We start from the raw sequence: 230,686 nt of genomic DNA, 5'->3' as shown, positions 1-230,686 counted from the left end.
TATTTGCGTGATTCGACGCAGGCTGCGCATATTGCGGCAGCTCGATCAACGCGCTGACCTGCCGCACAATTTGCCAGAAAGTCTTGTCGAAAAGACGGGCCTGCTCGTCAGCGGATCCGTGGCCGCCCGCGAGCGGATCGGCAATGGCCCAATAGACGAACGCCGGCCCGCCCGGAAATACCGGCGCATGCAGTCCGCCGACGAATTCGTCGAGCGCGATCACGGTATCCATGCGCGGCGCCCATTCGCCGGTGAATTCCAGCCAGCTTTTAGGGCTCAGCACCGCGCGCCCGGAAATGCCGGGCCGCAATTGCGCGACCGCGAGTGGATGAAGGCGCGCGGCCGGTTCAGGGCCCGCGCTGAACGCGTCGAACCGGTGCCCCGCCAGTTCGCGCAGTAAAGCTTCGGCAATGATGCTGCGGATCGAATTATCGCGGCAGAGAAACAACACCTTATATTTTCTGGACACGCTTACCCCGTACCGATGTTTTTATTGGCCTCTGGGCGGAATTGTGCCGCTCCAGTCTTGCGCCCCCGTGACACTACGGCGTCTTTATTATTTGCGCCACGGGATTCGCACCAGAGACCTCGATCCACGGGCACAGCTTTGCGAACGATGGGCAGTGTACCAGCGTCCGACCCGCTGTTTCAGCGAGCTGTCAATAATTGTCGGATCAAACGACGCTCGTGCGCGCCCGCCGGTCCGGCACGATGCGGTTCGCATCCGCCGGCCACGGGACGTTTGATCGCACGGGTCGCTGCGACACGTCAGAACTTCAGGCTATTGAGGAACTGGAACCACAGGTTGCCGAGCGCGCCTGCCGGATGCATGTCACTGCCGGATTCGTCGCGCTTCCCGTGGCCCATGCGTTTCGCGTGCGGCGTGTCGTGACCGGCGGTTTGACCGGCCGCGCTGGCTTCTTGCGCGGTTTTCGCCCGTTCGGCTTCGCCCGCCCCCCCTTGCGCCGTTTGCGCGGTGTTCGCGCTCTGACTCGCGCTCTGACTCGCGCGCTGATCGTTTTGCGCGGCGTTCGCCTCGTCGCGGCGCGCCGCCTGCAACGCCGCGACGCTGTCGGCGATCTGCGCGGCGCGCCGTGGCTCGCATTGCCGCCCGAGCAGCACGCCGAACAGCACGTCACGATTGTGGCCCTCGTCGGCGAAGCGGATCGCGATCGATACCATCTCCGCATACGCGGCTTCGTCGGCCGCGCGCGCCGCCGCCTCGCGCTTCGCCTGCGCGCGTTGCCGGCGCGTGTGCTGCGCCTCCCACTCGCGCATCTGTTCAGCGTAGACCGTGTCGTAGACCTTGCGCTGCTCGGCGTCGGACAGGATCGCATACGCATCCCTGATTTCCTGGAACGCCGCGCGCGCCACATCCTCGGCACCGTGGTTGCGGTCCGGATGCCACTTCATCGCGGCTTTCCGGTAGGCCCGCTTGATTTCGTCGTCGGTGGCATGCGCGGGCACGCCGAGCGTGTCATACAGGGTTGCCATGCTGGGCTCGATCTCGCGGAAAAACGATGCGGGCATCGTAGCACGCTGAAAGCGGCGTCATCGCGAAGCGGCCTGGCCGCCGCACGCGCATTCCGGCACTGCCGCGATCGCACTGCGGCACATCGCCCGTTCGAGCCACGAAAAAAGGCCCCGCCACTTGTTGGGTAGCGAGGCCGAGTCCCATGTCAAAGGAGATGTCATGGAGGAGACGAGCCCATCCTATCGTCAGACCCGCACGCACCCAACCAACGGTTCGCCATATGCTTATCGGTCGAGCGCTCACGTCCATTGCACAGCGTTCGGCGGCCTGCGCCCGCATGGTTATATCGTTAGAACAAAAAGTCGCTTAGCCGCGCGGCGGCCGCTGATTAAGATGACGCTTCAAAGTCCGGGTCGCTCGGACGGGTCCATTGATGGCCGTGCACGTGCGTGGCTAGCGCTGCATGCGTTCCGCTTGAACCGCGCCGTCCACCGCGCCGTGAACCGCAATCGCAGGAGCATTTCGTTGAGCAGATCCGATCATCGCCCCCCGCCGCTCGTCGTCGGTATCGGCGGCACGACGCGCGCGATTTCGTCGACCGAGTGCGCGCTCGCCTTGGCGCTGCGCGGCGCCGAAGCCGCGGGCGCGCATACCCGCCTGTTCGGCGGCACTTTTCTGCATAGCCTGCCGCATTACGCGCCGGAACAGCCGGCGCGCACCGACGAACAACTGCAGCTGATCGAGGCCGTGCGGCGCGCGGACGCGGTGATCATCGCGACACCCGGTTATCACGGCGGCGTGTCCGGGCTCGTGAAAAACGCGCTCGACACGCTCGAGGAACTGCGCGCCGACGAGCGCCCGTATCTGGATGGCCGCGCGGTGGGCTGCATCGTCACCGCCTACGGCTGGCAGGCAACGGGCTCCGTGCTGACATCGCTGCGCTCGATCGTGCACGCGCTGCGTGGCTGGCCGACGCCGTTCGGTGCCGGCATCAATACGCTGGAGACGCGCTTCGACAGCGCGGACAGTTGCTCCGATCCGAAGGTGGTCGAGCAACTCGCGACCGTCGGCCAGCAGACCGCGACGTTCGCGCTCGCGTTCGACGCGCAGCGTGCGCATGGCGCGCCCGCCGCGGCGAGCCGTTCAGCGGCGAGCCTGGCCTCCGCACGCAGCACCACCACCCCCGTCGCCGCCGACACCCGTCCCACCCGCGTTCTGCACGCGGTCTGAAGCGCTCCCGCAACCGTGACGCCGCGGCCATCGCGCGCGGCGGCACGCTTCGCGCCGCGCGACCGTGCGCCACATAACAGACACCGCGACCCCGCGCGGATAGAGTCATCGCACTCAGCGACTTCGATCCAATCCGGGCTTTTGACCATCACTCCCGCGCTGATTTGCTTTCGACGAAAGATTGGTTCGCCCGCTGCGCAGCGCGCCCTACGCTTGACCCTGCCCGCCGCTTCATTCATCTTCGGCAACGACAGGGCCGCGCCGCACGCATTGGGTTTCGCACGACACTCGCAGACACACTGACAAGTCAACATCATGAACTCGCACATCCGCTACAAGGGCTACGAGGTCGAAGCGGCAACGCAACCGCTCCCGAATGGATTATTCGCCGCCAATCTGACGATCGAGCAGCGCGACGAGAATAGGCGCAAGGCCTATTCGTTCGACGCGCTCGACTACTTCTTCGATGAAGAGCATGCGCTCGCCTATGCATCCGACTGGGGGCGTATGTGGATCGATAATCACCAGTAAGCGGATCGTAGTGCGCACCGGCATCGGCTTTCAGGCGGATGTGCCAGAATAGGTGAACCCTTGCGTTCGCTGCCTGCGCGCGTAATCTGTCCGCTGCTTCGACGGATGCCGCCGAAACTCGCGCCGCCCGCGACGCATCCATCGAGACGGAGGCGCCGGTCATGACATGGACCGTCGACGCACAACTCGCGCTCAGCGCGACACAGGCGGTCGAGGCGCTACGATCCGGCCGCCTCAAAGCCGCCGACTACGTGGCCACCTTGCTCGCGCGCGCCGCCGCGCTCACGCATTTGAACGCGCTCACCACGCTCGACTTCGACGGCGCGCTCGCCGCCGCGCAGCGCATCGACGCATTGACGGCGGCCGACCGCGCGCGCCTGCCGCTCGCCGGCTTGCCGATCGTCGTCAAGGACAACATCAATACCGCGGGCCTGCCGACCTCGGCCGGCACGCCGGCGCTCGCGGGCTTCGTGCCGAAGACCCATGCGCGATCGGTGCAATGCCTCGTCGATGCGGGCGCGATCGTGCTCGGCAAGGCCAACATGCATGAACTCGCATTCGGTATCACGAGCACGAACCTCGCCGCGCACGCGGGGCCGGTGCGCAACCCGTACGATCCGTCGCTGATGCCGGGCGGCTCGTCGGGCGGCACCGCGGTGGCGATCGCCGCGCGCATTGCGCCAGCGGGACTCGGCACCGACACCGGCGGCTCGACCCGCATCCCCGCCGCGCTGACCGGCACCGCGGGCTTGCGTCCGTCGGTCGGCAACGGCGGCGCCGAGCGGCGCTATCACGACCCGCACGCGGTCGTGCCGATCAGCCATACCCGCGACACCGTTGGGCCGATGGCGCGCAGCGTCGCCGATCTGGCGCTGCTCGACGGCGTGATCACCGGCGATCGCGCATTGCCCGCGATCGCGCTCGATGGCTTGCGCATCGGCTTGCCCGCGCCACTGTGGGACGCTCTCGAGCGACAGGTCGAGGACGTCGCGCGCGCTGCGTTGCAGAAGCTCGAAGCGGCGGGCGTCACGTTCGTACCGGTCGCGATGAATGAGTTGGAGCATCTGAACGGGATGGTCGGTGGCCCGCTCGCCATTCACGAAGCGCGCGACGACGTGCTCGCGTGGCTGGTCGCGAATCAGGCGCCGGTGCAAACCGTCGCCGAACTGGCCGCGCGCATCGCGAGCCCGGACGTGCGCGCGATCTACGCCGACGTGCTCGCCGACGTGCTCGGCTCGCACTACCCGGCGGCGCTCAATTACTGGCGGCCGCGGCTGCAAAGCTACTTCGCCGCGACGTTCGCGGATGCCGGTCTCGACGCGTTGCTGTTTCCGACTACGCGGCTCGTCGCGGTACCGATCGACGATCTGAACGGTTCGTCGACGGTCACGATCGACGGCGGTCCACCGATCGATACGATGGAAGCGTTCCTGCGTAATACCGACCCGGCCAGCACGGCCGGCATACCGGGGCTGTCGCTGCCGGCGGGTATCAGCGCGAGCGGCCTGCCCGTCGGCCTCGAACTGGACGGATCGCTCGGCTCGGACAGACGGCTGCTGGCCATCGGTGTCGCATTCGAACAGGTGCTCGGGCCGTTGCCGGCGCCGGTGCTTTGAAGCCCGTGTTTCACGTCCACGTCATCAGGTTGGTGCTTTAATGCGTGCGCGTTGCCGCCCGCATTCCGACGCTTCGCATGCCCGAATCTCACCTTAAGCGCCGATGACGAAACCCGCCACCGCCCTCTCGACTCGCGGCCTCGCGCGCCGCGTCGTTCACCTGGCCACCGTTGTCGCGGTCGCTTTTGCCTCAAGCGCCTGCGCACGTCTTGCGACGGTCGATTCCAACGCGCTGTGGAAGATCGTCGACGTCCGCTGCGTGCCATCGCAGCAGGCCACCGGCACGCCGGGTCAATGCACGGTCGTCGATCTCGACAAACGCTACGTCGTCCTGAAGGACATTCTTGGCCGCTCGCAGTTTTTGTTGATGCCGACCGATCGCATCACAGGCATCGAAAGTCCGTTGGTTGTCGCGCCCGATGCCAGGGACTATTGGAGCGACGCGTGGGATTCGCGCCATTACGTACAGCAAGCGGTCAAACGCGCGTTGCCGGACGATCAGCTCGGCCTCGAAATCAACTCCGAATATCGTCGCTCGCAAAACCAGTTGCATATCCACATCGACTGCATGCAACGTGAAGTCAGCGCCACGCTCGCGAATCATGCCAACGACACGCCCGGACGATGGCGCTGGGACACCCTCGATGGCGAGCGCTACAGGATCATGCGCGTGAGCTCGCTGAGCGGCGCCGACGACCCGTTCAAAATCGTCGCGCGCGACCATCCCGACCCGGCGACGATGGCCACGCAAACGATCCTCGTCACCGGTGCGGGACCGTCCGCGGCTCGGGATGGCTGGCTGATCATCAACAGCGGCATCGACGTCGAGGGTGGCAGCGGCACGGCCGAAGGGCTGCTCGATCACGCGTGCCGCGTGGCGGACGATCATTGAGCGGTTCCCGGATACGCGCTTGCCGAGCCCGCTTTGCACGATTGCACCGATGCATTGCTCAACAAAATGGTTCGGGCGCACCGCATTGCCTCGTACGATCGGTCTCGACCTGCGCATCGATAGCGCGGGTTCGAACCTGGATTCGGACCGATTCAACGATGGCGATCTATCTCGACGACACCCAGCGCTACCGCATCGACCGTCTGGCCGCGAGCCGGACCTGGCGCACGCAATGGCCGACATGGGTGCTGATCGTCGCAATCTACGGTGGCTGGTTCGGCGTGGCCACGCACGCGCGTCTGCTGGGTCTGCCGCTGACGGTCGCGCTGCTGGCCGGATTCGGCGCATGGTACACGTCATTGCAGCACGAGCTGCTGCACGGTCGTCCGACGCGCTCGCGATTGGTCAACGCGCTGCTCGGTTTCGCGCCGCTCGCGGTGTGGTTTCCTTATCACGTGTATCGCGAGTCGCATCTGCGTCATCACGACGATGCGCACCTGACCGAGCCTGGCAGCGACCCTGAAAGTTATTTCGTCAGCGCATCGGAATGGCAACGCGCGGGCACCGCTATGCGTGCATTGCTGGTTTTCCGCAATAGCTTGATCGGTAGATTGCTGGTCGGGCCAGCGTTTTCGATCGCCGCGACCGGTGCGCAAGCGCTCGGCAAGATTCGCGACGGCGATTGGGGCGACGTGCCCGCATGGCTCGCGCATCTGGCCGCGCTGGTTGCGCTCACTGCGTGGTTGCGGCAGGTATGCGCAATACCGGCGTGGATGTTTATCGTCGGTGCCGGGTATGGCTCGCTCGCGCTTGCATCGGTGCGTTCCTTTCATGAGCATCGGCTCGCGCAGGAAACCGCGCACCGCACGGTCATCAATGAAGCGGGATGGTTGTGGCGATTGCTGTTTCTGAACAACAACTATCATCTGGTTCATCATGACTTGCCGCAGGTGCCGTGGTTTGCACTCCGGGCGGTTTATGAAACGTCCCGCCAGCAATACGTGGGACGCTCCGGAGGCTTTCTGGTACGGGGTTACAGCGAATGGCTGAAACTTTATGCGTTCGCTTCGGTTGCGCCTCCGGTTTATGGGGATCCGTCCGGTTTGATCCAGAGTAATCCGTGTGCTTCCGACAGTTTTGCGGGTAAATTGCGGGTAAAAACCATGGTAGTTGTCCGTCGAGGAGAGCCCCGTGAAGCTAACCTACCCGCTACTGCTGAACGCCAAACCGCACGACAAGCCCTATAAGATCCGTGATCGTGACTCCATGTATCTGCGGGTGTCGGTCTCGGGTTCGAAGGTATGGAAATTTGACTACCGACTGGATGGCAAGGACTGCAGCTATACCCTTGGGCGATTCCCTGACCTGTCGATAAGCGACGCCCGCCAACGTCGCAACGATGCGGCCAAGCTGGTGGCGTCCCGCATCCACGCCAAGGCCTATGAGCAGCAATTGCAACTGCAGACGATCACACACCACAAAAATACCTTTTGGGCCGTCTGCGAGGACTGGATTGAAGACAACCGCGACAGGTGGAGCGAGTACTACTGCGGGCAGGCCATACGCTTTCTCTCGCGCTACGTGAAAGATTCGCCACTCGGGAAGATGCCAGTACGAGATATCAAGGTGGCTCACGTCTACGATCTGCTGCAATCGATTGCAAAGCGCAAAACCCTTTTAGGTGATGAACGCAAGACCGGGGTGCTCCTCATATTGCAGTTCGTCTGCGTCAGCACCTTGACGCGATATTCAGGCGGGCGATTATCAGGGGGCGGGCCGACGCAAATCCTGTTGCGGCGCTCAAAGTGTCGGACGTGGTGACGCTCCCTCCTACGCGCCACAATCGAGCGCTGGAGGCCGATGAACTCAAACGCTTGCCGGATTCATTGTCGATCGTGGGAACGGCGCTCACACGTTTGGCAATGCGTCTGCTGTTGCTTACCTCCGTGCGAACTATCGAATTGCGGGGCGCGACGTGGAAGGAGATAGATCTGAAATCTGCGATGTGGGCCATTCCTGGCGAGCGCATGAAAATGGGGCATCCACACATCGTCCCACTGAGTACTCAGGCAATTGAAATTTTGAAAGAAATTCAGGGAATCACTAGAACGACAGCCGCTGACGACTACCTATTCCCAAATGTCAAAGACAAATCGTGCCCCATGGCGCCTACCACAATCAATGCAGCGCTTGTCCGCGCTGGGCTCAATGACGAACGGCTATTCAGGGCGCACGGCGCACGCGGTACGTTTAGCACATGGGCGCACGAACAGGGATTTGCTCCACTGGCGGTTGAACGTCAGTTGGCCCACGTCGAGAAGAACCGGGTGAGCAGAGAACAGAAAATGATGCGGGATTGGGGCGACTATCTCGAGAGCATGAGCGGTTGATTGTTTGCAGCAAGTTGTTTGTGTCTCTGCGCCTCGCTTTTTAGACTTATAGAGGCAGCAGACTCCAACACTTGCTTGCGAGGCGCTGGCGGGTTTGAACTTCCCTGCCCTGCCATGCTCTAGCCACCGTCCTGTCCATACAACGAAAACTAGGTTTCGACGGCGGCACCACCACCGCGGCAATGGCACGTTTGCTCGCCGGCCGTCGCGAGGTTCGCGTTGTGACCAACAATCTGTTGGCCGTCAACACGCTCGCTGCGAGCGAAGTGCCCGTCACGCTGATCGGCGGCGACCTGCGTCCCACCAGCATGAGCACGCTCGGCCCGCTTGCGCAGCTTGCCTTGAGCCGCCTGTCGGTCGACAAGGCATTTCTCGGCGCGGACGGCGTGGTGGCTGACCGAGGCCTCTGCGAGGCGTCAGCGGAGCAGGCCTACCTGAAGGAATGCGTGATCAGGCAGGCTGCCCAGCTCTTCGTACTGGTCACCTCGCACAAGCTGGACCGCGCAAGCCAGCAACACTGGACACCGCTCGAACGCGAGTGGACGCTCGTGACCGATGCCCGTCGCGACGCACCTGAGATGACCTCATTCCTGTTGCACGGCGAGGTGACCGTCGAGACGGCGCGGTAGCATGGGCACATTGACTGCCTGGTGTAACGGCTGCATCGAGCCGCTGTTCAACTCGGCCTGCGAGCAATGAAGTCAATTTCGACGAGCGCGTCACGCGCCAATCCGGTTACGCCGATGCAGGTCCGCGCCGGCAATCTCCCAGTCGGAAAATAAGCTGCATAGACGGCGTTCATCGTCGCGTAATCCCGTTTGAATTCGGTCAGGAAAATCCGCGCCGAAAGGACATGTTCGAGGCCCAGACCCATCCCTTTCATCACCAGTATCAGATTGTCCATCACTCGTGTCGTCTGGGCGGCGACGCCTTCGGGAAGCGGTGCGTTGTCGTCCTCCGGCGACGTCGGCATCTGGCCGGTGAGAAACACCCAGCCGTCGTGCTCGGTTGCATGAGAGAAAGGGCCTACCGGTGTCGGGCCGCCCTCGACCATCCAGAATTTTGTAGATAAATCCATTTGAGGTAACTCCGGAAAAAGGAAAGCACCGTGCGCACCGCTTCGGCAGACCGATCGCGCACGCACGACAAGATAATTTATTCCGCGAACAAGGCCTTGCGGATGATCGCGTGCACACCCCAGTTGCCGTCGACGACCTGTGTCACACCAAAGTCGACTGCGACCGACATCAACGAGATTGCTTCGTCTTCGGTAAGGCCCTTGGTCGTCATCAGAAAGCGGCGCGTCTTGATGAACGCGTCACGCATCGCGAGATCCAGCGTCGACTTCTCGTAGACCTTGCTCTGCGCGTGCGTGCCGAATTCAGCCAGATAGTTGGCATGACTGAATCCATGCAGCACCCACTCGTCGGCGGTTTCGACGAGCGGATACGTGAGATCCGCGTACGGTTGGCCGGCCAAAGTCGCTCTCTTGTGCAATATCAGTTGGAACTCGCCGGTCAGCGAGCATTCGATCGCCGTCCCACATAGCTCGGAATCGCCCTGCGATGCGTGCGGATCCCCGACCGACAGCAATGCGCCGGGAACACCCACCGGCAGATAGACGCTCGCACCCTGCGCGACGCGCCAGTTGTCCAGGTTGCCGCCGAACGCGGACGGCGGAATCGAGTCGATGAGACCGTCCTGTTGCGGCGCGACCGCGATCAGACCGAAATGCGGGCGCACCGGAATCTTGACACCCTTGAGAATTCCATAATTCTCCTCGACGGTGGAATGATCGACCGGAACGCCCGGATAGTCGATGGTCGGATGCACGACACCGAACGGATCGCATTGCGGCGTCCAGCGGTAGTTGTAGACCGCGCGCGCAAAGGGCGTGCCCTGGTCCGGCCGGGGCTCTGCGTCGAGTTCATAAATCGTGACGACTTCGCGCGGTTTAGGCTCGGTCAACAATTCACGGTAATGGAAACCCCACCACGCGGCCGCATTGCTGCCGAACGCCCGCCCGCTGAATTGCGGATTCGCGCAGCGCCGCGGATGCACCTCGAGGATCCTGACTTCCAGTATGTCGCCCGGCTCGGCGCCACGTACCGCAATCGGGCCGGTGCAGATATGCACCCCAAACCCTTCGCCTGCGCCTCGACCGTAGATCGATGCGTCGATCGGTCCGGCGCCGCGCCGGTTCACGTTTTTGCGCTCGGCGGTCCAGTGGAACACGCTTTCAGCGCCTGGATCGCCGGCCACCATACGCGCCCAGTCGTCCGACGCATGCTGCGTCAGTGTCTCGATCGTCACGCGATCGCCGCTGTCGACTTCGAGCACCGGCTTCAGGTCGTGTGAGAAATAGCCCCAATGTACCGTGTTGGCCGTTGCACGCAACAGATGGTGGCGCGGCTTGCCGGACCGGCTGCTGATTGCCTGCCTCGAGCCGGTTCGCGTGTCGACGGGGCGACTGGCTACGATCGCACCGGCAGCGTCGAGCGTGGCTTCCCGCGCCGCGGTTTGCGCGGGAACCAGCAGCGCATCCGTGTTGAGCGGCAATCCGCGCGACATGCGCTGCACCACATGTCGCGCCAAATCGAGGCTCGCTTCATGACGGAAGGCGCGCGGCGACGTCTTGTACTGCTCGCGAAACGCACGGCTGAAATGCGCGGGATCGTTGAAGCCCCAACGAAAACAGATATCCGAAATCGACGTCTTCTCGTGGAGCGGATCGACGAGTTCAGCCCTGCAGCGTTCAAGGCGGCTGAGCCGCAAATACGTGGAAAAGCTCTGGCCGGCAGTTTCGAACAGCTTTTGCAGGTAGCGCTGCGAGACGCGCTCCTCTGCGGCGAAACGCGTGAGACTGATGTTGGGGTCGCCCAGTTGCGCATCGATACTGCGGCACACGCGCGAGAAGATGGCCGCCTGTGATGATGTCAGTCCGCTAATCGGCGTTTCGCGCTGTTGCACGGACAGAATCGCCACCAGAAACTCGACCAGTGCGAGCTCAAGCGGACGCAGGTCGTTGGCGGACAACGTCTCCACGCCTTCCGCAAGCGACGCAAGAAAACCGGAAAACACATGCCCGACACCGACGTCTCCGGCGATCCGGCCGGCGTTCATCGACGATGCAAACAACCGCCCCCTGATCGCCGAGCGCGGTACACGCGCGACAAAAGCGCGGAAATCGGTCGCGAACAGCAGCGAGGCGCCTTCGCCCGACGGCAGAAACACGAGGTCGTTCACTGCCAGAGGCTGACGTCCGCTGTTGGCCTGCAGCGTCGCCACACCGTCAAGATGCAGCACGATCAGCGCGCCGTCGCCACCGGCAGCGTTCGGTTCGAGCGTCTGCGCCACCGACGCCAGCAGGCCCAGATCGAAACCGCCGGGCGAGCGCTGCGCGACGATCGTGCCACGCAATGCCCGCACAGAAGCAATCGCACCGCTACGCCACCCCATCGTGTCAAGCGCTTTAACCCACGCGCGAAGCCGTTCGGCCTCCGAATAGGACTCGGTAGTAAAGCGCAGCAAATCCAACGTTGACTCCGGAACGGACGCCCGTCGCACGAGCGCAACGCCCGCTACCCGAGGACAGATTCGACGAGCGGTACGGGTCGCCCAAAAAAGCAATAACCGCACCAACTCGGGTCGGGGGCATCGCGAGGGCGCGGCGTCCCGAGCGCCGGTGGCCGCCCGACCGCGATGATTGCGCGCGCAGGCACCAGCAACGCCCCTATGCACCGACCTGACGCATACGGGACGCACGCGCACGCGCGCGGCGAATCGCCTGCGGCCCGAGCGGGACGTCTCAGCGGCCGGCGCCGCCGATAAAGACGTTCTTGCGAATCGATCCATGCACACCCCAATTGCCGTCCACCACTTGTGTGACGCCGAAATCCGCGGCGACCGACATCAGCGCAATGGCCTCATCCTCGCTTAGCCTGTGCACGGTCATCAGGAAACGGCGCAGCTTGCGGAACGCGTCGCGCATTGCCTTGTCGAGGCTCGCGTGCTGTGCCACCTCGGTCTGTCCGGCCGGGCCGAGTTCCGCCAGGTAGTTGGCGAAAGTGAATCCGTACACGGACCATTGGTCGTCGGTTTCCAGCATCGGGTGCGTGAGGCCTTCGAGAATCGTGCCGCCGAGGTCATTCTTCTTGTGCAGCACGAACTCGAAGTCGCCGGTGAGCGAAGTTTCGATCGCGGTACCGCCAAGTTCACTGTCACCCTGCGCCGCATGAGGATCGCCGACAGAAAAGAATGCGCCTTCGACCGCGACCGGGTAATACATCCGCGCACCTTTTCCGACGCGCCAATCGTCGATATTGCCGCCGGTGTAGCTGGGCGGGATCGAGCTGACATAGTCGAGCTCCGCCGGCGCGAGCCCCATCGTGCCGAAATGCAGTCTGGCCGGCACCTTCACGTTCGGCAGGATGTTCTCGCGTTTGTTCACCAGCGTAGGGTCGACCTTGACGCCCGGGTAATCGATCATCGCGTGGACCACGCCGTCCGGGTCGGTTTGCGGCGTCCACACGTAGTTGTAGACCGCACGCGCAAATGGCTCGCCCGAGGTATCGAGCTCGAAGATCGTCACGACTTCACGGGGCTTCGGCTCCTCGATGAGATCGTGGTAATGAAAGCCCCACGATGCGGCGACATTCGAACCGAAACAACGGCCGCGATAACACGCATTGCAGCTCGGCCGCGGGCGCACGTCGAGGATTCGCACTTCGAGCACGTCGCCCGGCTCGGCCCCTTCAATCGCGACCGGCCCGGTCAGCAGATGCACGCCGACACCTTCGCCCGACCCAAGCGTAAACGGTCCATCGGTTGGGCCCGCGCCCCGGCGCGGCATGGCCTTGTGCTCGCGAGTCCACTGAAAGATGCTTTCGGCGCCGGGGTCGCCCGCGACCATCCGTTCGTGGTCGTCGTTCGCATGGTGGGTCAGCGTCTCGATGGTGATCCGGTCGCCGGAACGCACCGTCAACGCGGGCGCGACCTGCTTGCTGAAGTAGCCCCAATGAACCGTTTCAGGCGAAACCGGGAGGGTATGGTGCTTCATGTCTGTTCGAACCTCGTAAGACGCCCGGCACGAACGGCCGGGCGATGCTGAATGGCGCGCGCCGTCAAGACGCGACTTCGAGCCGGTCGTCCGCGCCCATCACGCTCAGGAATCGAGCTGTCAACGGATGGCGCGGCTGGGTGAGCACGTCATGCGTGGGTCCCTGCTCGACCACCGCGCCGCCGCTCATGAACACGACGCGATCGGCGACCTGATCGGCAAAGCGCAACTGGTGCGTGGAGATGATCATGGTCAGGCCGCCTTCGTCCACGAGCCGCTGAATCACGTCGAGCACCTCGCCGACGAGTTCGGGGTCGAGCGCGGAGGTCGGTTCGTCGAGCAGCAGCACGCGAGGATTCGGCGCCAGCGCGCGGGCAATCGCGACGCGCTGCTGCTGGCCGCCCGACAGATGTCGCGGCAACGCATCCGCGCGATGACTGAGGCCGACGCGTTCGAGCAGTTCGCGCGCGCGGCGCTCGGCGTCGGCCGGTGGTACCCCGTGCACCCAGCGCAGCGGCCCGGCGATGTTCTCGCACGCCGTCAGATGACTGAATAGATTGAAATGCTGGAACACCATGCCGACGCCGGCACTCGCTCGCTCGTTGGCGAGGTCGCCCTGTGTCATTGGTTGACCGTCGACCCGAAAACCGATGCGCTTGCCGCCGATACGGATTTCGCCGGCATCCCACTGCTCCAGGTGATTGATACAGCGCAGCAGCGTGCTTTTGCCCGATCCGCTCGGCCCGAGCAGCGCAATGACCTCGCCGAAGCGGACCGTGAGGTCGAAGCCGTCGAGCACCGTCTGCTTGCCGTAACGCTTGCTCAGCCCTTTCACCTGCACCGCCGCTTTCTGCGTCTGCAATAGCTCGTAGCGGCTTGCGCGCTCCGCATGGGCTTTGCGCGCAACCGGCACGGGCGCGGCGTCGAGCGGCGCACCGACGGATAGCGTCGCGCTTGCGGCAGAGGGCTCCACGGCGAGCGCGGCCCGGCGCCACGGCAGCAGTCGCGCAAAGCGTCCGGACGGACTGCGATCGAGATCGAGCGCCGTTTCGGCGAATAGCTGGATCGCGGCAATCAAGCCGGTCAGCACGAGATACATCAGCCCGGACGCAAAGAAGATCGAGAAGAAATCGAACGTCGACGACGCGAGTTGCGTGCTGCGCAAGGTCAGTTCGTCGACCGCGATCACGGAGGCCAGCGACGAGTTCTTCAACGCGCTGACCGATTCGTTGCCGAGCGCCGGCACCATGGTGCGGATCGCCTGCGGCGCGATCACACGGCGCAGCAACACGGTCGGCGTCATGCCGAGCGCCTGCGCCGCAAGAACTTGCCCACGATCGACGCCGAGCACGCCGGAGCGCAGGATTTCCGCGATGAACGGCCCCTCGTTCGCCGCAAGCGCGAGACCCGCGGCGCCCATCGCGCTCAACTTCAAACCGATGTGCGGCAGCGCGTCGTAGGCGAACACGAGTTGCAGGATCAGCGGCGTTCCGCGAAAAATCACCGTGTAGCCGCGTGCGATGACGGCAAGCGGCCCCACCTTGCTCAGTTGCATGCTCGCGAGCACCAGTCCCACGATCAGACCGCCAGCCAGCCCGAGGAGCGTGACTGCGATGGTGAAGCCGATGCCGCTTAACAGATACGGCAGGCCGACATAGTGCAGGAACAAATTCATCAGTTCGAGGCAATCAGCTTGGGAGTTTCGAGATTTTCAGCACCAAGCGACCACTTCTTCAGCAGTTCGGTCTGGATGCCGGACTTCTGGATCGCGACGAGCGCCGCCATGACCGCCGCGCGCATTGCCGGATTCGTTTTAGGTACGCCGATACCGATCGAATACGGCAGTGTCACCGCATTGGCCTTTTCGAGCTGGCCCGGATACGCCTTGACCGCCTGGTCCACCGTATTGACGTCGTTGATGTACGTATCGGCGCGGCCTGAGAGAATCGCCTGGATTGCGTTCGCGTTGTTGTCGTACAGCTGCACGGCAGCTTCCGGCTTGTTCGCCGCCTTGCAAGCCGGTGCGAGCTTCTGGATCAGCGGCACTTCGACGTAGCCGGTGTTCTCCGCAGCGGTCGTGCCGCACATCGTCTGGTTGATGCCGCTGATTTTCTTCGGATTGCCCTTCGCAACCAGCACGCCGTCGAACACTTTCGAATAGGTGATGAAGTCCGCCGCCTTCGCGCGCTCCTCGGTCGCATAGATGTCGGAGATCACGATGTCGGCTTGACCGCTTTGCAGCGTCGCCAGCAGCGCCGAGAACGCGACAGGCTTGTACGCCATCTTGAAGCCGAGGCAATTGCCGATCGCCTCGCCGAGATCGATGTCGAAGCCGATGTATTTCGTCGGATCGTTCGGGTCCAGCGCTTCGTAACCCGGCGTGTGCGGGTTGATCGCGTTGATCAGCGTCTTGCCCTTGAATTGCGGGTATTTCGCCTGCAACGCGGCGCACTCGGCGGGCACCGGCGCGGCGGCTTGAGCGTGACCCGACATCAGCAGCGCCAGCAGACTCGCCGCGCCGAGAAGCAGCTCGCGCCAGCGGCGGCCAAAACCGCCTGCGCACGGCATGCCACGTCCATGACCGACAATAGTTGTGTTCATCCCCATACTCCTGAACGGCAGATGTCAAAGGCCCACCCTATGTACGCCTCGTTGCATCGCACGAGGCCAAGGGTAGGTGAACGAAATTGGGTGGACTTGTTCCAGCGCGCCCAAATGCTTGCACGGGCGCGAAGCAGGACATCAGCGCCGCGAGCGGGTCGAGGCTGTCGCACGGCCAGTCGAGTCGGCAGCGCGTCCGGCAAGCTGGACGCTTCGACCGCCGGGCGCAATGCATCGTACTCAATGCGATGACGCCGTCCCCGCCTGCAGCGTGGCGACAGGTATTTGCGCTTCGCGCGGGAAGTAGCACGGCGGCGCTTTGACGTACATGTATTGATTGCCGCAGGGCAGGCCCGCATAGTCGACGGTCCGGGTTGTCACAGTCTGCGCAAGCGGCGCACGGTAAGCCTGTGCCGACGGATAGGCGCAGCCGTTCAGCAGAGCGACGAAGATCAGGCCAATGAGAGTTCGTATCATGAGGAATGTGTCACGTGGTCCGACTCAATGAACTTCTTTCAGCGCCGCGCTCGAGACCAGCGCGTCCGACCTGTTCCACCAACCGCCGCCGACGGCCTGAAAGAGCGTCGCCGTGTCCGCGAGCCTCGCGGCTCTCGCCTGGATCGCGGCGACGTGCGCCGTTTCATAGCTTTGCTGTGCCGTCAGCACGGACAGGTAAGCGATCTCCCCCGTCTGCAGCTTCCGGCGAGCGATATCGAGGCTGCGCCATGCGGCCTGTTCGGCGGCCACGGACGCTTCCAGCGTCTTCGCATCGGCTTGCACACTCTGCAAGACATCGGCAACGTTCTGGAACGCGTTGATGACCGTCAGGCGGTACTGCGCCCCGGCCTGCTCGTAGACCGCCTGTGCGGCACGCTGGCGGTGCAGCAGCGCCCCGCCCTGAAAGATCGGCTGCGCGACCTTGCCGACCACGTTGAAGAACTGGTTGTAGGGCGTGAACGCGTTGGCGAGAGCATTCGGTGAGGTGCCCAGTGCGGCGCTCAGTGAGATCTGCGGCAGCCGATTGGCGATGGCGACGCCGACCTGTGCGGAGGCCGTGTGCAGCGTGGCGGCAGCGGCGCGAATATCCGGGCGTTGCTCGACCAGCCTGGACGGCAGACTCACCGGAAGATTGTCAGGCAGGTGCAGGTCCGCCAGATCGAAGTGCACCGCCAGGTCTTCGTTCGGAAAGCCTCCCACCAGAGCAGTCAGCGCATCGCGCTGCAGCGCCCGTTGCTTTTCGAGCGGTGGCAACGCCGCTTGCGCCTGGGCGAGCACGGCCTGCTGTTGCAATAGATCGGCCTGTGCGGCCTCGCCGAGCGTGTATTCGCGCCGGACGATGTCCGCGAGTTCGGTATCGGCCTTGATCATCTCTTCTTGCGCGGCAAGCTGACCGCGCAAGGCCGCTTCGTCGATCGCCGCGAGCACCACGTTGCTGCTCAACGTCAGATAAGCCGCTTCGAGTTCGAAGCGCTGATTCTCGGCTTGCGCGGCCGCCGATTCGACGGTCCGGCGATTCAGGCCAAAAGCGTCGAGCGAATATGAAACGGTCAGCTCGCCCGTGTAGAGCGAATAGATGCGCTGGTTGTTCGCCGCGACCGGTGCGAGGCTCGCAGTCGGCGTCCCGTTCCTGCTGCCCGACGCATCGAGACCGATGCTGGGGAAAAACGCCCCCTCCTGCGCCAGCATGTCTTCGCGCGCGCTAGTGAGCGCAGCGTGTGCGGCGTCGATCGTCGGGCTGCGCCTGAACGCGCGATCGATCAACTGGTTCAACTGCGGGGACTGGAACAGCGTCCACCATTGCCCGGGTATATCGCCGCCGGCGACGAAGTCCTGCGCCGGCCCATCCGCGCCGGCCGCCGCGGTCCTCGAAGGCAACGGCGCTTGCGTGTAACCAGCCCCAGCCGGTGCGGCGGGCTGCGTGAAGTTGGGACCGACCGCGCAACTCGCGAGCAACAACGGTATCAACAGGCTGGACGAACGTTGGAAGGTGATCATGTGAGTAGCACCCTGTGTCATTCTGCGTATTCCGGTACGGTCTGCTCTTGCGGCACCGTGCGCTTGCCGCGGTCGAACCACGGGTACAGGGTCGGCAGCACCAGCAAAGTCAGCAGCGTGGCCGATACCAGTCCACCGATCACCACCGTGGCGAGCGGCCGTTGCACTTCCGCGCCGGAACTCGTGGAAAAAGCCATAGGCAGGAAGCCCAGACTCGCGACAGTCGCCGTCATCAGCACGGGACGCAGCCGTGTCAAGGCAGCCTGCCGCGCAGCCTCGAGCGCGCCAAGGCCGCTCGCCCGCTTCTCGACGATGTAGCTGACCAGCACGACCCCGTTCAATACCGCAATGCCGAACAGCGCGATGAAGCCGACGGCGGCCGAAATGCTGAACGGCAGGCCGCGAATCCAGAGCGCCAGGATCCCGCCGATTGCCGCAAACGGCACGTTGAAGAAGATGAGTGCCGCCAGGCTCACGCTGTCGAACATCAGATAAAGCAGGACGAAGATCACCGCCAGGGCGACGGGCACGACCACGTAGAGCCGCGACATCGCCTCCTGCAGATTCTTGAAGCTGCCGTTCCAGGACAGGCTGTACCCGGGCGGAAGCTTGACCTGCGTGGCCACGGCATGTTGCGCAGCGAGCACGAACCCGGCGAGATCGCGGCCGCGCACGTTGGCCTGCACCATGATCACGCGCTGCCCCTGTTCGCGCTCGATCGTCGAAGGACCGGGCTCCATCCGGATGTCGGCAACTTCGGCGAGCGGCACGGCCTTGCCCGCGCCGTTGCTCACGCGTAGCGCGCCGATTCGCGCCACATCCGTGCGGTCTTGCGGCGTCAGACGAACGCGTATGTCGAAGCGGCCATCGTTATTCGACATCGAGCCAACGGTGCGGCCTCCAAGCGCCTGCACCACGTCGAGCACCTGGCTCGCATTGAGGCCATAGCGCGCCACCGCATCCCGGTTCACGATGATGCGCAAGTACGGCTGGCCGACCGTCTGTTGCGCCTGCACGTCGGCGGCTCCCGGCACGCGAGCGATCACGCTCGCGATACGCTGCGCGGTATCGTGCAACGCGTCGAGGTCGTTGCCGTGAATCATCACGGCGACATCCGCCTGCACGCCCGCGAGCATGTCGTCCATGCGCATCTGGATCGGCTGGGCCCAATCGAGCGTGAGGCCGGGAACCGCGCGATTGAGCGCATCCGAATACGCTTCGACCAGTCCCTCCTGGGTCTGCGCGGTCTTCCACTCCGATTTCGGCTTGAGCATGATGAAGGTGTCGCTTTGCTCGACACCCATCGGATCGGTGGGAATCTCGGAGCTGCCCCCGAGCGTGACTGCCGACTGAACTTCGGGAAAGCGCATCAGCGTTCGCTCGACCATCGTCTGTGACTCGACCGCCGACGGCACGGAAATGCCGGGCAGCTTCGTGGTCGTGACCGTGAGCGCCCCTTCTTCCAGCCGCGGCAGGAATTCCGCACCGAGGCGCGAGCCGAGAACGCCCGCGAGCGCGAGCAGCAGCACGGCAAGCCCGATAGTCAGCGCGGGACGATGCGCCGCGCGCGTGAGCACCGGCTCGTAGCGCCGCCGCATCCAGTGGATGATGCGGCTCTCGTGTTCGGCCACCTTGCCGCGCAGCAGAAAGCTCGCGAGAACGGGCATCACGGTCAACGTGATCACGAGCGACGCGAGGAGCGCGAACACGACCGTCAACGCCATCGGGCGGAACATCTTTCCCTCGACGCCCTGGAGGCTGAGAATCGGCAGATAGACGGCGGTAATGATCAGGACCGCGAACGTGACGGGCCGCGCCACTTCCCGGGATGCCTCGAGCACGACCGCCTGCATGGGCCGCGCCGGTGCTTCCGCGCGCCGCCGTACGATGTTCTCGATCATGACCACCGCGCCGTCGACGAGCAGGCCGAAATCGATGGCGCCCAGGCTCATGAGATTGCCGGACATGCCCGCGCCGTACATGGCGATCGCCGCGGCCAGCATCGACAAAGGAATCGCGAGCGCGACGATCAGGCCGGCGCGCACATTGCCGAGCAACAGCAGCAGCACGGCAATCACGAGCACGGCGCCTTCGACCATGTTGTGAGCAACCGTGTGCAGCACGCGGTTCATCAGGTCGGCGCGGTTGTAGTACGGTGCGATTTCGACGCCGGGCGGCAGCGTCGTGTTGATTTCCTTGACGGCGTCCTGAACCCGCTGCGCGACGATACGCGTGTTCTGCCCGAGTCCCATCAGAACGACGCCGACAACGGCTTCGCCGTTGCCGTCGCGCGTGACTGCGCCAAGCCGGGGCATCGGCGCCTCGACGACGCGCGCAACGTTGCGAACATAAAGCGGCGTGCCATCCGGCTCGGTGCGCAACACGATGTTGCCGATGTCCGTCGCGTTGCGAAGCAGCCCTTCGCCGCGAATGATGGCCTCCCCGCCGTTGTGCTCGATGGTCGCGCCGCCGGTTGCGCCGTTGTTCATCTGCACGGCATTGAAGATGTCGGCGGTCGAAAGGCCGTAGCGCGTGAGTGCGTCGTCCGCCACCTGCACTTCATAAGTCTTCAGTTCGCCGCCGTTGACGTTGACGTCGACCACGCCCGGCACTTCGCGGAATTTCGGCGCGATCTGCCAGTCGAGCAGCGTTCGCAGCGTCATCAGCGATTGCCCGTGGCCACGCACCTGAAATTGATAGATCTCGCTCAGGCCATCCGACAGCGGTCCCATCTGAGGCGGATTTGTTCCGGGCGGAAGCTGCACCGTCTGCAGGCGCTCGCCAATCAGATTGCGATCCTGATAGATGTTCGAGCCGTCGGCAAAGCGCACGTAGATGACCGACAGGCCATAACGGGAAATGGAGCGCAGCGCCTGCATGCCGGGCAGCCCTTGCAGGGCGAGTTCGACGGGCGCGGTAATCGAGCGTTCGATATCGACCGGAGCGAGCCCCGGCGCTTGCGTCGTCACCAGCACCTGGACCGGCGAGATATCGGGCTGCGCATCGAATGGCAGTCGCTGCATGCTGACGAGCCCAAAGGCGATCAGTACGGCGACCAGGATCAGTACCATGGCGCGATTCTTCAGCGCCGCATCGACAATCTTCGTAATCATGACCTGCGCTCGCGGTTCAGCCTTCGTCGGGAATGGTGGTTTGCATCAGCGCGGCCTTCAGCCAGTAGCTGCCGTCGGCGACCACCGGCGTTCCGGCCGTGACCCCGCTCACGATCTCGGTCATGCCGCTCTCGGCCACGCCGGTATGGACCGTGCGCGGCAGGAAGTGACCCTCACCCGCAGGCACGAATACGACCGTCTTACCGTTCACGTCCTGTAACGCGGAATCGGGCACCAGCACGGAATCGTGGCCGAGCGGCGCCGCGATGTTTGCCGTGGCGAACAGGTTGGCGCGCAGCAGCCCGCCGGGGTTCGGCACTTCGCAACGCACCGTGACCGTGCCCGTATTCGGATCGGCCTGATCCGCGACGTCGATGACGCGTCCGTTGAACGGCTGGTTCGGATAGGCATCGACGTTCACCGCGACCGTCTGACCCGCGTGCACGGCAGCGGCGTCGCGTTCCGGCACGCTGACTTGCAGCCACACGGTCGACAGATCCGTCACCGTGACGAGCGACTGCGACGTATCGACGATGTTGCCGGCGGCCGTACTCACTGCCGTGACGACACCGTCGAACGGCGCGACCACGGCGCCGAGCGAGTCGCGCGGACTCAATGCGACAAGGGTGCGCATGTCGCCCTCTGCCTTCGCGGCGGCATCGATCGGCATCAATCGTTGCGTCATGCCGCGCCATTTCTGCAGATCTGCTTGCCGGGAGCGCAGCGTGGCATCGGCATTGGCCGCCATCGCGCGACGGCGCTCGAGTTCGCTTTGCGCAATGCCGCCGGCGTCGACCAACTCAGTGCCGCGCGCGAGCGCGGCGTGTGCCGCGTCGGCTGCGGCCGTCGCATCGGCGAGCGCGGCTTGCGCGCTGGCGAGCTGGCTGCGCACATCGGAGAGGTCGAACTCGTCGAGCACGGCAAGTCGCTGCCCCGCACGCACGTGGTCGCCAACTGCGACGTCGACGGCCTCGATCCGGCCTCTGGAGGGGGAACTCAGTTGTGCGAGCTGTTTGCCGTTGAAGGCGATCACGCCCGGCGCGGTGATGGTCCGCACGCCTGGGCGAAGGGCTGCGTCGGCGATCTGCAGATGCAGATTCGAGAGCGCCTCGGGCGCCAGGTCGACGGCGCTGGAAACGGTAGGTGTACTACTCGCCGCCGCTGACGTGGCAGATTCGGCCGCTACGGATCCGGCCGCTGCATGCGTGCTGCGCGAATGAATCGCGAAGGCGCCGCACAGAACGACCAAGCCGGCCCCGGCGACGGACGCATACAGGCGTCTCTGGTAGTTGGTTTTCAATGAGTCCCTCGCAGAATCGAATCGACCTGACACACTCGAAGAGCGAGGACTTCATGTCCTCGATCGCATGGTGTCGATTATCGAAATCTGCGGCTGATACACACATGGCGGCCAAATGTCATTTTTGACATTGAGGCTGGCGACGTGCGCGAGGTCGAGGAGGAGAACAGGCTGCGGCGCGGCGCGCCGCGCTTTAGACGCGAGCCGGAAAATACAGCGTAAACACCGTGCGGCCTGCGCGGCTCAGCACTTCGACCTTGCCTCGGTGCGATTCCATGATCGCTTTGACGATCGCAAGACCGAGGCCGGTATTCTTCGCCGATCCCTCGCGGGCAGCATTGACGCGATAAAAGCGTTCGAAGATTTTATCGATATGTTCGGGCGGAATGCTCTCGCCGTGATTCATGACCTGCACGGCCACATACTCTCCCGAGCGGAACGCTCGTAGCACGACTTCGGACGCGGTCCCGGCATGCTCCAGCGCATTGGATAGCAGATTGCTGACAGCACGCCTGAACAGCGTCGGATCGGCTCGCACTTGCACGGGCCCATCGATGCAGAACCGAACGCTCTTATTCTCCGCAACGGCATCGAAAAATGCGGTGAGTTTGGCGAATTCGCTTTGACAGTCGAGCGACCCTAGCTTGAGTTGCTGTCTGGCATGATCCGCCCTCGCGAGAAACAGCATGGTCTCGATCATGCGCTGCAGTCGCTCGCACTCCTCGATATTCGAATCGATGAGCATCTCGTACTCATCAATCGTGCGCGGCCTGGACAGCGTGATTTGCGAGGAACTGATGATATTCGCGAGCGGCGTGCGCATGTCGTGCGCCAAATCCGACGAGAACTGCGACAGGCGCGTAAAGGCCCGCTCGAGCCGGTCGAGCATGCGATTGACCGGGACAGCTATGTCGTGAAGCTCGACGGGGCCGCCGCCGATCTGCAGACGATTGTCCAGATTGTGTGCCTCGATGCTGGAAATGCGAGCACCGATCGTTTTCACAGGCGCGAGACCCCGTTTCGCGATCGCATAACCGAGTAAGCCCATCAGCAGCGAACCGCCGACGAGCACGAGCAATAGGTCCTCCTGAAAAGCGCGCAGCACCGAGCGCCGTACATGAGCCGCGTGCGCGAGAACGATCTGGATCGTCTCCCCGGACGACAGCTTTTCGCGCCCCACAACGCAGCGGGCGGGCCCGACGACCGGCGGATTGCACGTGAACGGACCAGACCCGGCGTCTTTGCCCAGCCCGGATGCCAGACGCTGCCCGCGTCCCCCGGTGTACACCAACAGTTCACCACCCCCGCCGGATATCGCGAAAGACACCGCCGGATGTGAAAGCAGCGCCTCCTGAAATACCGCACCGTTTTGCGCGACCGATACCGCGCTGCCCAATGTGCGAGCCTGCTCCATGAACTCCTGAAGCTTCACGACAATTTCGCTGTCGTCGCGGCGTCGCAGTTCCAGCGAGAGCGTACGGTAGAGAAGGCCGCCGGCGAGCGAAAGGACCAGGATGGCAAGAATCGAAAACGCGAGCACGAGCCGCTTCAGCAGTGAATACGGCGCGCAGGCCCCAATCATGCCCTGTCCTCCAGCACGTAGCCCATGCCGCGAACCGTGTGCAGCAGCTTGTTTTCGAACGGGCTGTCGATTTTCGAGCGCAGGCGCTTGACCGCGACGTCCACAATATTCGTGTCGCTGTCGAAGTTGATATCCCACACGTGGGAAGTCACGAAAGCACGGGTCAGCACTTCGCCCTGGCGCTCGGTGAGCAATTTCAACAGTGCAAACTCCTGAGCCGTCAAATCGATGCGCACATTGCCGCGCCGCACGCGCCGCCTGACCAGATCGAGCTCCATGTCGGAGACACACAAAACTGTGACCGACGACTGCGCCGGCCTTCGCAGCAGCGCACGGACCCGCGCCAGCAACTCGGCGTAGGCGAACGGTTTGGACAGGTAGTCGTCCGCACCGGACTCGAGCCCGACGACTTTGTCCTGGACCGTGTCGCGAGCCGTCAACAGCAGTACCGGCGTATGTTTTTTCTCCCGTATGCGCTTGAGGACTTCGAGCCCGTCGAGTTCGGGCAGCATCACGTCAAGCAGAATCAGATCGTAGTCTTCATTAAGGGCAAGGAAGAGGCCCTCCTTGCCATCAAGGGCTGTATCCGCCTGGAAGCTCGCTTCCATGAGCCCCTTGCGGAGATAGGAAGCCATTTTCGGCTCGTCCTCGATAATCAGTATTCGCATGGTGCTGCAACCTGTCGTTCAATTAGCGCGATTCGAAAAAGACCCGGCGGCATCGTGCGTCCAACTCACGCGGTCCGCTCGGACTGCAGATGAAAGCGAATCTGCGTGAGCGATTCGCATACCTGCCACAAGCGCTGGGCAGTCAATTCATCCATGGCCAGCGTCGCGATACTCGCTTCGCCGATTCTGCGCCCGCGTGCCTCGAGGAAACCTTGCGGCCCGTAATAGCCGCCGTCATCGACGTCGGGCGACGTCGCCGCGTAGAGCGTCGGCAGCGCGCCGGCGGATTCGCTGTTCAGCGCGACGCCGATAACCCGGCCAGCGAGGCTGCGAGCAGCCCGTGAGAGCGCGGAACGATCGCCGGAACGAAACAGATTGGTGTTCGCGACCCCGGGGTGGGCGGCTACAGACATGACTCGGGAATTCGCCGCGCGCAGTCGACGGTCGAGCTCAAAGGCGAACATCAAATTCGCCAGCTTCGACTGGCGATATGACTGCATCGGCGAATAACGCTTCTCCGACTGCAGATCGTCGAAATCAATTCTCCCCCGCTTGTGCGCGATGGAAGCAATCGTCACGATGCGTGGTCGGTCAGGCGATTCAGCCGCGGCAAGTTCAAGAGCGGGCATGAGCAGCGCCGTGAGTGCGTAATGGCCAAGCATATTGGTGCCGAACTGCAGCTCGAAGCCGTCGGCGGTCTCAAGACGTTTCGGCGGCGCCATGACGCCGGCATTGTTCACCAGAATATCAAGGCGGCATTGCTCCGCAAGTTCTTTCCGGGCGAACGACCGGACGGACGCGAAGGAAGCGAGGTCAAGAATCGCCAGTTCCGCGTTTGCTCCGGGAACTTCGGCCTTCAGGCGGGCGAGAGCTTTTTCTGCGCGTCGTTTATCGCGGCATGCCAGGATGACCCGTGCCCCTTTGCGCGCCAGCGTCAATGCGGCGTGATAGCCGATGCCGCTATTCGCTCCCGTGATGAGCACTCGCTTGCCGGTCTGCGGCGCAATGTCGTCGGTGGTCCACCGTGTGTGCATGTTGGTCCGGGGCGGCGTGAAGATCGAATGCGTGAGGTCGAGACTATCACGGCGGCGATCCGAAAACATATCCGGCGGCAATCATGCCGCGAGCCGCCCAGCAGGGAGACTCGAGCCAACACCAATTGCTCTTCGCGTACTGCATCGATTGCTGTTTGCTCGCCCAGGCAGTCTCGAGTGGACTGGAATGATCCCGGTTGTCATTATCGGAATGCGGTCGTTAACACGACATGGCTGCTGGATGACGTTTCAGTCATTTCGAAGCGTCACTGGAAGTCCGACGAGTGACCGCGGCGCGCCCGTGAAAGAGGCGCGCCACCTGGCAATTCGCCGTACAACGAACGAGCGGCCAGTTGCCGTCAAACGCCGCGTGGTGCGGCAAGAAAACGGCGGCGCATCGGCTTGAGCACTGCAATCGCGAGCAATGCGGTAACGATGTCAAGCGTGATCGCCGCGCCGAACACCGGCAGCCAGCTACCCGCGTGCTGGTGCAGCAACGCAGCCAGCGGGCCGCCCAGGATCGAGCCGATGCCTTGCGAAATGTAGAGCCAGCCATAGTTTTCCGTGGCATGCCGCGTGCCGAACGTGTCCGTCAGCGTCGCCGGGAACAGCGAGAAGATTTCGCCCCAGCCGAAGAACACCACGCCCGAGAGCAACACGAACAGCACCGCGTTATCGCGCGTGAACAGCCACAGCGCCATCGCGACGCCTTCCAGGGCGAACGCGAAGAACATCGTGTTTTCACGGCCGACTTTGTCGGACACCCAGCCGAACAGCGGCCGGGTGAGCCCGTTCGTGAAGCGGTCGATCGTCAACGCAAGTGGAAGCGCCGCCATGCCGAACACGAGCACTTTGGTCACGCCGAAATCGGCGGCGAAGGTGGCCATTTGCGACGTGACCATCAGACCGGAGGTCGACATCATCGTCATCATGGCGAACATCAGCCAGAAGATCGGCGTCCTGAGCGTCTGTGACGGGCGCAGATTCGCCACCGGCGAACCGGCCTCATTCACGTTCGCGCCGGCGGCATCATGCGCGGGCGGCACACGCAAGCCCTGCGATGCGAGCAGCCCTACCACCGCGAACGCGATGCCGAACATCCACAGCGTCGCGTCGACGCCGCGCGCCTGCAACGACGCCGCGATCGGAAACGTCGTGACGATCGCGCCCATGCCATAGCCGGCGGCGACGGCGCCCGCCGCGAAGCCGCGCTTTGCGGGGAACCAGCGCACCATCAGCCCGACGACGCCGACATACACGATGCCCGTGCCCAGGCCGCCGATCACGCCATAGGTCAGATAGAGCATCGGCGCACTCTGGACCTGCGAGGCGAACACCCAGCTCAGGCCGGACATCGCCGTGCCGACCGAAATCAGCGCGCGCGGACCGAAGCGGTCGATCAGCTTGCCTTGAAACGGCGAAAAGAACGTCTGCAAAATGATCAGCAGCGAGAACGTCACCTGCAGTTCAGGCAATGCGATGCCCAGTTTCGCGGCGAGCGGTTTGGTCATCAACGTCCAGACGTATTGCGGACTCGAGATCGCCATCATGCAGACGAGACCCAGCCCAAGTTGAATCCAGCGGGTATGCGTGGAGAGCGTCGAGACATTCTCGATAGGCGGCGACATCGGTTGCAAGCGTGTACTCATGGTGTTCTCCGATTCCTGAGCGCATGCCAGCCGGCATGCGCGAGACGTGCGCAGTCCTCCAGGCCTGAACGGCCGGAACTGCAAGTCGATTGGGTAAAAGCGCGCGATGTCTACCAGCCCGCAGCGACCCCGTCACTGCGCGGATCGTAGCCCGCTTCGATTAATCCATCAGGATGCCGGACGATTGCGCCGGCATGCCCCATCGCTTCGTCGTAAGGCGCCATCATCTCGACCTCGTGCCCGAACGCGCTGAGTGCGGCCGCCGTGTGCGCGGCGAAGCGTGGTTCGAGCTTGAGCGTGTCGGTCGATTGGCCCCATGTACGGCCGAGCAGCCAGCGAGGCGCGTCGATCGCCGCCTGCGGATTCCAGCCGAAGTTCGCGATGCGTGAAAACACGGCGCTTTGCGATTGGGGTTGTCCGTCTCCGCCCATGTTGCCGTACACCATCGTGCGGCCGTCGGCAAAGCGCGCCAGCGCCGGATTGAGTGTATGAAATGGTCGGCGCCGCGGCATCAGCGGGTTGAGCGCGTGCTCGTCGAGCGAAAAACTGCAGCCGCGGTTCTGCCAGTTGATGCCGGAGCCCGGCAGGACGATGCCGCTGCCGAACTCGTGATAAATGCTCTGGATGAAGCTGACCGCCACCCCCTCGCTATCCGTCACGCCGAGCCATACGGTGTCGCCCGGTCCGCGACCGGCCGGCCAGGGCGCGGCTCTTGTCGGCGAGACGCGCGCGGCCATCGCGTCGAGCGCGGCCGGTTCGAGCAGCGTGGCGGGATCGACCGTCATGTGATCGGGATCGGTGACGTGCGCATCGCGAATCGCGAAAGCCAGCTTGGTTGCCTCGACGCACGCGTGGACGAACTCGGGCCCGAGCGGATCCATGTCTTTCGTCAGCACGCGGTCGAGAATACCGAGAATCAGCAGCGACACGAGACCCTGTGTCGGCGGCGGCATGTTGTAGATCGTGCCGAGCGAGTGCTGCAGTGCGAGCGGTTTGCGCCAGCGCGCCTCATGCCGTTCGAGATCGGCAAGCGCAAGCGGCGAGCCGGCGGACTGAAGATCGCTCGCGATGCTGCGCGCGAGATCGCCGCGATAGAAGTCGTCGAGACCTGCTTCGGCAAGGCGCTCCAAGGTTGCGGCGAGACGCGGCGCGACAAAGCGCTCGCCCGCTGCCGGCGCGCGGCCGTCAAGCAGAAAGGTGTCCGCGAAACCGGCGATCGGGCTCAGTTCCGCGCGCCGGCTGTCGACACATTGAGCCTGGCTGCGCGTGACGGGTACGCCGGACTTCGCATAGTGAATGGCGTCTTCGAGAAGACGCTTGACGGGCAGCTTGCCGCCGAGCGCGTCCCTCGACCAGCGGTGTGCGAGCTGCCACCCGGACACGGTGCCCGCGACGGTATTCGCGGCCAGCGGGCCGCGCGTCGGAATCGTCGTATGTCCGCGGGAGCGGTACGCGTCGATCGTCGCAGCGAGCGCGGCCGCGCCGCAGGCCTCGATGCCCACCGGCTCCGCGCCGGGGCGCGAGATGAGCCAGAAGCCGTCGCCGCCAATGCTGTTCATATGCGGATAGACGACTGCGATAGTCGCGGCAGCGGCAATCATGGCTTCGACGGCGTTGCCGCCGTCCCGCAGGATGGCCAACGCGCTCTGCGCCGCGAGCGCGTTCGGCGCGACCGCCATGCCGCGCACGCCGCGCGTGGGATTCAGAAAACTAGATGACATATTTGACGGGGCTTTTGCTTGTATACATATCCGTCACTTATGCGAAAAGCATGCCAGCACGCGGGTCGACGGCTCATGCGCGCCAGTGCATGGTTTCGCGCGACTCGGTGCTCACGGCGATGTCGCTACCTGGTGCCGCGCAACCTGGGTGGTGCATAAGGGACCGCATTCGGCCCCATTGCAGTGCGTGCGCGTTGCAGCCGCTCTTCGGTCAAGGTGCGCACTTCAGCGCGGCTACCCTCGATATGGCGTGCGATCAACGCAACGCTACGATCCGTTTCGCGACCACGGATCGCATCGAGGATCGCCCCATGTTCGTCGTAGGTTTCGTCGATGCAGTCGCCATACACGAGATCGAGCCGCCGCACGACCCGGATGCGATCGGTGACGCGCTGCATTGCATTGGTCAGCTCCGCGTTATCGGCGGCCTGCACGAGGGCGTGATGAAATGCTTCGTCGAGCGCGACCATCTCGCGGCCGTCACGCCGACGATGAGCAGGTGGAATCTTCCAGATTTGTTCGAGCCGACCGAGCATCCGTGCGACGCCTTCGCCGAGCTCGCCTTCGGCACCCGCAAGCTTCGCGACCGCAAAGGTTTCGATCAGCTTGCGCATCTCGTAGAGGTCTTCGAAGCGCTTGAAATCGACCGGCACGACTTCCCAGCCGCCGCGCACATAACCGCGCATCAGGCCATCGCTTTGCAGGCGCTGCAAGGCCTCGCGCGCGGGCGTGCGCGACACGCCGAAGCGCTCGGCGATGCTGCCTTCCGTCACGCGGTCGCCGGGCAGCAGGCGCATATCGAAGATATCCTCGCGTACGCTGACATAGACATGATCAGCCCGCGAGGGGGAAATGCCGGCTATGTCGTTCACGCTTGGAACCTAAATTGGCTACTGTCGGGGCTGAGATTATTGTCCGACCCCAACGCGCCATGTCAACACGCAGTGAAAAAACCGGCATCGCGCGGACATCAGCCGCGAGCGAAATACGCTTTGCGCCAGCGATGCGCGGCGCCGATCAGCGCCCGGCTGCCGAGCAGCACCGAGCCGACCGGCGCGCCCAGTCCTTTGGAGAAGCATCGCGCCTGCAGCGCGGACGACCTGGATTGAATTGAAAATCGTGCTATGCCGCACTGCGCTCACGAGTAGCTGCTGGTGAGCGACAGCGCCGGGTTGCGCGCCGTTGCATCGCGCTGTTGTGGGCCCGCCGATTTCAGCTGCGAATCGCGTTCGACGTCGACGGAAAAGAGATTGACCGCGCTAAGCAGAGTCTGCGCTTGCCTGTTCAGAGCGTCCGCGGCAGCACCCGATTGCTGGACCAGCGCAACATTCTGTTGCGTGCCATGCTCCAGACTCGCGATCATCTCCCGGACTTCGCCGATATGAAGCGTCTGTTGCTGACACGCGTCGTGGATTTCGCTCATGATGCCCGTGACGCGCGCCGACGAATCAACGACCGCGGAGATGGTCGAGCCCGCGGCATCGACCTGGGTAGCGCCGTCTTTCACGCGAGCGTCGCTCGCCACGATCAGTTGCCGGACCTCCTTCGCCGCTTCTGCGCTACGTTGCGCGAGCAGCCTGACCTCGCCGGCCACCACGGCAAAACCGCGCCCCTGGCTGCCGGCACGTGCGGCCTCGACCGCCGCATTCAGCGCGAGGATGTTGGTCTGGAACGCGATCCCGTCGATGACTGAGATGATCTCCGAGATGCGCGCCGACGACGCGCTTATCCCATGCATCGTCTCCACCACCCGGCCGACCGCGATGCCGCCTTGCCCAGCCGTTTCCGAGGCGTGCCTGGCAAGCTCGTCCGCGTGTCCCGCGTTCGCAGTGTTGGTGGCCACGCTAGCATCGAACTCCTTGAGCGCGCCGGTGGCCTGCTCCAGCGCGCTGGCCTGGAGCTCGGTGCGCGCGCCAAGATCGGCATTGCCGGCGGCAATCGCGCGACTCATGCCGGCGACTGCATCGGCGCCATCGCGCACCTGTCCCACGATGTCCGCGAGCGCTTCTCTCATCCGCACGACAGTCGCCATCACGCTAGCCGTATCGCCGGTGCGCAACCCGGCGCGCTGGGAAAGATCGCCGCGCCGGATCGCATCGGCGAACGCGATCAGCTCACGCGGCTCCGCGCCGAGCGAGCGGCCGATGTTGCGCACGACAAGCACCGCAACGCCAACACCGATCACGCACGCAAGTCCGGTTAGCGCAAGCATCATCCAGCGGAAATCGACGCTTATCTGGCGTGCCTCGGCACCGCCCTGCCGGTTCAGCGCTTCCTGAAAGTCGATCAACTGGTTGATTGCCGCGAGCCACTCGACCAGCGCGGGGCGCGCTTGCTGGAGCAGCACGGTGCGCGCCCCTTCGGTGTCGCCGGAGGTTTGCCGTGCAACTACCTCGTCGATAAACGGCGTGGCCTTGTTGCCCGCATCGATCACGCGCGAAAGATAACGCGCTCGGCTGGGCTGATGTCGGTGCGCTGCGCGTAGACGGCGGCAAGCGGCTCTGCCGCCTCGTCATAATCCGCCGCGAGTTGCCGGATATGCGCGACGACGGCCGGCAGCTCATCATTCGATACGAGAGTGACATCGCGCACGGCGATTGACCGGTCATGGACGCTACCGCGAAAGTTGATGGCGTACCGTTCCTTGACGCCGTTCACGTCGATGATCTGATCGAGTCGTTGCCGCACGGACTCGACGCGCGTGATGGCGATGACCGTCAGCGCAACCAGAGCGACGAGGACAATGCCGAAGCCGGCAACCAACTGGGTGCGGACGCGCAAACCCGCCGTAGTCCTCATGGATTCACCTATTTCGTGAGAGATGCATTATTTGTTGCGCGCGTCTCGTCAGTTTCAAAGACGGCGGCCGCGGACAGCGTGCAATGACTCGCGGCCTGACATAGCGGCCGAAACGCCTCCAGGATGCGCGATGGCATTGTGCCGAGGCGCACGCCGTTCGGGAAATTGGTTTGCCTCATGGCGACGATTGCGAACAGTTATGACGCAGCTGCCATGCGCAAAGCAAACACAGCTCGAACGGGAGACGGCGCAGACACAATGAACAGCGCACTAGGGCCCCTGCGCGGCAATGCAGCCCAATTTCGCAGGATTGTATCGTCGCTTGACGATTTGCGCTGGAGACGACACAGACGGTCGCAGCGATAACACCCGCGAACCGCCCTACGGCGACTCGCAATGCGTTATAGCGCAGGCAGCAGGCTCGGCAGGCTCGTCAGGAAGGCGCGCACGTGCATGGCAATCACCGCTTCGGCGGGCGTGCTGTTTTCGTTCGAATAGATGCGGCGGCGAATCGCCAGATGAGACACGGCGCCATGTAACAGCCACCCCACTTCGCCCAGTTGAGCCGGGTCGGCTGGCATGCGTAGACCCAGTTCATGCGCGGTCTCAGTGACGATGATTTCGAGCGCATGGCTGACGATCGCGTTCGTATAGGCCGGCGCCGTGTGCAGGCCCTCGAGCGACGAGTAAAGGAAGAGCCTCAGCCAGCGGCGCGTCAGGAGCGTGTCATAGTATTCGCGATAAAAGCCGTTGAGCCGGGTTTCAATCGGCACACTTCGGTCTTGCAACTGAACAAACCAAATTGCGTCGAAGATTCCGACGACTTCCCGCTTATAGACTTCGTCAATCAAAGCGGCCTTGCTCGGGAACAGGCTATATAACAAGCGTTGCGATACGCCGCAGGCTTCCGCGATGGCGCGGGTCTGCGCGCCCAGACCATGCTCCGCGAAATACTCCGCGGCCTTCTCCAGCACGCGCGCCTGACGCTCCGCGCGCGGCAAACGCTGCGGCGCTTTTTTCATCGTCCGCTTGAGCGCGACGCGCTCGGCGCCGGTTCCACGGTTCGGCTTCTCGATAGTCCCTTTGTTCTTCATAACTTCCTGCGTTGTCGGATTATCGCTGATGTCATCAGATGACGATTTACGTTTTGATAAAAGTATACACCCCGGGCGTGGGCGGCAGTCCCGCTGCCAATGGCGGACCGCCAGGAACGCTCTCTTTAGCAAGCTAGCAAGCCCGAAGCACGTTGATGACGCGGCTCACGAGCAACGGGCGCGTATTGCGTCCATATTCGGCCATATGCGTTGAGGCCCCATGCGCCCTCAACGCTTCAGCGCTCTCCCAGCGCTCGATGACAGCGAACGTATCTTTGCCTAGCGGTGTCTGAAGCGTCCCGAACTCCGGTACGTCGATGACGGCCTCGTAGCTGATGCACCCCTCTTCGGCCAACACCGCTGGACGGTTCTGGTTGAAAAGTGCCAACACGGCCTCGCGTTGACCGGGCTGGGCGGTGATTGTGGCAATGACATGGATCATCTGGGTATTTCTCCTTTCCTGTTTTGGCGCCGATCGCCGCATGCGCTCCTACGTATCTGAACATGACGGCGGCGTAATGAAGAGGTCAGCCTCGCGTCACCCCAACTGCGGACAATACAGGTTACTCACCGCTGCCCGCGGTGGCGCGGCGACGCCCGAGGCTCCATTCATCGCGTGTGAAGCTGACTATATTTAACCTGACAGGTAATTCACCATGAAGACTCTGATCTATGCAGCGTTGGTTGCCAACGCACTCGCCGTCCCCGCGGTCTCTTTTGCACAGGACTCCACTGCCCCGCTGACGCGTGCCGAAGTGCGCGCCGACCTGGTGCAAATGGAACAGGCCGGGTATCGCCCGAGCCTCAAGGATCCGCACTATCCCACCGATGTTCAGGCTGCGGAGGCACGTATTCATGCGCAGGATGCCACGACGTCGAGCAGCATGGCGGTCGGCGGAGTGTCGATGAACGGTTCGTCGCAGTCGGGTGCGCCGTCGGCGAGCGCAGGGACTCACTCGATTTACTTTGGTCACTGATGGTGTCGATGGGCACTGAATCCGGCCCCGGGTCCGGGGCCGCATCGCGTGGCTTGCGCAACGGCTGCCAGTGCTCGTGGGACGCACCGCGCTCGTCTGTTTTACGCTGAGCTTGCAGGGTGGCGTGCAAAGCGCCGCCTATGCTGGACTGGTTAGCGCGCCCAATCTGTTCTGGGCGATTGGCCCGCAGCTGGTGCAATACGTCTTCGACGGCGGTTACCGTCGTGCGCAGCTCGACGCCGCGAAGGCGGCAACCGAGGAAGCCCGAGACCGCTATCGCAGCGTGGTTCTGTCGGCATTCCAGCAGGTCGAGGACAACCTTTCGCTGCTGTCGTATCTCGGCACCGCGCTTGGCGAGCAAAAGGATGCCGCGAATGCCGCGCAATACTCGGTCGATCTGGCGTTGCGCCAATATCGCCAGGGCACTGTAGGTTACCTCGATGTCGTGCAGGCGCAGACCGTCGCACTCGAAGCACGACGCAGCGTGCTCGATATTCAGACACGCCAGCTAAGTGCCAACGTGCAACTGCTGCATGCACTGGGCGGCGGATGGTCGAGCGATGAACTCGCCCAAGTGGCTGCAAACGCCGCGTCGATATTCCACCTCACGCCCGGCCGCGGCGCCAGATGGTTCTCCACATTGACGAGGTGTTGACGGGTATCGCAAGCGGACGCCATTCGTCGTCGATGCGCATCGAGGGTGATCGCCATGCTGAAGCTGGCGGTGGCGAGAAACAAAGGCCGTTCGGATTGCCGATGTCGCCAGCGACGATCTCTGCTTCGCCGGGGCGGCCGTCAGTCGTTCTTCCGGACATACGCTGCGAACGCCTGCGCGTAATCCGGATGCCAGCGCGACAGCGCCGGGCGATTCTCCACAATGTCTCCCGCAGCCCAAAGGATGCGTCGCTCGTCGAGGGAGCGAGGCACATCGTTGTCGGGGCACAGAATGTAGAAATCGCCCGCATCGAGTCGCTCAAGCATGAAATCGACAGTCTGCTCGGGCGTCCAGGCGGCGGCCGGCTTCTCGGTGCGACCTCGAGCGGCAAGCTCCGTGAACACGAAGCCTGGGATCAGCAAATGCGCGCTGATCCGGCAGCCTGGCGTATTGCGCAACTCGTGCTGCAGCGCTTCCGTAAACGCCTTCAGGCCGGCCTTGGAGACGTTATAAGCCGGGTCGCCGGGCGGTGTCGTGATGCCCTGCTTCGAACCGGTGTTAATGACGAGGCCCGGGCGTCCGCGCGCGATCATCGTGGGCACGAAGGTCTGAGTGCCACGGATGACACCCCACAGGTTGACGTCGAGCACCTGCTCCCAGTTAGCGGCCGCCCCGAACATGACGCTACCGGGTTGAATCCCCGCATTGTTCATGAGGATATCCGTGCCGCCGAAGCGATCCCGAACCGCTGCTTCGAGGCGGATCAAATCTTCAAGGCGGCTGACGTCCGTCTCGACGGCCAGTACGTCCTTCGCGCCTTCAGCAGCCACGCTGGCAATCGCCTGCTTCGCGTGCGCAAGGCGGTCCTCACCCAGATCCGCAATGCACACGCGAAGCCCAAGCTGCGCGAACCGCTTCGCAGCAGCGAGTCCAATGCCGGCAGCGCCGCCTGTCACGACGGCGACGGCTCCGGGAGTGAAAGTAAAGTGTGTCATCGATAGTCCTTTCTGATTCGTCATAAAAAGTCGGCCCGCCACCAGACCGCCAAACGGCAGGTACGTCGATAGGTCGCGCGGCGGGGAAATTCGTCACTCGTCTCAGTCCATTGGGCAAAACGGCACTGGCGACAGAAACACCGACTCCTGATGGACGAGATACGGCAGGATGCGCGGCGTGAAAGCTTGCCAGCGTGGATCGGCTGCGAGTTTCGCGCGCTGCGCGGCCCGATGCGCGTAGTCCTCGTAGCCCCAGCAGAACACGATCGAGTTCAACGTGCCTGAGTCCTTCGTCCAGCAACCCTTGAGGCGGGCGTACTGACTGATGATGCCGAGCCCTTCGCGCTCGTAGATGTCCAGGAACTCGCCTGCCTTTCCTGCCGTTATCTGATACGTACGCATTTCTACCAGCATGATTCCCTCTGTTTCGATCGGTGCTCTCTCACAGCACGGCGCCGTCAGACCGCGTGGCTTTCGACATGCGCCTTCAGCGCGCTGAAGAACTCGTCGAGATTCTTGCTCGCGGCGGACTGGATCAGGCGCGACCCCACGCTCATCAGCTTCCCGCCAATTTCGACGTCAGCGTCGTATGCCAGAACGGTCGTATCGCCCTGCGCTTCAAGTTGCAGGCGCGCCGTGACTTTGGCGAAACCCAGCGCACCCGCACTGCCCATACCGGCAATCGTATAGGCCCGGGGCGGATCGAGATCCGACAATTCGACGTTGCTTTTGAAGGTCGCCGACATCGGGCCGACGCGAATCTGCACGGTCGATTCGAAATGCAGGTCGTCGAGCCTCTTCAGCGCTTTGCAGCCGGGCAGACATGCTTCGAGTACCACAGGGTCGTTCAATGCACGCCATGCGGCTTCAGGGGGCACGGGCAGGATGGTTCGATCTGTCAGTTTCATCGCCGCTCAGCGCTCGTAGAGTTTGAACAGCGCCTGCGTGCCGTTGCGCGCGTAGCCCCGCTCGGCCATCTCGTGATACATCACGCGCACCAGTTCCAGACCCGGCAATTTACGTCCCATGCTTCCTGCTTCCTCGTGCGCAATCCGCATGTCCTTGATGAAATGCTCGATGAAGAAACCCGGTGCAAAATCGCCCTTGGCAATGCGCGGCCCCAGGTTGTTCAGCTGGAATCCACCCGCCGCGCCCCCGCCGATCGCGCTCAGTACGGTGTCGGCATCCAGGCCGGCGCTGTGCGCATAGGCGAGCCCTTCGCACACGCCCATCATCGTCGACGCAATGACGATCTGATTGGACAGCTTCGTGTGCTGACCCGCACCCGGGCCGCCTTGCAGGACGATGTTGGTGCCAAGGCAGCGCAACATCGGTTCCACGCGTGCGAGCACAGCGCTTGCGCCGCCAACCATGATCGACAGGCGCCCTTCGCGCGCACCGATGTCGCCGCCCGATACCGGCGCATCCAGCATGTGCACCCCGCGCCGAGCGGCGTGCGCGGCCAACTCTTCGGCCAGTTTTGGACTCGACGTCGTCATGTCGACCAGCACCGCATCGCGCCGCGCATTCGCGATCAGACCGTCGTCGCCGAGATAGAGCGCTCGGACGTCGTCGGGTGTGCCGACAATCGTAAACACGACGTCCGATACTTCGGCGAGCGCCCGCGGGGTCGCTTGCCAGCTCGCGCCGGCTTCGATGAGCGGCTCAGCCTTCGCACGCGTACGGTTATAGACGTGCAGAGGATAGCCGGCGGCGACGAGCCGCGAGGCCATCGAGCAACCCATGATGCCAAGGCCGATAAAGCCAATCGCGGGTTTTCCTGTAGATTGATTCATGATGATTGGTCCGTTCAGAGTTTGTCGCGCAGCAAGTCGCGCAATAGCATGGGAGTCAGTGGATGACGGTCGGCAACGACGCCAAATGGCGCCAGCGCGTCGTTGACCGCGTTGGTCAATGCGCCGATCGCTCCCATCACCCCGCCTTCGGCCATCCCCTTGATGCCGGCCGCCGTCGACTTGCCAGGCGTATGCAGCGGGATGATCTCGAGGTTGGGCAGTTCAGTCGAAGTGGCGATCAGGTAGTCGGCGAGAGAGCCGGTCACGTTCTGTCCTGAGTCGTCGTATCGCATATGCTCGAACAGCGCGCCCGACAGTCCCATCGCCACGGCGCCGTGCTGCTGCCCTTCCACCACGGTGGGATTGAGCAGCGTGCCGCAGTCTTCCGCGATGACGTAACGCGCGATGCGGATTGCGCCGGTCAAGACGTCCACCTCGATCTCGCATCCATGAGCCGCATTCGAATAGGTCATGGCCGGAGGGTCGTAAGTCAGGTGAAATTCGAGGCCCGGCGTCAAACCTTGCGGCAACGCGGTGGGATCCAGGTACGCACGGCGGGCCACGTCGGCGAGCGTCAAACCTGTGTCGATCCACTCATCCGCGCGACGACGCTCGATTCTCGCGTCGATCAGGCGCAGCGACTGCCCGTCAGGCAAATCAAGGCAACCGGCGGCGATCGCGAGCACCTTGCGGCGTGCGTCGAGTGCGCACAGGTAAAGCGCGCCGCCGCCTGCCGTGCCGCTGCGGGCGCCGCGACTGCCCATACCGTATGGTGCGATATCGGTGTGGCCCATATGAATGCGCACGCTCGACGGCGGCACGCCCAAGCCCTCCGCCACCGCATTGGCCATCGCGCTTTCGTAGCCCTGGCCGCTGGGCCCGAGACCGACCGACGCGTTCACGACACCGCCTGGTTCGATACGGATCCAGCTTGCCTCGTGCCCCGAACCGGGAATGCCCGCGGCCTTATAAAAGCGCGAACCATACGTGGTCGGTTCCACCACGTTGCACAGGCCAAGCCCCAGGTAATGGCCAGCTGCGCGCGCCGCCTGCTGGCGCTCGCGAAAGCCCGCGTAGTCGAGCGCCGACAGCAAGGCCTCGAACGTCTGGGTCGGCGTGATGTCGTCCAGACATTCTCCCGTAGCAGTGCGGTACGGCAGTTCCGCCGGACTCAGCAGGTTGCGACGGCGTACCTCGACCGGGTCGAGCGCCAGTTCCCGCGCGATTGCATCCAGCGTGCCGTCCATCACCCAGCTGGTGATGGACATCGGCGCGCGCATCGGTGCATTGCCACATTTATGGCTGAGCACGACCTTCACATCGAACGCATAGTCCTGCAGCCGGTACGGTCCGCTCAGGATCATCGCAACGACGCGCGCCAGATAGTTGGCAGGAAAGAAGCAATAGGCGCCAAAGTCTTCGCGCAGTTCGAGTTGGAGAGCGAGCAGCGTGCCGCGCTCATCGACCGCCGCGCGGGTGCGGCAGAAGTCCTCACGCGAATTGGCGGCGGCCGTCAGGTTCTCGAGGCGATCCTCACGCCAGCGCACGGGCCGCTTCAAATGGCGAGCCAGCGCAGCAACGGTCAACTCTTCGCGGTACAAGGCGATTTTCTGTCCGAACGCTCCGCCCACATCGGGCGAAATCACGGTCACCTGGGACTCGTCGAGCTTGAGGCGCTGCGCCAGTTGAGTGCGCAAAGGATGGGGCACCTGCGTTCCGATATGGAACGTCAAGTGGTCCCGTCCGGCGTCCCAGACCGCTGCGCAGCCGCGGGTTTCGATCGGCACATGGGTCTGGCGCTGCTGCTGGAAGGTCGCTTCGACTATCCGGAAGGCCCGGCTGTTGGCGCGCTCAGGATCGCCATGCACGTAGGTCTGGTGCGAGACCAGGTTGCCTGGCACGGCCGGGTCGACTTGCGCGGCGTTGGGGTCCAGCGCCTGCCACATGTCTGTCACCACGGGCAGCGGTTCGAACTCGACGAGCACCTGCTCGGCGGCGTCTTCAGCGAGGTATCGATCCGTCGCGACGACGCAAGCCACCAGATCGCCCTGAAAACGCACTGTGTCCACTGGCATCGTCGCAAATTCGACGGGCTTCAGTCCTTCGACGGGTGGTGCGACACGGAACGGCGTCGTCCACTGCGCGAGCTCCACGCCCGTGATGACGGACACGACGCCGGGCATCGCGGCGGCGCCGTGAATATCGATGGAGACGATCCGCGCATGCGCGTGCGGCGAGCGAACAAAGCACACGTGAAGGGCACCGGGTATCTCGATGTCGTCGAGATACCGTCCATAGCCTGTCAGCAGCCGATAGTCTTCAGTGCGAGGCGTCGCTTTGTTGAGGTAACGAAACGTCTGCTCAGACATCGACCGTCTCCACGCGCATCCGCTCGGCCGCGAGCAGGATCGCCCGCACGATGTTCTGATATCCGGTACAGCGGCACAGATTGCCCGACAGCACCTCGCGCACCTGGGCCTCGGATGGCCACGGGTTCTCGCGCAGGTACGCTTCAAATGTCATGACGATGCCGGGCGTGCAGAAGCCGCACTGCAGACCGTGGCACTCATGCAGCGCCTGCTGGAGCGGCGACAGACGACCGTCTTGCGCGACCGACTCGATGGTCGTGATCTGCGCTTCATCCATTTGCACGGCGTAAGCCAGACATGAGCGTGCCGGGCGGCCATCGATCAACACGGTGCATGCGCCGCACACACCGTGCTCGCATCCGACATGCGTGCCCGTCAGCCGGCAATCTTCGCGCAGCACATCGGACAATAGCTTGCGAGGCTCGCAATGCACTTCATGGCGCGCGCCGTTCACACTCAGATAAATTGCTGTCTTTTCCATGAACGGCCTAATCGGGTTGCGTAACGCCAGCGGTTATCCGCTGCAATGCTCGCGCGATGAGCGCCTTGACGAGATCGCGCCGATACGCGGCGCTGATGCCTGGCTGATCGTGCACCTCGACGGCGTCTGCGACTGCTTGGGCAATCCTGCCGACGCTCGGCGTATCGGCCGTTTCGCCGACGAAACCCGCAGCGAGGCCGTCAAGCACCAGCGGCACGTCTGCCACACCGCCTACGCCGATCCGCAACGACGCGAACCTGTCGCCCGCGAGCACCGCGGTGACAGCGCAAGCCGCGATCGCGAAATCGCCGTGCCGTCGGCTAAATGCTTCGAAGGCATACCGCTCACCGGGCAACGCCGTCGGAAAGCGCACCGTGCGAATGATTTCGTCGACCGCCAGATCGGTGGTCATCACCGCGATCAAAAACTGTGCCGCCGACACCTGCCGGCTGCCGGCCGGCCCGACAATCTCGATGCGTGCGCCTAGCGCGCTCGCGATGAGCGGCAATTGCGCCGCGGGGTCCGCCTGCGCGAGACTGCCGCCGAGCGTCCCGCGCTGTCGGATCGCGTAATGTCCAATCGTCGCCGCCGCTTCAGCCAGTAGCGGGCAAGCAGCGCGCACTGTGCTGCTGGTGGCGAGCTCGTGATGGCGCGTCATTGCACCGATCGCTAGCGTATCGGGTTCGAGCGTGATGCCCTTGAGTTGAGGCAGCGCATTCAGATCGACCAGATGCGCCGGTTGCGCGAAGCGCATATTCATCATCGGCGCGAGGCTTTGTCCTCCGGCGATCAGCTTGGCGTCAAAACCGTGAAGAGCAAGAAGCGACAGCGCGTCGTCGAGCGTGCTCGGCCGGTGATACGAAAATGCGGTGGGTTTCATGCGCGTTGCACCTGCGCACTCAGGCTGCGACCCAGGGCGAAGACAAGCAAGCCGCGACAGCCGCCGCCCGCCGATAACCGAGGCAATCGACGACGGCCATTCCCGATTCGCTTGACGCTGCTCATGAGTCGCTCCAGCCGCGTGCGCGGCGCTGTTCACTCCGTGGGATAGCTACCGCTTCAGCCATCGCTTCGGAAACGAGGATATCGCCGATAAACTAAATCGTCAATTGACGACTACATTTCGAATCGAGATGATCGTTCGTCGGTTCGTGGTGCAGTCCGTGCGTCATTGGTGCCACTATGATGTTTGTTGGTTTTAAAAATATGTCTTCACATGACGAGTTATGATTTGATAGAGTACATCGTCCGCCGGCATGAACCGGTGTCGCCATGCTCCCGGTTTTAGCCATGCACTATCTCAGTGCCATCGCGAAGCGAGTGCCTCATCCATGACTGTCGGCATTGGCACTCCCCGCACCAGGGCGTTTGCGGGTCTTTCACTCAACCCGTTTCGGTTCTCCGCTCATGTCTTTGTCAAGCCGTCAATCGGTCATCATCGCGTTGATCGTCGCCAGTGCGTATTTCATGGAGAACCTCGACGCTACGGTGATTGCGACAGCGCTGCCCCACATGGCCGCCACGTTCGGCGTCACGCCCGTGAGGCTGAGCATCGGCATGACCGCCTATCTGCTCGCGCTCGCGGTTTTCATCCCCATCAGCGGCTGGGTGGCGGATCGCTTTGGGCAACGCTCCGTGTTCGGTAGCGCCATCGTCGTGTTCACCGGCGCGTCGATACTTTGCGGGCTCAGCAACGGTCTCGTCGAATTCACGGCCGCGCGGATCCTGCAGGGACTCGGCGGTGCAATGATGGTGCCGGTCGGCCGGCTGGCAGTGCTTCGCAGCACGGAGAAGCGTTACCTGATGCGCTCGATCGCCTACATTACCTGGCCGGGATTGGCGGCACCGGTGTTGGGTCCAGCGTTGGGCGGCTTTATCTCGACCTATTTCAGCTGGCGCTGGATCTTTCTGCTGAACGTACCGATCGGCCTGCTGGGCCTGGCGCTGACCGCCACGTTCATTCCGAACCACCGCGAATCCAGCCGTCGTCCGTTCGATGTGCCCGGATTCGTGCTTAGCGGAGTCGCGCTCACCTGCCTCATGTACGGCATGGAACTCGTCGGGCAACTGCATGGCGACTGGCACATCGCGGCCGCGGCGCTGACCGCTGGCGTGCTCGCCGCTGCCTTCGCGATACGGCATTTCCGGCGTGCCGAACACCCGCTGATCGACCTTGCGCCGTGGCGAATCCCGACCTTTCGCGCAACCCTCGATGGCGGTTCGTTGTATGTGGTCTCGGTCAGCGTTTCGCCCTTCCTGTTGCCGCTGTTCTTCCAGCTCGGTTTCGGGCTGAATGCGTTCGCCGCCGGTTTGCTGGTGCTCGCTTACGCGGCCGGCAATCTGGCCATGAAGACCGTCACCACGCCCATCCTCAAGCGCTTTGGTTTTCGCAAGGTAATGATCGTCAATGGCCTGCTCACTGCCGCCACCATCGCGCTGTGCGCCCTGCTCTCGCCGGACACGCCGCGCGCGCTGATCATGCTGGTGCTGCTGGTCGGCGGGCTATGCCGATCGATGCAGTTCACCAGCATCAACACGCTCGCATTCGCGGACGTGCCGCCGGCGCGGATGAGTTCGGCGAGCACGTTTTTCAGCATGGTCCAGCAGATGACCATCGGTCTCGGCATCGCATTCGGTGCGATCGCGCTGCATGCTGCAGTCCTGATACATGGCGGCCACGCGCAGTTGTCGCTTGCTGATTTCCGGGTCGCGTTTCTGCTTGTCGCGGTGCTGGTGCTGATCTCCGTGCTGTACTTTATCGGCCTCGAACCGGACGCCGGCTGCGAGGTTAGCGGCCATACGGGAGCCGCATCGCGGTAGTGCGGAAATTGCATCGAGCGTGTTAATGGCGACTGGCCCAAATTAAACAGAGAGAGAGTCCGTGCCGGGCATCGAGCCCTCCGAGGACCGGATGCTGCAGGGTCGTCTGAAATATTGCTCGGGGCGCACTGTCCCATCGATCAAACCAACAACGCAGGGGAAACGGCGCTATCGTTTGCTGCGCTGTTCGGCCGGCTCGATATGCTCTCGGTGCTGGTCGCGCACGGAGCGAACGTCAATCATGTCGACGCACGCGGCGGCACCGCGCTGCAAATGGCCATCTCGCAACACAATACCGCCGCAGCCGATGCGCTGCGCCAGGTCGGCGCTACGCAGTAAGGCGCTACGCAGCTCTGCGTTCACGCAAAAGTATTGATGATGCTTCCGACCATGCCGTTTGCACTGACAGGCGGCGCGCTCGCAGCTTCCGCTTCGACGAGAGCCAGGGCGCCGCTTTGCGGCGTATGCGCGGCAACGCCCTGCGAGGACTGCTGCATCACTTGCATGGCCACGCTTGCGGCGGTTTGCGTAACGTTCATGATCTTTCCTTTATTGAAGACGCAGACGTTAGCACGTCTTCCGATTTTTCGCAGGTCACCCATTGAATACGCTGCCGCTGGTAAGCGCGGAAAATCGCGCTGCGGGTCTGGATGACACGAATGTCATTTTGCCGACCGATTTGCGACATGCAGGAGCCGGTATGTTGATACGTCGCTCAGAGGCCTATGTGCATTATTCGAAGAGCGTAAGCAAGAAGGAATACAACGAGGTTGTCTTCAATGACGGAAATCACGGCCGTAGCCCTTTCCAGAGGTCCGCGACGGACGCCATTCGAACGCCCGGATGTGCTGTTCGATGCGGCTCTGCGGCCGGCTGTGCCGTGGAGATGGAATTATTGTGTGCCGAATTGGCTCTCGAGCGCACCAAAGGCAAGCTGCCGCCCGGGAAGTTTTTGACCATCAATCTGGGCCCGGATGCCTTGACGCTTGCTGCGGAAAAACTGCCGTTGGCAGGCCGGCAGGAAGTCATGTTCGAACTGACCGAGCACTTGCCGCTCAACGAAGCCCAAGGTTTGCGAGACGCGGTCGAACGCCTGCGTACCATCGGCATTGGTTTGGCCCTGGACGACACGGGCTGCGGGTTCGCAGACCTCGATACTGTCCGTCTGTTGAAGCCAGAAATCGTCAAACTGTGCATTACCGTGATCCGCAATGCCGATAAGGGTGCGCCCTTTGCAGCCGCTATTCGCGCGTCGGCGGAACAGCTCTGCAAGCTCGGCTGCAAGGTGCTTGCTGAAGGTGTCGAAACGGCAGCCCAGCATGACGCATTGCAGAGCTGCGGCATCGAACTTGCGCAAGGGTGGCTTTACGGCAAGCCGGCGGCCGTTGCGTCATTGCCAGGCGGCAGGTGACCCAACGGCGGATTCGCAGAACGATTTCGAAAGAGCTGGCGCGCACCGAAGTGCACTGAACACCGCCGTCCGCGCACAGCGTTCCGTTGACGCGACAGCTCTATCGTTTAACGCTGATTTCATTATCACGGTAGGCAGCCGCTCGAACTCCGTTGCGTTTCGCCGCTACGTCCGTTTCAGCACCGACGTATCCACCGGCAACGCACGAATCCGGTGACCGGTCGCGTTGAAGATCGCATTGCAGATGGCCGCTGAAGTCGGCGGCACGCCCGGCTCGCCAACACCGCCAGGCGGCGCATCGCTCGGCACGATATACACGTGTGTCTCGGGAACGGAATCGATACGGGCGACCTGGTAGTCCGTGAAGTTCGATTGCTCCGACGCACCGTTGCGGAAAGTGAGTTCACTGTATAACGTGTTGCCGAGCGCCATCACCACCGCGCCCTCGAACTGTGCAACAACCCGATCGGGATTGACGATGCGCCCGCAGTCGACGGCCAGATCGACGCGTGTTACACGCACCGAACCGTCGTCGGCCACCTGCACATGCGCGACCGCGGCCACATAGCTCAGGAAGCTGCGATGTACCGCAATCCCGCGCCCATGCCGCGCCGGCAATGCGGTCGACCATCCAGAGCTCACGGCGACTGCGCGAACCACGGCCGCATAGCGGGCGGTGTCGATCGGATACTCGTCGATCGACGCGCCGTAGTTCGGGTAATCGACCCCTAGTGCATGCAGATCGACATGCCGCGGCGTGCCGAGCAGCGTGAGCAGGTGCTGCACCGGATCCTGCCGCGCGGCCGCCGCAAGCTCATCGACGAACGACCCTAACGCGAAGCCGTGGGGAATGTTGTACACCGATCTATACCAGCCGATGCGCGTGTGTGCGGAGGCGGCGCCGTTCTCACACCGCACGTTGGCGACGTCGTAGGGCATATCGGTCACGCCCTGCCCCAATTCCCCCGCCGCCCCATAGCGGACATCGGCCTTGAACGTCGAACTGATGGACGGAAACACAGTGCGGTGCAACCACGCAACCGTCTTGCCTTGCGCATCGAGCCCGCCTTCCATGTGCTGGGCGCACACCGCATGGAAATAGTCGTTGTGCATGTCGTCTTCGCGAGTCCATGTGAGCTTCACGGGCGCGCCGACCTCGCGTGACAGGAATGCCGCCTCGGCCACGTAGTCAGGCTTGGACTTGCGGCCGAAGCCGCCGCCCAGTAACGTGACATTGATCGTCACGGCCGGCTCCTGCACGCCGAGCACCTGTGCCACGGTCGTGCGAGCCTGCTGCGGATTCTGCGTCGCGGTCCATACTTCAACCGCACCGTTCGCATAGGACGCGGTCGCGGCGAGCGGCTCCATCGCCGCATGCGCCAGGTGCGGCACGTAGTAGTCCGCCGAGACATGGTGGGCGGCGCTCTTTAGCGCAGCCGCTGTGTCGCCGTTGTTGCGAACGATTTTGCCCGGCTGCCGCGCGCTGTCCTCGAGCGCCTTGCGATAAGCCTGACTGTCATACGATGCATTCGGCCCAAGGTCCCAGTCGAGCCTCAATTTCCGCCGCCCTTGCATCGCGGCCCAAGTGCTGGTTGCCACCACCGCGATGCCGCCCAGCGGCTGGAAACCGGCTGGCAACGGGGCAGCGGGAATGCGCACCACATGCAGCACGCCGGGCACTTTCATCGTTTCCGTCGAATCGACGCTCTTGAGCGTCGCGCCATAGACCGCCGAACGTTCGATCGACGCGTACGTCATTCCGGGCAACACGACATCGATACCGTACGTCGCCCGGCCGTGGACGATGTCGTCGAGATCGACGATCGGCAGCGACTTGCCGATATAGCGCCAGGTACCCTCGTCTTTCAGATGCAGCGCGTCACGGCCCGGCACCGGCTGACGCGCCGCCGCCGTTGCGAGCGCGCCGTAGGCCACGCGCCGCCCGCTCGCCGCGTGCACGACATGACCCGGCTCAGTGTGGCAGGTCGCCGGCGCCACGCGCCATTGCACGGCGGCCGCCGCCACGAGCATCTGCCGGGCCGTGCCCCCTGCTTCGCGCAATGGCTGGAAGAACTGGCGGATGCTGCGCGAGCCATCGGTATTCTGGTCGCCATACTTCGCATCGCCTTGCGCCTGCACGACCTTGACGGCGTTCCAGTCGGCGTCGAGTTCGTCGGCAAGAATCATCGCGAGACTGGTGCGGATACCGGTCCCCATCTCCGAACGATGCACGACCAGAATGATCTCGCCGGACGGCGCGACCAAGACATACACGTTCGGTGCGAAAGCCCCTTTCGCGCCGTTCGCGGACGACAGCACGCTCGCCGCGAACGCGGTACCCGCGCCGCGGATCTGCAAGCCCAGCACAACCCCGCCCGCCAAGGTCCCTTTCAACACCCCGCGCCGGCTCATATTGACGATTTCGCCCATCACGCCTCCGACGCCGCCGCCTTGATAGCGGCCTTGATGCGTTGATAGGTGCCACAGCGGCAAACATTGCCGGACATCGCTTCGACGATCTGCTCGTCACTCGGCTTCGGCGTCTGTTTGAGCAGCGACGCGGCCTGCATGATCTGCCCCGGCTGGCAGTAACCGCACTGCGGCACATTGGCGGCTTTCCACGCGCGCTGCACCGGGTGATCGCCGCCTTTGCCGAGTCCCTCGATGGTCGTTACGGGCTTGCCCTGAACATCCGCCAGTGCGGTCACACACGAACGCACAGCGACACCGTCCAGATGGACCGTGCATGCGCCGCACGCACCGACCCCGCAACCGAACTTGGTACCGTGCAGCCCGAGCAGATCACGGACTGCCCACAGCAGCGGCATATTCGCATCCGCATCGACGTTGTGATGCACGCCGTTCACAATGAGTTCCATCAACTGATTCCTCGTAGTCGACGCGAACGGCCCAACGTCGTCATGCGCCGTATCGCTTTGCCCGCACAAGCCGATCAGGCTCTCGCCTGATAGGCGTTGCACCATCCCGCGCCGCTCACCTGCTTCGCACCGAACAGCGCGCAAAGCGCGCTCGTGTCGACTGGCTTGCCCTGATAAAACTGGCAATTCGAGCAGCGCTGGTTGGCGCTGAAGCGCGGATATTTCGCGTGATCGACACGCGATGCGTCGGTCCGGTAGCCGAGCGCCTGCGCGGCCGGATCGCCTTCCTGAAGCTGCGTAGGCGCGGCCCACGCCGTGCCGCCGGTCATTGCCAGCGCCGCGGCGCCAACGGTATGCACAATGAAATTTCGTCGATTGGTTCGCATGTTCAATACACTCCTTTCACGACACCAGAACACGTTGCGGCGGTGCCATAAACTCCGGACCTACCGGGTCCTTGACGAATTGCGAGACGATCGCGTCGATTTGCGCGAAGGCCTTGTCGTCGAGTCGCCAGCCGAACGCGGCTTCGAGTCCGTCCAGTTGCGACGGACGGCGCGCACCCCACAGCGCGATCGTCGGGCCGCGGTCCAGCACCCAGCGCACGGCAAGCGCAAGCACCGACTTGTCGAAGTTATCGCGCGCGAAGACGTTCAGTGCTTTCACAGCGTCGACATACTGCTGACGACGCGGCGCACGGAACTTCGGGTCATGTTGACGCAGATCGTCGCCCTCGAAACGCGTCTCGGCACCGATGCGCCCTGCCAGCAAGCCGCGGCACAGTGCGCCATAGGCGAGTGCAACCAGCCCATGCTGTTTCACATAAGGCAGCACGTCGCGGTCGATGTCGCGTTCAAACAGGTTATAAGGCGGCTGGGTGGTGGACAGCGGCGCCACGCGACGGAACGCGTCCATTTGCGCCGCGGAGAAATTGCTGACGCCGAGCGCGCGAACCTTGCCTTCCTTGCGCAGGTCGTCCAGCACCGCGGCCGTCTCTTCGATTGGCACGAGCGGATCGGGCCAATGAACCTGGTACAGATCGATGTAATCTGTCCGCAAGCGCCGAAGTGTATCCTCTACTTCATGACGAATACGCTCCGGCGAAGCATTGCGAAATACCTTGCCGTCCTGCCATTCGAGAGCGACTTTAGTCGCGATGACTGCCTTATGGCGATATCCATCGGCCAGCGCTTTGCCGACGATTTCCTCCGACGCGCCGAAGCCGTACGCCGGCGCCGTGTCGATAAGGTTCACGCCGCTGTCGAGCGCCCGGCGGATCACCGCAATCGAGTCCTTCTCATCCGTGCCGCCCCACATCCATCCGCCGATCGCCCACGTGCCCAGGCCGATACGCGAGACGGGCGTCGATAAACCCTCAACTTCAATTGTTTCAATAGTCATGCGATGCTCTCTGGTTAAAGCGCCGCATCCATGTCGAATGCGGTCCGAGAAAATGCGACGTGCCCAAAGGACGGGCAGGCGAGTCGATTATTTCAGCCGCATCCGGCGATCACAAGAAGGCACCTGAAGGTTCCATACTTTCCCCATGGAAACAAATTGCTACGGCGGCCCTCACGCCGCCGAGAACCCACAGAAGAAAACCGATGACCTCGCGCGCAACGTCATCGAGCAGATCGCCGACAAGTGGACGATCCTCGTGATCGACGCGCTGGGCACCCATGGCGAGATGCGTTTCTCGCGGCTACGCGACGAGGTGGGGGGCGTCAGTCAGAAGATGCTCACGAAGACCTTGCGGCAACTCGAGCGCGACGGTCTCGTCACGCGCTATGTGCATCCTGTAATACCGCCTCGTGTCGACTATCAGTTGACGCCGCTAGGACGCAGTCTGCTCGACAAGATCTGTGGGATCTGGGACTGGGTGGAAGCGCATATGACGGAAATGGAATCGGCGCGACGGCAGTTCGATCTCGGCGAAAAGCGTACCGATCGCGCGCCTTCGAACCGTGACGCGGAGTCCGGCTCAGAAACGCGCCTGGAATAGCCGAACGCGTTGGCAGCGCGCTTTGCCATGGGTGGTCGAGTCGCCGGTGTCTTTCTGAACCGTCTCGACAGACGCGAGGCCGGCCACGATCGATAGAACGCGTCATCCAGCAGGTCAAGGCGATGCTGCCGCATATCGTGGCCGGCTTGCCGAGCGCGCTGCACGTCACCGCATTGTCGGATCAATCGGTGTTCGTGAAGTCGGCCGTCGTGGGGGTGACGCGCGAAGCGCTGATCGCCGCCGCCCTCACCGCTTTGATGATCCTGCTCTTTCTCGGCAGTTGGCGCGCCACGCTGATCATCGCGGTGTCGATTCCGCTCGCGGTGCTGACCTCGCTGATCGCGCTGTCCGCGCTTGGCATAGCAATCGTTGTGATCACGGACACCAAGCTGAACAACGCAATCGCTTTCCCCGGCGGCGGTACGTTGACGGCTGCAAACGCCGCTTATGTTCATTTCACGAACTATGAAGTGAACGCGCATTACAGCCTTACCTCGGCATTGACCTTGGGCGCAGCTTACACGTTCACCGATGGCAAGTTCGACAATGCCGGGAACGCGGCATCGCCGAAGTGGAATCAGCTCAGCCTGTTGTCGGATTACGCCCTGTCGAATCGCACGGACGTGTATGCAGTCGCCAACTGGTCACACCTGAGCGGCGGTCTGAACTCGGCGGCACCGGGTAATTCGAGCTTGACTGCATTTGAAGGCGCAAGCTCCTATGTCGGCGGGATTGCGGCAACGAAGAACCAGGTGGTCGTGGGCGCTGGTCTGCGCACCCGCTTCTAAGGCCTGATCGAACGGTTGAGGAACGCCGGGCTTGCGGCGATTCGCGTGCGGCAGGGACGAGTGTTTCTCACCCGGCGATGACTGATATTTGTATCGTTGGGGCTCGATTCGTGGCAGTGGAACATTCGCTTCCCCGGGAGAGAGCCGAATATTGAAGGGGTGACAAGCTACCTTAACTGCGTTATTCGAGCGCGAGAGGCTTGATAACGTTGCCGGTAGTCCCTGTCACCGAGAAGCGTTCTCCGAGAAACAGTTGGCCCGCCCATTCTGGCGGGCTTTTTTCGGGGGTGGCCGTGCCGATCGCGCCGAGCCGAACACAACGCTGACGAAAGCGGCTTGATGGTGTGATATTTCCACGCAGCATCGAGCACACAAAGATCACACCATGAGCATCGGTGACGATCAGAAGCTCGGACGGATTCGCGCCCCGAAACCATTCGAGATCGTTTATAAAGTCGCGCTTTAAGCAAGCAAACGGAAGTCATCCATGAAATTCACCAAGTTGTTTGTACTCGCGTGCGCTGCATTCGTGGGTGTTTCGGGCGTTGCGCTCGCCGGAGACGACGCGCTTGCCCCGCGGCAGGTGCCCGCGAAGACCCTGCCCGTGCCGACCGATGTCAGCCCTGAATTGCAAAAGCTCATCGCAGCGCCATTGAACCCCTCCTGGAATGTCCTATGGACGACGGGCGAGCAATGGAGAGCCGCTGCCAACGCGCAGGCCGCCAAGGCCATGCAAACGCTTCCGGCCATGCGGGAACGCCTCGGTGTGACGGTGCAGCCCAATACAATCAACGGTGTGAGGGTGTACGTCGTGACGCCCGATGTCATTCCGGCCGATCACCACGACAAGGTGCTAATTCACATTCATGGCGGCTGCTATGAGCTTTACCCGGGCGAGGCGGGCACGAACGAAGCCGTCATCATGGCGGGCCTGGGGCATTACAAGGTGATTTCTGTTGACTACCGGATGCCGCCTGAAGGTTACTTCCCCGCTGCGCTTGACGATGTCGAGACGGTCTACAAGGCGGTACTGCGGTCGAACGATGCGAAGAACGTGGGCGTTTTTGGGACCTCGGCGGGTGGTGCTTTGGTGCTGGAGCTGATGCTTCGCGCAAAACAGGAAGGCCTGCAAATGCCCGGCGCGATCGCGCCAGGTACGCCGATGTCGGACCTCACGAAGACTGGCGATTCGTTCTACACCAATGAGAAGGTCGACAACGTCCTGGTGTCACGCGATGGATTCTGCGATGCCGCTGCCGTGGTCTATGCGCACGGCCATGATCTCAAAGACCCACTGCTCTCACCCGTCTACGGAGACATGCGCGGTTTTCCGCCGGCTATCCTGACCACGGGAACCCGGGACCTGCTGCTTAGCAACACCATTCGTGTGCATCGGAAGCTTCGGGAGGCGGGTGTCGATGCACAACTCGAGGTCTTTGACGGCATGTCGCACGCGCAGTACCAAATGGATGACCGCATACCCGAGACAAAAGAAGCGTTTGGTGAAATTACCGAGTTCTTCAACAGGCACCTCGGTCATTGACCAAGCTTCTTCGACAGGGCCGTCGTCATTCCGCTCGTTACTACTGCCGCCGTACGCAGAGGCAATTGCCGAAGCAGCCGTAAGAAGTCACATGAGGGTTTTCGGGCATCAAGAAGGCTCGCACCCGGCGACCCCATTCTCAACTTTATTCCGACGCCGGGTGCGCCGCCGGGATGCCCGCCGTGCGAATTGCGGCAGTACCGTGTGTGCCATGCTGGATCGCATAGATCTCCCGATTGCGCGCGATCTCTGCGGCCGTCGGCGGATAGTCGCTATTGGACGTCGGCACCAGCCCTTCGGCCTGTGCCTGCTTCAACTGCGCGATGACTTCAGCGCGTGTCAATCCCGACGACGTGGTTTGAGCAAAAGCGTTTGCGCCGAACGGCAAGCTAAGTGCAGCAACGGCAATCGCGGTAAGCAGTTTCATGATGTCTCTCCGGGTAGTGGCAAGAAGTGGGTGGCCTGAACCACGCTTCCCATTGTCGTCATTTCACCTGTCGGAGCACTGACCCGCAGATTACCTTTTTGTTATCCAGGCATTGCCTCGTGAAACGTCACGTCACCGCACGTTCGCATCAACGCCCAGATAACGGAACGGTAATCCAGCCCGACCGCGGCCCGTAAGGGCTCCAACGTCACACTCCTGAGTCGAGAAGCCCGCGTCACGCGCTCTGGCAGCGCAGCAACGCCGTGACGTCATGGCCTCATTTCAGGAACCCGTCATGCGGATTGTCCGGCTCGCGCTGCGCCGCCCATATACCTTCGTGGTCCTCGCCGTACTGATCCTTATCGTCGGCCCGCTTGCGATACTGCGCACGCCGACCGATATCTTCGCGAACATCGATATCCCGGTGGTCAGCATCTTCTGGACATACAACGGCTTTTTAACGACCGGCTGTTGCTCGGATTGAAGGGCACCATGAGCGAAGCCGAACTGCATATCCTGCGTGCCCGTCTGGACAGGGGTAGTCGCAAGAAGCCCGCCCGTGGCGAATTGCGCCGCGGCCTGGCCGCCGGGATGGTGCGGGGCGAAGCCGACGGCGAGTGCCATCTACCAACCAAACGACGAATTTGCGCTCACGCCCTTGGCCTAGCAGGTGGCAACCGGACGTGTCACGATTTACGACGCATATCGTCAACATTCTCGAGCGACCTGCCGCTTCTTAACGCCCGAATTTTCTGGCGGCAGGAGCTTGGCGACTGGGCGTGTGTCAGCCCAGTACTGAACCTCAAGTGCGATCACCCTATCCTCCGCCCCGATAGCAGCCGTGGCCCGGGAAACGCTTTCTCGCGAACCAGTTGCTGTACGGTCGACGAGGACAGAGAGAGTGCCTGAGCCACTTCTTTCGGAGAGAGACAGATTTTCATCGCGCTTACCCTTCGTCGGTTTCCGTTCGATCTTGACTACCGTCAACAGGACCGAACTGATGATGTGCGGAGATTCACCTTTGCGCTTAATGTACTTCAGAACTTAATACGCGTCGTTAAGTGTAGCAAACGCACCGGAGAAACAGAAAAGCCATTTTCCCGTCCAATTGCCAAATGGGGCGCTTCCCGAGATTACCGGGGAATACCATACGCTATACGACGCTAAGTCGAAAATTCCTCGACGCTCGCTTCCTGGCGTTGATCCTTCCTATTTCGATGTTCAACGGCGATTCACTTTCGGCGGGCTGAGTTGGAAGAACGAAGGCTCGCGCTGTTCACCGCGTTTCCAGAGTGATCGCCAGCCCATACCCATTGATAGCGGTTCGTGAAAATTGTTCGATGGGAATCCACGAGAGGTGCACGGCGCTCGTGGGAAAGACTCTAGCCGTTGAGGCGCCCACCGCGACGTCGCATACTTACTCGCGAGTCATATCGTCTACCCAGCAACATGCGATTTTGCCCTGCGTCGAAGACCGGCATAGAGACTGTGTTACTTCCTTGGAGGATATGTCGCCGCAATCTCTTCCAAGCGATGTGACAGTTTCGTGAGCCACGCGCGCCGCTCTCTATCGTTGGTATGCCGGTTATAGATACCGGTGATTCCAGGCTGGACATGACCGAGGACGGCCTCGGCGATTTCGTTCGGATAAACAAAGTGTTGCAAGCAGTGTGCGGGTGGTGCGCCGAAGATCGTGGGCGGACCAATGCGTCACAGGTAGTCGCGGGCGATCATGGTTAGGTGCGATTTTGCAGTACGGCTGATGATAGTAGACGCCGTGCTGGACCACCGTCTGGTCGCAAGTCTCCATGCGGATTGAGAGCGCTGGTGCGCATGCAACCAGTTTGGACGCTACATGTTGGAGTGCGAATGGATTACAAAATCTTTCCGGCGCAAGGCGCGTGGGCCGCACGCGTGGCTGGTCGCGTGGCCTGTCGCGCAGCAATCGCGGGCGAGCTCATCCCGCGCGATCGACTCGCGTTGAAGTCACCCGCATAGGGGGCGGCGCGCGGCAACGGTATGCGCTGCGCCATAGGCAAGGCCATAGGACCCGGCTACGCCGGCCGTCCCATGCAGACCCGGAACCGCACAGTAGCGGTGTTCCGGATGAACGCTACGTCAACTCAAGGCCTAGGTGCTTTTCCCAGGCCGAGTTTGTCCATGGCCTCATGTGCATCGATCACCATGGTCGCGATTTCGCCTACCGTGACCCGCAGGCTCGTGGCGCGTGAACGCATGTGTTCGTACGCGTCGCTTTCGCTTAGCCGATGCGCATCCATCAGGATGCGGCTGGCCTTCTCGATATGGCGCCGTGCCTTGAATGCCTCTTCCAGCTTGCCGATCTTGTGATGCAGTCGCTGCTGGTAGCCGGAGGATGCGCGTGCCAGCACCAGCGTGCTGAGAATACCGTTGGAGCGATACGGCTTCGTGATCACGCCGTGCGCCTGGGTATCGACGAGCATTTTCAAGGCCGTAGGATTCTCGTAATCGGACAGGGCAATCAGCGTCGCTTCGGTGTCGGCCGCGCACCAGTTGCCTGCGCTTCGAAGCTCCTGACCGACGAGAAAGAAAATCACGTCGACATCGACGGGGAGTTGCGAAGGAAACGGCCAGAGGACGCGCACCGGGCAACCAATCCGGCGCAACTGCTCTTCGAGGACGCTGCGATCGTCCCCGGGCGGATGGATCACGAGGACGCGCAGCGTGCGCAGATCGTCAAACAGCCGACGCGCACCCGTCGTCATGCCGGTTCTCCGTCGAGCCAGAACTCGGCGAAACCATACGATGTCAGATAGGGGTCCGGCTTGATCGGACTGCGGCCTTCCCACACCACGTCGAACGCACCGTCCGGCCGGCAAATGGCGATGCGCGGGGTGAGGATCGCATGGTTGTTCTCGGGGTCGATTCTCAGCAGCCCCTCGGGAGAATCGAATTCGACGTCGCGGGCCGCCTCTACCAGCCGGGCCGTATCGAGACTCCCCGTGCGGGCCAGGGCGAGCGCAAACAGATGCACCTGGTTGTAGGCCATCTCGGACCACATGCTGGCCGGCTGAGGGCCGAAGCGTGCCAGCCAGGATTTCAGGAAGCGCCGGTTGCTCTCGTTGCCGAGAGAGTTGACATAGCTCGCAGAAACGATATGGCCGCCGCACAGTTCTGTGCCGATCATGCGTGTTTCGCCTTCCGTCATCGTCAGGCTGGCGATGGGGATTCGAGCAGGGTCGATGCCGTGTTCGCGGTACAACTGATAGAAAGCACGCGCGCCCCGGCCAATCAGGGTGGAGAAAACCACATCGGGCTCGACGGCCTTGATCTGCCGCACGACCTCTCCCAGTGCCGAAGGATCGGCGTCGCTGGGCAAGTAAACTTCGTCGACGATTTCTCCGCCATGCTCCTCCACCATATCGCGCATGATGCGATTCGATTCCCGCGGATAGATGTAGTCGGCGCCCACCAGGAAAAAACGACGGCCGTGATTGCGCAGCAGATAGGCGGCCAACTGCATGCTGTTCTGGTTCGGTACCGCCCCCGTGTAGATCACGTTCGGCGAATACTCGAACCCCTCGTAGATCGAGCAGTACCACAGCAGCGCGTTGTTTCGTTCGATCACCGGCAACACCGCCTTTCGGCTCGACGATGTCGAACAGCCGAAAATCACGGTCACGTCGTCTTCCTGCAGCAGGCGGGTGGCGAGCCGCCGGTATTCATCGGGATCGCTCTTCGGATCGTACGCGACCGGTTCGAGCAGACGCCCATCGACGCCCCCGGCTGCGTTGACCTCTTCGATCGCAAGCGCGGTGCCGAAGAAATGCTCGGACTCGGTGGCCGCGGTCACGCCGGTGCGCGAGTACAGGACGCCAATGCGCCAGCCCTCGCCTGCGCTGCTTTCCTGCCCGTCTGCCGCAGCGGCCGCACGCATGGCGCCGCCGGGCTGGGTTCGGGCAGACGCCAGTTCCGCCGCGCGTAACGCGGGATCGTCGTACGAACTACTGATGGTCATGTTATCGCTCCGTTAGGCGCCGGCTACGTCGCGCGGCGACGTCCCGACGCCGCCGCGATAGCCTGCTCGACAAACGCAGCGGCGTCGAGGCAACGTGCATCGTCCCAAGGCCGGCCGATCACCTGCACGCCGATCGGACCGCCGCGCGCGCCCCAAAGTCCAGGAACATTCACGCACGGGCATCCTAGCAAGGTCCAGTTACGATTGAACGCTGGATCTCCTGTCGAGTCCAGCCCATCGGGCGCCTCGTCCGGCGCGCTTGGCGTCAGCAAGCCGGTCACGCCGTTGAAGAGTTCGGCGAGGCTGTCCTTCGCCTCGCCCATCAACACGCGCGCTTTGGTATAGGTCGCCGCATCGATCGTGGCCGCACGTTCAAGAAACCCGGCGAGCATCGGCGAGAGATCGCCGCGATGACGATCGTACTCGAATCCCAGCGATTGATACGCTTCGTAGCGCTGAATCGTGTCGTGTGCGGCCACCATGGCGGCCATCCACGACCCGAAGCGGACCCGCCGGACCCGGCCGCCGGCATCCTCGATGGCCCGTACGGCGGTGTCGAGCGCGGCGCTGGCATTGGCCGACGGTTCGGTCCACGGGTAGCTGTCGGGGACGCCGAACACCGGGCCGGCCGTGATGCCGTCCACCGCCAGTTGACGGTCCGACAGGACCTGCGCGAGATAGGCCACGTCGCGCACGCCCGCGGCAAACAGGCCAACCGTGTCGAACGACCAGGAGAAGCATTTCATGCCGACGGTCGGCAGCAGGCCGAACGTCGGCTTGTAGCCGGCAATACCGCAGAACGACGCGGGCCGGATGGTCGAGCCACCGGTTTGCGAACCCACCGCGTACGGCACCATGCCGGCGGCGACGGCAGCCGCCGAGCCCGAGGACGATCCGCCAGGCGTGCGCTGTATATCGCACGGGTTGCGCGTGGCGGGCGGCGCCATGTAGGCGAATTCGCTGGTGACGGTCTTGCCCACGATGACAGCGCCCTTGCGGCGCAACAGTGTCACGATCGCCGCATCGGACCTGGGCCGGTAGCGCTCGTAGATCGGCGATCCGTAACTGGTGACCAGATCGTGGGTGTCGAAAATATCTTTTATCGCGATGGGCAGCCCTGCCAGCGGCCCGTGCGCGGCAGCCGCCGAGGCCATCGCGGCTTCGCGCCGGGCGACGGCCGTCATGGCGCCGATGTCGCGGTCGACCGCCTCGATGCGCGCTAGCGTATCGAGCATCAGGCGATCGCGCCCTTGCGGATCGTTGCCGATTCGCGAGAGCAGATTCAGCCCCGAAACCGGCCGATAAAATGAGTGTGCGTTCATCAGGTCTCAGTGAGGGATCAGTGTCAGACGCGAAGGTGTTCGAAAATCGAACCTGCGGCTCCTTCGTCCTTGGCGTTACCGTGATCGATGATTTCGCCCTGCTTCAGCACGGTATAGCGGTCGGCAACCTGCAACGCGAACGGAACGTTCTGCTCGATCAGCAAGAGCGTGGTGCCATGACGCTTGCGTTCCCAGAGCAGCGCCTCGACCAGCCGCTCGATCACGGACGGCTGCAAGCCTTCCGTGATTTCGTCGAGCAGGATGATCGACGGGCGCATCATCAGCGCACGGGCCACCAGCAGCATCTTCTGTTCGCCCCCGGAGAGCGTGCCGGCGAGTTGCTTCAACCGGCTCTTGAACACCGGGAAAACCGGTTCGATCTCGGCAAAGCGTTCGTCGAACACCGAGACCTTCGCAAGGCCCAGGCGCAGGTTGTCACGAATCGTGAGATCCTGAAACAGCGCGTGTTCCTGAGGCGCGTACGCCACGCCCGACTGTGCGATCCGATGCGGCGCGAGACGCGTGATGTCCTGCCCGCGCAGGCGAACCGCGCCGCTTTTCTTGGGCAGATAACCCATGATCGTCTTGAGCAAGGTGGTCTTGCCCATGCCGTTCTTGCCCAGCAAGGCGACGGCTTCGCCGTTGGCGACGCTCATCGACAGCTTGCGAAGCACGACCGACGCCTTGTATCCGCTCGTGACGTCCTGCAGCTCCAACGCGATCGGGCTCATGAGGCCTCCTGATGTGTCGTGTTCGCGTCGGACCCTGTGCTCTGCGCAGTTCCGGCATAGATCGTCCTGACCAGCTCCGAGTTGACCACTTCATCGAAGTTGCCTTGCATCACGATACGCCCCTGATGCAGGACCACGATGCGGGTGGCAATCTCGGCAACGAAATCGAGGTCGTGTTCGACCAGCAGACAGCAGAGCCGATACCGGTGAGCCAGTGCAGCCAGCACGTTGCCGATTTGCGTGCGCTCGGTTTTGGTCAGTCCTGCTGTCGGTTCGTCGAGCAGCACGATGCGCGGCTCGAGCGCGAGCACCATGGCCAGCTCCAGCGCCTGCTGTTCGCCGTGCGAGAGATCCTTCGCCACCGCGCCCAGCTTCTGGTCGAGGCCTGTGGTCCGCACCACTTCGAGAGCATACGGAGGCAACGAAAGCGTGCCCGCCCGCCGCAACAGCGAGGGCCGTTCGATGATCGTGCCGGCGATTCGCAGGCATTCCGCCACCGTCAGGGTGTCGAAGATGTTGGCGTTCTGGAACTTGCGCCCCAGTCCGAAATGCACGCAGCGGTCCGGCGGCAATTGCCGGATATCGTTTCCACACAGCACGACCGAACCGGCAGAGCGTTCCGCTCCGTCGCTCATGCAGCGCATCAGCGTCGTCTTGCCGGCGCCGTTCGGACCGATCAGACCAACGAGCTCGCCCGGGTTGGCGTTCAGGTCGATGCTCTGCAACACCTTGAGACTGCCGAAATTCCTCGCGACACCCTCCATCTGCAGCGCGGGTTCCGCGAGAGCCTGGACGTGCTCCGCCCGCACTTCCCGCTCTACCAGTTCGGGTTCGCCGTCCTTGCCCGCGAGATGGCGCAATGGCTTGAGCAGTAACGGCACCATACCCTGCGGCAACAGTACGATCACGGCCACAAACGCGGCGCCGAGGATCAGTTGCCACGCAAATGGCATGATGCCGCTGAGATAGGACGTCCCGACGTTAATCAGAAGCGCGCCGATGACCGGCCCCCACAGGGTTCCACGACCGCCCAGCGCGACCCAGATAATCAGTTGGGTACCGAGAACAAAGCCGGTCAGTTCGGGCGCGACGACCCCGCTGAAGGCGCCGTAGCCGAAACCGGCGAGGCCGGCGACGATCGCGGTCGCCACCAGCAGGACGATCTTGACCAGCGACGTATTGATGCCGAGGTAAGAGCAGCGCGACTCGTTGTCGCGAATCGCCGCCAGCACCCGGCCGCCGTCGCTGCGCACGAACAGCCAGGCCAGCGTTGCAATGATCAGCAAGGCGCCGCCGGCGATCCGGTACCACGCATCGAGAGACAGATCGAACGTCTCGTAGCCGGTCAGTCCTGAACTCGAGCCGGTCCATTCGCCACCGGACAGCAGGAGCTGACTGAGTACGATCGGCAGTACAAGGGACATCACCGTTGCGAAAAACGGCGAGGCGCCCCGATAGAAAGACAGCCAGCCCAGCAGCGCCGCGACCGCGGCCGTCGCTGCAATCGCCGCGCCTAACGCCAGCACCACATAGGCGGCCGAGAAACCGCCGTGCGTGAAGACGAGGGCCGCCGCGTACGCGCCAATGCCGAAGAAGGCCGATTGACCGAACGTCAGATAGCCGGTGTAGCCCCAGAGGATATCCACCGTCACCGCAACGATCGAAAAGAAGAATGCCTGGATCAGGACATTCAGCAGATACGTGCCGAACAGGAACGGACCGAACGCCAGCAGCAGAACGGCGAACCCGCCGATCATGAGCAAGCCGCGTCGAGACGACAGCTTGCGCCGGCTGGACACCTGCCCGCTGCCCCGCGAGGCATCGCCGATGCCGGCACGGCCTGGTGAAGCGCCGACTTTAGCCATGTGAGAACCCCTTCGGACGAATCCGCAGCGTGAGCGCAGCCAGTACGGCGATGGTCAGGCCACCCAGCACCGGACTGACGAACGTGCTGACCAGCACCTGGCAAGCGCCGAATACGAGGCAGGTGACGAGCAGGCTGACCATCGAGTAACCCGACACCATCACCAGCATGAAGGCGCTCACCAGCCAGACCAATCCCATGTCCGGATCGACGCTCGACAACGGCGTAATAAGCGTGCCGGCCAGCGAACCCAAAGCAGCACCGAGGCTGAACGTGATAAAGCGTATGCGGCCGGAGTGAATGCCGAGCCCGCGAGCCAGATCCTCGTTCATGATCACGGCACGGGTCTTGACGCCGAAGCGCGTGCCCGTGAGCAACGCGGTCATGAGGGCGCACAAACCGAGCGCGATCGGGATCAACAACAGGCGGTAAGCCGAATACTCGGTCCCCGCGATGGAAAAGGCGCCTTTCAGCGGCGTTTCCACGAACTGGACCTCGCGGCCAAAGGCCATGACGATCAGCTGCCCGATCACGATGCCGAGGCCCCAGGTGGCGAGGATCGCGTCAAGCGGGCGCTTGTAGAGCGGGCGCACGATCACCTGCTCGACGAGCATGCCGACCACGGTGCCGACCACGATCGCCAGCGGCAGGCTGATCCATGGGTTGAGCTTCAACTGGGTGACCACGAAGCTCGCATACGCGCCCATCGTCAGCAAGGCGCCGTGAGCGAAATTGACGATTTGCATCACACCGAAAATCACCATCAATCCGGCGGTCACGATGAACAGCACGGCCGCCGTTGTAAAAATATCCAATGCCAGAACCATTGTCTTCTCCAGTCACCTCCGCCTGCTCGCCGGCGAGGCCCGGCGCTCAGGTGGATGCTGCATTCCTCGGCAAGCTACTTGATGTTCGGGCACTGTGCACCCGGGTCGACATCCGGAAAGGACTGCAGGATCTTGACCGAACCGTCCGCCTGAATCTGGCCCAGACGCATGGCGAGCGGCGTATGCCGGCTCTTGTCCATCGACACCGGACCGCGCGGCCCATCGAACGACACCTGATCCAGCGCCCGGATCACCTTGGCGGGATCGGTGGAGCCTGCTTTCTCGGCGGCCGCCTTGTACAGGAAGAACGCTTCGTATTGCGGCTCCGACAACTCGTTCGGCGTCTTCATGCCCTTCCCAAAGCGCTTGTCCATGGCAGCCAGGAATTTTTCGTTCTCCGGTGAGCCGATACTCGTCAGATAGGAGCCCGACATATAGATGCCCGTCGCGACGTCGCCCATACTGTGGGCGGTACCTTCGTCAATCGCCAGGTTGCCGTACGGCAGTGTCAGCCCCGAACCCTTCAACTGCTTGGCGAGCGCCACGTTGGGAGCGCCGCCCGCCGTCGCGCTGATCAACGCATCGGGATGCTCCGAGCGGATCTTGGACAGAATCGGCGTCCAGTCGGTGCCGTCGATCGGCAGGTACTCCTCGCCCACCACCTTGCCGCCGTGCTGCTCGATATACTTTTTGGTGAAATCGAGCATGCCGCGGCCGAACGCGTAATCGTTGCCGACCAGATAGAACGTCTTGGCACCCTTGCTCTTCTCAAAGTAGTCGACCACCGGCGCCACCTGCTGCTCCGGTACCCAGCCGTTCACGTACATCCACGGGCTGCACGAGCGGCCTTCGTAAAACGACGTGTAGATAAACGGCTTCTTGCCGCGCGCCACGATGGGAAGCGCCGCGTTGCGGGCCGCGCTGGTTTCCATCGAGATGATCGCGTCGACATTCTTCTGAAACACCAGCGTGTCGTACGCCTTCTGTGCGCCGACCGCGCCGGACGCGTCGTCGGTGATTTCGAGTTCCACCTGGCGGCCGAGGATGCCGCCGGAGGCGTTGATCTGTTCGACGGCGAGCTGCGAGGACTGAACCACCGCCGGCGCGACAACGCTATTGGCGCCCGACAACCCGACCGCCACGCCGATCTTGATGGGGTCGGCGGCCAGCACGTCGGCACAGGCGCCAACGCCGACAATGGCCGCGATGGCGGCGGCAAGCAATGATTTGTTGAACTGGGTCATGGGATTTCCTTTAGTGGTCGTGTGGTTTTTCGAGGAACATGCGGGCGCCGGCCAATTTCTCATGAGTGAGCGGACGGCCAGCCGGTGCCCAGCATTGGGTCGTACACGTCGGCACGGCGGTCCCGCAGCACGTGATTGAAGTCGTTGAGCGTGCGTTCGGCGCGTATGCGCTGCAAATCGATCGCGGCATAAAGGACTTCTTCGCGGTCGGCGCTGGCTGGCCCTGCGACGGGCCACCCGCTGCCTCCTACAATCAGGCTCTGGCCGACGAACGGTTGACCCCGCTCGTTGCCGATCCGGTTCGCGCACGCGATCACCAGACCGTTGCTGTGCGCGGCGGCCATCGTCAAGGTCGTGGCCATGGCAGGACGATCGGCCGGCTGCCCCGCCATCGGCACCCAGTTCGTCGGTACGCAAACGATGTCCGCCCCTTGCATCGCCGCCAGTCGAAACGTTTCAGGAAACCATCCGTCGTAGCAGATAACAATGGCGATTCGTCCCACGGGCGTGTCGAAAACCGGAACGCCACGGTCGCCCGGCTCGAAGAACAGATGTTCGTTGTTCCAGAGATGCAGCTTGCGGTAGGTGCCAATGTGACCCGAGGGCCCGGTGAGGATGGCCGAGTTGTACAGGCGCCTGCCTGCCCGCTCGGCGATGCCGGCGACAAGATGAATGCCGAGGCGCTGGGCCGTTGCGGCGAATATCTGTGCGGTTTCTCCGTCCGGCAGCGCTTCTGCCAGCGAGAAAGCCTCGTCGCGGTCCTTGAAGACATAACCGGAGTTCGCCAACTCGGGCAGGACCACCAGCGACGCGCCTTCGCTTGCGGCGGTTTCAATGTACCGGAGCGCGCGCGCCACGTTATCGCGCTTCGCGCCGACCTGTGGCTGCATCTGAATGCAGGCGATGACGGGGCTTTCGAGGCCGCGTTCTGCAGTGCCGTGCTGCACCATTGCTTTTCGTCTCCCAAAACAAAAAGCCCCCTCACCAGCGTTGGACGCAAGTTAGGGGGCTACATAGCCTTCCATATGTGGCACGGCATCGTTGCCGTGGAGCCGCCGGACAACTCGGCGGCTCAGTGGACGCGAATTTAAGAAACCAAATTCACGGTGTCAAGAGATTTAGCGAAGACCCTGGTTAGGAGCGCCGCCAGGGCAAGGGGCGGCAAGCTACGGTTTCAGGGCCGTCAAGCACAGAGCCATCGCGTTCCCGGGCGCCTGGCTTCGCGCGTCTTGCCCTTGCTTCGCGAAATCGGCAAAAACGCGGCGTAGCGGATTCTATTCTCGTGTCATCAAACTGACCCGACCCGCGAGGATAGCAATGGTACACGTCACAACCGACAACAGCATTTCCGCAGCAGAGCACTCCCAAGGCGACCCTTCGACCACGGAAGGCCGTGAAGCAACGAATCGCGGTGCTACGCCGCGCTCCACGTCGATGCCGACCCCAAGCAGGCAGATGCCCGCGCCACGCGCGAACACCACGGGGAGCACGACGCAGGCCGAAAGAACGCGGTGCCGCTGGAGGTTCTCACGGAAATGTACCGGCAGATCCCGCGTGTGATGACGACGTTAATCCCCGCTTTCCATGCGATGCAGAAAGGGCACCTCATGGATCAAAAAGACGTGGTTCTCAACGACGTCTACGCCGATGCCGCGACTTTCGCGTTCGCCGACCTGATTCCCGCCGTCGCGACGGCAATCCACGAAACCGTATTCAAGAATCATGCGGACGCCGGCAAGGGTCTCGAGGCGCCGTCGCATGGCGAACTGATCGCGCATCAGCCCATCCCACCCTTGAGCACCGTCTGAGCGACCATGAAGAAGGCTGGTTCAAGTCGATCGGCGAAGCCGGTGTTTCGATGGCCGAAGGACTCGGTCAACTCTGGACCTCACGAGATCGCCTGCCGCGGACCTTGCTCGTGCCGGCCAACACCGGATCGCTGATTTCCGTCGCCCTCGTCGTGACGGCGTTCACGATCGACAAGTTCAGGAATCCGATCTCCCGGAAGGGAAGATCGATCCGAAACTCGCGGCGGCCGTTCCGTTGCCGCTTGCGTATATGGAAGTGCTCGCCACGCTCGCGTTCGGCAAGCTGCTCGAGGTCTGCGACAACGTTCTCACGAAAAGCACGCAGTTTGCTCAGATATGTCGAGGGCATCGTCGACCTCAATCCCGAGATATCGAACGGTGCTTTCCAATCTATCTGTGACCAAGCAGGAGTTGAACGGCTCTAAGGTTCTTCGTCCGCTAGTAGATCAAGGTGGCCTTCGTCCGGCGCATCGTGTGCGTGCCGTAAGCGGTCGGATCAAGACCGATTGCAGCGCCCCACTGATGAACCATCCTGGCGCATTGTCGCGTCGTGCGGCGAGCGAGAAGCCGACTCGGGAATAGGTATTGATCGCACCTCCGCTCGGCTTTCTCAATCCATGCAGCAACGGCAGTGCGAGCTGGCTGCGTGACCTCAAACTGCACCGGCCGTTTAGTCTTGCTCTGCATTATCATCGCACGCGGCAGTATCTGATTGCCGTGAGTCACGCCGCGGATATGCAGGTTGACCAGATCTCAACCGCGCAGCTTACTATTCCCTGCAGAACTCTCGGGCCAGCATCCGAATCAATCGAGCATCGGCGCCGCCTTCTGGCGACCCGCGCCAATCTCGTATGCGTAGGCACATCCGAGCAGCGCCGCCTCGTCCCACTGCCGACCGACGAAGATCAGCCCGAACGGAGACCCCGACTCGTAATAGCCCGCTGGCACCGCAATGCCAGGCAATCCCGCGATATTGATTTCGCCGACCGTCGTCTCCTGAATGATGTCCTTGCCGTGAAGCGGAGGAAGCTCGCATCGCATCTGTGGAAAGACGAGCGCATCGAGTCGGTGCGTGCTCATCACCGTATCGAAGATCCTCATATAACGCGCCTTCAGGTCGACGAACTCCGGCATCTCCGGCGGCAACGAAGGGTCGGCCAACGCAGCCCGGAAGTCGGCGAGACTAGGCAAATAGCGCAGTACGCCATTGGGCCCGAACACATTGTCGTCTTTAGTCGCTTCGGCGAATTCCGCGAACGTTTTGAGCGGCGCATGCTTGCCGAGCCGCTGCAGATATTTCTCGAGATCGTACGGAATGGATTCGAGTCCACGCGCATCGAAGTGTTCCAGCGGCGGCGTCGGCTTTCTTAGATCGGCGAAACCAGAGCCTTCGAACGGATCGTCGACCAGGACCGCGCCCAGACCGGCCAACTCTTGCTTGACCCGCGCATACAGCACGGTTGCTTCATCGGAGAGCGGCTGCGCGCGCCATCCCGGCCCATATAAACCGATACGCTTGCCGTTCAACGCATCCGGTGACAGCGCCGACGTATAACCGCCTTCCGGCTGCCGGCCGACGCTCGCGAGCGTCTTCGGGTCCTCGCTCGAATAGCCTGCGAGCACGTCGAGGCAGAGCGCCGCATCGCGTACGTTGCGGGCAATCGGTCCCACTACATCGCGATTACCCGACAGCGGCACGACGCCCGCATTCGGCACCAGTCCGATAGTCGGCTTGATGCCGACGAGGCCCTGCGCGGAGGCTGGGTTCTGGATCGAGCCGCCGGTTTCTTCGGCGAGTCCGAGCACCGCCATGCCCGATGCAACCGCCGACGCCGTTCCCGCGCTGCTGCCTCCCGGCACGCGGTCGGGCATCGGCACGTTGATGGTCGGCCCAGCCCAGCTATCGTTCGCGTGCGATCCGGTGTGGCTCAGGATGGGCACGTTGGTCTTGCCGAGCAGGATCGCGCCCGCGCGCCGCATGCGCGCGACGACCGGGGCATCGCGCTCGGGCATCAGGTCGACGCCGCCCTTCTTGCTGTAAAGCTTCGCCCATCCCGCCGTGGTCGGAAAACCGACCATATCCATGGGATCCTTGATGACCACCGGCACGCCCGCGAGCGGCCCGAGCGCTTCACCGGCTGCGCGCCGTTCGTCGATCTTCCGCGCATCGCCGATCGCGTCCGAGTTCAGAAAGATCAGCGCGTTGAATTTTGCGTTGTCGCGCTCGATCCTGTCGAAGCAGGCGCGCGCCAGTTGCTCAGCCGTAAATGTCCCAGCTCGAAAACCCGCCTGCACGGCTTCGACCGTGAGCGTATCCAGATCGATGTCCATCGCACTGCCTTGTTCCATTCGATGCTCCTGTTGAGTTATCGGTACCTCAAAGCGCTCAAAGCTGGATGCCACGCGTGAGCGCGCCATCGACGACGAAGTTCGCCCCACTCACGAAGCTCGCCGCCGGACTCGCGATGAACGCCACTGCGTTGGTGATTTCCTGCGGCCGGCCCATGCGTCCGCTCGGCTTCAACGCAAGCGCACGCTCGAACAGCGCCGCGTCTTAATACTCGATCCAGTCCCACACGCCGCCTTCGAACTACACATTGCCGGGCGATACCGTATTCGCGCGGATGCCCTTCGATGCGAGCTGATTCGCCAGCCCCTGCATGTAGTGAACGAGGGCGGCCTTGAAGACCCGGACGGACCCGGGGCAAAATCGATCTCGCGTCCCGACACGCTCCATATCGCGACGATCGAAGCGGCCCGGCTCACCTCGCGAAACGCCATGGCGGCATCGACGAGATTGACCATGCCGAGCAGATCCGTCTCGAACTCCTTGCGCCACGACTGGATGTCGTTGCCGATCGTGAGCGCGCTCACATTGGCCACGACGATATCGATCCCGACCCATTGCGCACCGACGCCCCCGACCCAAGCCTTGAGCGCATCGCCGTCCGGCACATCGACGGCCGCACCCGACGCGCGTGCGCCGCTCAGCTTGGCCAGCGCGCTCGCGGTCGATTCGACAGCGGCTTCATCGCGCGCGCAGATGGCAACGTCGGCGCCCTCCGCGGCGAATGTCCGCGCAATCGCGAGTCCGATGCCCTTCGTGCCGCCGGTCACGATCGCCTTCAGACCTTTAAGTTGCAGGTCCATTTTCGTCGCTCCTGTGCGTGTCGATCAGAAAACATAGCCTGTGCGCTCACTCTTTCTCGCGCCCTTCCCCGGATGTCATGCCGCGCGTGATCTGCAACACTTCGCCCGCTTGAATGACGGAATGGCAAATATCGTCGATGGTCACGCGCTTTTCCATCGCCTGAGCGCGCAGTATGTCGTACGCATCGCGCTCACTCACGCGATGCATGATCATTAGAATGTTTTTAGCTTCCTGCAGATGCCGGCTGTCGAGCAGCTTCTGTTCGAGCTTGGCGATACGCTGTGCATGCTGACGCGCACGCTTCGCGTGATACAGGGCCATTACCACGGTCGAAAGTAACCCCGATGCGCGGATCGGCGTCGTGATGATGCCGTCCGCTCCGAGTTTGATGGCCTGATCGATGAACGTCGGATTCTCATGGGCCACCACGCAGATGACGGGCGGCGCATCGGGTCCCGACCACTCGCCGCTCGGCGTACGCTCCTCGGGCAAGAGCGCGCGAAACACCAGATCTACGCGCTCGGGCAAGGTGTCTATCGGCGGCCAGCATTGCTCGACATAAAAGCCCATGCGCCGCAGATGGTTGGCGAGCGTTTGCCCGTCGTCGTCGTCCGGATGGAAAACGACCACGCGCGCATTGCGCTCGAGGATCGAACTGGTGAGGCTCCGCTGGCCTCTGTCCGCACGCGCGCTCACGTCAATAGTCCCGCGTGCTCAACTTCGTGACCCAGTCCCCGAGCGTCTGGCGCGTCATGTACGGATCGGGACCGACAGCGAACTTCGACTCGCGCAGGATGGTGAACTGGCCGTCCGCGTTTGCCCGGCCGATGCGCGGATAAAGCGCCATATGATGATTCACGGGATCGATGCGCACGCGGCCTTGCGGCGCGGTGAATTCCGAACCGAGCAAATGCGGCATGATTGTCGCGAGTTCGTCCGAGCCTGCGCGGGCGAACGCTTCCGCGAACATGTGCATCTGATAATACGCAGCCTCCCAGTTCATGTCGGTCGGCGTGTCGGCCTCATAAAGCGCCTGATGATGCGCGACCGCGCGATGGTTTTCTTCCGTGTCAATGCTTTGGAAATAAGGCGCGGCCGTGATGTGGCCCGTCGCGATGCCGCGCTCCATCGCACGAATCTCAGTCTCGGAGGTATTGAGACTGCCGATGGGCATTCTGGCAGGATCGAAGTCCGCGTGCGCGTAGGCATCGTAGAGATAAGGCACGGTATCGCCGATCACCGTGCAGAAAATCCAGTCCGGCGACTTGCGCCTGATGTCCGCGATGACCTGCGCGAACTGATCGCGCGGCGCGTCGAGCGGCAGATAGCGCTCGCCGAGAATCGCGCCTTCGGGATGCTGGAGCAGCAGTTCCTGCATCGTACGATTGCACTCGTACGGATAGACGTAGCTCGACCCGACGAAGTAGACCCGCGCGCCGAAGGTCTCCGTCATGAAGTCCGCGAGTTGCACGCCGTTCTGATTGGGCGACGCGCCGCTATAGATGATGTTGTCGGAGTACTCGAAGCCCTCGTACATCTGCGAGTAGATCAGCAGCCGGTTGTGCTTTTCGACGACAGGCAGCATCGCCTTGCGGCTGGTCGACGTATAGCCGCCGAAGATCGTGTTGACGCCGTCCTTCACGATCAACCGCTCGGCCAGCTCGCGAAACGAGGCCGGGTCGGAGCCGGGATCGTAATGAAGGGCGACGAGTTCGCGTCCGCCGATACCGCCGCGCGCATTGATCTCCTCGACGGCGAGGCACGCTCCGCGCCATTGAGACTGCTCGATCAACGCGGTCGAACCGCTCGTCGAGCACAGCAAGCCCACTCGGATTGGATCGGACAAAGCCATTTCGTGACACGCTCTTTAATGCGCGCGGAGCGGCGCCCCGCGCTGAGGTCTTCGGTGCTTCGATTCGTCTGACGATGTTCTACTTGAGGTAGTGCTTGGCGACCATCGCGCCAACCGTATATTTTGGGTCGACGAAATTGCCGAGGCGAACCTTGCCGACCTGGCTCAGCATCATGTACGCGTCCCACTTGTCGAAGCCGTACTCGGCCGCCATCCACAACACGAGTTCGCGATAGGCGATCCGCGTCGCGTCCTCCAGCGGGCGTGCGCTGCCGATGCTCATGAGCGCGTCCTCATTCTCCAGCCGCGGCCAGGCGATCTGCCAGTTCTTGATCAGATCGAGGCGCACGGTCGTCGTGCTCTGATACTCCACGGCCGTGCCGCACACTTCACCGTCGCCCTGACAGGCATGCGCATCGCCGATAAACAGGCGCCCGCCCGGCGAGCGGACCGGCAAATAGGTTATGCTGCCCGGCCCCATGTCCGGCACATCCATGTTGCCGCCGTGATTGTCGGGCGTGAGGGAATTGATCGAATCGATTTCGGGCGATAGGCTCAGCGTGCCGATATGTGGCTTGTACGGCAGCGTATTGCGTTTGCTCCAGTACACGTTCTCTTCGTCGATCTTGATCTTGCGTACGACTTCCGGCAACGGCTCGTTGAGCAATGCAGTGTAGTCGGTGCCCGTCAATGCGCCGAAGTTCGGTATCATGCAACAGAAGCCGTGCGGATCCTCGCCGCGCGGCGCCATCTTCTCGATGTACACCGCCACCACGTCGCCCTTTTCTGCACCCTCGATCATGATCGGTCCGTTCTGCGGATTGAGAAACGGCACTTGCAGCACCTGCGACGGCTTGTCGGTTTCCTCCTTGATCTTGCCCTCGAACGCATCGCGCGTTTCCACCACCACGCGATCGCCGGGTTTGACGTGCAGCACCGGCTGCGAATACGGCCCGATGGTGTAGTGATACGTCTGCTGCATCTCTTCGGTGAGATGGTGCTCCACCGGTTCCCGATCCGCGCCGACACCGCGCTTCATCATGATCGATTCTTCAAGCCATTTCATGTTCCGCTCTCCGTCACAGTGCCAGGTACTGGCGAATCAATTGCTCGTCCCCGAGTTGCGCAGGGCTCAATACATCGACGATACGGCCCTTGTCCATCACGCAGCAGCGTGTCGCGATCCGTTCGACCATGCCCATGTCCTGCTCGACGAGCACCACGCCGATGCCCGTCTCGCGCGCGATCTGCTGCAACGTCTCGCCGATCAGATCGACGATCGACGGCTGAATGCCTTCCGACGGTTCATCGAGTAGCAGCACCTTGGGCGCGCTGATGAGCGCGCGCGCAATCGCGAGTTGCTGCTGTTCGCCGCCGCTCATGGTTCCCGCTTTCTGCGTGTAGCGCTTCTTCAGGATGGGAAAGTAGCCGACGACTTTCTCTTTCATCTGCGCGGCCTGCGCGCGATTCGCCTGTGCGCCGACCTGAAGGTTCTCGGCGACCGTCAGCGCGCCGAAAATCTCGCGGCCCTGCGGCACGTATCCCATGCCTTTCTGCGCGCGAACGTACGGTCTCTCGTGGCCGATCGCAGCGCCGTCGAGTTTGATTTCACCAGCATCGAGCCTGATCAGTCCGATGAGCGCGCGCATCAGCGTCGTCTTGCCGACTCCGTTGCGGCCGATCAGCGCCAGCACCTCGCCGCGCTCGATACCGATCGACACCCCGTTGAGCACGCGGCCGCCACCGTATCCCGCTTCTACGCCTGACACTTCGAGCAACGCGCTCATTTCTTTTTTCCCAAGTAGACCTCGGCGACATCGTCGCGGGCGAGGATTTCGTCGAGCGGGCCGTCCGCGAGAACACTCCCCCCGTGCAGCACCGTCACGCGCGAGGCGATCTGCTTGACGAACGTCATGTCGTGCTCGACGACCATCATCGTGAGACCGTCCGCTGACAGACGCTTGATGAGCTCACCCGTCGCGTGCGTTTCCTCGACCGACATGCCGGCCACGGGTTCATCGAGAAACAGCAGTTTGGGTCGCAAGGAGACGGCCATCGCGATCTCGAGCCATTGCTTCTTGCCGTGCGACAGATTGCGCGCGAGCACGCCATCCTCGCTCTCCAGCATGAAGCGCTGTAGCAGTTCGCCGAGGCTCTCGGGGCGGTCGTCTTTCGCGCGATGTAGCGACAGTTGCAGATGCTGGCGCACGCTCAGGTCCGGAAACACGCCGGGAATCTGGAACTTGATGCTCATGCCCATGCGGATGCGCTCGTGAGGCAGCACATGGCTCATGTCCTGGCCGAGAAACATCACACTGCCTTCCGAGGGGCGATGCTCGCCCGTGATGAGCTTGAAGAACGTGCTCTTGCCCGCGCCGTTCGGCCCGATCACGCAGCGAATCTCACCCGCGTCGATGCTGAAGTCGATGCCGTTGATAACGTGGGCGCCGCCGAAATGCTTCGTGAGTCCGCGCGTTTCCAGCAGCGTGGTCATGACTTGCCCTCCTCTCGTTTGAGACCTGCGCCAACGGCGCGCGCGCCGTCGCCCGTGCGGCTGGAGAGACGTTTCAACTGCCGCGTGACGAATGGCAGCAAGCCTTCGGGCGCGCCCAGCACGACGATCAGCAGGATCGCACCGAGCAGGATCAACGCGTACTGGCTGCCGTACACCGCGAGATTCTGCGAGAGCCAGACGAGCAGCGCGGTGCCGAGAATGGTTCCGCCGATGCTCTTCCTGCCCGAGGTCGCGACCCAAATGACCGGCATCGCGGCCGCGGTGAGGCCCATCGTCGAGGGGGTGATATATGAACCCCAGATTGTGTAAAGCGCCCCCGACAATCCGCCCAGCGTGCAACCCAGCACGAACACGAGTAGCTGATGACGACGGATGTCGACGCCGAGCATCTCGGCGCGTTGCGGGTTCTCGCGGATCGCGATGAGCGTGAGGCCGAAGGTGCCATCGAGCAGCCTGCGCATCACGACATAGACCACGATCAGCAGGATCACCACGAGGTAATAGAAGCTCACGTTTTCCAGCGTGAGGGGTCCGTCCCGCCAAGGAATCGTGAGCGGCGCCATGCCGCCCATGCCGTTGTAGCCGTTCAGCCGCGCTTCACCGATCGCCCATTGCGGTCCCGCCGTCTGCGACATGAACGTTTCGAGCACAAGCGTCACCGAGAGCGTGACGATGCCGATGAACACGCCCTTGATGCGGCCGTAGAAAATCATATAGCCGATCAGCGTGGCGACCACGACGCTCACCACCAGGCCCACGCCGAGACCGAGCCAGGACTCGAACCACATGTCGCCGTAATTCAGAGTGAAGATGCCGTAGCTATAGCCCGACAGTCCGAAGAACGCGGTCTGTCCGAACGACAGGATGCCGCCGTAGCCCCACATTGCCGCGAGGCCGACCGCGCTGAATGCCCACAGCAGGCAGTATGCGAGGTTGCCACTGGTGTTCGCATCGACGATGAGCGGCAGGCACAGCGCCACGAGCCAGGGCATCGCACGCAGCGCGCGTGTCGAGGCGCTGGTGTGGGACGTCTTTGAAGGCATTTTCGCTTGCTTCACGTCTGCCTCCTAGCGCAAGCGGGTGAAGAGATTACCGAGGCCCTGCGGCATCAGCCGAATCACGACGATGACCGTCAGGAGCAGCCCGATCTGCCCGAACAACTGGCCGTAAGATGCCGTGAGCGCCGTCTGGATGATGGCGAGCACGCCAGCGGCCGGCGTCGTTCCCGCAATCACGTTCGCACCACCGACGACCACCGAAACGAACGCCTGCACGATAAAGTTGCTGCCCATCGTCGGGACCGCCGTCATGGTCGGTGCGTAGAGCCCACCTGTGAGACCTGCCAGCCCCGCGCCGAGCGCGAAGGTCAACGTATAGAGCCGGTCCGTGCGCAGCCCGAGGCATTGCGCAATATTCGGGTTCTGGATCGTCGCGCGCGCACAGACGCCGTAGTTCGTCTTGAAGAACAGAAGGTAGAGGCCGAAAAGGATCGCCAGCGCGATGAGTGGCAGCACGGCGCGATAAGTCGAGAACGAATAATCGCCGAGCGAGAACGACCCGAACGGCGTGCCGATGCCTTCGATGGACGGTCCGGCGACGAGCAGCATCGTCTGCTGCACGATGAGGCTGATCGCCCATGTCGCCACGACAGAATCGAACACGCGGTCGTAAAGATGACGAATTACGAGTCTTTCGACGATCACGCCTGCGAGCGCCGCCGCGATCGCGCCGAGCAGCATCGCGAGCGGCAGCGGCACGCCGCGTTTGGCCGCGATGATTGTGACATACGCCCCGCACATGATGAACTCGCCATGCGCGAGATTGATGACGCCCATCATGCCGAAGATCACCGCGAGCCCGAGCGCCGCGAGCACCAGATAGGCGAAGTTGTCGCCGAACTGATAAACGAGCGAATAGAGAACCGATAAGGTGGCCATGCGCGCTCCACGTTCAGGAGGCCGGCGCGCGTGCGTGCTGTGTGTATCGAACGCGCGCCGGCTTCGGATCAGGACTTCTTGGGCAGATTCGACGGCGTGTACTGACGATGGTCCGGCTTGTTCGGCAGATCGCAACCGACCTTGCCGAGCCAATACGGCTGCACGTCGTTCCAGACCTTTGGAATCTCGACGGAGTGGTCCTCCTTCACGTGCACGAGATAGATGGTGTGGCTCGCGTGGTGGCTCTTCGGATCGATACAGACCTTGCCTTGCTCACCTGTCGTGCAGATGTCGCCGCTTTCCAGCGCCTTGCGCACCGCATCCTGATTCGTCGACTTGGCCTTTTCCGCCGCGGCCTTGTAGAGATAGATGGCGTCGTAGGCGTTCGCCGCTTCCTGATTGATATACGGCTCGTTGGGGAACTTGGCATGGAAGCGCTTCTTGAAGTCGTTGCTCGCGGGCGAATCGACTTCTTCGACGTAGTTTGCCGTAACGTACATGTCCTTGAGCGCAGGCGGTTTGAAGCGCTTGTGCTCATACGCCTGACCGACGTTGACCGAACTCGCCATCGGCAGGTTCAGATGCGCCGATGCCTGTTGCTCGTAATACGACGCCTGATTCGCGCCGACCAGCAGCGTGACCACGAAGTCAGGCTTCGCCTTCTGGATGTTCTGGATCGTCTGGCCGAACTGCGATACGGAAAGCGGAATGAACTCCTCACCCGCCATCGTGCCGCCGTTCTCCTTCACGATGTTGCGCACCCACTCCGCCGAGATCTGCCCGAAGTTATAGTCGGCGGCGATGGTGTACACCTTCTTGCCGTATTTCTGCATCATCCACGGAATCAGCGTCGAGAACTGCTGCTCGGGCACCGCGCCGGTCACGAAGGTGTTCGTATCGCAGACGCCGCCTTCATACTGATTGTCATACCAGTAGAGCTGATGCGCGCGGTCCATGATCGGCCGGATAGCTTCGCGCGAGGCGCTGGAGAACGCGCCGAAAATCACGTCGGGCTTGTCGATCTGGACGAGATGCCGCGCGAGTTCCTGAAACTTGGTGTTGTCCGACTGCGTATCGTAGGCGATCAGCGTCACCGGGCGTCCGAGGATGCCCCCCTTCGCGTTGATCTCATCGACCGCGAGCTGGGTGGCGTGGATCTTCGGAATCGTTGCCAGCGCGAAATTTCCCGAAGCATCCTCCAGCAAGCCGATTTTCACGGGATCGGCGGCGCTCGCGGCGAGCGAGGTCAGTGCAAGTCCTGCGGTGAGGGCGAGACGCATCCAGCCCGACGGCTTCAGCAACATGCGGGTTCTCCAGAAGTAGAAGTGAGCGCTAGAACAACAGGGGAAATTCGGAGAAAAAAAAACCCCTGGCGAACCATTGGTTCGCCAGGGGGCTTCTGTGCCGGGTCCTCGGGCGGACGTCTTTGTCGGGCCTCAAGGTATGGCCCAAGTCTAAGTCGCTGTATTTTTACTTGTCAACAGTGGTCAAAAATCGACGGGAGCGTTGGATGCGGAGTTCGCCTCCTCCACGCCGCTCGTGAATCCACCCTCGGCGACCATCGTCTCGCGTCGATAGAGCGGCCGCTGGAATTTTCAACGACCGCATTCCGGCGGTTGCCGTGAATGCGTACTCTCGGCCGGTTGTGTTGAAAAAGTCGCCCGTGGTTCGGAACGTTCGGTATCCTGGAAGACATCGATCAATTTCTCGATGAGATGCGACGCGTTGTACCGTGGTTGAAGCTGATTGCGCTGATCGAGCCGCACTATCCCACGGGCAAGACCGGTCGGCCGCCATTCCCGATTGCGACAATGCTGCGGACTCATTTCATGCAACAATGGTTCGGTCGGTCGGACCCTGCTATGGAAGAGGCGCTCTATGAAGTGCCGTTGTATCGCGAGTTCGCGGGTCTCGACGGCGGTATGGTCCGTTTGCCCGACGAAAGCACGATTCTGCGGTTCCGCCATCTGCTGAAAAAGCACCCCAACATGGGTCGGTACGTCGCTTGATCGCCCGATGGTCTTGTTCCACGATATTGTTGAGATACTTGGCCTGGCGGATCTTGATGGGCGTCTCACGCTCGGCGTTCACGGCGGGCCAGCCTCTGCCTCACGGAAAGTCATACTGCCTTCCATGTGCCCTGGACCTTCACATAGGTTTCGTCCATCCGCCAGCTCTTGCCGACCGGGCGTTTGCAGCGGCGGAACGCCTTTTCAAGCACCGGCAGAAGCTTGATGGCCCACCGATGCACGGTCGAATGATCGACCGCGATCCCGCGTTCGGCCATCATCACCTCGGGATTGCGCAAGCTCAGCGGGTAGGCCATGTACCAACGCACGCACACCAACATTATCTCGAGCGGATAGTGCAACCGCTCCAGCACTTTGGCTACCGCCGGACTCAGCGCTTTCATTGCCGTTCACATCATTCTGTTAGGTCCCGCAGCAGACCAGCCTCCGCTATTGCAACAGAACCCGAAAAAAGGATAAAAGCAGTTTCATTTTCCCGACGCCGTTCTGGTAGGTCGCCTCGGCTAGTCTAATGCCATCCCGCTACATTGTTCGCGGAACGACTCGAACCTTCTCGTGGATTGAATGAAAATGAGGCTTACAACGAAAACCTTTGTCACCGCCCTTCTTCTGATCGGCAGCGCGTCGGCGATGGCCTCGCCGGGACTGACACAACAGCAATGCGAAGACTACCCATTCGAACAGTTGAAAGGCGAAGTGACACACCAGCAATTGATGCGGGAGTTGAACGAGCTGGAAGCGGCCGGTTACAATCCCGACGACGCCAACGCCTACCCCGACGATCTGGAACAGGCGCAACAGAAGTTGCAAGCCGAGTATCGCGCGGACTGTGTCCCCACTGCAGCGCACCTCTCCCCCAGCGCTCCCCAAACGTCAGCCGGTGTAGCGCCCGCGCAAGCGGCGCATCAGCCGGCAGGTTGACGCGGGTTAGCGTCAATGTACCAAGGGTAAGCATTTCGATTTAACAAAGCAGCGCGCACAACGTCATGCGTCTTGAGCGCTTCGCTGCGCGGGCTCACGCTCGGGCAATTCAACAATGTGATGGAGTGGGCTATGAAGACCGTGTCCGGCAGTATTGGGGTGTCGATGTCGGCGCTCGTGGCGGCGCTGATGCTCGGTGCGGCGGGCGTTGCCTATGCTCAGCAGCCAGGCGACACCGGGGGCAGCATGAGCGGTGCGGGCGCCGCACCGGGAACGAGTGTGGGCACCGGGGCCGGTCCCAGCCCAATTCTGGGCGCGGGAACCTCGCTCGCCGCCACAAGAGGCATCGGCTCGGGGCCGGCGCTTAACAACATGCGGGCAAACGGCACGAGCCTGTATATGAACCCCGACCCACGCGCGCCAAATATGACCGGCAGGGCCGCGCCGGCTCGATAGGCTCGGCTTGGCTCGGGGATGCAGTTCGATGGTGGGTTATAGAACTCGCGCAACGAGTAACTGAAGAGAGCCTGTCCGGCAAGCGCGGCAAGAACGACGCGGCGGATGCTGCTGCGATCTACGAAGCAGTGACGCATCCGAGTATGCGTTTCGTGCCGCTGGAGGACGGACATCATCAGGCAACGCTTTTTCCTGCATCAGACGCGAAAATATTTCGTGGAAGAACGGACCGCGACCTATAACCGGTTGCGAGGCCTGCCGGCATGGCGGGCCACGCGCAGAAGCCCGCATCTCGTGATCCTGCTGTTCGATTGCGAAGGAGGCGAGCGGCAAAACCATCGAGATAGCCAGACGATTTAGCAGACGCATGTGGGTTCGGAACGATGAGGGTTGATTGGTGATGCATGCGGGGATCGGCAAGAGCTGGTCCGTGACGTTGCCTGCCAAGGCGCAAACGCCTCCGTGATGCAAGCGCAAAACCTCAGCCTCCCGGCTTCCGGTCTCGCAAACGCTACGTTGGCGGCTATGCGGAAACAGCGGCGTCCAAGTGGGGCATCTTTGGGCTGATGAAGTCGGCGGCCCTCGAACTCGGTCGCTACAACATTACAGTCAACGCCGTGGTACCGGGGCTCGTCGCCACCGCTTTGACGCTGTACGAAAAGCGACTGACCGAAAGCGTCGGTGAAACCGGCTACCACAAACCGAACGGTTTCCTGACGCCGCAGGAGGCGTGGGACCGCCGCGCCGCAACGATGCCGCTTGGAGTCGGATGGGTGCAGCCGGAAGACGTCTCGCCTGCGGCGGTATTTCTCGCTTCGGATGCCGCTGCAATGATCACCGGCTCGGAAATCGAAGTGACAGGCGGCGATAGCGCGAAAAGCCTATAGAACGGTTTCAATTCGGTTGAGGGGCGCGCGCCAGTCACACTTACGGTGCCAGTCGCTGCACCGCGAAGCAGGCCACACAATCATCGACCACGACGATGGCGAGATCAGATTTTGCGACGCGATCGAAATGGACAGCGCGTCAGGCTGCATTACGACCAATGATCACATTCAAGGAATTAGCGTCGGGAACGGTAGGACTCAGACAAGTGCCGATCGCCCATCTAAAAACCCGAGCGCTCGATGTAACCCGGAGGAAAATCGGGGTTACATTTGAGAGATCCTTGATGTCAGTGTTGCACCACGCTCGCGATTCGGTCGAGGCGGCCGACGCGTTTGACGTTTCTTCCCCCGTTGGCGCCCGGCACCGATATCGGCGACCCGTCCGCAGCCCTCTCTACCTGGGCGGGTCGATCGGTGACCGGTTGAGGTCTCAGACGACAGAGCGAGCGGCGAAGAGAAAAGATCAAAGGTCCGATCTCCCGTACGTCCAACGCGCAATGATCATCGCACTCCAACCACTCGTATTCCTTGACCCGCGCTTCGCAGGAAGACAGTCTGCACAGGGAGATGAAATATAGAATTGCGAGGCATAAAACGATTCCAGCTCCGTTCCCATGTAAAATAATTTCCATAAGAAAACTCCGCTCGAATAATGTAACGCAGATGATGAATAAATACTTCGTCTCTCTTACAATCGCCTCTCGACTATGTCCACAGCGTATGCACAAGGAACCGTCATTAAAGGAATGGATTTCGGTCCCTTAGCCAAGCTGGTCGGCAGCTGGAGAACCATTGCGACCGGCGGCGTGGATGTGGCGCCCGGTCAAGTAGGTTCCAAAGTAGGCACAGGCAATCCCGCGATGGAACCTTATTACGAGCAGTTAACCTTTGAACCAGCAGCGGACGCGACGAACGCAAGTTGAATCTCAGTACATGGCGAAAAACGACGCGACGAGCGTTTTCTCGATCACGTTCGACCTGACGGCCGATACATTGAGATACGCGCAAAAAACGCAACTACATGTCTACGGCAAGTCGTTCACGCACGTTGACTCAAGCGCCCTCAGCAAGGCAAGCTAGCAGCGTTCGTTGCGACGGGCATTGGCCCATACTCGGGCCAAGCGGTGCGTTCAAACACTTTGCGCCCAAGCCTAAGGACTACGCGGTGAATCGTTACGACTATGAGGCGTGGCGTCACTGGAACATCGTTGACGCTCAGTTGACGAAGCATCGCTACATGCTCGGCGACGAATACACCCTGGTGGACATGGCCGTATGGGGATGGGCATGGGCTGTGCCCTTCATACTCGGCGCCGAAGCGTGGGAGAAGCTGCTGAACGTCAAGCGTTTGCTCGACGAAATCAATCTCCGACCAGCGGCGCACCGCGCCGAATCGCTGAAGGCACGTCACGCCTTCAAGGCTGAGATGGACGAGGAGGCACGCAAGCCGATGTTTCCTCAGAACGCACGAATTGGGGTTCGGTCGCGATAAGAGGCTCTGGTACAAATAGAAATGGTCGACCAACTCGCCCGCCATATGAGGCAAGCATTTGCACGCGTAGCTACTACATATAGTGTTCGGCGAGCGATGAAGTTTCCCATTTGCACCCGAGCCCGAGTGGGGATTGGCTCACTTCTCGCAATCACAAGCGTAATCGGCCTATCGGTCCTCACTGGACTCAGCGCAGCGACGTAAAGTACCCCAATCAGCGACCGTTCCGTCGCAGCCGGACGAAGCGCTTTGCCCGTCTCGATAAAAGGATATGCAGGTGAGAAAAGGAATCCTCGCAATACTGGCGCTATTGAGCGCCATAGGCGCAGCAAAGGCCGCCCAAGCCGAGCCGGATCAGACTCTTCTCGTCCGTGGGCGCTATCTCGCTCAGGCAGCCGACTGTGCCGCATGCCATACAGTCAAGGGCGGCATGCCGTTCTCGGGCGGTCTGAGAATGAATATGCCTATCGGCGGCATCTATTCGACCAACATAACGCCTGATTCAAAGACTGGTATCGGGCAGTATACCGAAGCTGAGTTTGCTCGCGCTCTTCGCGAAGGCGTTGCAAAGGATGGGCGCAACCTCTACCCGGCGATGCCCTACACGTCCTACAGCAAGATCACCGATGCGGACGTCGACGCGCTTTATGCGTACTTCATGCGTGGCGTGAAGCCGGCACATCAGGCCAACATTACTCCTGACATTCGCTGGCCGCTGTCGATGCGGTGGCCCATGAGGGTCTGGAACGCTCTGTTTCTGGACGATCATCGCTTTGAGCCACGTCCGGACAAAAGTGTCGAATGGAATCGAGGGGCCTATCTGGTGCAGGGGCTGGGCCACTGCGGCGCGTGCCACACTGCACGAGGTGTGGCCTTCGAGGAGCAGGCACTTGACGGAAGCAGCCATGCGTTCCTGTCCGGCGCTTCGCTTGACGGCTGGTTCGCGTCAAATCTGACGGCAGACCGGACGACTGGCATCGGGGAATGGACTGCCGAGGATATCGAGACTTTCCTGAAGACCGGTGCAAACGCGCACGCGACCGCATTCGGCCCCATGACTGCCGTCGTCAACCATAGCACTCAGTGGCTGAGTGATAGCGATCTCGAGTCGATCGCTATCTATCTGAAATCGCTGCCGGGCGCGGCCACCGCTAGGCGCGACGCAACTCAAACCGATGCAAGCCCCGCCGCCAAGGCACATGGCGCGCAAATCTATCGGAATTTTTGCGTCGCGTGCCACCTTGCGAATGGCAGTGGTACGGCGCCGTATCTGGCCCGGCTCGCGGGCAATCCGAACGTGCAGGAAAAGGATCCGCTGTCACTCATTAACGTGACCCTCAATGGTGCTGAGCCACTGGTAATCGACGGCCAACCTGCTCCCTATCCCATGCCAGCTCAACGTAGTGCGCTCAGCGATACCGACCTCGCCGATGTGCTCACCTTCATGCGCGACAGCTGGGGTAATCACGCACCAGCGGTGAGCCCGAGCGATATCGAAAAGGTGCGCAGGCAAACTGGAAACGACAAATGACCGCCACGACAATCGAAATAACTTTGCACGTGAACGGACGCACCGTCCAGGTGAAGGCTACGCCCGAGACACCGCTGCTCTATGTTCTTCGCGACCAGCTGTCCTTGAAAGGTCCCCGGTTCGGCTGCGGACTTGGTCAGTGCGGCGCCTGCGGCGTTCTGGTTGACGGCACCGCCCGCCGCTCATGCGTTATGCCAGTCTCGTCTGCGGTGAACCGGAAGATTACGACCCTTGAAGGGATGGGAAATCCAGCATCGCCAGATCCCCTGCAGACCGCGTTCATCGAGGAGCAAGCGGTTCAGTGCGGATACTGCATAAACGGAATGCTGATCGCAGCGCGCTCACTGTTGAATACCAATCCGAAGCCCACCGAAGAGCAGGTCAAGGAGGCGCTTGCCTCCAATCTCTGCCGCTGCGGAACGCACATGCGGATCGTCCGGGCCATCCTTAAAGCTAGTGGTGCATGAATGCGTATCTCCGACCCAACCTCCATCTCCCGACGGCACTTCTTCCTTCAAGGCGCCGCTCTTGTCGTTGGCTTCTCCCTGTCCCGGCTTTCGTTCGCTGAGATTGCGGGCGAGGACGCCGTTCCGGCTGCACTCACGAAGTCAGTCGATCCTGCTCGCGTCGACGCATTTCTCGTCCTCGGCGCTGACGGGACGCTCACGCTATATACCGGAAAGGTGAATCTGGGTACAGGCAACACCACCGCACTGGCGCAGATGGTGGTCGAAGAACTGGAGTTTCCGCTCGAGCGGGTCCGAGTCGTTCAGGGCGACACTGCAATGACTGTCGATCAGGGGCCGACGAATGGTTCGATGTCTGTTCAAGGCGCCGGGATTCAGCTGCGACAGGCAGCGGCGACGGCGGGCGCTGCGATCCGTCGAGCGGCGGCACGAGCGTTCCGGATTCCAGAGGTAGAGGTTCGGATGGAGAACGGCCTCGCCTTCCGGGGAACCGATCACTTGGAGGGGATCGCATACCATCAGCTACTCGCCACGCAACCCGAAACACTCGGTCTCGATCCGAAGGCGCCACTCAAATCACCCAGGAACTACAGGGTAGTTGGTCAGCCGGTCAAACGCGATGACGTTCGATCGAAGGTGTTCGCAGAGTTCACCTACATGCATGATGTACGTATCGACGGGATGGTTCATGCCCGCATCCTGCATCCGGACGCGTATGGCGCCCAACTGTCGGCGGTCGATGATCAACACGCCCAAAAGGTGCCAGGCTTTCTCCGTACGGTGCGCGTTGGAAATCTGCTGGCTGCGATCGCGACGGATGAGTGGTCGGCAATCTGCAGCGCGCGCGCAATACGTGCAACGTGGTCTTCGTGGTCCGGCCTGCCTGAAGAAACGAAGCTTTTCGACGCGGTCAGAGCGCTTCCCATCCACGAGCAGGGGAAGTTGCTCGAACGTGGGGAGCCTGATGCTGAAATCAAGAAAGCTGGTAAGGTGGTCCACGCGACCTATTGCTGGCCGATGCAAACGCACGGATCAATCGGACCGTCTTGTGCAATTGGAGATTATCGGGACGGAAAATTGACAGTCTGGTCGTCCACGCAGGCGCCACATATGACTCGAGATCAGATCGCCGCGATGATGAAGATGGGCACGAGCGACATACGGTTGATATACGTCGAAGGTGCTGGTTGTTATGGCCGCAATGGTCATGAAGATGCGACGGCCGAAGCAGCCATACTGTCCAAAGCTGTCGGGCAACCAGTCCGTGTACAGTGGATGCGGCAAGACGAGCACGGCTGGGATCCGAAGGGCGCCCCGGTGGTATGTGATGTTGCAGGCGTGGTTGATAGTCACGGTCGTATTCAGGCGTGGAAGTACACGACGTGGGTTCCCTATCGTGTGTCGGGCAACGCAGACGTGCCGTTGCTCGCCGCCGAGCTTGTGCGCTCCTCAACCATGGTCGATGAGCCGAACAACGCCGGCGGCATGGAGTTCAACGTGATCGCGCCATATGACGTACCCAACATGAGCGTGGTGGTCAATCGAACTTCGACGACGTTCTTGCGGCCCGCGTGGTTGCGAGGTCCAGGTAGACTGCAGCACACATACGCCAACGAATCGTTCATGGATGAACTGGCAGTTGCCGCCAACGAAGATCCGCTCAAGTTTCGGCTCCGTCACTTCGACGATTCGCGCGCGCAGGCTGTTCTGCGCGCGGTCGAATCACGTTCAGGTTGGCAGCGTCGCCCTCTTTTTCCGGCACGGTCCACCTCGGATATCGCACGTGGGCGAGGTATGGCGTGCGTGCGTTACGAGCCCAATCGTGCATACGTCGCGTCTGTCATCGAGATCGAGTTGAACCAGAGGACAGGCGTGTTGAAGATCGGGAAAGTGACGATCGCTCACGACTGCGGTTTGATCGTCAATCCTGACGGTGTTCGCAACCAGGTTGAAGGAGAGGTCGTGCAGACGATCAGCAGGACGCTGTTCGAGCACGTTAGCTTCTCACGTTCGGCGGTGACAAGCGTTGATTGGCTTACCTATCGCTTGCTGAAATTTCCGGAACTGCCCTCCGAGATCGACGTGGTGTTGCTGGATCGTCCGGAACAGCCACCTGTGGGGGCCGGTGAGCCGACATGTGCAGTGATCCCTTCGGCAATAGCTAGCGCCATTTACGACGCCATCGGGGTTCGCCCCAGGTCTGTTCCCTTCACCCCGAGTTCGCTGCTCGAGTTGTTGCAGTCACAGGGCCCAAGATCGTCGCCGTCGTAGAGAACCGTTGGAATTCGAGGTTTGTCGCCGCAAGGCACAAGGAGCGAGCGAGATCGATATGCAAAGTACTGTTTATTTTGCGAGGTCGCAGAATTGATCAACGCCGGATGGATGGGTTCCGCGGCAACGGCATTGTCAGGTTGGCGAGGTCGTCGCGTAGGATGGTGGGATGAACAAATCAAAATCGCTTTATCACGGTCATCGTTTTCCCGCTGGCGTTGTCAGTTGCGCCGTGCGTTGGTATTTCTAAGTCTGCGCGACATCGAAGAGTTGCTGTTTGAGCGCGGCCAAAGCCGAGATCCCGGAGCTCGCGAGCGTAAAGCATGTGTTCGTCAAAGCTGCAGCCCGGCTGAACAACCGGGCCGAGAACAGTCATCAACCGACGCGCGAACGCGAACGTCGCATGCGCGGTTTTCGCCGCCCGAAACGCACACAGAAATTTCTCTCGTGCTTCGGGCCGATCCGGCAACGCTTTGCGCTCAAGCAGCACCTGCTGCACGGTTCACTTTATCGCAAAGAGATTGCTGCCCGGTTCGTTTCCTGGCGTGAAGTCGCCGAACTCGCCCAAAATCCGTCCTACGCTTTCTGAGATTGCTCTTCCTGCCGTTCTTATGACCCAGTCTCGACAAGTTGCAATGCCAAGCTTGGACACCTCACTGCAGACATGGGCGAGAACACGCCACCTGAGGCAGCGCGCGTGGTAAAGCCCACCTGAAGCATCGCCTTGAACATTTGCGGCACGCAAATGACTTACAGAACGCCCGCGGGGTCGCCGTCGATGGACCGCGCGGTCGGCTGTACGCGATCGATCGCGCCGCCAGCGGCACCGGCTATGTGCGGAGCTTCCCGCTCAATTGAAATTCAACCATGTCGTCGCCCAACAGGCGGCGAGGTCGTCGTAATATAGCGCCATTAACAACGCATCCGGTCATCGCATGATTCGCAAACTGCTCGCTTCTACCGTCACTCCTATTGTGCTCATCGCCGGGATCGTTACGGCCACGCCCGTTTTCGCGCAAAGCGACACGGTCAACGTGTTGTATGCCGGCTCGCTCGTCAATGTAATGGAGCGCAGCATCGGCCCTGCTTTCGAGAAGGCCACAGGGCTGCCCTTCCGCGGCTATGCGGCGGGTTCCAACAAGATCGCCAACGAAATCAAGGGCAAGCTGCGCCGCGGCGACGTGTTCATCAGCGCGAGTCCCAAGGTGAATGACAGTTTAACCGGCGCGGCAAACGGCGATCACGTCACGTGGTATGTGAACTTCGCCGAATCGCCATTGATGATCGGCTACAACCCGCAAAGCAGATTCGCGCCGCAGTTCAAGAGCAGGCGCTGGGACCAGGTGCTACAGCAACCGGGCATCCGCATTGGCCGGACCGATCCAAAACTCGATCCGAAGGGCGCGTTCACGGTCGCAATGGTGACCAGGGCCGCTGAGCTCTATCATCAGCCGGACCTCGTCGAGAAGACACTCGGCGTGACGGAAAATTCCGAACAGGTTTTGCCCGAGGAAACGCTGGTTGGCCGCCTACAATCCGGACAGCTCGATGCCGGCTTTTTCTATTCCACAGAGACGTCCGACCTGAAGATTCCGGCGATCCGTCCGGCGCCCGAATTGCAGGCGAAGGCCAGTTACACGCTGACCATTCTCAGTGACGCGCCGAACCGTGACGGCGCAAGCAGCTTTGTCGACTTCCTGCTGAGTGCGCAAGGTCGCGCGCTTCTCAAGCAACATCGTGTGGACGTCATCAAACCGACGGTGAGCGGCAACCTGCAAGCCGTGCCGCCGTCGGTGCAAGCCGTGATCGACGCCGCCGCGCAGTAAGGGCGGTGAATCCTGTCGCTGCTCGCCCGCTGCTGTGGCTGGCTGCGCTGCTGGCCGCCTACCTGTGCGCGCCGTTTGTCGCGAGTGTGCCGCAGCTTGGGGCAGCGGATTGGGCAAATGTCGACTGGCGCGCGACATGGTCGGCGGTTGGGATCTCGACGGCGAGCGCCAGCGTGGCGTCGCTCGTGGTTCTGCTAGGTGGCGTGCCGCTCGGCTATTTCCTTGCGCGCTCGAAATCGCGCAAAGTCGCGCTGCTCGGGTTTGTCGTGCAATTGCCGCTGGCGCTGCCGCCGCTTACCAGCGGCGTGCTGCTGCTCTTTCTGCTCGGCCCGTATGGATGGGCCGGCCGCATGACCAATGGTGTACTGACGGATTCGTTCGCCGGCATCGTGCTCGCGGAAGTCTTCGTCGCCGCGCCGTTTCTGATCATTGCCGCAAGGTCCGCGTTCTCCGCGGTCGACCCCGTCCTCGACGATGTCGCCGCGACGCTCGGCCATCATGCCGGAAGTCGCTTCTTGCGCGTCATGCTGCCTGTTGCATGGCCGGCTATTCGCGCAGGACTCGCGCTCGCGTGGCTGCGCGCCTTCGGCGAATTCGGCGCAACCGTAATGGTCGCCTATCATCCCTACTCGTTGCCGGTTTATACGTACGTCATCTTCGGCGGCCAGGGGCTGCCGGCGATGATGCCGCTATTGCTGCCGACGCTCTCCATCGCGATCGTCTGCGCGGCACTGTCGATTTGCAGCGTTCGGCAAAAGACCGCGCTCGAGAAGATCGAAAACGACGACGACGTGCTGGAACCAGAGCCGGACCTGACGGCTAGGCACGGCGAGACCGCGGCTGTGCGCCTCTCTTTCCATCTGCAACGGCGCCTGGGCGCGTTCGAGCTCAACATCGCATGGACGCCGGCCACGCGGCGCCTTGCCATTATCGGGCCGTCCGGTTCAGGCAAATCGCTGGCGCTGCGGCTGATTGCGGGTCTGGAATCCAACGAGGCTTGCTCAGTAATGCTCGGCACGGCGGACATCGGCGCCTTGCCGCCCGAAGCGCGTCAGATCGGCTACATGCCTCAAGACTACGGGCTTTTCCCGCATATGACGGTGGCTCAGCAGCTAGCGTTTCCGGTTCATGCAGATGCCGCTGCCGCGCGCTATTGGCTCGGCCATCTTGGGATCGTTACGCTCGCCAACCGTTTGCCGAACCAGCTGTCGTTCGGCCAGCGGCAGCGCGTGGCGCTCGCCCGCGCGCTCACGCGTCATAGTAGGTTGCTGTTGTTCGATGAGCCATTTTCCGCGCTCGATACGCCACGACGTCGACGGCTTCAGCAATCGCTCAGGGCGCTGCAACGGGAGATCGAAGCGGTCACCATAATCGTCACGCATGATCCGGACGAGGCCGCGCTGCTTGCGGACGAGATACTCGTCCTCGATTGGGGTCGGGTATTGCAGGCCGGCTCCACCGCAGAGGTGTTAGCGCGTCCGGTGACGATGCGTGTGGCTGAACTCCTCGGTCTCTCGAACGTCGGTTGTGGCACGGTGCGCGCGCCGCAGCGCATCGAGCTTGCGCCTGGATGGGTCGTGGAAGCGAACTGCGCGGACCTGCCAATTGCTTCACCGGTGATGTGGCGGCTTGCCTCGCATGCTTTCGTGCTGGCCTCGGATGGCCCATATGCGGCGACCATCAATGCGATAGAGCTGCGCCGCGGCGAGCGATTCGCGTACCTTGACGTTTGCGGCGTGAAAATCGATGTCGCGCTCGGCGATCTCTCACTCGGCGAGGGACAAGAATGCCGGTTCTTCATCGCCGCCGCTGGTGTGTCGGCGTGGCCCGGCTAGCCTCTACGCCAAGCCGAATTCTGATTTTGACTTTGCGAGCGACAAAAACCAGGGAGCATGTGCCGGCTAGGGTGCCCTTTTTACGAGTGCTTTGCCTTGCCTCCATGCAGCGCCTCGGAAATCGCGTGGCAGTCCGGAACGCCATTCCGGAAACCACGATGATACGCACCACCCCACACCCGCGGTGCTCAGTCGATCGCCGCTGCGGCTATCTAGCTTCCTTTGTTGACTGTAATCGCGGGTCGTGCGTAGAACCGCGATCCAATCCCTCGCGACAAAGATATGCACAGGCGAAGACCTCCGCCGCCCATCACCCAACAGTCCGACTTTCGTGCTTACTATCACGCGCGAGCCACTCGGCTTCCGTCTGGCGCGATCGGTAGACGATGGCGTCAGCTTTCGTCATTCGCGTCCGTGGATCCTTCAGCGGACGCCAGTCGCTACATAGCATTCCGGGCAAGACATCGACATGCGGTGAATACGCTTCACGCCCGATCGACCGCGTCGACTCATTCACGCGCGACACCCGTTAGCTTCTGTTTCGTGGGAATGCGGCCGATTGTTGACGCCCATTAGCGGGCCGGTGTCAAGTGAGCGATCCACATCCCCGGCTGCACCAGCAGCCGTTTCCCAGTTCTCCGAATGCAGCAGCCAACCGCGCCCGTTTCTTCATTTGCTGGCTGCGACGAAACGCGCCAGACACCCATCTGGATCAAGCGAAGGGCCATACTGCTGGTGCCTTTCGCCCCGGCGGCTGTGCCGCCCCGGAAGAACTTCGGTGCCGTAATGCGTCCATGGGGTTCGCACAATTGCGTGGGCTGCATGGTTGTCGGCGCCAATCCACAGCTGGCTCGTATTCCGGGCGATCCGTTTTTACTGCATATCGGGGACGGCGGCACGGCATCCCATTCAATCTCGGTGACTGTTCGCCAGTCAACAATCAGGGCTCGCCGGTCGCCGTCGAAACTCTTATGGGAAGCAGCGCGTCATATCGAATGGTTTGTGCTCCTTCAGCATATGGAAGCATGCACGGGCGAGCTTGTGCGCCAAGGCCTTGCGCGCCAGGATGGTATTGGTCTTGCCTTTCTTTCGCTCGTAGAAACGCTTGACCTCGGCGCAATAGCGCAGTGCAAATTGGCCGCCTCGATGAACGCCCAGGACAGATACGGGTTGCCATTCTTTGTGTTGCCTTCGCTTTCTTTTTGCCGTTGCTTATACGCTGGCTGTCCACGCACCGCGCATAGGAAGCGAAGTGGTTGTGTCGCGCTAAGGACGCGGGAGTAAAGTTCAGGCGGACATTTTCCTGAAGTGAAGCGTGATATGAAGAATGCGACTGCGAGAAAAGCCCTGCCTGCCGGCGTAGCGAATGTACCCACACGCCTGCACTATCCGCTGGAAGTGATCCTGCTGTGTGTGCGGTGGTATGTGGCCTACTCGCTGAGCTTGCGAAATCTTGAGGAAATGATGACCGAACGGGGTTTCGAGGTCGACCATTCGAGCGTGCATCGCTGGGTGATCAAACACCGTTGTTCGAGAAGACCTTTCGCAAGCACAAACGTCCGGTCGGCAAGAGCTGGAGGATGGATGAGACCTACGTCAAGGTGGGCGGCCAGTGGAAGTACTTGTATCGCGCGGTGGACAAGGCCGGTAATACGGTGGATTTCCTGTTGCGGGCGCATCGCGACAAAGCTGCCGCGCGCCGTTACTTCGAGAAAGCCATCGATCGGAACGGGACGCCCGAGACCGTGACCATGGATAAAAGCGGGGCGAATCTGGCCGCCCTCCAGGCCATCAACGTCGAGCGGGAAACGCCCATCAAGGTCCGGCAGGTCAAATATCTGAACAACATCGTCGAGCAGGATCATCGGGCGATCAAACGACGAACCAGGCCCATGATGGGCTTCAAGGATTTCCGGTGTGCCCGCACCATCCTGTCAGGCATTGAGACGATGCATATGATCAGGAAAGGCCAGATGAAGGACAGCGGCGTCCCTCGAACCGCCGCCGATCAGTTCTATTCGTTGGTGGCGTAAGGACTCCTTGTCATTGCGGAACTTTCTTGCCTTGCCAATCTTATCGCGATACAACCCCACGCAGACCGATCGCGAGCGTGAACATCACGCACGTGTGCGCTGGCTTTTCACCCTGCTCTATCCGGGTGGCTTGCGTATCACGGAGGTCGGCACGAATACGATGGGCCGGTTTTTCCGTCGGGGCGACGAAAACGGCAAGGATCGCTGGTGGCTCGAAGTGATAGGCAAAGGTAACAAGGAGCGGCTGGTGCCCGCAGTTGCTTCGGATGGTCTCAGTGATCGCTGACCGAAGTCTCCCTGACCATACCCCGACCTTTCCCTATGGCGTTAAGACCGCCGAAGTGTATGCTGATCGGGTATCGGTTTCTGTACGTCTCTGACGTGATGCGGCCTTGTAACCTGTGTTTTCAAGCACGCCCTTCCCTTTTAGCCGCAGCCGAGTGGCGGTGTTCCCTTCTTGAGCGGCAGCAGAGTGAAAGCGGAGTGCGGTGACGAACCCTACTGACGGTATGGGTGCCGATGAGTAATAGCCTTCAGATTCTTTGGGAGGATGGCGAGCGCATCCTGTGTCGAGGGTGGCATCCGGGCCATGGCGGCGGCCACAGCGTACTGGTTGCGCGGGCCGCCGCCGAGCATCCGCCACCCGCCAGCCTCGATCGCCTCGCTCACGAATTCGGGCTGAAGGACGAACTCGACGGCGCGTGGGCCGTGCGGCCGCTGGAGCTGGTGCGCGAAGGCGGCCGGATGCTGCTGGTGCTTGAGGATCCGGGCGGTGAGCCACTCGCGCGGATGCTCGGCGCGCCCATGCCGGTGGAAAGTGTTTTGCGCCTCGCGGTCGGCATCGCTGCAGCGCTCGGCAAGTTGCACCAGCGTGGCCTCGTCCATAAGGACCTCAAGCCCGCCCATATCCTCGCGAACTGCGCGGACGGACAGGCGCGGCTCACCGGCTTCGGCATCGCTTCGCGGCTGCCGCGCGAGCGACAGGCGCCCGAGCCGCCTGAAACCATTGCTGGTACGCTCGCCTATATGGCGCCCGAGCAGACCGGTCGGATGAACCGCTCGATCGACGCCCGCAGCGACCTCTATTCGTTCGGCGTCACGTTCTACCAGATGCTGACCGGCGCGCTGCCATTTGCGGCCACCGACCCCATGGAATGGGTGCACTGCCATATCGCCAGAAAGCCGGTGCCGCCCAGCGCGCGGGTGGAGACCGTCCCTGCTGCGGTCTCCCACATCGTCATGAAGCTGCTCGCCAAGACCGCCGAGGAGCGCTATCAGACTGCCGCGGGTGTCGAGCATGATCTGCAGCACTGCCTGGCCGATTGGGAGCGGCAGCATCGCATCGATGACTTCCAACTGGCCGAACACGACACGCCCGACCGGCTGCGGATTCCCGAGAAGCTGTACGGGCGGGCGCGCGAGGTCGACACGTTAATCGCCGCGTTTGACCGGATCGCCAACGGCGGCGCGCCCGAACTGGTACTGGTCTCGGGCTATTCCGGCATCGGCAAATCGGCGATCGTCAATGAACTGCACAAGGCGCTGGTGCCGCCGCGGGGGCTCTTCGCCTGCGGCAAGTTCGACCAGTACAAGCGCGACATTCCCTATTCGACCCTGGTGCAGGCTTTTCAGGGTCTCGTGCGACCGCTGCTTGGCAAGAGCGACGCCGCGCTGGCGAGCTGGCGCGACGCGCTTCTGGAGGCGCTCGACCCGAATGCACGGCTCATGACCGACCTCATCCCCGAACTGAAGCTCATCATCGGTGAACCGCCGCCGGTCCCGCAACTTGAGCCGCAGCAGGCGCAAAGCCGTTTCCGGCTCGCGTTCCGCCGATTCATGAGCATCTTTGCCCGACCGGACCATCCGCTGGCGCTGTTTCTCGATGATCTGCAGTGGCTCGACACGGCGACGCTTGAGCTGCTGGAGGATCTGCTGACCGGCTCGGAGCTGCAGCACCTGATGTTGATCGGCGCTTACCGCGACAATGAGGTCGATGCCAGCCATCCGCTGATGCGCAAGCTTGAATCGATCAAAAACGCCGGCGCCAAGATCGAGGAGATCACGCTTGCGCCGCTCGCCCAGGAGGACATCGAACGGTTGACGGGCGATGCGCTTCACTGCGAGCCGGAGCGCGCCGCGCCGCTCGCCCGACTGGTGCAGGAGAAGACCGCCGGCAATCCGTTCTTCGTGATTCAGTTTCTGTATGCACTCGCTGACGAGGACTTACTCACCTTCGATCATGAGGAGGCGTGCTGGTGCTGGGATCTCCATCGCATCCATGCCAAGGGTTACACGGAGAATGTCATCGACCTGATGGTCGGCAAGCTGACCCGCCTGCCGGCCGACACGCAGCAGGCGTTGCAGCAGTTCGCCTGCCTCGGCAACGTTGCTGCGATCGCGATGCTTTCGATCGTTCTGGGAACCTCGGAGGATCAGGTCCACGCGGTCCTGTGGGAGGCGCTTCGTCAGGGATTGGTTGAGCGGTTGGACGGCTCCTACCGGTTTGTTCACGACCGGGTTCAGGAAGCCGCCTATTCGCTGATCCGGGAAGCGTCCCGCGCTGAGGTCCATCTTCGAATCGGAAGGCTGCTGCTGACGCACACGCCTGCCGAGAAACGGGAGGCGTCGATCTTCGAGATCGTGGGTCAGCTCAACCGCGGCACCGCGCTGAATACTGAACAAGAACGTGAGCACCTCGCCGAGCTCAACCTGCTCGCCGGCCAGCGCGCCAAGGGGTCTACCGCCTACACAGCAGCGCTCACCTATCTCAATGCCGGTGCGGCGCTGTTGGCGGAAGATGGCTGGGCGCGCCGGCGCGAGCTGATCTTTGCGCTGGAGCTGAACCGGGCCGAATGCGAATTTTTGACCGGCCAGGCATTGGTCGCAGAGGCGCGATTGGCGGCGCTGTCCAATCGCGCCGCGACAACGGTCGAAAAGGCCAGCGTCGCGTGCCTGCACATGGATGTCTGCACGACCCTCGATCAAAGCGGCCGCGCGGTCGCTGTTTGTCTCGACTACCTCCGGCACGTCGGTATCGAGTGGGTACCCCATCCGAAAGACGATGAAGTACAACGCGAATACGAGCGCATCGGGTCACGGCTTGCGGGCCGGACAATCGAGGAACTCATCGATTTGCCGCCGATGGAAGACCCGGCATCCCTCGCGACCGTCGCTGTCCTGGTTAGGGTCTTGCCGCCGGCCTTGTTTACGGATGCGAACCTGGCTTCGCTGACGGTCTGCAAGGCGGTCAGTCTCTGCCTTGAACGTGGCAACTGCGATGCATCGTGCTTCGCCTATGTCCAGCTCAGCAGGATTGCCGGACCGCGTTTTGGCGACTACCAGGCTGGATTTCGATTCGGCCAGCTCGGCTACGAACTGGTCGAACGACGCGAGCTAAACCGCTTCGAGGCGAGCACCTATTTTTGCTTCGCGCTTTTTGTCGTGTTCTGGACGAAACACGTGCGGGCTTGCCGTGATCTGATGCGCCGCGCGTTCGACGCGGCGAACCGGATCGGAGACCTCACGCATGGGGCATACACGTGCAGCAGCCTCAACTCGGACCTGCTTTTCGCCGGCGAGCCGCTGCCTGACGTGCAAGGCGAAGCCGAACATAGCCTTGTGTTCGCGGAGAAGGCGCGGTTCGGCCTTGTCATTGACATCATCACCACCCAACTCTCGCTGATCCGCACGCTGCGCGGCTTGACGCCGAAATTCGGTTGCTTTGACGACGGGCAGTTCAATGAACTTCGCACCGAATACCATCTGTCCACCAACCCGCTTCTGGCGATCGCTGCATGTTGGTACTGGATCCGGAAAGTGCAGGCACGCTACATCGCCGGCGACTATGCGACGGCTTTGGACGCCGCATCGAAGGCGCAACGGCTGCTCTGGACCTCATCCTCACTCTTTGAGGAGGCCGAATATCACTTTTACGGTGCACTGGCGCGAGCCGCATGGTGCGACTGCGCAGCAGCGGGCGAGCGGCAGCAGCACCTGGACGCCGTGGTTGCGCATCACAGGCAACTTCAACTGTGGGCGGAGAATGGTCCGGAGAATTTCGAGAACCGCGCCGCACTGGTCGGTGCCGAGATCGCCCGCCTCGAAGGGCGCGATGGTGACGCGATGCGGCTCTACGAGCAGGCCATCCACTCGGCGCAGGCAAACGATTTTGTCCACCATGAGGCGCTTGCCAATGAACTCGCGTCCCGCTTCTACGCGGCGCACGGTCTTGAGAAAATTGCCCGGGTGTATTTGCAGGACGCCCGCTACGGCTACCTGCGTTGGGGAGCCGACGGGAAGGTCCGGCAACTAGACGAGGCGTATCCGTACCTTAGGACGGAAAAGTCCGCGCCCACCCCGACGAGCACAATCTCGGCGCCGGTCGAACACCTCGACCTCGCCACCATGATCGAGGTATCGCAGGCTGTGTCGGGCGAGATCGTGCTTGAGAAGCTGATCAAAACGCTGATGCGAACAGCGATTGAACAGGCCGGTGCGGAGCGTGGGCTGCTAATTTTGCTGTGCGGCGGTGAACCGCACATTGCCGCAGAAGCTACGACCCGCCTCGACTCGACTCATGTGGAACTGTGCGATGTGCCAGTGAGCACCGCGGTGTTGCCAGAGTCGGTCCTCTTCCACGTCATGCGCACCCGGGAGAGCCTCGTTATTGACGATGCCGCACTCGAGCCGTCGTTTGCCGGGGACCCCTACATCCGCCAGCGAAGGGCGCGTTCCGTTCTCTGCCTGCCCTTGATCAATCAGGCCACGCTCATCGGCGCGCTTTACCTCGAAAACAATCTGACCACGCGCGTCTTCGCGCCGGCCCGGGTTGTGGTGCTCCGGCTGCTTGCTTCGCAGGCGGCGACTTCACTCGAGAATACCCGCTTGTACCGCGGCCTCGAACGCCGCGAAGCCAAGATCCGGCGCCTGGTCGACGCCAATATCATTGGTATTTTCATATGGGATCTCGAGGGTCACATTCTCGAGGCCAACGACGCGTTTCTGCGCATCGTGGGTTACGACCGCGATGACCTCATGGCGGGCCGGCTACGCTGGATGGACCTCACGCCACCGGAATGGCTCGCCCGTGACCTGAGTCAATGGATACCACAGCAGAAAGTGACTGGGCGTCTGGAGCCCTTCGAAAAGGAGTACTTCCGCAAAGACGGCAGCCGTGTGCCCGTGCTGATCGGCGTCGCCACCTTCGAGGAGGGCGGAAACGAGGGTGTCGCGTTCGTGCTCGATCTGACGGAACGCAAGGAAGCAGAGCACCGCTTGCGTGAGTCCTACGAGATGCTGCGAGAGCTCACCTCCCGTCGCGAGACGGCTCGAGAGGAAGAGCGAAAGCACATTGCACGGGAAATGCACGACGAACTGGGACAACACCTTACCGCGCTTCGCATGAGGGCATCGATGTTAGCCCTGCAGTTTGGCAAGGACCTCCCAGCGCTGGCCGAACAGGCCCAGGCACTGACGGCGCTGGTGGACAACACCATGCGGGTTGTCCGGGGTGTCATCGCGTCGCTACGCCCTGCCGCATTGGACGCAGGCATTGTGGCTGCGCTCGAGTGGCTCGCTGCGGAATTCAACCACAATCTATGCACGGTGTGTCGGCTCCTCGTGCAGGACGAGAACCTCGTACTGAACGAGGACCGCGCTATCGTACTGTTTCGCGTAGTTCAGGAGGCGCTGACCAATGTTGCCCGTCACGCTGCGGCCAGCCAGGTGACCATCACGCTCGAGCGAACGCCGGATTCCTGTGTGCTGGAAGTACGGGACGACGGTCAAGGATTCGATCCTCTGGCGACCAGAAAAAGATCGTTCGGACTGGCGGGAATGGAGGAGCGCGTCCTGATGCTGGGTGGCCAGATCGTTGTTGTCAGTTCACCGGGAAACGGCTGCGCGATCACCGTGCACCTTCCTGTTTTTCCAGCAGACCGAAAACGCGACTGACATGATCTACACATGAAGGTCCGCTGCGGAGGGCGGATCGAACCGCTGGATGCAACACACTCCTATGCAGCAACGGTGTTCGAGCCTTACTGGGTAATGGATCTGAGGTGGGAACACGAACCGGCTCGCCCGGTGCGCCCTTGCTGCACAGGGCGAATAGAGTCGTACCTCGGCATGCCCAGACATTTGGCCGACCCGTCCGCCGAATTCTAGTGCGAATTTCGCCAATCTTGCGGCGAATCGAATCCTCGCAGGGGGTCATTCGCTCGAGGCGAAGGCTCTCGGCATCTTGAACGCAGGGTTCATGGACAAGACGACGCTCGACGCGCTGCTTTCCAACGGCGACTCAGTTCCTCTACCCGACCGGAGCTGCGATTGGCGACACACTGCAAAAAGAAGAGGGAATCGGCTACGCGACCTTCAAACTTGAACAGTGTGCGGAGCCAAAACAGTTTCATAACATCGTCGGCTATTACAACCAGTTTGCCGTCTTTGACCTCGTCATCGACCGTCGACGACTCAGCCCAGCGACATTCAAGGACGAGGCAGAAGTGGCGCGTCAAGTGGCGTCCGTCGCAGCAAAGCCTTCTCTCAATTGGGCTGCCGAATCGACCTAGTGTTAGTCAGTTCGCCACGGTGCCATGCCATGCGCACGATGCGGCAGCGGCACCAACCTGCCGATCGTCGCTGCGAGTTCCGTGTATTCACCCAGGTTTATGGAACTCGGCGGTGACGCCGCGAACGTGTCGGCAGAACCGGCCGCCGTGAAACGACGTTTTGTGTCCGCCCACAGCGTTGCGTTTCAATCGTCGCTCAGCGCGCGAGCGATCAGGGAATCGACGGTGCCGTCGTGCTGGAAACCGGCCTCGACTGCGCGCCGGTCCATCAGCGGCGGCTGACGGCCAAACAGGCGCTCGATCCGGTCGTCGGGAGAATAGTCGACGCGGGCCGAGCCGAAGCGAACCGCGAGCGCGTCGACGATCCTCTTCACTTCAAGGTGCAGCACGGGAGGTGTCCACACACGTTGGGCATGCAGTCCGTCGGCTGACAGGCGCGCCGCATGCAACAGATTGTCGACGCAACACGGACGCGACATCCACCATGCGCTCGCCGACGGCGAAACCGGACACGTGTAACGCTGGCCGAGTTGCGCCGCGCGAAAGATCGCGCTCATGAAAGCGGAGCCATGCCCCGCCGACAGACCCGGCCGCGCGACAATTCCGGGCAGGCGCAGCGAACGGCCATCGAGCTTGCCGCGGCGCGTCCAGTCCGACAGAAGCTGTTCGCCGACCAGCTTGTGCACGCCGTAACTGGCCGTCGGCTTGGGCAGAGTGTGTTCGTCCATCAGCGGCGGGAGCGGCGCGCCGTACACGGCCACACTGCTCGCGAATACGACCCGCGGCACCCGCGAATGCGCTTGCGCCTGTTGCGCGAGCCGCTCGAACAGCGCGAGCGTCGCATACAGATTGACGCGGTCGCCGAGAGCGTGGTCGGCTTCGGCCTGGGCCCCGGGCACGCTTGCCAGATGAAAGACGATATCGACAGGCTCCGACAGCAGCGAATCAAGCGTGCGCGGCGCACCGAAATCGCCGGCGAGAAAGCTGACCCGAGCGTGTTCGGGAGCGTTGTAGAACGCCTGATCGACCAGCAGAAGTTGCGACACGTCGCCGGCGCAGGCGACGCCTTCACTCAATAGCCGCTGAACCAGCGCGCGACCGACAAAACCGTTGGCCCCCGTTACGAGGACTCTCATTGTTGCGCCTCGCCTTTGCCGGCCATCGCCGCCCGCACCACGCGCTGATCGATCGTGCCGAAGGGCGCACCGCCGTCTTCGTCGCGCGCTGTCATGTTGACCCGGTCGCCGAAGCGCATGAAAGCCGTCCTCGCCTGCCTCTCATCGACGATCTCGATCACGCGGCGCTCCGCGATGCATGCTGACCCCGCCGCGCGGTCAACGTTGGATACCGTGCCCGATCCGATGATCGTCCCCGCCGACAACTTGCGCGTACGCGCCGCGTGTGCGATCAGTTCGCCAAATCCAAAGTTCATCTCGCTTCCGCACGGGTGCCCGAACCATTGTCCGTTCCACTCGACGTGCAAGCGCAGATGCACGCGACCATCGCGCCACTGATGACCCAGCTCGTCGGGCGTGAGCGCGACGGGCGCGAAGCTGGTCGAAGGCTTGGCTTGCAGAAACCCGAAGCCGCTTTTCATTTCGCGCTGTCCAAACCCGCGCAGGCTCCAGTCGTTGATCTGCACGACGAGACGAATATGCTTCATTGCGTCAGTCGCCGACACGCCCATCGGCACGCCGTCGACAACCACGCCGAACTCGCCTTCGAAGTCGATGCCGTCGCGCTCATCCGGCAGCGGCACGTCTTCGGTCGGACCCAGGAAGTCGTCGCTCGCGCCCTGGTACATGACTGGCACGGTATCGAATTCGGGAATCGGCGGCGTGTTGAATGCACGCTCCATCAAACGGCCGTGATTGAGAAACGCGGAACCGTCGCACCATTGCGGACTGCGCGGCAACGGCGCGGAGCAGGCGGCAGGATCGAACGCAAGAGCATCGGCAACACGGCCGTCATTGAGTTCTTCGTAACGCGTTTGCAAGCGAGGCGCGACGTCCGGCCAGTGCTCGATCGCATCGAGCAGCGTGTCGGCAATTCCCGTTGCCTTCACGGCATGACGAAGGTCGCGCGAGACGACGAGCAGCGTGCCGTCGCGATGACCGCGCAAAGTGGCCAGTTTCATCGTGTTTCGGTCTCCATCGACGTGTTGAGCGCCGCCGCAATGGCGCTGTCATAGGTGCCGTCGATCAGCACGAACAACATCCGGCAGACCCGGTTCGAGCGGTTGGCCCACGCGTGATTGGTCCCGCGCTGGATCACGACGCTGCCCGGCGCGAGCGCCACTTCACCCTCGTCAAGAATCAAGGTCATTTCGCCCTCGATCACGACGCCGTAGTCGATCGACTCCGTGCGATGCATCAGCGGGTGCGGAGAATCGCTCTGCACCGTAGACACATTGGCATCGCCCGTTTCGCTGAACGCCGCTTGCATTTTCGACGCGCCTTGCGCGAGAAAATCCTGCGTATCCGGCGGAATGTCGACAAAGCGAAAACGCGTGCCTTGTTCCGGCGGCGGCAGCATCAAGGGTCCGGCGGTCGGGTCCGGCCCGTTGTCCACCCAGGGCGGGCTGCCTGCCGTCGACCAGACCTCGTGAAAGACCGTGCCTGGAATGGCCTTGATTTCGACGACGCTTGGCAATGGACCATCGGAGGCGACGATGGCGCGCCCGCGCGAGTCGTGGCCCGTGACGATCCGGCGAATCGGCGGCATCATGCCGGCACCTCGTCGAATATCGCAACGGCACGCGTCCAGCCGGCCGACGCGCTGCGGATCTTGTGCGGAAAGCAACTGATCGTGAAGCCATGCGGCGGCAGCGCTTCGAGGTTGTGCAGCTTCTCGAGATGGCAATAGCCGATGTCGCGCCCGGCCTTATGGCCTTCCCAGATCAGCGAGGTGTCGCCGGTCTCGGCGATCTTCTTCGCGGTGTAGGAGAAAGGCGCATCCCAGCTCCATGCGTCGGTCCCGGTGAGCCGCACGCCGCGCTCCAGCAGATACATGGTGGCCTCGTAGCCCATTCCGCAACCGGCATTGACGTAATCGCCATGTCCATAGCGCGAACCGGCGCGTGTATTCACGACGACGATGTCGAGCGGTTCCAGTTCATGGCCAATCCGCGCAAGTTCTCGCTCGACGTCCGCAGCCGTCGCGACATAGCCGTCTGGGAAGTGACGGAAGTCGAGCTTCACGCCGGGCTGAAAACACCATTCGAGCGGAACCTGGTCGATCGTGGTCGAAGCCTTCGGGTCGCCGAGGCTCGCGTCCATCGTGGAATGGAAATGCCAGGGCGCGTCGAGGTGCGTGCCGCTATGCGTCGTCAACGTGACCCATTCGGCGGCGGCCGCTTGGCCGTCGGGAAAGTCGTCGACCTTCGTTCCCGGCAGCATGGCCATGAATTCACCTATCGTGTCGGCATGCTTCTGATAGGTGATTTTCGGCGCGAGCGGCGGCGGATCGGAGAGCACATCGTTTTCAAGGTAGATCGAGAGATCGATAAAGCGTCGATTCGGTTTCATTCGGAGATTCCCGCAATGCATGTACGAGGAGCAAGCCGTGAAAAGCAGAAAATCGCGATTGCGGCAATCGCCACCGCCGCCACGCCGAGACTGCCGTAACCGGAAAGCTTGACGAGCGTGCCGCCAAGAATCGGGCCGACGGCGGCACCCGTCATCAGCATCGCCGGCGTCGCCGCCACCGCACGGCCGGTTCCGTCGAGGCGCGCGAGCATGCCGAACGCGAAGGTGTGGGTGAAAATCATCGCCGCAGCAAAGACCGAAACCGAAGCCGCATACGGTGCGAACGCGGAACTCTGCGTGACCGTCACCGCGATGACGGCTTGCGCCAGCGCCCCGCACTGCACGACTCGCACGCCGGGCAAGCGCGATTCGAGAAAGCCCGCGAGCGGCGCAGGGATCAGATTGACCAGACCGAGCGCGATGAGAACACTCGTGACAGCGGGGAAACCGAAGCCGCGATCAAGCCCGATGCGCTGCACGAAGGCGAACACCATGGCCTGCGTCAGTCCCATGCAGGCGACGCCGATCATGCCGAACCAGACCGCGCGTTCGAGCCGCGACTCGCTGTTCGTCGCGCCGATACCGCGCGCACGGGTGGCCGGAAATGCTGCCGCCGACACCAGCGCGGCGACGCCCATCACGCCGGCGAACACCTCGAAAAGCGCGCGCCCGCCGTGGGCCGCAATCAATCCCGGCGTGATGCCGAGAAACGCGATCGCGAAACATCCCAGCGACAAGCCGGCAATCGCAAACAGTCTGTGGGGGCTCCGGCTGCGGCCAATGGTTCCATGCGTCACACTCAGACTGCTGCCGACAGCAAGCCCGGCCACGACATGCAGACCCGCCATCAACTCATAGCGATCGATCGCCGCGGCTACCGCGAATGCAACGGCCGTGATAGCGAAGCCGGCCGGCACAATGAAGCGCGCCCGCAAGCGGTTCAAACGCGGCGACAGGAAAACGCTGCTCGCGACCGCGCCGACCAGAAACAGCGTGGCCAGCGAACCGGCCTGCTGTGGATCGAGGTGATAGTCGCCGATCAGCGTGCCGACCCAGACCGGCAGCGCGACGAGATCCACCATGCCGGCGCAATGCGCGACGAGCAGCGCCAGCACGCCGGCTCCGCCGTACTGCGTGGCTGCGTGCGCGCCGGACTGCACGGCCGGTTGTCGCGCGGCATCCGCTGCGATGTTCTCTACCATTTCGTTCGCCTCCTTGGCATCAGATCGGTTGGCTCAAATTGGTTGAACGAGGCTCGTCAGCGTCTCGCGCATGATCTGGGCGTGTTCCGCCTTGTCACCTCCGCAGATCTCGATCTCGCCAAGCCGGCCTGAGTTCTCGACGACGATGCGGCAGCGTTCCCAACGGCGCGCCTGGAAGGCGAGCAAAGCCGCTTCGAGCGTCGGGCCTCGGCCCAGTTCCTCGGCGAGCACGATGCCGTCCTCGACGCCGATGCCCGCTCCGGCAGCCATATGTGGCGTCGTGGCATGCACCGCGTCGCCGATGAGCACCACGCGTCCAGCAAACCAGGGTTGCGGCACGAGCAGCCGTTCCAGCGGCCGGTAGATGACCGTCGACTGCGGCCCGATCTGGTCACGAATCGACTGCACGAGCGGTGCGCTGAAAGGCGTCAGCAGATCGCGCAGCATGTCAGGCCAGCACTCCGGGTCGAGGCGCTCGTTGGTCGGACGATCCTCGGTGACGAAGACGTACATCTCGTCGTGCGAAACGGGATTCACGCCGGCCTTGACCTTATGTCCCATCCACATGGTCGCGCAGACGATTTCCGCCGGCCGCGGCACGACCGCACGCCAGATGCCCTGGCCGGTGTAGCGCGGCTGAGGCGCATCGGGAAATACTGCTTGCCGCACTTTCGAGTAGAGGCCATCGGCGCCGATCACGAGGTCATACGTGGCCTGCGCGCCGTCGGTCAGCGTCACGTCGACGCCGTCGTCGCGTTGCACGATGTGCGAGAACGTGCAGCCGAGGCGCACCTGCACGCCGGCTGCCCGGGTCGCCTGCGCAAGAATGTTGGCCAGCACCGGCCGCATGATCGCGCCGCCGCCCGGAATGTCGGGACCGGCTACGCGAGGCGTCGGCAGTTGTCCCAGCGGCGCGCCGCCCGATGTGAAGAGATCGACGCCGTCGCCGCAGTAGCCGCGCTCCATCACCGCATCCACGACGCCGATCGTCTTCAATGCGCGCAGCGTCGGGCCGCCAATGCTGATGCCGGCGCCATACGCGCGCCACTCGCGGTCGATCTCCACGAGATCGACCTTCAGCCCCTGCTTTACGCATTGAATCGCGGCGGCCATGCCGGAAAAGCCGCCTCCGACTATGAGGACATGCCGAACGGAAGTCATGCTGGTGTCTCCTGGATTCATCTCGCGCCAGCGAATGTCGTAAGCGGGCGTGTTTTCTGTTTTCGAATGATGTGCGTCGGGCGTGCCAATGGGTATTGACCGCCGCACTTCTTTGCTCGCGCCATGCGTGCCATGCGCGCGTTATGTTTCGCCTTCCGGTTCGCCTTCTTTGCCGACCCGCGATGCAGAACCAGGCGGCATGAAAACGCTCACGTCGCCGTCTTCCGTCACTGTCGTGTCGAGCCGCGTCAAGCGTTGGCCCAGACACGGTCCCACGAGGCATTCGCCGGTCGCAATATCGAACTGCGCACCGTGCGCGTGGCAGACGATACGTGTGCCGTCGCCATTCAGGTACGCGTCCTTGCGCCACGCCATCGGTGTGCCGCCGTAGTGTGGACACGCATCCAGATACGCAAACACTTCACTGTCGCAGCGAACGAGCAGCAACGTATCGCGCCCCTGCCCCGCGGGGTCGAAGCCTCGCGAGCTGGGGTCGTCGAGTTCATCGAAGGCGATCAGACGGATTGGCAACGCCGCAACTGACATGATGGCCCCGAGTGCTAGCCGGCGGCCTTCGCCGGCGCGGCGGGCGGTCCGCCTGGCGCCCATTTCTCGCGATGCTGGAACAGGAACAACTGCGAAGCGTCAGCGCCCATCGGCGCGGTTCGCGCGGACCAGCCATCGTCGTGAAGGTCCATATCCGCGTCGTACTCGACGTGGCAACCCAACGGGCTGTTGAAGTACCAGAACCAGTTAGATCCGAACCGGTGACGCCCCGGCCCCCAGAACGACTGATAGCCCTTCTCGACAAAGCGAGTGCCGGCTTGCAGCACCTCGGTCGGTCCGCCCATGTGGAAAGTGAAGTGCTCGCAGCCCTTCATGAACGGCGGCGTCTGCATCATGAACAGCGTGTGATGATCGAGCGTGCCGGCCGGACGCAGGAATGGCCCGACGCCGGTGAAGCGGTCCGAACAGCGAAAGTGCAGACGTTCGACATAGAACGCTTCCGCCTTCTCAGCGTCCGGCACGAAATAGACGACGTGCGAAAGCGAGCGAGGCGTGAGGTCAGCGTTGTCGGTTACCGCGACCACGTTCGGTGCGCGCTGCGCCGCCGCGCCGGGGGCGTTGACCGACTCCGCGGGCAGCGCAAGCGGACGTCTCACCGTGATCTGGAAGCCGAGGGCAAAGCCCATGTCGTCGACCGATTCGATCGATCCGTCCGCGAGTTGCCGTACTTCACGGTCCCGTTGCAATTCGGCCGCGATCGCGTGCAACGTTGCGGCGTCGGCCACGCCATAGGTCGTCTTGCGCAACATGCTTCCCGTGGCGAGCGCCGGCGGCAAAGCCGGGTCGTCGGCGCGCGTGATTTCGATCGCGGTGCCGTCGAGTGCTTCAAAGCGGCCGCCGGCTTCTCCCGCACGCACGGGCACGAGGCCGTAGTCGAGCAGGTACTGGTTGCAGCTTGCCACGTCGTCCACGCCGAAGACGAGCGTATCGGGTCCGATGATATTCATGAGCTCGGGTTCAAGTTAAAAGATGGGTCAGAGAGCGGTACGGCCGCCCAGGGTTTCGGCCACCCAGTCGGCGATGTAGTGGCCTGCGTTGATCGAATTGTCGAAGCTGGAGTGTTGAACGCCGCCTTCGCGGTCGGTAAATACCTTCAGCTCACGCTTCGGACTGTTGACGAGCTGCTCATAAGTGCGGTGCGCCCAGGCTACGGGAATCTGCGAATCCTTCTCGCCGTGCGTCACGAGAAACGGCACCTTGATGCGATCTAGCACGCCGTCGAGATGAACGTTCTCCGCGATCTCCATGAATTCCTCGACGTCCTTCGCGCCCCACACCCAACGGACGTGATCCCAGTAGTGCGGAACCGGGAAATTGCCTTCGCGCTGCAGGCGTCTTTTCTGCACGTCGCGCCAGTCGTGATTTGCGCCCCAGACCACACCGCACGCGAAGCGCGGCTCGAAAGCCACTGCACGCGGACAGTAATAGCCGCCGAGCGAGACGCCTTCCATGCCGATGCGCTTGTGATCGATGTCGTCGCGCGTCTCCAGCCAGTCCACGATCCGGCTCGCCCACACTTCCGAGTTGTACACGGCATGCAGGCCGTCGAGCCGCAGCGCTTCGCCGGTGCCCGGCTGATCCACGATCAACGACGACACGCCGCGTGCCGCCAGCCAAGCCGGCAATCCGACGAGGTATTTCATTTCCTTCGTGGAGTCGAGCCCGTTCACTTGCACGAGCAACGGGCTGCGTGCGCCCGCGTCCTTCGCCTTCACCAGCAAGCCGGACAGGTGGCCGTTGCCGTATGGAATCGTCACGCGTTCGCAGTCCTCTGCGAGCAGCTTGACGCCCTTCGCGAACGTATCGAGCGAACGCCGGTACAGATCGACGCGTGCCGGGGCGCCGTGCGCCTGCAGCCGTTCGCAGGTAATCAGGTAGATAGCGGCGCGCCTGAGCTTTTCCCCGGCCGACAGCAGCCGGCCGCGCGCTTCGTCCTCGTTCGCGAGATCGCACAGGCGATCGGCCATGCTCGACCATACTTGCCTGAATGCGCGGGTACCTTCCGCGTCGGCCTGCTTCGCGGCCTCCTGCAAAGGCGCGCACATTGCCTCTATCTCACCGATGCGCGCGCCCATCTCGATCGCGAGATCGACGGACAGGTTCCAGACGTAATTCGTGGGGAAATAACGAAACATGCAAGTCCTTCAAAGTTGATTAGTGGCCCGTAGCAGGTCCCGGCGGTTTCGCCCACAACGGAATCGCGACGTTCAGCCAGACCGCGTTGCTCTTCGAGGTGTTGGCCGCGTAAATGCCCTGCTGATAGTTGAGGTTGATATTGAATTTGCCCGCGTCGTAGACGATCGACGGTCCAAGCCCGAGCGTCTTTGCCCGGTTGTCGCCAATTACCGACCCGTTGTGCCGGTCGTCCGTGAACTGGTTCAGGTACGCGCCCACAAGGCCCAGCTTCCATTTGCCGAGGTTCCATCCGGCCGCGAATTCGCCGACGTAGGCCGTGCCAGACCGGTAGCCTGTCGCGCCGTTTTCACGGTTGATCATCAGGCGGTTGGCGACGCCCAGGTCGATACCGTTGGGCGCGTTGTAACGCAGCGAGACGACCGGTTGAAGCGACGTATAGCCCACGGCCACGCTCGGTTTCGACGGGCTATACGAACCCGTCTCGAATGCAATGTCGAAGCCGCTGGTGAAAGTCAGATTCCGCGCGAGGCCCCAGCTCATGATGACCGGAGACAGCGTGACGTTGGACAGTCCGTTCTGCGTGCCTTGCTGTCCGGCGATGTTCGTATGCAGCGACACGACCGGCAACACGAGTTGTGAATACACATGGGCGCCTAGCACCGTGAACGGATACGAGGCGAGCAAACGCGTGGTCGCCGAAAACGCCGACGAATGAAATGGCACCGGCAGCTTCTCGCCGTTGTTGCCGTAAAGCCCATTCGAAAAGCTGTAACTGAATTGCTCCAGAGCGAACAATCCGGGTATCGGCGGCATCTCCGCGATGTTGGTGCCCACCGCGCCTGCCGGATAGGGAGAAACCCCGCTTTCCAGGGCACAGGCGTTCTTCGATCCGAGCGCCGCAAACATCATGCAGCCTACGGAAGCGGCGGCGGCTGCAGCAAATCCTCTACGCAATTTCGTCTCCTCATCGCCGACGCCTCATAGGCTGTCGGACATGTCTTTTATCGTTCATTGGTTGCAGCGCGCACGACTACGGCGGCGTCAGCACTGCAAACGGCATCCCGATGCGCGATTGAAAATCGGTCGTGTCGGGATGGGCTTTAGATTAAGATGCGCTCGCGTAGCACTCAAATGGATTGCATCCATTCGGTCTATGGGTAGCCTGAATACTTTCAGGAGAAACCCTAATGCTGGTCGACGATAACGCGTGTCATACCGGCATGGCGGACGACAATGAACGGAGACAGCGCTCATGCGCTTTAACAAGCTCGATCTGAATCTGCTCGTGGCACTGGATGCGTTACTGACCGAGGAAGGGATCAGCCGCGCGGCCGAGAAAATACATCTGAGCCAGTCTGCGATGAGCAACGCGCTGGCGCGGCTGCGCGAATATTTCGACGACGAGTTGCTCGTCCAGGTCGGCCGCAAGATGGAGTTGACCTCACGCGCCGAAGGGCTGAAAGACGCCGTGCGCGATATTCTCGTTCGCGTCGACGCGACAGTGGCCGCGCAACCGCAGTTCGTGCCGTCGCAGTCGAACCGGCTGTTCCGGCTGCTCGTATCCGACTACACGATGATGACGCTGATGCCGCACGTACTCGAGCTTGCGTATCGGCAGGCACCCGGCGTGCGCTTCGATTTACGGCCGCAGGTCTCGAACCCGCAACGTGTGCTGGAGCGCGGCGAAGCGGACCTGCTGATCATCCCCAAGGACTTCTGCTCGACGGAACATCCGTCGGAAATGTTGTTTGAAGAATCGTTTTGCTGCGTGCTGTGGAATCAAAGCAATCTGGTGGGCGACGACATGACAGCCGAACGCTATATGGCGGCCGGTCACGTGGTGGTCCATCCCGGCGACGGCATTGCGCTCGCAGACTGGTTCATGCAACGCCTCGGCATGCTACGGCGTGTCGAGGCGAGCACGTTCAGCTTTCTGTCGCCGGCGCACCTCGTGGTCGGCACGCACCGTATCGCGACCATGCATACCCGCCTCGCACGACAGGCCGCGCGCTCGTTGCCGATTACGACGCGCGTTATGCCGGTCACGATGCCGAAGATGCAGCAATGCGTTCAATGGCACAAACATCGCACGTCGGATCAGGGCATCGCGTGGGCGCGCTCGCTTCTGAAAGAGGCGGTTCTCGCGATGGACAGCGCGTCGGACGCGGCGGCATGAAAGCGATCGCAAGCAGAAAGCGCACCGCGAACACGAAGGTCGACGTTCTGCCCGCTGCCGATACGCCGTCCATTCTCGACCCGCGATGGCTGGTGTTCGTGCGCGTGGCGGACCTCGGGAGCCTTAGCAAGGCCGCCATCGCGCTCGACGTGCCGCACTCGTTAGTCAGCCGAAACATTGCTCTGCTCGAGCAGCAATGTGGTGAACGGCTCTTTCGACGCATGGGCCGCGGCGTCGTTCTCACGGAGTTCGGCGAATATGTGCTGCCGCGTGTCGCGCATCTCGCTCATGAGGCGGACGCGCTTACCGACGACATCCGCAGCGCGCGCGGCCAGCCGAATGGCGAAGTGCTGGTCGGATTGCCGTCGGCGGTCGATCAGCTTGCCGGTCCGCTGTTCGCGTCCGTAAAGAACGAGTTGCCGGGCGTCAGGCTTCATCTTGTGGAAGGCGCAAGCGCGCAGCTTGAAGAGCAGCTTCGCGATGGCCGTCTCGACATGGCGGTGGTACTGCGCGACGATGAAGCGAGCATCAAGGACGCTCACGTGCTCGCCAAAGTGCCGTTAAATCTCGTGGGCCGCCGCGAAGACACGCTAGTCGGCAAGAAGGACTTTCCGCTCGCCGGACTTTCCGGCCTGCCGCTCGTCGTACCGGGCCGTCCGCGTCCGCTACGCGGGCGTCTCGATCGGCTGGCTGTCGAACATTCGGTGACGCTGCAAGTCGCCGTCGAAGTCGATTCAGTGCGCTTGCAGTATGAAATCGTCGCAGCCGGCGGAGGCTATACAATCGCATCGGTATTGCCGGGGCGGCTCGATCCGCGCCTCGCGTCGTCGCGCATCGTCAGTCCCGTGCTCGAACGGTTCGTCGTGCTGACGGACACGCCACGCCGTCCACATACGCGCGCCACGCGCGCGGTTCGACGTCTGATCGAACGCCTCGCTGCATTTGCATAGACAGCGTGATCGCTGTTATCGACGGAATACATAACTGCTTTCGACACTGAGCAGTACACGCAAGCGGTCGTGGTCCCTATAGGGCGTTGGCCACTAACGAGAAAGCGCACACCATGTCCGATACACCGCCGAACGACGCCCTGCCCCCACACTCTTTCTGAACGATGCGGATGTCGCGTCGCTCGCCGACTGGCCTTCGGCTGTCGCGGCGCTGGCCCACGCATATGGCGAGCGCGCATCCGACGCGATGGTCCCGCCGCGCTCGGTGGCCCGCGGCGACGGAATCTGGCTGCGCAGTCTGACGGCGATCGGTTTTGTCGCGGTAAGGATGGAGATGCGAGCGAGATCGATATGCAAAGTAGTGCTTATATTGCGAGGTTTTGGAATTGATCGGCGGCAGACAGATGAGCTCCGCGAGCGAACTTCATCTGTCCTTTCACGATCATGTACATCAGTTCGATGCCGGCCAGAAGGATCCGGGCACAGCGAAAATTCTTGAATCCCAGCATGGGCCGCGTTCGTCGCTTGATCGCCCGATGGTCCTGCTCGACCAGATTATTGAGATATTTCGACTGGCGGATCCTGATCGGCGTTTCACGATCGGCATTGATTGCTTCGAGCGCGGCGAGGTTGGAGCCGCTTTTGTCGATGGTCACCGTCTCGGGCGCTCCATTCTGGGCGATCGATTTCTCAAAGTAACGCCGGGCTGCAGTCTTGTCACGACGGACGCGTAGCAGAAAATCGATGGTGTTGCCGTCCTTGTCTACGGCCCGATAGAGATATCGCCATTCGCCCTTGACGCGAATGTACGTCTCGTCCATGCGCCAGCTCTTGCCGACCGGCCGCTTGCGGAGGCGAAACGCTTTCTCCAGCACCGGCAACAGCTTGATGGCCCAGCGGTGCACAGTCGAATGATCGACCGAAACACCGCGCTCAGCCATCATGTCTTCGAGGTTCCGCAGACTCAGCGGATAGGCCACGTACCAGCGCACGCAAGTCAGAATCAAGTCGAGTGGATAATGCAGGCGTTTGAGCACTCGGGCCACGGCCGGATTTAAGGTCTTCATCGAGCTTTCAGTTTAGTATCTTTCCGCACATCATAGCGGAACGCCTTACTGCAACAGAGCCGCACAAACGTCCGGTCGGCAAGAGCTGGAGGATGGATGAGACCTACGTCAAGGTGGGCGGCCAGTGGAACTACTTGTATCGCGCGGTGGACAAGGCCGGCAATACGGCGGATTTCCTGTTGCGGGCGCATCGCGACAAAGCTGCCGCGCGCCGTTACTTCGAGAAAGCCATCGATCGGAACGGGACGCCCGAGACCGTGACCATGGATAAAAGCGGGGCGAATCTGGCCGCCCTCCAGGCCATCAACGCCGAGCGGGAAACGCCCATCAAGGTCCGGCAGGTCAAATATCTGAACAACATCGTCGAGCAGGATCATCGGGCGATCACCTTCATCTGGCCTGTCCTGATCATATGCATCGTCTCAATGCCTGACAGGATGATGCGGGCACACCGGAAACCCTTGAAGCCCATCATGGGCCTGGTTCGTCGTTTGGGACAGCGGCGCCCCCCGAACCGCCGCCGATCAGTTCTATTCGTTGCTGGAAGACCTGTTTGGCGAGATCGATGCCGAGAATATCGATTTCCATGATGAACCTCCACACGTCAGGTTGACGTCCGTCAGTGTCTCCCGAAGGGAGGCGTCGGGTCCATCTCATTACAACCCGATCGTGTGGTATCCGTTGACCTTACTGACGATCTCGCGCGGCAAAATGCTGCGCCTCTCGAAGAGGCTGCGGCAACCGCTATTGCACTCAATGCCTGAAGCGGGTCACCCATAGAAGGGCCGAAGTCATGGGATAAAAAATTTCCGCCCAACGCAGCGCCTTTCGTTCATGCCTTTCCGGGCGCGCGCAAGTGTCGAGGCCAAGGGCATGTCCACTGCGGACCGGCGCACCGGGCGCCAGCGTAGCGGGTGCGTCCCTCGCAATGACAGGCAGGGCAAGCCGCTCAGTGCATCGTATCTGCTTCGACGCGCGCTACCGCATCAGTGTCGCCCGCCGGCGACTGCACGATAGGCGATATGTTCACGTTCTTGCGGTACCGCGCAAACGCCTCATCCGCATGACAGATCTTCGTCCGCCCGTGCGGTGCCGGCTCGCCGTTCTCGTTGAGATTGACGAACACCATCTTCTCGACAGTCAGAATGCTCTTGCGGGTGATCTTGTTGCGGACTTCGCAGCGCAGCGTGATCGACGTGCAGCCGAAGTGCGTCGCGGTCATGCCGAGTTCGATGATGTCGCCTTGGCGCGCCGAGCTGACGAAATTGATTTCCGACATGAACTTCGTGACAACGCGCTCGTTGGCGAGCTGGCAGATTGCATAGATCGCGGCTTCCTCGTCGATCCAGCGCAGCAGGCTGCCACCAAATAGCGCGCCGTTCGGGTTCAGGTCTTCGGGCTTGACCCATTTGCGGGTATGAAAATTCATCGGGTATCCCATCGTTGACAGTGGCGCGGCCCTGATGCGGAAGCGGAATAAGGGGCAACACCTAACGTTTAATATTAGGGTTTTCCCTTAATGTTGGCAAGGATGAAAAAAAACCGGCTCGAGGACGGCTTCAACGGCGTTGAGAGATGGCCTCACCCGTTCGGACAGTCTTCTGAGATTTTTAAGTGGAACGTCCGGGGCAGTCATGCTGCCGATTTGATCGCAGGCAGTGTTGCGAAGTATGCCTCATCCGGCGTGCGGTGTTCCAGACTCGAATGAGGCCGTCTCTGGTTGTACAGATTGATGTAATCGCCGATTGAGCGCCGGGCGTGGCCTACCGATTCATAGGCTTTCAGATACACCTCTTCGTATTCCACGCTTCGCCACACGCGCTCGACGAACACGTTGTCTCGCCAGGCACCTTTGCCGTCCATCGACAAGCGGATGCCCCGGCTGAGCACGGCCTCGGTGAACGCTGTCGCGGTGAACTGGCTGCCCTGGTCGGTATTGACGATCTCAGGTTGCCCGTACCTCGCGAACGCTTCTTCCAACGCCTCGACAGCGGGCATCGCCTCCATCGTGATCGCTACGCGTGGGCCAGTACCTTCCGGCTGGCCCAGTCCACCACGGTGGTCAGATTCACGAAGCCGCGCGCCATCGGAATATAGCTCGTATCCAGTGCCCAGACCCGGTTTGCCCGATTGATCGTCATGCCCCCGCAGCAGATACGGCACAGATCTTGTGCCGCGCATTGCGTCGGCTCGTGTTCGGTTTGCAGTACAGCGCCTCGATACCCATGCGCTTCATCAGCGTGCGCGCGCGCCTGCGGCCAATCTCGTGTCCCTCGCGACGCGGCAGTCGCGCCAGCATCCGCCCTCCGGCAAACGGAAACTCCATGTGCAGTTCGTCGATCCGGCGCATCAGCAACTGGTCTGCGTTGCTCACCGGTTGCGCCCGGTAATACACGCTCGATCTTGCGATACCAGCGAGTCGCGCCTGCTGCGAGACCGACAATGCGTGTGTACGATCGATCATCGCTTTGCGCTCAGCAATCCCGCCTTGTTGAGCGCGCCGCTTAAAAAATCGTTCTCCAGCGTGAGCTGGCCGATCTTCGCATGTAGCCCCTTCAAATCGACTTGCGGCTCGCTCGACGCCGTGCCGCCTGCGCCGAACACGTCGGCGGCATGTTCCTGCAACTGCCGCTTCCATTCGGTGATCCGGTTCGGGTGCACATCCCGACTACTGCGCTAATTCGGCTAGCGTCCGCTCGCCCTTGACCGCCGCCATCGCCACCTTCACTTTGAACGCGGCTGAGTGCGTCCGTCGGGTTCTCTTCGTCATCTTCCTGGTTCCTTTGTCGGCATTATCGCCGGCTCAGGGCCCCGAGCATTCCACTTATCCGACTGGCCGAATTTGCGCGCCCACCTCTGAAATGAGGTGGGAGTCAGCGGATTTCATCGGGGCCCCAGTCGAATGATTGGCTGCAACAGGCCGGATATAAAGCAGCAACCGCCCCATCAAGTCATGCACACGAAAAACCTTCGCAAAAAGGGAGGCGTCCATATAAGGTCATACTGCCTTAATCAGCGTTGCCGTAAGTCGACAGAAGGGCGGGCTCCTTCCGCGCGTTCTCCTCAACGTGGACACGAAACAGCTGCCATAGCGAATCCATGACAGCGCGGTATGCGGCTTCGTCGGCGCGATCTGGAGCCGGGCGGGCGAAGTAAAATCCCTGCACGAAATCCGAATCGCACTCCATCGCGAGCAACGCTTCGCGCTGCGTTTCCACCCCCTCGACCACGACCAGAGCACCTGTTCCATGCAACAGCGACACCAGTCGCGGAAGCTGACGCGCGAGACGCGGGCTCTGAGCAGCCTGCTCGATGACCGTGCGGTCCAGTTTGACGATATCGGGCTGGAGTTGCCAGACCCGGTCAATGTTGGAATGACCGGCCCCGAAGTCATCCAGGGCTATCTGGAACCCCAGTTGCCGAAATGAGGCGACTCCGTCGATGAGTTGCTGAAGATTGCCGTTCGGTGTCTCCAGCACTTCCAGGACAACCCGGTCAGGCGTCAGCTGCAAGCGCCTCATGCTATCCGCTGCCAGGCGGCGATAGGCCTCTGACACGACGAAGCCGTCCGGCCGGACATTGAGAAAAAGCCGGTCACGGGCATTCGCCATCTGCGCGAAGTTTGATGCATGTAGCAACTGGACACCGCGCTCGAGATTATCCCAACGCCCCCGTTCAACGGTGCGGCCCAATACTGCAAGCGAATGAACCTCCTTTCCGATAGGGTCGCGCACCCGGAGCAACGCCTCATATCCAATTGAGCGACGATGCGACAGGCTGAATATGGGCTGAAATACGCTCGAAAGCGTCAGGTTACCAAGGCGTGCCGACGGATACAGAAGAGGTGCATTACTTCCGCGAAACTGCAGCAGGTCTGAGTGTTCCAATTGATTGTCCCGTGTTACAGCGTCGAAGGCTGGAAAGGGTCACGCCAACAAACCTACTTGGAACCATAGCCTCCTTCCCAAAAATTTCATCGTTCCGGGGTTGCGTACCATGAGACTATTCGCCCGGGCAGGCGGTTGCGCCGCTTCAACTTCAACATGCCAGGCCGTGGTCGCGGATCGTATACGCCCCGCAGTGGCGTTCCAATGTCCGTCGACTCAGTCGGGCACGCCCGCCCGATGATCGGCCAAAGGTATTTCGTGCGGCGATGACCACAATCCACATGAAAAAAATCCGGTAAGCACTGTTTGCATCATCTTGTCGCTCATCAAATCCGGATCGCACATTCTAAAAAACTGCACGCCATCGCACAGGCTCATCAAGCCAAGCGCGAGAGCGTCGCTCTGGCGCCCCATCGGGCCGACATCGCACTCCGAAATCCTACGGATGTATGCGCTAATCTGTTCGAGCTTTTCTTGCCGGAAGGCATTGATGCGCTGCTGAAACGCGGTGTCTCGGAACGCCAGCAACTTGGCCTCGACCCAAAGCGGAAAGCAATCGTTCTCAAGAAAGGAACGGCTGTAGTGCGCGACGGCGTGCTCCTTCATTTCCTCGGGCGTGCCACGCTCCTTCATGATCCGCTGAAGATTCGCTAGCGCCGTATCGTCATCGCGGCGTAGTAGCTCGATCAGCAGTTCCAGTTTGCCGCCGAAATTTGAATAGAACGCGCCGCGCGTATAGCCAGCCGCTTCAGCGATTTCCTCCACGCTCGTTGCGGCCAGTCCCTTTTCAATGAAGATCTTCCGCGCAGCTTCAAACAGGAGCTCTCGAGTCTGCTCTCTGCGCTGTGAGCGTGTCAGGCGTTCGCGCTTCATGGCATAGCGTACCGGTCAGGCGCCATCTGCGTTGCCGCCAATCGGCGCGCGTGTCAGAGGACGCGTTTCGAAATGGTTGGTCAATAAGGAGTATCGGACCCATAGTCCGGTCTAAGTGACATTGGACTGTGAGTGATCGCTATGCGAAGTAGTACCTATGTTCCCAGTTCGTGGAATTGATCGGCGGTGTGCGAGATTCGAGCGCGACAGCCCTGGGACTTCACAGACCGGCTTCATCGGTCGCCTCCCCCTCTGCGGCAATGGTGGGCGCGCAATTGTTTGCCCGACCATACTCCACTGCTTCGCGGAGGATTTCCACTTCCATTGTCTTTTTGCCCAGCAGTCGCTGCAGTTCACGAATCTCCTTCATGGCTTTGGCCAAGTCCGATGCCGACACCACCTGCTCACCTGCACTCACTGCGTACAGGCTGCCGTCCCGATAGCGCTTGCGCCACGCGAACACCTGGTTCGCATTCACCTGATGATGACGGGCTACGCCAGAAACGGTCGCTCCGGGTTCGAAGGTTTCACGCACAATCGCCAGTTTCTCTTCAGCCGAGCGGCGTCGGCGCCGCTCCGGCTGGGTCAGAACCTCAACGGGTTCCATCTTGTTAGTTGTAGGCTTGAACATAGGCTGAAGACTACCTCATAGGATAAGCATTACCCAGTGTCCGGTTTTCGTGGGGGCCGGCCCAGGCATAGCGAAGACTAACGCAAGCTTGCGGAAAGGGGGCGCACCACCGAACACAGGTCAGGGACACCTCCAGCGGACAGTGCAACCGTTTGAGCAAATGAGTCACAGCCGGATCCAGTGTCTTCATTCATTTTCCAAACGTTCCAAGCGATCCAACGTAGCAGGACGCCCTGTTGGGACAAGACCTCTTTTTGGTAGTCTTTGACGTGCGCATGTATTTCTATACCGACAAGTACAGCAACTTATATAATATACTGTAAAGTACATTAATTGCAAAAAGGAATTTTTAAGTGCAAAAAATTTCGTCAGAGAGACGCCCCGGTCGGCCGAAAGATGCCGCCAAGCACACGTCCATTGTGCAAGCAGCAACCAGGCTGTTCGTCGTCCAGCGCTACGACACCGTGACCATGGAGGCCGTCGCCGCAGAGGCCGGGGTGTCAAAGATGACGGTCTATAGCCATTTTTCGGACAAGGAAGCGTTATTCGAGGCAGTCGTGCATGACGTTTCGGACCAGATGCTCCAGGGACTGCCGCCCGCGGGTTCAGAAAATTTACCCTTACGGGAACGGCTGTCTGCAATCGGCGCCGCATTCCTGAAGATCATCGTCAATGTCTATGTTGCTGGCATGGCGCACACGCTGCCGACCGTGTTGCGCGACGACCTGCCGCTAAGGACACGCTTTTACGATGCAGGGCCGGGGCGGACTGTGGCGGTACTGGCCGGCATCATCAGCGAGGCCGCGGCGCGCAACGAACTGATCGTCGACTCGCCGGAACTCGCGGCCCAAGACCTGCTGAGCCTGTGGGCAGGTGATCTGCAAACGCGCATGGCATTCGGAGTTGTGAAGCCGGCAACCGATAGGGAAATCAAGAAGCGGGCACGCCGCGGCACGGACGTATTTTTACGAGCTTTCGCGAAAACGGGAAAGCGCGAGCCGTCATGATGGCTCGCTCGCCGCGTCCATGGCGCGCACGTTCGGCGGCGGATACCTCGCAGGCTCATTGATTGTGTACATCGGTCGTCCGTTCCATGGGCCGGCGCACTTGGTTCAACCAGGAACCGTTATGTCTCGCCCAGTCCGTACTGTCATTGTCGGCGGTGGAATCGCCGGAATCCTGCTCGCGACAAGGCAGGCAGCCATTACGCGCATTCGGACGAAGCGCGTGACGCAGATGGACAGCAGCCAAACCGATGTCTGGAAACCGGTGCTCATACGACCGCGGTAGGCATGCGTGATGTGTAGCAGCAGGTCGGTTATCTCGCTCACGCGAGCGCACACCGGTTTGCATGGTAGCTAGGCCGCACTTGTCGACTGCATCGTACATGCAAAGAAGTGCTGCTTGACAAGATCAGAACGCCCGAGGGTCAACTCATGCTCGAAGCCAGGACGGTCCCCTTCGACGTGCTGTTGCTGTCGGTGGGCAGTCAGGTCAAGGATTCCGGCGTTCCCGGCGTCAGGCAACACTGCCACTTCATCGGCAGCCGGAAATAGGCCGAAGCTTTCAACGTCGCCTTGCGCGACCCGATGCTTCGCGCCGGCGCGAAGGATGAACGACTCCGGGCCGCGATTGTCGGGGCAGGCGCTACCGGTGTCGAGCTCTCCGCTGAGTTAAGCCGCGTACTCGATATTGCCGAGGGCTACGGTGGCCCTAGCTTGCGCATCCGACTGAGCTTGACGCTCCTTGAACGCGGACCGCGTCCTTGCGTACAGCCCAAAATCAGACTGAGCTGACCACGCTTCCAGCTATGCGTTGCTCCCGATATCGCGGAGTACTCAACCCATCCGACTGCGAATTGGGCACGGACGAGTTCGAGTGGATGGTAAACGACTACCTGGAGGAACTGGAGCGAGCCATGCTCGTGTCGGGATGGTATGGCCCACCCAGCGAAGATCGCCAGTCCGGTCAGCACTGAACCGAATGACGACCCGGTTAGGAGCGGCCAGGGTCAGGGCCTGTCGATGAAAAAATGGCCAAGGGGCGTTGGCGATTGCGTTCGTATAGCCGAAGTCATGAGCAGGGCCGCAAGTATCCTAGGGAATGGCTGAAGGGAGCGCGCCACTGGATCGGCCATGACCGTCAGGCGCCACGAGGGTCGGTCACTGCACAGCAGCGCCCAGCCCAGTCCCGCGATCATTGCGCAGGTCAGGGCAAGCGTAATCAGTTCGCTGGCGAAATCCTGCAGGTTGGCGTTGAGTGGCTCCTGATGAATCGGGGCAAGATAGATGAGCCGGACTGCGCATGCAGCGCACGCCACGCTGGTGAGCGTGGTCGACAGCGCGATCGCGCTGCGTTGCAAACGGCCCTCGGGAAGGCGGTGCAGGCAGAACCATACCAGTTCCCGTTCGAGCAGATGGGCGCCTGCTGCCCATGTTCCGAGCGCGAGCAGCAGCGTTATCACGATCGTGAGTCGCTCGCCCGGTTGCCACGCCGACTGCAGTTGACCGGTAATCAGTGAATTGAATACCTTGAGCCGTTCAAGGTCTGTCGGTTCGGTCTGTAACAGCGGTGCCCAGAACCGAGCGCCCACAATGCTTCCGCAGCTCCGCCAGAACTGTCAAAGTCTCGGTGTCATCCTGAGGCGATCCCAGAGACCCAATTGGAATGGCCTCTGACGCAGCGGCTCCCCCCCCCCCCGCTGTCGAGATGATCAGGCTGGATAATGCCAGCAGGGCGAGACGAAAGACGAAGCCCGATAGTTTTCGCATGGTGGTCGAACCGGCAAAGGCAGGCGATTGTGTATGGGTCTGATGACTCAGGCCTGTGGCGTGCAGCCATGCTGTCGCGACTGCGCCCAGCCTCGCGCATCCTCCGCGATGCGGCCGGCCAGGCTCGCAATGGCGAGTTGCTGCGCGCGCACCAGGTCCGCGTAACCACCCGGCGCCGCCTCCTGCAGCTGCGTATGGCAGGTCAGGCGGGCACCGTTGGGGTCTTGCGCGAAACCGAGGCTCCAGTCAGCCTCGAGCTGCACGGCGTGCCCCGGCCACGCGTCGAGGCGCCGGATCTGCAGCCTGATGCCCACCACCGGTTGATTGATCGGCCGGGCGAGACCGGCCACATCCTGGGTGCCCAGGCGGCGCACCAGTTGGGCGGATAGCGCAGCGCGCAGTTCATCGCCCAGCGGTGCGACCCAGCGCTCGCCGTCGAGCACCGCAACGCCGCTGTCGCCCTGCCGTACGACCATCGCCTGCTGGTCGAGCTCGGCGGGAACACCCACTGGCAGCACGTCGATCGCGAACGGCGCGGCTGGCTGGGCCGAAGCGGGCTGTGCTGCCGGGGAAACCAGCGTGTGGTAGTGCACCGGAGTGGACGCGCAGGCGCTCAGGGCCAGCGCGACGGTGAGCGTGACTGCGCGCAGGCTGGCGTGGGCTGAAAAACTCATTGTTTTGGCTCCTGTGAAACAGAGGGGCTGGCCACGCTTACCGGGGCCACGGCTGACTGATCCGCTGTACGGCCGCGCAGCAGCGCTTCCGGATGGCGGCCGAGCAGATCAGTGAGCGTGCGCAGCGAGCGGGCAGTGCGCTGGACTTCCTGCAGCGTCTGGCCCAGGTTTTCTTGGAGTGGCCCGTCTTCGGCCAGCATGCCCTGCGCGGCGCCGAAGGTCTGGCGAGCCTGCTGCAGGGTGTGCGTGGTCGCCGGCAGCACCTGGCCGTTGATCTGCTTCAGGGTGCTGTCCAGGTCCGCCAGACCCGTATCGAGATGGCGTGCGATCGAGTCGAGCGGCATTTTGTCGATCTTGCCCACGATGCTCGCCACCTGCTCCTGCAACTGGTCGAAGCCGCCGCTCACGGTCGGCAGCGTAAGCGGTCGCGCATCGGCGTCGTATGAGACCTTCGGGGCGTTCGGTACGAAGTCGAGCGAAATATAGAGCTGTCCGGTCAGCAGATTGCCGGAGCGCGCCTGTCCGCGCAGACCGTGCGCGACCATGGTGGACAGCAAATGCGCTGCCTTTTCAATATCGCCATTTATTCTGGGCAGCTTGTCGAGCGCCGGTCCGAGCCGCTGCGGATAGACCTCGATGCCGACGATCATGGGAAAACGCTGCGTGGCCGGGTCGTAATCGAGTTTCATGGAAACCACGCGTCCGAAGTTGATGCCCGAAAACACCACGGGGGCACCCATAGACAGGCCGCGCAGCGACTGTGCGAAGCGCAACTCGATGTACTGGGCCGGACCGTCTGGCGGCGCCATCGCCGTCTCTTCGTCTTTCGCCAGAATGAACTGGCTGCCGCCTGGGCCGGCGGCGGTGCTACCGACGGGCGTGGCGAAAGCAATTCCGCCGCCAACGATCGCGGCCACGGATTGCGTCTTGAGCTTGAAACCGTCGGCGCCCAGCGAGAGGTCGACCCCGCTCGCATTCCAGAAGTGGGTATCCGCCGTGACAAACCGGTGATACGGTGAATCGATGAAAATCTGTACGCTGACGCCGTGGCCATCGGCGTCGAGCCGATACGACGCGACACGGCCGACCTGAATGCGCCGGTAGTAAACGGGCGAGCCGATGTCGAGCGAACCGAGGTCGTCCGCATGAATCGTGAAACTCGCTCCCGGCGTCCCGCTGATGACGGCGGGAGGCGTCTCCAGCCCCGTGAACGCTGTGCGCGCGACCTCCGAAGCGCCGGTGTCCACGCCGATATAGGCGCCGGACAGCAGTGTGTCCATACCCGAGACACCGGTCATGCCCAAACGAGGCCGGACGACCCAGAAGCGGCTGTCCGCGCGCGCCAGGCTCCGCGCGCTGCTGGCAAGCGAAACCGAGGCGACCACGTGTGAGCCATCGTCGCTGAGTGTGACTGTAGATACGGTTCCGACCGTCACGTCCTTGTATTTGATAGGGGTCTTGCCGGCCTCCAGCCCCGCAGCGGTCCTGAACGAGATGGCGATTTCAGGGCCCGCCGAGAGCCACGCGTGGATCACCATCGACAGCCCGATCAGCGCGGCGACGAGCGGCACGAGCCAGACGGGCGATACCCGCCAGCGGCTATGGGTGACGACAGGATCGAGAGGTTCGGGTAGCGGGTTGTTTGATACAGGATTCATGTTTCCTCAGCGTCCCAGACGAGTCGGGGGTCGAAATTGATGGCGCAGAGCATGGTGAGAATCACCACAAGGCCGAAGAAAACAATGCCAATGCGCGGTTCGCTGCCGGACAGCGCCTGGAAGCGGACTAACGCGCAGACGATTGCCACCACCATCACGTCGAGCATCGACCAGTAGCCGACCGCTTCGACGAGCCGGTACAAACGGGCACGCTCGCTCATTGCCCAGCGACTGCGCCGCTGGGTGGTCGCGAGCAGCATGCTGAGGATCAGGAACTTGGCGCACGGCACGACCACGCTTGCAATAAAGATCACCGACGCAATACCCCAGGACCCTGCTTTCCAGAACTCCACGACGCCGTCGAGAATCGTGCTGTCGCTGCGGTGTCCCAGAAGGCTCGTGTGCATGACCGGCAGCACATTGGCGGGGATGTAGAAAATCAGGGAAGCGATCAGGAACGCCCACGACCGTGCGATGCTGTCCGGGCGCCGCCGATGCAGGGCTCGTCCGCAGCGCGGGCATTGGGCGTCTCCGCTCAGGCGCGGAATATGTGCGCAAACCAGTCCGCATCCATGGCACGCAATCAGGCCGAGCTGTCCCGCGCGAGGAGGTGGCTTCATGCTGTCTCCGCGTCGGTCCATTCCCACAGCAAGTGGACATCGCGATTGGCGATGATGGTGATTAGCACCATGAGCGTTGCCGTGGCCCAGATGCCGGGACCGGCTGCCACCTGCACGAAGCTGGAAAGTTTGATGACGGCTACGAGCATGCCAAGTACGCCGACCTCGACGATGCTCCAAGGGCGCAGCAGCGCAAGCAGCCTGATGCTCCACGCGAAACCCGGCGCCCGGCGTGCGGCGCGGGCAAACGCCAGCACCCAGCCGAGCAGCGCGATCTGCAGAAGCGGCACCACGACGATCATCATCGCAGTGGCGAGCGCAATCGGTGCAACCGCGCCGTGCGCCAGAGCCGCCGCGGACTGCCAGAGCGTCGTCTCGCTGTGCAGGCCCTGCAGCGAGATCCGGATCACCGGGCAGACGTTGGCGATCACGAAGACGATGGCTGCGGCGACGGTTAGCGCGAGCCACCGATCGACATCGAGCTGGCTTGCGCGATACAGGACGGCCGAACATTGCCCGCAACGCGCCACCTCGCGCGTGGCCAGCGCGCGGCGGCGGTACACGCTGTCGCAATGCTCGCAGACGACGAGAGTAGGGAAAGTTTGCATGAGCATCTGGCAATCAGGACGGCCTGTCACTGCCGGCGGCCACCGTCTTCGGCCGCTGCTGTGCGTGGCCCACCTGAGCCGCGCGCGCGTCGAAGTACGACGTCGCGTAGTCGATGAACGCCCGGACCTTCGCCGTCATCAGGCTCCGTTCCCGATATGCGAGCCTCAGCTCAGCCTGCGCGCTCACGACCTCGAAGTCGGGCAGCAGCTGGACGAGGCGCCCATCGTCCAGCTCCTTGCCGACCATCGTCAGCGGCAACGCGCCGAGACCGGCACCGCTCATCACCAGTTCCTTGTTCAACGCGGCGTTGTTGGTCGAAACGTCGTGTTCCAGTGGCACGGCAAACTGTTCGCCACCGCGCTGGAATCGCAGTTGTGGTTCGCTGATCGAGGCGAGTATTGTGACGAAGCGGAATGCGGCGAGATCGTTGGGCCTTTGCGGTAGCTGGCGCCCCTGCAGGTAAGGCGCCCCTTGGGCGCGCAGCCCCGGCCGGCTACCGTGACGACATCGCTGGCCGCATCGGCCAGTACAGCATTTCGGCGGCGACGCGCCGGTAATCGCGCGCCGCCGGCGTCGACGGAAACGCATCCGCCACGCAGCGCCCGAGTTCGAGCGACCGCGCCATCCGCGGATCGGCGGCGACGCAGCCCGCGTCCGTCGCCATACCGTCAGATAGCGGCCCGCGACGCCCGCCAGGTTCTCGAATGCGACCTGCGCGTCGACACGGCTCTGCACATAGTTCACAAGCACGCGGAACTGCGCGATCGCGTGCGCGTAGTGCAGCCGCTTCATGCACAGGTAGGCGTCGTGCGGCACGAACGGGGAGCCGTCGCACGGAATGCAGACCGCGCTCTTGATCAGGAATTTCATAAGTGGTCGCAATCCAATGCTCACGACGGAAACGTCGAACGCCGAGTCCGCTTGCCGTCCATGCCCCGGCCATCTCGGGCCAGAATGCCTCGCCCTGCCGCGTATCGCCCGGCGCGGCATGAGCGAGAAACACACCCTTGTGTGGGTGGACGGTGAGCGCTCCGCGCCGGATGCCTTCGCATCGGGCGGTAGGCATCTCATAAGCGGCCGCTTCACGCCGAGGTCGAGCAGAGGCTAGACCATCTCCGCCGTCTGCGCCCTTGACTCGGTCGTCTCCTGCGCATGTCGAGCAGCGAACGTGAGATAAACCGCTGGCAACACGAACAGCGTGAACAACGTACCTATCGCCAACCCGCTGCCGATCACCAGCCCCATGTTGAAGCGCGACGCCGCACCCGCACCTGAGGACAGGATCAATGGCACGACGCCGAGCACCATCGCCGCGGTAGTCATCAGGATCGGCCGCAAGCGGATCCCCGCCGCATGGACGATGGCTTCGAGTTTCGACATGCCCTCGTGCTGCGCCGCATTCGCGACTTCCACAATCAGAATGCCGTGCTTGCTGATCAGCCCCATCAGTGTCACCAGCCCGACTTCCGTGTAGATATTCAGCGATGCCCCTCCCAGCCCAAGGCTGATGAACACGAGCGCACCCGCTACCGACATCGGGATCGAAACAAGGATCACCAACGGGTCGCGGAAGCTCTCGAACAGCGCCGCGAGACTCAGGTAGATGATGATCAGCGCCAGAACGAAGGTGCCCACAAAACCGCTCGATTCCTGCACCAGTTGACGCAAAGGGCCGGCATAGTCGATCGACACGTCCGCCGGCAGCGTACGCGCCGCAAGCGCCTGCAGCGACCTGAGCGCGGCGTCCTGCGAAACGCCGAGCGCGGGCACGCCGGAGATCGTCGCCGAGTTCACTTGCTGGAAATGATTGATGGTTTCAGGCACGGTTTCGGTCCGCACATGGGCGATCGACGATAACGGCACGGGCACGTTATTCACAGTCGCGATCTGGTAGTTCATGACCTGGTCGAGCGTCAGGCGCGAGCGCTGCTGCACTTGGGCAATGACCTGGTACGAACGCGAATCGAGACTGAAGTAATTCGTATAACCGCCCCCCAACAGACCGCCCAGCGCCGTGCCGACCTGCTGCATCGTCAAGCCGAGTTGTGAGGCCTTGTTGCGGTCGATATCGAACACTTTCTGCGGCTGATCGACCTTGAGGTCGCTATCGATAAATAGGAACATCCCACTGGCGGCTGCGTCCGAGAGGAATTTCTGAGCCTCTACATTCAGCCGATCCAGCGGCTGCGTCGACTTGAGCACGAACTGGATCGGCAGGCCTTGCGAACCGGGCAGCGGAGGGGGCTGAAACACGGCGATCTTCTGACCTGCCACCTTGTTGAACTGGTTCTGCAGATCGCGCTGGATATCCGTCGCAGTCCGATGACGCTGATCCCACGGCTTGAACGTCACACCGGCAATCGACTGCGACGGGCTCTCGACCTGGAACGTCTGCGCGGCCTCGGGGACCTTGGCCATGATGTCGGCGACCTGACGGCCGAACGCCTCCTTTTGCTGCAGCGTCGCGTCCGGCGCGGAAGTCGGCTGCAGAATGACGACCCCTTGATCCTCTTGCGGTGCGAGTTCGCTGTCGGCACTGGTGTAGAGGAAATAGATGCTGGAAATTACCAGCCCGGTAAACAATAGCGTCACCGGGACGGTCCGCAAACTGTTGCGCAGCAGCCGTTCATAGCCACGCCGCAGTGAACCGAAAACATGATCGATCGTCTCGACAATGCGCGTGACAAAACGGCCGCCCTGATCGTGCGGCTTCAAGAACTGGCCGCACATCATAGGCGACAGCGTCAGAGAAATGACCGCGGACATGGTCACCGCGCCAACCAGCGTGAACGCGAACTCGGTGAATAATGCGCCGGTCAGTCCACCCTGAAAACCGATCGGCACATAGACGGCGATCAGGACGATGGTCATCGCGATGATAGGGCTGGCGAGGTCGCGCGCGGCCTTGATCGCGGCATCGCGTGGCCGCATGCCCTTTTCGAGATGAAGGCTCACGCTCTCGACCACAATGATCGCGTCATCGACCACCAGCCCGATCGCCAGTACTAGCGCGAGCAAGGTCAGCAGGTTGATCGAAAACCCTAGCGCGAGCATCACGCCGAAGGTGCCCACCAGTGACAACGGAATCGCGATGACCGGAATCAGCACGGAGCGCGGCGCGCCGAGGAAGGCAAACACCACCAGCGTGACGATCACCACCGTCTCGATCAACGAGTTCTTGACCTCATGAATGGAACTGTCAACGAATACCGTGGAGTCGTAGATGACCGAGCCGTGCAACCCCGCCGGCAGTGCCTTCTGAATGTCGGGCAACACAGCCTTCACGCCCTTGATCACATCGAGCAGGCTCGCCCCCGGCACCGTCTGGATCCCCACGTACACGCCCTTCTGGCCGTTATACGACACGCCGGATTCATAGTCTTCCGAGCCGAGCGTGACGTTGGCCACATCCTTCAGCCTGATGATGCCGCCATTGACCTGCTTGATCACGAGATCGCGGAACTGCTGCGCCGAATGCAGATCCGTCGATGCGGTGAGGTTGAACTGCACCATCTGCCCTTTGGTGGTTCCCAGTCCTGCGATCACGTTGTTCGAGGCAAGCGCGTTGGTGACATCGGTCGCGGTAAGGCCGTACTCCGCGAGCTTCTGCGGATCGAGCCACGCGCGCAGCGCAAAATACTGCGGTCCGAGCAGTTCGGCCGTCTGCACGCCTTGCACTGCCTGCAGACGCGGCTGCACGTTGCGCACGAGGTAGTCGGTGATCTGGTTGGGCGTGAGTTCATCGCTCGAAAAGCCGATAATCAACGCGTCCAGCGACTGTCCGATCGCGACCGTGATGGCCGGTTGCTGCACGCCGCTCGGCAACTGGTTGAGCACCGAGTTGATCTTGGCGTTGATCTCGGTGACCGCTTTGTCAGGGTCGAAGTTGAGCACGAGGTTCGCGGTGATCGTGCTGGTGCCGGCGATGCTCTTCGACGACAAGTAATCGATCCCGTTCGCCTGCGCGATGGCGTTTTCCAGCGGCGTGGTGACAAAACCCTCCACGGTCCGCGGATCGGCACCGTAGTACGTCGTGGTCACGGTCACCACGGCGTTTTCGGTTTTCGGGTACTCGAGAACGGACAGCGAGGTGAACGCCTTGTAGCCGAGCACGAGGATCATCAGGCTGACCACGCACGCGAGTACAGGCCGGCGGATAAAGATGTCGGTAAATTTCATGAGCCGTCCTGTTCAGTGATCTTGTGGGACGGGCGCGGCGTCGTTGGGCAGCTTCACGCTGTTATCGATCTGGACCAATGCGTCGTTGTGCAGCTTCAGTTGCCCCGCCGTCACCACCACGTCGCCGGCCTTCAGTCCCTTCAGGATGCTGACCTGATCGCCGCGCGTCCCGCCAGTCGTCACGAACTGCTGGCGGACACTTGCCTGCGGCCTGCCCTGCGCGTCCTTGCGCTCGTGGACCACGTAGACGAGGCTGCCATATGGGTTGTACGTCACCGCCGTCTGCGGAATCGTCACGAGCGATTGCTCCGCGCCGCTCGCCACGCTGGCGGTGGCGAACATGCCGGGCAGCAGCGCGCCGTCGGGGTTCGCAAACGACGCGCGTATCTGCAGCATGCGGCTCGAGGTGTCGACCTTCGAATTCATCGACGTCACCGTGCCGGTGAACGTCTTGCCGGGATACGCATCAACGCTCACCGATGCGGTCTGTCCGACGCTGATCTGCCCACGCACCTGCTGCGGCAGATAGAAGTCGAGCAACATCGGGTCGAGTGCCTGCAACGTGACAACCGTCGTGCCGGCCGCCAGGTATTGACCCACATCGACCTGACGCACGCCCAGACGTCCCGAAAACGGCGCGCGGACGACCTTCTCGTTCATCAGCGCCTGTTGCGCCGCGACTTGCGCGCGCGCCGCCTTCAGGTTGCCGACATCTGTATCCACGGTCGACTGCGCCACGCCCTGCGCCGCAAGTTGCTGCAGGTCGCGCTTGTAGGTGATCTCGTCCAGACTGGCAGTGGCCTGCAGTTGCGCGAGCTTGGCGGGATCGTCGTTCGGACGCAGGCGGAGCAGCACGGTCCCTTGCTTGACGTCGCGGCCGGACTCGAAGTCGATTTCATCGACCACGCCGCTCGTTTCCAGCGAAAGATCCGCACCCGTCGACGCCCGCAGCGATCCGACGCCCGTGAGCGTCGGCTGCCACGGCTGCAAGACAGCGGATGTGGTCGACACGGTCGCCTGTTGCGACTGGATGCCGGCCGTGACCTGCTTCAGGATGTGCCCCTTGAACAGGTGGAAACCAATCAGCGCGGCGGCAAGCAGTCCCACCACCAGAAGCATCAGAAACAGGCGAAGCACGGTTCTTGGCGGCCGCTGCCATTCAGGCGGGGTATTGGCGGTATCCGCAAGCGAGGTAACAGGGGTCATGATTTAGAATGCTCCGCAACATTGCGCAACTTTGGGATCGACATCGCTTCGATGCCACCAGCCACCGCCCAGCGCCTGGAAGAGCGCGACCGTATCGGTGTAGCGAGTGGCTTGAGAGGAAATCAGGTTGAGGCGCGCGCTCTGATCGGATTGCTCGGCGCTCAGCACATTGAGGTAAGTCCCGCCGCCCGCGTGGTATTGCGCCTGAGCGACCCTGAGGCTCGCAGCAGCCGTTTTCTGCGTCTCGAGGTTCGCAGCAAGCGTTTCGGCATCCCGATGAATGGCGACGAGCGCATTGGCCACGTCCTGAAACGCCGAGTTGACCGTGCTGCTGTACTGGGCGGCGGCGACATCGACCGCAGCATCGGCGGCGCGCTTCTTCGCCTTGAGTGTGCCGCCCTCGAAGACCGGCTGGGTGAGGCTACCCGCGAGGCTCCACACAATGCCTGCGGGGTTGAAAAGGTTTGAGTAGCTGCTGCCTTCGCGTCCATAACTGCCGGTCAGCGAAATCTGCGGCAACATGTTTGCCACCGCGATGCCGACGTTCGCCGTCGCCGAATGCAGCAAGGCGCCGTACGCCTGGATGTCGGGGCGCTGCGCAACCAGACTCGACGGCAGCGACACCGGCAGTTCCTCCGGCAGCACGAGGCTGGCGAGATCCAGCGTAGACCCGGTGTAGTCGGTCGGCAGGCCGCCCAGGTACACCGCGAGTTGATTGCGCTGCTGCTCGAGCTGCTTCTGCAAACCGGGCAGCGTGGCGATCTGCGCATCCAGCAGCGATTGCTGCTGCAGCACGTCCACCTGGCTTACGCCGCCGGCCTCGAAGCGGTGGCGCGTAACGTCGAGCGCGGCAGCATACGCACGGATGATCTCGTGTGTCGTGTCAATCTGCGCCTGCAACGAAGCCTCGTTGATGGCCGCATTGACGACGTTCGCGATCAGCGTCAGTTCGGTCGCCTCCAGTTCGTAGCGCTGATACTCAGCCTGGGCGTTCAGTTGCTCGACTTGCCGACGAACGCCGCCGAATGCATCGAGCGTGTACGACACGCTGAGCGATCCGCTTATGAGGCTGTATGTCTGCGGCACCGGGCTCACCAGCATGGTGCGCTCGCGCTCGGCCGATGTGCTCGCGCTGATTTGCGGGAAAAAACTGCCCTGCTCCGCACGCGTGTTCTCGCGCGCCTCGCGCAACGTCGCCTGAGCGGCGGCAAGCGTGGGATTGGCCTTGAGCGCGCGCTCGACCAGCGCGTTGATCTGCGGCGAATGGAACAGCGCCCACCAGTCACCCTGAATGTCGCGCCCCTCGGCGAGGGTCTGCGCGGTGCCCGCGGTCGTGTCGGCGGAAACAGTGCGCGCGGGAACTGGCTTCTCCGTAAACCTCGACACATTGGGCGCTGGCGGAGCGACATAATTCGGTCCGACCGTGCAACCCGCGAGCATAGTTTCGACGGCCAGAAGTGCGGCCAATGACAGAGACGCAAGCGGAGCGGCTCGCCCCTGCGCTATCGATAAGCGGCCGTTGTGCTTCGCATGAATGTTTTTGCTAGTCTTTGACGTGCGCATGTGTTTCTATACCCATTAGTACAGCAACCGATATGCTAGACTATAAAGTACAGAAATTGCAAGGAGGAATTATTAGTGCGGAAAAGTTCGCCAGAGAGCCGCGTCGGTCGGCCGAAAGATGCCGCCAAGCACACGTCCATTGTGGAAGCGGCAACGAGGCTGTTCTCCGGGCAGCGCTACGACACCGTGACCATGGAGGCCGTCGCCGCAGAGGCGGGGGTGTCAAAGATGACGGTCTATAGCCATTTCTCGGACAAGGAAGCGTTATTCGAGGCCGTCGTGAGTGACGTTTCGGAGCGGATGCTCCTGGCACTGCCGCCCGCGAGTTCCGAAGATTTACCCTTACGGGAACGGCTGTCTGCAATCGGCGCCGCATTCCTGAAGATCATCGTCGATGTCCATGTTGCTGGCATGGCGCACGCGCTGCCGACCGGGCGCCAAGACCTGCCGCTAAGAACACGCTTTTACAATGCAGGGCCGGGACGGACTGTGGCGGTACTGGCCGGTATCATCAGCGAGGCCGCGGCGCGCAATGAACTGATCGTCGACTCGCCGGAGCTGGCGGCACACGACCTGGTGAGCCTGTGGGCAGGTGATCTGCACGCGCGCATCCTGTTCGGAGTTGTGCAGCGGGCAACCGATAGGGAAATTAAGGAGCGGACACGCCGGGGCACGGACATATTTTTACGAGCTTTCGGGAAAGCGGGAAAGCGCGAGCCGTCATGATGTCTCAAGGGTGTACGCGTGAGCTGGATCACGACGCACTGCGCCGGAACTGAAAACCTAAGCGACGCCGCTCGATCAGGTGCGGCAGTAGTGCCGCAGGTCGATCATCGTGTGGGCGAGTGTCTTGAACGCATAGTGAAGAGGCTGAGGCGCTCGAAGCGCAATAGCAGACGACCTGCAACCAGTAGTAAGCGAAAGCGATGGATAGCAGAAGCATCGGTGCACCCGCGATGAATGTCAGCCCGTGCCTTCCAGGCCCCTCATGACCTCGGACTCGTCGATCTGCTTGAGATCGACGAGCATGTCGCTCAGTTTCTGCACGCCGTCGACAAACGGGGCCGGCTTGCCGCCGTTGCCCACGAACAGCGTCTTCTACTGCGCGTGCGAATACCACTGCGTCTGCTCGTTTCCATACGTTTTTTTAACGGCCATAATAGCGGTCACATGCTTTGCTCAGGGCGCCTTCGCGGATGCGAAGGTTCGAATCATTCAACCGACGCCGCGCGTTTGCTCAATACCGTTTCTTCGTCCGCCGCCGCGCCTTGCCAGTTCGTGTTCCTGCTGGCCGATGGCTTGTCGATGATGAGCCTCTCGTCGGCGATCGAGCCGTTGCGCTCGGCCAACCGCCTTGCGGGCGAAACGTTGTACGCCTGGACGCTCGCGAGCCTGGATGGCGACCCGGTGGTTTCGTCGAACGGAATCGCGCTCACTGCGCGCAAATTCGATACCGTGCTGGCCGAGGCGGATTACGTGTTCGTCTGCGGCGGCCTGCGTCTTGCGCCCGCGCTCGAACCGGTATTCGTCGCTGCCTTGCGACGCGCGGCACGCACGAATTCGGTCATCGGCTCGCTTTCGACCGGCACCTATCTGCTTGCGCTAGCGGGCCTGCTCGATGGCTATCAGTGCACGATTCACTGGGAGAATCTGCCGGCTTTCACCGAGGCGTTTCCGGATCTGCTATGCAGCAGTAAGCTCTACGAAATCGACCGTGACCGCATGACATGCTCGGGCGGCATCGCGTCGATGGATCTGATGCTGCATCTGATCAAGACGCAGCACGGCAGCGATCTCGCGGTGCGCGTGGCGAACCAGTTCCATCACGAGCGCATTCGTGACACGGCCGACAGCCAGCGCGGCTGGCGCGACCAGAATCACGCGAGCCTGCCGCGCGGCATCCGCCGGGCCATCGAGATGATGCGCGCGCATGTCGAGACGCCCCTGCAGATCAACGATATCGGCTCGGCCATCGGCATGACGTCGCGGCAGATGGAGCGGCTATTCCTGCGCCATCTGAACGCGACGCCCGCGCGCTATTACGTGCAGTTGCGGCTGGAGCGCGCGCGAGAGCTGCTCACGTATTCGAGCGTGCCGGTCGCGGATGTCGCGGTGGCAACAGGCTTCGCGTCGCCTTCGCATCTGGCGCGCTGGGTGCGTCGCGCCTACGGGATCAGCCCAACGGAGATGAGGGCGGCACAGCCGCGGTCGTGATCGGCCCGACGCCCGCTGTCAGCGCATCCTTTACGCGCATCGGCCGCCGCTAACTTTCTTGCAGGCACTCGCATGCGCAAGATGCATCTAGGCCGCCTCCAGCACCGGCGCCGGCGCGCGCAGCGGCAATGGTAGCCAGCCCTGGAGCTCGCGCCAGTCCGGCTCGAGCTGCGCGAAGCGGCCAAGCGTGAGCGACGACAGATCCGCGAAGCCGCAGCGCCCGTCCACCACCAGATCGCGGATCGCGTGGCCGCTCGCTGGCGACAGGCCGAAGCCCACGCTCGACAGCGTCGCGACCGTCACGTTGCCGTGCGCATCCGGACGATCGATCACGGGCCGTCCGTCCGGCGTGTTCTCGATGTACCCAGCCCAGCTGCGGATGACTTTCGCATGCGCGGCCTTCGGCAGCAGCGCGGCCAGCCGCGCGGCGATGCTGCATTGAAGCGGTGTCGAATGCGGACGCACTTTCAGCACATCGTCCAGCCCAATCCATTCGTGCGGACCGCCGCCATAGGCGAGATTGCCGCGCAGCGTCTGCCGCCCGTACAGGCCATTGCCGTCCACGCCGCCGATCGCCATTGGCGCAAGCGGCTCGGTGACGATCATCTCAGCGCGCGCGGCAGCGAGCGGCACATCGATCCCTAGCTGAGCCGCGAGCACACCGGTATGCGGCCCGGCCGCGATCACGAGATGATCGCAGGCGAAATCGCCATCGGGCGTCTTCACCGCGCTAACGCGTCCGCCTTGCCGGACGAAGTCCGTCACCGGCGTGTGCTGGAGGATGCGCCCCCCGCGATCCTCCAGCGCCCAGGCATATGCCTGCAACGTGCGATGCGGGTTCGCGTGCCCGCCGAAGTGATAGAAGTAGCCCGCATACACGTTGTCGCCGGCGAGCGGCACGAGCTCGCGCACCTGTTTTGCATCGAGCACGTCGGAGCGCAGGCCATGATGCTCGCCGTTTTCCAACGCGCGCCGGTACAACGTGAGTTGGTTCTCATCGAGCGCGATGCGAACGCGTTGCGCGCGAAACTCGGTCGGATAGCCGAGCAGTTCGTCCATCATCGGCCAGAGGCGCTGCTCTTCGAGAAAGAGCGGGCTGTGATGATGCGAGCATCCGCCGCCGTTGCGGCCCGAGGCACCCCAGCCGATCAATCCCGCTTCGAGCACCAGCACGTCGATGCCCTCGCGCGCGAGCCACCAGCCCGCCGACAACCCCGTCACGCCGCCGCCAACGATGACGACCGAAGCGCCCTTGGGTGTGCCGTTGTCCTTGTGAGTGTCTGCGTTCATGCGAGTCCGTCCGGAAGATTCGTGTTGAGTGAGACCGTCGGTGCCTGCGTCATTCTCATTCGCTCGCGACCGGCTCGCCCTGCTGGCGCGTGCTTGCGCGATGGAAAGGATCAACGCGCCAGAACGGCACCCATTGCGACGCCATGCCGAACCAGCTGTCCCAGTGCGCGCCGGTCGCGGGAGCTTCGGCAACCGCGGCAAGCTGCCCGAGCGCGAGCGGACGAACCGGTGCGCGGAAGGTCGCGAGCGGAATCTGCGGCAGCGCGCAACCGTAGCCGATCGCGAGCAGCGCGGCGACCTGTTCGCGGCATCGGCGGCCTTGGCACGGGCCCATGCAGGCGCGCGTGAGGCGCTTCACCGCATCGGGATTCGGCGGTCCGCTGCGTGCGAGTCCGGCGACGCCGCGGGTGTCGTGCCGCGCACCGGCGGGCTGCCAGTTGAGATAGCGCGGCGGTCGGACGTCGAGGATCTCGCGCGCGGTGACTTCCTCGCACTGGCACACGAACGGCTCGCCCGCCGCCCCGACGACGCTCGCGCGCACCCAGTCGACGCGAGATCGGGCGATGTCGTGCGCGGGCGCTTCAGGTTGCCTCGCGGGCGGCGCATCGGCGCGGGATGGCGCTTCCTTGAAAGTCGACAGTGCCGTGAGCGCCGCGCGACGGCCCTCGTCACGCGCGATCGCTTCATCGCGGCTCTTCGCCGCCCAGACGCCTGCGCAGTCGCCCGCCGCGTATGCAAACGGCAACGAGGTGCGCTGCATCGCGTCGACGCGGGCGACGTGGCCGCCGCGCGCGGCATCGAAGGCGGTCGCGCAGCCTGCCGCTTCGAGCAGTTCGATCGAGGGCAGCGCGGCGATGCCGAGCAACACGGTGTCGCAACCGAACGTCGTCGGCGCGCCATCGGGGGTCGCCGCCGCGATCGACGTTACCGTGATCGACCTCACCCCATAAGCGTCGCCATGCGCATGCCGCACGACATGGCGCGTGAGCAACCGCGCGCCGCTCGCTTCGAGCCGCGCTGCGAGCGCCGCATCGCCGACGATTTGCCCGGCCTGTTCGATCACCGCGACGATCCGCACGCCGCGCGACATCAGGTCGACGGCCACGTTCAATGCATCCGTGTCGCTGCCGACGAGCACCGCGCGCCGCGCATCGAGTGTGCCGTACAGCATGGCGAGCCGCCATGCGGCGCTCGCGCCCATCACGCCGGGCCGCTGCCAGCCGTCGAATGCCAGCCCCATGTCGCGCCGTCCCGCCGCGACGATCACTTGGCGAAACTGCAGCAGCCATGTGTGTTCAGCGTCCGCGAGACCGGCCACATGCGTGTCGATCCACGCGCTCGCCGGACCGTGCGGAAACAGTCCCCACACTGCCGTACCGAGCTTCACGTCGATGCCCGCTTCAAGCGCATCGCCCAGTTCGGGACGGGCTTCGAGCATCGTTTCGAGCATCGCGTTCGCGTTGCCCGCCGCCGCGCCCATGCGGCTGCCGAAGTGCAGCGGCACGTCCTCGGCCATGGTTTCGATCGGCACCGGGTTCTCATCGACGAGCGTGACCCGGATGGCGCGTCCGGCCGCTTCGAGCGCTGCCGCGATGCCGGCCGGCCCCGCGCCCACGATCAAGAGATCGGTCGATTCGCCGATGGGCGGCGCCTTGCCCGCCACGGACGCGGGATCGTAGAACGGAGTTGAGAGAGCGTCGGTATCCACTGGCATCACTCGCTGTTTGGTTGGCTGATCGGAATGTTCATGCTTGCGACGCGACGGGCCGCGTATACGGCAAGGCTGGGTCCTCGACGACGGGCGGCGCGTTCAGCACGAGCTCGCACAAGGCGCTGGCGCTTGCGTACGGCTCCGCGAGCGCATCAACGGCGTTTTCGACTTCCCGCGCGAACCTTGCACCGAAGCGCGCGCCCGTCAGTTCGCGGAATTTTTCGCGCTCGGCGTCGGGCGTCATCGGGCGCGCATGGTCGCCGCTCGCCTGCATCGCGCCGGAGTCGAAGCGGCGGCCATCGCGCAGTTCGACCGTCACGCGCGCCCAGCGCTCGGCCGGAAATGCGGCGCTGAACCCGGCGTGTTCTTTCGCGATGAGGCGCGGCATCAGCGCACGCACGGCGGGATCGGCAAGGCCCGCATCGCCTATGGTGCCGGCATCGACACGGCCATGCAGCAGCGCAGCCGCGACTGGAAACAGCACGCCGTACTGCGCTTCCTCCGTTGTGCGGGGCAGCGCGGACCACAGGCGCGTTGCCTCGTGGAACGTCTCGACTTCGACGCGTTCGATGACCCGCGCATCGAAGCCGTTCCGCGCGCGCACCGCCAGTACGGCAGCGATCGCCGGATGGGCCCAGCGGCACACCGGATACGGCTTCACATAGTGCTCGAGAATCAGCCAGCGTTCGCCGAGATCGGCCCAGCAGGCAGGCGCGTCGCGCTCGGCGGTCGTCGCGGGTGCGCCGGTGTAGCCGCGCGAGGCGAGCAGCGCGGCGCTGATGCCCGCGAGTGCGCCCCAGCCCGAGCCGTCCTTGAGCATGGTCGGATGATCGATGCAGCGCATCATGTCCGAACGCGGGCCATGATATTCCGCGATACCGAGCGCGTGGCGCGTCGCCGACACGTCGAAACGCAGCGCGCGGCTCGCAATGGCGGCAGCGGCGAGCGCATTCCACGCGCCCGAAGTGTGATATTCGCGGCTCGTCGCATGCAGCGCGATGCCCGCGCGCGTGCCGATTTCATAGCCCAGCACCGTCTGCACGATGAATTCGCGCCCGCTCATGCCGGGCGCGCGCTCCGTCATCGCGAGCAGGGCCGGCAATACGGTGACGCCCGCATGCCCCTTGGTGAGTGCGTGGCCGTCATGGCCGTCGAAGCTGTCGATGGTCGTCGCGCCCGCGAAGGCCGCGCCCGCCGCGCTGACGATGCGTCCGTCGAGCAGCATGCGCGCCGGGGTCCGGCCCGCCGCGAAGCAATCGAGCGCGTGCTCGCGCGCGATCGCTGACAGACGCGTACACGTACCCGCCGCCGCGATGCCGAGCAGGTCGAGAATGCGGCGCTGCGCATCGCGCACGACGGCATCGGGAAGCATGTCGAAGCAGAGCGCGTGCGTGAAGCAGCTGGCGTCGTCGTGCAACATCGGGGCCGTATGCATCGTCAGAAGGCGATTTCGACATGGGTCAAGGGACGGCTCGAACACGCGAGAATCCAGCCTTGCGCTTCTTCGGCCGGAGAGAGACCGCCCGCGTGCTGCATCGCGACTTCGCCCGAGACGTGGCGCACTTTACATGTGCCGCACAGGCCGCTCGCGCAGCCGCATGGAATCACGATCTGCTGACGCGCCGCCGCGACGAGCAGTGTTTCGCCCGTGCGCACGTCGAAGCGCCGGCCGGCCAGCGTGGCATGAAGAACGGCATCGCGTTGCTCCCCCGTTCGAGGGGCGCCGGCCGCTGCGGCTTCGCGTTCCATCGTCTCGATCACGGGACCGAAATGCTCGATATGAAACGCCGCGCGCCGCGCCCCCTCGGCCGCGTGAATCTGCCTCACACCCTGCATGAAACCGGCAGGGCCGCAGCAATAGACGATGCGTCGTCCGAAGTCCGGCACCATCACCCAGAGCGCGCCGCGCGAGATGCGTCCTCGCAGGCCGAACCAGCCGGGCGTGGGCGCGCTCAGCCACACGCTCACTTTCAGGTTCGGCATGCGCGCCTGAAGCGCCGCGAGTTCATCGGCGAAAAGAATGTCCTGCACGCCGCGCGCGCAGTGCAGCCACGCGATGTCCGCTTCCGGCGCGCGACGCGCGAGCGTGCGCAACATCGACATCAGCGGAGATGCACCCGAGCCCGCCGAAACGAGCGCGTGCGGCGCTTCGTCCGAGGCATCGAGCGTGAAACGCCCGAGCGGATAGCGTGCGTCGATGCGCATGCCCGGCGCGAAGGTTTCATGCAGCCAGCGCGTGACCACGCCGTCGGACTGCGCCTTGATCGTCAGCTCGAGCCCATCGGGTTCGAGCGGCGTCGAGGCGATCGAGAAGGTGCGGTCGAAGCGCACACCTTCGATAAATAGCGTCAGCAGCATCGCCTGGCCCGGCGCGAAGCGGCGCGCGCCGTCCGGATGCGGATCGCGCAGGCGGAAGGTCTTGACGCCCGGCGCTTCGTCGCGCACGCCGATGCATTCGAGCATGCGTGCTTCCGGCTCGTCGTATGCGATGCCGGTATCGCTCGTCGCCTCGGAAGACATCAGCACGTCAGCCATTCGACACCTTCAGCGCGATTGAACGATGCGGATGCGTGCCGTCCAGATACGACGTGAGCTTGTTCGCATACCAATTGCTGAAGTTGCGCAGCATGAACTCGGGCGGCGCATACGGTCCCGGCGTGTACGCGATCGAGCCGACGCCAAGCTGATTGTTCGCCGCGAGCCGCGCGTCCTGCATATTGGTCGCGTTCCATACGGAGGTCAGCGTATCGACGTCGTAGTCGACGCCTTCGATGGCGTCCTCGTGCACGAGCCAAGTCGTGCGCAATACCGTGCGCGACGCCGACAGCGGCAGGATGCGGAAGTGGATGATGTGATCGGCGAGAAAGTGATGCCAGCTGTTCGGCACCCGGAACATGCGCACCGAGCCCAGATCCGGATCGGTCAGTTCGCCGAGCAGCTTGCCGCACGCGGGCGAGCCATCCGGCGTGAAGGACACCGCGCCGCGATGAAACGGTAGCCGGATGCAGCGGAACTCATCGCCGCCATCGGCGGGCAGATGCGGCAAGGCGTAGCGGTCCCACTTTGCGGCCTGGCTGGCCATCAGCAGATGGAAATCGCGCGAGCCGGCGGGATCGTCGGGCAGCGCAGACTCGACCAGCGTCGCGAGCAGTTCCGGATGATTGCCCGTGCAGTGATAGCACTCGCGGTTGTTCTCGATGACCAGCTTCCAGTTGGCATCCTCGATCATCATTGCGCTTGCGGCGATCTTGGTGCGCCACGGCTGATGCGGCGCGATGTAGGGTGTCACCGTGTCGCGGAAGAGCGTGATGTCGGGTGGCGTCTCGGCGAGGCAGATGTAGGCCATGCCGCACACGATCGCGACATGCACGGCGCGCAGCCTGTAGTCGTTGCGCTCGAATCCGGCGGGCATCTGGCGCGCGTGCAGCAGCGCGCCGTCGAGGTCGTAAACCCACTGATGGTATGGACACGTCAGCCGGTGCGCGTGGCCTTTCTCTTCCAGACAGATGCGCGAGCCGCGATGCCGGCATGTATTGAAGAACGCACGGATCTCGCCGTCCGCATCGCGCAGCACGATCACCGAGGTCGCGCCGATTTCGAGCGTCAGGTAATCGCCCGGCTCGCGTAGTTCGCAACTGTTGCAGGCGAACAACCACTCGTCGTTGAATACCGCGTCGATGTCGAGTTGATGAAAGGCTTCATCGGTATAAAAAGGCTGCGGCAGCGAGAAGTTCTCCTGGCGCTGTTCAAGGGCGGCGCGCACGCGCGTCGGGTCGATCATCGTCACACTCCCATGCGAACGATCAGTTGAATCGATTGTCTGTCACGGATATGGCCGATGCGGGCAGACACACGACCGATGCAATCACGAAACCGACACGATGTCGCTTTTGAGCGCGGGGACCCCGCGGGCATCGCGCACGGTCGGCAGGTCGAAGCGCGCGGCGCGCACGGCGTCGTAGTCGAGCGTCGCGACCACCAGTTCCTCGCGCGCCGATTCGCTTTGCGCGAGCGTTTCGCCGCGCGGCCCGACGATGCGCGAGCCGCCCCAGAAACGCAGCGCGCCTTCATGGCCGACGCGGTTGGCGAACGCGATAGGCAGGCCGTAGACGAGCGCGTGTGCGCGCAGTACCGCGTCCCAGCCGCGCGGATTGTCGAACGCATCGCCGACGGCTTCGACCGCCGAGCTCACGGGTGCGGCGCACAGCGTCGCGCCATCGCAGGCGAGCCGGTGCATCAGCGCCGGGTTCCACAGGTCCGCGCAGATGGGCGTCGCGATCTGCCAGCGCGGATCGTCCGGCAGCGTGAACTGGTCCAGCCGTTCGCCGTGTCCGTAGTACTTGCCGTCATCGAGCCGGCCATAGGTCGCGAGCGCGATCTTGCGATGCACGTGCATCACGCGCCCCGCATACAGCGTCGCGACGCTGTTGTAGAACTGCGCGCCCGGCGCTTCCTCGACGAAACCCACTACGGCCACGACCGACGAGCATCCTTGCGCGAGTTCGCGCAGCGCGGCGGCGTCGCGCGGCAGGCCGAGCCGCAATGCATCGGTGCCCGCGCTGTGACCGGCGAGCGACAACTCGGGAAAGACGACCAGTTGCACTCCGCGCTCGCCGGCTTCATCGATGAACCGGCGATGCACTATCAGGTTCGCGGCGAGATCGCCCGGGACGGTCTCGGTTTGCGCGGCGGCGACGAGAATGGGCTTCATCGAACGCGTGCGTCAGATCAGTCCGGCGGACTTGAGGAATTCACCCGACACATCGCTGAGCGACTTCTTCTGCACATCGACTTCGGCGTTGAGGCGCGCCATCGTCGCATCGTCGAGCTTGGCCGAGAGTGAGTTGAGGATGCCGGCGAGATTCGGATTGGCGTCGAGCGTCGCCTTGCGCACGACCGGCGTGAGCGCGTAGGCGGGGAAAAAGCTCTTGTCGTCGTGCAGCACGATGAAGTTGAACGCGGGCACGCGGCCATCTGTTGTGAAGACGAGCGCGGCGTCCACCTGACGGTCTTTCAGCGCCTGATAGGTGAGGCCCGAATCCATCCGCTTGATCTGCGATGGATCGAAGCTGAAGCCGTACTCCTTCTCCAGCGGACGCAGGCCGTCTGGCCGCGCGTAGAACTCGGAGTTGCACGCGAAGGTCAGCTCCTTGCCGCTGTTGAGCAGCTTGGCGAGGTCGCTCATCGTCGTGACGCCGAGCTTCTGCGCGACGTCACGATTCATTGCTATGCCGTATGTGTCGTTCGCCTTCGACGGGTCAAGCCACACGAGGCCCTTCTGGGCATCGAGTTGCTTGACGCGCGCGTAGGTTTGCTGCGGATCGAGCTTGTCGGTGACCTTGTTGTACGTGATGAGCGACGTGCCGGTGTACTCCCAGTACACGTCCACCTGACCGTTTTCCTGCGCCTGACGCAGCACCGTGCTGCCCATGCCGTCCTTCTTCACAACCGTGAAGCCCTTCGCCTGGAGCAGTTGCGTGGTCATCTCCGCCAGCAGTACCTGCTCAGTGAAGTTCTTCCCACCGACCGTGACGGTCGGCGCCGCGTGCGCGGCCTGACTCATGCTCAGCGCGCCCACAGCAAGCGTGAACAAAGATGCGCCGAGTAGGCGTGACCATAGCTTACGTGACAGCAATAGCTTAAACATGAGGTTTATTTTCCAGGTGAGATATCAACGTTGAGGACTGATTCCGCGCGGCACGAGCCAGTACTGCATCTGTGCGACGAGCAGGTCTGTTGCAACCGCGAGCAGGGCGGTCGGGATGGCGCCGGCAAGCAACATCGTAAAATCGTTGAGGTCGATGCCGGTGAAGATGAGTTCGCCGAGGCCGCCGCCGCCGACGAGAAACGCGAGCGGCGCGGTGCCGACGGTGATCGCGAGCGCGGTGCGCACGCCCGCAAGAATGACGAACATCGCATTGGGCAGTTCCACCTTGAAGAGAATCTGCCACGGCGTCATGCCCATGCCGTTCGCCGCTTCGATCAACGCGGGCGGCACGGCGCGGATGCCCTCGTACGTGTTCATCGCGATGGGCAGCAGCGTGGCGAGCCATAGCGCCAGAATCGCGGGCCTTGCGCCGATGCCGAGCGCGCTCATCGCCAATGCGAGGATCGCGAGCTTGGGCACGGCCTGGCCCGCGTTGAGGGTGAACATCACGAACTGCGCGGCGCGGCCGTTGTCCGGGCGACTCAGCCAGATGCCCGCTGGCACCGCGACGACGATTGCCGCGACGCCCGCGATCAGCACCATCAGCATTTGTTGGCCGGCCTGATGGACGATGTCGGCGCGGTACTGGCCGATCGACGCGAGCCAGTCGTCGGCGTGCGCAGATGTGCTGACAATCGCGATCAATACGCTGAGCGCTCTCCGAGCGATGACGCTTCGACCGTGCGGCAGCGCGTTCATCGCGCGCCTCGGAACACGAGTTCGGGATGCTTTCCATTTTCCCGCGATCCGTCGCCCGCATTCACCGCGTTGCCGGCGAGCGACGCAACGCCGCCCTCCGGCAACGCCTCGCCGGATGCGCACGCCGCGCGCGCCAGCTGCGCGATGCGGTCGTGCGTCACGTAGCCGATGAAGCGTCCATCCGCATCGACGCCCGGAAGCCACGACGCGCCGTGCGCGAGCAGCATCGACATGACCGTGCGCAGGTCGTCGCCCGCACGCACGCTGCCCGGCAGCGCGCGCAGACTCGCCGCTTCGAGCGTCGCTCCGCCGGCGTCGAGTTCAGCCGCGCCGACGTGGCCCGCCGGCCTTCCGTGGGCATCGAGCACGACGAGCGCCTCGGCCACGTGATCGCGCAGCAGCGCCCGCGCGTCGGCGCTCGGATAGCCGAGCCGCGCGACGCGCGCCGATTCCAGCGCCGCATCGGTCGCGCGCATCAAACGCAGACGCTTGAGCGCCCGGTCCGTGCCGATGAAATCGGCGACGAACGCGCTCGCCGGACGCGCGAGCAATTCGTCCGGACTCGCCAGCTGTTCGAGCTTGCCGTTGCGGAAGATGGCGACCTTGTCGCCCATCTTCATTGCTTCATCGATGTCGTGGCTCACGAACATCACGGTCTTCCTCAGGCTTTTCTGGATGTGGCGGAACTCGTCCTGAATCGAGGTGCGGTTGATCGGATCGATCGCGCCGAACGGCTCGTCCATCAGCATCACCGGCGGATCGGCGGCGAGCGCGCGCGCCACGCCCACGCGCTGCTGCTGCCCGCCCGAGAGGTCGCGCGGATAGCAGCGCATGTAGGTGGCCGGATCGAGCGTCACCATCTCCAGCAGGTTTTCGGTGCGCTCGCGGATGCGCGCCTTGTCCCAGCCGAGCATCTTCGGCACGACGGCGATGTTTTCGGCCACCGTCATGTTCGGGAACAGACCGACCTGCTGAATGGCATAGCCGATGCGCCGCCGCAGCTCGACGATGTCGAAGCCCGCCGTATCCGCGCCACCGATCAGGATCCGGCCCGAGGTCGGCTGCACCAGCCGGTTGATCATCTTGAGCGTCGTCGTCTTGCCGCAGCCGGACGGCCCGAGCAGCACGCACAGTTCGCCTTCGCCGACCGTCATCGACACGTCGTCGACGACCGGCTGCTCACCGCGCTTTTCGAAGCGCTTCGTCAGATGTCGAAGATCGATCATCGTCCCTCCGCCGTGGATGTTGCCGTGGATGTGATGGGTGCCGGGAGCGGCGCTTGAATGGCCGTGCGCCGCCGGAGGAAGCGCGTCCGGCGCGGCCGCATCCCTTCCGGCGTGAGGCGCCATTGCAGAGCGGAGAGGCCCAGGTCCGCGAGGATCGCGAGAAGCGCGACGATCACCGCGCCCGCGATGAGCTGGCGCGGATCGGATTGAGAGATGCCGCGGCTTATCAGCCGCCCGAGCCCTCCCGCGCCGATATACGTCGCGATCGCTGCGATGCCGATGTTCATCACGACCGCCATGCGCACGCCCGCCATGATGATCGGCACGGCGATCGGCATCTCCACGCGATAGAGCCGCTGCCACGCAGTCATGCCCATGCCGTTGGCGGCTTCGCGCAGCGCAGGGTCGAGATTGCGGATCGCCACATAGGTGTTGCGCACGATCGGCAACTGCGAATAGACAAACAGCGCGATGGCGGCAGGCAGGAAGCCGATGCCCTGGCCGATCAGCGAGAGCACCGGAATCAGCATGCCGAAGAGCGCGATGGACGGAATCGTCATCAGCATCGCGGCGGTGTAAAGCACGACTTTCGCGAGCCGGTCGTTGAGCGTGATGACGATGCCGAGCGCGACGCCGGTCACGATTGCGCAGCCGACGCCGGTCAGCACGATCAGCACGTGATCGACCAGCATCGAAGCGATCGATGCCGCGTTACTCCAGATGAAAACCAGTGTGTCCACTGCGGCCTCCCGTGCACCCGATGCCAGTGACAAATGAATGTAACGGTCCAAAATAGACGGAACCGGCACAAAGTCGACATCTACTGTCATTAATGCGACAGGGCTCGCGATGTCTGCGGCAAGCCGCGATCGCTGGTCAATGACGAACCACGATCATTTTGTATAAGGCACGATTTCGTCGATGAGATCGCCGTGCTCACCCGCCGCGTGCTAGATCACCTGATTCGTCCGGCGCTCACGCGCGCCGTGCCGACGCTGCCGGACGACGCGCTGCTTCGACTCTTCCAGAACGACTTCACGATCCGCATCATGAACGATCTCTTCACCCTGACTCGCGATGATGCGGCGCTGCTACTGTCAGCGAGTCCATGACGGTGCGGTATGCGGACAGTCTCCGGGATTCCCGGTGCGCTTCATAACCCTTGAAATGATCGGCGTCGTAGTCGGCTACCGCAGCTACATGGCTGGATCGCACTGCCGCATAAATTAGTGATCCATATGTCAAGTGCTTTCGCCTGCGCGCCCTTCAACAAGTCGACAATACTACGAGGAGTGCGACTACCCCATAAGGATTCCCTTACCGGAAATTCAGCATGGATCCCCCTTATTTTCTTGATCTCCTGACAGCAACACGAAAACTAGTCGCATACGATGAATGCACGTCGATCGTCCTTTATCCGAGTGTTGCCATGGTTCCCCATCTGTCTCAGAGAGAAGATTCGATCGAGCACATCAACGCAATGTGCTTACACCTCTTCAATTTGTGGTGCGAAACGAGAAGCGTCATGCCGCTGACGTATCTATTAAGAGCCTGGCCGCTGATGAACAGCGATCCCGAGACTCTCCGGCGTCTTGGAACCGCATTACGCGACCTCAGACGGCAACATCTGCACGATTCCAACGATGCCTCGTTTCAGGAAGTCTGCGAGCTATCGGATTGTGTCGAGGAACTGCTTGCTCCGTCGTCCCCGTCAACGTGGGTGATGAGCGGCCGGTAGCGCAAGCGAAGATACCCTGGCCCGCGCAATGCAATGGGTATGTGGAGGACAGCGTGCATTTCAACGAAATCAGTGACGAAGAGTGGCTGCTGATCGAGCCCGTCGTGGCGGACACCCCCATTCCTCAACGTCAGCGTGGCCGGCCGCGCACACAGGTTCGCGTCGTGGCCAATGCCGTGCTGTGGGTACTGACGACCGGTGAATCCTGGTCTATGCTCCCGAGCCACTATCCGTCGGCGCCGACGTGCCGGCACCGCTTCGAGACGTGGCGTTCGAGCGGCGCCCTTGCGGAGATGTGCCGGCTTCTTTCGAACACCGGACGCAAGTTTCGTTGCGGGCCGCAACTGTTGCTAGAACACCGCCATATCCCCTCGCGCACCAGTGACCGTCAGACACGGTATGAAGATTTGCGCCAGGTGCTCTGGAGAGACCAGGCATCCTGGCAGACACCGCGTGACACATGGCAGTCCAGGAAAATCGCGCTGCAACCCCCAAATTCTGCGCATGCCACACGTGAGTGTGTCGAATTCCGCACCCCCGTGACGCCCCATCAAATTCATCGGACTGCCTGGCCGTTGATGGGCCTCGCGTCGAAAGGCCAAACCGGATCCGACCCGCGCGGCTATGTCATCTACGTTGCCGCCGATCGGCTGGCAAACGCCCAATTCCGCGGACGGGCCGAGATCGTACGGGACGAACGGCGAGTCGCCCAATCGGGGTTAATCGGTCCGAGCTTCCAACACTGCGAGACAGCGCAGCAATATGCGCTCGAATGGGCGCGGCGATGGATCGATGAGGAAAGCGGTGAAAACAGCGACGACGCCGACAAAGTGGAAAGCGGCGTCCGCTAACAAAAAGTCCGGTCCGAATGACCAACTCGTCGACGGTGCACACGCACGGCTGGCGCAAGAACAACAGGAAACCGTCCGGGACGCCGTCAAAGCATCCGGTTTTCATCGGGAATTCCGCCGGTCCGCTTCGGAGAGGACGAACACCTGCTTCACATTCGCTAGCCCAGGGATCTCTGCTTTCGCGGCCGGATAGCTTCGCAATTGGTCAGTGACGATTTTCTTCGGCGCGACAGAACAGGCCGCCAACACCCGTTTGAAGCAGCGTTTGGCAGCGGCCTTGTCGCGGCGCTTCCGAAGCAGGATGTCGAGTTCCATGCCGTGCTCATCGACTGCGCGCCACAGCAGCCAGGGCTCGCCGCGTAGTGTCACGAACATCTCGTCGAGGCGCCATGTGCTGCCCGGCTTGCGCCGGGCAGTCCTGACCTGACGCGCAAAACCGGCACCAAACTTGTCCGTCCACCGCCGGATCGATTCATGGCTGACAACCACGCCGCGCTCGAACAGTAACTCCTCGATGTCGCGCAGGCTAAGTTGAAAACGGAAATACCACCGAACTGCCTGACTGATGACCGACGCCGGGAATCGATGGCCGTGGTAGAGCGATTTCGTCTTTTTCATCACGTCATCTCAGTTTAGCTGACCAGTCCGCGAACGTGACAACGCCCTCCCAGCTTGTGGCCAGACCGGGACGCAAGCTGGCCAGCCTGTCCGAATGCGACAGGTCCCACAGGATCGGCCCTTCAAAGACCAAATAGCCGAGGAAGCGCATGCCCTCCCCCAGCCGTTATTGCGCATACCGGTCGTCGTCAGGATATCGGCAGCCATCATCGCGATGCGCAATGTTCCCGCAGCCCAGGCTTGCGACTGCTGCTGCAGCGCGCCAACCAACGTTACAATCAAAGCAAGCATAGAACGACGAAAGATCAACACGGAAAGATCGCGCGCGTGGCTGACTCTACGTTCGTGGGTTAGCGCTGTTTGAACGGCGCATCTTTGTCCAGCAATGCAGTGCGAACGAAATGAAGGCAACTCAAAATGCGCTGCATATCGTGACGCCTGTCCGGACTGGTTCGCACTGCGTCCAGTACGTCCTGTGCGATCCATATCGCCGAGCGGACGGATACCACGGCGCGCTCGAGCGCTCGCGCGTCGGGCCGCTCAAACAATTGCGCGAGATGATCGAGCATACGGTCGACGGCCGCACTCCAACGTGGGTGCAGTGCCTGGACATACTCAGCATGTGCCGCTTCATCGCGCAGATCGATTACAGCGTGTCCCACTTCGAGAGTCGCCAGCATCCAGCGCAATGCGTGCCTGCGCCGACGCGAGCGCCGCGCGAGCAGCGCACGTAATTGCGAAGCGAGGTGAACCTTATGGCTTGAGAACGACGCGCATGCGTGCAGCGTCCTCGTCTGCCATCCACGGTGGCCGAAGGGCCAGCGTGCCGTCGGATTGCCTGATGGTCAGATATGACTTGGTCACGACCTCTTTCATGACCTCTCCACCGCTGTTTGCCAAGTCCGATGTAGCCTGTGCGAGTTCGAGGCCCTGTCTGGCATTCGCCGCGTTGTTCTGCACGGTCGCCGTCAATTGCTGGATCGAAGCTACCGTCTGTTCGATTGTAGCGTCGAACGTATCGTCGAAATTGGCACGCATGCTGTGATTTTTGGCCGCGTGGAGGGGACCGTCACCTCGATTTCCACGACATGCTTTGGATCTCGAACTGCGGGTCCAACTAATCAAGTTCGATCAATTAGCGGTCGCAGGCCACTACGCCCAAGCACGCAACCCGCCGACATGCTCACGACGTTCTAATCGGCCGTTGATGTGAAAAGGGGCACCGTGGGTGCCCCTTCTGTTGATCAGGTCTCTCGGGCCGCCAGCACCGCCATCAAGCCGCTCAAAACTATTGAGCGCCCCTTTTCGTAAGTCGCGAGCAGCAAGTCTTTATCCCTACTCTGCAATGCCTTTACCAGCCGCGCCTCGATATTCGCATTGCGGTGTTCAGGGTTCGCTGAGATATCTGCGGCCAATGCACGATAGCGATCGGTCAATCGCATCAATCGCAGCACTTCACGCTTAAGCACCTTGTTCGGCGACAGATCGAAAATCATGTCGTGGAATGCGCGGTGTTGCTCGATCCAGCCCTCGCGATTACCCGCCTTGAGCAAATGCTCAAGATCCGTGAGCATTGCCTTGAGTTGCTTCATCTGCGCGGGCGTCGGCCACTCGATCGTCATCAGCAATTCAGCTTCGAGCACTTGCCGCATCCGATAGAGTTGCCGTGCCTCGTCGCTCGACAGTTGGGCGACAAAGAACCCGCGATTCGGATCGTGTTCGATGATGCCTTCAGCGGCCAGCAGCTTCAGCGCCTCACGCACGGGCACTCGGCTAATCCCGAAGCGCTCGGCAAGATCGGACTGTCGCAGTTGGACGCCAGGTGCAAGCACTCCGCGGTTGATCAGTTTGCGTGTCTCTGCCGCCACCTGAGCCGGGAAGTCACTGCCGTCCAGTTCCTGGAGTTCGCCGGAAGTCCCTCGGCCTAGGATCGCAATCGTATTCATTTTCGTATTATATCGAAGAATTTCCAGCCGCAAACGTCAGCGTCAGCGTCAACGACACGTGCCGGGCCGGCCATTGGTCCCCGGATCCCCGCTGCCCTGCGCGTCGCCCGGGCCCGCGAAACTCTGCCCCGGCTATTATCGGTGCACTCAACTGCATTGGCCGGTACTCGACCGGTCAGACAATGTCAGCGCAGAGGCGGTGAGTATTTTATGTTGGCTTTGCTTTTAAATGCAATGCGACGGACGAAGGGGCGCCACGACGGGGAATCGCCAGCCTACGCTTCTCTGACGCACGCTGACACTTCAGATACAACCGTCGCTCGCATAACGGCGACGGCCGACGGATCGTCGGCCAATGCCGACGAGCATCGAGCGGCCGGACAGTAGCTTCCTGCATCGGCGAACTCACCCTACCGACCCGGCGCCGCGCTTCGGTCCAGTACCGGCTTCGCGGCCGCTGTCGAGGTGCAACCGTCATTCGTTGAATCGAACTGGGCGCAGGCGATCTTCGGCGTTTTGCTTCATCCCGGCATTTGGCTAACGAGAAGCCTCGGGCTTAGTTTCCACACATTCGCGCCTCGTGAATGGCGTCGATGCGTGTGCATCCGACCGACTTTGCTTTTCTGATTCCGTGAATTTACATGCTAATGATGCTTATCGGCGATCTCCGGAAAAATAATAATTCATTAAGCATGAATCAGTATTTTTTACGCAATTTTCTTGTAAAAAAATTAAGAAACGCGCTTGATTTTTCATATTTGTTAAGACAATATCCATTCGCCGGACATTGCGCCGAACCACCACTAAATGCGATTGATTTCAGCAGCTTATCTGTCTGTGTCCGGTCGCGTCTGCCGCATTGTCGCCGACATATAAACGTCAATTCGTCATGCATTTTCAAATGCGGGAGGCCCTATGTCCGTCGAAAAAATTATCTTTCGTTTACCTAACTCACTTAAAGTACAAGTCGAATCGCATATTTTTGAAGTCGGTCGCAAAACCGTAATACTGGTGAATGGCGCTTTAGCGACAACAGCATCGTTCGGACAGACAATCAAGTATCTCGGCGAGCGATATAACGTAATTTGCTTCGACCTGCCTTATGCGGGGCAATCAAAGCAGCACAATCGGGCGGGTTCCCTCCTGACGAAAGAGGACGAAGTCGAAATCCTGCTGCGCCTGATTCAACACTTCGAGCCTCGCTTCCTGTATTCGGTGTCATGGGGAGGACTCGCGTCATTGCTCGCGCTGGCGCGCCAGCCTGCTTCTATCGAGCGGGCGGTAATCGGCTCCTTCTCACCGTTTCTCAACGAGGCGATGGTCGCCTATGTGACGCAAGCGAGGCATCTGCTCGATACGGGGGAGAATCTGCAAGCCGCGCAACTGCTGAACGACACCGTAGGCAAACATCTGCCGCGCATACTGAAACTCCTGAACTACCGCTATCTGACGAGCCTGCCGAAGGAAGAGCAAAGCCAGGTCGCCTTTCACGTCGAGCAGATACTGACGTTAAGGCCCGAAACCTATCTGGATCAATTGGCGAACATTCGCTGCCGGGTGAAGTTCATCAACGGCGAGCTCGACGAATACACCACTGCGCACGACATTCGCGCCATGGCGCACTACATCCGTCACGCGCAGTTCGCGACCGCACCGAACACCGGGCATTTCCTTGAACTCGAAGGACGGGCGCAGGCCGCCACGATGCGCCAAGAGATTCTCGGCTTCTTCGGCGTCAACCAGGAGTTCGATCGTTCACGGCTCGACGCGCTGTCTTCCGCGGCAGAAACGCAAACGTTTGCCCACTCGGGGCTGAACGTCGAATTCGGGAGCGGAAAATGACGATCTATCACACGCTTGCCGTTCTCGGCCCCTGGGCCGTCTGGGTCGCTTACTGGTTGAAAGCGTCGTCCGGCGTGAAGCAGACCCTAAAGCGCGAGGATCGACTTTCACGCACGCTTCAGTCGATCCCGCTCATCATCGGCTGCGCGCTGGTTATGTTGCCGGACGGCGTCGCCGTCTCGAGCCCGGCGGGCGCTCATTTCGATTTTCAGCAATGGCTCGGCCTCGCGATCGTCGTGGCGGGTCTCGCTTTCTCAGTGTGGGGCCGTCGCCATCTCGGGCCTAACTGGAGCGTGTCGGTCACGTTGAAAGCCGACCACGAACTCGTCCGCAGCGGCCCTTACGCGCTCGTGCGTCATCCGATCTACTCGGGTTGCCTGCTGGCGATTGCCGGCGCCGCGCTCGTCAACGGACAATGGCGCGGCGTGACCGGCTTCATACTGATCTTCGCTTCGCTCGCGTATAAGGTGCGCGTCGAGGAGCGGTGGCTCTCCGAGCATTTCGGTACGCCCTACCGTGCCTATCGCGAGGAGGTACGGGCGCTCGTGCCGTGGCTCTATTGAGGAGTCGCGAGCAAACCATGGCACAAATCGTCATTACCGCAATCGGCTCGGCAGGCGACGTTCATCCGTTCATCGGCATTGCGCGAACCCTGGCAGAACGCGGACATCGGATCGTGTTCTGCACGCATCCGCAATTCGCCGCGCTCGCGGCACAACACGGCTTCGCGTTCGTTCCGATCGGTACGTGGGACGAGTATGCGCGGGCGATTGCAAGCCCGGCGCTGTGGAACCGGCGGACCTCGTTTCGCACGCTATGGACCGTCATCGCACCGACTATCCGTCCTCACTTCGATGCGCTCGCCGCGATCGCGACCTCGGACACCATACTGGTCGGCTCGCTGTGGGCGTTCGCCGCGCGTCTGATGCAAGAGGTTCATGGCACGCCCTACGTATCGGTCCAGGTGTCGCCTTCGACGCTGCTTTCCGCAAGCGCTCCTCCCACGCACAAGCGTCTGACCGTGCCGATGTGGCTGCCGCTATCCGTCAGGGCAAAGTGCATGGAAATGATCGAAAAAGGCGTGCTCGACAAGGCGTGCGGACCTGCTCTGAACGACGTCCGGGAAAAGCTTGGGCTTGCGCCCGCGAACCGCATACTCGGCCAGTGGCTGCACTCGCCCGACGGCGTGCTGTGTCTGTTCCCGGACTGGTTTGCCCCTGCTCAACCGGACTGGCCGCGCAATCATTTCATGGCGGGCTTTCCCCTCTTCAACGATGTAGCGCCCAACGCCTTCGACGACGAACTGCGCGCCTTCGTCGCGTCGGGCGAACGTCCGGTCGTGTTCACGCCAGGCTCCTCGCTGATCGACGAGCGGATCTATTTGAGCGCCGTCGACGAAGCCGTGCGCCGCACGGGTGCCCGCGCGATCGTGCTCGCCGGCACCTCCGCAGCCCGGGCGCTCGCGCGCCGCGACGTGCTGGTGCGCGACTTCGTACCCCTGCGAATGCTGCTGCCGCACTGCGCGGCCATGGTCCATCACGGCGGAATCGGCACGGCGGCGCTCGCATACGCGGCTGGCGTTCCACAGGTCGTCACCCCATTCGCGCACGACCAGTTCGACAATGCGCAGCGCGTGGCGAAAAGCGGCTGCGGCCTTCGCATCGATAGTCCTGCAAGCGGCAAGGCGCAGGCCGCGGCACTCATGCGCGTCACCACGGACAAGCTCGTGACCGCCCGTTGCACGCTCGTCAAACGGCTCATCGACGCAGCTCCCGACGCCTGCGAGGCGGCCGCGCGATATATCGAACGCTGTGCAGATCAGCGCGGCGACCTCAGCATCCGTTCGGTCGCCTGAACGACTTCGGGAAATACTGTCCACATGAGTACTTCGAGCGGCATGGTCATACAGGACGTCGGCGGCCGCGACGCGCCGCCACTGCGCGGTGCGTGGCTCGCGTTGCTGACCGTCGCGCTCTCGCTCGCCACCTTCATCGAGGTGCTCGACTCGACGGTCACGAACGTCGCCGTGCCGTCCATCGCCGGCAGCCTTGCCGTGTCGAATTCCCAGGCGACGTGGGTCATCAGCTCCTATTCGGTCGCGGCGGCTATCGCGATTCCGCTGACGGGGTGGCTGTCGCAGAGGATCGGCGAAGCGCGCCTTTTCGTCTGGTCGGTGCTGCTGTTCACGCTGACGTCGCTGCTGTGCGGCATCGCCGGCAACCTGGAACTGCTCGTTCTATGCCGCGCCATACAGGGACTCTTTTCAGGTCCGATGGTGCCGCTTTCGCAGGCCATCCTGTTGCGCTCATTTCCGCCGCAAAAGCGTGTGCTCGCGCTTGCACTCTGGGCAATGACCGTTCTGCTCGCGCCGATCTTCGGTCCGGTGCTCGGTGGCTGGATCATCGATCAATTCTCCTGGCCGTGGATCTTCTTCATCAATCTGCCGATCGGTCTGTTCGCCTTCGCGGCCTGCACCGCGTTGTTGCCGCGCGAGCGTCCGGATATCCGGCAGCCGCCGATCGACATGATGGGCATCGTGCTGCTCGTCGTCGGGGTGGGCGCACTACAGGCCGTGCTCGACCTCGGGCGCGACCACGGCTGGTTCGATTCGCCGCTGATCGTTGCGCTGTCGTTGATGGCCGCGCTCGCGCTGACTTGCCTGTTGATCTGGGAGTCGGCTGAACCTTTCCCTGTCATCGACCTCGACCTGTTTCGCGACCGCACTTTCTCTTTTGGCGTCGCGATCATTTGTCTCGGGATGGTGAGCTTCTCGGTAATCGGCGTCATCTTTCCGCTGTGGCTACAAACCGTGATGGGCTACTCCGCGTTTCAGGCCGGACTGAGCGTTGCGCCACTCGGCATCCTCGCCCTCGTCTTTTCCATGCTGATAGGGATTTTTCTGGACCGGTTCGATGCTCGCGTCGTGACGTCGTTCGGCTTTCTCGTGTTTTTCGCGGTGCTGGCATGGGACGCGCACTTCACGCTGACGATGTCTTTCTGGCAAATCGTCACGCCAACGTTTATTCAAGGTATCGGCCTGCCGTGCTTTTTCATTCCGCTGAGCGCAGCGATTCTGTCGCGCGTTCCCAACGAGAAGCTCGCTGCCGCATCGGGTCTGTCGAACTTCCTGCGCACGCTGTCCGCCGCGCTCGGCACCGCGCTCAGCGTGACCTGGTGGGACAACCGTGCGGCACATCACTACGGCACACTTGCGCAGTCTGTCACGCAGGCATCCGACGGCACCGGCCTTTTCACGCGGTCGCTGCAAACGCTCGGATTCGGCGCCAACCCATTAGCGGCCATCCGCGATGTCGTTCAGCAACAGGCGTACATGATGGCGACCAACGACCTGTTTTACGTGGCGAGCCTCGTGTGCCTCGCGCTCGCGGCGCTGATGTGGGCCACCAAACCCTGGCGCGGCGTATCGGCCCAGCGCGCCGGACATTAATCCACATTAATACTCCTGACAGGGTGACGATCATGAGCCAGACGATCTCCTCTCCCGGCGCTGCGGCCAGCGCCGCTTACACCGTGCCGCTGCTCGGTGCGCTGGTGGTGTTGTACCGCCCAACTTCCGAGCACCTGACTCATCTGCTCGAACTGTGCGTGCAGGGCGCGCCGCTGCTGGTCGTCGATAACTCGCCGGCGGCCTCCCGCACGCTGGCTGATGCGCTGAACGCGCACGGCGCGGAGTATCTGTGCAACGCGAATCGCGGCGGCATTGCCGGTGCTTATAACCGGGGCCTTGCGCGGATGTTCGAACGCGGCCTCGGCGCCGTCGCGCTATTGGATCAGGATTCGCAGGTGAGCACCGATTACTTCCGGTTGATGCTCGAGTCATGCAAGGCGCTCGGGCCACGAGCTTTCGCGATCGGACCGCGCATTTACGACGAGAACGTCAGGCACTTCCTGCCGCAGATGGTGAGCAACGGCTTTTCGATTCGCACGCTGGTGTTCGAACCGGACGCATCCTTGCAGCCGTGCTCCTTTCTGCTGTCCTCCGGTTGCGTCATCTCGCGCCTCGCGTACGAGCGCCTCGGTGCGTTCGCGGAAGCGCTGTTCATCGATCATGTCGACACCGAATATTCGTTGCGCGCACTGCTGTGCGGCGTCCAGTTCTATGTCGAGCCGCGGCTCACGCTGTTGCATCGCATCGGCCACAAAAGGCAACATCGTCTCGGCCCGGTGCGCATCACGTCGATGAATCACCCGGCTTTTCGACGCTATTACATGGCGCGTAATGGCATGCACCTTTGCGTTCAATATGTCCCGTCCCTGCCGGTCGCGCTCGTGCCCAATTTCATCACACTGCTGCAAGTCTTTCAGGTGCTGCTCTTCGAGTCCGGCAAGCTGGCGAAACTATCCAGTATCGGTTGCGGGATCCTCGACGGCCTTCTCGGTCGGCTCGGTCCGCTCGAAACGGCGCGCCCGCGGCTTGCGGCGCGCCTCGGGCACGGCTGACCGATGACGACCGATTCTTGCCGCATCGGCTTTGCACGAAAGCGCCTATGGACGGCGTTCGTGTCCACCGTTTCCCTATGCGCGCTGTGCGCAGTCGCGGGTTGCGCGGACAACAGCCCTTACCATCCGCTTGCGATGCGTTCGCCGGGCCCCGAGGCGCTCGCGCGGACCGCTCAAGATGCGAAGGCCGCGAACGGCGCATGGCCGCAAGGGCAATGGTTCGAGTCGTTTCACGACACGCAGCTCGATGCATTGATCGCCGAGGCGTGCGCCGGCAATCCGGATATCCAGGCCGTCGGCGCGCGTCTGGCCGAGGCGCAATCGCAACTCGACCAGTTCGCTTCGGGCACGGGACTCACCGGGGGCATCGCGGCGGCGGCCTACAAAGCGCGCATGCCCGCCGTCGAGGGCGCGGCGGACGTGAATGTGGCGGGCACCACGGTTCCCATCAATCTCTTCAGCGATCCGTGGGTCTCGCCCGCGAGCGTTATCGCCGGTGCGAACTACGACCTGGACCTGTGGGGCAGGAACCGCGCCGTGACCCAGCAGCTCGTGTCCGCACGCGACGCTGCGCGGGTCGAAGAACAGCAGGCCCGCCTGATCATCACCACGTCGCTGGTCACGTTATACGGCCGGCTTGCCGACGAATACGCGAAGCGGGATCTGATTGCGGCGAAGCGGCACCAAGCGGACCAACTCGATGAGATCCGGCGCACGCGCGAGGCAAGGGGAATCGACAGCACCTACGCCGCACAGCGGGCACGTATCGAGCAGGCCACGCTTCGCATGCAATTGCAAACGACCGACGATGCGATCACCCAAACGCAATTGCAGATCGGTGTCCTGACCGGAGAGGGGCCGGAACGCGGTCTCGCATTGCGGCGCCCGACGCTTGCCAACGCCGACGCCGCGGCTATCTCGGTGCCCGCGAACCTGCCATTCGACCTGCTCGGCCGGCGCCCGGACGTCGTCGCCGCAAAGTTGCGCGTGCAGGCCGCGACCGCAAAGATCGCGGCAACGCGCGCGGCGTTCTATCCGAACATCAATCTGTCCGCGGCGGGCGGCCTGGCGTCGCTCAGCCTCGGCTCGCTGTTTTCGAGCGCGTCGCTCTTCTTCGCATTGGGCCCTGCCGTTTCGTTGCCGGTATTCGACCGCGCGCGTCTGCGCTCACAACTGCATGGCGACTACGCGCAAGCCGACGAAATGATCGCGCTGTACAACAAGACGCTTGACGGCGCGCTAGCCGAGGTCGCCCGTTCCATCGCGACGATGCGCAACGTCACCGCACTCATCGACGCACAGACACAGATAGTCGCGGCGCGCGACAGGATGCTCACCGTCGCCACCGAACGGCAACGCCGTGGCCTCGTCCCGCAGGCGGACGTGCTGGCGCTGCGTGACATGCGGCTCGATGATCAGTTGCGTCTTCTCGAACTCAACGGGCAACGCCGCGACGCTCATATCGCGTTGATCAGGGCGCTCGGCGGCGGGTTCGAGGCGACCGCAAACATCCCCTCGGCCGCTTCGCCGGCCAGCCACGCGAATCGAGAGTCGCACGAAAACATCAGCGATATCCGTCGCGATAGCCGCTTTTCTTCCCTTCCCTGCTCCGGCCAGGCCTCATGAGTACACAAAATCTGCTTGGCGAACGCGTGCCGATGACGGAGCGCGACACAACGAAGGTCAGCCGCCGGAACCGGCGGCTCGCGCTGCTGTTCGGCGCCGTGGCGATGGCGGCGGTTGCGGCAGGCGTGCACTGGTTCGTCTTCGGGCGGTACGTCGAGGAAACGGACAATGCGTATGTCAGTGGCAACGTGGTGCCGATCGCCGCGCGCATTGCAGGCACGGCGCGCGAAGTGCTAGTCGGCAATACGCAGTACGTCAAGGCCGGTCAACCGCTTGTCCGGCTCGACGACACCGAGGCGCGCATTGCGCTGCAAGAGGCCGAGGGACAGTTGATCCGCGCGGTGAGGCAGGCGCGCAGCGCCAGATTTTCCAACGCCATGTACCGGGCTGCCGTCGACTCGCGCGCCGCCGAGCTCGCGCTGGCCGAACAGAGCTTGAAAGCGCGCTCGGGCGCAACGGTGGAAGTGGTCTCCGCGGAAGAGTATGCCCGGGCCCAGGAAGCGGTGAAAGTTGCGCGGGCCAATCTTGCATCGGCCCGCAGTCAGCTTGCCAGCGGACTCGCCGCGAGCGGCTCGGGCCGAATCGAGGACGATCCGGCCGTGATGCAAGCCGTGCAGCAAGTGGAGCTTGCGTATGTCCGACACGCGCGAACGACACTCGTTGCGCCGGTAGAAGGCGCCGTTGCCCTGCGTTCGGTGCAGATCGGCCAGCCGGTTGCGGCCGGCACGCAGCTGATGACGGTCGTGCCCGTCAAGCAGTTGTGGATCGAGGCCAACTTCAAGGAAGGGCAAGTGCGCAACCTGCGTATCGGCCAGCCGGTTTCCGCGGTCGCCGACCTCTACGGGTCGAACGTGGTATTTCACGGCCGGGTTGGCGGACTGTCACCGGGAACGGGCAGCGCCTTTTCCATGTTGCCGCCGCAGAACGCGGCCGGCAACTGGATCAAGGTCGTTCAGCGCGTGCCTGTCATCATTTCGCTGAACCCCGAGGAGCTCGCCGCGCATCCGTTGCGAGTCGGCCTCTCGATGACCGTGTCGGTCGATACGCATCAACGCAATGGAGCGCTAAGCAGCGGCGCCAGCGCGCAGGCAGGTGCAAACGCGACACCAGCGCCTGACGATGATATGGCGCGCGCGCAGGCCATCGCGAGAAAGTTGATCGCGAAGAACGATAGCTTGGACTCTCATGACGCCGGTGAGGATTGAGTTCGACAGCGCAGAGCGAGGTTCTGCCAAACAAATCCTCAACAACAGCTTCGGTCGGTCACCGGGTTCCGTTCGGTCGGGCACCGTTCCTGCTAAGCCCGATGCCTGAACCCGGGGGGACGGCATGTGCTACCAGAAACCCGTTGAAGTGCTTGAAAGCCTGCTCGAAGCTGGACCACTCGAGCCGAACCGGCGCGGCCATGCCGCGATGGATGAATTCGACCACTTCCGCACCACAAAGACGACCGCATCATGCTAGCTGGCGTGACGTTCAAAGCGAGAGAAGTCGCCGCCCTTCGCCCTCCTTCAATCATCCAGACATCGGCCAACGGGAGCGATGCGAAGAATAAAACCACTGCTTCGCATCGGCTTGCTCTCAATGCCCTGTTCGCCGCTTTCCTGCTCGGCGCAGCGGGCGCGGCCACGGCGGATCAGTTCGGTATTCGGGTGGCTGGCGGCGCGGGCGACCATCACATCAAAAAGCTCGATCTGGGCATGGTGTGGGATCCGAACCTCACCTGGTGGCCGATCGGCGACTGGCATTTCGCACTGATCGGAGAAGCGCACGTGGCCTGGTGGCACACCAATGAGGGCAACGTTCACCAGGACATTGGCGAGTTTGGCGTGACCCCGGTCATCCGCTTCATTAAGTCGTCCGGTCCGGTGCGGCCGTTCGTGGAGGTGGGCGCCGGCGTCCGCTTGCTGACGAGCCCCCGGATCTCGTCCGACCTCACGCTCAGCACCGCGTTCCAGTTCGCCGACATGGCGGGCATCGGCCTGCAGTTCGGCGAGCATCAGCAATATCTTGCAGGCTACCGGTTTCAGCATGTCTCCAATGGCGGTATCAAGGAGCCGAACCCCGGTATCAATTTCAGCCAGCTATATTTTCAATACAACTTCTGACCGTGCCCGCCTGCGGCAGGCAGAGACTCTGAAGCGCATGTTTGGCGAGGCACGCAAGCGCCCCCCCTTAGTTGCCCGATCACTGAGCCGTAACGGCGACCGGCCTGGCGGGCGCTGCGATAGTCCGGTGTGCTGGCCTTGCGGTCCGCACGCGGGATACCGGCAGGTTTGCCGGAGCGGCAGATTCACCCGTTGCATCGGCTGCGCCCTGGGCATCCAGACGGAAGAACGAAACCGCCTGGTTCAACTGCCGGCCCTGATCCTCGAGCGATTTCGACGCGGCCGCCGCTTCCTCCACCAGCGCGGCATTCTGCTGGGTCACTTCGTCCATCTGCGTGATCGCCTGATTGACCTGCTCGATCCCGCGGCTTTGCTCGGTCGACGCGGCTGCGATTTCCCCCATGATGTCGGTCACGCGCGCCACGGCCTGGGTCACCTCCGCCATCGTCTTTCCCGCCTCGTTGGCCAGCGACGACCCGTCCTGGATCTTCCGAACGGACGCGTTGATCAAATCCTTGATCTCCTTGGCGGCACTGGAGGACCGCTGAGCGAGGCTGCGCACTTCACTCGCGACCACTGCGAAGCCACGCCCCTGCTCGCCCGCACGGGCTGCCTCCACCGCCGCATTCAGTGCGAGGATGTTGGTCTGGAAGGCTATGCCTTCGATGATCCCGGTGATATCCGCGATCCTGGTGGAGCTCGTGCTGATCTCGCTCATCGTGTCGACCACTTTGCCAACGACCTGATTGCCCCGCCCCGCCACTTCGGATGCGTTGGCCGACAGCGAGCTCGCCTGCTGCGCGCTCTCGGCGTTCTGCTTCACGGTGGCGGTCAGCTCTTCCATGCTCGCGGCGGTTTCCTGCAGTGATGCGGCCTGCTGTTCCGTGCGCGACGAAAGATCCACATTGCCCGACGCGATCTGGCTCGAACCGGTGGCGATGCTGTCGGCGGAAGTACGAACCTGACCGATCAGGCGCACGAGGCTGGCCTGCATCTCGCTCATCGAGGCGAGCACACTTCCGGCCCGCGCATTCTTCGCCCCCGGCACCGGGCTCAGATCGCCGTCAGCCACGCGCCGACTCACTTCGCCCAGCGCAGTTGGCTCGGCGCCCAAGGCGCGCAGCAGGCCTCGCGTGATGACTACCCCAGCCACGACCGCCATCGCGACCGCGGCCACACAGATCGCGATCAGCAGATTCCGTTGAGTCGCGGACTGCTCCCTTGATTGCTGGACCATTTGTGCCGCACGTTCGTGGGTAACAGCCTGGTATTCGTTGGACGCCTTGATGAAAGCCGAAAGCAATGGCTTGCACTTCGTGTTGATCTCCGCAATCGCCGCGTCGCGTTGATTACTGACGGCGAGCCTATCAATTTCCAGGGCCACCGGACGGTACAGCGCTTCGATTCGCGGCAGTTCGGCCGCGAGACCACGTGCCTTGTCGGTGATGTCGGTCGCGCCAGCGACCATGGCGTTAAACTTCTCCAACCTGGTCTCGACTTCATGTTCAGCGTCGTCGACAGCGGCCTTTTCAAGCTCGATGTCGGCGGGCGTGGTGACCAGCACCAGATTGCGCACGGCCATGGCGCGATCATCGACAGCAGTGCGAACCGCTTCACCCGCTGTGGCTCGGGCGTTGATGCCACTGATATAGCCGGCAAAGCGGTCGTTCGCGTCGTTGAGCTCCCACAGAGATAGTCCCGAGACGATCAGTACGACGACGGCCAATGCCCCGAAAGCCGCCGTGAGTTTTGTCTTGACAGACAGATTATTCAGAATCATCTTTCGCTTCCATTTTCAACGGAGAGACAACTAAATGCGGACGATCGCGTTCGTGATGCCCGAGTCACGCGACGGCATGCGCCCGCGTCCTGCCAACTGATGCGGGTTGCATATGCATTTACGGCGGCGAACTTGATGAACTGGAGCCTTGGTTAACCCGTGCACCCAGCCGTGCGCCCAGTGCGCAAACGTTGGCGGAACATTGAATCGTTCTATCGCGATTTATTATTGTTAAAGGGCGTTTTATTAGACGAATAAAACCAGCGAATATCCTTGCCCATGCCAGGATCGAACCGGCGTTTTTGTAAAGCAATCGTGATATTCGCGAAAGCGGTTTTAAAGTTAGGCTGATTTTTCGTAGCCCAATATCAATGCTTCAGGCAAGTGTCGGCGTTCTTCCACGTGCACACGTCGAGTCCCGTATGAATCACCGGAGGCACCGACTTTCCTTGCGCGAGATCACGCATGACCATCGCGGCACGGTAGCCCATTTCCTCGGGCCGCTGACCGACGAGCACATTCACCTTGCGCTCCTTCAGCGCTTGCAGTTCGGGCCCGAGCGTATCCGCCGAGACGATCACGAACTTGCCGTTCTTGATCTTGTCCATGATCGGCGCGACGACCTGCGAAAAAGCCTGCGGCGCAAAGAGCGGCCAGCCACCCGCGAACAGAAAGGCGTCGAGACCGGTAGGGTGGGCGGTCAGCGTGTCCTGCATCATCTGGTTCGCCTTGGCGGCGTCGTCGTTCACATAGAGCGGACAGCCATTGATCTCGTGCCAGCCGTTCTCGCCCGCAAGCTTCGCGATGCCTTTCTTGCCAGAGAGCGCGTCGCGCGCGCCCTGGGCCCGCTGGTTGATGTTCTCCGCCGCCGGATTGCCCATCACGAGGCAGACATTGCCACCCTTCGGCATCAGCATCTTCAACTGCTCGCCGAGCTTGGTGCCCAGTTCGTAGTTGTCGGTGCCGACGTAGCTCTTGCGCAGCGAGGCGTCCTTGGGCAGTAAATCGGCATCCGCGGTGATGACCGGGACCGATCCGCCGCGGCGGCGCAGTACCTCGGCGACGGCAGGCGCGTTCGCGGGCGAGATCGCCATGCTCGCGACGCCTTTGCTCAGCAGGTCGTCGATGATCTGCACTTGCGCGCTCTCGTCCGCGGCGGTCGCGGGGCCGGTGTAGTAGCAGTTGTAGCCCTGCTTGTTGAGTTCCTTGTTGGCCCGTTCGCATCCTTGATGCATGAGGTCGAAGTAGGGGTTGTCGAGACCCTTCACCACCAGCGCGAGGGTCTTATCGGCTGCGAAGCTCGCAGACGCCAGCATCGCGAGGCCCCCGGCCACGGCAAGACACATCCACAGTTTCTTCATCGTTCCCTCCTGTTCGGCGCCGGCTTACCGGTGCCCATGTCTGCCCTGCCGCGAAGCGGCCGGTGCATTCGAAGCCATTTCAATCGCCTTGCCGCTCGCCGCCGAGCCGGTTAAAGAGCACCGCGACGATGATGAAGGTGCCGACGACGGTCCCTTGCCAGAACGCATCGACGCCGAGCAGGATCAGGCTGTTGCGGATCACTTCGATGAGCGCCGCGCCGACGATCGTTCCGAAGGCACTGCCGACCCCGCCGGCCAGATTGGTCCCGCCGACCACGGTGGCGGCGATCACGCGCAGCTCGTCGCCGGTACCGAGGCCTGTGGTCACCGCGCCTAGCCAGCCGACTTCGAGGATCGCCGCGACGCCCGCCATGAGCCCGCCGAGCACATAGACGGAGCAGATGATGCGGCGCACGGGCACGCCGGTCAGATTCGCCGCATGACGGTTGCCGCCGATCGCGAAGACGTAGCGGCCCCAGCGCGTCCAGCCGAACGCGAACCAGAACAGCAGTCCAAGCAGGATCAGGAACCAGACTGGATTAGCAACGCCCAGCGTCGCGCCGCCGCCGAGAGCGAGGAGCTTGCTGCCGTCGGGGCCGAATTCGAAAATGGTCCGGCTGCGGGAAATCACGAGCGCGAGGCTGCGCCCGACGCTGAGCATGGCAAGCGTCACGACGAAAGGCTGCATGCCGAGATACGCAATGAGCACGCCGTTGACTAGGCCGACGAGCCCGGCGGTCAGGAGTCCCATGCCGATACCGGCCCAGATCGGGTAGCCCGCGTTCATGACGACCGAAAGCACGATGCCGCTGATGCCGATCGTCGAGCCGACCGAAATGTCGATGCCGCCCGTGACGATCACCGCCATCATGCCGAGCGCGACGATGGCGACGAAGGCGAAGTTCCGTGTGACGTTGAACAGATTCTCGGAGGTCGCGAAGGTCGAGGTCGCAAAAGACAGCGCGACGCAGGCGACGATCGTTGCCAGCACGACCCAGAACACCTGGCTCGCGAGCAGCCCCGACCAGCGGGTATGCGTCCTCGCGGACTGTGGATCATCGAGCAATGGCGGCATTGGAGGGGGCTTTCGCGGCGCGTCGTTCAATGGTGGGTCTCCGTGCGAGGCAGGTTCACGCGGCGGCGATGGCTCCTGTGATAAGACCGGTCACTTCTTCCGGGGAGGACGCTTCGGTGTCCTTGTCGGCCACCTTGCGCCCGCGCCGCATCACGACCACGCGGTGAGCGACGGCGAATACGTCAGGCATGCGGTGGCTGATGAGGATGACCGCAATACCGTGTTCGGACAGGCGTTTGATCAGATCGAGCACCTCGGCGACCTGGCGCACAGAGATCGCGGCGGTCGGCTCGTCCATGAGGACGAGCCGCGCTTCCGACAGGCGCGTGCGCGCGATGGCCACGGCCTGCCGCTGTCCCCCGGACATTTGCCGGACGAGGTCGCGCGGGCGCGTTTCCGACTTGAGCGCCTTGAACAGTTCACCGGCGCGCCGATACATGCTCGCGTGATCGAGCACACGAACAGGCCCGAACCCGATCCGCAGTTCGCGGCCAAGGAAGACATTGGCGGCTGCCGTCAGGTTGTCGCAAAGTGCGAGATCCTGATAGACGACCTCGATGCCGCGCGCGCGGGCATCGACCGGCTTGTTGAAATGCACGGGCTTTCCGTCGATGAGAATCTCGCCGTGCGAAGGCGGAAAGTTGCCAGCGACGACCTTCACCAATGTCGATTTCCCGGCCCCGTTATCGCCCATGAGCCCGACCACCTGGCCCGGCTCCAGACTGAGCGTCATGTCGGTCAGGGCCTGAATGGCGCCGAAATGTCGGGAAACGCCTCTGAGTTCAAGGAGACTCATGGACTGTCGCGCTCGCTGGGGTGAAGACGCCCATTGCATTGGCCGGGCCGCCATCGTACATGCGAAGTAAGTAGCTGTTTTTTAGTGCACGTCGGGGCATTTAGCAAGGTTCGATAGTCACGTGGCGAGCCATCGCTTCGAACTTTGCGATGACGCCATTCCGCGCGTCTTGTGCTGCTCTGTTCGCCTTCGGCTCGGTCACGGCTCCGATTCGTCGTCTGCGGTACCGGCGCTTATCCTGAAAATTGCATGCAGCCAGCTGATTTGGTGTAATCGTTGGTTCGTAGAACAAATGAGAAAAAACAGAGGTGTGGGTTTACAAGCATGAAAGTCACAAGTTGTACCGCGACGACGAATACATCACAGATACCGGATATTCCGGTAAGGGCGAGCACAAGGACAGACACAGTAGCCAGTATATTCGCGACAAAAGCCCGATCCCCGTTGGCCGGTATGAAATTACGGCACCGTTTCCGCATCCCAAAACTGGACGGTATTCGATGCGGCTCAACCCCGTTGCGGGAACGAGCGTGGGCGGGCGCGACGGCTTCATGATCCATGGCGACAGAATGCTTAGGGTGGAACATCCATGAAACACGCTCTTGCAGTCCTGCTGCTAACCCTTCCCGCGTTATGCCTGGCGCAAGGCAGACCGAACCCGCCATGCGACAGGTGGCCGACCAACATCGCAGAAGGAAGACTAAAAAGCGCTGGCATCCTTGGCAGTATCGACTATACGAAAACCGAAGCCGTGCAACTGGCGTCCGAAAAAATAGGAAAATATGAGGATGGCGAACAAATGTGGCGTGAGGTCTATCACATCACCTTCCACGAAAAAAACGGAAACAAGGTCAAGGTGATTGCTGTGAACGAAGGAGCAGGCGAATTTGAATGCTCGATAGGTGGGGTTGACGTCTTTATTGTTTCGGGTCATTTGCCATCACGCGACACCGACAGAGTGTTCAAGCAGATAGAGTGAGGTTCCTTGAATCCATGAAACACGCTCTTGCAGTCCTGCTGCTATCCCTTCCCGCGCTATGCCTGGCGCAAGGCAGACCGAACCCGCCATGCGACAGGTGGCCGACCAACATCGCCGAAAACGGCCTAAAAGACGCGGGCATGCTTGGCAGTATCGACTATACGAAGACCCGGGCTGTGCAATTGGCGTCCGAGAAAATTGGAAAAGCTGAGGATGGCGAACAGTTGTGGCGTGAGGTCTATCACATCACCTTCCACGAAAAAAACGGAAACAAGGTCAAGGTGATTGCCGTGAACGACGCTGGCGAATTTGAATGCTCGATGAGTGCCGTAGAGGTCTTCGTCGTTTCGAAGCATTTACTGTCAAGAGTCGAGAACGACAGAATGTTCAAGCAGATAGAGTGAGGTCCTTCGAATCCATGAAACGCGCTCTCGCAGTCCTGCTGCTATCCCTTCCCGCGCTATGTTTGGCGGAACCCGGACCCTATCCGCCATGCGGCGACGAGTTTCCGGCCTATGTGGCCCAGATGGCGCTAAGAAAAACTGACATTCTCTCGCTGGATTTCGACGCCACGAAAACCAGGGCGGTGCGACTCGCATCCGAGAAGATCGGTAAATATGAGGATGGCGAACCAATGTGGCGCGGGGTCTATCAGATTACCTTTGAGGAGCGAAACGGAAATAAGATCAAGGTGGTGGCTGTGTACGAGATAGGCGAACGTGAGTGTACGATCAGTGACGAACAGTTTCTTATCGTTTCGAAACAGTTGCAGCTCGTCCGCGGGGACACTCGGTACAGGCAGATCGAGTGAGCCGTGCGAGGTCACGTTCAGTTCGCTCACGGCTCTGATTCGTCGCCAGCGGTCCGGTCGATGAACCGGGCCAGCCGATCGGTGTCGGCGTCCGTCCAACCGTCGGGAGGCATCACGCTGGCCCATCCTCTGACGTAGTCCAACGACGAATAGTTGTGACCAAAACCCGGCGGCACGCCGAGCTGGAAAATCAGATCGGCCACCGCCTGCACGCCCGAGACGATGGGAAACCAGCGCATGGCGTCAGGCACGTCGAAGCCGCGCGGCCGAGCGAGCCATTCTGGCGGCCACCAGAACGCCTTGGCACTCCAGAACACGGCCGGATCGGCCGGATGCTGAAGGTATACGATTCGCGGCGCCGGCCAATTGGCGTCCAGTTTCATCTGATCGGGATCGCGGTTCAAGAACCGTACCGCGCGCCCCCCATTGAAGATCGGCTGCCAGAAGGGCGACCCAGGATCGCGCTCGCGAGTGAGTTGCGCATGGATAGGATTGCTTTGTTTGGCGCCCGCGATCACCACGCCATCCGTGCGGGCCACCATGTTGGACACCGACTCAGATGCGTCGGCCCCCACGAACGGCGCCTCCACCCCCGCGGCACCGAGGCTCTTGCCGAACAGGACAAGCTTCGGCCGCCTTGGCGGCGGGAGCTTTGACCACCGGGCGCGAACGGCGTTGAAGAGAGCGATACCCGCCTCGTTAGCAAGTCCGGCATCCATGAAGATGGCGAGCCGGCTGGGCAGGAAAGAGTATTGGATCGCCACGATCGCCGTGTCGCCACGGTGCAGTTGCTCGACGGACGTCGCGGCCTTGGGGACGATCCAGCCCGTGCCGGTGGGCACCCACACGATCAGCAGTTTCCGGTCGAATCCGCCCGCGCGCTCCAGTTCGCGGACCGCGAGTTGCGCGCGCCGCTCGATGGAGTCCGCGGAACGCACCCCTACGTAAACTCTCACTGGATCAACGAGCCGCGCATCGGTTCCATGGAACATCGCGAGCTGCTGCCTGCTTGTGGCCGTTGCCGCGAAGTCGCGTCCCATGCGCCCCAAGCTGTCCCATGCGACCAACGATCCGCTGCTGCCGGACACCGCTGACGACTCGGGCGCCGCGATGCCCTCAGTCGTGTCTTCGTTCGCCCGTCCGTGGACGAAGTTGGCGGCCGCGGCGAGGGCTGGAAGCGCGACTCCGCGGCCAAGCGTGATGCCAATCACGATGACGAGCAGTGTTGTTGCCGGCACCGACACGATCGACGCCACGTGGCCCTGAATGACCCGCTTCACCGCGGCGACCCCGCGGGCCATGACCCGCCCGACCACCACGAGTAGCACGGCGGCGAACGGCGAGAGCACGCCCATCAGCACGCCGTCCCACCAGACGATGGACGTCATTCCCATGAAGCTGCGTTGCTCGTTCTGCCAGCCAAGCCATAGCTTCGAGCCGATGAATAGCGCAATGAGCCAGGCAGCCGCCAGAACGATCCAGCTGCTCCGGCGCGCCTCGCCGCCTGGCAAACGTCCCGACCGCTCCAATAGCCGATGCACCCCACAGCCGGCCAATGTACCGATCCCATAGCCGGTGGCCAGACAGATCGCGCCGATCACGGTTTGCGTTCCCCACGACCGCGGAATGAGCGTGGGTGTCAGTGACGGCCACCAGAACACCAGCGCGAGCAAGGAGCCGCTGATTGTCGGCGTCGCGAGTGCGGCTGGGAGCCCGGCGGCTACTGGCTTGTGGGAGTTCCGCATGCGTGCTCGCGCTATCAGGCAGGTCGAATGGGTGTGTTCTGCCCTGCCGCGACCCACCAGACGCCGTCCCGGCATACCAGTACGTAAAGTGCCATCTCGGAGAACGACGCCGTAAGGTCATCGGACGGTTCTATCGTTTGTCCGTCCGGGCCGAGCGCGACGCGCCGGACCTGTGCGACGGCCACGCCGAGAGCGGGCGCACGGACACTGACGATTTCGAAGCGGGAAGCATTGCCGCCCGTTGCGGATCGCTTCAAACGGGCATGGATCGGATGCAGCTCCGCATAGCCATCGACAGACGCACCGAACGGGCTGCCCCATATGATGTCCGCGGCAAAGTGGCGGTTCGACAGGTCAGCGTCATGCTGGTCCCAGCCGGCCTGGAGTTCCTCGACGAAGCGCACGACCGCGTCGGTTGCTTCCCGCAGACTGGATTTGTCCGTACTCAACGTGGGCCGGTTCGATTGATGCCCGGCAGTGGTAGGTTTCATTTCAGGAGCCTTTGCCCAAGCGTAGCGCAACACATCAGTGAATATCCCGAAACACGCTGCCTGGCAAGCGCATCGTCCCGACCTCGAGCTCGCACACTGCAACGGACGCTTCAGCACCTCGACTCTGTTGCAATCGACCGGCGTCTGAAGGTCTGCTTCTTGCTGTTGATCTCCGAGGGGTCGGGAATCGCCCGCTTTCGCCGTGAAACAGGAGAAAAGGTCATGAGGGCCGGGGCCGGGCGGCTCACATCGTCTGCGCCACGCGCGGTCTATTACGCTCTCGCTTCGAATATCGCTGTCGCCGCCTGCAAGTTCGCCGTCGCGTTCTATACCAACTCGGGGTCGGCACTCGCCGAGGCCGTCCACTCCAGCGCGGACTGCCTGAACCAGCTCGTCCTGCTCGTCGGTCATCGTGCGGCGCGCGCCATGCCCGACGAGCAACATCCATTCGGCTTCGGTCGCGAGATCTATTTCTATGGAATGCTGGTGGCGATGCAATTGTTCATCTTCGGCGGCGTTGCGTCGATCGTGATCGGCGGTTTTCGAGCCATGCATCACTCGCCGCTCGAACGACCTCTGCTAGCGATCGGCGTATTGTGCGTGTCCGGCGTGATCGAGGCACTCGCTCTGCGAGCCTCCGTTCGCACGATCGAGCGGCGGCATCGCGCCAGGGGGCTGTTGACCTGGTTCAAGGAAAGCGGCAGGCCGTCCGTGATGCTGTCGGTCAGCGAGGATCTCGCCGCGGTAGCGGGCGTGTTCGTCTCCGTGATCGCGATCGGCATCACCGTCCTCACCGGAAATCCGCTTTACGATGCGCTCGGCAGTATCGGCGTCGGCCTGGTACTGATGGCCTCGGCTCTGTTTTCGATGAGCGAGATCAAGTCGCTTCTCGTGGGTGAATCGGCGCACCAGCGCATACGCGAAGAGATGCACGCGTGGCTGAGCGAGCGCAACGAAGTGCGGCGCATCGTCAGCCTGATCGCATTGAAATGGTCGGAGGATCTGGTGATTGCGATTCAGGCCGAACTCGAACCACACGATAGTGCCAGCGAGCTGGTGCGTACCATCAACCGAATCGAGAACGATCTGAAGGCGCGCTTCCCGTCCGCACGCTGGATCTTCTTCGAGCCCGAATTGCGAGAACATGGTCGCGCCCCGCTCTAGCAACCGTGCAGAGCGGAGTTCACGAGGCCGATATCGGTCACTGCGCCGTATTCGCCGGACGCAAGCGAGTCGTGGCGCACCGCTTGCCTTATTCACGGGTACGCAGCGGCAATCGGGTGTTTGCCCCCTAATCGAGCGGACAACCGAGCGTGTGCCCGATTAAGCCGGGCGCAATATGGCTGAGGGCGGTCATGGATAGTTTGCGGTGCGAATACGACGATTGCATGGTGCTGACGCGGGCAATACGCAACTGGATCGGCCCGCAATGGCCCAACGACTGTATGCCCATCAAGGACGAAATCGGACAGCTCGTCGACCAGCTCGAAGCGGCCGGACCGCGCGACGCTGTGTTTCACGGTCGCCTCGAAAAGGCCCGCTCGCTCATCGTGCTGGGGCGATTAGCGGACGCGCTGGACTGTGTCGATACGTTACTCCCCGTTGTTCGGCAAATTGAGCGCAATCCAACGCGTGGCGCTCTACTGCCCAAGGTCCGAGCCCTCAAGCCGTAGACCACGGCAAGGCTTGACCCATCTCCAACCACTCAGGCCGCAAAGCCTACCGGGATCAGATAAACGACGGTCTGGCCGTGAGGCAGGCCGAGCTTGCGCGCCGCCGGAGCCCCGTCGACGGCGCCCACGGTCACGGCGACGAGCCCCAGCGCGACGGCCTGCAGCAGCATGTTCTGGGTCGCATGCCCGACCTCGAGATCCGCATACAGATTGGCTCTCGCGCCATACCTCTGCGATAGCCGACTCGGCTCGGCGGCCACCACGAGCAAGGCCGGAGCCGCCTCGACCGACGCCTGATCGACCGCAAGCGACCTCAGCCCGGGGCGCAGGTCCGGCGTGGTTCGCGTCTCGGCCCGGTGGTCTCGAGGCAGGTAGTGCATCACCTCGGTCGGGGTCACCACGTAAAGTTCAAGCGCGTATAAAGCACCGGCCGATGGAGCCGCGCGCTTGCCGTCCGGGCTGGTAATGCCCTGCCCGGCCCACAGCAACTGGCCGATGGCCTCGACAGGCAGCGGCTTTGGCGCGAAGCGGCGCACGGACCTGCGCCGCTCGATGGCTTCCTCGAGAGAGACCGTGCCTGTGACGTTGGGCTTAGGCAGCGCAATCTCATTGGTGTATTGCGCCTCGCTCCCCTGCGCGAGGCTGATAGAACTTTCGGCAAGCGCGCCTGCGGCCAGCGCAACCAACAGTTCACGGCGTTTCATCGGGGCACCTCCATTAGCGAAGCAACAGGCCGGCGGGCGAACCCGCGGCCAGCGCGAATCTCAGTGCTGCCGGTTTGCGGCCTCAACTTCCGCGCGGCGGTCCCGGCGAGCGGCAAAAATGCGCAGCCAACAGCTTGCGCGCAGCAAATACACGGCTATCCCACGGGGCCCGCGACCGGTGTACGGCGTACTTCCGACAGGTAGATCAGGATCAGCGAAACCCATACGATCCCGTAAAGAAACATGAAGCAGGTAGAGCGCACCCTGAAAAAATCCAGCAGGATGCCGAAGATAATCGGCAGCAGGAATCCGCCAAGGCCCCCCGCGAGCCCGACAATCCCCGTGACGACGCCCATGTTCTCCGCGAAATCGTCGGCCACGTACTTGAAGGTCGAGGCCATGCCAAACGCGAACACCCCGCCGAGCACGAAGGCCAGTGCGACAAACATATAGACAGACACCCGCAGGTGAATGCTCGCGGTGCCGTCGATCGTGTGAATCACGAAATCAGTCGGCGGATAGGAGAGCAAAAACAGGCAAATCCACGCGACCCATAGTCCCCACCAGGTCACGCTATGCGCACCGAGGCGATCGGCCAGCGCCCCGCCTACCGCTCGCAGCACCGACCCCGGCAACGAGAATCCCGCGGCGAACATGGATGCCATCACCAGCGACATCCCGTACTCCGCCTTCAGGTATTGCGGAATCCAAAGCGACAGCGCGGTGAAGCCGCCAAAGGTGATCGAGTAGTACTGGCACAACCGCCACACGTGCGGATTGCGCAGCACCTTGAACCCATCGAGCCACGAACCTTTCGTTTGCCCCGCACCCGGATCGGGCGCCGATGCAAACCAGAAGATCACGGCAGTCACGAGCAGCGCGACCGCATAGACACGCGGCACGAAACGCCAGCCATAGGCCGCCTGCAACGATGGTGTGACGAACAGGTTGACCGCGGCGCCCGCGGTGCCCGCACCGAAGAAACCCATCGCGAAGCCGCGGCGCGCTGGCGGAAAAAAGCGCGCGACATACGGCGTACCCACGGCGAACGACGCACCGACACAGCCGAGAAAAAGCCCGATCAGCAGAAACTGCCAGAGCGCCGTCGCATAGCTGACCACATACACCGGCACCGCGCAGACGACCAACAGCACAGTCATCACGAGACGGCCGCCGAAACGGTCCGTCCATGTGCCGAGGGGCAGCCGCATCAACGCCCCGGTCAGCACCGGCGTCGATGTCAGCAATCCGAACTCGGTGCTGTTCAGTTGCAGCTCGTCGCGCAACGGCACGCCGAGCACGCCGAACATCATCCAGACGACGAAACAGACGAGAAATGCGAAGGTGCTCGCGAACAGGACCGACCACGCCTTCGCCGAAACGACCGGCTCCACGGCAGATCGACCGGTACCACTCTGTACACTCATGCCAGCTCCGTCGTCTATTGAACCAGCGGTCCGTTCGCCTCGCCCAGTTCGATTCCTTCGATACGGGCACGCGACGCGAGGATCGTTACGTACTGCTGCATCGCCTTGTGCCGCACGCGCTCGTCGAGAAATTCCGCGATCTGCGCCTCGACGTCCTCGAACGCCACCGACACGCCGGCTACGCGACGCTCGATGCGCACGATGTGAAAGCCGAACCGCGTATTGACGAGGCGAGGCAGCAGGCCGGTCTCCTGGGTGTCGAACAGCGCGCGCTCGAACTCGGGCACGCTGTCGCCGCGCAGCAGCTGGCCAAGGCTGCCCCCCACCGCGCCGGACGGGCAGTTCGACACCTCGCGGGCCACGGCTTCGAAGCTATCCGGTGCGGCGAGCACCGCGCCCAGCGTCGCTTCGGCCTTGCCGCGAATCAACGCGAGCGGCGTGTGCGCGGTCACCGCGAACAGGATGTGGCTCGCGTAGACGATTTCGTTGCGGCGAAAGCGCGATGCATGGCTCGCGTAGTAGCGCTCACAGTCCGCGCGGGTCGCCGCCGGCACCGACAGTTCGCGTTGCAACAGCCGATCGAGCGCGGCGTCGTCGAGCGCGACGGCATCCTCGATCAGTTCGAGTGCGCGAGCGCGCTGCCTCAGCAACTCCCGGACCACGAGCGCGCGCCGGCTGGCTGCGAGCGGATCGGCGGCGTCGGCGTGATGGCGCGCTTCCTCGGCGAGCGCCGCGGCATCGATGGCGACGCCGTTCACGCTCAGCGTGGCAGCCGCGTTACTGTCTTCGTCCGTGCCTGCCGCGAGCCCGGAGCTCGGCATGGTGTTCATCGCGGCCGCCTCAACGCTTGCGTACCAGCTGGTACGGACGGATCAGATAGGCGAGCGAAGCGATCCCGCTCCAGATGTGGACCATCCGCGTGAACGGCGAGACGAGGAAGATCGTGAAGCCCAGCGCGATATGTAGCTGATAGGTCAGCGGCACGCCGACGAGCAGCCCCGCCACGCCCGGCCGGAACGTGACGATCCCTTTGACATAGTCGGTCAGTTGCTCGAACAACACGCCGTCCATGTGGCGCATCGACAGCGCGACGGTGCCGAGACCGAGCGCGAGCTGCACCCACAGCATCAGCACGATGGCGATGTCCCACCTGCGGCTGTTGCGGCGAATGCGCGTGTCCACCAGCCGTCGATGAATCAGGATGGTCAGGCCGACGATGGCCACGGCACCCGACACGCCGCCGGCCACCATCGCCGCGAGCTGGTGAGCCGAAGCGCTCAGGATCGGCGCCACCAGCCAGTGCGGCGCGAGAAACCCGATGAAATGGCCGAGCACCACCACGATCACGCCCCAGTGGAACAGGTTGCTGCCGAGGCGCAGCTGACCGTGCCGCAGCAGTTGCGATGAATCGCTCTTCCATGTGTACTGCTCGCGGTCGAAGCGGATCAGGCTGCCGAGCAACAGCACCACGAGGCAGATGTACGGATAGATGCCGAACAGGAACTGATGGAAGTAGTCATCCATGCCGGTTCTCCTGGGAGCGGTTGGGTGCCGGGGTCGAGCGGGCGCCATCGTCTGCACGCCGGTCGTAAAAATGGATGGGCTCCTGTGCCGGCGCGGGCGCGCCGCCGAAGCGCACCGGCTCGTCGACCCAGGCCGCGTCGAGCGCGTGATAATCAGCCGGGCCAGGCGGCGACCGCGCATCGTCTTCGCTGAGTTCGCGCGGTGTGTCGGCACCGCGGATGCCCGCGAGTGTCCCTAGCGCGCCGACCACGAAGCCGTAGGCACTGCCCCGCTTCGTCAGTTGAGTCGCGATCGATTGCAGGATCTCCGCCGTTTCCGTGAGCAATGCACGCGCTTCGTCGCGCGGCAGGCGCGACAGATATTCAAGGAACACCGGCAGATAGTCGGGCAGTTCGCCAGACGCAAGAAAGAGTCCGTGCCGCTCGTACATCTGCAACAGGTCGATCATCGCCTGGCCGCGATCGCGCGATTCGCCATGCACATGCTCGAACAGATACAGCGACGTGTTCCTGCCCCGGTCGAACTGCGCGACATAGTTCTCCTGCAGCGTCATCAGATCGCGCGCTTCGCAGTAGTCGAGGAACCGTTCGAGTCCGGCCTTCGATTCGCGCGTCAACGCACGTTCGGCATCGAGCAGTAGACGCGCCTCGGGCAGCGCGGCCAGCAACTGCTCGTCCGGATAGTCGAGCAACGCGCCGAGCACGGCGTAAGCGACTCCGGGCGGTGTCGCGCCAGTCGATTTCATGTCAAGGCTCCTGCCGGATGGGGATCGTGCGACGGCCCTTCTTCGTGCTGAACAGGCTCGCTTCCGACTTGCCGTCCGAACAGCCGTTGCCGAACGAGAAGCCGCATGACGAACGCAGGTCGAACGCGTCTTCCGCATACTCGCGATGCGCGGTCGGAATCACGAAGCGGTCTTCGTAGTTGGCGATCGCCAGATAGCGGTACATGTCCTCGACCTGGGCGACCGTCAAGCCGGCCTGGGTCAGCACGCCAGGCACCTCGAGCTGGTCGACATGACGGGCGCGCATGAAGGCGCGCATGGCCAGCAGCCGTTCGAGCGCCAGCTTGACGGGCTCTTCCTTGCCGGCGGTCAACAGGTTGGCCAGATAACGCAGCGGGATGCGCAGCGCGTCGACATCGGGCAGATATCCATTCATGCCGAGCTCGCCGCTGTTGGCCGCCGCGTTGATCGGCGACAGCGGCGGCACGTACCACACCATCGGCAGCGTGCGGAATTCCGGATGCAGCGGAAAGGCGATTTTCCAGTCGATCGCCATCTTGTAGACGGGCGAGCGCCGCGCACCGTCGATCCACGCTGCCGGCACGCCATCGCGCTCGGCCTGGGCGACGACCTGCGGATCGTGCGGGTCGAGAAACAGCGAGAGCTGCGCTTCATACAGATCGTGTTCCTCTTCGACGCTGGCGGCCTCGCTGATGCGATCCGCATCGTAAAGCAGCACGCCCAGATAGCGGATGCGGCCGACGCAGGTTTCCGAGCAGACCGTCGGCTGCCCGACTTCGATGCGCGGATAGCAGAAGATGCACTTCTCCGCCTTGCCGGTCTGCCAGTTGAAGTAGATCTTCTTGTACGGGCAGCCGGACACGCACATGCGCCAGCCGCGGCACTTGTCCTGATCGATCAGCACGATGCCGTCCTCTTCGCGCTTGTAAATCGACCCCGACGGGCACGACGCGACACAGCTCGGATTCAGGCAGTGCTCGCACAGGCGCGGCAGGTACATCATGAAGGTGTTTTCGAACTGCCCGTAGATGTCCTTCTGCACGTTCTCGAAGTTGTAGTCTTTCGAGCGCTTCTCGAACTCGCCGCCGAGAATCTCCTCCCAGTTCGGCCCCCATTCGATCTTCTCGAGCCGCTCGCCGCTGATCAGCGAGCGCGGCCGCGCGACCGGCATGGCTTTCGTATCGCCCGACTCATGCAGGTTCGCGTAGTCGAAGGTGAAGGGCTCGTAGTAATCGTCGATCTCCGGCAAACGCGGATTGGCGAAGATCTGGGCAAGCAGCCGCCATTTGTTGCCCAGGCGCGGCTCGATCTTGCCGTCGCTGCGGCGCGTCCAGCCGCCGCGCCAGCGCTCCTGGTTCTCCCAGTCCTTCGGATAGCCGATGCCGGGCTTGGTCTCGACGTTGTTGAACCACGCGTATTCCATGCCCTCGCGGCTCGTCCAGACGTTCTTGCAAGTCACCGAGCACGTATGGCAGCCAATGCACTTGTCGAGGTTGAGCACCATCGCGATCTGCGCGCGCACTTTCATGATGCTTCTCCTTGCCGCAATGGCTGGACGGGCGGGCTCATGGTGAGAGGCGGCGTGTCGTCGAGCCAGTCGATGTGCTTCATCTTGCGCACGATCAGGAACTCGTCACGGTTGGACCCCACCGTGCCGTAGTAGTTGAAGCCATACGCGAGCTGCGCATAGCCGCCGATCATATGCGTCGGCTTCAGCGCCACGCGGGTGACCGAATTGTGAATGCCGCCGCGGGTGCCGGTGATTTCCGAGCCGGGCGTGTTCACGATCTTCTCCTGGGCGTGATACATCATCACCATGCCGCGCGGCACCCGCTGGCTGACCACGGCGCGCGCGCACAGGGCGCCGTTCGCGTTGTAGCACTCGATCCAGTCGTTATCGACCAGCCCGATCGCCTGCGCATCGGCTTCCGAGAGCCATACGATCGGCCCTCCGCGCGACAGCGTGAGCATCAGCAGGTTGTCGGTGTAGGTGCTATGGATGCCCCACTTCTGGTGCGGCGTAATGAAATTCAGCACGATCTCTGGGTTGCCGTTCGAGCGCGCCCCTGCCATGTGCTCGTAGCTGCCGGTTTCGATCGGCGGCTTGTAGACACACAACGATTCGCCGAACGCGCGCATCCACAGATGATCCTGATAGAGCTGCTGGCGGCCGCTCAGCGTACGCCACGGAATCAGCTCGTGCACGTTGGTATAACCCGCGTTGTACGACACGTGTTCCGATTCGATGCCGCTCCAGGTCGGCGACGAGATGATCTTCGCGGCTGGGCCTGGATGTCGCGAAAGCGGATTTTTTCGTCGGCACGCGCATCGGCCAGATGCGCGTGTTCGATACCGGTCATCGCGGTCACCGCGCTCCAGGCCTTGACGGCCACCGCGCCGTTGGTCTCCGGCGCGAGCGACAGAATGACCTCGGCGGCGTCGAGCGCCGTGTCGATGCGCGGACGGCCCTTCGCGCAGCCCGCGTCGGCGACCCGGTAGTTGAGGTCCCCGAGCAGCGCGACCTCGTCCTTCGTATCCCAACTGACGCCTTTGCCGCCGTTGCCGAGTTTGTCCATCAACGGTCCGAGCGAGGTGAACTTCGCGTACGTGGCGGGGTAGTCGCGCTCGACCACCAGCACCGAGGGCATGGTCTTGCCGGGCACCGGCTCGCATTCGCCGCGCTTCCAGTCCTGCACGTCGAACGGCTGGGCAAGTTCGGCCGGGCTGTCATGCGCGATCGGCGCGAGCACGATGTCGCGTTCGACGCCGAGGTGGCCCTCGCTCAGCTCCGAGAACCGCTTGGCGATGCCCTTGAAGATCTCCCAGTCGCTTTTCGACTGCCAGGCCGGATCGACGGCCGCCGACAGCGGGTGAATGAACGGGTGCATGTCCGACGTGTTCATGTCGTCCTTTTCGTACCACGTCGCGGTAGGCAGCACGACGTCGGAATACATGCAGGTGGTCGACATGCGGAAATCGAGCGTGACGAGCAGGTCCAGCTTGCCGCGCGGCGCCTCGTCGTGCCAGGCGATCTCTTCGGGACGCGGATGGCCGGACTTCACCACTTCTTCGCCCTGCACGCCGTTGATCGTGCCGAGCAGATGCTTCAGAAAATATTCGTGCCCCTTGCCCGACGAACCCAGCAGATTCGAGCGCCAGACGAACAGGTTGCGCGGGAAATTGTCGGGATGGTCCGGGTCCTCGCAGGCCATGCGCAGGCTGCCGGACTTCAGATCGCGCACGACCGTTGCCGCGGCTTGCGCCGGGTCGTTCAGCGCGCGCCCGTAATCGAGCGGGTTGACGGCCAGTTGCGGCGCGGACGGCAGCCACCCCATGCGCTCGGCGCGCACGTTGTAGTCGATCGGCGCGCCATGAAAGCGGGACGCGTCCGCCAGCGGCGACAGCAGTGCGGTAGGGTTCATCGGGTCGTAGCGCCACTGGTCGGTATGCGCATAGAAGAACGATGTCGCGTTCATATGGCGCGGCGGGCGATGCCAGTCCAGCGCGAAGGCAAGCGCGGTCCAACCCGTTTGCGGGCGCAATTTTTCCTGACCGACATAGTGTGACCAGCCGCCGCCCGACTTGCCGACGCAGCCGCACATGATCAGCATGTTGATGATCGCGCGATACGACATGTCCATGTGGAACCAGTGATTGATCCCGGCGCCGATGATCACCATCGACTTGCCCTGTGTCTTATGCGCGTTCTCCGCGAACTGGCGCGCCACCGAGATCACATCCGCGCGCTTGACACCCGTGATCGCTTCCTGCCATGCCGGCGTGTACGGCAAATCGTCGTCGTAGTCCCTCGCGATGTGCTCGCCGCCGAGCCCCTGGTCGAGCCCATAGTTGGCCACGAAGAGGTCGTGGACCGTAGCGACGAGCATCTCGCCATTCCGCGTCGCGATCCTGCGCACGCCGATCTTGCGCGACAGTTGCGACCCATGCGTGGTGTGATGGAAATGCGGGTGCGCGATATTGCCGAAATACGGAAACAGCACGGCGACCACGTCATCATGCGCATTGGCGAGCGAAAGCCGTGGCATGAGCGGCTCGCCTGTGGCCGCTTCGGATTTCAGGTTCCATTTGCCCTGGTCCTCGCCTTCCTTTTGTCCCCAGCGAAAGCCCACGGAGCCGAGCGGCACGACGAATTCATTGCTCGCCGCGTCGATCATCACGGTCTTCCATTCCGCATTATTGGCCTGACCGAGCGCGTCGTCGAAGTCCGACGCGCGCACGAGCCGTTCGGGCACATAGGCGTCGCCGTGCGGCACGAGGCGCACCAGACACGGCATGTCGGTGAAACGCCGGCAGTAGTCGACGAAGTAGTCGCTTTTGCCGGTCAGGTGGAATTCCTTCAGGATTACGTGGCCCATCGCGAGCGCGAGCGCCGCGTCGGTGCCTTGCTTCGGATGCAGCCAGATGTCGCCGAACTTGGCGCCTTCCGCGTAGTCGGGAAAGATGGAGACGATCTTGGCGCCCTTGTAGCGCACTTCCGTCATGAAATGCGCGTCCGGCGTGCGCGTCTGCGGAACGTTCGACCCCCACATCACGATGAACGTCGAGTTGTACCAGTCCGCCGATTCCGGCACGTCGGTCTGCTCGCCCCAGGTCTGCGGAGACGCAGGCGGCAGATCGCAATACCAATCGTAGAAGCTCAGGCAAACGCCGCCGATCAGCGAAAGGTAACGCGAACCCGCCGCGTAAGAGACCATCGACATCGCCGGGATCGGCGAAAAGCCGACCACCCGATCGGGTCCATGCTGTTTGACCGTATAGACGTTGGCGGCCGCGACGATTTCGTTGACTTCGTCCCATGTGGAACGAATGAAGCCGCCAAGGCCCCGGCGGCTCTGATAGCCGCGCCGCGCGGCCTCGTCGGTAACGATCGACTGCCAGGCTTGCACCGGTTCCAGCGAAACGCGGCGCTCGCGCCAGAGCTTGACGAGCGCACTGCGCACGAGCGGGTATTTCAGGCGGTTGGCGCTATAGAGGTACCACGAATAGGATGCGCCGCGCGAGCATCCGCGTGGCTCGTGATTGGGCATGTCCGGCCGGGTGCGAGGATAGTCCGTCTGCTGCGTTTCCCACGTGACGATGCCGCCCTTCACATAGATCTTCCACGAGCAGGACCCCGTGCAATTCACTCCATGAGTTGAGCGAACTATCTTGTCGTGCTGCCAGCGCTGGCGGTAAGCATTCTCCCATTGCCGGTCTTCGTCTGTGACAGCACCATGACCATCCGAAAACTGGGGACGGGGGGCCGTGAAGTAACGCAACCTGTCCAGAAAGTGGCTCATATGCGTCCTGCCTCTATCGGATTGGGCCGGTGCAAGCTCGCCTCGATGCCCCGGCACTGAAGCACTTCAACGCCAAACTTCCATGATGACACGCAACGATTCCGCCTCAATCGGACTTTGGTCCTACAGCCGCCGGGCGCAGGGGCCGGCGACATGCGTTGTTCGCGCTGTCCGAGCCGCTCGCGGAGTTGCCGGGTTGGCGGCTGCGCATCGCCCGTCAAGCGCGTCCATTATCCGCAGCCGACTCCCGCTTGCCAAGCCTGACAACGCTGGCAGGGACACCGGGCCCGCGATTTGCTTGACGTTGCCGCGAGGAGACATACATGAACGACGAAAAATTGATCGAGCCCGAATCGGAAGTTCGCGACCCCGTCGAGCGATCCTGGATCAAACGGCTAGGCCCTGGCCTCGTCACAGGCGCCGCGGATGACGATCCGTCCGGGATCGGCACGTATTCGCAGGCCGGCGCGCAGTTCGGATTCAACCTTCTGTGGGTGGTCCTGATCACCTATCCGTTGATGACCGCGATACAACTGGTGAGCGCACAGATCGGCCGGGTGACCGGCAAAGGTCTCGCGTCCAACATGCGCGCGCACTACCCGCCATGGCTGCTGTACGGCGCGGTCGCCCTGCTCGTCATCGCAAACGTGATCAACATCGCGGCTGATCTGTCGGCGATGGGCGCCGCAGTCGGTTTGCTGCTGCCAGGGCCGCAGCACGTGTACGTGGTCGGCCTCGGTGTCTTTTCCGTCGTTCTGCAGATTTTTGTCCCGTACGACACGTATGCGCGCATGCTGAAGTGGACCGCCCTATCGCTGCTCGCGTACGTCGCGGTCGCATTCATCGTTCCGATTTCCTGGAGTGAGGTTGCACGCGCCATCGTCTTGCCGCGCGTTTCCCTCACGTCGGGCTATCTGACCATGATCGTCGCGGTGCTGGGCACGACGATCAGTCCATATCTGTTCTTCTGGCAGGCGTCGCAGGAAGTCGAGGAAATGCGCTCGGCACCGAGGCAGGCTCCGTTGCGTCAGGTACCGTACCAGGCGCCCGCACAGTTACGAAGGATCCGTTTCGATACGTGGGTCGGCATGGGGGTCTCCAACTTCGTCGCATTCTTCATCATGTTGACGGCGGCGGCAACGCTTCATGCGCATCACATCGATGTCAAAACCTCCGCTGATGCCGCTCGCGCGCTCGAGCCTTTTGCCGGGCGTTTCGCTTACATGCTGTTTGCGCTCGGCATCGTCGCCACCGGCCTGCTCGCGCTTCCGGTCCTCGCGGGCTCGGCCGCCTACGCCGCGGCGGGCAGCTTTCGCTGGCGCAGCAGTCTCGCGTTGCATCTGACGCTGGCGCGGCAATTTTATGCGGTGATCGCCCTGGCTATCCTCGGCGGTGTGGCCATCACCTTCATGCATTTCGACCCGATCCGCGCGCTGTACTGGAGCGCGGTGATCAATGGCGTTACCGCGGTGCCGATCATGATCATCATGATGTTGATGGCCCGAAGCCGGCGGGTCATGGGACAGTTCGCCGTCAAGGGCATACTGGCCTGGGGAGGCTGGCTGGCAACGCTCGCCATGGCGCTGGCGGCAATCGGCGTGTTCGTGCCGTCGTAACGAATACGCGCTACCGCGAACCCGGCTTTCGCACGCAACGGCGGTACGGCGCAATTCGCGCCGCATGCGTTGCACAACGGCAACCGGATCTGAACTTCCTCGCGTTGCGTTCGTCTGAACGGTGCATCCGGCTAGGGCCGGCGCCGTCACCTGCTGATGGTGTGCCGGCAACCGCGTGGCCGCACTCGTTCGACGATCAAGGAGGATCGGACATGCCGAAGAAGCGTTCAGACGACTCGACAGCCGCACGCGGCAACCACACCGGCAGGATTCTCGCCGCGCCCGTTTTCTCGCAGCCGCAGCCCACGCCGGATCCGCAAACTTTCGTGGTCAGGCATGCATCGGATGCGGCCGCCTACAAGGTCATCGACGAACTGAACCGCGAGCACAAGCTGAAGGCGCTGCCGTTTCCCGCGCCGCGCGGCGGCACCGAGCCCCGGCTGACGTTCGCGGAGGTGGTCGACAACAACCAGACGCTGGTCGACGGCATCACCGCGAGCGGACAGATCGTGTTTCACGCCACCGGCGATTGCGGCAGTACCAAAGGTCCGTCTACCCAGAACGAAGTAGCGGACAAGATGGTCAGCGACTTCGACGAAGCGGATCCCGCGGAGGTGCCGCAATTCAACTTTCTGCTGGGCGACATCGTCTACAGCTTTGGCGAAGCGCAGTACTACTACGATCAGTTCTATGAGCCGTATCGGGACTATCATGCGCCGATTCTCGCCGCCGCCGGCAACCACGACGGCATGGTTTCGCCGTTGAAGCACGAGAAAAGCCTGCAGGCGTTTCTTAGGAACTTCTGCTCCGACTGCTTCCAGGTCTCTCCTGATGCCGGCCATCTGTCACGCACGGCACAAATTCAGCCGGGCGTTTTCTTTACGTTCGAGGCGCCGTTCGTGCGCATCATTGCGTTGTACAGCAATACGCTCGAGGATCCCGGTGTGATCGCAGACCGTCACATCGGCAATAGCCAGTTGAAGTTCCTGAAAGCGGCGTTATTACGGGTGAAGAAAGAGAACTATCGAGGCGCCCTGCTTTTCGCGCATCATCATCCTCCCTATGTGGCGCGCGGCCGTCATGGCTGGAGCGTCGACATGCAACAGCAGATCGATACCGTCTGCAACGAGGTCGGCATATGGCCGCATGCGGACCTCGCGGGACACGCGCACAACTATCAGCGCTTTACGCGAACCCGTTCGGATGGCACCCACATCCCTTACATCGTGTGTGGCAACGGCGGTCATGCGGTGCAACGACTCACCACCAACGGACAGCCGCCCCTTCGCGCGCCGCAGCTGATGCAGGCAGCATCGAAAGACACGGACGCCGTCGTCCTCGAAAACTACGACGACCGCAACTTCGGCTATTTACGGCTCATCGCCAACGCCAGACAGTTGCGTATCGAATACCATTCCGCCGTTGACGGGCCCAACACCAAAGCACCCGACGATCACGTGACTATCGATCTGGCCACCCGGCAGGTGGCTCACTACGTCGCTCGCGACTTCGGCCTACCCGCTCTGGCGGACAGCATTCGTCAGTTCGCGCAGGTCAAGCCTCGCAAAGGCTGAACGCTGATAGGCGCGCATTCCGACACCCCATCTGTAGCGCTGCGCGCTTCCGTCGTCGCTCCATGCGTTAAAGATTCAGGGATTCATACCGTAATATGCAAGATGGGGCGGCAACTAGCGTTCGGGCTGCCGCTTAACCAGGCAGTCGGAGAACAGCGTGAGATCCAAAGCGGCATGGCGGCCAAAGAAGACCAACCCGATCGAGTCCCGGGTCGATAGCGACGCACACGCCAATGGTTGGTCAGCGCGCAACCAGCAGTTTCTTTCCTATTTCCTGTCGCGGTTCGGTCAACGCAGGGCCGTACCGGTAACGAGTCTGCTGATTGCCACGTCTGCCGGCGTTGGCATAGGCGCTCTCGTGAACCAGGCAGTCAGCGAAGCGCCGATTACCGTTCGTCTCGCGCTGTCGATGGTGTCAGGTGTCGCCGGCCTTGCGCTGGTTCGTCGAAAACTCGCCTTTGATCACGCCCAGCACAGTGCCGCCATCGCACTGGCAGGCGGGCTTCTGCATGCGAATCGCGACTGCCTGAAAGTGCTCTCGAAAGACGGAAAAATGCTGCGCGTGTCGGAGCATGGCGCCGTGTTGATGGAGGCGGAGTCACCAGAGCAACTCGCCGGCGCGGACTGGCTCGAGTTCTGGACCGGTGAGGACCGCACGGCGGCCGAGAAAGCGTTGGCGGACGCCCTGTCTGGAAGCAGTTCGTCTTTCACTGGAAGCTGCGCGACGACGAAGGGGCGCACCAAATGGTGGAACTCCACACTCACGCCGGTGAGAGGAGAGAACGGCGCGGTGGACGCGCTGCTGTGTGCGTCAGAGGATGTCACGCAACAATCGGAGCTGTTGAAAACACTCCGCGAACGCGACGAGCTGATGCACGAGATGGAATTGCATGTCCGGCTCGTGTTCTATTCGTATAGCTCGCATTTTGAACGCTGTCATCATGTCAGCGCGGGTGTCGAGAGCGTGTTCGGCATTACGCCTGAAGAGCTCAGCAACAGGCCTTCAGCGTGGCTCGATCTCGTGGTGCCCGAGGACCGCGAGCCTGTGCTCGCCGAAATGAACCGCATCGCGTCCGAAGTGGCGGAGGGTCGCTTCGAATACCGCATCCGCCGCCCCGATGGTTGCCTGCGCTGGATCAGAAGCACGGCTTATCCCGTGCGCGATGGCGCCGCAAACGTGGTGCGCATCGTCGGTGTCAGCGAGGACGTCACGCTGGAACAGGAACGCCTCGCGGCGCTTGACCATTTGGCCTACACCGATGGGCTGACCGGCTTGGCTAACCGCAGCGCGCTGATCCGCCACATGAAGACGCTTTGCAGGCAGAACGTCGCCTTCGGCCTCATGTTCGTCGACCTCGACCGCTTCAAGGTCCTCAACGATACCTTGGGCCATACGGCCGCTGACCGTCTGCTGCAGGACGTCGCCAAAGCCATTCAGGGAGCGCTTCGCCCCGATTCCTGCGTCGCGCGCCTCGGCGGAGACGAGTTCGCGGTCATCGTCAGGGGCGACAGCGACAGGGCCTCGTTGGCAAGGTTGGCGCAGTCTCTTCTCAACCTGTTTTCAAGCGACGCCAAGGACCTCGCCGCGCCATTCGTGACGGCGTCGATCGGCATATCGATCTTTCCTGAGCATGGCTGCGAGCACGAGGCGCTGCTGACGAGCGCGGATATCGCGATGTATGCGGCGAAAAAAGGCGGCCGCAACGGCTTCCGCTTCGCCGACGAAGCGTCAAGCGACGTGCTCGGCGATTTCGAACTGGAGCGCAATCTGCCAACCGCGCTCGCGTCCGACCAATTCATCCTCCATTTCCAGGGCATTCATGAGCCGGCATCTTTGGCTGTGAAAGGCGTCGAAGCACTGGTTCGATGGAATCATCCCGCGCGAGGGCTAGTGGGTCCCGGCAGCTTCATCCCGATCCTGGAAGAAAGCGGGTTCATCGTCGAAGTCGGGGCGTGGGTCATGGACGCGGCGCTCGCTCAACTGGCCGTCTGGCAGGCCGCCGGCAAAAAAGAGCTGTCGATGTCGGTGAACGTGTCCGCGTGCCAGCTCAGGGATGACTCGCTTGTCGCGATAGTCGACCAGGCGCTGCGAAAACACCGAGTGCCGCCGCGCTGCCTGCAAATCGAACTGACCGAAAGCGCGTTGATGCAAAACCCTACTCTCGCGCAAGCAACGCTGATGGCGCTCAAGCGCCTTGGCGTGCGCATCGCCATCGACGATTTTGGAACCGGGTATTCGAGCCTGCGTTATCTGGCCGATTTCTCGCCGGACATCGTCAAGATCGACCGTTCATTCACGGCAAGACTGGGCCGCGACGCGGCGGCCGCATCGATCGTCCGGGGCATCATTCAGATGTCGCACGAACTCGGCATCAAAGTGACCGCTGAAGGTGTCGAAACGAATCAACAGCTGCATGCGCTGCGCGACGCAGGATGCGACTACGTGCAAGGGTACCTTTTGACCAAGCCGATGAATGCGGAGAATCTGGTCCACTGCGAGAACTCCGTGCCCTTGTCCGCAGCGGGAGCAGCCAGCTACCGCGCCTACTGACAAACGTCGAATCGTGCGTGTTACGCGGCGCTCATCCGGCAGACGGAGATTTCTCGTTGGATATCCGCGGGCTTGCCGTATGACGGGCAACCGCCGCCGCGATCAGCTTTGAACACCCCTTTGCCGTCAGTCTTACCTGCACGACGGCGGTGATGCGGTGCCTATTCCCGATTCCATCCTACGCGGCTTCGCAGTGTCGAGCGAGTACGACGATCTGGCGTGCCCGCGATGGCAATTCGGCGCGTGTTGCGTGACTGAGCGTCTATGATGAATAGGTTGATTTTGGCCGACCGGTACCACATCGACAGGCCGATGAAAGACTTCTACCAACAAGTTCCGTTATACGGTGTCGGGCGGTATGGCGCGCAACGCGCTCATGGCGTTGAACACGCGGTGCCGCGCTGTTGACTAAAACAACGAAGATCAAAAGGTCATGGGTGCGTTGCGGCAAAGAGGGCTGATGCCGCGACGTCCGATGCCGTCTCCAGCCCTCATTGGAAGGAGACACGGCGATGAACTCGAGCAGAGGACTGTGGCACGCGCGCGGGCGCGTGCCGTCGTGGGTGGGGGCGTGCTGTGTGCTGGCGCTATGCGCGCTGTGGAGCCACGCCGCGTACGCGGATTCGCACAGGGGCCGATGCGAGGGCGAGGCATGCGCAAAGCACGAACCGCCACGCCGGTCGAAACTCGACTGCCCGAATCTGAATGGCTTGGCCATCCCTGCCCGCGCGATCGGCCTGCCGACGACAGGCGCCGTCGTCACGTCGACGACACCGGTGGCGGCGAGCGGCAGCGGCGCGACGGCTACCGGGCCATACTGCCTCGTGGCCGGCGCGATTCATCCGGTCGACCCGTCCGCGCCTGACATCCTGTTCAACGTCGCATTACCGGACCAGTGGAACGGCAAGATCCTGATGCTCGGCGGCGGTGGTTTCGACGGCTCGATTCCCGCGATCACCGGCAACGTGCCGAGCGCGCCGACCGATCTGCCGGGACCGTTGTCGCGGGGGTACGCGGTGTTCGCGAGCGATTCCGGGCACGAGGCGACCAACGGTGGGGTGAACGGCGCGTTCTCGGTCAACGCCGAAGCCTACGACAACTTCATGGGCGCAGCGCTGAAGAAAACGCATGACGCCTCGCTGGTGATCATCGACGCGCATTACGGCACGCATCCGCACGAGGCGTATTTCGCGGGCGGCTCGACCGGCGGGCGCGAGGCGCTGACCGTCGCGCAGCGCTGGCCGAAGGACTGGGACGGCATTATCGCGTTCTACCCCGCGTACGACTTCACGACGCTGAGCCTTCAGCAATTGCGCGTGACCGAAGGCTTCGCGGCGCCCGGCGCGTACCCCGATACCGCACAGCGCGCGCTGCTGCTCAAAGCGGTGATGCAGGCTTGCGACGGGCTCGATGGCGTCGTCGACGGGCTCATCGGCAATGTGCAGGCGTGCAATGCGACGTTCGACCCGGCGACGGCCCGCGTCGACGGTAAGCCTTTGCGTTGCGCCGGCGGTATTGCGCGCGGCGACACGTGTCTGTCGGACCGGCAAATCGCGGCACTGAATACGATGAACACGCCGCTCGTGTTTGCGTATCCGCTCGACAGCGGCGAAACGCTGTATCCCGGCTATAACGTGTATGGCGCCGATCTCGGCGTGGGCAGCAGTTCACCGCTCGAAGGCATCGTCACGACGCTCGCGCTCGGCACGACGCAGCCGTCGTATCCGCTGCAAAGCACCGCGATGTTCGACGGTCAGATCGCCGACGACTTCGTCCGCTATACGGTGATGGACAACCCGAACGCCGACTCGCTCAGGTACGACCCCGCGCTTGCCGGCCGATGGTCGGGACGCGTCAGCATGCTGTCGGGGCTCGACGCGACCAACGCGGACCTGACACCCTTCAGGCGGCGCGGCGGCAAACTGCTGATGGCGCACGGCACCGTCGATCAGACCGTCAGCACGCGGGCAACCGAGATTTACTATCAGCGCATGCTGGTGACGATGGGCTTTGGCGCAGTCGGGTCGTTCGCGCGCTTCTATGAGATTCCGGGGCTCCAGCACGCGGTCGGCACCGAGTTCAATGCGTCGTGGGACTCGCTGACGACGCTGGAGAACTGGGTCGAGCACGGCACGCCGCCGGTGCATCAGGTGGTCACCGATACGGAGGGCGTGCCGGGACGCACGCGGCCGCTTTGCCAGTATCCGGCGTGGCCCAGCTATAACGGCGCGGGCGATGTGAATAGCGCGGCGTCGTTCACCTGCGTGCAGTGAAAGCGCTCATGGAGAGGCTTGCCGCCTCTTCATTGAACCGTGCTCGCGCGCGGGGGCATGAAAGTTGCGGAAGCCGCGTCATCGCATCCAGAGAAGGAGACCGACATGGATACGCGGCAAATCGAAAAACTCCGTCCCACGCAATTGAGCCACGGCGCTCGGGAGGTCCGCGAAAAAGTCCGCCAATACAGGTCACTGAGCGCCCATGACCTGGAGATGGCCATCGCCGAAAAGCCGATACCGGTCGTCTGCGGACCGGGCACGATACCGTTCGCGATCGATCATCATCATGTGGCCGCAGCGCTGTGGTACGTTGGCGTGCGCTCGGTCCCGGTCGTGCTGGTGCGGGATCTTTCCTCGTACACGTGGGCGTCGTTCTGGCTCAGCATGGAAAACCAACGATGGACCTTTCCGTACGACCCTGAAGGCCTGCGCCGGCCGTTTTCCGAATTGCCGGCGCACGTATGGGAACTGAGAGACGACGAATACCGAAGTCTCGCGGCAGCGGTCCGCGATGCCGGCGGCTATGAAAAAACCAACGTCCCGCTAGAAGAATTTCGCTGGACCGATTTCTTTCGCGCGACGTTGCCGCGACCGGATAGCGACGAAAAGTTCACAGCTTTGCTCGAGGAAGCCTTGAAGCTGGCAAAGAGCGACGCCGCATTGGGACTGCCGGGCTATCTCGGTCGCGCGGATTAAGTCGGCGGCCCACTCAATCGTGGGCCACACTGCGCGCCATTACGGCGCCGCAATTCCGATTAATTGGCGCATTCACTGGCCAATACGACGCGACATTTGTTCACAATTATTCGGCGGATAACTCGCTATATTGGCAGTGGTCGATCACGGGTCCGATCGACCTTGCCAGACAGGCATTGAGCCTGTCCTTCAGCAGCCTCGATCGCTCCCCGCGTTCGAGGCTTTTTTCTTTGCACCTTGCTATGCGGATAGGGTTCCCCGCCGGTTGTCAGCACGACGGTGGCGAACTACACCTCGGGCGGGAAATCCATGCTCGGCATTGGCGGTATGTGCGGCGCCTGGTCCGTACGGGGCGACGCCCTTCCGTGATGGCTCTGGTCGTTGAGCAGGCGGTCGGGGCGGACTTGGTAGTTCCGGGTCGTTCACGGCCCTGGCCGTGGCAGCGACGGGCTGCTGGTCATGCGTGAATACAGTTGATCCTGCCCGCAGCGCGGTAGAGGTCTACCTGTAGCGCGGGAGAACCCCATCATGCGACGCTTTGCACTGATCCTGCTCGTTCTCGTGGTCGCAATGCTCGCGGCCCGCACCGTGATTCACATCGAAGGCAACGCAAACGCCGTGAACGGCATTGAAGGTCATACGGGCACGGCGAAAGTCCCGTCAACCTTCGCGACAGCGCACAATCCCAATAATCGTCAATGGTCCGGCATCTGTTTATAATCGGAATGCCGTTGAAACAGCGACGGATCGGGCTTGGCAGCCTGAAAAATTTGAAGACCGGCACGCCTGCCCCGCAGGCGATGCCTCTGCCTCTGCACGTCTGTTTTCTATGGGCGGGCCTTGGCAGGGAGGCGCTCGCGCCTGCCGGTCGTTGGTCTTCAAGTCCGGTCTGCCAACCCTGTCACTGTGCCCGCTCACCAGCTCCCTATGTGTCCGGGCGATCCTTCACGATAACCGGGACCGCGCATGACCAAACCCACCAGAAAGCAGCAATCTCCATCCCGCCCCCCTGTAGACGCTCTCCGGTATGAACAGCTCGCGCTGGCCGCCTTCCATCTTTGCGACCGGCAGGGGCAGCAACTCCGACATCTGATTACACTGGCGACCTCGATATTCAGGAGTCCTGCTGTGACTGTCGAGGAAAGACACGAACACCGCAACCTGCTGGAACTGATGATCCAGATCGGCGAGAACTATCACTCGACCAACCGCTGCGATCAGGAACTGTTCACGGTGCTTGCGCTCGACGCCAAGGGGCTTCCTAACCGCCAACTGACACCGGGGGACGCGGCAGCGATTCTCGCTGACGCTGCGCACGGCGCGAACGGGAAACTGGCGGCTATGGACGCTTCGTGGACAAAGCACTAACTGGCGCCGATCACTTAGGAGAAGGCGGCTCAATGCCGCCTTTTTTTGATGGACGTCGATGGAGAACCATGCATCGTGAATCGATTGCATCGTGCATCTATCTGTTAATGATTGTTAATTCTAGGTTATCTCGATTTAATTTCGTTGACCGGCTCGAATTTAAATGGTCAGTTATCGGTTTTGCGAACTGATTCAGGAAAAGGGATTACGCAGTCCGGCATTGACCGGAGGGCGTTAGGTTCCTTTTGCCGACGCGTCCTGACTTCAAGGAGATGTCCGTTTGTCTGCCGATACACATGAAGCCTGTCCCTACCAGTTACATTCTTCGCTTCGCCTGTATGCGATGGTGAACAAGCCACTTGATGCTCCATCCGTCTCGCCCGGCAGTCACTACTGCGGTGACATGCAGATGCTTTGCCACCGCGCAGACCACCGGCGCATGATCTGTACCTATCTGAGTCCGCTCGATGCGATCTTGGGTTCAATGGACCTGCACGATGACGAAGATCACTTCTGGCCGATTGATTTCAGGTGCGTCGATACGCGTCATTTTCTTGAGCAGAACGGAAGCCTGAACGTATCGGTTAACTACGCTTTCGCTGCGGATCGCGGCCGGATTGTCGTCGGCAAGCACGCGCAGCCCATCATGGTCTACACCGGTGACTCGTTTGAGATTTCGCGTGACCAATGGGACCACTTTTCCATCCGGTTTACCGGGCGCGTCGTCGACCGAATTGAAGACATCTTCGCGAAAGCAGGCTTGTCAAACTTCGCCGAAACGCTCGAAGCAATGGATGGCTGGTCAACTGCGCAGATTCACGATGCAGCTGAAGAGGCAATAGCCAGGATGCCGCCGACCATTGCGGCGGAAGAACTTGGCAAGTCCTCTATGGACCAGTGCGCAATCTATGACCCAGAATCGGGTGACTGGCACTTTGTCGATTTTTGATTAATCCAGAAACTTTCAACAGGGAAAATGACTATGAGGCTTGCACTGGTTCGACATGGCGACCCGACAACCACCAGAGGATTCGTTATCGCGCTTTCGTCCACGATGTTTGATGGCGGAAAACATATTGCCTTGCATGGTGAGGAAGCGACGTGTGGCAACTGCAAGGGCGTGTTCAAGATCATCGGCACCGGTGACGGCGTGTCAGAAAATAACAGGAATGCCGTTGTACACGGTGACAACGTGCTATGTCCTTGCGGAAAGAACCGGGTAATCGCGGGTGCAGATGCAGGAATGTTCATTCATCTCAACACCGGCTCGGACAGTACGAGGGCGAGTGATACGGCGAACACCGCACGCACGAACGATGTTGCCAGTCACTGGATTTCCTTTGCGCTACGGGAGCGCGGAAATTGCGCGGGTCTGCGCTGCGTTGCGCACTTCAATGACGATTCAGAAGTATACGGCACGTTCAGTGCAGATAATACAGTGCGCTTCGAGCGCTTTGACAATGACAGTGCATGTTCGCGCCTTGAGATATTACCAGGCGACAACGCGAACGGATCAGGCTCAGTAACCGAATCCCTACTCTCAGCGATCGCAGGGTAAGCATGACTGAAACTTATTATGCAGCGGTCGAAGACGATCCACTGACAAGCGGCAAAGGAAGCCGTGTTTTTTCCGACAAGCAGTGCGGCACGATCATGGGCGAGGATGGCAAGCGCCGCCGCCTAGCCTTCATTGGAGACACCGCGTATTGCGCCAAGTGCGATAGCACGGGGCTGATTACATACGGTTCGGGCCTGGGCGATGGGCATCGCCTGATTGATCGCGTGAACGGCGGGCGACGTCAAGCCGTGGGCGGGGATATCGTTCTATGCAAGTGTGCCGACCCTCCCCGGATCATCGCGATATACGGCCGTAGGTGGATCATCCATGATCGGGATGACAAGCGGACAACTAGCAAGCATGCCACGTTAGCGCCGTTTGTTAATCATTGGATCAGCTTCGCCCTAAGAGAGCAGGGAAACTGCGAAGGTATGCGCTGTGTCGCGCACTTCGCGGACGGCTCCAAAGAGTACGGAACGTTCAACGCAAGCAACACGGTGCGATTCGAGCGCGCCAACAATGGTAGCCCATGCGCACGCGTAGAGGTGGTATTAGACGATAGCGCGGAGGCTTCCGGCTCAGTAACCGAATCAATTCTTGCATCAATTGCGGGGTAAATATGTCAGAAATTCAAGGAGATAAAAAAAGCGTCGTAGTCGATGGGCAATTCCGAACCAGGCAAAGTCATGAAATAGGTGTGGACTTTCTCAAAGCGCAATTAGATGCCTTTGAGGCGGCTGCGCTATTTGTATCTCATGGCATTATTACCGATGAATTTGTAAGGCAGCAATACAAGGCACATATCAAGCGAATTTCCACTTCGGTTAGGCAGGCTGTTGAAAACGGAAACTTGTCCGTAAAGGAGGCAGCTGAATATTGCAGCCAAGTTCGAGACCAATTATTCGTTGAATATCGTAAATATACATCGGCCATTGGCATCGCGGGAGCGGAAGCTATAAAGATGAAATCAAGGGGGTTTGAATATTACCTTAATAAATACGCAAACGCGAAATATCGCGTTGACTTTAAGTTTCTAAATGCCGATCAGCGAGCTACGGTTTATTTCGAAACAATTCTTTCGGCTGGTCGCGATAACGTAAAAGTCACCAAAGGAACAAAAATACAAAAAGGTCTTGGCGTTACGGCCATAATCGTAGTTGCCATCTATGCAGTTGGCGCAATTATTAATGCAAAAGATAAAATTAGGGAGGCGGCAAAACAAGGCGATATCATTGCCGCAGGTTTCATTGGTGGCGCTATTGCTGGTGGTGCGGTTTCGTTCTTGTGTGGCCCCGCAGAGCCGGTATGCGCAGCAGCCACGGTGTCTATCGGCGCGGCTATGGGCGGTCAGGTCGGCGAGCACATACAGGACTGGTATGATTCGGCCCTAACCAGCTTTAAGAGCATTATTGCCAATTAAATCTCATAGCCGGCTTGCAATAGACCATTGCGAGCCAATCTTTATTGTCAAATTTTGCCAGAGTGTCGTATCGTGACCCCCGAAAATCTTGCACGTCGCCGACCAGTTTGGGCGGCAATGAGTGACCTGTTTCTCGATACCGAGACGCGTTGGGAGATACCATTCGTCGCGCGCAGTTGCGCCGAGTCGGGTTATGACGATGCAACACTGGAGCGCATCTTCTGGATCGAGATATTCCCCGAGACGATGGGCAATATTCTTTCAATTTTCGGTGAATGGCGCGCACTTGACCTAAACGAAGCCGCGCTAACCGGTCGCGCGAAAGCGGGCAGGATGCCGTGGTTGCGACGGCAATTGTGGGGAGGAATGGTGAGATCGGAGTGGCGTAGTGTCTGCACGGTAGTGCAATGGCTGCGTCCGCTAGATGAGTTCCAGCGGACGCAGTTTACCAGGGCACTCCATTTGTGCGGTCGGTACTATTTCGAAACACCTGGCGAATTACCCTTTGGTATTTCGGAAAAAGAGATTGACGCTGTGCGTGAGTTATTTCCCGATGCCTGGGGGCGTTATGAGCCTGTGTGTCGTTCGATGTTGCTAAAGAGCGAAGCGTCAACACACGACGCACGAGCGGCGGCTGTACGAAAGCTTTGTGCTAACCATCCGGGGGGTGCCAATGTTTGATCGACCAGTGGCAGACGGGGACCGCGACACTATCCGGATTCATCGTTGCGCTACGCGAGGGGAAATTCCGACGACTACCTCGCAATAGAAATCATCGTTGCGCCAACCTGTCCTCCGAGGGGAGGTCATCGGTGCAATACGGAATCGCCTCCAAAGGAACAACCGCCCGCGAACTAGACGTTCGGTTGGTACCCGTAAACGGGAAAAGGCCCGCTCCGTTCGGGCCTTTTCAGTGTTATGCCTGATGCCACCGATTGACGCGTTGGGGCACTCCCTCGCGGTGCCACTTGCGCCGTTCTGCTGCGATCTTCTCCAGCAGTTGCAACACCTCTTTGCGCTTGCCGACTTTATCCGCCCGTTCCATAGCGGCCCGATGTTCGTCGGGCGTCGCCTCGACGCCATCACAGCACCGGTTCACCACCACAGTAAGCGCATCCATCGGCGGACCGGCATACCGGGCGCGCAATGACGACAGCGCGTCAGGCAAGAGTCCCGTCAGGTCGTCGGTCTGCAACACGGCGGCGCTGATTCTCAGCACAGGTTCCATTCACGACAGCGATTCTGACGAATGCTGCTTTCGTACTTCGGGCGAACGAAGTTTGTCATAGCATCGCTTCCTGCTATTGTGGTCGAACGTGGCGGGCGCGAAACGATACGTGAACTCGGTTTCGCATCCATCCGAGGTATCCGCGCACGTAGGCGACATTTGCGCCAAGCCTCATTTTCTCTATCTCCAGAAAAGGCAAAAAGCCGCACACAAACAGGGGGGAGCGGGATTCAAACGACAGGACGCTGAGGAGACGAGCACGTCCCGTCCCAAATTCACACGCACCTGACAGCTACGCGCGGTTATTTCTGTTGCTATCGAGGCGCCAATCGTCCGTGTATATGTCAGGCCGCCTTGCGCGCGACACCTTCGCCCATCACGCTCACTACGTCATCGACAACCCGCGTCGCGGCCGCGAATCCCGCCGCGAGCACTTCGCTCAGATCCGTCGACGAACCAACGGGCACCGGACCCACGCGAAAGGCAGTCGACCACTCGCCGCCGATCAGCCGTGTCTTCAACGTGACGCTCGCCGCATACGCGCGCCGCGCCGTGGGATCGCTGACATGCGCGACCGAATCAGTGCCACGCAATGCGTTGACCACGATGTCGAAACCCCGATAACGATAGATTTGCTTCATGCTCTTCTCCGTCTTCTGCCGTTGCGACACAACAGCATTTCGCCACACATTTATGCTGCATTATTCTCGACCCATTTTTGTCAAAAATTGTCAACCTTCAAGAACAATTATGCAGAAGTGTCCGCATAAAAGTCTATTCAGATCCAATTGAATAATCCGTGATGAAACAAGCTGTGCGGAATATCTCGAAATAGAAAACCTATATCTCGAAATAAAGACCGGAACTCACCCGGTGCTCCAGTAGTCCGAGCACTGTCGTGTTTGAACAAAGCGTTCGTACCGGTACGTCGCTCTATCGCCAGCGGCAACGATCGTGTTTTTATAGATTGCAGATCGCTTGTCAGATCGAATGAGTTTGAATAAGGAATTGCTGGTGAAATATCTCGCTGGTTCGATGTCGCCATCGCGGCGGCTCTCTCCGCCTGTCTGTTTTATCCCTCGTTGCGCGAGTTACCTCGGTGCCACCGTGATCACGCGTTCGCGCCGCCCCGAAGCTGGGGGGCATGCACGATGAGCGTATTCCAGATGACCGGCGCGCTATTCGCCATCGTCGCGCTGTTCGGCATCGTCAATTATCGGTTCATCAGATTGCCCGACACCCTCGGCATCACCGCGGTGGGACTCGTCGTCTGCGTCGGTATTTCGGCGCTCGGCTTCTACTATCCGGCAATGGCGATCGCCGCGCGCAAGATCGTCGTGCAGATCGATTTTGCGGACATCGTGTTTCACGGCCTGCTCAGCCTGCTGCTGTTCGCCGGCGCGCTGCACGTCGATCTGTCGAAGATGCGCACGCAGCGGCGCGCGGTGCTGATGCTTGCGACGATCGGCGTACTGATTTCCATCGCGGTGGTCGGCTTCGGGTTTTACTACGCCGCACACTGGCTCGGCCATCCGGTCAGCCTGCTGTGGTGTCTCGTTTTCGGCGCGCTGATCTCGCCGACCGATCCGATCGCGGTGCTGAGCGTGCTCAAGCGCGCGGCGGCGCCCGAGAGCCTCGAAACCAAGATCACCGGCGAATCGCTGTTCAACGACGGCACGGCCGTCGTCGCGTTCGTCACGCTAGTCGGGCTCGCGACCGGCGCGCAGGAGTTTTCCGCGGGCGCGATTGCATTCGATCTGCTGCGCGAAGTCGCCGGCGCGCTCGTGCTCGGTGCTGCACTCGGCTTCGGCGCGTCGCTGCTGCTGCGCGGCATCGACAGCTATCCGGTCGAGATCCTCATCACACTCGCGCTCGCGACCGGCGGCTATAGTCTCGCCGAAGCGCTGCACGTATCGGCGCCGCTCGCGGTCGTCATCATGGGGCTCGTGATCGGCAACCACGGCGCGTCGACGTCGATGTCGGAGAAAACGCGCGAGCATCTGTTCAACTTTTGGGACCTGCTCGACGAGTTGCTCAATCTGGTGCTGTTCGGGCTGATCGGGCTCGAGATCATTGCGCTGTCGCTGCGGGTCGAGATCGTGTGGCTCGGGCTCGCCGCGATTCCCGTCGTGCTGCTCGCGCGCGGCGTCAGCGTCGCGGTGCCGTTGCTCGCGCTGCAGAAGTTCCGGCGTCTCAATCCGCATTCCGCTGTCGTGCTGACGTGGGGCGGGCTGCGCGGCGGAATTTCGATAGCGCTCGCGCTGTCGCTGCCGGAGTTTCACGGGCGCGAAACGTTCATCGGCGTCACATATCTGGTCGTGGTGTTCAGCCTGCTGATTCAGGCGACGACACTAGGCGCGCTGATCCGCCGGCTCAATTTCTCGGACGCTCACACAGCCCCGCTTGTTCCGCTGGATTCATCCTCTGCAAGAAACGCGCGGTAATCGTAAAGTGGATACCTGCGCCGATCGGCAGCCGGATCGCGAACGCGAACCGACGGAGCGCGGGAGCGATACCTCTGGCACGAGCTTGGTGAGAAAATCCCAAAGACAGTTTGAGACGGGCGCGAGCCGTTCGCGCGTCGAATTCGACGCTGGATTGGCGTGCCCGATTTAAGCGTTTTCTGAGCAGTGCCCGCCGTGTCGCGCCGGTTGCGGTGCCGGGCATATTTGCCGTCAATGCCGGTTCTCCCACATACCTGGCAGGCGCGGTTTGTCATCCTGTCGATTCAGGCGTCCGAAGGAGTTCGCCATGTCGGTCTATGTCGATGAAGGGTTCCGGCCCTGCGTGACGGAATGCGCGACGGTCGCGTTCCGCGTGTGCTGCGACGATCGCGCGCAGGTTTTTGAAGTCAGCGCCGACGCGTTGATTGAGTTCTGCGGCGCCGTCAGCCGTCGCAAGCAGGACCTACTGGTTGCGTTCGAGGATGCGCAGGACGAGATCCTCAGCGTAGCCGCGCAGCGGTGGCAGTTCACGCCGAGCGAGCCGGTGCGGCTCGGTCTCGACGAATTTAAATTGGTCAGACATTAGGCGTGCGAGCAACGCCCTCATGAGCTGGATCGCCGCCTTGCCGATGTACAACGTGACACCCGCGCTCGACCTCGAATGGCGCGAGTGGCTCGACGACGTGCTGCGCCGGATCAAGCCCGCGTGCCGCATCGTCGAACCGGACGAGGAACTGCACGGCTTCTGGCGCCGCCCGAATCTGCTGATCTCGCAGACCTGCGGTTATCCGCTGATGCAGGGGCTGCACGCGCAGGTGCAATTGATCGCGACACCCTGCTTCGATGCGCCCGGCTGCGACGGCGCGCATTACTCGAGCGTACTGGTCACGCGCGCCGACGCGCGTTTCGACTCGCTCGCCTCGTGCCGCGGCGCGCGCGCCGTCTATAACCAGGACGATTCGAACAGCGGCATGAACGCGTTTCGTCACGCGGTCGCGCCGCTCGCGCGCGCTGGCATGTTCTTCGGTGCGGTGCTGCGCACGGGCTCGCATCTGGGCTCGCTGCGCGCGGTCGCCGACAATCGCGCGGACGTCGCCGCGATCGACTGCGTGACGTTCGCCTTCGTTTGCGACGTGCTGCCGGAACTGGCGCGGCGCGTGCGCGCGATCGGCACGACCGCCGCCTCGCCGGGCTTGCCGCTGATCGCCTCGGCCAATGTGCCGCCCGCCACCATCGCCGCGTTGCGCAACGCGCTGAACGAGACGCTGACGAGCCGCCCCGCGCGCGCAAAACGCCTGCGTTTGACGGGCTTTTCGACGCTGCCGCTGACCGACTACGCGCGCATCGGCGAGCTCGAAAGCGAGGCGCGCGCGGCTGGCTACGCGCGCCTCGGCTGATCGATTCCGGCGCTTATTCCCCCGCCTGCTGCACGTCCAGCACCAGCAGCTGCGCGCCGTCGGAGACCTGGTCACCGACCGCATACAGCACCTCGGCGACCGTGCCGGCCGCCGGTGCGCCGATCGTATGCTCCATTTTCATCGCTTCCATCACGATCAGCGGCGCGCCTTTCTCGACCACCGCGCCCGGCTCGACCAGCACCGCGATCACCTTGCCCGGCATCGGCGCGGTCAGACGGCCCTCGCCATGCTCGGCATCCGCGGCATGCGCGAGCAGGTTCTGCCATTCGAAGGCAAGCGTCTCGCCCAGGCAGAACACGTGGAACCTGTCGCCGTCGACGAACACGCGCCCCGTCACGCGCGCATCGCCGATCGTCGCGCGGAATTCGTGCGCGCCCGCGCCGAGCGACCATGTGAAATCCTCGCGCACGCCGTCGTGTTCGAGTGTTTGCACGAAGGCCCGTGTTCCCCCGTTGCGCGCGAACACGACCGTGAAAGCGTCGTCGCTATCGTCGTTGGCGGCGTCGTCGATCACGCGCCAGCCGAGCGTTTGCGTGTAACCGCTATTGAGCCGCCAGTGCGACAGCGCATCCCACGGCGACGCGCCGTGCGCGGTGCCGCCCTCGCGTGTCAGCAATGCGGCGCACGCGAGCGCGAGCGCTTCCTTGAACGGCTTCTTTGCCGGCGCGAACAGCGCGTCGCGATGACGTTCGATCAAACCCGTATCGAGATCGCCGCTCGCGAACGGTTCGCTCGCGACGATGCGCCGCAGAAACTCCACGTTCGTATGCGGACCGACGACCTCGCAGGCATGCAGCGCACGCGCGAGGCGCGCCAACGCCTCGTCGCGCGTCGCGCCGTGCACGATCAGCTTCGCGATCATCGGATCGTAGAACGGCGTGATCGTGTCGCCCTCGCGCACGCCGCTGTCGATCCGCACCGGCGCCTTGCGGCCCGGCTCGCCGAGACCGGCCGCGTCGATCGCGAACTCGACACCGTCCGGCATGCGCAGATGCTTGAGCGTGCCCGTGGACGGCAAAAAGCCGCGCGCCGGATGCTCGGCGTAAATGCGCGCCTCGATCGCATGGCCGTCGAGCTTCAACTGCTGCTGCGTGAGCGGCAGCGCCTCGCCCGCGGCAACGCGCAGCTGCCATTCGACGAGGTCCTGCCCCGTCACCATCTCGGTGACCGGATGCTCGACCTGCAGCCGCGTGTTCATCTCCATGAAATAGAACTCGCGGGCCGGCGTCATGATGAACTCGACCGTACCCGCGCCGACGTAGTTGACGGCGCGCGCCGCCGCCACGGCCGCTTCGCCCATCGCGCGCTTGACTTCGGCCGAAAGCCCCGGCGCCGGCGCTTCCTCCAGCACTTTCTGATGACGCCGCTGCACCGAGCAGTCGCGATCGAACAGATAGACCGCGCCGCCGTGCCGATCGGCGAACACCTGGACTTCGACGTGACGCGGCCGTGTCAGATACTTCTCGATCAGCACGCGATCGTTGCCGAAGCTGCTCGCCGCCTCACGCTTGCACGACAGCAGCGCGGCCGCGAAGTCGGCACTGCGCTCGACCACCCGCATGCCCTTGCCGCCACCGCCCGCGCTCGCCTTCAGCAGCACCGGATAACCGATCGTGTCCGCCTCGCGCTGCAACAGCTGCGGGTCCTGGTCGTCGCCGTGATAGCCGGGCACGAGCGGCACCGCGGCCGCGTGCATCAGCGCTTTCGCGGCGGCCTTCGAGCCCATCGCGGCAATCGCTTCCACCGGCGGTCCGATAAAAGCGATGCCGGCTGCCTCGCACGCGTGCGCGAAGTCTTCGTTTTCCGAAAGAAAGCCGTAGCCCGGATGCACGGCCTGCGCGCCGCTCGCGCGCGCGGCGTCGATGATGCGCTCGATGCGCAGATAGCTTTGCGCCGCCGTCGAGCCGCCGATATGCACCGCTTCGTCGCAGGCGGCGACGTGTTTCGCGTTGGCGTCGGCGTCGGAATAGACGGCGACGCTCGCGATGCCGAGCCGCTTGCAGGTCGCCGCGACGCGGCACGCGATCTCACCCCGGTTGGCGATCAGGATCTTGTTGAACATGAGTGTCTCGATGAAAAAGGCGGTGCGAGGCGAGGGTTGTTAGCGGCGCATCTCAGTGGCGCCAGCCCGGCGGGCGTTTTTCGAGGAACGACGCGACCCCTTCGCGGCCTTCGGCGCCGGCCCGCGTTTTCGCAATTCGTACGGCCGTGTCCTCGATCAGCGCGTCGCTGAGCTCGCGACCCGCGATGTCCTGCACGAGCCGCTTGCAGGCGCGCACCGCTTGCGGGCCGTTCGCGCACAGCGTCTGCGCGAGCTGCGCGACCGTCGCATCGAGCCGCTCGGCGCTCACCGCTTCGCTGACCAATCCCAGCCGCGAGGCGGTCGCGCAGTCGAACGCCTCGGCGGTGACGAAGTAGCGCCGCGACGCCTGCTCGCCGAGCGCGCGAATCACATACGGCGCGATCGTCGCGGGAATCAGCCCGAGCCGCGCTTCGGACAGGCAGAAATGCGCGCTGTCGACCGCGACGACGACGTCGCACGCGGCAATCAGGCCCATGCCGCCCGCGTATGCGTCGCCGTTCACGCGCGCGATCACCGGCTTGTTGCAGCGATACACCGCCGAGAGCATGCCCGCGAGCCGCATCGCATCGGCGCGGTTCTCGTCGTCCGAGTAGCCGGCCATTTTTTTCATCCAGTTCAGGTCGGCGCCCGCGCAGAACGCCTTGCCGTTCGCGGCGAGCACCACCGCGCGCACGTCGTCGCGCGCGTCGAGCGCAGTAAATGCTGCCGTTAGCTCGGCGATCATCGTTTCGTTGAACGCGTTGCGAACGTCCGGACGATCGAGCGTGACCGTCGCGATCTGGCCGGCAAGCTCGACCTTCAGCGTTTCGTATTGCATGCGTAGCACTCCTTCGCCTTGCGTCGTCGCATCGCGGTGCCGTGGGCCGTCACATTCTGAACACGCCGAAGCGCGTGTCTTCGATCGGCGCGTTCATCGCCGCCGACAGGCCGAGCCCGAGCACGTCGCGGGTTTGCGCGGGGTCGATCACGCCGTCGTCCCACAGTCGCGCGCTCGCGTAGTACGGATGGCCCTGATGCTCGTATTGCTCGCGGATCGGCTGCTTGAACGCCTCTTCTTCCTCCGCGCTCCAACTGCCGCCCTTCGCTTCGATGCCGTCGCGCTTGATGGTGGCGAGCACCGACGCGGCCTGCTCGCCGCCCATCACCGAGATGCGCGCGTTCGGCCACATCCACAGGAAGCGCGGCGAATATGCGCGGCCGCACATGCCATAGTTGCCCGCGCCGAACGAGCCGCCGATGATCACCGTGAACTTGGGCACCTTCGCGGTCGCGACCGCGGTGACCATCTTCGCGCCGTTCCTCGCAATGCCTTCGTTTTCGTACTTGCGCCCGACCATGAAGCCCGTGATGTTCTGCAGGAACACGAGCGGGATCTTGCGCTGGCAGCACAGCTCGATGAAGTGCGTACCCTTGAGCGCCGACTCCGAAAACAGAATGCCGTTGTTCGCGACGATACCGACCGGATGCCCCCAGATATGCGCGAAGCCGGTCACGAGCGTGGTGCCGTAGCGCGCCTTGAATTCGTCGAAGGCCGAATCGTCGACGATGCGCGCGATCACCTCGCGGATATCGAACGGCTTGCGCGTGTCGACCGGAATCACGCCGTAGATGCTCGCGGTCTCGTAGCGCGGTGGCTTCGGCTCCTGTAACGCGAGCGGCGCCGGCTTCACGCGGTTCAGATTGCCGACGATGCTGCGCGCGATCCCGAGCGCATGCGCATCGTTCTGCGCGAGATAATCGACGACGCCCGACAGACGCGTATGCACGTCACCGCCGCCGAGATCCTCGGCGCTGACCACTTCGCCGGTCGCGGCTTTGACGAGCGGCGGGCCGCCGAGAAAAATCGTCCCCTGGTTCCTGACGATGATCGACTCGTCGCTCATTGCCGGCACATATGCGCCGCCCGCGGTGCACGAGCCCATCACCACCGCGATCTGCGGAATACCCGCGGCCGACAGATTCGCCTGGTTGTAGAAGATCCGGCCGAAGTGATCGCGATCGGGAAACACGTCGTCCTGATTCGGTAGATTCGCGCCGCCGGAGTCGACGAGGTACACGCACGGCAAACGGTTTTCGCTGGCGATTTCCTGCGCGCGCACGTGCTTCTTCACGGTGACCGGATAGTAGGTGCCGCCCTTCACGGTCGCGTCGTTGCAGACGATCACGCACTCCTGTCCCGCGATGCGGCCGATGCCGGTGATCACGCCGGCGCCCGGCGCGTCGTCGTTGTACATGCCGTACGCGGCGAGTTGCGACAGTTCGAGAAACGGTGTGCCCGGATCGAGCAGTTGCGCGATGCGCTCGCGCGGCAGCAGTTTGCCGCGGCTCGTGTGCTTGTCGCGGGCGGCCTGACCGCCGCCCTGCGCGAGCTGCTCGACCTTCGCGCGCAGATCGGCGACGAGCGCTTCGAGCGCCGCCGCGTTAGCGCGGAAGTCATCCGAGCGCGGGTTCAGTTTCGATTCGATGATCGGCATGACGTGGCTTGTCCAGATTGGCGTTTTTCAGAAGCGCTTGATGCTTTAAAACGGCTCGTGCTCACGTCACATGGTTTCGGCAAACAGCTCCCGGCCGATCAGCATCCGGCGGATCTCACTGGTGCCCGCGCCGATTTCGTAGAGCTTCGCATCGCGCCATAGACGTCCCACCGGATACTCATTGATATAGCCATTGCCGCCGAGAATCTGGATCGCCTCGCCAGCCATCCACGTCGCCTTTTCGGCCGTGTACAGAATGACGCCCGCGCAGTCCTTGCGGACCTGGCGAACGTGGTCGCGGCCGATCGTATCGAGCTGCCGGCCGACCGCGTACAGATACGCGCGGCACGCCTGCAAGGTCGTGTACAGATCGGCGACCTTGCCCTGGATCAGCTGGAATTCGCCGATCGACTGGCCAAACTGCTTGCGGTCGTGGATGTACGGCACGACCGCGTCCATCACCGCGACCATGATGCCGGTCGGGCCGCCAGCGAGCACCGCGCGCTCGTAGTCGAGACCGCTCATCAGCACTTCGACGCCGCCGTTCAATGCCCCAAGAATGTTTTCCTCCGGCACTTCGACGTCCTGGAACACGAGTTCGCCGGTGTGCGAGCCGCGCATGCCCAGCTTGTCGAGCTTCTGCGCGACCGAAAAACCCTTCATGCCCTTCTCGACGATGAACGCGGTAATGCCGCGCGACTTCGCTTCGGGATCGGTCTTCGCATAGACGACCAGGGTGTCGCAATCGGGGCCGTTGGTGATCCACATCTTGGTGCCGTTCAGCACGTAGCGATCGCCCTTCTTTTCGGCGCGCAACTTCATGCTGACCACGTCCGAGCCCGCGTTCGGCTCGCTCATCGCGAGCGCGCCGACGTGCTCGCCCGAGACGAGCTTGGGCAAATACTTGCGCTTCTGCGCGTCGGTGCCGTTGCGATGAATCTGGTTCACGCAGAGATTCGAATGCGCGCCATACGAGAGGCCCACCGAGGCCGATGCGCGCGAAATTTCCTCCATCGCGACCATGTGCGCGGTATAGCCCATGTTGGCGCCGCCGTACTCCTCGGACACCGTCATGCCGAGCACGCCGAGGTCGCCGAACTTGCGCCACAGATCCATCGGAAACTGATCGGTGCGATCGATTTCCCCCGCGCGCGGCGCGATTTCTTTGGCGGCGAACGACGCAATGCTGTCGCGCAGCATTTCGATCTCTTCGCCGAGCGGGAACTGCAAACCGGGCAGGTTGGGCATTGCGGTGTCTCCTGAGTTCGTGGGCGGCCGCTCATGCAACGCGAAGCGGCGCGAAAACGTGTCAACGCGCATTTCACGCCAGATTGACGTAAGCGTCAATAGGTATTTTTGAGTGTTACTCAGAAGCTCCACAAACCTGCGCCATCCGGCGAATTGTGCGCTACGATTCCGTCCATATGACGCGTGCGCGGCGTTCGAAACGCCGTTCAAGCGCCGGTCCGCATCACAAATCTGAATCTTACTCATATGACGGTTGCCGAGAAGGCCGGATTACCCATTTCGCGTCGCCAGCCGGCCGGGCGGAAGTCGCAGCAGCGCGTGAAGGAGATTCTTCAGGCGGGGCGCGAGGTGTTCTCCCAGAAGGGCTACGAACGCGCGACCACCGCGGAAATCGCGCAGCGCCTCGGCATTTCCGAGGCAACGGTGTTCAGCTACTTTCGCGGCAAGCGCGAGCTATGCGCGCGTGTCATCGGCGACTGGTACGACGACATCATCGACGCGATCGAGTCCGGTCTGCCGCGCGACGGCAACGTGCGCCAGCAGTTCGCGTTCATCGTGCGCATGCATCTACGGCTGATGCTCGTGAACGGCACCGACCTGTGCGCGCTGGTGCTCTCCGAAGGCCGCGCGCGGCATCACGAACTGAGCGAAGCGCTGACCGAACTGCAGCGCCGCTACACTGCGCCGTTGATGCGCGTGCTCGCGCAAGGCCAGCAAAGCGGCGAGATTCGCGCCGACATGCCGCTGCGCTTGTTGCGCTCGATGGTGTTCGGACCGATGGAGCACGTGCTATGGGACGCGACGCTGGCGAACCGGCAGATCGATATCGAAGCCACCGCCGACCAACTCATCGACGTGCTGTGGGCCGCGCTGACACCGCCCGACCTCGCGCTCAGCGCATTGCAGCGCTTTCGCGTGGAAGTGGCCGAAGCGAGCCGTCGTTTCGATGAAGCCAGCGCCGCGCGCCGCGACAAAAGCGGCTAATCTACGAGCTTTCCCGCCGCCGCCCGAAGGAGAGCCCAAGTGCCCGCAGCAAAAAGCGCGAAGCAAAGCAACAAGCGAACCGGAAAGTCTGGCGAGGAACACGGCGACAAGCCTGAAGCCACCAGGAAAGCGCCAACGAAAACCCCAACCAGCCGGCCCTCCCAATCCACGTCCACCGCACGCATTCGCATCGGCATCGGCGGCTGGACCTACGCGCCGTGGCGCGGGCCGTTTTATCCGGACGACCTCACGCAAAGCCGCGAACTCGAATATGCGAGCCGGCATCTGACGTCGATCGAAATCAACGGCACGTTCTATGGTTTGCAGAAGCCGGCCAGCTACGAGAAGTGGTATCAGGAAACGCCCGACGATTTCGTGTTCTCGCTAAAAGCGCCGCGTTACGCGACCAACCGCAAGGTGCTCGCCGAAGCGGGCGACACGATCGAGCGCTTCTTCGCAAGCGGCGTGCTGCTGCTCAAGCAGAAGCTCGGGCCCATCAACTGGCAGTTCGCACCGACCAAGAAATTCGACGCCGACGATTTCGAGGCCTTTCTGAAGCTGCTACCCGCGAGCATCGAAGGACAGACGTTGCGGCATGCGGTCGAGGTTCGTCACGACTCGTTCAGGACAGCGGAATTCATCGCCCTCGCACGCAAGTACGAGGTCGCGGTCGTGCTCGCGGCCGATAGCGAGTATCCGCAGATCGCCGACATCACCGCGCCATTCGTCTACGCGCGCATCATGGGCACGAGCGACAAGCAGGCCAAGGGCTATTCGACGAAAGCGCTCGACGCATGGGCCGAGCGCGTGCGCCAGCTCGCCGCGGGCATCGCGCCGGACGATCTGGAGACCTGCGCGGCGCCGCCCGCAAAAGCCGCCACCCGTGACGTCTATCTGTATGTGATCAGCGGCTTCAAGGAGCGCAATCCGGCCGCCGCGATGGCGTTGCTCCAGAAGCTCTGACTACGCCGCGCCGCCTGCCCGCCTGCCAGCAGGGCCGCGCGGGTGTCATAATCGCGCCAGCGCATCCGTGCGCGGTAGTGTCGGCCTCACGTCAAGTCCACGAAGACCTTGCGTCCAACCTCGCCCGAGGCCCGCAGCAACCCGAACCCGCACGGTCCACAGCAAACCCACGCAGCGCCTGCACGCCTCTTCGCGGCGGCGCTCGCATAATCGGGCGGCAAGGCCGCCTCATCAACCGATTGCGGAGAACATCTTGAGCGCCCTCGACAATCCCTTGCACGATCAGGAAGTCGGCTCGGCCGACGCCACCCAGGACACCACGCGCATCGACGACGTGCGCATCGGCGCGGTGCGCCCACTGATTTCCCCCGCGCTGCTGCAGGACGAACTGCCGGTGCCGCCCGCGGTGCAGACGCTGGTCGAGAAGACCCGCGTCGAAATCGCCGACATTCTGCACGGCCGGGACGACCGGCTCGTGCTGATCGTCGGTCCGTGCTCGATTCACGATCACGACCAGGCGATCGACTACGCGCGCAAGTTGAAGGCCGCCGCCGATCACTACAAGGACGATCTGCTGATCGTGATGCGCGTGTACTTCGAGAAGCCGCGCACGACGGTGGGCTGGAAAGGCTATATCAACGATCCGCGTCTGGACGGCAGCTTCCGCATCAACGAGGGGCTGCGTCTCGCGCGGCAGTTGCTGATCGACATCAACGGTCTGGGGCTGCCCACCGCGACCGAGTTTCTCGACCTGCTGAGCCCGCAATACATCGCCGATCTGATCGCGTGGGGTGCAATCGGTGCGCGCACGACTGAGAGCCAGAGTCATCGCCAGCTCGCGTCGGGACTGAGCTGCCCGATCGGTTTCAAGAACGGCACCGACGGCGGCGTGCAGATCGCCGCCGACGCGATCGTCGCGGCGGGCGCGAGCCACGCGTTCATGGGCATGACCAAAATGGGTATGGCCGCGATCTTCGAAACGCGCGGCAACGACGACGCGCACGTGATCCTGCGCGGCGGCAAGAAAGGGCCGAACTACGACAGCGCGTCGGTACAGGCCACCTGTGAAGCGCTGAGTTCAGCGGGGCTGCGCGAGCAGGTGATGATCGACTGCTCGCATGCGAACTCGAACAAGTCGCACCTGCGGCAGATCGAAGTCGCGGAGGATATCGCGCGGCAACTGTCGGAGCGCGAGCGCCGCATCATCGGTGTGATGCTCGAAAGTCACCTGGAAGAAGGCCGTCAAGATCTGAAGGCCGGGGTGCCGTTGCGTTACGGCGTGTCGATCACGGACGCCTGCGTGAGCTGGGCGCAGACCGAACCGGTGCTCGCCACGCTCGCCGAGGCAGCGGGCAAGCGTCGCGCGGGCTGACTGCGCCAACGAGCCGGACACACGCGCCGCGCCAGCCGCCGGGTGAACCGCGTGGCCGGGCTGAGCGGCGCGTGATCCTCACGCCCGACGCATCGCGCTCGCGCGCGCCTCACAGCACGGCTGCAGAGCGCACCGCGAATGCTCCGGCGCGAAGCGCGTTGCTTACGACGCGTTGACGGCTTCTTTGAACGCCTTGCCTGCGGTGAACTTCACCGTCTTGGCCGCGGCGATCTGGATCTCTTGGCCCGTCGACGGATTGCGGCCCACGCGTGCCGCGCGCGCGCCGGTCGAGAACGAACCGAAACCGACCAGTTGCACCGTATCGCCGCTCACCACCGCCTTGGTCACTGCCTCGACGATCGCGTCGATGGTCTGGCCGGTTGCCGCTTTGCTTTCGCCCGTCGCTGCGGCGACTGCATCAATCAGTTCCTGTTTGTTCATAGCACTTCCCGTATGGTAATCATGGAACCGGCGCCCCTCTGAGGCGCCGGGACCGACACACTAACGCATAGGCGCACTTTCGCGCAAACCCTTGGTGTAAGGCTTGTATCAAGGCCGGGGCGCCGATTTGACGTTTTCCCGCCCCAAACTGCCATAAGAATCGCGGGCTTATGCGCGCGCGCCAGCTCGCGAAGGTTCGCCGCGCATCACAATCCGTTGCAATTTCAGTGCTTTAGCACGCGATACGCAAGCGCGCGCGGCGTTTCAGACGACGATAGCCCTTTTCTCGAAGCGTGGGCGCGGCATTTGCGAGACACCTCACAAGTTAACTTTCGGGAAGACATAAAAGAGTGAGAATTCGCCACTTTGCAACATGGGCGCTGCTCGCCCTGCTCTGGTCGGCGGCTGCCGCGGCCGACGACAACGTATGCGCGACCCTCGTCGGCGCGGCGAATCCCGGCGCTGCGCAGGGCTTCGCGTTACGCGACGGAGAACCGGTCGACTTCATCCGCGGCGGCAGAACGGTGCACGGCAAGCTGCTGGTGTTCAGCGACGGCGACGTCTATCGCGCGTACTGGCAGCCGGACAACAGCCCGGAAAAATACGTGCTTGCGAATGCGGGCGCCGACGCCGTGCGGCTCGTCTCGTCCGCCCCGCGGGGCACACCCGCCCCGGCCGGCCAGCCGGGCACCGCTCTGCGGCCGCAGCGGGTTCTGTCGTGCCCCATGCTTTGAGCCTGTCTGGTCCCGGTGCACGAACGCGCGCCGCCAGGTAGTACTTACCGCCTCCAATTGGTAAGCGGGCCGTCGGATTCATAGACGTTTTGCCTGCGATGCTCCATTACCGCTCGTTGCGCTCAAGTTAATCAGCCTCGCGCCGATATAAACAGCTGCGTTTAGCGCGCAAACGTTAAAGGGACGGTAATGGTTTGGCTAGCGAGATCGAAAAAGATGCTATCCGTCGTCGAGGGCGACCGGGAGCTCATGCGTGCGCAGTTGCACGCTTTCAGCCGCCAGGTACCGCTGCTCTATTTCATCCTGCTCGTCAACACGGCGGCAGTCGCGGCGACGCATCTGGACAGCGCGCCGGCGTGGCTGTCCTTTTACATACCCGCGGCGCTCGGCGTGCTGTGCATGCTCCGCTGCGTGCGCTGGTGGCGCAGGCGCAACCGTACGATGACGGACACGCAGGCGATCAAAGAATTGCGCAGCGTGACATGGCTGGTCGGCCTGTTCGGCGTCGCGTTCAGCGGCTGGTCGCTGCTGCTGTTCCCGTACGGCAGCGCGTACCAGCAGGCGCAGGTCGCGTTCTATATGGCGACCACGCTGGTGGGCAGCATGTTCTGCCTGATTCATCTGCGCAAGGCCGCGCTCCTGCTGCTTTGCATCGTCATCCTAAGCTTCTCCGGGTTCCTCGTATCCAGCGGCTCGCCCGTGTTCTTCGCGATGGCCGTCGACATGACGCTGGTCGGCGTCGCGCTCGCGGTGGTCATCCAGCTTTACTGGCGCACATTCGCGGACGCGGTGAACGCGCAACGCGAACTGCAGGCGAGCCAGCGAAACACCCAACGGCTCAGTGACGACAACTACCGGCTCGCGAACCTCGACAGTCTGACCGGCCTGCCGAATCGGCGCAGCTTCTTCTCGTCGCTGCGCGCGATCTCCGAGCAGGCGCTCGAAACCGGCGGGGGTTTCAACGTCGGGCTCATCGATCTGGACGGTTTCAAGCAGGTCAACGACATCTACGGTCACGCGAGCGGCGACTTCGTGCTGCAGGAGGTCGGCACGCGGCTCCTGTCGATCGGCGAAACCGGCCTGATGTTCGCGCGTCTGGGCGGCGATGAATTCGGGGCGATCGTGCGTCACAAGCTGTCGAACGAAGCGCTGGTCGAGTTGGGGCAGCGCATTTGCGACGCGCTCAGTCAGCCGTACCATGTCGCCGACAATATCGCGGAGCTGTCGGGCACGATCGGCTGGGCCGCGTTTCCCGAGGCGGGCTCGACGGTCGCGCAGGTGTTCGAACGCGCCGATGCGGCGCTGTACGTCGGCAAGGAAAACCGCCGCGGCAAGCCGGTGATTTTCTCGACCGATCACGAAACGCAGATGCGGCGTCTGAGCCTCGTCACGCAGGAGCTGCGCCACGCGGACCTCGAAACCGAGCTGTTCCTCGAGTTCCAGCCGATCTACGATCTGCTCACGCGCCGGCCGATCGGACTCGAAGCGCTCGGCCGCTGGCACAACGCGCGGCTCGGCATGGTCAGGCCAGAGGAATTCATTCGGATCGCAGAGCGTACCGAGCTGATCCTCGGCATCACCGACGTGCTGCTGCGCCAGGCGCTCGCGCAAGTCGCGCACTGGCCGGCCGATCTGTATCTGTCGTTCAACCTGTCCGCGATCGACATCTCGACGTCGGCGCGCGCGCGCCGCCTGATCGACATCGTCGCGGCGAGCGGCGTGTCGCCGCATCGCGTGACCTTCGAGATCACCGAAACCGCGTTGACGCGCGATTTCGAGCAGGCACACAGCGCGATGACGATGCTGAAACAGGCCGGCTGCCGGATGTCGCTGGACGATTTCGGCACCGGCTATTCGAGCCTCAGCTACGTGCATCGGCTGCCATTCGATGCGATCAAGATCGACCGCAGCTTCGTGACCGATGTCGATACCAACAGCGCGTCGAAGAAGATCGTCAAATCCGTGATCGACCTGTGCCGCAACCTCGGGCTCGAATGCGTGGTGGAAGGACTCGAAACGCCGTTGCAGGCCAAGGTCGTGCAGGCACTCGGCGCGCGCGCGGTGCAAGGCTATCTGTTCAGCCTGCCGATGCGGGCGAGCGCCATCGACACCTTTCTGTGGGCTGCGCTCGCTCAGAGCCATGCGGCACAGACGCATCCGTAGCGCCCGGGCGCGCCACCGCGGCGCCGCTCAATACGACAGCTTCGGATACCAGTCGCTGCCGCGGCCGCCCGGCGTCATATCGAGGATCGTCCATAGCGGCATCGGATCGGGCGCGCCGCGCGGGTCCTGACCGGGGTCCGACGTCGACGGTCCCATCTCCTCGGCCCAGAAGTGCCGCACGACGCCGCCCGCGCGCGTGAATACGTTGAGCGCCGGAACGTCGTCGCCCGCCGGATCTTCGCCCGCGTAATCGCGATTGAACGTGTTGCCGCCCGACGAATAGAGCCGCAGATGCCGCCAGCCGCGCTCCTGCTTGAACGCGACGAGTTTGTCGAGCGGCGAGCGTCCGATCACCGCGAAGGCGACGCGCTGCAGAATATCGGGCGTTTCGCCGTCCCACGCGCTCAGCAGCGAGGTGCACATCGGGCACGGCCGCGCGCGTTGCGGACCGAACATAAAGTTGTAGGTCACGAGCGTGTCGTGCGCGCCAAACATCTGCGACAGCGTGACCGGGCCGGTTTCGCCATCGAAGCGGTAATCCTCGGACACGATGCCGCCCGGCGGCAGCGCGCGACGCTGCGCGGCGACGCGCTCGATATGGCGGCGCAGCTCGATCTCCTCGGCGAGCAACGCGTTGCGCGCGCGTCGATATTCGGCGCTCTCGCCGGGAAAGCGCGAGGGCAGATCGGCCAGTTCGCGGGCCGGTTTCAGCGTCTGCATCGAAGGGTTTGCGTCGTTCATCAGCCATCTCCTGGTGAGAAATCGTGAGCAAAACGGACGGAAGACGGGCGGCCGACTGCACTTCCCGCCCTTCCTGTAGCGACGACGAATGAGGCGGCGGAAAATCGACAGGCCTCGCGATGAATCGTGCGCCGCGGTTCGTCAAGGCGGTTTTGCCAGCAGTTGGCGACGCACTCGCCAGGCGCCACCGCAAGCTATGCTTGCACCGCATGACTCGCCGTCACGCCCATCACACCCGCCAACACCACGCGGCGCGTGCGTCCACGCACCACGCGGCCGCCATGGGGAACGCACATGCCGCTTCGTCTGCCACCTCTGCCCGCGCTTCGTTTTTTCGAAGCGGCCGGCAGGCATCAAAGTTTCAAGCTCGCCGCCGCCGAGCTGAACGTCACGCCGAGCGCAATCAGCCATGGCATCGTCGGACTCGAGCAGGCGCTCGGCGTCGCGCTGTTCATCCGCGAGCCGCGCGGCATCTCGCTGACGGCGATTGGCGTGGATTATCTGTCGTACGTCTCCGAGGCGTTTTCGCTGATTGCGATCGGCACGCAGCGTCTGCCCAATCATCGCGCGGATCGGCCAATTGCGCTCAGTTGCGCGCCCACCTTCGCGTCGCGCTGGCTGCTGCCGCGCCTCGCCGGTTTTCGCGCGCGCTGGCCGAACCTAGACGTCAGCGTGGATACGTCGCATCGCCAGGTGGGCTTTCCGGTCGACGGCTTCGATTTCGCGATTCGCATGAGCCGCGCACCGGTCGCCGGCAGCGCGTGGACACGCCTGTTCGGGGAGCGCTTCGTGCCCGTGTGCAGCCCGGCGTATCTGGCCACGCTGCGTGACGAGCGTGGCGTCCCGGACCTGCAACGCGCGACGCTGATTCACGTCAACGCCGCGAGCGAAGACTGGCAGGCGTGGCTCGAGGCAACCGGCAGCGCCGGCATCGATACGAGCGGCGGCTTGCACGTCGACACGATCCAGCTCGCCTTCGAGGCGGCCAGCATGGGCCTCGGCGTCGCGCTCGGCCGCAAGCCGCTGGTCGACGGCGATCTGGCGAGCGGCGCGCTGGTCGAGGCTTGCAAGCAGACCGTCACAGCGAGCACCGCCTACTGGTTGGTCAGCGCGGAGCATGCGGACAGCGCAATCCAACGGCCCGAACTGGCCGATTTCAAGGGCTGGCTCGTCGACGAGGCGACACGCTTGGACACCCATGCCGACGCGGCGCCGACGACCACGTAGAAACGCACAGATGAGCCGCGCTCACCTGATAGCGAAATCTTTTCCTTTGCCGGCTGCGCGGTGGGCTGCGACGATGGTGGCCTAGGAGAAGCCGCCATGTCGACCACCCGCAGCAAGCAATCCGTTCCCGCTCCCGCTCCGGCGACGACCGCCACCACGACGCTCGTCATCGTCGCAGGTGCGCTGATCCTCAGCGCCGCGATGGGCATCCGCCAGACCTTCGGCCTTTTCATCGGCCCGTTCTCGTTCGACCGCGGTCTGCCGGTCACGCTGATTGCGTTCGCGATCGCGCTGCACAACCTCGTGTGGGGCTTCGCGCAGCCGTTCGCGGGCGCGGCCGCGGATCGCTACGGCTCGGCGCCGGTCGTCGCGTTCGGGGCGTCGACGTTCGCGGCCGGCCTCGCGCTGTCGGCGATCGCGCCCAGCGGCGCGCTGCTCGTCATCGGCATGGGACTGCTGGTCGGCATCGGCGTGAGCTGCACGACCTTCGGCGTGGTGCTGCCGGCGGTCGGCCGCATTGCGTCGCCGCACAAGCGCAGCGTCGCGATGGGGCTCGTCAGCGCCGGCGGCTCCGCCGGACAGGTGCTGATGGTGCCGCTCGTGCAAGGCGTCCGGCTGCACGCGGGCATCGCGACATCGCTGTTCGTGCTCGCTTTCCTGATGCTGCTGATCGCGCCGCTCGGCATCGTGCTCGACCGGCGCGCGCAGAATTCGGCGGCTCAGGCCGGCTTCGCGGACACGCCACCGGCGCCGCTGCGCGAGGTTCTGTCACAAGCGACGCGCCATCGCGGCTACCGCCTGCTGACGCTCGGTTTCTTCACCTGCGGCTTCCAGCTCGCGTTCATCGCGACGCATCTGCCCGAGTATCTGACGCTGTGTCATATGCCGATCGGGCTGGGCGCCACCGCGCTTGCGCTGATCGGTCTGTTCAACATGGCGGGCAGTTGGGCATGCGGTTGGCTCGGCGGCCGGTACCGGCAGCATCACGTGCTCGGCTGGCTTTATCTGATTCGCAGCGCAACGATCGCCGCGTTCTTCGCGCTGCCGAAAAGCCCTGTTTCCGTGGTGATTTTCGCGGCCGTGATGGGCCTCACGTGGCTCGGCACCGTACCGCTGACGAGCGGGCTCGTCGCCAAGGTGTTCGGCACGCGTCATCTGGGCAGCCTGTTCGGCCTGTGCTTTCTGAGCCATCAGATCGGCTCGTTTCTCGGCGCGTGGCTCGGCGGCCTCGTGTTCGATCTGACCGGCTCTTATTCACTGCTTTGGGTAGCGACGGTCGCGGCGGGATTGATCGCGGCACTGCTGCATTTCCCGATCGACGACACGGTGGTGACGACGCCTGCACTGCGTTCATCCGGCCCCGCGCAGGCGTGAAGCAAATTGCCGATCGGAATGCCGAAGCCGCTCCCCTTGCGGCTACTTGGTCGGCGTATCCGCCGCGGCTTTCGGCACACGCCCCATCAGATAGAACTCGTCGTTCGGACGCATCGAAATCACGTTCGCCATCCGGTTCGACAGCCCGAAAAACGCGGTGATGGCCGCGATGTCCCAGATGTCTTCGTCGGTGAAGCCGTGGCCGCGCAGCGTCTGGAAATCTTCTTCGTCGACCGTGCCGGAGGCGCGGCACACCTTCAGCGCGAAATCGAGCATCGCTTTCTGGCGCTCGGTGATGTCGGCCTTGCGATGATTGACCGCGACCTGGTCGGCGAGCAGCGGCGCTTTTTCGTAGATGCGCAGAATCGCGCCGTGCGCGACCACGCAGTAAAGGCAATCGTTGAGCGCGCTCGTCGCGACCACGATCATCTCGCGCTCGCCTTTCGTAAGACCGCCCTCTTTCAGCATCAACGCATCGTGATAAGCGAAGAACGCACGGAATTCGTCGGGCCGATGCGCGAGCGTCAGAAACACGTTCGGCACGAAACCCGCTTTTTGCTGCACCTCGAGAATGCGGGCGCTGATGTCTTCGGGCCACTCGCTCGGTTCGGGAACCGGGTAGCGGCTGATGGGCTCAAGCATAGCCATGCGCTGTCTCCGAGATCTCTGTCGGGGGTATGCCGACCATTGTAGCAACGCGTTTTCGCGGCCGCCCGCGCTTCATCACGCCTGCTCGATCAGGTCCGATATTGCCGCCGGTATGGTCTAGACTTTCAGTTCGGCATGCGTGAAGCCGCCCCGCACGGCGGCGACGAAAGGAGCGACCATGTCAAACGTTACGCACGACGCACGCGCCTCAGTGGTCAAGGTGCGCCCGGACCGGGAAATGGCGACGAGCCAGCGGCTGCCCTACTTCGTCGGCATTTCGGCGGGCACCGCCGGCGCCGCCGGCCTGTCGATGTACATGGTCGTGGTCCCGCCTGGCGGCCATGCGCAGCCGCACTATCACGCCGACTATGAGACCGCGATCTATATGCTCGAAGGCAAGATCGAGACGCGCTATGGCCCGGGCCTGCGCGAGTCGGTCATCACCGAGCCGGGCGACTTCCTGTTTATTCCGCCAGGCGTGCCGCATCAGCCATTCAATCTGGACGCGAACGTCGCGGCGCGCGCGATCGTCGCGCGCAACCACGCGGACGAACACGAGCGGGTCGTTCCATATGATCCGTCCGAGGATGCTTTGCCGTAATCGAAAAAACGAATTGACGGCGTGTTCAGCTCGTCTATGCTTGCTATTGGGCGATCGCATTAGCGGCGCTGCGAAGTCGGTTCGTACCGTCAGTATCGCTTCCTTTGGATCGACCCGTGTCCTGTTTCTTGAATGTCCGCTGCGGAAATCGAAACCGGCCGTTCAATACCCTCAACTACGCCAGTCGAGTGTCATCGTGAGAGTCCGAGGCCCTTTGGTGAATTGGAATTGCAGTCAGGCGCGTTGTACTTGCGCTGACGGTGCCAACGCCGACGGCAGCAACGGCAGCCTTGCGTTTAGCCGCTTTCTGTCCGTCATCACAGTCCTGTCGCGTCGTTGCGTTCGACGTCGCAACGTCCTCTCCGCACGCGCGTTCATCGCGGTGCGCACAGACGAAGTCGCTTCGCTGCTGCCGTAGCGCCTCTCTTCTTTAGTCTCTTTTCGCTGCTCGCTGCATCTGTTTGCACGCGTTTTCCGCGAGCTGTCTGCTCGCGTCCGCGCGGCGCTGACCGATTGCCGCGCATCGCGGCGGATTCGATCGAACCGCTTCCAATCGAAAAAGCGCTGCGCGTGATCGCGCGGATTCGCTTTGGCGTCGACTCGCCTTTGCGTTTTCCCATATCGCCGCGCGCCCTGTTTAACGCCGCTCATCCGATGTGCGCGTGGGATCGACACGTCCGTCCGTTATGCGGATCAAACCCCTCGTCAAAACAGAGAACACAATCATGCATGACATCGACGAATTTCTGAAAAAGCATCGCGTCACCGAAATCGAAGCCATCATTCCGGACATGGCCGGCATCGCCCGCGGCAAGATCATTCCGCGCAGCAAGTTCGAATCGGGGGAATCGATGCGGTTGCCGCAGGCGGTGATGATTCAGACCGTGACGGGCGACTATCCGCCAATCGATTCGCTGACCGGCGTCACCGACCCCGACATGGTGTGCGTACCCGACGCGAGCACGATCCGGATGATTCCGTGGGCGGTCGACCCGACTGCGCAGGTGATTCACGACTGCGTTCATTTCGACGGCACTCCGCTCGAAATCTCGCCGCGCTGCGTGTTGCGCCGCGTGCTCGATCTTTACAGGGCACGCGGCTGGAAAGCCGTGATCGCGCCGGAGCTCGAGTTCTATCTGGTCGATATGAATCGCGACCCCGACTTGCCGTTGCAACCGCCGGTCGGCCGCACGGGTCGTGCGGAAACCGGACGCCAGGCGTATTCGATCGAAGCGGTCAACGAATTCGACCCGCTGTTCGAAGACATCTACGAGTACTGCGACGTGCAGGAGCTCGAAGTCGACACGCTGATTCACGAAGTCGGTGCCGCGCAGATGGAAATCAATTTCATGCACGGCGATCCGCTCAAACTCGCGGACAGTGTGTTTCTTTTCAAGCGCACTGTGCGCGAAGCGGCGTTGCGTCACAAGATGTACGCGACCTTCATGGCGAAACCGATGGAAGCCGAACCGGGCTCGGCAATGCACATGCATCAGAGCCTCGTCGACGCGGAGACCGGCCGCAACCTGTTTACCGCCGCGGATGGCGAACCGACGTCGCTTTTCACCGGCTATATCGCTGGCTTGCAGAAATACACGCCGGCGCTGATGCCGATCTTCGCGCCGTACATCAATTCGTACCGGCGCCTGTCGCGCTTCATGGCCGCGCCGATCAACGTCGCATGGGGTTACGACAATCGCACGGTCGGCTTTCGGGTTCCGCATTCGGCACCGGTCGCGCGACGCATCGAGAACCGCATTCCGGGTGTCGATTGCAATCCGTATCTGGCGATTGCCGCGACTTTGGCGGCGGGCTACCTGGGCATGACGCAGCGGCTCGCCGCGACCGAACCGCTGGCGAGCGACGGTTATGCATTGCCCTATCAATTGCCGCGCAATCTCGAAGAAGGCCTGACGTTGATGAGTGCATGCGAGCCGATTGCCGAAGTACTCGGCGAGCGGTTCGTCCGCGCGTATCTCGCGCTGAAAGAAACCGAATACGAAGCGTTTTTCCGCGTGATCAGTTCGTGGGAACGCCGGCATTTGCTACTTCACGTCTGAATGCCGCCGGCCAAGCGGTCAATGAGAACTTTGCAAACTCGGAGGGCAGTATGAGCGATAAGACCGAAGAAGTGACGTTTGCGGAAAAGGGAGCGCCCGCATTGGGCGGCACGATAGACGCACTGACATCGCCAGCCACATCGCGCAGCACCGCCGAATTCCGCGCGCTCGATGCCGCGCATCACATCCACCCATTCTCGGATATGGGCTCGCTCAATCGCGCGGGTTCTCGCGTGATCGTCAACGCGCACGGCGTGTACCTGTGGGACTCGGACGGCAACAAGATGATCGACGGCATGGCGGGACTCTGGTGCGTGCAGGTCGGCTATGGCCGCAAGGAACTCGCCGACGCCGCATTCCGGCAGATGCTGGCACTGCCGTACTACAACACGTTCTTCAAGACCACGCATCCGCCGGTGATTGAACTGTCCGCGCTGCTTGCCGAACTGATGCCTGCGCCATTCAATCACTTTTTCTACTGCAACAGCGGCTCGGAAGGGACCGACACCGTGCTGCGCATCGTCCATCGATACTGGGCGACGCAACGCCAGCCCGCGAAGAAGTTCGTCATCGCGCGCAAAAACGCTTATCACGGCTCGACGATCGCCGCAGGCACGCTCGGCGGCATGGCTTATATGCATGAACAGATGCCGTCGAAAGTCGAGAACGTCGTGCATATCGACCAGCCCTATTTCTTCGGCGAAGCGACAAGCGATCAGACGCCGGAAGAATTCGCGCTGGCGCGCGCGCGGCAGCTCGAAGCGAAGATTCTGGAACTCGGTGCGGACCATGTCGCCGCATTTATCGGTGAGCCTTTCCAGGGAGCGGGCGGCGTGATCTTTCCGGCGGACACTTATTGGCCGGAAATCCAGCGGATTTGCCGTAAGTACGACGTGCTGCTCGTCGCGGACGAAGTGATCGGCGGCTTCGGCCGAACCGGCGAATGGTTCGCGCATCAGCACTTCGGCTTCGAGCCGGATCTGATCACGCTCGCGAAGGGACTGACGAGCGGTTATGTGCCGATGGGGGCGGTTGGCTTACATGATCGCGTCGCGCTTGCGTTGATCGACAACGGCGATTTCAATCATGGTCTCACCTACTCTGGGCATCCGGTGGCGGCGGCCGTCGCGCTTGCCAATCTGACACTGCTGCGTGACGAGAAGATCGTCGCGCGCGTCAAAGCGGATACAGGTCCGTACTTTCAGAACAAGCTGCGTGAGACGTTCGCGGGTCATCCTATCGTTGGCGAGATCAGCGGCGCCGGTCTCGTCGCGGGCGTGCAACTCGCCGAGGCGCCGCTCGAGCGCAAGCGCTTTGCGAATGGCGGCGAGGTCGGTACGTTGTGCCGCGATTTGTGCTTCGAGGGCAATCTGATCATGCGCGCCAGTGGCGACCGCATGTTGCTATCGCCGCCGCTCGTGATCAGCAGGCCGGAAATCGACGAAATCGTCTCGAAGGCGAAGGCGGCGATCGATGCCACCGCGCGGGAGGTTGGCGTGCTATAGCGCTGCGTGGTGCGGCTGCGCTGTCCATGCGCTACGCAACGGTAGCGGGGGTAGTTGGCGTTTTCCCAAATCATGGCCATACCGGGCGTCGACGAGTGGCCCGACGCGATCAGGTCGGCGGTGATCACCTTGATCGCGACACCGTGCGAATAACGCAGCTCGGTGGCGAGAGCGTTGAGTCGGTCGGTCGCGCATTCCCGGAACCATGAACAGCCTGAAAAAGCTGTCCGTGGTCGCCTGGGAGCCTTGAAGGGCGTTCACTTTATCGTAGTAGGCAATCGTATCGAGAGGATTCACGACGGGATCCGCCCGGCCGATGATGAACTGCATAGCGGCCCGGCACGAAAAACCCGCCGTGCCTCGAAACCGTCGCAGGGTGTTCCTTTTGCGCAAAGGTGATTTCGATGTCCGGCACTTCTGCCGCAAACGCCACGCGCCTAAAGTCAGGTCAGCCTTCGGACGCGGATCCTCATAAATTGACCCGCGTGAAGCCCCCTCAAAACTTAAAAGGAGCAAAACCATGCTGACCAGGACATCCCCCGCGCTTTGCACCGAACCGAATGTCGCCACGGTAGACGCGCGATACTTCGAATACACCTCGTCCGCCAATCCGATTGGTGCGAAGCTCATCTCGCGCGTGCCTTTCCGTAACTTTGCGCCATCGCTTTATGCAGACGGCGCAACCCGAGTCGTGCCGCTCGACCTGTCTGCGGAGTTGGGCTGCCCGGGTCCCGCGACGGGTCCCGGCTTGAGCGCCAACTTCCTGCGCATCAATGCGGGCGATGCGTTGACACTCGATCCCAATGCGACCTCGCAGGTCTGCTACGTCATTAGCGGAGCGGGTAGCGTGAAGCAATCCGAAACGAACTTCTCCTTTTCGGTGGGCGATTTCTTCACATTCCCGGGCGGCCATGCCACTGTGCTGTCCGCTGCTGCGACGACCACGCTGTATTACGTCAATGACGCGCCACTGCTCACCTATCTCGGTACCACCGGGGTGCATGCGCGCTTTGCGCCGACACACTATCCGGCCGCCGAGGCGCAGGCAGCATTGCGCGCGGTCGCGGAACAAGCGAACGCAGGTCGTCGCAACCGCATCAGCGTACTGATGGGCAACGCCAACTTTCCGCAGACGCGCACGGTCACGCATGTGTTGTGGGCAATGTTCGGCATCGTGCCACCCAACTCGGTGCAGAAGCCGCACCGGCACCAATCGATTGCACTTGACTTCATCGCCAGTGGCAAGCCGGGTGTCTATACGCTGGTTGGAACCGAACTCGACAGGGATGGCAATATCGTGAATCCGACCCGCGTCGATTGGGAAGCGGGGATGGCATTCGTCACGCCGCCCGGACACTGGCATGCGCATTTCAATGAAACGAACGAGAACGCCTATGTGATTCCGATCCAGGATGCAGGCTTGCAGACTTACCTGCGCACGCTAGACATCCGCTTCGTCCATTAAGGCTGAGGCTCCAGTGCGAGACCGTCGTCCCAGTACGGCGGCTCGCCAAACGCCTCGGCATAGAAATCCACGAAGGCGCGCACCTTCGACGAGACGATCTTCTTCGGTGGGTAGACCGCCCGGACCGCGGGTTCGGCTCGTCCGGTGCGTGCTTCCCATTCCGGCAGCACGTGCTGCAAGCGCCCTTCTCGCAGGGCAGTAGAGGTGAGCCATGTCGGCAGCAGCGCCACGCCACAACCGGCCACGGCGAGCGCGAGCACGGCTTCGGAGTCGTCAACGCGCAAGCGTCCCTGCAACTCCACCAGCACCTGTTCCTGTACTTGCGACGCCCGCGCGTCTGCCGTGACCTGCGTGAAATACCATTTGTCGTCCTGAACCAGGGGCACGCGAAGCGCATCGCGCGCGGCCAGATCGCCAGGGACACGCGGTGTGCCGCTACGCGCGAAATACGCCGGGCTGCCACAGACGATACGACGATGCGGTGCCAGGCGCCTCGCCATCAGTGACGAATCGGGCAGCACTCCGGTACGGATCGCCACATCAATGCCCGCGTCGATCATGTTGAGCGTTTCGTCCGTAGAGACGATGTCGAAGTCGATATCAGGATAGCGCGCCATGAAGGCCGGCAGATGCGGCACGATGTGCAGGCGGCCGAATGCCGGTGGCATTGTCACGCGCAGCACGCCTTGTGGCGTGCGATTTAGCGACGACGTCACTTCGCGCGCGTCATCGAGTGCTTGCAACGCTAACAAGGCGTGTTCACGAAACAGCCGGCCGCCTTCTGTCAGGACGAGGCCGCGCGTCGACCGGTTGAATAGGGCGATGCCCAGATCTCTTTCGAGTTCGCTCACGTAGCGGGAGACAGTCGAGGTTTTGACGGACAGTGCGTTGGCCGTCTTGCTGAAGCTCTGCAGTTCCGCTGCGCAAACGAAGGCACGTGCTGCGGCGAAGTAGTCCATGGACTGTCTGACGTGGATGGGATTAGCTGGCTTTCTAGACCGGTAGTGTACTGCCCCGGCGCAGCCAGCGTGATGAGCTAACAATGAAAGAGTTACGGTCCGGGACCCGCATATTTGGCCTTTTCCCGTTGCCCTGGCAGAATGCAGCCCACGCCGCACTCTGCGGACCCTGGTTACGCACGTCCACGGGGATCGTGACCTGGCCCTTCGAGGTGATAGTTGCTGCTGTCATAATGCCCCCAATGCTCCTTACTCTGAGGTAAGGCAAACAGAAACGGAAGGACCAACCGCCGACGTGCTGGTCGAATGTCCCCGATGGGAGGCCGGGTTCGGAACGGCTCGCTGATCTGAGCGGCGTTCGCGTTGCCGTCGGCGGCGATCGCCCGCATCAACATGGAAACCGTGTGACAGCCGACGCGGTTGTTGATCGACGAGTCACACCGTATGCTTGGATGCGAGTCGCTTTCCGTTCGTCAACTTTGAGAAGGTCCTTCCGTCATGAACGAATACTGCATGTTCAAGGGAAAACTGCTGCGCGCGGCGCCTTTTAAAGATTCGTATATAGGCAGTCCACATTATGTGATTACGGTTGCGGACAACGACGATACGCCATTCAACATCGTCGTCAATTCGGCGTCGACACAACCGGGCGCAAGCGGTAACGACGACGTCTACTTCTATGCCGATCTAAACTTCGCCGATCCGCTAACCGCCAAACTTCAGCCACTGAACCTCGGCTTGTACACCAGCGGCTTTCCGCGGCTCGATTACTTTCAGGACAGCAGCCTGCTCGACATTCACCGCATGCGGCCGATTCCGTACGAGGATCAAAACGGCAATCGCGCTGACGTGAACGACATCATCGACGAAATCCTGAGCATCGACGAGACGCAGCCGTCGCAAAGCTTGCCCTTCGACAACGGCAGCGGTCAGTTGCATAACCGCGATTTCTGGACACCGACGGCAGCGGGCATCGTGGTCTATGGGTTCGGCTTTCTGTTTCTGCCGAAGAAGGACGGTCTTCACGAGACCCACATGAATCAAGGCAATCCGCGCGGCCCGCACTACAACGAAAACGGCGCGTTCCAGGACGGCGCGGTGATCGTGCAGCGCGCCGATGGATTCGCCGCGATGTTCACCGCATTTCAGACGCAGTATCTACCGACCAATGCGGCCGGCGATCCGGCCGCGAACGCCGTGGCGTTGCCGGATTACATTCGGGGAGGTTGATAGCCCCGAAGACCCAGCACGTAGCGGAAATCCACGGGCAAATCGCGGAACATCGGCAGCTCGGTCGAGCCTGACGGCGGAAGGAATGACCGACGGTTGATGCTTTCGGGCACCCGCCGCCAGCTCGTTGATGACGCCGATGGCCGAGCGCTTTACTACTGCTGATCGTCAACTCCATACTGATGTATCTGCTCGCATTCCGCTTCTGAGGAGCCGCCGATGACCACCCAGCTTACCCGCGAATTCGCGTCGAAATTCGCCAATGTCGCGCTCGCCCACCTCACGCGCGAATACCCGAACAAGCTCACGCACTCGCTCGCAGGCCCGCAGGACGTAAAGGGCCCGCGCGCGTTGCATCCGATCTTCTACGGCAGCTACGACTGGCACTCGTGCGTGCACGGCTACTGGCTGATCCTGCATCTACTCGAACGCTTCCCCGATCTGCCCGAGGCCGCGCGCATCGTCGCGGTGGTCGACCAGCATTTCACCGAGGCGAACGTCGCCGGCGAGCTCGCGTATCTGGACCTGCCGCACAACCGCGGCTTCGAGCGACCGTATGGCTGGGCATGGCTGCTCGCGCTCGGCGCGCAGCTGCAGTCGCTGAAAATCTCGGAAGCCGCGCGCTGGGCAAAGACGTTCGCGCCGCTCACCGAATCATTCGTCGAGCGCTTCGAGGAGTTTCTGCCGAAAGCGACCTATCCGCTGCGCGTCGGCACCCACTTCAACATGGCGTTCGCGCTTGCGTTGACGCTCGATTTCGCGCGGCAAACCTCGCGCGAATCGATCGAGGCGCTGATCGTCAGCACCGCCGAGCGCTGGTATCTGGACGACGTTGCATGCCAGGCGTGGGAGCCGGCCGGCGACGAGTTCCTGTCGCCGTCGCTGATGGAAGCGGAGTTGATGCGGCGCGTGTTGCCGTCCGCCCAGTTCACCGACTGGTTCGGGCGCTTTCTGCCGGACCTCGGCGCGAAAACGCCGGCGACGCTGTTCGAGCCCGTCACCGTCACCGATCGCAGCGACGGCAAGATCGCGCATCTGGACGGCCTCAATCTGAGCCGCGCCTGGTGCCAGCGTGGGCTCGCGCGCGCGCTGCCCGCCGGCGACGTGCGTCGCACCGTGCTGTTCGATGCGGCCGAGCGTCATCTGCACAGCGCGCTGCCGCACGTGGCCGGCGACTACATGGGCGAGCACTGGCTCGCCACGTTCGCGACGCTGGCGCTCGAAGCTTGAGAACCAGCAGCGAACGCGGAGCGATCGCCCGTTCAATAGTCCCTGCCCGCGGCGGTAAAATCGCGCAAGGCGATTGCGCCGCTTTAAAGGTGGAAGTTTGACTGAGTTCGAACAGGGTTTCATTTTGACCCGACATTGGCGGGACACGCCCGCCGGCACGGAAATCGAGTTCTGGCTGGCCACGGACAACGGGCCGCGCCACGTCCGTCTGCGCCCTCAGCCGTCCGTCGCCTTCATTCCAGCCGAACACCGTGAGCGCGCCGAAACGATCCTGCGCCGCGACGCGCCGCTCGATCTGCGGCCGCTCGAATTGCGCGACTTCCAGCATCGGCCGGTCAGCGGGCTTTACTGTGCGCAATACCGGCAATTGAAGGGCTTCGAGAAGCGCCTCCGAGAAGGCGGTGTCGATGTCTACGAAGCCGATATCCAGCCGCCCGAGCGCTACATGATGGAGCGCTTCATCACCGCGCCGGTGTGGTTCAGCGGCGAGCCGCAGCGGAATGGCCCGGGGCTCGATGGCGAACTCAAACCCGCCAACGATTATCGGCCGCCGTTGAAGCTCGTGTCGCTCGACATCGAAACGAGCGCGCACGCCGAGCTGTATTCGATCGCGCTCGAAGGCTGCGGCGAGCGGCAGGTGTATATGCTCGGGCCGCCTAATGGCAACGACGGCCACCTCACCGACGCAGGCGCCCTCGACTTCAAGCTCGAATACTGCGCAACCCGCGCGCAGCTGCTCGAGAAACTGATCGAGTGGATGGAGCGGCACGATCCCGATGCGATCATCGGCTGGAATCTCGTGCAGTTCGATCTGAAGGTTCTGCAACAGCATGCCGAGCAGTATCGCGTGCCGCTGCGCATCGGCCGCGGCGGCGCAGTGATGGAGTGGCGCGAACACGGCGTCACGCGCAATCACTTCTTTGCGGGCGTCGCGGGTCGTTGGGTCATCGACGGCATCGAAGCATTGCGTTCGGCGACGTGGAGCTTCCCGTCGTTCAGCCTCGAATACGTGTCACGCTCAGTGCTCGGCGTTGGCAAGGCGATCGACAATCCCTACCAGCGCATGGACGAAATCCAGCGCCGCTTCGACGAAGACAAGCCCGCGCTCGCGCGCTACAACCTCAAAGACTGCGAGCTCGTCACGCGCATCTTCGCGAAAACCGAGCTGCTGGCGTTCCTGCTCGAACGCGCGACCGTGACCGGCCTGCCCGCCGATCGCAGCGGCGGCTCGGTCGCGGCGTTCACGCATCTGTACATGCCGCGCATGCATCGGCAGGGCTATGTCGCGCCGAATCTCGGCGACGTGGCCGGCGCCGCGAGCCCCGGCGGCTTCGTGATGGATTCGCGGCCCGGCCTCTACGATTCGGTGCTCGTGCTCGACTACAAGAGCCTCTATCCGTCGATCATCCGCACGTTTCTGATCGACCCGGTCGGTCTCGTCGAAGGCATGCTGCGTCCCGACGACGCGCACTCGGTGCCCGGCTTTCTCGGCGCACGCTTTTCGCGCACGCGTCACTGCTTGCCGTCGATCGTCGCGCAGGTGTGGCAGGCACGCGAAGCAGCCAAGCGCGAGCACAACAAGCCGCTGTCGCAGGCGCTGAAGATCATCATGAACGCGTTCTATGGGGTACTCGGCTCGACCGGCTGCCGCTTCTTCGATCCGCGGCTCGCGTCGTCGATCACGATGCGCGGCCACGAGATCATGCACACGACGCGCGAGCTGATCGAGGCGCAAGGCTACGAAGTGATTTACGGCGACACCGACTCGACCTTCGTCTGGCTCAAGCACGCGCACGACGAGGAAGACGCCGCGCGCATCGGCCGCGCGCTCGTCGAACAGATCAACGCAGCGTGGCGGCAGGAGCTGCAGGCGCGCTTTCGCCTCGACAATGCGTTGGAGCTGCAATTCGAGCGGCACTACCGGCGTTTTTTCATGCCGACCGTGCGCGGCGCCGAGGAAGGCAGCAAGAAACGCTACGCAGGCCTGACGGTATTGCCGGACGGCCGCGAGGACGTGGTCTACAAAGGGCTCGAAACCGTGCGCACCGATTGGACGCCGCTTGCACAGCAGTTCCAGCAGGAACTGTATCGGCGCATCTTCAAGCAGCAGCCGTATCAGGATTACGTACGCGACTATGTGCGCGATACGCTCGCGGGCCGGCTCGACGATCAACTGGTCTATCGCAAGCGGTTGCGCAGACCGATCGATGCTTACGAGCGCAACGTGCCGCCGCACGTGCGCGCGGCACGCGTCGCCGATGAGTTCAATCGCCAGCGGGGACGTCCGCTGCAATATCAGAACGGCGGCTGGATCAGCTACGTGATGACGGTGGCCGGCCCCGAGCCGCTCGAAACGCTGCGCTCGGCGATCGACTACGAACATTATGTGACGCGGCAATTGCAGCCGGTAGCCGACGCAATACTGCCTATGCTGCGCGACGATTTCACGACGCTAATGTCGGGGCAGAAGCAGCTGTTCTGATTGTGGCGGCTACCGCGCGGCCGCGGCCATGGACGAATTGCCTACTTCACCACGGAATGCCGCAGCGTCTTTATCAGACGACGCTTTGGCATGGCGAAGGTTAAAAGGCGGAAAAAAACTAATCGGTAATTTTGATTTGCAATGCCATTAACGGGATTAGAGCACCATCGTAACCCTGAAGTATTCTGATATTTTCGGTTGTCCGCGCAATTGGCCCGGTTTGCGTTGTTGCTTGACCTCACCCTTTATTGTCCTATAGTGCCATTTGATCGGCCTCAGAAAGACTACCGAGGCGCTGTGCGATATCCCCGAGTCTGTAGCCCAACGATCTGCAACGACAGGAGAAGATGCATGAAAGCAATCCACGCCGCCAGACTGGTCAGCGCCGCCCTTCTGATTTCGGGTTCGATTCACGCCTATGCGCAGGCGAGCAACGCTAACGCCCCTGAGTCTGCCCCGACCACGACGCCCGAAGCCCGACAGCATTACAAGTCGATGAAAGCAGCGAACCGGGCGCTCCAACGTCAGGTTCGAAATGCGCTGGTGAAAGACCGGAACATCTCGACGGCCAATATCACAGTTCGCGCCCGCGATGGTGCTGTCACGCTGCAGGGCAGCGTACCGCTTCAGGCACAAAGCGACCGGGCAACCGAGGTGGCGAAAGGGGTACCTGGCGTAGTTTCGGTCAAGAACGCGCTGTCGATCCGTCCTGTCGGGACCTGAAGCGGTCCCGGACCCCGCTTTGCAGGAAGGCCGGCGCTCTGACCGTGCGTTCCATTGACGGCATAGCCAATGCGCACATGGCGGCGTGCCGGCTCGAAAGCCGGCCGTCGCTATTAAGAAATCTTCTCGAGTTCGAGCCCTTTCGTCTTCGGCCCCATCAGGCCAATCGCCAGCATCACGATCAGCATCGCGCCCGCGATGAACATGAACACGCCGGTCGTGCCGAAGTAGCGCAACACGGCCGCGATCAGAAAGGCCGTGAAAATCGCGGAAAAACGGCTCCACGAGTAGACGAAGCCGACCGCGCGCGCCCGGATGCCGGTCGGAAACAGCTCGGTCTGATATGCGTGATAACTGTACGAAATGATGTTGCCGGCAAGCGTCAGGCACACTCCGAGGCTCACGAGCAGTACCGCGCCCGATGCCTGACTGAACCATAGCCCGCATACGATATTGACGCCAGCCATCACGACGATCACGGTCTTGCGCTCGAAACGGTCGCCGATAAATAGCCCGATGATCGGACCCAGCGGCGCGGCCAATGCGATCACGCTCGAATACATCAGGCTCGTCGTGATCGTGATGCCTTGCTTGATCAGCAGCGTCGGCACCCAGTTCGCGAAGCCATAGAAGCCCACCGTCTGGAATACGTTGAAGATCGTCATCATCAGCGTACGACGGCGGTACGGCGGCACCCACATGTCGCGGAAGCTGCCGCGCGGCGCGACCGGCGCCGGCGGTGCCGGCGGCGGCAACTCGCGGCCGTACTCGTTGCGCACCTTCGCCTCGAGCGCGTTCATCACACGATCGGCTTCGGCAAGCCGACCTTGTTGCGCGAGCCAACGCGGACTTTCCGGCAACGCGCGGCGAATCCACCAGACGAATAACGCGCCATGCGCGCCGATCAGCACGACCCAGCGCCAGCCGTCCAGACCGAACAGCGTGCGCGGCACCAGCAGGAACGACAGAAAGGCAACCACCGGCACGGCCGTGAAGCCGACCGCCTGCTCGCACGCGAACGCGCGGCCGCGGATCTGCTTCGGCACCAGCTCGGAGATGTAGGTGCCGATCGTCACCAGCTCGACGCCGATGCCGACTCCAGCGACGAAGCGCCACAAGTTGAGGCCGGTCGCGGTTTCCTGAAGCGCCATCACGATGTTCGCCGCGGTGTACCACAGCAGCGAATAAGTGAAAACCGCGCGCCGCCCGAAGCGATCCGCGAGAAAACCGCACGCGATCGTGCCGATGAACAGGCCGCTGAACAGCGCAGCGATGAAACTCGCGACGCCTGTCGAGCCGAACAGGCCATGCGTGGTCGCGCTCAGTATGCCGCTTTTCACGAGGCCCGGCGCGACATAGCCGGAGTACAGCAGGTCGTAGAGTTCGAAGAAGAAGCCGAGGCTCAGCAGCACCACGAGCTTCCAGATGGACCGCGTGGCCGGCAACCGGTCGAGGCGCGCCGAAATGCTGCCGGCGTCGAGCGACGCGTGGGCCGACGCGTGGGCGGCGGTGCCGCGGGCGGTGCTGCCGGCCGCGTCGATGGAATGCGCCGGGTTGCCGCCGCTGCGCGCGACGGACCCCGCGTGATCGGGGGATGCCATATTGTCTGTCTCCTTCCGTTGCGACTGCTTTTGCCGCAACGCTGATAGCTCGCCGCGGCCGGTTCGATGCCGGCCTTCGTACAGTCGCGCGTCGCACGCGCCACGATGCCTCGGCCGGAGTCCGGCCGGAATTCTAGCCGTGCACGCGTCGCAATTGTTCGAACGTCGTGATTTTTCCGGCCAGCGCGCTCGCCGCGACCGTGTATGGGCTCGCGAGCCACACGTCGCCCGGCCCCGAACGGCCGGGGAAATTCCGGTTGATCGCGCTGATCGTCACGTCGCCGGCGTTGGCCGATTGTCCCGGCCCGCAGTTCGCGCACGAGCCGCAGCCGGGCATCACGAGCGTCACGCCCGCGCGTTCGAACACCGGCAGATAGCCCTGCTCCTCGCAATACCCGCGCACCGCCATCGTGCCGAATTGCAGGAAGAGATGCGTGCGCGCTGGCACCCGCAGGCCGTGCTCGACGCCCCAACGCAACACCTCGTGATAGAAATCGAAGTCCTCGCGCTTGCCCGCGGTGCACGAGCCGCCATAAGCGATATCGATCGCGACGTCCTGTTCCAGCTGGGGCGCCGGCACGCCGTTGCCGGGGTCGCCCGGACGTGCGAGCATCGGCTCGATCGCGTTCGCGTCGATTTGGATCGTGTCGTGATGGGTCGCGCCCGGGTCGCTTTTCATCCAGCGTTCCAGCACGAAATCGATGCCGCGCCGCTCCTTCAAGAACGCGACCGTGCGTTCGTCCGGCTCGACGATGCCGGTGAAGCCGCCGAGTTCCGCGACCATGTTGGTCAGCGTCGCGCGTTCGTCGATCGACATCGCGCGCACCGCCGCGCCGCCGTATTCGAACACGAGGCCGATCGCGCCGCCCGAGCGGATCGCGTCCATCCGCAGCAGATGCAGCACGAGGTCCTTCGCGGTCACGCCATCGCGCAACTGGCCGTCGATCTCGATGCGCAGCGTCTGCGGCACCTTGCAGCGCACGTAGCCCGTGACCCAGCTATTGGCGATTTCGGTCGCGCCCGCGCCGAAAGCGAGGCAGCCGAGCGCGCCCGAATGCGGCGTGTGCGAATCGGTGCCGCACGCGACCTGCCCCGGCAGCGCGTATTGCTCGGCCATCAACGCATGACAGATGCCCTCTGAGCCGGGCACGCCGTCGAGCGCGCCGTGCGAGCGCACCGGGTAGTCGCGCGAAAACGACGTGTGCCCCTCCATCAGATTCGCGACGCCCGGCAGCAGTCCGTCGCGCACGTGCGGAATGCTCTGCGGCGCGAGCACCAGATGGTCCTGGAACGCGATGATGTGATCGGGCGCATGCAGCGGCGCTGGCTTGCCGAACGCGCGATGCATCAAGTGCGCGCACATGCCGGTGAAATAGTCGTGACTGAAGCGCCAATCGGCGGCGATGAATACACCGTCGCCGCGCTGCGCGCTTGCAGTACCCGGGTGCAAGTGACGATCGATGATTTTCTCGACCAGCGTTTTCGGCTCCGCGCTCGGCACGTCGTCTGTGGCATCGCTCGCCCGCTCGCCGGGCGCGGGCCAATCCGCAAAGCGGCTGTACGCGAGCAGCCCGCCGCTGCGGATGATCTGCTGCGTGAGCGCGTCGCGGCCCTTCAGGAATTCGTCGATCGGCACCGCTTCGCCCGCGAGCAGTCGATCGAGCACGGAAAAATCCGACGTGGTCAGAATGCCGATGTTGTCGCAGTTCTGCTGATAGATACGCTCGAAGCTCTCCGCGACGATCAGCCGGATGCCAGCCGACAACTCCGCGAGCGGGCTCGATTCACGCGACGAGCCCTTGCCGTAGCGCTTGCCCGCCACCGTCACGCGAAAGCCGCCGTCCTTCACCGCATTGCGGCCGATCGGCAAACGCTCGCCGGCCTTGAAGCCGACGTACGGGTACTGACCGAGACGCTCGTCGTAGCTGAGCATCACGGTGACGGGCGTGATCTCGTCCGTCGACACGTTGTCGCGTAACGGCCCCGCCGTCTCGCGCGTGAAATTGTCGCCGGCCAGTTGCGCATCGATCACGGCCGGGTCCTGCGACAGGTACAGCACACGGCCGTCCAAACGAATCGTATCGCTCATCGCTGCATTCTCCTTGCGCCCACTATAAGGCGCGCAAGGCCGCTGCCGAAGTGCCGGTGCGGCAACGCTGCCGTCTCGTTTCACGAATGCTCGAGGTTGCGCGGCGGTGCGACGTGCGTGTGCGCGTGTAGGTGCGACCGTCTAAGGCTGACTGCCGAGGAACGACACCAGCACGGCCGCGCTCGCGCTCAACTGTTCGCGCGCCTTGAAGACGATGATCAGATGGCGCTCCGCCCATGCATCGGCAAGCGGCAGCAACCGCACGTCGAGCGTGTTCACGTACAGCAGGCCGACTGGCTCGGGCACGATCGCGATGCCGAGCCCCGCATGCACCATCCGGCACAGCGCATCGAGACTGCTCACGCGCATCCGCACGTCGAGCTGCCGGCCCGCGCTCGCCGCCTGCTGCACAAGCAGACGCGTGAGCGCGCTTTCGCTGCGCAAGCCGACGAAGCCGTCGTGCAGCAGATCGTCGAAATTCACCCGCGCCGCGCCGGCGAGCCGATGCCCGCCCGGCACGAGCACCGCGAGCCGGTCCTGCCGGTACGGCAGCTGCTCGAACGCCTCGCTGCCCGCGACCGGATTGCAGATGCCGAAGTCCGCGCCGTGTTCGTCGACGATACGCAGCACGTCGGCGCTGCTTTCTTCTTCGAGTTCGATCGATACATCCGGAAACGCGCGGCCGAACGCGGCGACGTCTTCAGGCAGGAACTGCACGATCGACGACAGATTCGCGACCACCCGCACGCGCCCTTTGACGCCCGCCGAAAAGCGCGACAGCTCCGCGCTCATCTGCTCGATGTTGCCGATGATCGCAAGCGCATAGCGCAGCACGGTCTCGCCGACCGGCGTCACGGTAATGCCGCGCGACTGCCGCTGAATCACCGGCAGGCCGATCAGTGCCTCGATCTCGGCAATGCGCCGGCTCACGGCCGACGACGCGATGAACTCGCGCTGCGCCGCGCGCGCGATATTGCGCTCCTGGCACACGGCGACGAACAGGCGCAGCGACGTGAGATCGAGTTTCTTGAGCAGGTTTTCCATGGGACGAGGCGAAGGGTCTTGCGACCATAACGGCAGATCGCTGAAGCGTGGCCGCTATCGTCTCACGACGCGCAGTGTCGCGCCATTGCCCCGGCAGCGATGCTCACAACGCATCGTGAAAGATGATGCCGACCGTGTGCCGATGCCCCGAGCGCAGGCGGCTCACGCCATGCCGCAGATTCACGCGATACGGCCCGCGCGTGCCCTGCACGGGCCGGCTGTTCACGGTGAACACGACCGCGTCGCCCTTGCCGAGCGGCACGACTTCGGCGCGCGACTGCATGCGCGGACGCTGCTCGGTCATCACGAACTCGCCGCCGGTGAAGTCGCGCCCCGGCTCTGACAGCAGCACCGCAACCTGCAGCGGGAACACGTGTTCACCGTACAGATCCTGATGCAGACAGTTGTAATCGCCCTCGCCGTATTGCAGGATCAGCGGCGTCGGACGCATCTGGCCGGCGTCGTGGCAACGTCGAATGAAATCCGCGTGCTTCGGCGGATAGCGCACGTCGATGCCCATCGCCCCGTTCCAGCGGTTCGCGACCGGCACCAGGTGCGGATACAAGGCGCCGCGCAGGCCATCGATGAGCGGCGGCAGCGGATACGCAAAGTACTTGTATTCGCCGCGGCCGAAGCCATGGCGCGCCATCACGATGCGGCTGCGATAAAGCGCGTCGGTTGCATAGAGTGCGCGCAACGCGTCGCATTCGCGCGGCGTCAACAGTTGCGGCACGGCGGCGCACCCGTACTGGTCGAGATCGTGCTCGATCCGCGGCCAGTCGAGTGCGTCGACGCGTTGGTCGATTGTTTGGGTGGGAGCGATTGCGTTCATCGTCGATCAATGGGCGGGCGGGCTCGTTGCCCGCGCCGTGAAAGTGGCTCGATGGCCTTAGTGTACGAGTGTGGTGCCGGGAAAACACGCCGGGTCTTGCGGTCAAATTCGGCTGGACTGCACGGGCGGACGATTCACGCTACGCTGTGGGCATTGTGGCGGCGCATTTTTCAGGCCGCATCGCCGTTCATTTCGCCAGGGACAACCATGAAGCCGCAACTCACCATCGATTTCGTTTCCGACATCGCCTGCCCGTGGTGCGCGATCGGCCTGTCGTCGCTGCAGCTCGCGCTCGCGCAGCTTCAGGACACGATCGACGCGCATATCGTCGTGCATCCATTCGAACTGAATCCCCAAATGGGATCTGACGGCGAAGACATCGTCGAGTATCTGGGCAAGAAATACGGCCGCACGGCCGCGCAAATCGCCGAAACCCAGGCGATGATCCGTGAACGCGGCGCGAGCGTCGGCTTCGAGTTCGGACCGCGCACACGCACCTACAACACATTCGACGCGCATCGCCTGCTGCATTGGGCCGGGTTGAAGGGCCAACAGTTGCCGCTCAAGCTCGCGCTACTGCGCGCGTATCACTCCGATGGGAAGAATCCGGGCAATCATGACGTGCTGGTGGAAGCTGCGGAGTCGGTCGGACTCGACGCCGACGAAGCGCGCGAGGTGCTGACGAGCGGCGCGTATGCCGGCGAAGTGCGCGCAGCGGAAAAGAACAATCAGGAAATGGGCATTCAATCGGTGCCGTCGATCATTTTCAACCGTCGGTATCTGGTGACCGGCGGGCAGCCGGTCGAGCAATTCGTGCAGGTGATTGAGGAGATTGTGGGGAAGGAGGCGGCGTAAGGTCCGCCTTTGCTTTTTTTCTCTGTTTTTGAGGGGTTGGCCTTTTCTTGTTGACTTGTCGGTCTATTGGCGTTGCCCCTGTGCGGGGCTGCTTGACAGTTTCAAGCCGTGTACTAGAGTTCATCTTCGTCAGAAAATCCTAGCAAAATCAAGACCTTAAGTTCAACTCAGCACAGCTGAGTCCAGCAGAGTCCGCGGCGTGGATTGTCCTCTTTCAGTCCTCGCGCCGCGAACCGTCACTTGAGGACAGGAAAATGGCGAAGCAACGAATCAACCGCGAACTGATCCGCCGGCTCGAAAGCGAGCGTGCGGCCACCATCGCGAACGGCGGCGCGCCGAAACTGCGCGATATCTATGACGACCAGCTGACCGGCTTCGGTCTGCGGATGCGGCCGAACGGCAGCACGAGTTTCGTCTATCGCTGGTCATCGCCGGCCGGCCAGCAGAAGAAGGCGCTCGGCCGCTGGCCGGCGATGACCGTCGAGGAAGCGCGCGCAGCAGTACGCGCATTCACCGCTACCACCGATCACAAGGCCGACACGCCCGCCGCGCGCGTTGCCAAGCACCAGAAACGCGTGGCCGACGCGAAGCACTGCGCGATGCCGACCGTGGGCCAGTATCTCGATGGCGACTACCGGACGTACTGGCTCGGCACGACGAAGTCAGAAACGCCGGAACAGAGCCTGCGGAATATTCGGCGCGACTTCCCCGACCTGATGTCAAAGCGAATCGATGAAGTCAGCCGGCCGATGGTGAAGAAATGGATCGAGGCGCGCATCGCGGCGGGCCACAAGCCTTCCGGCATCAACCGCACGCTCGGCGCGCTCGGCGGTCTGTTCTCGCACGCCGTCGGGCACGAGATCGTCACGGCTAGTCCGTGCGCGCGGCTGCGCTGCAAGGTCGATCCTGAAGAGGACGAGCACGGCCGCGAACTGACGGCCGGTGAGGAAGCGCGGCTGCGTGCTGCGCTCGATGCGCGCGAGACGCGTATCCGGGCGGAAGCGGCGGCGCGTCATGACGGTCGCAAGCTGGCTGAGGTGCCGGGAGAGCATCACGCGTACGTCGACCACGTGAAGCCCGCGATCATCGTCGCGATCAATACCGGATTGAGGCGTAGTGAACTGCTGCGCGCGCGTTGGACGGCGGTCGACTGGAAGGCGAAAACGTTCACCGTCGAGGCATCGACATCAAAGGTCAAACGCTCGCGCGTGATCCCGTTGAACGCCGAAGCGCTCGCGACGCTGAAGGCGTGGCGCGACCAGACGTTCAGACGGTTCGAATTCATCTTTACGAACGAGATCGGCGAGCCGCTGCGCGAGGTCCGCGACTGGGATGCGGTCAAGCAGGCCGCGCAGATCGAGGGCTTCAGGTTCATGGATTGCAGGCATCACATGGCTACGCGTCTGATCAACGAGGGCGCGTCACCGTATCACGTGCAGAAGATTCTCGGTCATCGCGACGGGCGCATGACGCAGCGATATCTGAAGGCACGCGAGACGAAGCTGGCCGAAGCGCTGGCGCTGCTCGACCGGCCACGTACAACTGGGATCGTCGACGACAGCGCCCAGGCTGCCTGATCAACTGCCGATGCCCTGCCACGAAGCCCCCGCATGGGGGCTTTTTTTTCGCTGTGCCTGCGGCGAACTGGTTAATGCGTCATCGTTCGCCGGTGTTAATCTGAATCCCTTGTGGTTCAACAGGGACAAGGATGAACGCCGACGATTCGCCGTATCAGCGCTACAGCGCCGAACTGGCCGACAGGCTCGCGATGCGCGACCACTTCCGCCAGATGATGGAAGGCGAACTGGCGACCGGCTGCTGGACATGGCCGTGCAGCCCGAGGCAGGCAACGGACTTTCTCGACATGCTCGACGATGACATCGGCGTGCTGTCCGAGTGGATTTTCTACCACGACGCGCAGGCCGCGATCCGTTCGGGCGAGTCGCTGATGCTCTCGCAGCGCGCGGCCATCGAGGTCGCTCAGCGCTTCATGACACCGCCGCGCGACGGCGACGACCTGAAGAACTGGCGGGTCTCGTTCCCGTGC

General features: G+C 62.6%; 197 protein-coding genes and 22 pseudogenes (2 of these 219 only partly in view). 90 read left to right on the top strand and 129 right to left on the bottom strand.

Annotated elements, in window-relative coordinates; translation table 11 throughout:
* Both BJG93_RS20960 and BJG93_RS20955 read right to left on the bottom strand, forming a co-directional pair.
* A protein-coding gene (locus tag BJG93_RS20960) for an arsenate reductase/protein-tyrosine-phosphatase family protein (RefSeq protein WP_034478293.1) crosses the window boundary here: on the bottom strand, positions 1 to 469 show its 5' portion. 161 nt of this gene lie to the left of the window's left edge; the window shows 469 of its 630 coding nt (coding positions 1–469); its start codon is at positions 467 to 469; its stop codon lies beyond the left edge, outside the window.
* 299 nt (positions 470 to 768) lie between these two features.
* Positions 769 to 1,494 (bottom strand): J domain-containing protein, encoded by a 726-nt coding sequence (locus tag BJG93_RS20955; protein WP_027196166.1) that lies wholly within the window; start codon positions 1,492 to 1,494, stop codon positions 769 to 771.
* A 505-nt stretch (positions 1,495 to 1,999) separates the two neighbouring features.
* Here BJG93_RS20955 and BJG93_RS20950 point away from each other — a divergent pair.
* The 8 genes and pseudogenes from BJG93_RS20950 to BJG93_RS20915 all read left to right on the top strand — a co-directional run.
* Positions 2,000 to 2,704, top strand: coding sequence for an NADPH-dependent FMN reductase (locus tag BJG93_RS20950; protein WP_027196165.1), 705 nt, complete (start codon positions 2,000 to 2,002; stop codon positions 2,702 to 2,704).
* Positions 2,705 to 3,019: 315 nt separating this feature from the next.
* The gene (locus tag BJG93_RS20945) at positions 3,020 to 3,235 is read left to right on the top strand and encodes a hypothetical protein (RefSeq protein WP_027196164.1); all 216 of its coding nucleotides are present in this window, start codon (positions 3,020 to 3,022) and stop codon (positions 3,233 to 3,235) included.
* Positions 3,236 to 3,396: 161 nt separating this feature from the next.
* The gene (iaaH, locus tag BJG93_RS20940; RefSeq protein ID WP_027196163.1) at positions 3,397 to 4,851 is read left to right on the top strand and encodes an indoleacetamide hydrolase; all 1,455 of its coding nucleotides are present in this window, start codon (positions 3,397 to 3,399) and stop codon (positions 4,849 to 4,851) included.
* 103 nt (positions 4,852 to 4,954) lie between these two features.
* On the top strand, positions 4,955 to 5,743 hold the full coding sequence (locus BJG93_RS20935; RefSeq protein ID WP_027196162.1) for a CDP-diacylglycerol diphosphatase: 789 nt from the start codon (positions 4,955 to 4,957) through the stop codon (positions 5,741 to 5,743).
* A 158-nt stretch (positions 5,744 to 5,901) separates the two neighbouring features.
* Positions 5,902 to 6,990, top strand: coding sequence for a fatty acid desaturase (locus BJG93_RS20930; protein ID WP_034478287.1), 1,089 nt, complete (start codon positions 5,902 to 5,904; stop codon positions 6,988 to 6,990).
* Positions 6,935 to 7,564 (top strand): tyrosine-type recombinase/integrase, encoded by a 630-nt coding sequence (locus tag BJG93_RS20925; protein ID WP_154671764.1) that lies wholly within the window; start codon positions 6,935 to 6,937, stop codon positions 7,562 to 7,564. The genes BJG93_RS20930 and BJG93_RS20925 overlap by 56 nt, the downstream gene beginning before the upstream one ends.
* Positions 7,456 to 8,133, top strand: coding sequence for a tyrosine-type recombinase/integrase (locus BJG93_RS20920; RefSeq protein WP_082194561.1), 678 nt, complete (start codon positions 7,456 to 7,458; stop codon positions 8,131 to 8,133). Before BJG93_RS20925 ends, BJG93_RS20920 begins: the two co-directional genes overlap by 109 nt.
* A 158-nt stretch (positions 8,134 to 8,291) precedes the next feature.
* A pseudogene (locus BJG93_RS20915) lies at positions 8,292 to 8,762 on the top strand (DeoR/GlpR family DNA-binding transcription regulator); the annotation flags it as partial.
* 47 nt (positions 8,763 to 8,809) lie between these two features.
* On the opposite strand, the gene BJG93_RS20910 reads toward BJG93_RS20915, so the two are convergent.
* From BJG93_RS20910 to BJG93_RS20815, 20 genes and pseudogenes are all read right to left on the bottom strand, one after another.
* Positions 8,810 to 9,211 (bottom strand): RidA family protein, encoded by a 402-nt coding sequence (locus tag BJG93_RS20910; protein ID WP_027196158.1) that lies wholly within the window; start codon positions 9,209 to 9,211, stop codon positions 8,810 to 8,812.
* 77 nt (positions 9,212 to 9,288) lie between these two features.
* Positions 9,289 to 11,670 (bottom strand): acetamidase/formamidase family protein, encoded by a 2,382-nt coding sequence (locus BJG93_RS20905; protein WP_027196157.1) that lies wholly within the window; start codon positions 11,668 to 11,670, stop codon positions 9,289 to 9,291.
* A 271-nt stretch (positions 11,671 to 11,941) separates the two neighbouring features.
* Positions 11,942 to 13,192, bottom strand: coding sequence for an acetamidase/formamidase family protein (locus tag BJG93_RS20900; RefSeq protein WP_027196156.1), 1,251 nt, complete (start codon positions 13,190 to 13,192; stop codon positions 11,942 to 11,944).
* Positions 13,193 to 13,256: 64 nt separating this feature from the next.
* Positions 13,257 to 14,867, bottom strand: a complete 1,611-nt coding sequence (locus BJG93_RS20895) for an amino acid ABC transporter permease/ATP-binding protein (RefSeq protein ID WP_027196155.1) — start codon at positions 14,865 to 14,867, stop codon at positions 13,257 to 13,259.
* Entirely contained in the window at positions 14,867 to 15,793 is a 927-nt protein-coding gene (locus BJG93_RS20890) for an ABC transporter substrate-binding protein (RefSeq protein WP_027196154.1), read from the bottom strand. The genes BJG93_RS20895 and BJG93_RS20890 overlap by 1 nt, the downstream gene beginning before the upstream one ends.
* Positions 15,794 to 16,033: 240 nt before the next feature.
* The gene (locus tag BJG93_RS20885) at positions 16,034 to 16,270 is read right to left on the bottom strand and encodes a hypothetical protein (RefSeq protein WP_034478279.1); all 237 of its coding nucleotides are present in this window, start codon (positions 16,268 to 16,270) and stop codon (positions 16,034 to 16,036) included.
* Positions 16,271 to 16,294: 24 nt separating this feature from the next.
* The gene (locus BJG93_RS20880) at positions 16,295 to 17,788 is read right to left on the bottom strand and encodes an efflux transporter outer membrane subunit (RefSeq protein ID WP_027196153.1); all 1,494 of its coding nucleotides are present in this window, start codon (positions 17,786 to 17,788) and stop codon (positions 16,295 to 16,297) included.
* A gap of 17 nt (positions 17,789 to 17,805) precedes the next feature.
* On the bottom strand, positions 17,806 to 20,901 hold the full coding sequence (locus tag BJG93_RS20875; protein ID WP_027196152.1) for an efflux RND transporter permease subunit: 3,096 nt from the start codon (positions 20,899 to 20,901) through the stop codon (positions 17,806 to 17,808).
* 16 nt (positions 20,902 to 20,917) lie between these two features.
* A complete protein-coding gene (locus BJG93_RS20870) occupies positions 20,918 to 22,201 on the bottom strand; it encodes an efflux RND transporter periplasmic adaptor subunit (RefSeq protein WP_027196151.1) in 1,284 nt (427 codons plus the stop codon).
* A gap of 193 nt (positions 22,202 to 22,394) precedes the next feature.
* Positions 22,395 to 23,783, bottom strand: coding sequence for a heavy metal sensor histidine kinase (locus BJG93_RS20865; RefSeq protein ID WP_027196150.1), 1,389 nt, complete (start codon positions 23,781 to 23,783; stop codon positions 22,395 to 22,397).
* Positions 23,780 to 24,451, bottom strand: a complete 672-nt coding sequence (locus BJG93_RS20860) for a heavy metal response regulator transcription factor (RefSeq protein ID WP_027196149.1) — start codon at positions 24,449 to 24,451, stop codon at positions 23,780 to 23,782. The genes BJG93_RS20865 and BJG93_RS20860 overlap by 4 nt, the downstream gene beginning before the upstream one ends.
* 65 nt (positions 24,452 to 24,516) lie before the next feature.
* Positions 24,517 to 25,554 (bottom strand): oxidoreductase, encoded by a 1,038-nt coding sequence (locus BJG93_RS20855; RefSeq protein ID WP_231337582.1) that lies wholly within the window; start codon positions 25,552 to 25,554, stop codon positions 24,517 to 24,519.
* A 290-nt stretch (positions 25,555 to 25,844) separates the two neighbouring features.
* Positions 25,845 to 27,134, bottom strand: coding sequence for an oxalate/formate MFS antiporter (gene oxlT, locus BJG93_RS20850; protein WP_027196147.1), 1,290 nt, complete (start codon positions 27,132 to 27,134; stop codon positions 25,845 to 25,847).
* 110 nt (positions 27,135 to 27,244) lie between these two features.
* Entirely contained in the window at positions 27,245 to 28,855 is a 1,611-nt protein-coding gene (locus BJG93_RS20845) for a gamma-glutamyltransferase family protein (RefSeq protein ID WP_027196146.1), read from the bottom strand.
* Between the two features lie 125 nt (positions 28,856 to 28,980).
* Positions 28,981 to 29,727 (bottom strand): GntR family transcriptional regulator, encoded by a 747-nt coding sequence (locus BJG93_RS20840; RefSeq protein ID WP_027196145.1) that lies wholly within the window; start codon positions 29,725 to 29,727, stop codon positions 28,981 to 28,983.
* A 119-nt stretch (positions 29,728 to 29,846) separates the two neighbouring features.
* Positions 29,847 to 29,933, bottom strand: a pseudogene (locus BJG93_RS36455) (beta-eliminating lyase-related protein); the annotation flags it as partial.
* A 60-nt stretch (positions 29,934 to 29,993) separates the two neighbouring features.
* The gene (locus BJG93_RS20830) at positions 29,994 to 31,289 is read right to left on the bottom strand and encodes a methyl-accepting chemotaxis protein (RefSeq protein WP_063828908.1); all 1,296 of its coding nucleotides are present in this window, start codon (positions 31,287 to 31,289) and stop codon (positions 29,994 to 29,996) included.
* Positions 31,286 to 31,636: an MCP four helix bundle domain-containing protein gene (locus tag BJG93_RS20825; protein WP_063828907.1), complete on the bottom strand. Its 351-nt coding sequence runs from the start codon at positions 31,634 to 31,636 to the stop codon at positions 31,286 to 31,288. Before BJG93_RS20825 ends, BJG93_RS20830 begins: the two co-directional genes overlap by 4 nt.
* Positions 31,637 to 32,055: 419 nt before the next feature.
* Positions 32,056 to 32,880: a TetR/AcrR family transcriptional regulator gene (locus BJG93_RS20820; RefSeq protein ID WP_231337581.1), complete on the bottom strand. Its 825-nt coding sequence runs from the start codon at positions 32,878 to 32,880 to the stop codon at positions 32,056 to 32,058.
* A 1-nt stretch (position 32,881) separates the two neighbouring features.
* The gene (locus tag BJG93_RS20815; RefSeq protein WP_027196143.1) at positions 32,882 to 33,190 is read right to left on the bottom strand and encodes a putative quinol monooxygenase; all 309 of its coding nucleotides are present in this window, start codon (positions 33,188 to 33,190) and stop codon (positions 32,882 to 32,884) included.
* 214 nt (positions 33,191 to 33,404) lie between these two features.
* Here BJG93_RS20815 and BJG93_RS20810 point away from each other — a divergent pair, with 214 nt between their 5' ends.
* Together BJG93_RS20810 and BJG93_RS20805 are read left to right on the top strand one after the other, a co-directional pair.
* Positions 33,405 to 33,725, top strand: coding sequence for a DUF4148 domain-containing protein (locus BJG93_RS20810; protein ID WP_027196142.1), 321 nt, complete (start codon positions 33,405 to 33,407; stop codon positions 33,723 to 33,725).
* A 76-nt stretch (positions 33,726 to 33,801) separates the two neighbouring features.
* Positions 33,802 to 34,380, top strand: coding sequence for a TolC family protein (locus BJG93_RS20805; RefSeq protein ID WP_231337580.1), 579 nt, complete (start codon positions 33,802 to 33,804; stop codon positions 34,378 to 34,380).
* Positions 34,381 to 34,520: 140 nt separating this feature from the next.
* Here BJG93_RS20805 and BJG93_RS20800 read toward each other — a convergent pair whose 3' ends face one another.
* The 7 genes from BJG93_RS20800 to BJG93_RS20770 all read right to left on the bottom strand — a co-directional run bounded on the left by BJG93_RS20800 (position 34,521) and on the right by BJG93_RS20770 (position 40,901).
* Positions 34,521 to 35,375, bottom strand: a complete 855-nt coding sequence (locus BJG93_RS20800; RefSeq protein WP_027196140.1) for an SDR family NAD(P)-dependent oxidoreductase — start codon at positions 35,373 to 35,375, stop codon at positions 34,521 to 34,523.
* Positions 35,376 to 35,477: 102 nt separating this feature from the next.
* The gene (locus BJG93_RS20795) at positions 35,478 to 35,789 is read right to left on the bottom strand and encodes an NIPSNAP family protein (RefSeq protein ID WP_026226227.1); all 312 of its coding nucleotides are present in this window, start codon (positions 35,787 to 35,789) and stop codon (positions 35,478 to 35,480) included.
* 44 nt (positions 35,790 to 35,833) lie between these two features.
* Positions 35,834 to 36,283: a CoxG family protein gene (locus BJG93_RS20790; RefSeq protein WP_027196139.1), complete on the bottom strand. Its 450-nt coding sequence runs from the start codon at positions 36,281 to 36,283 to the stop codon at positions 35,834 to 35,836.
* A gap of 6 nt (positions 36,284 to 36,289) precedes the next feature.
* On the bottom strand, positions 36,290 to 37,171 hold the full coding sequence (locus BJG93_RS20785; protein WP_027196138.1) for an NAD(P)-dependent oxidoreductase: 882 nt from the start codon (positions 37,169 to 37,171) through the stop codon (positions 36,290 to 36,292).
* 14 nt (positions 37,172 to 37,185) lie between these two features.
* Positions 37,186 to 39,540, bottom strand: coding sequence for a xanthine dehydrogenase family protein molybdopterin-binding subunit (locus tag BJG93_RS20780; RefSeq protein ID WP_027196137.1), 2,355 nt, complete (start codon positions 39,538 to 39,540; stop codon positions 37,186 to 37,188).
* Positions 39,533 to 40,021, bottom strand: coding sequence for a (2Fe-2S)-binding protein (locus BJG93_RS20775; RefSeq protein WP_027196136.1), 489 nt, complete (start codon positions 40,019 to 40,021; stop codon positions 39,533 to 39,535). The genes BJG93_RS20780 and BJG93_RS20775 overlap by 8 nt, the downstream gene beginning before the upstream one ends.
* Before the next feature lie 7 nt (positions 40,022 to 40,028).
* Positions 40,029 to 40,901: an FAD binding domain-containing protein gene (locus tag BJG93_RS20770; protein ID WP_027196135.1), complete on the bottom strand. Its 873-nt coding sequence runs from the start codon at positions 40,899 to 40,901 to the stop codon at positions 40,029 to 40,031.
* A gap of 527 nt (positions 40,902 to 41,428) precedes the next feature.
* Here BJG93_RS20770 and BJG93_RS20765 point away from each other — a divergent pair.
* The gene (locus BJG93_RS20765; protein ID WP_027196134.1) at positions 41,429 to 42,841 is read left to right on the top strand and encodes a DHA2 family efflux MFS transporter permease subunit; all 1,413 of its coding nucleotides are present in this window, start codon (positions 41,429 to 41,431) and stop codon (positions 42,839 to 42,841) included.
* Between the two features lie 114 nt (positions 42,842 to 42,955).
* Positions 42,956 to 43,180, top strand: a complete 225-nt coding sequence (locus BJG93_RS20760; RefSeq protein WP_407675314.1) for an ankyrin repeat domain-containing protein — start codon at positions 42,956 to 42,958, stop codon at positions 43,178 to 43,180.
* A 20-nt stretch (positions 43,181 to 43,200) separates the two neighbouring features.
* Here BJG93_RS20760 and BJG93_RS20755 read toward each other — a convergent pair whose 3' ends face one another.
* Positions 43,201 to 43,380 carry a hypothetical protein gene (locus BJG93_RS20755; RefSeq protein WP_027196133.1) on the bottom strand — a complete coding sequence of 60 codons (180 nt, stop codon included), beginning with the start codon at positions 43,378 to 43,380 and terminating at the stop codon, positions 43,201 to 43,203.
* 62 nt (positions 43,381 to 43,442) lie between these two features.
* Between BJG93_RS20755 and BJG93_RS20750 the strand changes: the two genes are divergently transcribed.
* Positions 43,443 to 44,252 carry an EAL domain-containing protein gene (locus BJG93_RS20750; protein ID WP_154671762.1) on the top strand — a complete coding sequence of 270 codons (810 nt, stop codon included), beginning with the start codon at positions 43,443 to 43,445 and terminating at the stop codon, positions 44,250 to 44,252.
* Between the two features lie 165 nt (positions 44,253 to 44,417).
* On the opposite strand, the gene BJG93_RS20745 is transcribed toward BJG93_RS20750, so the two are convergent.
* The 4 genes from BJG93_RS20745 to BJG93_RS20730 form a co-directional block, all read right to left on the bottom strand.
* Complete coding sequence (locus BJG93_RS20745; protein WP_027196131.1) at positions 44,418 to 46,682, bottom strand: xanthine dehydrogenase family protein molybdopterin-binding subunit; 2,265 nt, start codon at positions 46,680 to 46,682, stop codon at positions 44,418 to 44,420.
* Entirely contained in the window at positions 46,682 to 47,134 is a 453-nt protein-coding gene (locus tag BJG93_RS20740) for a (2Fe-2S)-binding protein (RefSeq protein WP_026226223.1), read from the bottom strand. Before BJG93_RS20740 ends, BJG93_RS20745 begins: the two co-directional genes overlap by 1 nt.
* Positions 47,135 to 47,205: 71 nt before the next feature.
* Positions 47,206 to 47,517 carry a high-potential iron-sulfur protein gene (locus BJG93_RS20735; RefSeq protein WP_027196130.1) on the bottom strand — a complete coding sequence of 104 codons (312 nt, stop codon included), beginning with the start codon at positions 47,515 to 47,517 and terminating at the stop codon, positions 47,206 to 47,208.
* 16 nt (positions 47,518 to 47,533) lie between these two features.
* The gene (locus tag BJG93_RS20730; protein WP_027196129.1) at positions 47,534 to 48,532 is read right to left on the bottom strand and encodes an aldo/keto reductase; all 999 of its coding nucleotides are present in this window, start codon (positions 48,530 to 48,532) and stop codon (positions 47,534 to 47,536) included.
* A gap of 145 nt (positions 48,533 to 48,677) precedes the next feature.
* Between BJG93_RS20730 and BJG93_RS20725 the strand changes: the two genes are divergently transcribed.
* From BJG93_RS20725 to BJG93_RS20710, 4 genes and pseudogenes are all read left to right on the top strand, one after another.
* Positions 48,678 to 49,133 (top strand): winged helix-turn-helix transcriptional regulator, encoded by a 456-nt coding sequence (locus tag BJG93_RS20725; RefSeq protein WP_027196128.1) that lies wholly within the window; start codon positions 48,678 to 48,680, stop codon positions 49,131 to 49,133.
* 101 nt (positions 49,134 to 49,234) lie between these two features.
* Positions 49,235 to 49,513: pseudogene (locus BJG93_RS20720) on the top strand (efflux RND transporter permease subunit); the annotation flags it as partial.
* Entirely contained in the window at positions 49,505 to 49,921 is a 417-nt protein-coding gene (locus BJG93_RS36105; RefSeq protein WP_269217473.1) for a porin, read from the top strand. The pseudogene BJG93_RS20720 and the gene BJG93_RS36105, both read left to right, overlap by 9 nt.
* A gap of 487 nt (positions 49,922 to 50,408) precedes the next feature.
* Positions 50,409 to 51,464 (top strand): alpha/beta hydrolase, encoded by a 1,056-nt coding sequence (locus tag BJG93_RS20710; protein ID WP_027196126.1) that lies wholly within the window; start codon positions 50,409 to 50,411, stop codon positions 51,462 to 51,464.
* A 145-nt stretch (positions 51,465 to 51,609) separates the two neighbouring features.
* Here BJG93_RS20710 and BJG93_RS20705 read toward each other — a convergent pair whose 3' ends face one another.
* Positions 51,610 to 51,891 carry a DUF4148 domain-containing protein gene (locus BJG93_RS20705; protein WP_027196125.1) on the bottom strand — a complete coding sequence of 94 codons (282 nt, stop codon included), beginning with the start codon at positions 51,889 to 51,891 and terminating at the stop codon, positions 51,610 to 51,612.
* A 295-nt stretch (positions 51,892 to 52,186) separates the two neighbouring features.
* Here BJG93_RS20705 and BJG93_RS20700 point away from each other — a divergent pair, with 295 nt between their 5' ends.
* On the top strand, positions 52,187 to 52,375 hold the full coding sequence (locus BJG93_RS20700; protein ID WP_082194558.1) for an efflux RND transporter permease subunit: 189 nt from the start codon (positions 52,187 to 52,189) through the stop codon (positions 52,373 to 52,375).
* 328 nt (positions 52,376 to 52,703) lie between these two features.
* Here BJG93_RS20700 and BJG93_RS20695 read toward each other — a convergent pair whose 3' ends face one another.
* The 10 genes and pseudogenes from BJG93_RS20695 to BJG93_RS20650 form a co-directional block, all read right to left on the bottom strand.
* On the bottom strand, positions 52,704 to 52,832 hold the full coding sequence (locus BJG93_RS20695; RefSeq protein WP_231337579.1) for a helix-turn-helix transcriptional regulator: 129 nt from the start codon (positions 52,830 to 52,832) through the stop codon (positions 52,704 to 52,706).
* 550 nt (positions 52,833 to 53,382) lie between these two features.
* Positions 53,383 to 53,698, bottom strand: a pseudogene (locus BJG93_RS20690) (tyrosine-type recombinase/integrase); the annotation flags it as partial.
* Positions 53,699 to 54,014: 316 nt separating this feature from the next.
* On the bottom strand, positions 54,015 to 54,635 hold the full coding sequence (locus tag BJG93_RS20685; protein ID WP_027196123.1) for an ANTAR domain-containing response regulator: 621 nt from the start codon (positions 54,633 to 54,635) through the stop codon (positions 54,015 to 54,017).
* A complete protein-coding gene (locus BJG93_RS20680; protein ID WP_034478731.1) occupies positions 54,632 to 55,807 on the bottom strand; it encodes a transporter substrate-binding domain-containing protein in 1,176 nt (391 codons plus the stop codon). The genes BJG93_RS20685 and BJG93_RS20680 overlap by 4 nt, the downstream gene beginning before the upstream one ends.
* Positions 55,808 to 55,911: 104 nt before the next feature.
* Positions 55,912 to 57,210 (bottom strand): amidase, encoded by a 1,299-nt coding sequence (locus BJG93_RS20675; RefSeq protein WP_027196121.1) that lies wholly within the window; start codon positions 57,208 to 57,210, stop codon positions 55,912 to 55,914.
* Positions 57,211 to 57,233: 23 nt separating this feature from the next.
* On the bottom strand, positions 57,234 to 57,941 hold the full coding sequence (locus BJG93_RS20670) for a branched-chain amino acid ABC transporter ATP-binding protein (protein ID WP_027196120.1): 708 nt from the start codon (positions 57,939 to 57,941) through the stop codon (positions 57,234 to 57,236).
* Positions 57,938 to 59,806 carry an ABC transporter permease subunit gene (locus BJG93_RS20665; protein ID WP_027196119.1) on the bottom strand — a complete coding sequence of 623 codons (1,869 nt, stop codon included), beginning with the start codon at positions 59,804 to 59,806 and terminating at the stop codon, positions 57,938 to 57,940. The genes BJG93_RS20670 and BJG93_RS20665 overlap by 4 nt, the downstream gene beginning before the upstream one ends.
* Positions 59,799 to 60,632, bottom strand: a complete 834-nt coding sequence (locus BJG93_RS20660) for a branched-chain amino acid ABC transporter permease (RefSeq protein WP_027196118.1) — start codon at positions 60,630 to 60,632, stop codon at positions 59,799 to 59,801. The genes BJG93_RS20665 and BJG93_RS20660 overlap by 8 nt, the downstream gene beginning before the upstream one ends.
* 74 nt (positions 60,633 to 60,706) lie before the next feature.
* On the bottom strand, positions 60,707 to 61,876 hold the full coding sequence (locus tag BJG93_RS20655; RefSeq protein WP_027196117.1) for a substrate-binding protein: 1,170 nt from the start codon (positions 61,874 to 61,876) through the stop codon (positions 60,707 to 60,709).
* A 59-nt stretch (positions 61,877 to 61,935) separates the two neighbouring features.
* Positions 61,936 to 62,826 carry a nitrilase family protein gene (locus tag BJG93_RS20650; RefSeq protein ID WP_027196116.1) on the bottom strand — a complete coding sequence of 297 codons (891 nt, stop codon included), beginning with the start codon at positions 62,824 to 62,826 and terminating at the stop codon, positions 61,936 to 61,938.
* A gap of 657 nt (positions 62,827 to 63,483) precedes the next feature.
* Between BJG93_RS20650 and BJG93_RS20645 the strand changes: the two genes are divergently transcribed.
* Positions 63,484 to 63,684, top strand: coding sequence for a hypothetical protein (locus tag BJG93_RS20645; RefSeq protein WP_071336635.1), 201 nt, complete (start codon positions 63,484 to 63,486; stop codon positions 63,682 to 63,684).
* A gap of 67 nt (positions 63,685 to 63,751) precedes the next feature.
* On the opposite strand, the gene BJG93_RS20640 is transcribed toward BJG93_RS20645, so the two are convergent.
* The 12 genes and pseudogenes from BJG93_RS20640 to BJG93_RS20580 all read right to left on the bottom strand — a co-directional run bounded on the left by BJG93_RS20640 (position 63,752) and on the right by BJG93_RS20580 (position 74,443).
* Positions 63,752 to 64,033, bottom strand: coding sequence for a hypothetical protein (locus BJG93_RS20640; protein ID WP_027196114.1), 282 nt, complete (start codon positions 64,031 to 64,033; stop codon positions 63,752 to 63,754).
* A pseudogene (locus BJG93_RS20635) lies at positions 63,993 to 64,458 on the bottom strand (tyrosine-type recombinase/integrase); the annotation flags it as partial. The pseudogene BJG93_RS20635 and the gene BJG93_RS20640, both read right to left, overlap by 41 nt.
* A 30-nt stretch (positions 64,459 to 64,488) precedes the next feature.
* Entirely contained in the window at positions 64,489 to 66,033 is a 1,545-nt protein-coding gene (locus BJG93_RS20630) for an amidase (protein ID WP_027196113.1), read from the bottom strand.
* A gap of 37 nt (positions 66,034 to 66,070) precedes the next feature.
* Positions 66,071 to 66,834: pseudogene (locus BJG93_RS20620) on the bottom strand (SDR family NAD(P)-dependent oxidoreductase).
* 46 nt (positions 66,835 to 66,880) lie between these two features.
* Entirely contained in the window at positions 66,881 to 67,531 is a 651-nt protein-coding gene (locus BJG93_RS20615) for an ANTAR domain-containing response regulator (RefSeq protein WP_018421044.1), read from the bottom strand.
* Between the two features lies 1 nt (position 67,532).
* A complete protein-coding gene (locus BJG93_RS20610) occupies positions 67,533 to 68,687 on the bottom strand; it encodes a transporter substrate-binding domain-containing protein (protein WP_027196112.1) in 1,155 nt (384 codons plus the stop codon).
* Positions 68,688 to 68,766: 79 nt separating this feature from the next.
* A complete protein-coding gene (locus BJG93_RS20605; RefSeq protein ID WP_018421042.1) occupies positions 68,767 to 69,753 on the bottom strand; it encodes an acetamidase/formamidase family protein in 987 nt (328 codons plus the stop codon).
* 13 nt (positions 69,754 to 69,766) lie between these two features.
* Positions 69,767 to 70,474 carry an ABC transporter ATP-binding protein gene (locus BJG93_RS20600; RefSeq protein WP_027196111.1) on the bottom strand — a complete coding sequence of 236 codons (708 nt, stop codon included), beginning with the start codon at positions 70,472 to 70,474 and terminating at the stop codon, positions 69,767 to 69,769.
* Positions 70,471 to 71,181 (bottom strand): ABC transporter ATP-binding protein, encoded by a 711-nt coding sequence (locus BJG93_RS20595; protein WP_027196110.1) that lies wholly within the window; start codon positions 71,179 to 71,181, stop codon positions 70,471 to 70,473. The genes BJG93_RS20600 and BJG93_RS20595 overlap by 4 nt, the downstream gene beginning before the upstream one ends.
* Positions 71,178 to 72,260 (bottom strand): ABC transporter permease subunit, encoded by a 1,083-nt coding sequence (locus tag BJG93_RS20590; protein ID WP_027196109.1) that lies wholly within the window; start codon positions 72,258 to 72,260, stop codon positions 71,178 to 71,180. The genes BJG93_RS20595 and BJG93_RS20590 overlap by 4 nt, the downstream gene beginning before the upstream one ends.
* 9 nt (positions 72,261 to 72,269) lie before the next feature.
* Positions 72,270 to 73,139, bottom strand: coding sequence for an ABC transporter permease subunit (locus BJG93_RS20585; RefSeq protein WP_027196108.1), 870 nt, complete (start codon positions 73,137 to 73,139; stop codon positions 72,270 to 72,272).
* A 68-nt stretch (positions 73,140 to 73,207) separates the two neighbouring features.
* The gene (locus BJG93_RS20580) at positions 73,208 to 74,443 is read right to left on the bottom strand and encodes an urea ABC transporter substrate-binding protein (protein WP_027196107.1); all 1,236 of its coding nucleotides are present in this window, start codon (positions 74,441 to 74,443) and stop codon (positions 73,208 to 73,210) included.
* 378 nt (positions 74,444 to 74,821) lie between these two features.
* Between BJG93_RS20580 and BJG93_RS20575 the strand changes: the two are divergent.
* Positions 74,822 to 75,121 (top strand): annotated as a pseudogene (locus BJG93_RS20575) (transposase); the annotation flags it as partial.
* On the opposite strand, the pseudogene BJG93_RS20570 reads toward BJG93_RS20575, so the two are convergent.
* Positions 75,016 to 75,552, bottom strand: a pseudogene (locus BJG93_RS20570) (hypothetical protein); the annotation flags it as partial. The pseudogenes BJG93_RS20575 and BJG93_RS20570 overlap by 106 nt on opposite strands.
* A gap of 181 nt (positions 75,553 to 75,733) precedes the next feature.
* Between BJG93_RS20570 and BJG93_RS20565 the strand changes: the two are divergent.
* The 12 genes and pseudogenes from BJG93_RS20565 (at position 75,734) to BJG93_RS20510 (ending at position 86,855) form a co-directional block, all read left to right on the top strand.
* Entirely contained in the window at positions 75,734 to 76,090 is a 357-nt protein-coding gene (locus tag BJG93_RS20565; RefSeq protein ID WP_082194557.1) for a DUF4148 domain-containing protein, read from the top strand.
* A gap of 72 nt (positions 76,091 to 76,162) precedes the next feature.
* Entirely contained in the window at positions 76,163 to 76,546 is a 384-nt protein-coding gene (locus BJG93_RS20560; protein ID WP_407675313.1) for a hypothetical protein, read from the top strand.
* Between the two features lie 71 nt (positions 76,547 to 76,617).
* Positions 76,618 to 76,804: pseudogene (locus BJG93_RS20555) on the top strand (IS110 family transposase); the annotation flags it as partial.
* Positions 76,805 to 77,112: 308 nt separating this feature from the next.
* Positions 77,113 to 77,433: an SDR family oxidoreductase gene (locus tag BJG93_RS20550; RefSeq protein WP_231337577.1), complete on the top strand. Its 321-nt coding sequence runs from the start codon at positions 77,113 to 77,115 to the stop codon at positions 77,431 to 77,433.
* A gap of 707 nt (positions 77,434 to 78,140) precedes the next feature.
* Positions 78,141 to 78,356, top strand: coding sequence for a hypothetical protein (locus tag BJG93_RS20545; protein WP_231337576.1), 216 nt, complete (start codon positions 78,141 to 78,143; stop codon positions 78,354 to 78,356).
* Positions 78,357 to 78,518: 162 nt separating this feature from the next.
* A pseudogene (locus BJG93_RS20540) lies at positions 78,519 to 78,925 on the top strand (glutathione binding-like protein); the annotation flags it as partial.
* 277 nt (positions 78,926 to 79,202) lie between these two features.
* Positions 79,203 to 80,456: a cytochrome c gene (locus BJG93_RS20535; RefSeq protein WP_231337575.1), complete on the top strand. Its 1,254-nt coding sequence runs from the start codon at positions 79,203 to 79,205 to the stop codon at positions 80,454 to 80,456.
* Positions 80,453 to 80,923: a (2Fe-2S)-binding protein gene (locus BJG93_RS20530; RefSeq protein WP_027196103.1), complete on the top strand. Its 471-nt coding sequence runs from the start codon at positions 80,453 to 80,455 to the stop codon at positions 80,921 to 80,923. Before BJG93_RS20535 ends, BJG93_RS20530 begins: the two co-directional genes overlap by 4 nt.
* Positions 80,924 to 83,194, top strand: a complete 2,271-nt coding sequence (locus BJG93_RS20525) for a xanthine dehydrogenase family protein molybdopterin-binding subunit (RefSeq protein WP_051374306.1) — start codon at positions 80,924 to 80,926, stop codon at positions 83,192 to 83,194. It abuts the gene before it with no gap.
* Positions 83,195 to 83,477: 283 nt separating this feature from the next.
* Positions 83,478 to 83,783: pseudogene (locus tag BJG93_RS36450) on the top strand (DDE-type integrase/transposase/recombinase); the annotation flags it as partial.
* A gap of 346 nt (positions 83,784 to 84,129) precedes the next feature.
* Entirely contained in the window at positions 84,130 to 85,020 is an 891-nt protein-coding gene (locus BJG93_RS20515; protein ID WP_027196101.1) for an extracellular solute-binding protein, read from the top strand.
* Positions 85,021 to 85,025: 5 nt separating this feature from the next.
* Complete coding sequence (locus BJG93_RS20510; RefSeq protein WP_027196100.1) at positions 85,026 to 86,855, top strand: ABC transporter ATP-binding protein/permease; 1,830 nt, start codon at positions 85,026 to 85,028, stop codon at positions 86,853 to 86,855.
* A 969-nt stretch (positions 86,856 to 87,824) separates the two neighbouring features.
* Here BJG93_RS20510 and BJG93_RS20505 read toward each other — a convergent pair.
* Positions 87,825 to 88,122 (bottom strand): annotated as a pseudogene (locus BJG93_RS20505) (transposase); the annotation flags it as partial.
* 53 nt (positions 88,123 to 88,175) lie between these two features.
* Between BJG93_RS20505 and BJG93_RS20500 the strand changes: the two are divergent.
* The 3 genes and pseudogenes from BJG93_RS20500 (at position 88,176) to BJG93_RS20490 (ending at position 94,840) form a co-directional block, all read left to right on the top strand.
* Positions 88,176 to 88,888, top strand: a pseudogene (locus BJG93_RS20500) (IS6 family transposase).
* A gap of 55 nt (positions 88,889 to 88,943) precedes the next feature.
* Positions 88,944 to 89,144: pseudogene (locus BJG93_RS20495) on the top strand (tyrosine-type recombinase/integrase); the annotation flags it as partial.
* Positions 89,145 to 89,407: 263 nt separating this feature from the next.
* The gene (locus BJG93_RS20490; protein ID WP_071336634.1) at positions 89,408 to 94,840 is read left to right on the top strand and encodes an AAA family ATPase; all 5,433 of its coding nucleotides are present in this window, start codon (positions 89,408 to 89,410) and stop codon (positions 94,838 to 94,840) included.
* Between the two features lie 802 nt (positions 94,841 to 95,642).
* On the opposite strand, the gene BJG93_RS20485 is transcribed toward BJG93_RS20490, so the two are convergent.
* From BJG93_RS20485 to BJG93_RS20440, 10 genes are all read right to left on the bottom strand, one after another.
* On the bottom strand, positions 95,643 to 96,593 hold the full coding sequence (locus tag BJG93_RS20485) for an NAD-dependent epimerase/dehydratase family protein (RefSeq protein ID WP_027196098.1): 951 nt from the start codon (positions 96,591 to 96,593) through the stop codon (positions 95,643 to 95,645).
* The gene (locus BJG93_RS20480; RefSeq protein WP_027196097.1) at positions 96,590 to 97,594 is read right to left on the bottom strand and encodes a fumarylacetoacetate hydrolase family protein; all 1,005 of its coding nucleotides are present in this window, start codon (positions 97,592 to 97,594) and stop codon (positions 96,590 to 96,592) included. Before BJG93_RS20480 ends, BJG93_RS20485 begins: the two co-directional genes overlap by 4 nt.
* Entirely contained in the window at positions 97,591 to 98,184 is a 594-nt protein-coding gene (locus tag BJG93_RS20475) for a cupin domain-containing protein (protein ID WP_027196096.1), read from the bottom strand. Before BJG93_RS20475 ends, BJG93_RS20480 begins: the two co-directional genes overlap by 4 nt.
* Complete coding sequence (locus BJG93_RS20470; protein ID WP_027196095.1) at positions 98,181 to 98,984, bottom strand: cyclase family protein; 804 nt, start codon at positions 98,982 to 98,984, stop codon at positions 98,181 to 98,183. Before BJG93_RS20470 ends, BJG93_RS20475 begins: the two co-directional genes overlap by 4 nt.
* Entirely contained in the window at positions 98,981 to 100,186 is a 1,206-nt protein-coding gene (locus BJG93_RS20465) for an MFS transporter (protein WP_082194556.1), read from the bottom strand. Before BJG93_RS20465 ends, BJG93_RS20470 begins: the two co-directional genes overlap by 4 nt.
* 33 nt (positions 100,187 to 100,219) lie before the next feature.
* Complete coding sequence (locus BJG93_RS20460; protein WP_082194555.1) at positions 100,220 to 101,347, bottom strand: FAD-dependent oxidoreductase; 1,128 nt, start codon at positions 101,345 to 101,347, stop codon at positions 100,220 to 100,222.
* Between the two features lie 141 nt (positions 101,348 to 101,488).
* Positions 101,489 to 101,893, bottom strand: a complete 405-nt coding sequence (locus BJG93_RS20455) for a Rieske (2Fe-2S) protein (protein WP_027196093.1) — start codon at positions 101,891 to 101,893, stop codon at positions 101,489 to 101,491.
* Between the two features lie 14 nt (positions 101,894 to 101,907).
* Positions 101,908 to 102,861, bottom strand: a complete 954-nt coding sequence (locus BJG93_RS20450; RefSeq protein WP_027196092.1) for a VOC family protein — start codon at positions 102,859 to 102,861, stop codon at positions 101,908 to 101,910.
* A gap of 27 nt (positions 102,862 to 102,888) precedes the next feature.
* On the bottom strand, positions 102,889 to 104,049 hold the full coding sequence (locus tag BJG93_RS20445; RefSeq protein WP_027196091.1) for an alpha/beta hydrolase family protein: 1,161 nt from the start codon (positions 104,047 to 104,049) through the stop codon (positions 102,889 to 102,891).
* 19 nt (positions 104,050 to 104,068) lie between these two features.
* The gene (locus BJG93_RS20440; protein WP_051374304.1) at positions 104,069 to 104,959 is read right to left on the bottom strand and encodes a SphA family protein; all 891 of its coding nucleotides are present in this window, start codon (positions 104,957 to 104,959) and stop codon (positions 104,069 to 104,071) included.
* Between the two features lie 343 nt (positions 104,960 to 105,302).
* Between BJG93_RS20440 and BJG93_RS20435 the strand changes: the two genes are divergently transcribed.
* The gene (locus BJG93_RS20435) at positions 105,303 to 106,226 is read left to right on the top strand and encodes a LysR family transcriptional regulator (protein WP_027196089.1); all 924 of its coding nucleotides are present in this window, start codon (positions 105,303 to 105,305) and stop codon (positions 106,224 to 106,226) included.
* Complete coding sequence (locus tag BJG93_RS20430) at positions 106,223 to 107,176, top strand: LysR family transcriptional regulator (RefSeq protein ID WP_082194554.1); 954 nt, start codon at positions 106,223 to 106,225, stop codon at positions 107,174 to 107,176. Before BJG93_RS20435 ends, BJG93_RS20430 begins: the two co-directional genes overlap by 4 nt.
* Before the next feature lie 365 nt (positions 107,177 to 107,541).
* On the opposite strand, the gene BJG93_RS20425 is transcribed toward BJG93_RS20430, so the two are convergent.
* Positions 107,542 to 108,243, bottom strand: a complete 702-nt coding sequence (locus tag BJG93_RS20425) for an IS6 family transposase (protein ID WP_027196087.1) — start codon at positions 108,241 to 108,243, stop codon at positions 107,542 to 107,544.
* 62 nt (positions 108,244 to 108,305) lie between these two features.
* Between BJG93_RS20425 and BJG93_RS20420 the strand changes: the two are divergent.
* Positions 108,306 to 108,629, top strand: a pseudogene (locus tag BJG93_RS20420) (IS6 family transposase); the annotation flags it as partial.
* Here the strand turns inward: BJG93_RS20420 and BJG93_RS20415 are convergent.
* The 7 genes and pseudogenes from BJG93_RS20415 to BJG93_RS20385 form a co-directional block, all read right to left on the bottom strand.
* A pseudogene (locus BJG93_RS20415) lies at positions 108,617 to 108,745 on the bottom strand (IS6 family transposase); the annotation flags it as partial. The pseudogenes BJG93_RS20420 and BJG93_RS20415 sit on opposite strands and share 13 nt — an antisense overlap.
* Positions 108,746 to 109,192: 447 nt before the next feature.
* The gene (locus tag BJG93_RS20410) at positions 109,193 to 109,672 is read right to left on the bottom strand and encodes an acyl-CoA thioesterase (RefSeq protein ID WP_027196086.1); all 480 of its coding nucleotides are present in this window, start codon (positions 109,670 to 109,672) and stop codon (positions 109,193 to 109,195) included.
* A 203-nt stretch (positions 109,673 to 109,875) separates the two neighbouring features.
* Positions 109,876 to 111,013, bottom strand: a pseudogene (locus tag BJG93_RS20405) (IS3 family transposase).
* A 238-nt stretch (positions 111,014 to 111,251) separates the two neighbouring features.
* Positions 111,252 to 112,130: an EAL domain-containing protein gene (locus BJG93_RS20400; RefSeq protein WP_082194553.1), complete on the bottom strand. Its 879-nt coding sequence runs from the start codon at positions 112,128 to 112,130 to the stop codon at positions 111,252 to 111,254.
* Positions 112,131 to 112,346: 216 nt separating this feature from the next.
* The gene (locus tag BJG93_RS20395) at positions 112,347 to 113,003 is read right to left on the bottom strand and encodes a TetR/AcrR family transcriptional regulator (protein ID WP_034478262.1); all 657 of its coding nucleotides are present in this window, start codon (positions 113,001 to 113,003) and stop codon (positions 112,347 to 112,349) included.
* A 177-nt stretch (positions 113,004 to 113,180) separates the two neighbouring features.
* Positions 113,181 to 113,610: pseudogene (locus tag BJG93_RS20390) on the bottom strand (transposase); the annotation flags it as partial.
* Positions 113,611 to 113,701: 91 nt separating this feature from the next.
* Positions 113,702 to 113,824 (bottom strand): annotated as a pseudogene (locus BJG93_RS20385) (IS6 family transposase); the annotation flags it as partial.
* A gap of 163 nt (positions 113,825 to 113,987) precedes the next feature.
* On the opposite strand from BJG93_RS20385, the gene BJG93_RS20380 reads away from it, so the two are divergent.
* A complete protein-coding gene (locus BJG93_RS20380) occupies positions 113,988 to 114,641 on the top strand; it encodes a TetR/AcrR family transcriptional regulator (protein WP_034478260.1) in 654 nt (217 codons plus the stop codon).
* 1,004 nt (positions 114,642 to 115,645) lie between these two features.
* Here BJG93_RS20380 and BJG93_RS20375 read toward each other — a convergent pair.
* The 10 genes and pseudogenes from BJG93_RS20375 to BJG93_RS20330 form a co-directional block, all read right to left on the bottom strand.
* The gene (locus BJG93_RS20375) at positions 115,646 to 116,227 is read right to left on the bottom strand and encodes a hypothetical protein (RefSeq protein ID WP_027196082.1); all 582 of its coding nucleotides are present in this window, start codon (positions 116,225 to 116,227) and stop codon (positions 115,646 to 115,648) included.
* Positions 116,228 to 116,452: 225 nt separating this feature from the next.
* On the bottom strand, positions 116,453 to 117,079 hold the full coding sequence (locus BJG93_RS20370; protein WP_034478257.1) for a PqiC family protein: 627 nt from the start codon (positions 117,077 to 117,079) through the stop codon (positions 116,453 to 116,455).
* Entirely contained in the window at positions 117,076 to 118,737 is a 1,662-nt protein-coding gene (locus BJG93_RS20365) for a PqiB family protein (protein ID WP_027196080.1), read from the bottom strand. The genes BJG93_RS20370 and BJG93_RS20365 overlap by 4 nt, the downstream gene beginning before the upstream one ends.
* Positions 118,734 to 119,378: a paraquat-inducible protein A gene (locus tag BJG93_RS20360; RefSeq protein WP_322786943.1), complete on the bottom strand. Its 645-nt coding sequence runs from the start codon at positions 119,376 to 119,378 to the stop codon at positions 118,734 to 118,736. The genes BJG93_RS20365 and BJG93_RS20360 overlap by 4 nt, the downstream gene beginning before the upstream one ends.
* Positions 119,354 to 119,920: a paraquat-inducible protein A gene (locus BJG93_RS20355; protein WP_231337574.1), complete on the bottom strand. Its 567-nt coding sequence runs from the start codon at positions 119,918 to 119,920 to the stop codon at positions 119,354 to 119,356. The genes BJG93_RS20360 and BJG93_RS20355 overlap by 25 nt, the downstream gene beginning before the upstream one ends.
* A gap of 58 nt (positions 119,921 to 119,978) precedes the next feature.
* Entirely contained in the window at positions 119,979 to 120,554 is a 576-nt protein-coding gene (locus BJG93_RS20350) for a LysR substrate-binding domain-containing protein (protein ID WP_231337573.1), read from the bottom strand.
* Positions 120,460 to 120,773, bottom strand: a pseudogene (locus BJG93_RS20345) (MinD/ParA family ATP-binding protein); the annotation flags it as partial. The gene BJG93_RS20350 and the pseudogene BJG93_RS20345, both read right to left, overlap by 95 nt.
* Positions 120,774 to 121,070: 297 nt before the next feature.
* Positions 121,071 to 124,145, bottom strand: coding sequence for an efflux RND transporter permease subunit (locus tag BJG93_RS20340; protein ID WP_027196077.1), 3,075 nt, complete (start codon positions 124,143 to 124,145; stop codon positions 121,071 to 121,073).
* A gap of 12 nt (positions 124,146 to 124,157) precedes the next feature.
* Positions 124,158 to 125,351: an efflux RND transporter periplasmic adaptor subunit gene (locus tag BJG93_RS20335; protein ID WP_231337572.1), complete on the bottom strand. Its 1,194-nt coding sequence runs from the start codon at positions 125,349 to 125,351 to the stop codon at positions 124,158 to 124,160.
* Between the two features lie 3 nt (positions 125,352 to 125,354).
* Positions 125,355 to 126,737: an efflux transporter outer membrane subunit gene (locus BJG93_RS20330; protein ID WP_231337571.1), complete on the bottom strand. Its 1,383-nt coding sequence runs from the start codon at positions 126,735 to 126,737 to the stop codon at positions 125,355 to 125,357.
* Between the two features lie 252 nt (positions 126,738 to 126,989).
* Here BJG93_RS20330 and BJG93_RS20325 point away from each other — a divergent pair, with 252 nt between their 5' ends.
* Entirely contained in the window at positions 126,990 to 127,640 is a 651-nt protein-coding gene (locus BJG93_RS20325) for a TetR/AcrR family transcriptional regulator (protein WP_051374302.1), read from the top strand.
* A gap of 237 nt (positions 127,641 to 127,877) precedes the next feature.
* Here BJG93_RS20325 and BJG93_RS36100 read toward each other — a convergent pair whose 3' ends face one another.
* Complete coding sequence (locus BJG93_RS36100) at positions 127,878 to 128,000, bottom strand: hypothetical protein (RefSeq protein ID WP_269217470.1); 123 nt, start codon at positions 127,998 to 128,000, stop codon at positions 127,878 to 127,880.
* A gap of 147 nt (positions 128,001 to 128,147) precedes the next feature.
* Between BJG93_RS36100 and BJG93_RS20320 the strand changes: the two genes are divergently transcribed.
* On the top strand, positions 128,148 to 129,128 hold the full coding sequence (locus BJG93_RS20320; protein WP_051374301.1) for a GlxA family transcriptional regulator: 981 nt from the start codon (positions 128,148 to 128,150) through the stop codon (positions 129,126 to 129,128).
* A gap of 87 nt (positions 129,129 to 129,215) precedes the next feature.
* On the opposite strand, the gene BJG93_RS20315 is transcribed toward BJG93_RS20320, so the two are convergent.
* From BJG93_RS20315 to BJG93_RS20270, 10 genes are all read right to left on the bottom strand, one after another.
* Positions 129,216 to 130,418 (bottom strand): NAD(P)/FAD-dependent oxidoreductase, encoded by a 1,203-nt coding sequence (locus tag BJG93_RS20315; protein ID WP_034478253.1) that lies wholly within the window; start codon positions 130,416 to 130,418, stop codon positions 129,216 to 129,218.
* Positions 130,419 to 130,473: 55 nt separating this feature from the next.
* A complete protein-coding gene (locus BJG93_RS20310; RefSeq protein WP_071336632.1) occupies positions 130,474 to 132,126 on the bottom strand; it encodes an FAD/NAD(P)-dependent oxidoreductase in 1,653 nt (550 codons plus the stop codon).
* Between the two features lie 37 nt (positions 132,127 to 132,163).
* Positions 132,164 to 133,549 (bottom strand): MmgE/PrpD family protein, encoded by a 1,386-nt coding sequence (locus BJG93_RS20305; protein WP_082194583.1) that lies wholly within the window; start codon positions 133,547 to 133,549, stop codon positions 132,164 to 132,166.
* 17 nt (positions 133,550 to 133,566) lie between these two features.
* Positions 133,567 to 134,664 (bottom strand): hybrid-cluster NAD(P)-dependent oxidoreductase, encoded by a 1,098-nt coding sequence (locus tag BJG93_RS20300; RefSeq protein WP_051374299.1) that lies wholly within the window; start codon positions 134,662 to 134,664, stop codon positions 133,567 to 133,569.
* A complete protein-coding gene (locus BJG93_RS20295; RefSeq protein ID WP_034478252.1) occupies positions 134,657 to 135,910 on the bottom strand; it encodes an aromatic ring-hydroxylating oxygenase subunit alpha in 1,254 nt (417 codons plus the stop codon). The genes BJG93_RS20300 and BJG93_RS20295 overlap by 8 nt, the downstream gene beginning before the upstream one ends.
* Before the next feature lie 84 nt (positions 135,911 to 135,994).
* The gene (locus BJG93_RS20290; protein ID WP_027196073.1) at positions 135,995 to 136,840 is read right to left on the bottom strand and encodes a nitrilase-related carbon-nitrogen hydrolase; all 846 of its coding nucleotides are present in this window, start codon (positions 136,838 to 136,840) and stop codon (positions 135,995 to 135,997) included.
* 12 nt (positions 136,841 to 136,852) lie between these two features.
* On the bottom strand, positions 136,853 to 137,692 hold the full coding sequence (locus BJG93_RS20285; RefSeq protein WP_051374341.1) for a glycine betaine ABC transporter substrate-binding protein: 840 nt from the start codon (positions 137,690 to 137,692) through the stop codon (positions 136,853 to 136,855).
* A 108-nt stretch (positions 137,693 to 137,800) separates the two neighbouring features.
* Entirely contained in the window at positions 137,801 to 138,535 is a 735-nt protein-coding gene (locus BJG93_RS20280) for an ABC transporter permease (RefSeq protein WP_051374298.1), read from the bottom strand.
* Positions 138,532 to 139,761 (bottom strand): ATP-binding cassette domain-containing protein, encoded by a 1,230-nt coding sequence (locus BJG93_RS20275; protein WP_063828906.1) that lies wholly within the window; start codon positions 139,759 to 139,761, stop codon positions 138,532 to 138,534. The genes BJG93_RS20280 and BJG93_RS20275 overlap by 4 nt, the downstream gene beginning before the upstream one ends.
* Complete coding sequence (locus BJG93_RS20270; RefSeq protein WP_082194550.1) at positions 139,758 to 140,501, bottom strand: ABC transporter permease; 744 nt, start codon at positions 140,499 to 140,501, stop codon at positions 139,758 to 139,760. The genes BJG93_RS20275 and BJG93_RS20270 overlap by 4 nt, the downstream gene beginning before the upstream one ends.
* Positions 140,502 to 140,693: 192 nt before the next feature.
* Between BJG93_RS20270 and BJG93_RS20265 the strand changes: the two genes are divergently transcribed.
* Together BJG93_RS20265 and BJG93_RS20260 are read left to right on the top strand one after the other, a co-directional pair.
* Positions 140,694 to 140,873 carry a hypothetical protein gene (locus BJG93_RS20265; protein WP_027196070.1) on the top strand — a complete coding sequence of 60 codons (180 nt, stop codon included), beginning with the start codon at positions 140,694 to 140,696 and terminating at the stop codon, positions 140,871 to 140,873.
* Between the two features lie 679 nt (positions 140,874 to 141,552).
* Positions 141,553 to 142,350, top strand: a complete 798-nt coding sequence (locus tag BJG93_RS20260; protein ID WP_063828914.1) for a transposase — start codon at positions 141,553 to 141,555, stop codon at positions 142,348 to 142,350.
* A gap of 105 nt (positions 142,351 to 142,455) precedes the next feature.
* On the opposite strand, the pseudogene BJG93_RS20255 reads toward BJG93_RS20260, so the two are convergent.
* The 4 genes and pseudogenes from BJG93_RS20255 to BJG93_RS20240 all read right to left on the bottom strand — a co-directional run.
* A pseudogene (locus tag BJG93_RS20255) lies at positions 142,456 to 142,968 on the bottom strand (IS6 family transposase); the annotation flags it as partial.
* Positions 142,969 to 143,318: 350 nt separating this feature from the next.
* Positions 143,319 to 143,693 (bottom strand): FUSC family protein, encoded by a 375-nt coding sequence (locus tag BJG93_RS20250; RefSeq protein ID WP_407675330.1) that lies wholly within the window; start codon positions 143,691 to 143,693, stop codon positions 143,319 to 143,321.
* A 28-nt stretch (positions 143,694 to 143,721) separates the two neighbouring features.
* Complete coding sequence (locus BJG93_RS20245) at positions 143,722 to 144,006, bottom strand: hypothetical protein (protein WP_027196068.1); 285 nt, start codon at positions 144,004 to 144,006, stop codon at positions 143,722 to 143,724.
* A 206-nt stretch (positions 144,007 to 144,212) separates the two neighbouring features.
* The gene (locus tag BJG93_RS20240; RefSeq protein ID WP_027196067.1) at positions 144,213 to 144,914 is read right to left on the bottom strand and encodes a GntR family transcriptional regulator; all 702 of its coding nucleotides are present in this window, start codon (positions 144,912 to 144,914) and stop codon (positions 144,213 to 144,215) included.
* 915 nt (positions 144,915 to 145,829) lie between these two features.
* On the opposite strand from BJG93_RS20240, the gene BJG93_RS20235 reads away from it, so the two are divergent.
* The 8 genes from BJG93_RS20235 (at position 145,830) to BJG93_RS20200 (ending at position 154,951) form a co-directional block, all read left to right on the top strand.
* The gene (locus BJG93_RS20235) at positions 145,830 to 146,756 is read left to right on the top strand and encodes an alpha/beta fold hydrolase (RefSeq protein ID WP_174566121.1); all 927 of its coding nucleotides are present in this window, start codon (positions 145,830 to 145,832) and stop codon (positions 146,754 to 146,756) included.
* Positions 146,753 to 147,319 (top strand): methyltransferase family protein, encoded by a 567-nt coding sequence (locus tag BJG93_RS20230; RefSeq protein WP_027196066.1) that lies wholly within the window; start codon positions 146,753 to 146,755, stop codon positions 147,317 to 147,319. Before BJG93_RS20235 ends, BJG93_RS20230 begins: the two co-directional genes overlap by 4 nt.
* 17 nt (positions 147,320 to 147,336) lie before the next feature.
* Positions 147,337 to 148,611, top strand: a complete 1,275-nt coding sequence (locus BJG93_RS20225) for a glycosyltransferase (RefSeq protein ID WP_027196065.1) — start codon at positions 147,337 to 147,339, stop codon at positions 148,609 to 148,611.
* 24 nt (positions 148,612 to 148,635) lie between these two features.
* Positions 148,636 to 150,204 carry a DHA2 family efflux MFS transporter permease subunit gene (locus BJG93_RS20220; protein WP_051374295.1) on the top strand — a complete coding sequence of 523 codons (1,569 nt, stop codon included), beginning with the start codon at positions 148,636 to 148,638 and terminating at the stop codon, positions 150,202 to 150,204.
* 32 nt (positions 150,205 to 150,236) lie between these two features.
* The gene (locus BJG93_RS20215; RefSeq protein ID WP_051374294.1) at positions 150,237 to 151,217 is read left to right on the top strand and encodes a glycosyltransferase family 2 protein; all 981 of its coding nucleotides are present in this window, start codon (positions 150,237 to 150,239) and stop codon (positions 151,215 to 151,217) included.
* Positions 151,218 to 151,277: 60 nt separating this feature from the next.
* The gene (locus BJG93_RS20210; RefSeq protein WP_162162781.1) at positions 151,278 to 152,843 is read left to right on the top strand and encodes an efflux transporter outer membrane subunit; all 1,566 of its coding nucleotides are present in this window, start codon (positions 151,278 to 151,280) and stop codon (positions 152,841 to 152,843) included.
* Positions 152,840 to 154,048 carry an HlyD family secretion protein gene (locus BJG93_RS20205; RefSeq protein ID WP_051374292.1) on the top strand — a complete coding sequence of 403 codons (1,209 nt, stop codon included), beginning with the start codon at positions 152,840 to 152,842 and terminating at the stop codon, positions 154,046 to 154,048. Before BJG93_RS20210 ends, BJG93_RS20205 begins: the two co-directional genes overlap by 4 nt.
* A gap of 252 nt (positions 154,049 to 154,300) precedes the next feature.
* A complete protein-coding gene (locus tag BJG93_RS20200) occupies positions 154,301 to 154,951 on the top strand; it encodes an acyloxyacyl hydrolase (protein ID WP_082194546.1) in 651 nt (216 codons plus the stop codon).
* A gap of 79 nt (positions 154,952 to 155,030) precedes the next feature.
* On the opposite strand, the gene BJG93_RS20195 is transcribed toward BJG93_RS20200, so the two are convergent.
* From BJG93_RS20195 to BJG93_RS20180, 4 genes are all read right to left on the bottom strand, one after another.
* Complete coding sequence (locus BJG93_RS20195; RefSeq protein ID WP_027196061.1) at positions 155,031 to 156,731, bottom strand: methyl-accepting chemotaxis protein; 1,701 nt, start codon at positions 156,729 to 156,731, stop codon at positions 155,031 to 155,033.
* A gap of 368 nt (positions 156,732 to 157,099) precedes the next feature.
* Entirely contained in the window at positions 157,100 to 158,092 is a 993-nt protein-coding gene (locus BJG93_RS20190) for a sugar-binding protein (protein ID WP_027196060.1), read from the bottom strand.
* A gap of 79 nt (positions 158,093 to 158,171) precedes the next feature.
* Complete coding sequence (locus tag BJG93_RS20185; protein ID WP_027196059.1) at positions 158,172 to 159,167, bottom strand: ABC transporter permease; 996 nt, start codon at positions 159,165 to 159,167, stop codon at positions 158,172 to 158,174.
* Positions 159,168 to 159,222: 55 nt separating this feature from the next.
* Positions 159,223 to 159,963: an ATP-binding cassette domain-containing protein gene (locus BJG93_RS20180; RefSeq protein WP_027196058.1), complete on the bottom strand. Its 741-nt coding sequence runs from the start codon at positions 159,961 to 159,963 to the stop codon at positions 159,223 to 159,225.
* Between the two features lie 589 nt (positions 159,964 to 160,552).
* Here BJG93_RS20180 and BJG93_RS20170 point away from each other — a divergent pair.
* The 3 genes from BJG93_RS20170 to BJG93_RS20160 are packed head-to-tail and all read left to right on the top strand — an operon-like array spanning position 160,553 to position 161,753.
* Positions 160,553 to 160,942 (top strand): hypothetical protein, encoded by a 390-nt coding sequence (locus tag BJG93_RS20170; protein WP_027196057.1) that lies wholly within the window; start codon positions 160,553 to 160,555, stop codon positions 160,940 to 160,942.
* Positions 160,943 to 160,956: 14 nt separating this feature from the next.
* The gene (locus tag BJG93_RS20165; RefSeq protein ID WP_027196056.1) at positions 160,957 to 161,346 is read left to right on the top strand and encodes a hypothetical protein; all 390 of its coding nucleotides are present in this window, start codon (positions 160,957 to 160,959) and stop codon (positions 161,344 to 161,346) included.
* Between the two features lie 14 nt (positions 161,347 to 161,360).
* Positions 161,361 to 161,753: a hypothetical protein gene (locus tag BJG93_RS20160; protein ID WP_027196055.1), complete on the top strand. Its 393-nt coding sequence runs from the start codon at positions 161,361 to 161,363 to the stop codon at positions 161,751 to 161,753.
* A gap of 26 nt (positions 161,754 to 161,779) precedes the next feature.
* Here BJG93_RS20160 and BJG93_RS20155 read toward each other — a convergent pair whose 3' ends face one another.
* Complete coding sequence (locus BJG93_RS20155; protein WP_034478245.1) at positions 161,780 to 163,426, bottom strand: alpha/beta-hydrolase family protein; 1,647 nt, start codon at positions 163,424 to 163,426, stop codon at positions 161,780 to 161,782.
* A gap of 209 nt (positions 163,427 to 163,635) precedes the next feature.
* On the opposite strand from BJG93_RS20155, the gene BJG93_RS20150 reads away from it, so the two are divergent.
* Positions 163,636 to 165,153 carry a cation diffusion facilitator family transporter gene (locus tag BJG93_RS20150; protein ID WP_231337570.1) on the top strand — a complete coding sequence of 506 codons (1,518 nt, stop codon included), beginning with the start codon at positions 163,636 to 163,638 and terminating at the stop codon, positions 165,151 to 165,153.
* Positions 165,154 to 165,344: 191 nt separating this feature from the next.
* Positions 165,345 to 165,662, top strand: coding sequence for a hypothetical protein (locus tag BJG93_RS20145; RefSeq protein WP_051374340.1), 318 nt, complete (start codon positions 165,345 to 165,347; stop codon positions 165,660 to 165,662).
* A 32-nt stretch (positions 165,663 to 165,694) separates the two neighbouring features.
* Here BJG93_RS20145 and BJG93_RS20140 read toward each other — a convergent pair whose 3' ends face one another.
* From BJG93_RS20140 to BJG93_RS20110, 7 genes and pseudogenes are all read right to left on the bottom strand, one after another.
* On the bottom strand, positions 165,695 to 166,366 hold the full coding sequence (locus BJG93_RS20140) for a SagB/ThcOx family dehydrogenase (protein WP_027196051.1): 672 nt from the start codon (positions 166,364 to 166,366) through the stop codon (positions 165,695 to 165,697).
* Positions 166,367 to 166,521: 155 nt separating this feature from the next.
* Entirely contained in the window at positions 166,522 to 167,793 is a 1,272-nt protein-coding gene (locus BJG93_RS20135; protein ID WP_027196050.1) for an MFS transporter, read from the bottom strand.
* A gap of 14 nt (positions 167,794 to 167,807) precedes the next feature.
* On the bottom strand, positions 167,808 to 168,614 hold the full coding sequence (locus BJG93_RS20130; protein ID WP_154671782.1) for a peptidylprolyl isomerase: 807 nt from the start codon (positions 168,612 to 168,614) through the stop codon (positions 167,808 to 167,810).
* 19 nt (positions 168,615 to 168,633) lie between these two features.
* Positions 168,634 to 169,317, bottom strand: a complete 684-nt coding sequence (narI, locus tag BJG93_RS20125) for a respiratory nitrate reductase subunit gamma (protein ID WP_027196048.1) — start codon at positions 169,315 to 169,317, stop codon at positions 168,634 to 168,636.
* On the bottom strand, positions 169,310 to 170,062 hold the full coding sequence (gene narJ / locus BJG93_RS20120; protein WP_051374291.1) for a nitrate reductase molybdenum cofactor assembly chaperone: 753 nt from the start codon (positions 170,060 to 170,062) through the stop codon (positions 169,310 to 169,312). Before narJ ends, narI begins: the two co-directional genes overlap by 8 nt.
* 1 nt (position 170,063) lies before the next feature.
* On the bottom strand, positions 170,064 to 171,590 hold the full coding sequence (gene narH, locus BJG93_RS20115; RefSeq protein WP_027196047.1) for a nitrate reductase subunit beta: 1,527 nt from the start codon (positions 171,588 to 171,590) through the stop codon (positions 170,064 to 170,066).
* A pseudogene (locus tag BJG93_RS20110) lies at positions 171,587 to 175,362 on the bottom strand (nitrate reductase subunit alpha). Before BJG93_RS20110 ends, narH begins: the two are co-directional and overlap by 4 nt.
* Positions 175,363 to 175,685: 323 nt before the next feature.
* Between BJG93_RS20110 and BJG93_RS20105 the strand changes: the two are divergent.
* The 12 genes from BJG93_RS20105 (at position 175,686) to BJG93_RS20050 (ending at position 189,102) form a co-directional block, all read left to right on the top strand.
* Positions 175,686 to 176,978, top strand: a complete 1,293-nt coding sequence (locus tag BJG93_RS20105) for an NRAMP family divalent metal transporter (RefSeq protein ID WP_027196046.1) — start codon at positions 175,686 to 175,688, stop codon at positions 176,976 to 176,978.
* Positions 176,979 to 177,190: 212 nt separating this feature from the next.
* Positions 177,191 to 178,552, top strand: a complete 1,362-nt coding sequence (locus BJG93_RS20100; RefSeq protein ID WP_027196045.1) for a metallophosphoesterase family protein — start codon at positions 177,191 to 177,193, stop codon at positions 178,550 to 178,552.
* A 157-nt stretch (positions 178,553 to 178,709) separates the two neighbouring features.
* Complete coding sequence (locus BJG93_RS20095; RefSeq protein WP_027196044.1) at positions 178,710 to 181,103, top strand: putative bifunctional diguanylate cyclase/phosphodiesterase; 2,394 nt, start codon at positions 178,710 to 178,712, stop codon at positions 181,101 to 181,103.
* Between the two features lie 512 nt (positions 181,104 to 181,615).
* On the top strand, positions 181,616 to 183,376 hold the full coding sequence (locus BJG93_RS20090; protein WP_051374290.1) for a tannase/feruloyl esterase family alpha/beta hydrolase: 1,761 nt from the start codon (positions 181,616 to 181,618) through the stop codon (positions 183,374 to 183,376).
* A gap of 105 nt (positions 183,377 to 183,481) precedes the next feature.
* Positions 183,482 to 184,075, top strand: a complete 594-nt coding sequence (locus BJG93_RS20085; RefSeq protein ID WP_027196043.1) for a ParB-like protein — start codon at positions 183,482 to 183,484, stop codon at positions 184,073 to 184,075.
* Between the two features lie 528 nt (positions 184,076 to 184,603).
* On the top strand, positions 184,604 to 184,795 hold the full coding sequence (locus BJG93_RS20080; protein ID WP_027196042.1) for a hypothetical protein: 192 nt from the start codon (positions 184,604 to 184,606) through the stop codon (positions 184,793 to 184,795).
* Between the two features lie 246 nt (positions 184,796 to 185,041).
* A complete protein-coding gene (locus BJG93_RS20075; protein WP_051374289.1) occupies positions 185,042 to 185,443 on the top strand; it encodes a hypothetical protein in 402 nt (133 codons plus the stop codon).
* A gap of 280 nt (positions 185,444 to 185,723) precedes the next feature.
* The gene (locus BJG93_RS20070; RefSeq protein WP_027196041.1) at positions 185,724 to 186,392 is read left to right on the top strand and encodes a hypothetical protein; all 669 of its coding nucleotides are present in this window, start codon (positions 185,724 to 185,726) and stop codon (positions 186,390 to 186,392) included.
* 33 nt (positions 186,393 to 186,425) lie between these two features.
* Positions 186,426 to 187,001, top strand: coding sequence for a PAAR domain-containing protein (locus BJG93_RS20065; RefSeq protein WP_082194581.1), 576 nt, complete (start codon positions 186,426 to 186,428; stop codon positions 186,999 to 187,001).
* A 2-nt stretch (positions 187,002 to 187,003) separates the two neighbouring features.
* Positions 187,004 to 187,618, top strand: a complete 615-nt coding sequence (locus tag BJG93_RS20060) for a PAAR domain-containing protein (protein WP_051374288.1) — start codon at positions 187,004 to 187,006, stop codon at positions 187,616 to 187,618.
* 2 nt (positions 187,619 to 187,620) lie between these two features.
* Positions 187,621 to 188,421, top strand: a complete 801-nt coding sequence (locus tag BJG93_RS20055; protein WP_051374287.1) for a hypothetical protein — start codon at positions 187,621 to 187,623, stop codon at positions 188,419 to 188,421.
* Between the two features lie 72 nt (positions 188,422 to 188,493).
* Positions 188,494 to 189,102 carry a DUF7079 family protein gene (locus BJG93_RS20050; protein WP_154671758.1) on the top strand — a complete coding sequence of 203 codons (609 nt, stop codon included), beginning with the start codon at positions 188,494 to 188,496 and terminating at the stop codon, positions 189,100 to 189,102.
* 235 nt (positions 189,103 to 189,337) lie between these two features.
* Here BJG93_RS20050 and BJG93_RS20045 read toward each other — a convergent pair whose 3' ends face one another.
* Entirely contained in the window at positions 189,338 to 189,649 is a 312-nt protein-coding gene (locus BJG93_RS20045; protein ID WP_027196040.1) for a hypothetical protein, read from the bottom strand.
* 344 nt (positions 189,650 to 189,993) lie between these two features.
* Positions 189,994 to 190,290, bottom strand: coding sequence for a hypothetical protein (locus BJG93_RS20040; RefSeq protein WP_027196039.1), 297 nt, complete (start codon positions 190,288 to 190,290; stop codon positions 189,994 to 189,996).
* Between the two features lie 510 nt (positions 190,291 to 190,800).
* Here BJG93_RS20040 and BJG93_RS20035 point away from each other — a divergent pair.
* From BJG93_RS20035 to BJG93_RS20025, 3 genes are all read left to right on the top strand, one after another.
* Positions 190,801 to 192,093: a cation:proton antiporter gene (locus tag BJG93_RS20035; protein ID WP_027196038.1), complete on the top strand. Its 1,293-nt coding sequence runs from the start codon at positions 190,801 to 190,803 to the stop codon at positions 192,091 to 192,093.
* Between the two features lie 307 nt (positions 192,094 to 192,400).
* Complete coding sequence (locus tag BJG93_RS20030) at positions 192,401 to 192,679, top strand: DUF1488 family protein (protein WP_027196037.1); 279 nt, start codon at positions 192,401 to 192,403, stop codon at positions 192,677 to 192,679.
* Between the two features lie 19 nt (positions 192,680 to 192,698).
* Positions 192,699 to 193,490, top strand: a complete 792-nt coding sequence (locus BJG93_RS20025) for a phosphate/phosphite/phosphonate ABC transporter substrate-binding protein (RefSeq protein WP_027196036.1) — start codon at positions 192,699 to 192,701, stop codon at positions 193,488 to 193,490.
* A gap of 13 nt (positions 193,491 to 193,503) precedes the next feature.
* Here BJG93_RS20025 and BJG93_RS20020 read toward each other — a convergent pair whose 3' ends face one another.
* From BJG93_RS20020 to BJG93_RS20005, 4 genes are all read right to left on the bottom strand, one after another.
* Entirely contained in the window at positions 193,504 to 195,573 is a 2,070-nt protein-coding gene (locus BJG93_RS20020) for an acetyl/propionyl/methylcrotonyl-CoA carboxylase subunit alpha (protein WP_027196035.1), read from the bottom strand.
* Positions 195,574 to 195,625: 52 nt separating this feature from the next.
* Positions 195,626 to 196,411, bottom strand: a complete 786-nt coding sequence (locus BJG93_RS20015; protein ID WP_027196034.1) for an enoyl-CoA hydratase/isomerase family protein — start codon at positions 196,409 to 196,411, stop codon at positions 195,626 to 195,628.
* Between the two features lie 49 nt (positions 196,412 to 196,460).
* Positions 196,461 to 198,068: a carboxyl transferase domain-containing protein gene (locus BJG93_RS20010; protein ID WP_027196033.1), complete on the bottom strand. Its 1,608-nt coding sequence runs from the start codon at positions 198,066 to 198,068 to the stop codon at positions 196,461 to 196,463.
* Between the two features lie 66 nt (positions 198,069 to 198,134).
* Positions 198,135 to 199,316, bottom strand: coding sequence for an isovaleryl-CoA dehydrogenase (locus tag BJG93_RS20005; RefSeq protein ID WP_027196032.1), 1,182 nt, complete (start codon positions 199,314 to 199,316; stop codon positions 198,135 to 198,137).
* Positions 199,317 to 199,562: 246 nt separating this feature from the next.
* Here BJG93_RS20005 and BJG93_RS20000 point away from each other — a divergent pair, with 246 nt between their 5' ends.
* The 3 genes from BJG93_RS20000 (at position 199,563) to BJG93_RS19990 (ending at position 202,635) form a co-directional block, all read left to right on the top strand.
* Complete coding sequence (locus tag BJG93_RS20000; protein ID WP_027196031.1) at positions 199,563 to 200,300, top strand: TetR/AcrR family transcriptional regulator; 738 nt, start codon at positions 199,563 to 199,565, stop codon at positions 200,298 to 200,300.
* Between the two features lie 39 nt (positions 200,301 to 200,339).
* Entirely contained in the window at positions 200,340 to 201,263 is a 924-nt protein-coding gene (locus BJG93_RS19995; protein WP_027196030.1) for a DUF72 domain-containing protein, read from the top strand.
* A gap of 253 nt (positions 201,264 to 201,516) precedes the next feature.
* On the top strand, positions 201,517 to 202,635 hold the full coding sequence (locus tag BJG93_RS19990) for a 3-deoxy-7-phosphoheptulonate synthase (protein ID WP_027196029.1): 1,119 nt from the start codon (positions 201,517 to 201,519) through the stop codon (positions 202,633 to 202,635).
* Between the two features lie 162 nt (positions 202,636 to 202,797).
* Here the strand turns inward: BJG93_RS19990 and BJG93_RS19985 are convergent, their stop codons facing one another.
* The gene (locus BJG93_RS19985; RefSeq protein ID WP_027196028.1) at positions 202,798 to 203,076 is read right to left on the bottom strand and encodes an HU family DNA-binding protein; all 279 of its coding nucleotides are present in this window, start codon (positions 203,074 to 203,076) and stop codon (positions 202,798 to 202,800) included.
* Positions 203,077 to 203,426: 350 nt separating this feature from the next.
* Here BJG93_RS19985 and BJG93_RS19980 point away from each other — a divergent pair, with 350 nt between their 5' ends.
* Both BJG93_RS19980 and BJG93_RS19975 read left to right on the top strand, forming a co-directional pair.
* Positions 203,427 to 203,810 carry a hypothetical protein gene (locus BJG93_RS19980; protein WP_027196027.1) on the top strand — a complete coding sequence of 128 codons (384 nt, stop codon included), beginning with the start codon at positions 203,427 to 203,429 and terminating at the stop codon, positions 203,808 to 203,810.
* A gap of 189 nt (positions 203,811 to 203,999) precedes the next feature.
* Positions 204,000 to 205,973 carry a putative bifunctional diguanylate cyclase/phosphodiesterase gene (locus BJG93_RS19975; RefSeq protein ID WP_027196026.1) on the top strand — a complete coding sequence of 658 codons (1,974 nt, stop codon included), beginning with the start codon at positions 204,000 to 204,002 and terminating at the stop codon, positions 205,971 to 205,973.
* A gap of 27 nt (positions 205,974 to 206,000) precedes the next feature.
* On the opposite strand, the gene BJG93_RS19970 is transcribed toward BJG93_RS19975, so the two are convergent.
* The gene (locus tag BJG93_RS19970; RefSeq protein WP_027196025.1) at positions 206,001 to 206,714 is read right to left on the bottom strand and encodes a DUF899 family protein; all 714 of its coding nucleotides are present in this window, start codon (positions 206,712 to 206,714) and stop codon (positions 206,001 to 206,003) included.
* A 294-nt stretch (positions 206,715 to 207,008) separates the two neighbouring features.
* Here BJG93_RS19970 and BJG93_RS19965 point away from each other — a divergent pair, with 294 nt between their 5' ends.
* Both BJG93_RS19965 and BJG93_RS19960 read left to right on the top strand, forming a co-directional pair.
* A complete protein-coding gene (locus BJG93_RS19965; RefSeq protein ID WP_027196024.1) occupies positions 207,009 to 207,941 on the top strand; it encodes a LysR substrate-binding domain-containing protein in 933 nt (310 codons plus the stop codon).
* Positions 207,942 to 208,037: 96 nt separating this feature from the next.
* Positions 208,038 to 209,315, top strand: a complete 1,278-nt coding sequence (locus BJG93_RS19960; RefSeq protein ID WP_027196023.1) for an MFS transporter — start codon at positions 208,038 to 208,040, stop codon at positions 209,313 to 209,315.
* A gap of 42 nt (positions 209,316 to 209,357) precedes the next feature.
* Here the strand turns inward: BJG93_RS19960 and BJG93_RS19955 are convergent, their stop codons facing one another.
* On the bottom strand, positions 209,358 to 209,963 hold the full coding sequence (locus BJG93_RS19955; protein WP_027196022.1) for a peroxidase-related enzyme: 606 nt from the start codon (positions 209,961 to 209,963) through the stop codon (positions 209,358 to 209,360).
* A gap of 178 nt (positions 209,964 to 210,141) precedes the next feature.
* Between BJG93_RS19955 and BJG93_RS19950 the strand changes: the two genes are divergently transcribed.
* The 4 genes from BJG93_RS19950 (at position 210,142) to BJG93_RS19935 (ending at position 214,129) form a co-directional block, all read left to right on the top strand.
* Positions 210,142 to 210,564, top strand: a complete 423-nt coding sequence (locus BJG93_RS19950; RefSeq protein WP_027196021.1) for a cupin domain-containing protein — start codon at positions 210,142 to 210,144, stop codon at positions 210,562 to 210,564.
* A 214-nt stretch (positions 210,565 to 210,778) separates the two neighbouring features.
* Complete coding sequence (locus BJG93_RS19945; protein ID WP_034478240.1) at positions 210,779 to 210,982, top strand: hypothetical protein; 204 nt, start codon at positions 210,779 to 210,781, stop codon at positions 210,980 to 210,982.
* A gap of 307 nt (positions 210,983 to 211,289) precedes the next feature.
* On the top strand, positions 211,290 to 212,624 hold the full coding sequence (locus BJG93_RS19940) for a glutamine synthetase family protein (RefSeq protein ID WP_027196019.1): 1,335 nt from the start codon (positions 211,290 to 211,292) through the stop codon (positions 212,622 to 212,624).
* A gap of 50 nt (positions 212,625 to 212,674) precedes the next feature.
* On the top strand, positions 212,675 to 214,129 hold the full coding sequence (locus tag BJG93_RS19935) for an aspartate aminotransferase family protein (protein ID WP_027196018.1): 1,455 nt from the start codon (positions 212,675 to 212,677) through the stop codon (positions 214,127 to 214,129).
* Here the strand turns inward: BJG93_RS19935 and BJG93_RS36445 are convergent.
* Positions 214,124 to 214,459 (bottom strand): tannase/feruloyl esterase family alpha/beta hydrolase, encoded by a 336-nt coding sequence (locus BJG93_RS36445; RefSeq protein WP_162162780.1) that lies wholly within the window; start codon positions 214,457 to 214,459, stop codon positions 214,124 to 214,126. The two genes, BJG93_RS19935 and BJG93_RS36445, sit on opposite strands and share 6 nt — an antisense overlap.
* Positions 214,460 to 214,649: 190 nt before the next feature.
* Here BJG93_RS36445 and BJG93_RS19930 point away from each other — a divergent pair, with 190 nt between their 5' ends.
* Positions 214,650 to 215,594, top strand: coding sequence for a cupin domain-containing protein (locus BJG93_RS19930; RefSeq protein WP_027196017.1), 945 nt, complete (start codon positions 214,650 to 214,652; stop codon positions 215,592 to 215,594).
* Here BJG93_RS19930 and BJG93_RS19925 read toward each other — a convergent pair.
* Positions 215,591 to 216,553, bottom strand: a complete 963-nt coding sequence (locus BJG93_RS19925) for a LysR family transcriptional regulator (protein WP_027196016.1) — start codon at positions 216,551 to 216,553, stop codon at positions 215,591 to 215,593. The two genes, BJG93_RS19930 and BJG93_RS19925, sit on opposite strands and share 4 nt — an antisense overlap.
* Positions 216,554 to 217,051: 498 nt before the next feature.
* Between BJG93_RS19925 and BJG93_RS19920 the strand changes: the two genes are divergently transcribed.
* The 4 genes from BJG93_RS19920 (at position 217,052) to BJG93_RS19905 (ending at position 222,218) form a co-directional block, all read left to right on the top strand.
* A complete protein-coding gene (locus BJG93_RS19920) occupies positions 217,052 to 217,783 on the top strand; it encodes a DUF2278 family protein (RefSeq protein WP_027196015.1) in 732 nt (243 codons plus the stop codon).
* Between the two features lie 219 nt (positions 217,784 to 218,002).
* Positions 218,003 to 219,013 (top strand): DUF2891 domain-containing protein, encoded by a 1,011-nt coding sequence (locus tag BJG93_RS19915; RefSeq protein WP_027196014.1) that lies wholly within the window; start codon positions 218,003 to 218,005, stop codon positions 219,011 to 219,013.
* Between the two features lie 97 nt (positions 219,014 to 219,110).
* Complete coding sequence (locus tag BJG93_RS19910) at positions 219,111 to 221,495, top strand: DNA polymerase II (RefSeq protein ID WP_027196013.1); 2,385 nt, start codon at positions 219,111 to 219,113, stop codon at positions 221,493 to 221,495.
* 351 nt (positions 221,496 to 221,846) lie between these two features.
* Positions 221,847 to 222,218 carry a BON domain-containing protein gene (locus BJG93_RS19905; RefSeq protein ID WP_027196012.1) on the top strand — a complete coding sequence of 124 codons (372 nt, stop codon included), beginning with the start codon at positions 221,847 to 221,849 and terminating at the stop codon, positions 222,216 to 222,218.
* 113 nt (positions 222,219 to 222,331) lie between these two features.
* Here BJG93_RS19905 and BJG93_RS19900 read toward each other — a convergent pair whose 3' ends face one another.
* From BJG93_RS19900 to BJG93_RS19885, 4 genes are all read right to left on the bottom strand, one after another.
* Entirely contained in the window at positions 222,332 to 223,819 is a 1,488-nt protein-coding gene (locus BJG93_RS19900; RefSeq protein ID WP_027196011.1) for an MFS transporter, read from the bottom strand.
* A gap of 133 nt (positions 223,820 to 223,952) precedes the next feature.
* Positions 223,953 to 225,908 (bottom strand): aconitase family protein, encoded by a 1,956-nt coding sequence (locus BJG93_RS19895; RefSeq protein WP_027196010.1) that lies wholly within the window; start codon positions 225,906 to 225,908, stop codon positions 223,953 to 223,955.
* Between the two features lie 141 nt (positions 225,909 to 226,049).
* Positions 226,050 to 226,952, bottom strand: a complete 903-nt coding sequence (locus BJG93_RS19890; RefSeq protein WP_027196009.1) for a LysR family transcriptional regulator — start codon at positions 226,950 to 226,952, stop codon at positions 226,050 to 226,052.
* Between the two features lie 103 nt (positions 226,953 to 227,055).
* Positions 227,056 to 227,784 (bottom strand): 2OG-Fe(II) oxygenase, encoded by a 729-nt coding sequence (locus tag BJG93_RS19885; protein WP_027196008.1) that lies wholly within the window; start codon positions 227,782 to 227,784, stop codon positions 227,056 to 227,058.
* Positions 227,785 to 227,991: 207 nt separating this feature from the next.
* Here BJG93_RS19885 and BJG93_RS19880 point away from each other — a divergent pair, with 207 nt between their 5' ends.
* The 3 genes from BJG93_RS19880 to BJG93_RS19870 all read left to right on the top strand — a co-directional run.
* On the top strand, positions 227,992 to 228,639 hold the full coding sequence (locus BJG93_RS19880; RefSeq protein ID WP_027196007.1) for a DsbA family oxidoreductase: 648 nt from the start codon (positions 227,992 to 227,994) through the stop codon (positions 228,637 to 228,639).
* 254 nt (positions 228,640 to 228,893) lie between these two features.
* Positions 228,894 to 230,216 carry a site-specific integrase gene (locus BJG93_RS19875; RefSeq protein WP_051374285.1) on the top strand — a complete coding sequence of 441 codons (1,323 nt, stop codon included), beginning with the start codon at positions 228,894 to 228,896 and terminating at the stop codon, positions 230,214 to 230,216.
* 131 nt (positions 230,217 to 230,347) lie between these two features.
* On the top strand, positions 230,348 to 230,686 hold the 5' portion of the coding sequence (locus BJG93_RS19870; RefSeq protein WP_027196006.1) for a hypothetical protein. 255 nt of this gene lie beyond the right edge of the window; 339 of the gene's 594 nt are visible here — the first part of the coding sequence; the start codon lies at positions 230,348 to 230,350; the stop codon falls past the right edge of the window.

It is taken from the genome of Paraburkholderia sprentiae WSM5005, assembly GCF_001865575.2.
Classification (GTDB): domain Bacteria; phylum Pseudomonadota; class Gammaproteobacteria; order Burkholderiales; family Burkholderiaceae; genus Paraburkholderia; species Paraburkholderia sprentiae.
The sequence above is the reverse complement of the archived record's forward strand: the minus strand, read 5'-3'. Positions and strand labels throughout refer to the sequence as shown.

Coding starts and splice junctions, on each gene's coding strand:
- BJG93_RS20300 (WP_051374299.1), bottom strand. CDS start 134,664: ATGGCTGACGTGCTGATGTCTTCCGAGGCGACGAGCGATACCGGCATC.
- BJG93_RS20875 (WP_027196152.1), bottom strand. CDS start 20,901: ATGATTACGAAGATTGTCGATGCGGCGCTGAAGAATCGCGCCATGGTA.
- oxlT (WP_027196147.1), bottom strand. CDS start 27,134: ATGAGTACACGCTTGCAACCGATGTCGCCGCCTATCGAGAATGTCTCG.
- BJG93_RS20280 (WP_051374298.1), bottom strand. CDS start 138,535: ATGAACGCGCTGCCGCACGGTCGAAGCGTCATCGCTCGGAGAGCGCTC.
- BJG93_RS19885 (WP_027196008.1), bottom strand. CDS start 227,784: ATGAACGCAATCGCTCCCACCCAAACAATCGACCAACGCGTCGACGCA.
- BJG93_RS20245 (WP_027196068.1), bottom strand. CDS start 144,006: ATGCGTGCCAATTTCGACGATACGTTCGACGCTACAATCGAACAGACG.
- BJG93_RS20470 (WP_027196095.1), bottom strand. CDS start 98,984: ATGAAACCGAATCGACGCTTTATCGATCTCTCGATCTACCTTGAAAAC.
- BJG93_RS20295 (WP_034478252.1), bottom strand. CDS start 135,910: ATGATCGACCCGACGCGCGTGCGCGCCGCCCTTGAACAGCGCCAGGAG.
- BJG93_RS20235 (WP_174566121.1), top strand. CDS start 145,830: ATGTCCGTCGAAAAAATTATCTTTCGTTTACCTAACTCACTTAAAGTA.
- BJG93_RS20285 (WP_051374341.1), bottom strand. CDS start 137,692: ATGAGTCAGGCCGCGCACGCGGCGCCGACCGTCACGGTCGGTGGGAAG.
- BJG93_RS20785 (WP_027196138.1), bottom strand. CDS start 37,171: ATGAATCAATCTACAGGAAAACCCGCGATTGGCTTTATCGGCCTTGGC.
- BJG93_RS20090 (WP_051374290.1), top strand. CDS start 181,616: ATGAACTCGAGCAGAGGACTGTGGCACGCGCGCGGGCGCGTGCCGTCG.
- BJG93_RS20585 (WP_027196108.1), bottom strand. CDS start 73,139: ATGGCCACCTTATCGGTTCTCTATTCGCTCGTTTATCAGTTCGGCGAC.
- BJG93_RS20440 (WP_051374304.1), bottom strand. CDS start 104,959: ATGATGTTTGCGGCGCTCGGATCGAAGAACGCCTGTGCCCTGGAAAGC.
- BJG93_RS20080 (WP_027196042.1), top strand. CDS start 184,604: ATGCGACGCTTTGCACTGATCCTGCTCGTTCTCGTGGTCGCAATGCTC.
- BJG93_RS19960 (WP_027196023.1), top strand. CDS start 208,038: ATGTCGACCACCCGCAGCAAGCAATCCGTTCCCGCTCCCGCTCCGGCG.
- BJG93_RS19875 (WP_051374285.1), top strand. CDS start 228,894: ATGGCGAAGCAACGAATCAACCGCGAACTGATCCGCCGGCTCGAAAGC.
- BJG93_RS20485 (WP_027196098.1), bottom strand. CDS start 96,593: ATGAGAGTCCTCGTAACGGGGGCCAACGGTTTTGTCGGTCGCGCGCTG.
- BJG93_RS20135 (WP_027196050.1), bottom strand. CDS start 167,793: ATGAGTGTACAGAGTGGTACCGGTCGATCTGCCGTGGAGCCGGTCGTT.
- BJG93_RS20340 (WP_027196077.1), bottom strand. CDS start 124,145: ATGAAATTTACCGACATCTTTATCCGCCGGCCTGTACTCGCGTGCGTG.
- BJG93_RS20610 (WP_027196112.1), bottom strand. CDS start 68,687: ATGGCTTTGTCCGATCCAATCCGAGTGGGCTTGCTGTGCTCGACGAGC.
- BJG93_RS20015 (WP_027196034.1), bottom strand. CDS start 196,411: ATGCAATACGAAACGCTGAAGGTCGAGCTTGCCGGCCAGATCGCGACG.
- BJG93_RS19970 (WP_027196025.1), bottom strand. CDS start 206,714: ATGAACGACGCAAACCCTTCGATGCAGACGCTGAAACCGGCCCGCGAA.
- BJG93_RS20815 (WP_027196143.1), bottom strand. CDS start 33,190: ATGATCCATGTCATTGCCACAATCACCGCCCAGCCCGGTCAACGCGAG.
- BJG93_RS19895 (WP_027196010.1), bottom strand. CDS start 225,908: ATGAGCGATACGATTCGTTTGGACGGCCGTGTGCTGTACCTGTCGCAG.
- BJG93_RS20160 (WP_027196055.1), top strand. CDS start 161,361: ATGAAACGCGCTCTCGCAGTCCTGCTGCTATCCCTTCCCGCGCTATGT.
- BJG93_RS20605 (WP_018421042.1), bottom strand. CDS start 69,753: ATGAAATGGCTTGAAGAATCGATCATGATGAAGCGCGGTGTCGGCGCG.
- BJG93_RS20680 (WP_034478731.1), bottom strand. CDS start 55,807: ATGCGTGCGGCCGCTGCGGCAGACGGGCAGGAAAGCAGCGCAGGCGAG.
- BJG93_RS20865 (WP_027196150.1), bottom strand. CDS start 23,783: ATGATTGGGGCCTGCGCGCCGTATTCACTGCTGAAGCGGCTCGTGCTC.
- BJG93_RS20675 (WP_027196121.1), bottom strand. CDS start 57,210: ATGAACGCACACTCATTTTATCGGCCGGTTTCGGGGCTGAATCTGCTC.
- BJG93_RS19890 (WP_027196009.1), bottom strand. CDS start 226,952: ATGGAAAACCTGCTCAAGAAACTCGATCTCACGTCGCTGCGCCTGTTC.
- BJG93_RS20515 (WP_027196101.1), top strand. CDS start 84,130: ATGATTCGCAAACTGCTCGCTTCTACCGTCACTCCTATTGTGCTCATC.
- BJG93_RS20030 (WP_027196037.1), top strand. CDS start 192,401: ATGTCGGTCTATGTCGATGAAGGGTTCCGGCCCTGCGTGACGGAATGC.
- BJG93_RS19900 (WP_027196011.1), bottom strand. CDS start 223,819: ATGGCATCCCCCGATCACGCGGGGTCCGTCGCGCGCAGCGGCGGCAAC.
- BJG93_RS20480 (WP_027196097.1), bottom strand. CDS start 97,594: ATGAAACTGGCCACTTTGCGCGGTCATCGCGACGGCACGCTGCTCGTC.
- narJ (WP_051374291.1), bottom strand. CDS start 170,062: ATGAAATCGACTGGCGCGACACCGCCCGGAGTCGCTTACGCCGTGCTC.
- BJG93_RS20215 (WP_051374294.1), top strand. CDS start 150,237: ATGAGCCAGACGATCTCCTCTCCCGGCGCTGCGGCCAGCGCCGCTTAC.
- BJG93_RS20860 (WP_027196149.1), bottom strand. CDS start 24,451: ATGCGAATACTGATTATCGAGGACGAGCCGAAAATGGCTTCCTATCTC.
- BJG93_RS20350 (WP_231337573.1), bottom strand. CDS start 120,554: ATGCGTTTCCGTCGACGCCGGCGGCGCGCGATTACCGGCGCGTCGCCG.
- BJG93_RS20780 (WP_027196137.1), bottom strand. CDS start 39,540: ATGTCTGAGCAGACGTTTCGTTACCTCAACAAAGCGACGCCTCGCACT.
- BJG93_RS20105 (WP_027196046.1), top strand. CDS start 175,686: ATGAACGACGAAAAATTGATCGAGCCCGAATCGGAAGTTCGCGACCCC.
- BJG93_RS20640 (WP_027196114.1), bottom strand. CDS start 64,033: ATGCCCTCGACATATCTGAGCAAACTGCGTGCTTTTCGTGAGAACGTT.
- BJG93_RS20005 (WP_027196032.1), bottom strand. CDS start 199,316: ATGCCCAACCTGCCCGGTTTGCAGTTCCCGCTCGGCGAAGAGATCGAA.
- BJG93_RS20845 (WP_027196146.1), bottom strand. CDS start 28,855: ATGTCATCTAGTTTTCTGAATCCCACGCGCGGCGTGCGCGGCATGGCG.
- BJG93_RS20930 (WP_034478287.1), top strand. CDS start 5,902: ATGGCGATCTATCTCGACGACACCCAGCGCTACCGCATCGACCGTCTG.
- BJG93_RS20460 (WP_082194555.1), bottom strand. CDS start 101,347: ATGACTTCCGTTCGGCATGTCCTCATAGTCGGAGGCGGCTTTTCCGGC.
- BJG93_RS19975 (WP_027196026.1), top strand. CDS start 204,000: ATGGTTTGGCTAGCGAGATCGAAAAAGATGCTATCCGTCGTCGAGGGC.
- BJG93_RS20010 (WP_027196033.1), bottom strand. CDS start 198,068: ATGCCGATCATCGAATCGAAACTGAACCCGCGCTCGGATGACTTCCGC.
- BJG93_RS20890 (WP_027196154.1), bottom strand. CDS start 15,793: ATGAACACAACTATTGTCGGTCATGGACGTGGCATGCCGTGCGCAGGC.
- BJG93_RS20795 (WP_026226227.1), bottom strand. CDS start 35,789: ATGCTGGTAGAAATGCGTACGTATCAGATAACGGCAGGAAAGGCAGGC.
- BJG93_RS20435 (WP_027196089.1), top strand. CDS start 105,303: ATGCGCTTTAACAAGCTCGATCTGAATCTGCTCGTGGCACTGGATGCG.
- BJG93_RS20370 (WP_034478257.1), bottom strand. CDS start 117,079: ATGAGTTTTTCAGCCCACGCCAGCCTGCGCGCAGTCACGCTCACCGTC.
- BJG93_RS20880 (WP_027196153.1), bottom strand. CDS start 17,788: ATGATCACCTTCCAACGTTCGTCCAGCCTGTTGATACCGTTGTTGCTC.
- BJG93_RS20410 (WP_027196086.1), bottom strand. CDS start 109,672: ATGAATTTTCATACCCGCAAATGGGTCAAGCCCGAAGACCTGAACCCG.
- BJG93_RS20900 (WP_027196156.1), bottom strand. CDS start 13,192: ATGAAGCACCATACCCTCCCGGTTTCGCCTGAAACGGTTCATTGGGGC.
- BJG93_RS19915 (WP_027196014.1), top strand. CDS start 218,003: ATGACCACCCAGCTTACCCGCGAATTCGCGTCGAAATTCGCCAATGTC.
- BJG93_RS20430 (WP_082194554.1), top strand. CDS start 106,223: ATGAAAGCGATCGCAAGCAGAAAGCGCACCGCGAACACGAAGGTCGAC.
- BJG93_RS20020 (WP_027196035.1), bottom strand. CDS start 195,573: ATGTTCAACAAGATCCTGATCGCCAACCGGGGTGAGATCGCGTGCCGC.
- BJG93_RS20075 (WP_051374289.1), top strand. CDS start 185,042: ATGACCAAACCCACCAGAAAGCAGCAATCTCCATCCCGCCCCCCTGTA.
- BJG93_RS20685 (WP_027196123.1), bottom strand. CDS start 54,635: ATGACGACGGGTGCGCGTCGGCTGTTTGACGATCTGCGCACGCTGCGC.
- BJG93_RS19880 (WP_027196007.1), top strand. CDS start 227,992: ATGAAGCCGCAACTCACCATCGATTTCGTTTCCGACATCGCCTGCCCG.
- BJG93_RS20205 (WP_051374292.1), top strand. CDS start 152,840: ATGAGTACACAAAATCTGCTTGGCGAACGCGTGCCGATGACGGAGCGC.
- BJG93_RS20290 (WP_027196073.1), bottom strand. CDS start 136,840: ATGAAGCCCATTCTCGTCGCCGCCGCGCAAACCGAGACCGTCCCGGGC.
- BJG93_RS20465 (WP_082194556.1), bottom strand. CDS start 100,186: ATGGTAGAGAACATCGCAGCGGATGCCGCGCGACAACCGGCCGTGCAG.
- BJG93_RS20190 (WP_027196060.1), bottom strand. CDS start 158,092: ATGAAGAAACTGTGGATGTGTCTTGCCGTGGCCGGGGGCCTCGCGATG.
- BJG93_RS19940 (WP_027196019.1), top strand. CDS start 211,290: ATGCATGACATCGACGAATTTCTGAAAAAGCATCGCGTCACCGAAATC.
- BJG93_RS20645 (WP_071336635.1), top strand. CDS start 63,484: ATGGATCAAAAAGACGTGGTTCTCAACGACGTCTACGCCGATGCCGCG.
- BJG93_RS20530 (WP_027196103.1), top strand. CDS start 80,453: ATGACCGCCACGACAATCGAAATAACTTTGCACGTGAACGGACGCACC.
- BJG93_RS20360 (WP_322786943.1), bottom strand. CDS start 119,378: ATGGACCGACGCGGAGACAGCATGAAGCCACCTCCTCGCGCGGGACAG.
- BJG93_RS20600 (WP_027196111.1), bottom strand. CDS start 70,474: ATGAGCGCGTTGCTCGAAGTGTCAGGCGTAGAAGCGGGATACGGTGGC.
- BJG93_RS20955 (WP_027196166.1), bottom strand. CDS start 1,494: ATGGCAACCCTGTATGACACGCTCGGCGTGCCCGCGCATGCCACCGAC.
- BJG93_RS20425 (WP_027196087.1), bottom strand. CDS start 108,243: ATGAAGACCTTAAATCCGGCCGTGGCCCGAGTGCTCAAACGCCTGCAT.
- BJG93_RS20275 (WP_063828906.1), bottom strand. CDS start 139,761: ATGATCGATCTTCGACATCTGACGAAGCGCTTCGAAAAGCGCGGTGAG.
- BJG93_RS20475 (WP_027196096.1), bottom strand. CDS start 98,184: ATGATGCCGCCGATTCGCCGGATCGTCACGGGCCACGACTCGCGCGGG.
- BJG93_RS20790 (WP_027196139.1), bottom strand. CDS start 36,283: ATGAAACTGACAGATCGAACCATCCTGCCCGTGCCCCCTGAAGCCGCA.
- iaaH (WP_027196163.1), top strand. CDS start 3,397: ATGACATGGACCGTCGACGCACAACTCGCGCTCAGCGCGACACAGGCG.
- BJG93_RS20550 (WP_231337577.1), top strand. CDS start 77,113: ATGAAGTCGGCGGCCCTCGAACTCGGTCGCTACAACATTACAGTCAAC.
- BJG93_RS20665 (WP_027196119.1), bottom strand. CDS start 59,806: ATGGCTAAAGTCGGCGCTTCACCAGGCCGTGCCGGCATCGGCGATGCC.
- BJG93_RS20165 (WP_027196056.1), top strand. CDS start 160,957: ATGAAACACGCTCTTGCAGTCCTGCTGCTATCCCTTCCCGCGCTATGC.
- BJG93_RS19925 (WP_027196016.1), bottom strand. CDS start 216,553: ATGGACTACTTCGCCGCAGCACGTGCCTTCGTTTGCGCAGCGGAACTG.
- BJG93_RS20025 (WP_027196036.1), top strand. CDS start 192,699: ATGAGCTGGATCGCCGCCTTGCCGATGTACAACGTGACACCCGCGCTC.
- BJG93_RS19985 (WP_027196028.1), bottom strand. CDS start 203,076: ATGAACAAACAGGAACTGATTGATGCAGTCGCCGCAGCGACGGGCGAA.
- BJG93_RS20595 (WP_027196110.1), bottom strand. CDS start 71,181: ATGACCACGCTGCTGGAAACGCGCGGACTCACGAAGCATTTCGGCGGC.
- BJG93_RS20040 (WP_027196039.1), bottom strand. CDS start 190,290: ATGAAGCAAATCTATCGTTATCGGGGTTTCGACATCGTGGTCAACGCA.
- BJG93_RS20230 (WP_027196066.1), top strand. CDS start 146,753: ATGACGATCTATCACACGCTTGCCGTTCTCGGCCCCTGGGCCGTCTGG.
- BJG93_RS20395 (WP_034478262.1), bottom strand. CDS start 113,003: ATGAAGCGCGAACGCCTGACACGCTCACAGCGCAGAGAGCAGACTCGA.
- BJG93_RS20055 (WP_051374287.1), top strand. CDS start 187,621: ATGTCAGAAATTCAAGGAGATAAAAAAAGCGTCGTAGTCGATGGGCAA.
- BJG93_RS20655 (WP_027196117.1), bottom strand. CDS start 61,876: ATGACCCAGTTCAACAAATCATTGCTTGCCGCCGCCATCGCGGCCATT.
- BJG93_RS20490 (WP_071336634.1), top strand. CDS start 89,408: ATGAGTAATAGCCTTCAGATTCTTTGGGAGGATGGCGAGCGCATCCTG.
- BJG93_RS20335 (WP_231337572.1), bottom strand. CDS start 125,351: ATGACCCCTGTTACCTCGCTTGCGGATACCGCCAATACCCCGCCTGAA.
- narH (WP_027196047.1), bottom strand. CDS start 171,590: ATGAAAGTGCGCGCGCAGATCGCGATGGTGCTCAACCTCGACAAGTGC.
- BJG93_RS19905 (WP_027196012.1), top strand. CDS start 221,847: ATGAAAGCAATCCACGCCGCCAGACTGGTCAGCGCCGCCCTTCTGATT.
- BJG93_RS20545 (WP_231337576.1), top strand. CDS start 78,141: ATGTCCACAGCGTATGCACAAGGAACCGTCATTAAAGGAATGGATTTC.
- BJG93_RS20225 (WP_027196065.1), top strand. CDS start 147,337: ATGGCACAAATCGTCATTACCGCAATCGGCTCGGCAGGCGACGTTCAT.
- BJG93_RS20130 (WP_154671782.1), bottom strand. CDS start 168,614: ATGCCGAGCTCCGGGCTCGCGGCAGGCACGGACGAAGACAGTAACGCG.
- BJG93_RS20895 (WP_027196155.1), bottom strand. CDS start 14,867: ATGAATTTGTTCCTGCACTATGTCGGCCTGCCGTATCTGTTAAGCGGC.
- BJG93_RS20735 (WP_027196130.1), bottom strand. CDS start 47,517: ATGCGAACCAATCGACGAAATTTCATTGTGCATACCGTTGGCGCCGCG.
- BJG93_RS20695 (WP_231337579.1), bottom strand. CDS start 52,832: ATGAAAATCTGTCTCTCTCCGAAAGAAGTGGCTCAGGCACTCTCTCTG.
- BJG93_RS20775 (WP_027196136.1), bottom strand. CDS start 40,021: ATGGAAAAGACAGCAATTTATCTGAGTGTGAACGGCGCGCGCCATGAA.
- BJG93_RS20180 (WP_027196058.1), bottom strand. CDS start 159,963: ATGAGTCTCCTTGAACTCAGAGGCGTTTCCCGACATTTCGGCGCCATT.
- BJG93_RS20580 (WP_027196107.1), bottom strand. CDS start 74,443: ATGTTGCTGAAGCCGTCGGGCTGGATGCGTCTCGCCCTCACCGCAGGA.
- BJG93_RS20710 (WP_027196126.1), top strand. CDS start 50,409: ATGAAATTCACCAAGTTGTTTGTACTCGCGTGCGCTGCATTCGTGGGT.
- BJG93_RS20065 (WP_082194581.1), top strand. CDS start 186,426: ATGAGGCTTGCACTGGTTCGACATGGCGACCCGACAACCACCAGAGGA.
- BJG93_RS20765 (WP_027196134.1), top strand. CDS start 41,429: ATGTCTTTGTCAAGCCGTCAATCGGTCATCATCGCGTTGATCGTCGCC.
- BJG93_RS20445 (WP_027196091.1), bottom strand. CDS start 104,049: ATGTTTCGTTATTTCCCCACGAATTACGTCTGGAACCTGTCCGTCGAT.
- BJG93_RS20935 (WP_027196162.1), top strand. CDS start 4,955: ATGACGAAACCCGCCACCGCCCTCTCGACTCGCGGCCTCGCGCGCCGC.
- BJG93_RS20705 (WP_027196125.1), bottom strand. CDS start 51,891: ATGAAACTGCTTACCGCGATTGCCGTTGCTGCACTTAGCTTGCCGTTC.
- BJG93_RS20730 (WP_027196129.1), bottom strand. CDS start 48,532: ATGACTATTGAAACAATTGAAGTTGAGGGTTTATCGACGCCCGTCTCG.
- BJG93_RS36445 (WP_162162780.1), bottom strand. CDS start 214,459: ATGCAGTTCATCATCGGCCGGGCGGATCCCGTCGTGAATCCTCTCGAT.
- BJG93_RS20365 (WP_027196080.1), bottom strand. CDS start 118,737: ATGAATCCTGTATCAAACAACCCGCTACCCGAACCTCTCGATCCTGTC.
- BJG93_RS20200 (WP_082194546.1), top strand. CDS start 154,301: ATGCTAGCTGGCGTGACGTTCAAAGCGAGAGAAGTCGCCGCCCTTCGC.
- BJG93_RS20660 (WP_027196118.1), bottom strand. CDS start 60,632: ATGGTTCTGGCATTGGATATTTTTACAACGGCGGCCGTGCTGTTCATC.
- BJG93_RS20700 (WP_082194558.1), top strand. CDS start 52,187: ATGCGGATTGTCCGGCTCGCGCTGCGCCGCCCATATACCTTCGTGGTC.
- BJG93_RS20565 (WP_082194557.1), top strand. CDS start 75,734: ATGAAAATGAGGCTTACAACGAAAACCTTTGTCACCGCCCTTCTTCTG.
- BJG93_RS19920 (WP_027196015.1), top strand. CDS start 217,052: ATGAACGAATACTGCATGTTCAAGGGAAAACTGCTGCGCGCGGCGCCT.
- BJG93_RS20770 (WP_027196135.1), bottom strand. CDS start 40,901: ATGAAACCCACCGCATTTTCGTATCACCGGCCGAGCACGCTCGACGAC.
- BJG93_RS20145 (WP_051374340.1), top strand. CDS start 165,345: ATGGATAGTTTGCGGTGCGAATACGACGATTGCATGGTGCTGACGCGG.
- BJG93_RS20630 (WP_027196113.1), bottom strand. CDS start 66,033: ATGGAACAAGGCAGTGCGATGGACATCGATCTGGATACGCTCACGGTC.
- BJG93_RS20060 (WP_051374288.1), top strand. CDS start 187,004: ATGACTGAAACTTATTATGCAGCGGTCGAAGACGATCCACTGACAAGC.
- BJG93_RS20100 (WP_027196045.1), top strand. CDS start 177,191: ATGCCGAAGAAGCGTTCAGACGACTCGACAGCCGCACGCGGCAACCAC.
- BJG93_RS20885 (WP_034478279.1), bottom strand. CDS start 16,270: ATGATACGAACTCTCATTGGCCTGATCTTCGTCGCTCTGCTGAACGGC.
- BJG93_RS20085 (WP_027196043.1), top strand. CDS start 183,482: ATGGATACGCGGCAAATCGAAAAACTCCGTCCCACGCAATTGAGCCAC.
- BJG93_RS20945 (WP_027196164.1), top strand. CDS start 3,020: ATGAACTCGCACATCCGCTACAAGGGCTACGAGGTCGAAGCGGCAACG.
- BJG93_RS19950 (WP_027196021.1), top strand. CDS start 210,142: ATGTCAAACGTTACGCACGACGCACGCGCCTCAGTGGTCAAGGTGCGC.
- BJG93_RS20170 (WP_027196057.1), top strand. CDS start 160,553: ATGAAACACGCTCTTGCAGTCCTGCTGCTAACCCTTCCCGCGTTATGC.
- BJG93_RS20670 (WP_027196120.1), bottom strand. CDS start 57,941: ATGAGCCCGATCGCGTTGGAGCTGCAGGACGTCACGAGCGGATACAAG.
- BJG93_RS20220 (WP_051374295.1), top strand. CDS start 148,636: ATGAGTACTTCGAGCGGCATGGTCATACAGGACGTCGGCGGCCGCGAC.
- BJG93_RS20185 (WP_027196059.1), bottom strand. CDS start 159,167: ATGCCGCCATTGCTCGATGATCCACAGTCCGCGAGGACGCATACCCGC.
- BJG93_RS20195 (WP_027196061.1), bottom strand. CDS start 156,731: ATGATTCTGAATAATCTGTCTGTCAAGACAAAACTCACGGCGGCTTTC.
- BJG93_RS19965 (WP_027196024.1), top strand. CDS start 207,009: ATGCCGCTTCGTCTGCCACCTCTGCCCGCGCTTCGTTTTTTCGAAGCG.
- BJG93_RS20525 (WP_051374306.1), top strand. CDS start 80,924: ATGCGTATCTCCGACCCAACCTCCATCTCCCGACGGCACTTCTTCCTT.
- BJG93_RS20240 (WP_027196067.1), bottom strand. CDS start 144,914: ATGAATACGATTGCGATCCTAGGCCGAGGGACTTCCGGCGAACTCCAG.
- narI (WP_027196048.1), bottom strand. CDS start 169,317: ATGGATGACTACTTCCATCAGTTCCTGTTCGGCATCTATCCGTACATC.
- BJG93_RS20725 (WP_027196128.1), top strand. CDS start 48,678: ATGGAAACAAATTGCTACGGCGGCCCTCACGCCGCCGAGAACCCACAG.
- BJG93_RS20745 (WP_027196131.1), bottom strand. CDS start 46,682: ATGGGCGAAATCGTCAATATGAGCCGGCGCGGGGTGTTGAAAGGGACC.
- BJG93_RS19955 (WP_027196022.1), bottom strand. CDS start 209,963: ATGGCTATGCTTGAGCCCATCAGCCGCTACCCGGTTCCCGAACCGAGC.
- BJG93_RS20450 (WP_027196092.1), bottom strand. CDS start 102,861: ATGAATATCATCGGACCCGATACGCTCGTCTTCGGCGTGGACGACGTG.
- BJG93_RS19930 (WP_027196017.1), top strand. CDS start 214,650: ATGCTGACCAGGACATCCCCCGCGCTTTGCACCGAACCGAATGTCGCC.
- BJG93_RS20810 (WP_027196142.1), top strand. CDS start 33,405: ATGAAGACTCTGATCTATGCAGCGTTGGTTGCCAACGCACTCGCCGTC.
- BJG93_RS20910 (WP_027196158.1), bottom strand. CDS start 9,211: ATGGATTTATCTACAAAATTCTGGATGGTCGAGGGCGGCCCGACACCG.
- BJG93_RS19935 (WP_027196018.1), top strand. CDS start 212,675: ATGAGCGATAAGACCGAAGAAGTGACGTTTGCGGAAAAGGGAGCGCCC.
- BJG93_RS20455 (WP_027196093.1), bottom strand. CDS start 101,893: ATGTCAGTTGCGGCGTTGCCAATCCGTCTGATCGCCTTCGATGAACTC.
- BJG93_RS20755 (WP_027196133.1), bottom strand. CDS start 43,380: ATGAACGTTACGCAAACCGCCGCAAGCGTGGCCATGCAAGTGATGCAG.
- BJG93_RS20000 (WP_027196031.1), top strand. CDS start 199,563: ATGACGGTTGCCGAGAAGGCCGGATTACCCATTTCGCGTCGCCAGCCG.
- BJG93_RS20035 (WP_027196038.1), top strand. CDS start 190,801: ATGAGCGTATTCCAGATGACCGGCGCGCTATTCGCCATCGTCGCGCTG.
- BJG93_RS20305 (WP_082194583.1), bottom strand. CDS start 133,549: ATGTTGCACGACGACGCCAGCTGCTTCACGCACGCGCTCTGCTTCGAC.
- BJG93_RS20315 (WP_034478253.1), bottom strand. CDS start 130,418: ATGAACGCAGACACTCACAAGGACAACGGCACACCCAAGGGCGCTTCG.
- BJG93_RS20650 (WP_027196116.1), bottom strand. CDS start 62,826: ATGGTGCAGCACGGCACTGCAGAACGCGGCCTCGAAAGCCCCGTCATC.
- BJG93_RS20800 (WP_027196140.1), bottom strand. CDS start 35,375: ATGACACACTTTACTTTCACTCCCGGAGCCGTCGCCGTCGTGACAGGC.
- BJG93_RS20855 (WP_231337582.1), bottom strand. CDS start 25,554: ATGTTTTCGGATCGCCGCCGTGATAGTCTCGACCTCACGCATTCGATC.
- BJG93_RS20140 (WP_027196051.1), bottom strand. CDS start 166,366: ATGAAACGCCGTGAACTGTTGGTTGCGCTGGCCGCAGGCGCGCTTGCC.
- BJG93_RS20045 (WP_027196040.1), bottom strand. CDS start 189,649: ATGGAACCTGTGCTGAGAATCAGCGCCGCCGTGTTGCAGACCGACGAC.